Origin of the sequence: Nocardiopsis sinuspersici (assembly GCF_001998325.1) — a bacterium.
GTDB classification, from domain to species: domain Bacteria; phylum Actinomycetota; class Actinomycetes; order Streptosporangiales; family Streptosporangiaceae; genus Nocardiopsis; species Nocardiopsis sinuspersici.
Genome location: NZ_MCOK01000001.1, coordinates 3,604,383 through 3,835,068, shown reverse-complemented (window position 1 = coordinate 3,835,068; position 230,686 = coordinate 3,604,383). Strand labels below are relative to the sequence as shown.

The window sequence follows — 230,686 nt, the reverse complement described above, 5'->3', positions numbered from 1 at the left end:
AGGCGTATCGCCAGGCGGGTCTTCCCCATCCCGTCGGTTCCGCACAGCGTGACGGAGCGGCTGGAGCCGAGGAGTCGGAGCAGATCGCTCAGATCCCGTTCGCGGCCCACGAATCCGGTGCCCGGACGGGGGAGGTTGTGCCGCGCGGGCGCGGTCAAAGGTGCCATGGCCTTCACATGTAGGGGCGGTCGGGGAAGGTTCTCACCAGGGGTGGGGAAGAAGGTCGGCAGAGTGGAGGTGGTCGGGTGGGCGTTGGTACCCGGGGTTCCTGTCTTAGCGGCTGCACGCGCACTGTGCAAGTGCTTCCCGTTGTTCGCGGACCCCTTCAGACACCGTCCTCCGACACGGCCCAGCCGGTCAACTGCGCCCGAGAGGAAATAGAGAGTTTTCTGAAGATGTTCGCGATATGTCTGGCTACGGTCGCCTGACTGATCGTCAGACGTTCGGCGATCTCCCGGTTGGACAGGCCCCGTTCGGCGAGTTCGGCCACCTCCCTCTCCCGGGGAGTCAGGGAGTCCGGGCCGCCGGCCACCGGGGCCGGGGGCCGTGGGAAGGCCAGCGCCCGGTCGAGCACCTGCTCCAGGGGCAGGGAGCGCCACGCGTTCCACGCCTCGGCGGTCCGCGCCCCGCCCACCCGCCGCTCCACGGCCGACCGCAGCCGCAGCGTCTCCGCCGAGGGCTGGTCCAGCGACGTGCGAAGGTCGGCGGCCACCCCCACCAGGGCGGCGGCCCGCTCCGCCTCGCCCTCGGCCAGCGCCAGCTCCGCCAGCGCCTCCAGGGCGCGCGCCACGGCGATACGCTGCCCGGAGGTGAAGCTCACTCGCAGGCACGTCGACAGGGGCTCCCTGGCCCGCAGGGCCTCGCCCTCGGCCAGGTACAGGCGGCCCAGCTCCCGTGCGCAGTGCGCGGTCGCCGGGGCCGCCTCCAACTCGCCGAAGACCGACAGCGCCTCGGCGAACAGCGCCCGCGCCCGCGCGAAGTCCCGCCGTTCGGCCGCGATCGAGCCCAGCCCGTGCAGACAGCGGGCCACGCTCCACCGGTCGCCCAGGTTCTCGGCCACCGAGATGCTCTGCTCCAGGTAGCCGCTCGCCCGGGCGGACTCGCCGCGGCGGCGCGCCAACTGCGCCAGCACGTCCAGCGTGGCCACCTCGGTGGCGGGGTCGTCGACCTGGGAGGCCCAGTCCCTGGCCCGCTCGGCGTGCTGTCGCGCCTCGTCCAGCGCGCCGGTGCGCAGGGACAGCAGTGCCATGGTGGCCAGGGCCGAGGCGGCGGCTCCCGCCTCACGGCAGGCCCGGGCCGCCTCCAGGGCGCACATGGCCAGGGTGGACACGCGCGGCGCCGTGTCCAGGTCCAGGCGCAGTTCGGCGTGCAGCGCCAGGGCGCGTGCCCTCAGGTGCGGGGACTGCCCGTCGGGGTCGGTGCCGAGCGCCCGTTCGAGGACGCGGCTGCCCTCGGCGGCCAGGCCGCGCACCATCCAGTAGGAGCGCAGCGCCACGCACACCCGCAGGGCCTCGTCCACGCGTCCCCGCGACAGCGCCCAGTCCACCACCCGGACGTGGTTCTCCCGGTGGTGGTCGAGCATCCTCAGGCGTACCAGGCGCTCGCCCCATGCGAGCGGTGCGCAGTCGCCCTTGGCCCACTCCTCCAGGTGGGTGACGCAAAAGCGCAGGTAGCGTTCCCACCGGTCGTCCCCGCCGCCGCTCCGCGCCAGGTGCTCGGCGGCGTAGGCGCGCACCGTCTCGGTCAGCCGGTAGTGGGCGGTGCCGTCGATCTCGGCGTCCATCACCACCAGCGACTTGTCCAGCAGGGAGAAGTGCAGCGGCAGGATGTCGGAGGGGTCGACCCCCTCGCCCGAGCAGACGTCCTCGGCGGCCTCCAGGTACCAGGTGGAGAAGACCGACAGGCGGTGCAGCAGGAGCCGTTCCGCGTCGGTGAGCAGGTCGTGGCTCCACTCCAGGACCGCGCGCAGGGTGCGCTGGCGCGGAGGCAGGTCCTCGGAGCCGTCGCTGGTCAGGAGCTGGAAGCGGTCGTCCAGGCGGCGCAGGATCTGCTGCACGGACAGCAGCCGCACACGGGCGGCGGCCAGTTCGATCGCCAGCGGCATGCCGTCCAGCATCCGGCAGATCTCCGCGACGTAGCCGGAGTTCTCCCTGGTCATCTCGAACCCGGTACGGGCGGCGTGCGCGCGGGTGACGAACAGCCGTACCGACTCGTAGCGCTGTGTGTCGCGGCGGGGGATGGGGTCGGGGCCGGCGGCGTAGGGGTCGGTGGGGGTGGGCCGCGCGGGCAGGGACAGCGGAGGCACACGCCATATGGTCTCCTCGGGCACGTGCAGCGGCTGGCGGCTGGTCGCCAGGATGCGGACCCGGGGGCAGTCGCGCAGCACCGCCTGGCACAGCTCGGCCATCGGTCCCACGGCGTGCTCGCAGGTGTCCAGGAGCAGCAGCAGGTTGCGGGTGCGCAGCGAGGTGATGACGGCGTCCATCGCCGTGCGCGAGTCGTTCTCCACCGCCTGCAGGCCGACCGCCACCGCGCGCAGCGCCTGGTCGTGGGTGGAGGCCTCGCTGAGGTCGATGAAGCGCACACCGTCGGGGAACCGGCGCATGACGCGCTCGGCCAGGTGCAGGGCCAGGCGTGTCTTGCCGATGCCTCCGGTGCCGGTCAGCGTGACCAGCCTGGCGGTGCCGAGGAGGCGGCCCAGATCGACGATGTCGCGTTCACGTCCGACGAAGCTGACGAACTCGCCGGCGGACAGGGGCAGGTTGTGGCGGGGAGGAGACATGGCCTCGATTACTAGGACACCGAACCGGCCCGCGCACCGCGCCGACGCGGCGCGCGGGGAACGCCGTCCCCAGTGTCGCACCCGTGGGTCGGACCTGTCCCCACGGTGGCCGGTTCCGGCACGATGGGGCCGAAACCGCCCATCCCGGCCGGGAAGGTGGTAGGGCGTGCCCGGTGTGCGCCGGGCACGCCCCGGGACGGCTACCCCGCGGTGCCCGCGCCCGCCTCCGCGCCCGCCTCCGTGCCCGTGTCCGCGGTACCGGGCGTCCAGGTGCCGGGGTCGGCCGGGCCCTGCTCGCCGGAGCCCATGTCCTTGACCTCGTGGTCGCCGCCGTCGTCGAACGGCGGGAACCACACGAAGGGGATGCCCTTCTTGGCGGCGTACTGGATCTGCTTGCCGACCTTGGCGGTGGAGTGGAACACCTCGGTGTTGAACCCGCGGCCGCGCAGCAGCTCGCCGGTGCGCAGGGCCTCGCGGCGGCGCTCGGCGCCGGGCACCACGACCATCACGTCGGTGGGGCAGGACCTCCCCTCCCGGACGCGGCCCTCCGCGACGAGCTTGGCGAAGATGCGGGTGAGGCCGATGGAGATGCCCACGCCCGGCAGCCTCCTGCGGATGAACTGCCCGGCCAGGTCCTCGTACCGGCCGCCCGCGCAGATGCTCCCGTACCCGGGGTCGTCGTCGAAGGAGGCCTCGTAGACCGTGCCGGTGTAGTAGTCCAGGCCGCGGGCGATGGACAGGTCGGCGACGACGTCGTCCTGGGGCAGGTCGGCCAGGTCGCCCATGACGAAGGCGAGCTCCTCCAGGCCCTCGTCGAGAAGTTCGGATGACACGCCCAGGGCGCGGACCCGCTCGGCGACGTCGGACCCGGTGCCCCGGATCCGGGCCAGCTCCAGGCACGCGTTGGCCTGCTCGCCGGTCAGGCCGTCGGCCAGCAGGATCCGGCGCACGCCGTCGTCACCGATCTTGTGGAGCTTGTCCACGGCTCGGATGACCGCGACCGGGTCCTTGACGCCCAGGCCCTCGTAGAAGCCCTGGAGGACCTTGCGGTTGTTGACGTTGAGCGTCCAGGCGGGGATGTCCAGGCCGCTGAGCACCCGGTGCACGATGCGCGGCAGCTCGGCGTCGAAGTGCAGCGGCACGGAGTCGACGTTGATGACGTCGATGTCGCACTGGGTGAACTCGCGGAAGCGTCCCTCCTGGGGGCGCTCGCCCCGCCACACGCGCTGCATCTGGTAGCGCTTGAACGGGAAGGTCAGCTCGTTGAAGTGCTGGGCGACGTACCGGGCGAAGGGCACGGTCAGGTCGAAGTGCAGTCCGAGCCTGGCGTCGGAGTCGTCCTTGGCGTCGGCCTGGAGGCGGTGCAGGGTGTAGACCTCCTGGGAGGTCTCGCCCTTGGCCGTCAGCACGTCCAGGTTCTCCACGGACGGGGTCTCCACCGACGCGAAGCCAAAGGACTCGAACCCGGCGCGGATATGGTCCAGCCAGCGCTGCTCCACGGCCCGGACCTGGGGGGTCCACTCGGGGAAACCGCTGACGGGAGTGGGGCGGACGACGCGCTGATCGGACATGTGGGGTTCTCGGCTCACAGTTTCGTCTCGGACTTGCTTGCCCCGTCCGCGCCCTCGCTCACGCGCGCGCGGGCGAGGGTCCGGAACGGACGGGGAGGGCCAGCCCATACTACGGCCAACGTGGGCGGAGGGCCGCTGGTACGCCGTCCCGCTCCCGGGCGCGGCGCCGACGCATGGGAGGGGAGGGGCCGGGAAAGGCCGCCACCGGCCCACGTGGACGGTTGTGGGCCGGTGGGGCGCCGGAGCGCCGACCGTGGTGCCGACCAGCCGACGCCGAAGAGCGAGGCGTCGGCGGGTGGTCGTCCACCCGGGACGCCGCCGGGGCTCCCGCGGATGGTCGCGTCCTCGTGCCAGGAGTCTTTTCCGCGACCGCACTTGCCGGTGCGGGGGCCTGCCTCCACCGTAGACTCCGGGAACCGGGCCAGACAGGGATTGGCGCGGCCGAAAGCGGCCGAAAATGGCCGCTCACAATGTCGTAAAGTCGCCCCGTCGGGGTACAAATGTGTGCTTACCTGGCTACGGTCGGTTCCGGGCAGGGTACCCATCGCCACGGGAGGCCGCCGGTGCCCGTGGCTCCTCGGGTCGTTCGCGCCCCGTCGTCCCCTGTCCCACGAAAGCTGTGTTTCGTTGCACCAAAGAGCCGAAACGCCGTCTCTGACGGCCATCCGGTGTTAGGTTCCAGGAGCGGTGCCTCTCGTGGCGGTACCCAACCCGGCGAGTCCCGTACCCCTCAGGACCGGGTCGTGCGAGCTCCTCGGCTCCCACAGTCCCGGCACTCCCTCTAGGACTAACTGTGATCGATCCAGCAAACAGCACGAACCATGTCCAGGCGTCCAACGAGCTGTCCACCAAGATCATCGTCGCCGGGGGCTTCGGGGTCGGGAAGACCACGTTCGTCGGTGCCGTATCGGAGATCCCGCCCGTCCGCACCGAGGCCGCGGTCACCGCCGCCAGCGTCGGTGTCGACGACCTCTCCCACACGCCGGACAAGACGAGCACCACGGTCGCGATGGACTTCGGCCGCATCTCGCTGGACACCGACCTGACCCTCTTCCTGTTCGGCACCCCGGGCCAGCAGCGCTTCTGGTTCATGTGGGACGACCTCGTCCGCGGCGCGCTGGGCGCGGTGATCCTGGCCGACACCCGACGCCTGGAGGACACCTTCCAGGCACTGGACTACTTCGAGCGCCAGTACCGGCTGCCCTTCGTCGTGGCCGTCAACGAGTTCGACCCCGAGGCGCTCTACAGCCCCGACGAGCTGCGCGAGGCCCTGGACCTGCCCCCGGAGGTCCCCGTCGTCTACTGCGACGCCCGCGACCGCAACTCCGTCATCCGGGTCCTGGTGACGCTGGTCAAGTACGGCATGGCCCTGGAGGCCCGTCAGGGCCACCACCGCCAGCTCGCCTGAGCCGCGGGTGCCCCCATCGACGCCGAGGAGAGGCCGCGACCGAAGTATCCGGACATGTGGGCACCCGTGGTTCCACAAACGTGTGTGTCCGGCGTTACTCTGTGGTGGTGTTCGGACGAATGGCGGAAAGCGTCCGCCGCTTCCTGGGTAAGCCCGGCGCGGTGGATCTACGGCCCTATACCAAGCTCCTGTCGGCGATCGAGGCCGAGGAGGATGGTCTGCGTGAGCTCAGCGACACCGAGCTGACGGACAAGGCCATCGAACTCGGCAACGCCGAACTCCCCTACGGTCGTGAAGACCTCGTGCAGCTGTGCGCCGTCGGTCGCGAGGCCGCCCGGCGCACCCTCGACGAGCGACCATTCGACGTGCAGCTCCTCGGTGTCATGGCCCTGCTCGACGGCCACGTCGCCGAGATGGCCACGGGCGAGGGCAAGACCCTCTCGGGCGCCCTGGCGGCGGCCGGGTTCGCGCTGCGCGGCCAGCGCGTGCACCTGCTGAGCGTCAACGACTACCTGGCCAAGCGCGACGCCGAGTGGATGCGCCCCCTCTACGACATGCTCGGTGTCACCGTCGGCTGGATCAACGAGGACTCCACGCCCCAGGAGCGCCGCGCGGCCTACTCCTGCGACGTCACCTACGCGGCCGTCAGCGAGCTGGGCTTCGACGTCCTGCGCGACCGCATGGTCACCGACATCGCGGACCGGGTCGTGCCGCCGCCCAACGTGGCGATCGTCGACGAGGCCGACTCGGTGCTCGTCGACGAGGCCCGCGTCCCGCTGGTGCTGGCCGGTGCCGCCGAGAGCCTGGCCGCCGACGTGGAGATGGCCGACGTCGTCCGCGCGCTCAAGCCGCGTCTGCACTACGAGATCGACGCCGAGGGCCGCAACGTCCAGCTCACCGACGCCGGGATCGACGTCGTGGAGAAGGCGCTGGACGGGGTGGACCTGTACTCCGAGGACGACACCTCCGTCCTGCCGCAGGTCAACCTGGCCCTGCACGCCCACGTCCTGCTCCAGCGCGACGTCCACTACGTGGTGCGCGACGGCGAGGTCCGGATCATCAACGAGTCGCGCGGCCGCATCGCCCTGCTCCAGCGCTGGCCGGACGGCCTGCAGGCCGCGGTCGAGGCCAAGGAGAAGGTGGCGCTCAGCGAGACCGGCGAGGTGCTGGACTCCATCACCGTGCAGTCGCTCGTCCTGCGCTATCCCACGCGCGGCGGTATGACCGGTACCGCGATGGCCGTCGCCGAACAGCTCCGCGAGTTCTACGAGCTGGAGGTCGCGGTCATCCCCTCCAACAAGCCCAACGTCCGGGAGGACCACGGCACGCGCCTGTACGCCACGCGCGAGGAGAAGGAGGACGCCCTCGTCGCCAAGGTGGAGGAGGTCCACAAGACCGGGCGGCCGATCCTCATCGGCACCCAGGACGTGGCCGAGTCCGAGCTGCTGGCCGGGCGCCTGCGCGAGGCCGGGCTGGAGTGCGTGGTCCTCAACGCCAAGAACGACGCCGACGAGGCCTCCATCATCGCCGAGGCGGGCACCTACGGCGCCGTCACCGTCTCCACGCAGATGGCGGGCCGCGGTACCGACATCCGGCTGGGCGGCAGCGACATGGCCGACCGCGACCGGGTGGTGGAGACCGGCGGCCTGTACGTGATGGGCTTCGGCCGCTACCCCAGCAGCCGCCTGGACGGGCAGCTGCGCGGCCGCGCCGGGCGCCAGGGCGACCCGGGCGACTCCATCTTCTTCGTCAGCATGGACGACGACCTGGTGGTCAACCACGGCTCGGAGAGCACGGGGTACCAGACCACCGCCGAGGGCGAGATCACCGACGAGGGCTGGCTGAGCATGGTCGACCACGCGCAGCGGGTCGCCGAGGGGCAGCTCCTGGAGGTGCACCGCAACACCTGGCGGTACAACCAGCTGATCGACGTGCAGCGCGACGTGGTGCTGGAGCACCGCGAGATGGTCCTGACCGGGGACCAGGGCGACCGGCAGGTCAGGTCCGACCGCAAGGAGCGGCACGCGGAGCTGGTGGAGGAGGTGGGGGAGGAGAAGGTCGCCCAGGCGGCGCGCCTGATCACCCTGTACCACCTGGACCAGGGCTGGACCGACCACAACGCCTTCCTGGCGGAGCTGCGGGAGGGCATCCACCTGCGCTTCCTGGGCCGCCGCGACCCGTTGGACGAGTTCAACCGCGAGGCGGTGCCGGTCTTCAAGGGCTTCTTGGACGAGGCGCGCGCCCGCGCCGCCGAGAGCTTCGAGGAACTGGAGGCGCAGGACGGCGAACTCGACGTCGGCTCGGTGGGTGTCAAGCGTCCGTCGATGACGTGGACCTACATGGTGCACGACCACCCGTTCAGCTCGGCGTTCGAGACCCTGGTGGGCAAACTCAAGGGCGGTCGGAACTCCTCCTCGGGGGACTGATAATTCAGTTATTGACCGATGCGCGGGTCGGGACTTTGGTCCCAACCCGCGCATTACTTTTGTCAGTTACTCTGATCGAAACACCGGACAGGCCCGGAAACGGCATCCTCAATTGCCCTGCCCGGGTTAGCATGGCTGAGTTTTCAATGGAATCCGAGACGGTTGGGACTGAATCCACTGTGGTCCACGAGGTCGGCGCGCAGGAGAAGATCAGTTACGGGCGGAACGACCGCTTCGCGGGAGGCCCGGTTGGAGGGGGCAGCTTCTGGATCGGCGACGACGGGCAGCCGGTCGCCAAGATCGGTGGGCCGAGGGAGTGGCGCCCCACGCCCATGATCGACGTCCGTGTGGGCGACGTGTTCAGCGTCGGCGGCCAGGCGTGGAGGGTGACCGATATCGTTGACGCGGACAGCCCCTCCGCATATCTGCTGGCCACGCGGATAAGCTGACTCCGTGCCCGGGGCGAACACCCCGGGCCGTGCCTTTCTTGCATCGGCCGGGAATCGCAACCCCGTGCAACCTTCCCCCGGGTTGCCGCTTTCGGTTCCCGGTTTTGCTGTTGCCGCTTCCCTGGGACGGGTTCGTTCCAGTGTGGTTTCCGGGTCTTTTGTGGCCTCTGTGAGCACTGGGGTTCTGGGGGCGGACCGCGGACGGGGGAGCGTGTCCGCGCAGGTCGAGAACGAGTGTGAGGCGCCCACCAGGACGAATCGAGACGCTCCGGTTATCCGATGGGGGGTGTTCGCGTTACCGGTGCATCGTTAACGTCTGTCGGGTAGGGCGCGCCCCTGCGGGGAGGATCCCCCCTCCCGCGGAGTCCGGGCCGCTGCGCCCTGCCGCCCCCAAGGTCGGTCCCAGGGGCTGTCCCCCGCCCCTGGGCCTGACCGGTCCCGCGACGGCGGGGAGGAGTTCCCCCGGCTCCGACCGCGCCGTCGCCGGGCGGGGCCCGACGAGGAAGCGCCGCCGTGCGCGGCCCCCGCGCCGCCGGACGTGCCGCGCGCGTCCACCACCGCGTGAGCTGGTCCCCTGGCCGGCGATCCGTCCCGGCCGAGCCGAGTAGATCACGTTCCAATACCCTGGCTGGCCCTATTCTCCTTGGTTCACGCCGTACAAGGAGGGGCCTCCGGGTCTTGCGGTAGAACGCGTTCCAGTATTAACCTCTGGATATGCCTGGCCCGGTGAGGGCATCCGACGGTTCGGCCGTGGGGTGTCAGCGGACGGCAGGCGAGAACCGCCGCCCGCCGAAGTCGGATCGCGCCCCGACTTCGGCGGGCGGCGTCCGTTTCGGGAGGCCGGCGGTCGGAGCCGGTGGGCCCCGGTACCGCCTCGGCACCCGCCGTTCCCCGCCTCTCGGGCCGGTACGCCTAGGCCAGTAGGCGGCAGAGCCTGGCGAAGGTGGGGCAGGGCCAGGCCAGAAGGCATCCCCCGCAGTGGCACTCGCCGTGCTCCCCCGTCACGGGGGTGTGCAGGTACAGCAGGTCCACGCACACGCCGGCCAGGGCGGAGACCTCCTCGCGGGCGTTCGCGTAGAAGGCGACGTCGTTGATGCGGGCCAGGGCGCTGGAGGACCTCGGGGCCGGGACCCCGACCGTGTGCGGCTCCCAGGGAACCGCCCGCGTCGAACGCTCCCGGACGCACAGCACGTACTGGAGCAGCCTCGCGTGTTCGGAGAGGTGGCCCCTCCCCGACGCTGACCTGGTGAACGGCGGCATCGCTGATCTCCCCCAACGGGTGGATACGCAGCTTCACTTGGTAGCACAGCGTATACCTATAGTCGCTCGGTGTCGCGACGTGTCGGAGTGGGAGAGTACGGCCGGAGCGGGCCGGTGCGCGGAGGCGAAGACGGGAGCGGGCCGCCCCGGAAGGGCGGCCCGCGGGAAGGGGACGGGCTTCTCCGGCCGCCGGGGGCCGGGACCGGAGATCCTCTAACCGCAGCTTCCGCCGCAGTTGCAGGAGCCGCCGTTCTGGCAGCCACAGCCACAACTCGGGCCGCAGTTGCATCCGCTCAGGTCGGGGGTCGTGGTCAGGGGGTGGGTCACGGTTCCTCCTCGGAGGCTCGACAGCGCCCGCGCGCGATCACGCCGTAGCCTCCCCCGGTGGGAGGGGCGTCACGGGCGTGTTTCCCGGACGGGGACGTGCCCGCCCGCCCGCCTCCCCAACCCGGCACGGGCGCCCCGACGGGCGCCGCGGGACCGCCGTGGAACAGCCGTACCCGTGGCGACCTGGGAGTCCGCCTCCTCGGGTCAGGCGAAGAAGGTCGGTACGGCCGCCGGGCGGCGCGTCATTCGGTAGAGCCAAACCTGGCCGACGAACATGACCGGAACCACGGGGACCAGGACCGCCCACACGAGCACCGTGACCGTGGAGGGGATCGGAGCCGAGGGCAGGTGGGCCGCCAGCGCCACCAGCAGGCCCGGGACCGCGATCGCCGCCGCCGACGTGTGCCGGGACAGCATCGGGCCCGCCAGGCCGCTGGTGGCCGCCAGCGCGACCAGCAGCACCGTGGTCAGGACGACCGCGACGGGGACCGCGGCCAGCACCGGACCGCCGGGCAGCGCCGCCGACGCCCCGGCCGGTACCGCCGCGCACAGGGCGGCCCGGGCGAGCACGCGGGTGTCGCGCGCGACGACGTCCGCGCACTCGGGCTCCGCGCCACCGGAGTCGGCGGAGCCGACCAGCCGCTCGGAGCCGAAGGCCGCGCCGCGCAGCGCGAACAGCGCCATGACGGTGACCGCGCACAGCACGGTGAACGGGCTGGCGGTGAGCCCGTCCGTGAGCAGGCCCGCCACCGTCAGCCCCCACGCGGCGGCCAGGGTCCAACTGCCCGCGACGATCGCGCCGTCGCAGGCCAGCCGCCAGCGGTCGCCGTCCACGCGGGCGCGCAGCCACAGTCCGGCGTCGCGCACCAGCCATCCGGCCAGCAGGGCGGCGAGCACCGGCCACAGCTCGGTGACCGCGTGGTGCTCCAGGACGGGGAACATGCCCGCCAGGACGCCGACGGCGGCGACCAGCCACACCTCCGAGGCGAGGAAGTAGGGGGCGATCGCGGCGACCACGCGGCGGCGCTGCTCCGTGCCGCGCGCCACGTGCGGCATCAGCATGCCGAGGCCCACGTCGGCGCCCGCGAGGACGAGGTGGCCCACGACGAGCAGGGCGAGGAGTACGGAGGAGAGGGAGTCCATGGCTGCGGCCTTCCTGGCTCAGAACGTGTGGACGGGGGTGGCGGGCTCCCGGGGTCCCCCGGGTTCGCCGGGGTCGTCGGGACGCTCCGTTCGGTGCTCGGCCAGCGGGCCGCCCCCGGGGCCGCGCCGCGCGTAGCGCACCAGGAGCCAGTAGGTGACCGCGGCCAGGACCGCGAAGGCGGCGGTGAAGAACCCGAAGGAGGCCGCGGCCGTGCCCGGGGACATGGGGGTCACCGCCTCGGCCGTGGTCAGGTGGTGCACCACTACCCAGGGCTGGCGGTTGGTCTCACGGAACACCCAGCCGGCGATGCTCGCCGCGTAGGGGAGGACCGGGGCGGCCAGGAGCGGGGCGAGGAACCACCTCCACCGGTCGAGCCCGCCGAAGGGCCAGGCCAGCAGCATGGCCGGGCCGACGAGGAGCATCAGCGACCACGCCAGGACCATGACCACCTCGCCGGTCGTGTTGGCCGTGTTCAGGAGGGGGCCGCCCGGGTTCGCGGCCTCGACGGCCTCGATCTCGGCGGCGGTGCGGGTCAGGCCGCTCGTGGGCGGATCCTGCCCGAACAAGCCGAACTGCACCCCGCCGAAACCCGCCACGGGCATGGGCATGACGCACATGACCAGCGCCGCGTAGCGGATGCCGCGCCGGAAGACCCGGTGTTCGTCGTCGCGCCGGATGAGGTGGTAGGCGCTGGTCGCGGCGATGACCAGGGCGCCGACCAGCAGGGCTCCGGTGACGATGTGCCCGAACGCCGTCACGGCCGCCGGGTTGGTCATCAGCGCGGCCGGATCGGTCAGGTGCGCCGTACCGTCGACCATCTCGAAGCCCACGGGGTTGCGCAGGAAGCCGTTGGAGACCAGCACCCACCACGCCGACGCGTACGCCGTCGCGGTGACGACGGCGAAACAGGCCAGGTGCGCCCACCGGCCCATGCGGTCCCAGCCGAAGATCCACAGTCCCAGGAACGTGGACTCGACGAAGAACGCCGTCATCGTCTCCAGGGCCAGGGGAGCGGCGAAGGTGTAGCCGAACACCTCGTGCAGGCCGCTCCAGTTCAGCGCCAACTGGAGCTCCATCACCAGGCCGGACAGGACGCCCATGCCGTAGTTGACCAGGTACAGGCCGCCCCAGAACCGCACGGCGGTCGTCCGGGAGCGGTCGCCGCGCAGCGCGGCGACCAGTTGGGTGGTGAGGACGTAGGGGGCGAGACCGAGGGTCAGCGCCACGAACATGTAGTGCGTGGCAGCGGTCAGCGCGAACTGCAGCCGTGCCAGGAGGAGGGGGTCTTCGAACATCGTCGGGCCTCGCGTTCGGCGGTGGGAACGCGGTCCAGCATCCGACGGGGGCACGGGCCGCCGCATCGCCTCGGCGGGGACTCCTCGCGGCCGCCTCCCGGGGTAGGAGCGCGGGAGGCGGTACCCCGCCGGGCGTAGGGGTGATCCCCGAGGCGGCCCCGGGGTTCCCCGGGAGGCCCTACCGGCTCCACCCGGGAGTGACGAGGGCGGTCTCGTAGGCGATGACGACCAACTGGGCGCGGTCGCGCACGCCCAGCTTCACCATGGCCCGGCTGACGTGGGTCTTGGCCGTGGCCGGGCTGACCACCAGGTGCGCGGCGATCTCCTCGTTGGACAGGCCGCCGCCGACCAGGGCGACCACCTCGCGCTCGCGTTCGGTGAGCCCGTTCAGCCGTACCGAGGAGGCGGGGGCGCTCGGCGGGCGGCGCGCGTAGTCGGCGATCAGCCTCCGGGTGATCCCGGGCGAGAGCAGCGCCTCGCCGCCGTGCACCACCCGTACCGCGTGCAACAGGTCCCGGGGCTCGGTGTCCTTGACCAGGAAGCCGCTGACCCCCGAGCGCAGTGCCTCGAAGATGTACTCGTCCAGGTCGAAGGTGGTGAGGATGACGATCCGCGTCGACTCCAGCCCGGGATCGGCGAGGACGCGCCCGGCGGCGGCCAGGCCGTCCACGCCGGGCATGCGGATGTCCATCAGGACCACGTCCGGGCGCTCGGCGCACGCCAGTCGGACGGCCTCCTCGCCGTCGGCGGCCTCGGCGACCACCTCGATGTCGGCGGCGCTGTCCAGCAGCGCGCGAAACCCCGCGCGCACCAGGGCCTGGTCGTCTGCGAGCAGTACCCGGATCAACGGGTCCTCGCTTCCTCGTCGTGGGGGGCGGACTCCGGCCCGGCGCCGTTGAGGGGGAACCGGGCACGCACCCGGAATCCTCCTCCCCGGAGGGGCCCGGCGTCCACTGTTCCGCCCACGAGCGCGGCGCGCTCGCGCATCCCGGTGATGCCGTTGCCCGGTACCGGCGGCCCGACGGTCCCGTGGCCGTCGTCGGTGACCTCGACGACCAGGAGGGACGGGCGGTACTCGATCCGGACCTTCGCGGAGGAGGCCCCGGAGTGGCGGACCACGTTGGTGAGCGACTCCTGGACCGTGCGGTAGGCGGCGGATCCGGTGCCCGCGGGCAGGTGTCCGGGTGCGCCGGCGACCTCGACGGCCACGTCGGTCCCCGCGCCGCGGGTGCCCTCGGCCAGCTCCTCCACGCGGTCCAGCCCGGGGACGGGCGCCCTCGGCGCCGCCTCGTCCACCGCGCGCAGCACGCCGAGCATGCCGCGCAGCTCGGTGAGGGTGTCCTTGCTGGTCTGCTTGATGGTGGCCAGTGCCTCGGCGGCCCGCTCGGGCTCGGTCTCCATGAGGTAGAGGGCGGTCCCGGCCTGCACGTTGATGAGGGAGATGTTGTGCGCGACCGTGTCGTGCACGTCCCGGGCCAGCCGGACGCGCTCCTCGGAGGCCCGGCGCAGCAGCTCCTCCTCCCGGGTACGGGTGCTCTCGGCCTCGCGTTCGCGGTCGGCCCGCATGTACTCCTGCCGCCAGCGCACGACCTCGCCCGCGCACAGCAGGACGATGACCCAGGCGATGAGGCCGACCGCCTCGGGACGGAAGGCCGAGACCATGACGATCTCGTAGGCGTTGACGAGGAGGAACTGGCCGATGCCCAGCGCCCACCCGAACAACCGGTACCCCCGGCGGACCAGGGTGTAGAGCATGACGGCGGCACAGAACATGACCATGCCGTCGGGGAAGCCCAGGGGGTAGTACAGGGTCGAGGCCAGGACCGTGGCCAGCGCGGTGACGCACGGCCAGGCGGTCCGCCACAGGAGCGGCAGGCAGGCGGCCAAGATGAGCGCGTACCCCCACGGCCACGGGTCGCGGTTGACCGACGGGACCGGGTCGACCAGCTCGACCGCGAAGGTGCTGCCCAGGGATACGAACAACAGGACCAGAGTGATCCAGGCGTCGGCGCGTGTGGGACGCGGAGGTAGTGCTGCCACAGCCCCGAGAGTACGGGGAGCCCCTCGGGGGCGCGCGTCACCCGGCGGGAGGGTCTTCCGGCACCGGCGTACTCCCCGCGGAGTACGGGGAGCCGTCCGTGCTCCACGCGCGGGGAAGGGCCACCACCCCGGGTGCGGCCTTCGCCACGGCCTCCAGCAGCCCGAACGGCGGTGTTCCCGACGCCTCCTCCCCACCGCCCCTGGTGAACTCCACGCTCCCCGAGGTGAACTCCGCCACACGGAAGCTCGCACCGGCCTCCTCCAGGAACCGGCAGTCGTGGAACAGGACCTGGGATCCGCCGAACCGCGCCACGGCGAAGTCGACGTGCGTGCCCTGAAGCCGCAGGGCCTCGGGATCGTCCCCCGGGGACCCGGCCGGTACGCGGGCCCCGGCCGTGAACCGCACGTGGCGGAAGTTGACGGTCCCCCCGTTGAAGCGGGCATGTCGGAAGGACACGGTGGCGCCGTCGAAGCGGGAGTAGCGAAAGTCCACCTCCCCGCTGTTGAACCGCGCGCTGTTGAAGTTCATGTAGCCCGAGGAGAGGTGCATCCCGCGGAAGTGGCCGCCGTCGAAGACGGCCCCGGTGAAGTCGAAGCTGTGGCCCTGCCAGGGGCCGTCCTCCCGGAGACGGCTGCTGATGACGCGGAGGATGCTGTGCCGGACCTCCCGGAAGGAGGCGTACTCCAGTCTCCGGGCGTGCTCCTCCTCGGCCTGCCGCCCGTCGGCCGGTTCGGGGGAGAGGACGGGGGCGGATCCCTGCCCGAGCGCGGACGCGGGGACGGGCTCGGGTTCGTAGGGCATGCGGACGTAGGCGCACAGGACGTCGATGCAGGTCTGCCTGAGCTCCTGGTTGGGCGCGTCGTCGGCCAGGTGGGCCAGGGCGTGGACCGCTCCCAGCCGGACGGCCGCGTGCTCGCCGCCGAGTTCGGTGTAGGCGGCGGTGAAGCGGTCGTTGAAGAGTTTGACGTCCTCGCGTTCGGCCGCCTTCCGCGCGCGCAGGTTCGCCTGGTTGTTGTTGCGCTGCCGGTGGTAGGCGATCACCAGCAGGGCGATGCCGCTCAGCCCCGCGACGACGGCGAACGCGCGGGTGGCGACGGCGTCCAGGGCGGACGCCGGGATCCGCGCCGGGCGGTCGATCTCGGGAAAGCCCAGGAACCACAGGACACCGGCGCCGATCAGGGCCACTCCGCCGACCGTGGCCACCCACGCGCCCAGGATGTGCGGCCACAGCCGAGGCGGCGGTTCCTCCCCGGGGGCGGAGGGGCGCGGGCGCGCGGCGCGTGTGGAAGCCCTGGGGGAGACTCGCATGGGCCCTACGGTAGGGCTTTTCCGCTCTGTCCCGCTATGGGTTAGAAGACGCCGTCCGGCGGCGCGGGGGAGTCGACGGCGTCGGCGTCGTGGACGGGCGCGCGGCCCGAGACGAAGCGGTCCAGGTCCTCGCCCTCCAGCAGGCGGGCCATCTCCGGATCGCGGTGGGCCCGCCGGCCCAGCTCCTCCAGGGGGAGGGGCCGGTGGGACGCGGTCAGGACGAGGTTGCCGAACCGGCGCCCGCGCAGAACGCCCGGTTCGCCGGACAGGGCCGTGTGCGGCAGCGCCGTCCGCGCGGTCGCCACCTGGCTCCGGGTGTGGGCCAGGCTCCCGCCGTCGCCGATGTTGACCACCAGCGTCCCGGTGGGTCGCAGGACGCGCGCCAGCTCGGCGTAGAACTCCGCCGACGTCAGCCGGGCCGGGGTGCGCGCGCCGGAGAACACGTCGCTGATCACCAGGTCGGCGCTGTCGTCGTGCCGGGCGGCGATCCACTCCCGGGCGTCGCCGATGCCCACGCGCAGCTGCGCCCTGCGGTCCCAGGGCAGGCGTCGGCGCACCATGTCGACCAGGGGCGCGTCCACGTCCACCGCGCGCTGCCGGGATCCGGGCCTGGTGTGCGCCACGTAGCGGGCCAGGGTGAGCGCGCCCGCGCCCAGGTGCAGGGCCTCCACGGGCTCTCCCGGGGGAGCCGCGAGGTCGGCGGCGTGCGCGATCCGGCGCATGTAGGAGAAGTCCAGGTAGGAGGGGTCGGACAGGTCCACGTGGGACTGGGGCGTGCCCTCCACGACCAGGAACCACGAGTCCGGCCGGTCGGCGTCGGCGAGCAGCTCCGTGCCCGGCTCCCCACCGGGTTCCTCCTGCTCGTGCCCACGCTCCTGTTCCCGCGCGCGGCGTCTTCCCACTTCCGCCTCCGTTCCTCGGCGCCAGGATATGTGCCCGCCGGACACGGCCTGGCGCTAGCCTGGGGACCCCAACCTCTTCTGGGTCTTCCAGACGTGTTCGGGACTTCCAGTTTTTCCTGCGTATCCCACGAGGAGTGGCCGTGCTACTGCGGATGTCGACCCTGTTCCTGCGCACCCTGCGCGAGGACCCGGCGGACGCCGAGGTGCCGAGCCACAAGCTGCTCGTCCGCGCCGGGCTGGTGCGCCGGGCGGCCCCCGGCGTCTACTCCTGGCTGCCCCTGGGCAAGACCGTCCTGGACAACGTCTCACGGGTCGTGCGCGAGGAGATGGACGCCATCGGCGGCCAGGAGGTCCTCCTGCCCGCACTGCTGCCCAGGGAGTACTACGAGGCCACCGGGCGCTGGGAGGAGTACGGCGACACCCTGTTCCGCCTCAAGGACCGCAAGGGCGCCGACTACCTGCTCGGCCCCACCCACGAGGAGCTGTTCACGCTCCTGGTCAAGGGCGAGTACTCCTCCTACAAGGACTTCCCGGTCATCCTGTACCAGATCCAGGAGAAGTTCCGCGACGAGGCGCGCCCCCGGGCCGGCGTGCTGCGCGGCCGCGAGTTCCACATGAAGGACTCCTACTCCTTCGACATCGACGACGAGGGTCTGCAGGCCTCCTACGACAAGCACCGCGACGCCTACGTCCGGATCTTCGACCGGCTGGGCCTGGAGTACGTGGTCGTGTCGGCCACCTCGGGCGCGATGGGCGGCTCGGCCTCCGAGGAGTTCCTGGCCGTCGCACCGACCGGCGAGGACACCTTCGTGCGCAGCACGGAGTCCGACTACGCCGCCAACGTCGAGGCCGTGTCCGTCCCGGCCCCCGACGCGCGGCCCGTCGAGGGACTGCCCGAGGCCGTGGTGCACCACACCCCGGACACCGCCACCATCCAGACCCTGGTGGACTTCCTCAACGGGGCCGGCCTGGGCCGCGACTTCAGCGAGGCCGACACCCTCAAGAACGTCCTGGTCAAGACCCGCGCCCCCGGCTCCAAGGAGTGGGAGCTGCTGGCCATCGGCCTGCCCGGCGACCGCGAGGTGGACTTCAAGCGCCTGGAGGCCGCGCTGGAGCCCGCCGAGGTCGCGATCCTGGAGGAGGCCGACTTCGCCGCCAACCCGTTCCTGGTCAAGGGCTACATCGGCCCCCGCGCGCTGCTGGACAACAAGGTCCGCTACCTGGTCGACCCCAGGGTGGTCACCGGTACCGCCTGGGTGACCGGCGCTGACAAGGCCGACCACCACGTCGTCGACCTGGTCGCGGGCCGCGACTTCACCCCGGACGGCACCATCGACGTCGCCGAGGTGCGCGACGGCGACCCCTCCCCCGACGGCCGGGGCACGCTGTACACCGCGCGCGGCATCGAGATCGGCCACATCTTCCAGCTCGGGCGCAAGTACACCGACACCTTCCAGGTGGACGCGCTGGGATCGGACGGCAAGCCCAAGCGGGTCACCATGGGCTCCTACGGGATCGGCGTCTCGCGCGTCGTCGCCTCGATCGTCGAGCAGTCCCACGACGACAAGGGCATCGTCTGGCCGCGCGAGATCGCGCCCGCCGACGTGCACGTGGTCGGTACCGGCAAGGGCGAGCAGATCGAGGAGGCACTGCGCCTCGCCCGGGAGCTGGAGGCCCGTGGCCTGCGCGTGCTGGTGGACGACCGCAAGGGGGTCTCCCCCGGAGTGAAGTTCACCGACGCCGAGCTGCTGGGCGTCCCGACCGGCGTCATCGTCGGCCGCGGTCTCAAGGACGGCGTGGTGGAGCTGCGCGACCGCGCCACCGGCGACCGCGAGGAGGTCGCCCTGGCCGAGATCGTGGAGCGCACCGTCGCCGCCTGCCGCGGGTAGGGAACACGGGCGGGGCCGGGAGATCGCTCTCCCGGCCCCGCCACACGGCTATCCGGCCTCGTCGAAACCGGGCAGGGCGTCCAGCGTCCCGCCCCACTCCAGAGCGCGCACGGTCGCCTCCTGCATGGCCCTCGCCCCGGTCACCCTGAGGTCGGTGTCCCGCGAGGCCGTCAGCCACATGTAGGCGCGTACCGTCGTCTCCTCCAGGTTCACGGCGTAGGAGTCGACGGCCTCGTCGCCGTGCCCCTGCGAGAGCGGGTACGACGCCAGGGCGATCGGCGGGTCGACGCCCCGCTCCACGGCGGCCGCGTGCAGCGCGTCGCGCAACGCCTTGTGCTGGTAGGCGTTGTCCTTCGCGCGTTCGCGGCGGTCCTCGTCCTCGGCCGCCCCGCCGACGTACTCGTACCCGTACACGGCCGCGTGCTCGGCGCGCAGCGCCTCGGCCAGGGCCTCCGGGCCGACGTCCGGGTCCTGCTCGGGGGACGCGGAGCTCTCCCTCACCTGTCACCTGCCTTCCGTCTCGGGGGTACCCGCCGGTCCGTCACGCCCGCTCGTGCTAGGGCGTGTGTGGTGGGTGCCGCCCGTCGTTTGGAGAGTGCTGCGCGCGAAGCGCGACCGTTGAGGGTGGTGGGAGGGAGACGGGCGGGCGTATCCGGTGGTGGCCTCGCAAGGCCGAAGAAGGAGTCATCCTGGTTTGGCTGTTGACTGATGAGAACGCGGCGAGGGTGCCGCTGGGGCGTCGCGCAGCAGGGTGAGTATCCGCCATACATGCCCTAGACCTCGGCCAGCAGGTGCGCGTGTCCGGCCTCGCAGGCGCCGATAGCGCTGATCAACTGGGCCAGGCCCTGGTCGGTGACGGCGCCCGCCTGGTCCAGCCGGGCGCTCGTCGCGGCCGCCTCCAGCACGCCCAGCCCTCCGGCGCCCGGGACCGCGTCCAGCGCGGGGTCCTCCTCCGGGGCCGACGGGGACGCGCCCGCGCCCTCCACCGGGGGAGTGGGCGCGGAGCCCTCGGGCAGGGCCTCCAGCAGCGCGTCCAGGTGGGACAGGTGGTGTTCCAGGAACCGCCCCAGCAGCTCGGGGGGCCCCGATCCCTCGGCGACCGCTGCCTCGTAGCGCGCGACCATCCGCTTCTTCTCGCGGATCACGGAGCGCAGCACGTACTCGTTCGGGGTCACGTCCGAGGGGTACCACTCGGTCCCGCCGCACCCGGCCAGGACCCCGGCACCCACCGCGGCCGTCGCGCCCAGCACGGTGCGACGGCTGACGCAGCCGATCCCCACGCGCTCTCCCTCCGTAGCTCGCGGACCGCCCTCGGCGGTGGACGGTCCCCATCTTTCCACGGCCCGCGCGGGGCGCGGTCCGCCGCCGCACAGGCCCTTCCCGCGTATCGGAGGCCGCGCGGCGACGCGCCCCCGGCGCCGACGGCGACCTGGAAGGGGTCCGGGTGTGGATACCCTTGCAGCACAACCGCCGTCGCACGCGACGCGCGGACGGTCCGCGTCCCCGCCAGGGGAGGCGGACCGGTTTCAGCCGAAGACTACGTACAGAGCTGGACCGCCCCGTACACCGGCCCGACGGCCGAGCGGGCGGGATTTCGCCGTTGGAGGGTCGACACCACATGGGAGCGCAGTCGCGCGAGGAGCGCATCGCCGAGCTGCTGGAGCCGGTACTGGCCGAGGCCGGACTGGACCTGGAGTCCGTCGAGCTGACGCCGGCGGGCAAGCGGCGCGTCCTGCGTGTGGTCGTGGACTCCGACAACGGGGTCGACCTGGACACGGTCGGCGCGGTCAGCCAGGAGGTCAACACCGTCCTGGACTCCTCCGACGTCATGGGCCAGCAGCCCTACGTCCTGGAGGTCACCTCCCCGGGGGTGGACCGTCCGCTGACGCAGCCGAGGCACTGGCGCCGCTCACGCGGACGCCTGGTGCAGGCCTCCCTCCCCGACGGCGGGCAGGTCACCGGTCGCGTCACCGGCGCCGACGACGAGGGCGTCACCCTGGACGTCGAGGGCCAGCCCCGCACCTTCACCCACGCCGAACTCGGCAAGGGCAGGATCCAGGTGGAATTCCGTCGCGAAGCCGACACCGACGCGGCGGACTAGAGGGGGAGCCCCGTGGATATTGACATGAGCGTCCTGCGCAGCCTGGAGCGCGAGAAGGACATCTCGGTGGAGCTGGTGGCCAAGGCCATCGAGGACGCGCTGCTGATCGCCTACCACCGCGAGGAGGGCCCCGACAGGCGGGCACGCGTCGAGCTCAACCGCTCCAGCGGTCACGTGACCGTGTGGGTGACCGACACCAACGAGGACGGCGAGGCCGTCGGCGAGTTCGACGGCACCCCCACCGGATTCGGCCGCATCGCCACCTCCACCGCCAAGCAGGTCATCCTCCAGCGCCTGCGCGACGCCGAGGACGAGCTGACCCTGGGCGAGTTCGCCGGACGCGAGCACGACATCGTCTCCGGCATCATCCAGCAGGGCAGGGACCCCCGCAACGTGCTGGTGGACCTCGGCAGGGTCGAGGCCGTCCTGCCCCCGCAGGAGCAGGTGCCCACCGAGACCTACACCCACGGCGAGCGCCTGCGCGCCTACGTCGTACAGGTCCGCAAGGGCCACCGCGGTCCCTCGGTCACCCTCTCGCGCACGCACCCCAACCTGGTGCGCAAGCTCTTCGAGCTGGAGGTGCCCGAGATCGCCGACGGCACCGTCGAGATCGCGGCGATCGCCCGCGAGGCCGGGCACCGCACCAAGATGGCCGTGCACTCCAACCGGGGCGGCGTCAACGCCAAGGGCGCCTGCATCGGTCCGCTGGGCAGCCGCGTGCGCAACGTCATGGCCGAGCTCCACGGGGAGAAGATCGACATCGTCGACCACTCCGAGGACCCGGCCGAGTTCGTGGCCAACGCCCTGTCCCCCGCACGGGTCAACTCCGTGGAAATCCTTGACATGGCCGCCCGGGTCGCGCGCGTGGTCGTACCCGACTACCAGCAGTCCCTGGCGATCGGCAAGGAGGGCCAGAACGCCCGCCTGGCCGCACGTCTGACCGGCTGGCGCATCGACATCCGCTCCGACGCCGACCCCAGCGAGAGCATCCGGGACCAGGGTGTGAACGAGGGCGACGACGCCACCGCGACCGGTTGATCGGACCGCGGGGATGCGTCGACGCGATAGAGTGACCCAAGACGGTCCTGACCGTCCCGTGCGTACGTGCGTGGGGTGCCGGTCGCGGGCAGTCCAGTCCGACCTCGTGCGGCTGGTGGCTGTGGGCTCGGCCATCACGCCCGACACCCGGGGTCGACGTCCGGGGCGCGGCGCCTACCTGCACCGCGACCGGCGATGCCTTGAGCTCGCCGAGCGCCGCAGGGTGTGGTCCCGCGCGTACCGGAGGGGAGCGGGTGACGCCGGATGGGATACCTCGTCCGTGGCGTCCCTGCTCGACACCGCCCCGTGTGGCGGATCGAGTCAGCGCTCCCGATAGGGTTGGAATGTCTGGGCCGATCTACGGTGTTGTACTGACCGAGGTCGGCGTACCAGTGCTGTGTCGGCACCTAAGAAACCGGCCCATTGTTGTGTAGCGATGAGGAAGCAGGTCGAGATTGCGATGAGCGCCTGATGAGTACGCAGCGATGAGTAACTCAAGCTAACGACGGTCCGGCACGAGCCCATGTCCCGGACCGAAGCTGAAGGAGAGTAGTGGCGAAGGTCCGGGTGTACGAACTCGCCAAGGAGTTCGGTGTAGAGAGCAAGGCCGTCCTGGCCAAGCTCAACGAGATGGGCGAATTCGTTCGTTCGGCGTCCTCGACGATAGAGGCCCCCGTCGTACGACGCCTACAAGAAGCTTTCAACAACGGTTCCGACGGTGGACGCAAGGGTTCGGCTCCCAAGCCCGGCCCGCGCGGCGCCGCGGACAACGGCGCCTCCCCGAAGCCGGGTCCGGCGCCCAAGCCGGGTCCCAAGCCGGGACCCGCGCCCAAGCCGGCCGAGCAGGCTGAGAAGCCCGCCGAGCAGGTCGACAAGCCGGCCGAGCAGGCTGAGAAGCCCGTCGCGCAGGGCGAGTCCGCCCCGCGCCCCGGCGCGCCCAAGCCCGGCCCCAAGAGTCCCCGAGGCGACGCGGGTTCGCGCCCCGGCGGCGCGCCCAGGCCCGGCGCTCCCGCGGGCCGTCCCGAAGGTGGTCGTCCCGAGGGCGGCCGCTCCGAGGGTGGCCGTCCCGAGGGCGGCCGTCCCGAGCGCCCGCAGCGCGGCGACCGTCCCCAGCGCGGTGACCGCGCCGAGCGCGGCGGAGCCCGTCCGGGCCCGCGCCCGACCGGTCCGCGCCCGGGCAACAACCCGTTCGCCTCCAACGCCTCCGGCATGGGCTCCAAGCCCGCTCCGCGTCCGGGTGGCGGCGCCCCGCGTCCGGGACCGCGTCCCGGCCCGCAGGGCGGCGGCGACCAGCGCGCCCCGCGTCCCGGCGGCGGTGCTCCGCGTCCGGGTCCGCGTCCCGGCCCGCAGGGCGGCGGCGACCAGCGCGCCCCGCGTCCCGGCGGTGCGGGTGCTCCCCGCCCCGGCGGCGGTGCGGGCGGCCCGCGTCCGGGCGGCGGCGCTCCGCGTCCCGGCGGTCCGCGCCCCAGCCCGATGAACATGCCCTCGTCCCGTCCGACCCCGCCCGCCGGCGCCGGTCGCGGCGGCGGCGGCGGTCGTCCCGGCGCCGGTGGCGGCCGCGGTCGCGGGGGAGCCCCCGCGGGTGCCGGTCCGCGTCCCGGTGGCGGCGGTGGCCGTCCGGGCGGCTTCGGCGGTCGTCCTGGCGGCGGTCGCGGTCGCGGTGGCGGCACGGCCGGTGCGTTCGGTCGCCCCGGCGGCCGTCCCGGACGTGCCCGCAAGTCCAAGAAGCAGCGGCGTCAGGAGTTCCACGACCTCCAGGCCCCGTCCTTCGGCGGCGTCAAGATCCCGAGCGGCAACAACCAGACCATCCGCCTGTCCCGCGGCGCCTCGCTGTCGGACTTCGGCGACAAGATCGACGTCAACCCGGCGTCGCTGGTCCAGGTCATGATGCACCTGGGCGAGATGGTCACCGCGACCCAGTCCCTTCCGGACGAGACCCTTCAGCTTCTCGGCGAGGAGCTGAAGTACCGGATCGAGGTCGTCAGCCCGGAGGACGAGGACCGCGAGCTGCTGGAGTCGTTCTCCATCGAGTTCGGTGAGAACGAGGGCACCGACGAGGACCTGCGTCCGCGTCCGCCGGTGGTCACCGTCATGGGTCACGTCGACCACGGTAAGACCCGACTGCTGGACACCATCCGCAAGACCAACGTCGTAGGCGGCGAGGCCGGCGGTATCACCCAGCACATCGGTGCCTACCAGGTCGCCACCGAGGTGGACGGTGAAGAGCGCAGGATCACCTTCATCGACACCCCCGGTCACGAGGCGTTCACCGCCATGCGTGCCCGTGGTGCGAAGGTCACCGACGTCGCGGTGCTGGTCGTGGCGGCCGACGACGGCGTCAAGCCGCAGACGGCCGAGGCCATCGACCACGCCAAGGCGGCCGAGGTCCCGATCGTGGTCGCGGTCAACAAGATCGACGTCGAGGGCGCCGACCCGCAGCGGGTACGCGCCCAGATGACCGAGTACGGCCTGGTGGCCGAGGAGTTCGGCGGCGACGTCCAGTTCGTGGACATCTCCGCGCTCAGGGGCGACAACATCGACTCCCTGCTCGAGTCGGTCGTGCTGACCTCCGACGCGGCCCTGGACCTCCAGGCCAACCCGGAGATGTCGGCGCAGGGCCTGGCCATCGAGGCCTACCTGGACCGCGGTCGCGGTTCCATGGCCACGGTGCTGGTCCAGCGCGGCACGCTCCACGTCGGCGACTCGATCGTCTGCGGCGACGCCTTCGGCCGCGTTCGCGCCATGCTCGACGAGCACGGCCAGAACGTGCAGAGCGCCGAGCCGTCCCGTCCGGTGCAGGTGCTGGGTCTGACCAACGTTCCCAGCGCCGGTGACAACTTCCTGGTCGTCAAGGACGACCGGGTGGCGAGGCAGATCGCCCAGCAGCGTGAGGCGCGCGAGCGCTTCGCCCAGCAGGCGCGTTCGACCCGCCGGGTCACCCTCGACAACTGGCAGAACGCCATCAAGGAGGGCGAGCGCTCCGAGCTGCTCCTCCTCATCAAGGGCGACATGTCCGGTTCCGTCGAGGCGCTGGAGGAGTCCCTGCTCAAGATCGACGCGGGTGGCGACGAGGTCAGCATCCGGATCATCGGTCGCGGTGTCGGTGCGATCACGCAGAACGACATCAACCTGGCGGCGTCCGCGGAAGCGATCATCGTCGGCTTCAACGTTCGGCCCGAGGGCAAGAACAGCCAGCTGGCCGACCGCATGGGCGTGGACATCCGGTACTACTCGGTGATCTACCAGGCCATCGACGAGGTCGAGGCGGCCGTCAAGGGCCTCCTCAAGCCGATCTACGAAGAGGTCCAGCTCGGCAGCGCGGAGATCCGCGAGGTCTTCAAGGTGCCCAAGATCGGCAACATCGCCGGTTCGATCGTTCGCAGCGGCCTCATCCGCCGCAACGCCAAGGCGAGGATCATCCGCGAGGGCGTCGTCATCTCGGAGAACCTCAACGTGGACTCGCTGCGTCGGTTCAAGGACGACGCGACCGAGGTCCGCGAGGGCTTCGAGTGCGGTATCGGTGTCGGCTACAACGACCTGCGTGTCGGTGACGTCATCGAGACCTACGAGATGCAGGAGAAGCCCCGCGACTGATTCTCGCGGAGCCTGATCCGACGGGGCCCCGGCCGTGTGGCCGGGGCCCCGCGTTTGAAGCCGAGTACGGTTTCCACACGAATCCACACACCACAGGTGATCACTTGTACGTTGGGGCGCTGACCCTGGACGTCCTTCTCGGTGACGTCCACTCGCTCAAACAGAAGCGTTCGCTGGTGCGGCCGGTCACCGCCGAGCTGCGCCGCAAATTCTCGGTCTCGGTCTCCGAGGTGGGGGACCAGGACCTGTACCGGCGGGCCAAGATCGGCGTCGCCGTGGTCGCGCCGACGGCGGCGCACGTCCGGGACCTGATGGACACCTGCGAGCGCTTCGTCGCGGCCCGTCCCGAACTGGAGCTGCTCTCCGCCAGGCAGCGGCTCTTCAACGAAGAGGAAGACTGACGATGGTTGACGCCGCACGCGCGCGGAAGATCGCCGACCGCATCCAGCGCATCGTCGCCGAGATGCTGGACCGGCGGATCAAGGACCCGCGCCTGGGATTCGTCACCGTGACCGACGCGCGCATCACCGCGGACCTGCGGGACGCCACGGTGTACTACACGGTGTTCGGCACCGAGGACGAGAAGGCGGCCTCCGCCGCCGCCCTGGAGAGCGCCAAGGGCGTGATCCGCACCGAGGTGGGACGCCAGACCGGTATCCGCCACACGCCGAGCCTGACCTTCGTGGTCGACGAGGTGCAGGAGAACGCCCAGCACATCGAGGAGCTCCTGAACAAGGCGCGCCAGTCCGACGCGGAGCTGGCCGAGCGCGCCAGCGGTGCCAAGCCCGCGGGCGAGGCCGACCCCTACCGGGTCCCCCGCGAGTACGAGGACGAGGACGAGTAACACCCCCGGCGGCGGCACGGCCCGTGCCGCCGCCCCATCCCCTTCGAGGAGTCCCATGGCCGAGAGCGGCGTCGTGGTCGTCGACAAGCCCGCCGACTGGACCTCGCACGACGTGGTCGCCAAGACACGCGGGCTGGCGCGTACCCGCAGAGTGGGCCACGCGGGCACCCTGGACCCGATGGCCACCGGAGTCCTGGTGCTGGGGATCGAGAAGGGCACCAAGCTCCTCGGCCACCTGACCCTGACCGAGAAGGTCTACGAGACCACCATCCGGTTGGGCCTGACCACCAACACCGACGACGCCGAGGGCGAGCCCGGTGTCCGGGCGGACGCCTCCGGTGTCCGCGAGGAGGCCGTGCGGGCGGCCGCCGAGAAGCTCACGGGCCGGATCCAGCAGGTTCCGCCGCAGGTCAGCGCGATCAAGGTGGACGGCAAGCGCGCCTACAAGTCGGCGCGCGAGGGCAAGGAGGTCGTCCTCAAGGCCCGTACGGTCACCGTCTCGGAGTTCGCCGTCACCGGCGTGCGCCGCGTGTCCGACGCCGACGGGGAGTTCGTGGACGTGGACGCCGCCGTCACCTGCTCCAGCGGCACCTACATCCGCTCGCTGGCCCGCGACATGGGCGCCGACCTGGGCGTGGGAGGGCACCTGACCGCGCTGCGGCGCACCCGTGTGGGCCCCTACGACCTGTCCCGGGCGCGCACGCTGGACCAGTTGGCCGAGGAGTTCACACAGGTCCCGCTGGCCGAGGCCGTGGCCGCCGCCTTCCCCGCGCGTGCGCTCACCGAGCAGGAGGCGCGCCGTATCCAGCACGGCAACCGGATCGACCCCGACGGTTCGGGGAACGGGCCGGTCGGCCTGTTCGCCCCGGACGGCCGCGTGATCGCGCTGGGGGAGAACCGCCGGGACCACATGAAGCCCGTGGTGGTCTTCGAACCCGCCTGACCTTCCGCGGGCACCGCCCCGCTCAGAAGGCGGCCAGGAACTCCCCGAGCGCGGCGGTCAGCTCACCGGGGCGCTCGACGGACGGCAGGTGGCCGGTGTCGGGCATCTCCAGCAGCCGTGCGCCGGGCACGCCCTTGGCGTACAGGTCCGCGACCTCCCGCACCTGCGCGATCTCGGAGGCGCCCTTGACCACCAGTGTCGGCACGGCGATCTCGCCGAGGCGCTCCTTGGCGGGCCGCTCGGGCCAGAGGGTGGTGAGGACCGGGCCGGACCACTGGCGCGCGAACAGCTCCCGCAGCATCAGCAGTGTCAGGTCCCAGGCCTCGGTCGGCATGTCCTCGGGCAGGCGCCCGGGGCCCAGTACCATGAACCGGGCCTGGGCCTCGGCCATCGCCGCCACGTCGCCGGGGTCCGCTTCGGCGCGGCCCGCGCGGTACACCTCCAGCCGCTCGTGCGGAACGGCGCCCAGCACCATCTTCCGCGCCTCCCGGGTGAACGCCTCCGGCCACTCGTGCCCCGACATGCCCGGGCACACCAGGGCCAGCGCCTCCACCCGCTCGGGAGCGGCCAGCGCGGCGTCCGCGCAGTAGGCGCCCCCGAAGGAGGCCCCGACCAGGACCGCCCGTTCGATGCCCAGCGCGTCCATGAGGGCGAGCAGGTCCTCGTGGTGGGCGACGGGGCCCTCGTGGTCGGCCGAGCCGCCGTGGCCGCGCCAGTCGTAGCGGACCACGCGGTGGGTCCTCGCGAACGCGGTGAACTGGTGGTCCCACATGCGCCGGTCGGCCACGCCGGCGTGCACGAACACGATCGCGGGACCGGAGCCGGCCTCGTCGTAGGCCAGACGGGTCGCACCCGTGTCGATCATCGCCATCCGGGCACGTTAGCCGCCGTCCGCGCGTGTGCCAACCCGGCTCCGCCAGGGGCGGAGTGAACGCCCGGGGCCGCCCTGCGGTCCTCATCCGCCACGGAGGCCGGCATCCTCCAGTCCCTCCCGGACGACGCGGTGCATCACCTGGGACAGCAGGTCGAGGCGGCCGGGATCGGGAATCGGGCCCTGCTCCCACAAGGCCGGGTGTTCCTCGATCCAACGGCGCATGAGCGCGGTCGGCTTCACCCCCTGGGCCGCCGCGGCCTCGCGGACCCGGTCCATGGTGTGCTCGGGCAGTCAGGCCGAGGACACGGTCATGACCCTGTCCCGGGGGTCGGGATCGTGCCGTTCCAGTCCGGCCGCCTCGACGTCCTCACCGATGTCCTGTTCGCCGTAGTAGTCGGCCGGTTCGTCGGCTCTCTTGCCGTCCATGCTCGTCACGCCTTCCGTTGGGATGTCCACCGCTCCTCGGACGTCATGTCGCGGGCGGTCACCGCGTACCCGGAGCGGAATCCTGTCGAGATCCATGGGTCGGCACCTGGACTCGGGGAATGCGGGCGTGTGCCGGGCCACACCTTCCTTGTGGCGGTGGAGGACCCGTGGACGTGGCACCCTTGGTTCGGGCGGAACCCGGCCGTGCCGAGCACGGCGGGGTTCGCGCGGACCACGAGGAGCAACGAGCAGGGGAGCCGGACGTGCGGCGATGGGACGGGCTGGAGGGCGTGCCCTCCGGATGGGGGCGCTCCGTGGTGGCGGTCGGGGTGTTCGACGGAGTGCACCGGGGCCACCAGGCCATCCTGGAGACCGCGGTCGGGCACGGTCGCGAACTCGGGCTCCCGGTGGTCGTGGTCACCTTCGACCCCCATCCCGAGGCGGTGCTGCGCGGCACCGCCCCGCCGGTGCTCACCCCGATGGAGCGGCGCCTGGCGCTGCTCGGCGAACACGGCGCCGAGGCCGTGTGCGTCCTGTCCTTCAGCAAGGACCTGGCCTCCCTGACCCCCGAGGAGTTCGTCCGGCGGGTCCTGGTCGACCGCCTGCACGCCTCGGCCGTGGTCGTGGGCGAGGACTTCCGCTTCGGACACCGCGCGGCCGGCGACGTCGCCACGCTGACCGCGCTGGGCACCGAGTACGGCTTCACCGCCGACGGGGTCGCGCTGGTCGCGGACGGCGACGCCATCACCTCCACCCGTGTGCGCGGACTGCTCGCCGAGGGCTCCGTGGCCGGGGCCGCCGAGCTGCTCGGCCGCCCGCACCGGGTCGAGGGCGAGGTCGTGCACGGAGCCGCGCGCGGCCGCGAACTGCTGGGTTTTCCCACCGCCAACATGGACCTGCTCCCCGACACGGCCGTCCCCGGCGACGGCGTCTACGCGGGATGGCTGAACCGCACCGTCCCGGTCACCGGGGAGGAGGCGGGCTGGCCCGCGGCCATCTCCGTGGGCACCAACCCCACCTTCGACGGCGCCGAGCGCACCGTGGAGGCCTACGCCCTGGACCGCGACGACCTGGACCTGTACGGACTGAGCATGTCGGTGGACTTCACCGTGCGCATCCGCGGCCAGGAGCGCTTCGAGAGCATCGACGAGCTGATCGTGGCCATGCACCGCGACGTGGACCGCTGCCGTGAGGTCCTGAGCGCGGGGTAGGCGGGTGAACGGGCAGGCGGGAGGCCCCGTCCGTCCGTGGCGCGGCCCGTCACCCCGCGGTCTGCGGTAGGGTGGTCGATGTCCACGTGTGCCCCACGGCCGGTCGCCTCACCGCGACACGCCGGACGGGGAGCGCGGTGCACCCACGCCATCGGCGGCGGGCCGCGCGCACCACACGCGACGGCGACTGTTCGTACGCGCGGTCGTCGCGTCTGATCCCGGTCATGTGCCGGGTTCGCCCTGCGTACCGACTTTCTAGAGAAGGAGCGTTGTGTCGATCGACACCGCCACCAAAGAGAAGATCATCGCAGAGTACGGCACCGCGGAGGGTGACACCGGCTCCCCCGAGGTCCAGGTCGCTCTGCTCACGCACCGCATCATCGAGCTGACCGAGCACCTCAAGACCCACAAGCACGACCACCACAGCCGCCGTGGCCTGCTGCTGATGGTCGGTCGCCGCCGCCGTCTGCTCAAGTACGTCGCCAAGCAGGACATCACCCGTTACCGCTCGCTGATCGAGCGTCTGGGTCTGCGCCGCTAGGCTGACCGGCGGGAGTGGCTTCGGCCGCTCCCGCTTTGTTAGTAAGGTGTGACGCGACGGCGGTCACAGGCCGCCGTCGGTACCCGAATTTCACAGAGAACCACCCGCGCCTCTCCCTCGGCCGCAGAGTCGAGGCCGGTCCTCGGTAGTGGCCTCCGGACATCCCCGCCAGGGCATGCCGTGGGCTTCGATCGATGACCGGCCGTCATCAACTCCGGGGCACGGACGCGGGAAAGACGTCATGACGATCGCGCACAGGGCACCCCGTGCCCGGCGCGACGAACGCGAATCACGTGTAGTAGGAGGTCGCCCATGGAGGGCGTGTACTCGGCCGAAGCCGTCATCGACAACGGCTCTTTCGGCACCCGCAACATCCGCTTCGAGACCGGTCGCCTGGCTCGCCAGGCCGCCGGCGCGGCCACGGTGTACCTGGACGACGAGACCGTCGTGCTGTCCGCCACCACCGCCTCGAAGCGACCCAAGGAGAACCTCGACTTCTTCCCCCTGACGGTGGACGTCGAGGAGCGCATGTACGCCGCGGGCCGTATCCCCGGCTCCTTCTTCCGGCGTGAGGGCCGTCCCTCCGAGGACGCGGTCCTCACCTGCCGTCTGATCGACCGGCCGCTGCGCCCGTCGTTCAAGAAGGGCCTGCGCAACGAGATCCAGGTCGTCGAGACGATCCTGGCCCTGCACCCCGAGCACCTGTACGACGTCGTCGCCATCAACGCGGCCTCGCTGTCCACGCAGATCTCCGGGATCCCCTTCTCCGGTCCGATCGGCGGCGTGCGCGTCGCCCTCATCGACGGCCAGTGGGTGGGTTTCCCGACCCACACCGAGCTGGGGAAGGCCACCTTCGACATGGTGGTCGCCGGTCGCGTCCTGGAGGACGGCGACGTCGCCATCATGATGGTGGAGGCCGAGTCCACGCCCCACACCCTCAAGCTGGTCTCCGAGGGCGCCGTCGGCCCCAACGAGCAGACCATCTCCGAGGGCCTGGAGGCCGCCAAGCCCTTCATCAAGGTCCTGTGCAAGGCCCAGCAGGCCGTCGCCGACCAGGCCGGCCGTGAGCAGGCCGAGTTCCCGATCTTCCTCGACTACGAGGAGGACGTGTACGCCGCCGTCGAGGGCGCCGTCCGCGAGGACCTGTCCAAGGCGCTCACCATCGCCGACAAGCAGGACCGCGAGGCCGAGCTGGACCGCGTCAAGGCCACGGCGGTCGAGAGGCTCGCCGAGGACTTCGAGGGCCGCGAGAAGGAGGTCGGCGCCGCCTTCCGCTCCCTGAGCAAGCAGCTCATGCGCGAGCGCGTGCTGCGCGAGCAGGTCCGTATCGACGGCCGCGGCCCCAAGGACATCCGCCAGCTCAGCGCCGAGGTCGGCGTGCTGCCGCGGGTGCACGGCTCGGCCCTCTTCGAGCGCGGTGAGACCCAGATCCTGGGCGTCACCACGCTCAACATGCTGCGCATGGAGCAGATGGTTGACACGCTCAACCCTGACAAGACCAAGCGCTACATGCACAACTACAACTTCCCGCCCTACTCCACCGGTGAGACCGGTCGGGTGGGCTCGCCCAAGCGGCGCGAGATCGGGCACGGCGCCCTCGCCGAGCGCGCCCTGCTCCCGGTGCTGCCCGCCCGCGACGAGTTCCCCTACGCGATCCGGCAGGTCTCCGAGGCGCTGGGCTCCAACGGCTCCACATCGATGGGCTCGGTCTGCGCCTCCACCATGTCCCTGATGGCGGCCGGCGTGCCCCTGAAGGAGATGGTGTCGGGTATCGCCATGGGCCTGATCAGCGAGGGCGACAAGTTCGTCACGCTGACCGACATCCTCGGCGCCGAGGACGCGTTCGGCGACATGGACTTCAAGGTCGCCGGTACGCGCGACCTCATCACGGCCCTGCAGCTCGACACCAAGCTCGACGGCATCCCCGCCGAGCAGCTGGCGCTCGCGCTCCAGCAGGCCCGTGGCGCCCGTCTGGCCATCCTCGACGTCATGCGCGAGGCCATCGAGCGTCCGTCCGAGATGAGCCCGTACGCTCCGCGCATCCTGACGGTCAAGGTCCCGACCGAGAAGATCGGCGAGGTCATCGGCCCCAAGGGCAAGATGATCAACTCGATCCAGGACGACACCGGCGCCGAGATCTCGATCGAGGACGACGGCACCATCTACATCGGTGCCACCGACGGCCCCTCGGCCGAGGCCGCGCGGGACACGATCAACCAGATCGCGAACCCGACGATGCCCGAGGTCGGCGACCGGTACCTGGGCACCGTCGTCAAGACGACCGCGTTCGGCGCGTTCGTGTCGCTGCTGCCCGGCAAGGACGGCCTGCTGCACATCTCGCAGATCCGCAAGCTGCACGGCGGCAAGCGGATCGAGAACCTCGACGAGGTGATCGGCATCGGCGAGAAGATCCAGGTCGAGATCCGCGAGATCGACGACCGCGGCAAGCTGTCGCTGGTCCCGGTCGAGGTCGTGGAGGCCGAGTCCGCTCCCGCGCCGGCGGAGTCCGCCCCGGCCGAGGACGCCGAGGCCTCCGACGAGGACGGCGGGGAGAAGGCCGAACGCAGCGAGGACGCCCCGCGTCGTCGCCGCCGCCGCAGCTCGGCGCGCTCCGAGAACACCTGAGCCTGACCGAGGCCTGAAGGGGGCGGTCGCACCGTGGGTGCGGCCGCCCCCACCGCGTATCCTCGGCTGGGCCCGCCGGGTGTTCCCAGCCGCCGACGTCCGACGAAGAAGAAGGATCTATGAGCTCTGTCCCCATCGCCGCCGAGCAGGAGCCGGGTACGACCGTGACGCTGCTGGAGCCGGACGGCGGTTCCGGCCTGGTGCGCCGCACGGTGCTGCCCGGCGGTTTGCGCGTGGTCACCGAGGCCGTCCCGGGCGGCCGGTCCGCCGCGTTCGGGATCTCCGCGACCACGGGCTCCCGTGACGAGGACTCCGCGCACGCGGGGTCCTCGCACTTCCTGGAGCACCTGCTGTTCAAGGGGACCAAGGCTCGCTCGACGCTGGAGATCTCCGCGCTGCTGGACGGTGTGGGAGCGGACCACAACGCCTACACCACCAAGGAGCACACCTGCTACTACGCCAAGGTGCTCGACCGTGACCTGCCGCTGGCCGTCGACGTGGTGGGCGACATGGTGGCCAACTCGGTGCTCGACGAGGGCGAGGTGGAGACCGAGCGGGGCGTGATCCTGGAGGAGATCGCCATGTACGAGGACGAGCCCGCCGACCTGGTGGACGACGTCTTCGCGGCGCACTTCTTCGGCGACTCGCCCCTGGGGCGCCCCATCCTGGGCACCAACGAGACCATCCGGGCGCTGTCCCGGGACCGGATCGCCGAGCAGTACCGCGACGCGTACGTGCCCGGCGGGCTGATCGTGACCGCCGCAGGCAGCCTGGACCACGACCGGGTGGTGGAGCAGGTCCGGGAGCTCTTCGCCGAGCAGTTGGCCGCCGCCGGTGACGCCCGCCCGGTGCGCCCCCGCGCGGGAGGCTCCCCGGCGGCCACCCACGGGGGCACCGTGGTGGAGTCGCGCGAGACCGAGCAGGCGCACATCATCCTCGGCTCGGAGGGCCTGACCCGCAACGATCCGCGCTGGAACGCGCTGCGGCTGCTCAGCGCCGCCCTGGGCGGCGGGATGTCGTCCCGGCTGTTCCAGGAGGTGCGCGAGAAGCGCGGCCTGGCCTACGCCGTGCACGCCTACCACACCAGCTACGCCGACACCGGCATCTTCCAGATCTACGCGGGCTGCCTGCCGGAGAAGGCCGACGAGGTCATCGGGGTCTGCCGCGAGGAGCTGGCGCAGGTGGCCGCCTCAGGGCTCACCGACGAGGAGCTGAAGCGCGCCAAGGGCCAGATCCAGGGATCGCTGGTGCTGGGCACCGAGGGCACCAACGCCCGGATGGGGCGGCTGCTCTCGCACGAGCTGAACCGCCCTCGCCACTTCTCGATCGACGAGGACCTGGCGCTGGTCGAGGCCGTGACCGGCGAGGAGGTGGCCGCGGTGGCCGCCGACCTGCTGGCGAAGCCCCGCGCGCTGGCCGTGATCGGCCCCTACGAGGCCGACCGGGCCTTCTAGGGCGCGTCCCGTGGGGGATCTCGCCACGCGGAGCGAGTGTCCCGCCACCGGTCGAGGACCGGCATCGCGGCCATCGTGCCGTGGCCGCGCACCGGATCGCAGAACGCCTGACGCGCCGGTGCTCCGCTCCCGGCCGGCGGCTCGGCCCTACCCGCCCCGGCCGGGCCGCCGGCAGGTGGGACCGGCCCGTGCAGCTCAGCGGGTCCGGTAGTGCGCGTAGACCAGTCCGCTGTCGAAGGCACGCTCCTCGACCAGTTCGAGGTCGAGGCGCACGCCGTCGGGGAAGAACCGCTCGCCGCCGCCGACCACGCTCGTGGTGATGAACAGGTGGTACTCGTCCACCAGTCCGGCCGCGATCGCCTGGGCCGCGAGGTTCGGGCCGTCGACGGTGAGGTCGTGGTCGGCCTCGGCCTTGAACCTGCGCACCGCGTCCGGGTCGAAGGTCCGCTCGATCCTGGTCTTCGCGCTGGACACCGACTCAAGCGTCGTGGAGTACACGATCTTCTCCGCGGCCTGCCAGTCGCGGGCGTACTGGAGGATGTGCGGCGGCTGGTCGGGCTCGGTGTGCGCGGTCTCCCAGTAGACCATCGTCTCGTACATCCGTCGGCCGTAGAGGTATGTGCCGACGGGGCGGAAGAGGTCGTTGATGAAGGTATGCACCTCCTGGTCCCCGGCCCCGGTACCGAGGTCGCCCTCCGCCGCCTTGGCGTAGCCGTCGAGCGAGGTGATCATCGAGTAGATGAGCTTGGCCATGCGTCTCCTTCGGGTTCGACCGCGTCGGTCTGCCGGCGGCCCTACGGGTTTTGACCTCCGTGCGACCCGGAACTCATCGGCTGGACGGCCGGTTCCGCCAATCGCCGGATCCCGGACGAGGCGCACCTCGTCGGCGGGTCGCCCGCGCGGTTCCGCGCCCCGGCCGCCCGCCACGCGCGGCGAGTGGCCCGCCACCGGCCGGGGCGTGCCGTGACCGCGCACCGGCTCACAGGACACGCCCGGGGCCGCCGCCCTTCGGTGCGCCGCCCGTCCCCTCCGGCGCCCCGGGTCCCCGCCGCTCACCCGGCCGGGACCCGGGGCGCCGATGTCGCACGCCGCCTCCGCGCGGTACGCCCTTCTCAGCCGGTGAACCCGCGCAGCAGCTCACCGCGGGCGCGGGCGACCCGCGAGCGGATCGTGCCCACGGGGACGCCCTCCGACCGGGCGGCCTCGGCGTAGGTCAGACCCTCGACCCGGGTGAGGACGAACGCCCGCCTCCGCTCGGCCGAAAGCCCGTCCAGCAGGGCGCGCAGGGCGACGTACTCGTCGAACCGGGCCGACCGCTCGGGGAGCAGGTCCCAGTCGGTCGGGTGCACGCAGTCGGGCCGCGCCGCGTCGCTGCGGTAGCGGTCGACGACGGTGTTGCGGGCGATGGCCAGCAGCCAGGCCCGTGCCGGGGCGCGTTCGGCGAACCGCGGCAGGCCGCGCAGTGCCCGCAGGTAGGTCTCCTGGGTGAGTTCCTCGACCCGGTCGGAGTGGACTCTGCGGGCGATGTAGCGGGTGACGTCGGGGCGGGTGTGCCGGACGAACGCCTCCAGCGCGCTGTCCGAACCCCCGCGTGCGGCGAGCGCCAGCCGGTCGAGTTCGCGGCGGTGCTCCTCGGGGGAGCGCGACCCTCCCTCCGGGACCGGTGCGGCGGTCGGGGGCACGCCGGCGGGACGGTCGGTCCGCGGGCGGTGCGCGGGGCCCCGGGAGGGGTGGCGCGCCCGCAGGCGCTGTTCCTGGAACGTGGTGTCGGTGGGCATCGGTGCTCCGGGTTCCGGGCGCGCACGACCGTCCCGGCGGCCGACGGCCCCGGGCGGGGTGGTGCGCGCGGTGGCGGAAGACGTGCGCGGCCGGCCTCGCGGCGGAGGCCGGACGCGGGCACGCGGGAACCAGGCGTGCGCGGGGCCGTGTGCGGCACGGCGGGGCCGCGGCACGCCGAGGGCGCGGGTCCTCCCGGGGCGCGCGGACACGGGGCCGGAGGCGGCCCGGGGACAGTGTGCGCGAAGCGGTCCGGGAGAACACGCCCTAGAGCGCCGGCGGGCCCCTCAGGACCAGGCTGTGCCGCAGGTAGGGCGTGACGGGCGCGGGCGCGTCCCGCTCCGGGAACGGGGACGACGGCACCCGTTCGGGTGTCAGGCGCGGTACCGCGAGCACCAGGAGGGGCAACAGCGCGGAGGCGGTCAGGCGCAGGTAGGAGAAGAGCGCCGCCTCGCCCTGGCGCAGCCACCAGGCGCACACGGCGCCCGCCGCCATGTGGGCCGCGAGCATGTCGGCGCCGCCCGGGGCGGCCTCCACGGCGGCGGGGCCGGCCGCGTGGGCGCCGTGGGCGCCCGCCGACTGGGCCGTGGAGAACACCAGGTGCAGGGCCAGCTGGCCCCACGCCATCCACCCGGCGATCGCGCCGAGTCCGCGTTCGCGGCCGGTCGCGGCCCAGGCGAAGGCGTAGACCAGGGCGGCGCCCGCGAGCAGGCCGCCGAACGGAACGCCGTGGTCCGAGGTCAGGGTGTGGCCGCCCACGGACACGGCGGTGCACACCGAGGCGAACACCCCGGCGCGGGCCGCGCGCAGGGGTGGCCGCTCCGTCATGGGTTCATCGTCGCACCCGCTCGTCCCGCCCCGTGTCCGGGGTCCGCCGGGGCCGGCGGCTCCTCCTGGGGACGGTGCGCGTGCGGCGGGGCTCATCCCCCGAACAGGGCCTGGCCCACGTACCCTCCCTCCTCGCAGCCCGGTGGGACGGCGAACACCGCCGACCCCACGGCGGTCACCCACTCGTTGAGCAGGTCCAACTCGTCCAGGCGCCTCTGGAGGGGGACGAACTGGCGCAGCGGATCGGCCTGGTAGGAGGCGAACAGCAGCCCCGCGTCCTGGCCGCCGGAGTCCCGGTGGTCGTAGTTGTAGCCGCGGCGGAAGATCCGCTGGTCCGGGTCGTCGGTGCGGGCCCGGCGTATGTGGGCGAAGTCGGCGATGACGGCCAGGCCGGAGCCGTCCGTGGCCTCCAGGTCCGCCTCGTCGTGCTCCTCGGTCCCGGTCAGCGGCGCGCCGTTGTCCATGCGGCGGCCGATGACCGCCTCCCGCGCGGGCCGGTCCAGCTCGTCCCAGGCGTCCAGGTGGGTGGCGATCCGGCGCAGCACCAGGCTCGTGCCGCCCTCCATCCACCCAGGCCCGCCTCCGCCCCACACCAGCCGGTCGAAGTCCCCGGTTCCCGGCGCCGGGTTGACGGTGCCGTCCACCTGTCCCATCAGGTTGCGCATGGTGGTGCCCCCGGCCTGGGACCCGTGGGCACGGCGGAATCCGGTCTGCGTCCACCGCACCCGAGCGAAGGACCGCGTGTCCTTGAGCATCATCCGCACCGCGTGGGAGACGGTGACGGGATCGTCCGCGCATACCTGGAGCAGGAGGTCCGCCTCGCCCCAGGCCGGGTCGAGCCGGTCGTGGTCGAAGTCCGGCAGCGGCCTCAGCCAGTCCGGTACGGCGGCGGCGTCCACCCGTTCCACCAGACCCCTGCCGAAACCGAACGTGGTGGTGAGCCGGGCCGGGACCTCGGCGAGTTCGGGCTCGGTGTCGGCCAGGGCGGGTTCGCCCCGGGACATGCGCGCCGCGTCGTCGCTGAGCAGCCGCATGAGCCGGCGCACCCCGTCGGGGCCGGTCCGCGGTTCCAGGTCCAGGGCGACGAAGGTGCCGTGCGCCTGCGGCGGAGTCTCCACCCCCGCCTGGCGGGCGCCGTGGAACGGTACGGTCAGCGTGCCGTTGAGGGCGGGGACCCCGGGGGCCGGCGCCGGTTCCGCGGCCCACCGGTGGGCGAGCGCGCCCCCGGCGGCACCGGCGCCCGCGGCGGCGCCGCCGAGGAGCAGGCCCCGGCGGCTGAACCGTGTCCTGCCGTCACCCATCAGTGGCCCCCGTGCCCTTCGTGCTCCCCGCTCGGGGAGTCCTCCTGCTCTCCGTCCGGGGACTCCTCGTGCTCCTCGCCGTGGCCGCCCTCGTACTCCTCGTCGGCCCCGGCGTAGTCCTTGACGGCCGCGGTGAACTCCGCCGTGGAACCGTCGGAGAACTCCACGGTGACGGCCGCCTCGGCCCCCGGTTCGAGGTCCTCGGCCAGGTCCATGAGCATGATGTGGTCGGCGCCGGGCGCCAGCAGGCGGCTGCCTCCGGCGGGGATGGTGAAGCCGCCCTCCTTCTCGCGCATGGTGGAGTCGACCCCCTCGGTGGTGGACTCGTGCAGTTCGACCGCTCCCGCGGCGTCGTAGCTCGCGGAGACGAGGGTGATCTCCCCGCCGGATCCGTTGACCAGTTCCCCGAAGACGCCGGTCATCCCCTCCTCCGCGGTGACGGCCTTGACCCAGGGGGCGGTCACGGAGAAGGAGTCGGCGGCGGTCGCCGCCGTGTCGGCCTCCCGGTCCGCGGAGGCGGAGCTCTCCTCCCCGGGCGCGGTCTCCCCGCACGCGGTGAGGGTGAGGCCGAGACAGAGCAGGGAGGCGGTCCAGGCGGTACGGGTGGTGCGGACGCGATCCATGTTCTCTCCATGGGCTCGGGCCGCGTTCTCGCGGCCGTTCACCCCACGGGTCGGTCCGGGGCGCCGTCCGGTTCCCGGTGTCCTCCGTCACTCGCGCCGCACACGACGGGCCCCGCGGGAGTGCTCCCGCGGGGCCCGTCGTACGTCGTGGGCGGCCGGCCAGGCGGTGTTTCCTTGAGGCTCCGCCGCGCTTCGCCCCGCGCTCGGACGCCGCAGGTACGGAAGCCCCCGGTCCCCGCGGGTGCGCCCACCCGTACCTCACGGGCGCACCGCGGGACCTCCGGCGGCCCCGTCGGCGCCCTCACCACCCCTCAGCGGCACAGGGCCGGGTCGAAGCCTAGGGCTTCTGGTCCTTCGACCGCTTGCGGATGGTGATGCGCCGGGGCCCGCGGGCGTTGGCGGCGCCGTGCACCACCACCTCCAGCAGCCCGTCGCCGTGGACGGCCTCGATGTCCTGCTCGTCCACCGCCTCGGGGAGGCTGATCTCCCGGCGGAACTTGCCCATGAACCGTTCCGAGGAGTAGTAGACGACGTCCACCTCGTCCCGCTGGCGCTCACCGCTGATGGTGAGGATCCCGTTGTTGAGGCTCACGGCCACGTCCTGTTCCCGCACCCCCGGTACCTCGCAGCGGATGACCAGGTCGTCGCCCCGGGCGAGGATGTCGGTGGGCGGACTCCAGGCGTCGGCGTGCCCGCGCTCGCGCTCACCGGCGTTGCCGGTCTCCATCGAGGACATGCTGTCGGAGATGCGGTTCATCTCGGTGATCATGTCCACCACGCCGTGGAAGGGATTGCTGAATCGCTTCGGTGCCACGGTGGCCTCCTTCTTTCCTCGTGCTGTCGGGACCTACCCGTGCGTTTGGCTCACCGGGGACCGGCCGGGTGGACGTGGTCCTCGGCGCGCTGTTCCTTGGGACCCCCCGGCCTGGGTTCGCTCGACAGCGCCTTGCCCAGGCCCCAGACCATGAGCAGCAGGATGATCGCGAAGGGCAGGCCGGTGACCACGGAGGCCGCCTGTAGCGCCGCCAGCGCGTTCTCCCCGCCCAGTACCAGCAGGACCAGGGTGACCGCCCCCTCGCTGACGGCCCAGAAGGCGCGCTGGAGCTTGACCGGGTGGATGCTCCCGCCGCTGGCGAGCGTGTCCACCACCAGGGAGCCGGAGTCGGAGGAGGTGACGAAGAAGACCGCCACCACGATGATGAGCAGGACGGAGATGACTCCGCCGACGATCGGTCCCACGGGCAGCAGTTCGATCATGCGGAAGGCGCGCTGCTCCTCGCTCAGCGCGCTCAGGCCGCCGTCCCGGAACAGTTCGTAGAACAGGCCGGAACCGCCGAACACCCCGAACCACAGGATGGACACGGCGACCGGGGCGAACAGCGCGCCGAGGATGAACTCGCGGATGGTGCGGCCGTAGGAGACCCGTGCCAGGAAGATGCCGACGAACGGGGCCCAGGAGATCCACCAGCCCCAGTAGAAGATGGGCCACGCGGTGGTCCAGTCGGCGGCCTGCTGGTCGATGCGCGGGCTGGGGAAGGCCAGGCTCCACTGGACGATGCTGCTCAGGTAGTCGCCCGCGGCCGTGATCATGATGCTGACGTTCCAGAGCTTGGGCCCCAGGACGAAGACGGCCACCAACAGCAGGAACGCCAGCCACAGGTTGATCATCGACAGCCGTCGGATGCCCTTGTCGATACCCGCGAGCACGCTGAGGAGCGCGATCGAGGTGATCACGATGATGATGATCGACTGCACGAGGGAGTTGATCGGGACGCCGAAGACGTGGTTGAGCCCGCCGTTGATCTGAAGGGTGCCCAGACCCAGTGAGGTGGCCAGGCCGAAGATCGTGCCGAAGATCGCGAGGATGTCCACGATGTGCCCGGGCCAGCCGAAGACGCGGTCGCCCAGGAGCGGGTGGAGTGCGGAGGCGGGCCGCAGGGGGAGTCCCTTGCGGAAGGCGAAGTAGCCCAGGGCCAGCCCGAGCGCGATGTAGATGGCCCAGGGGTGGAAGCTCCAGTGGAAGTAGCTCAGTGACAGGGCCTCGGTCGCGGCCTCGGGCGGGGGCGGTTCCCCCTCCGGGGGGACGAACTCGGCCGAGCGCGGAGAGGTCAGGTGGTGGATGGGCTCCGACACACCCCAGAAGACCAGGCCGATCCCCATGCCGGTGGTGAAGAGCATGGCGAACCAGGCCAGCGTCCCGAACTCGGGTCGGGAGTCGGGCGGTCCCAGGCGGATCTTCCCGAACCGGCTGAGCATGAGGAAGAGCGCCACCAGGAGGAAGAAGGTGGTGGACAGGACGTAGAGCCAGCCCAGCTTCATCCCGATCCAGTCACGGGCGGTGGTGGCCGCGTTCAGCAGCGGCTCGGTGGCGACGATCCCCGCGACGACGAAGGCGAGGATCACGATTCCGGAGACCGCGAAGACCGTGGGGTTGGTGTGTTCTCGGATGTACTCGCGTAGGGGTGAGATGGTGACTCCTTCCCAGCCCCGGAGGGTCGAACATCCCCTGCGCGGGGGACGACGGGCCGTTGCGCTTTCGGCCCATGGACATGTCTCGTGGGATGGTAGGGGCTGGGCGCCATGTCATGAAGCAACCGCGCAACAGCGGAGTGTCGCCCTATGAGGGGCGAAGCATGCTTTTCGGGTCCATGGCCCCTATCGACCCGGTTCAGCGGCCAGCCGGTCGAGGGTGCCGCCGATCCTGTCCAGCCAGTCCGCGATCGTGGCCAGTTCCTCCACCGAGTAGCCGGCGTGCGCGGCGGTCATCGCCTCGCCCACCCCCAGCGCTCCGGCACCGCCCACGCGCTCGGCGTCCCCCGTCAGCCGGACGGCCACCTTGCGCCGGTCCTCGGGGTGGCGGGCGCGCTCGACCAGGCCGTGCGCCTCCAGCCGGTCGATCACCCCGGTCACCGAACCGGTGGACAGGCACAGGCTGTCGGCGATCTCCCCGGGTGTCAGGGAACCGTTCACGCGCAGCAGTGTGTAGCACTGGAAGTCGGTCGGGTTCATCCCCGTGTGCTCGGCCATCCGGTGCAGCAAACGGATGAGCCGTACGGCGAGTCGCTGCCCGTCGGACCGCAGGGCGTCGTAGAGTTCGGCGCGCGACCTGGCCTCGGGCTCCGCCGGACGGGGCCCCTCGGAACCGGATGGAGAGGGTGCGGTCGACGCGGTGTCCATGGTTCCCCTCTCGCACTCGCGCGACCGGTGCCTCCGGTCGTCCCTGGAAGTCTAAGCGTCGCGGCTCGCGGAGCCCCTTCCGAGACGGGGCACATCTTCGGCACGGGGGAGGGATTCGTCCCCAGCGAGGAGGGCAGTGGTGCGCCTACCAAGGTTCATGGAAATGGAATCCGAGCCTTCCGGGCGTGAAGTCCGGGACCGTCCCGGGGAGGACGCCGTCAATCCCATCCTGAACACCCACGAGCACACCGGCCACGAGTACGCCGGCCACGGGAGCGGTGCGGTCGGGGACGACCGCGCCGCCCTGGACGGTGCGCTGCGGCACTACCTCGAACGCAGGCTCGGTGACGCCGAGCGCGTCGACGGCGAGTTCGGCAGGGACCTGGCCGGAACGACCGTCCGCTTCACCCTGGGCGGGGGCAAGAGGATGCGGTCCCGACTGGCGTGGTGGGGATGGATCGCGGGCGGGGGCACGTCCCACGGGGACGCGGCGCGCTCCGCCCTCCAGGCCTGCGCCGCGTTGGAGCTCATCCAGACCTGCGCGCTCGTCCACGACGACGTGATGGACGGCTCCCCGACCCGCCGGGGCCGCCCCTCGGTGCACGCCGACCACGTCGGCGAGCACCTGCGTGAGGGGTTCGCCGGAGAGCCCCGCCGCTACGGCGAGGCGCTGGCCGTGCTCGTGGGGGACCTCGCCCTGGTGTGGGCCGACGACATGCTGGGCGAGGCGCTGCCGGGCGTCCCCGAGCCCGCGCGGGGCAGGGCCGTGTGGCGGGAGCTGCGCACGGAGATCATGGCCGGACAGTTCCTCGACGTGCGCGCCCAGGCGCGCCGGGAACGCTCGGAGGAGGCGGCCCTGCGCGTGGACCTGCTCAAGACGGCCTCCTACAGCGTCGAGCGGCCCCTGCACCTGGGCGCGGCGATGGCCGGGGCGGGCCCGGAGACCGTGGAGGCGCTGCGCGACTACGGCAGGGACGTCGGTACGGCCTTCCAGCTGCGCGACGACCTCCTCGGCGTCTACGGGGACAGCGACCGGACCGGAAAACCGGTGGGCGAGGACATCCGCGAGGGCAAGTGCACCCTGCTGCTCGTCGCCGGTATCCGCCTGGCGCGGGAGCGCGGGGACACCGCCGCTCTGCGGCTGCTCGACCTGGTCGGCGCCCCCGGCGCGGACGCGGACCCTGTCGAGGTGGCCGACGCCCTGGACCGCGTCGGAGCCCGCGACCTGGTCCGGCGCAGGCGCCGGGAGCTCGCCGCGCGGGGCGGGGCCCGGCTGGAGGGGCTCGACGCGCCCGGACCCGTGCTGGAGGGACTGCGCGCCCTGGCCGCCTCGACCGCACAGGACTCCCCATGACGGGTCGTACGTGACACGGAGTGGGAGAGGTGTCCGCCCGACCGGAGAGGAGTACCGCCGTGCCCGACCCCGCACCCGGCCCCGAGAGACCTGATCCCGGAAGGCCCGGCCCGGAGAAACCGGGCTCCGGGACGCCCGGGCCGCGAACGGCCCCGCCCGGGGCGCGGCCGGGGCCGCGCGGACGCGGTCCCGTGGTGGTCGTGGGCGCCGGACTGTCCGGACTGGCCTGCGCACTGCACCTGCTGGGCGCGGGGCGGGAGGTCACCGTGGTCGAGCGCGAGCCGTACCCGGGCGGGCGTGCGGGGCGGCTCGACCTGGACGGCTTCCAGATCGACACCGGCCCCACCGTGCTCACCATGCCCGAACTCCTCGACGAGGCCCTGGGCGCGGTCGGCGAGACCGTGGCCGACCGCCTCGACCTGGTGCCGCTGAGCCCCGCCTACCGGGCCTCCTTCGCCGACGGCTCCTCGATCGACGTGTACACCGAGCGCGAGGCGATGGCCGCCGAGGTCGCCCGTGTGGCCGGACGGCGCGAGGCCGACGGCTACCTGAAGCTGCGCGACTGGCTCACCCGGCTGTACCGGGTGGAGATGCGCTCCTTCATCGACGCCCAGTTCGACTCGCCGCTGGACCTGGTCCGCCCCGACCTCCTCCGGCTCGCCGCGATGGGGGGCTTCGGCAGGCTGGCCCCGGCGGTGGGCCGCCACGTGCGCGACGAGCGGCTGCGCCGTATCTTCTCCTTCCAGTCGCTGTACGCGGGGGTGGCCCCCGAGAGCGCCCTGGCCGCCTACGCCGTCATCGCCTACATGGACACCGTCGCCGGGGTCCACTTTCCCAAGGGCGGGATGCGCGCGCTGGGCGAGGCCCTGGCGGGCGCGGTCGTCAAGGCCGGGGGGACCGTGCGCTACGGGGACGCGGTCGCACGGCTCGAACGCGCCGGTACGCGGGTCACCGCCGTCGTCACCGGTGAGGGGGAGCGGCTGGCCTGCGACCAGGTGGTGCTCACCACCGACCTGTCCGCCGCCCACCGGCTGCTCGGCCACACGCCCCGGCGCCCGGTGGCCACGCGCTACTCGCCCTCGGCGGTCGTCCTGCACCTGGGCACCGACCGCACCTGGGAGCGGCTGGGCCACCACACCATCTCCTTCGGCGGAGCCTGGAAGCGCACCTTCGACGAGATCATCCGCCGGGGCCGCACCATGAGCGACCCCTCACTGCTGGTCACCCAGCCCAGCCACACCGACCCGGCACTCGCGCCCGAGGGCCGCCACCTGCTGTACGTGCTCGCCCCGGCGCCCAACCTGGCCGCTGGCGGCATCGACTGGGACCGGGAGGGGCCCCGCTACCGGGACCACCTGGTCGAGGTGCTGGAACAGCGGGGCCTGGACGGGCTGGACGCCTCCGTGCGCACCGAGCACCTGGTCACCCCGGCGGACTGGGCGCGGCAGGGGCTCACCCACGGCACGCCGTTCTCGCTGGCGCACACCTTCGCGCAGACCGGTCCCTTCCGCCCCCGCAACACCGTCCCCGGGACCTCCAACGCCGTCCTGGCCGGATGCGGGACCACGCCGGGGGTCGGCCTGCCGACCGTGCTGATCTCGGGCAAGCTCGCCGCCGCCAAGGTGGTCCAACGGACGGGAGGGCGCCGATGAGCGCGGGAACCGCGGAACTGGACGCCGCCGGGATCACCGGCCGGCCGCTGCGGGAGGCCTACCTCAGGTGCCGGACGCTGCACGCCCACCACGGGCGCACGTACTACACGGCCACGCGGGTGCTGCCGCCCGAGCACCGGCCCGGGGTGCACGCGCTGTACGGGTTCGCCCGCTGGGTGGACGACATCGTCGACGAGCCGCCGCCCGGCACCGCTGCTGACGAGCAGGCCGCGCGCCTGGACGGTATCGGCGCCGACCTCGCCCGGGTCCTGGGCGGGGAGCGCGCGCGGGACCCGGAGAACGCGCCCGTGCTCAGCGCCCTGGCGCACACGGTGGACCGGTACGGGCTGCCGCACGCCTACTTCACCGCGTTCATGGCCTCCATGCGCATGGACCTGGCCGTCACCGGCTACCGCGACCTGGAGCACCTGCGCGAGTACATGTACGGCTCCGCGGCGGTGATCGGCCTACAGGTCCTGCCGGTCCTGGGGACGGTGGTCCCGCGCGAGGAGGCGGCCCCGCACGCCGCCGCGCTGGGCGAGGCCTTCCAGCTCACCAACTTCCTGCGGGACGTGGCCGAGGACCTGCGGCGCGGCCGCGTCTACCTGCCCCGGGACGTGCTGGCGGCGCACGGCGTGGACCGGGAGCTGCTGGAGCGGTGCGCGCGGGCGCGGGAGTCCCATCCCCGCGTGCGCGGCGCCCTGGCCGACCTGGTGGAGGCCAACCAGGGCTTCTACCGGCGGGCCGAACCGGGCATCGCCATGCTCTCGCCGGTGGCGCGCCCGTGTGTCGCCACCGCCTTCCGGCTCTACCGCGCGATCCTGGACGAGGTGCGCGCGGCCGACTACGACGTGTGGAGTGTCCGGCACCGCGTCTCGGACACCCGCAAGGCGGCCGCGGCCGTGCCCGCCCTCGCACGCTCGCTGGTCGCCCGGTCGCTGCGGGGCCGGGTGCCGCGCCCGCGCACCGGCTGAGGAGGCGGCCCCGCGGCCCGGCCGGTCCGGGCGGACGAACCGGCCGCCGGGACCGGCCCCGCCCTGCTTCGTGCCGCTTCGGACGGATCCGGCCCCCGGCCCCGGCCCGACGTATCTGGAGGAGTCCTGTGACACTGCCCGATCCCCGGCCGCGACGGTTCCCCCTGCGCCGCATGCCCGCCACCACGTGGGGGGCCCAGGAGCCCACCTGGAGGGAGGGCTCGCCCGCCGTCATCGGGGCGGCGCTCAAACGCGCCCTCGCCCGGCCCTCCGGGAACTGGTTCGTGCTGGCCGCGAGCACCGAGGTGCGCGCGGACCGGCCGTTCGGACGCGTCGTGGCGGGGACCGAGCTGGTGGCCTGGCGCACCCCGGACGGAACCGTGCACGCGGGGCCGGGCGCCTGCCCCCACCTGGGCGCCCCGCTGTGCCGGGGAGGGGTGGACTCCGGACGCCTGGTGTGCCGGTGGCACGGGCTGTCGCTGGACGGGGACGGGTTCCCCGGGTGGGACCCCTACCCGGTCCACGACGACGGCGTGCTGGTGTGGGTGCGCCTGGACCACGCGGGCGGTGAGGACCCCCTGGAGGCTCCGGTGGTGCCCGAGCGTCCCGACCCCGGGGCGAGCCTGGCCGCGGTGGAGAGCATGGCCGGGCGGTGCGAGCCCGAGGACGTGGTGGCCAACCGGCTGGACCCCTGGCACGGCTCGTGGTTCCACCCCTACTCGTTCGTGGGGCTGAAGGTGGCCGAGGTGCCCCGGGGAGCCGATCCGGACCCGGACCGGATGGTGGTGGACGTGGGGTTCCGGGTGGCGGGCCGGTGGGGAGTGCCGGTACGCGCGGAGTTCCACTGCCCCGAACCGCGCACCGTGGTCATGCGCATCATCGAGGGCGAGGGGCTGGGCAGCGTGGTGGAGACGCACGCCACCCCGCTGGGCGTGGACGGGCGCGGGGTCGCGCGCACGGCGGTCATCGAGGCCACGGTGGCGAGCTCGGAGCGGACCGGGTTCGCGATCGCCAGGAAGGTGGCGGGGGCGGTGGTGCGCCCCGCCATGCGGATGACCGCCCGGCGCCTGTGGAAGGACGACCTGGCCTACGCCGAGCGCCGGTACCTGCTGCGGAGTACCGGCCGCTGGCCCGGCTGACGCGTCCTCCGCCTGTGCTCACCGGATGATCTTGCTCCCAGCGGCACTCCCGACCGCCGACAGTGCCACCGGGAGCAAGATCACCGCTGTGCGCCCCAACGCGTGCGCCGGGCCCGCCGGGCGAGCGCCCGCAGCGGGGCCGACCTGCCCCGCCGGGGCACGGTCCACAGGGTGTGCCCCGGCCTTCCCCAGCGCGACAGCAGCGCGTTGGCGGCGAGCAGGCCGCTGGTGGCCGCGCGTTCCATGAGCGCCACGGGCAGGTCCGTGCGCACGTGGTCGCCCGCCACCACCACGAACGGGTCGGGGGTGGTCGCCCCGCAGCGGTCGCGGTGGCTTCCGGGGGCGAACAGCGGGCAGTCCGCGCGCGTCTCGTGCCGGGAGTCCACCGCACGGGCCCGCGCGAGTTCCGGGTAGACGGCCCGCGCCTGCTCCCACAACCCGCGCCGCTCGAACCCGGGGTCGCACCCCTCCTCCAGCGCGTAGGCGTGCAGTTCCACCACGGAGCCGCCGGTGCGCCGCGCCCACGCGCGGGCCTCGTCCTCGTAGCGCTCCAGCACACTGATGTTGTCCAGCGTCGGATAGCCCGCCGTGCCCAGGAAGGCGGGCCGGTGCGGGCGCACGGGCCGGTCCAGCCAGTAGCGTGACACCAGGAACGGGGGAGCCGTCTCCACACGGGCCATCCGGTCGCGCCACTCCCGGACGCCGGGCCCCCGCCCGTCGGGGAGTGGCCCGCCCAGTCCCGGCGAGGCCGCCACCAGGTCGCGCGTCCCGGCCGGGGTGGCGGCGAGCACCACGGCGTCGGCCCCGGTGTCGAAGGGTCCGCCCTCGGGCGTCCGGCCGCGCACCGAGAACCGGTGCTCCCGGCCCGGGTGGACCGCCTCGACCGGGGAGGACGTGCGAAAGCGCACTCCGAGCTTGGCGAGGTGGCGTTCCAGGGGGTCCCACAGCGCCTGCGGGAACGGTGAGCGCGGCACGTCGAACACCAGCCCCTCCGACGAGCCGAGGAAGTAGACGTGGAACATCACCGCCAGCTCGGCCGCCGACAACCGCCCCGGGTCGGCGAAGAAGCTGCGCGTGAACACCTCGAACGCCAGGTGCCGGGCCGTGGGCGGGAAGCGCACCGCCTCCAGCAGGTCCCGGGCGCTCATGTGGTCCAGGCGCTCGTACACGCCGGGCACGTCCACGTCGAGCAGTTGCAGCGCCGCGGGCACGTTGACCCGGGCCAGGTCGCGCGGCGGGAAGCTCGGGCTGGTCGCCGCCAGGACGGCGGCGTTCCACGGCGGCGTCGGGGGCAGCCCCGAGAAGCGGTCGCGCGGGCCGTCCCGGTGCACCAGCGGGTAGTCGGAGAGCGGGACCAGGCAGTCCAGCCCCGGATCCGCGCGGCGCAGCAGGGCGCGCAGGTTGTAGTACTGGCGGAAGAACGCGTGGAAGCCCCGGGTCATGGTCGCGGGCGAGCCGTCGGAGAGCGTCGTGGCCCAGCCGCGCAGGCGGCCCCCGAGCGAGGGCTCGCGTTCGAACACCGTCACGTCCACGTCCCGCTCGGCCAGCGCGCAGGCCGCGGCCAGTCCGGCGACACCGCCGCCGACCACGGCCACGTGGGGCACGGCCGCCGTGCGCGGTCCGGTGGGCGGCGCGGGCGGGACGGCCTCGGCCAGGGGATCGCGCACGTCCGGGGGCCGGGCGGCGCCGTCAGCGGACATCGGCGGGGCCCCCGCGGGTGTCGAGCGGGCGCCGGCCGACGAAGGTGTGCGTGACCCCGTACTGCCAGCCCGGCAGCGGAGCGCCGGCCACCGACGCGAATCCCGCGCGGCGCATCCGCTCCAGCAGCGCGGTCCGGCCGTCGAACTCCAGGACGCTGCGCCACAGGTACCGGAACAGGTCGGCGCGGCCGGTCAGCACCCTTCCCGCGGGGATCACCACGCCCCAGCACACCGCCGACCACACCATCCGGGCCGACACGGAGTCGGCCACGGAGTACTCGTGCAGGACGATCCGCCCGCCGGGCCGCAGCAGGGCGCGCACGGCCGACAGCAGGGCGTCGGGATCGGGGCAGTTGCGGATCAGGTAGGCGCCGAACACCGCGTCCACGGGTCCGTCCAGGTGCTCGGCCGCCCACTCGGGGGTGAGTTCCTCCGCCCGGGCCCGGTGGAAGGAGACCGAGGCGGGCCAGGGCTTGGCGCGGGCGGCCTCCAGCATGCCGTCCGAGGCGTCCACGCCCGTGATCCGGGCCCGGGGAAACGCGTGCAGCAGGGCGGCGGTGGAGGCGCCGGTGCCGCATCCGAGGTCGAGCAGGCGCAGCCCCGATCCGTCACCGGGCAGCCCCAGCCGCCTCGCGGAGATCCGCAGGTGGGCGTGGTAACCGGGGTTGGCGGCCACGAGCCGGTCGTAGGCCCCGGCGGCGTGGTCGAACTCGTCGGTGACCGCGCCGTCCTTCATCGCGTGCGTCGTGGTGTTCACGGACTCTCCCGGGACGGGTGTTCACTGCGGGCACGAACGGCCTCCCGGTGCATGCTGGGAACATGGCCGACTACGACGTGGCGATCATCGGCGGGGGAGCCGCTGGGCTCAGCCTCACCCACCAGCTCCGCGGGGTCAACGACCGACGTGGCCGGCCGTTGCGCGTCGCCCTGGTGGAGCCGCCGCCGGGCCCGCACACGCCTCCGCCGCGCACGTGGTGCTTCTGGGAGCCCGACGGCGGGCCGTGGGACGGCCTGCTGGCCGCCCGCTGGGAGCACCTGTCGGTGGTGGCGGCCGACGGGGCCGAGCACTCCTCCCCGGCCTCGCCCTACGTGTACAAGATGCTGAGGTCGGCCGACGTGGACGCGTACGTGCGCGCCTCGGCGGGCGAGCACGTGGACCAGGTTCCGCTGCTGGTCACCGAGGTCCGTGACGGCGCGGACCACGCCGTGGTCCGGGGCCGGGAGTCCGGCGGCGCGGAGTCGGCCCTGACCGCCGCGTGGGTGTTCGACTCGCGGCCGCCCCGGCCCGCTCCGCGGGGGCGGACCCACCTGCTCCAGCACTTCCGGGGGTGGTTCGTGCGCACTCCTTCCGACGCCTTCGACCCCGACGCGGCCGTGCTGATGGACCTGCGCCCTCCCCAGCCGCCGAACGGAGTGGCCTTCGGCTACGTGCTGCCGCTGTCGCCGCGCGAGGCGCTGGTGGAGTACACCGAGTTCGGCCGCGAGGCGCTCACCACCGCCGAGTACGAGCGCGCGCTCAGGGACTACTGCGGACTGCTGGGGCTGGCGGACGTGGAGGTGACGGCCGCCGAGCAGGGGGTCATCCCGATGACCGACGCACGCTTCCGGCCCCGTGCGGGGCGGCGCGTGTTCCGGCTGGGCACGGCGGGAGGAGCCACCCGGCCCTCGACCGGGTACACGTTCAGCGGGGTGCGGCGCCAGACGGCGGCCGTGGCGCGGGCGCTGGCGGAGGGGCGCGTCCCGGTACCGCCGGTGCCGCACCGGCGCCGCCACCTGGCCATGGACGCGGTCATGCTGCGGGCCCTGGACACCGGCCGGGTCCGGGGCGCGGAGTTCTTCGCCGGGCTGTTCGCGGCCAACCGCTTCGGGGACGTGCTGGCCTTCCTGGACGGGGGGTCGCGCCTGCGCCGGGAACTGGCCATGGGGTTCACGACCCCGGTGGCGGCCATGTCGCTGACCAGCCTGGACCAGGCGTGGTACTCCCTGCGCACCAGGCGGGCTCCCCGGGAGCGGGTGAGCCGGACACGGACACGAGGCCGCTGACCAGGCGGTTCGGCTTGTGATGCGCGCCCCGGTGGCCGACCCTTTCCGAGAGGGCACCGAAGGGGGAGGCACCATGGACACGGACACGGACACGGACGCCAGGGGCGCGGACGTCGGGGGCGCGGACGGCCGCCGCCGTACCGGCGTGGCCGGGGCGGCGGGATGACGGCGGGGCCGTCCACCCTGGTCACCGGGGCCACCGGCTACATCGGCGGGCGCCTGGTCCCGGAACTGCTCGACGCCGGGTACCGGGTCCGCTGCCTGGCCCGCACCCCGGACAAGCTGCGCGACCAGCCCTGGCGTGACCGCGTGGAGGTGGTCCGGGGCGACGTCGTCAGCGGTGAGGGCCTCGACGAGGCGCTCCGGGACGTGGACACCGCCTACTACCTCGTGCACTCGATGTCCGGCGGGCGAGACTTCGGGCACACCGACGCCGAGGCGGCGCGCAACGTCGCGCGCGCGGCGGAGGCGGCCGGGACGTCCCGCCTGGTCTACCTGGGCGGACTCGCACCGGAGGGGGTCGGCCTGTCGCCGCACATGGCCTCGCGCGAGGAGGTCGGCCGGATCCTGCTGGAGTCGGGTGTGCCCACCGCCGTGCTGCGCGCCGCGGTGATCCTCGGTTCCGGGTCGGCCTCCTTCGAGATGCTGCGCCACCTCACCGAGCGCCTGCCGGTGATGACCACGCCCCGGTGGGTGCGCAGCCGCGTGCAGCCGATCGCCGTGCGCGACGTGCTGCGGCTGCTGGTCGGGGCGGCCGGGCTGCCCGAGGGAGTGAACCGGACCTTCGACATCGGCGGCCCGGAGGTGCTCACCTACGCGGAGATGGTCCGGCGCTTCGCGCGCGTGGCGGGGATCCCCAGGAGGACGATCATCCCCGTCCCGGTGCTCACACCGGGGCTGTCCAGCCTGTGGGTGGGACTGGTGACGCCGGTTCCGCCGGCGATCGCCCGACCCCTCGTGGAGTCGCTGCGCCACGACGCCGTGGTCGGTGAGGACGACCTGTCCGCGCTGCTGGGGGACCACGACAGGCTCGGCTTCGACCACGCGGTGGAGCTGGCCCTGCGCAGTACCGCCGAGTCCCGCGTGGCCACCTGGTGGTCCTCGGCGGCCTGGCCGAGCGCCCCGTCCGATCCGCTGCCGACCGACCCCGACTGGGCGGGCGGCAGCCTCTACACCGACGTCCGGGCCCGCTACGTGGACGCCGGCCCCGAGGCGGTGTGGAGGGTGGTCGAGGGGATCGGCGGTGAGAACGGCTGGTACTCGTGGCCCCTGGCCTGGGCGGCGCGCGGGTGGATCGACCTGGCCGTGGGCGGGGTCGGTCCGCGCCGCGGACGGCGCGATCCCTCGCGGCTGCGGGTGGGCGACTCCCTGGACTTCTGGAGGGTGGAGGAGGTCGTCCCGGGCGTGCTGCTGCGCCTGCGGGCGGAGATGCGGCTGCCGGGCCCGGCCTGGCTGGAGCTGGGCGTGAGCCGTGTGCGCGGGCGCACGGTCTACCACCAGCGCGCGCTCTTCCACCCGCGCGGCCTGGCGGGACACCTGTACTGGAAGGCCGTGACGCCCTTCCACGGGGCCGTGTTCGGTTCCATGGCCGACAACATCGTCGCGACGGCCGAGCGGGAGGACGCCGAGCGCCGCTGACACCCGGTCCCTCGGCCCCGTCCGGTGGGCGGACGGGGTAGGGTCGCGTCCAGCAAATGCTCGCAAAACGAGATACTCACTATCCGAGTCGGACTCGACGGGAGAGGGACCGAACGTGCGCGAGGACGACGGCCGACCGGACCGGCGGCGGCGCCGGTGGATCGGGGCGGCACTGCTGGTCGCCCTGGTGTGGCTGGTGGGAGCCGGGCCCCTGGGCATGTTCCTGGGCAGGCTCGGCGAGGTGCAGACCAACGACCCCGGCGCGTTCCTGCCCGTGGGCGCCGAGTCCACCGAGGTCGCCGGGATCGCCGAGGAGTTCGACCGTGAGGGCTCCGTGCCGGCGGTCGTCGTCTACTCCCGGGAGGACGGCGGCGGGGAGGTCTCCGAGGAGGAGCTGGCCGACATCGCGGCGGTCGCCGAGGACGTCGCCGGGGAGCCCTGGGTCTCCGGCGGCGTCGCCGGGCCCTTCCCCGGTACCGAGGACCCCTCCGTCGCCCAGTTCGTCGTCCCGGTCGACGCGGCCGCCGACACGGGCGACGCGGTCACCGAGCTGCGCGCGCTGCTGGACGAGGACCCCGTCCCCGGGCTCCGGGCCCAGGTCACCGGACCCGCCGGATACGCGGCCGACCTCGCCGCGGCCTTCGGCGGAATCGACTCCACCCTGTTGGCCGTCGCCGTCGTGGCGGTCCTGGTCATCCTCGTGGCCGTCTACCGCTCACCGCTGCTGCCGGTGCTGGTCGTCCTCGCCTGCCTGCTCGCCCTCGGCCTGTCCGGCGCGCTGGTCTACCTGGCCGCCGACACCGGGCTGGTCAGCCTCAACGGCCAGAGCCAGGGCATCCTGTTCATCCTGGTCGTGGGCGCCTGCACCGACTACGCCCTGCTGCTCGTGGCCCGCTACCGGGAGGAGCTGGCCGTCCGGGAACGGGTCCCCGAGGCCGTCCTGGCCGCCGTGCGGGGGGTGACCGGTCCGGTCCTGGCCTCCGGCGGCACCGTCGTCCTCGGCCTGCTCTGCCTGCTCGCCGCCGACCTGGCCTCCACCCGCAGCCTCGGGCCCGTCGTGGCCGTCGGCGTCGTCGCGGCACTGCTCTCGGCGATGACCTTCCTGCCCGCGGTGCTCATGCTGTGCGGATGCGCGGCGTTCTGGCCCGTGGCGCCGCACGGGGGGTCCGGAGGGGAGGGCAGCTTCGGGGAGGTCGTCGCCCGCCACCGGTTCTGGGGCCGCCTGGCCACGGCCGTCGCCCGCAGGCCCCGGACGTACTGGATCCTCACCACGGCGGTCCTGGCGGCCGCGGCGGTGTTCGCGCCCCAGTTCGACGCGGGAGGAACCGGCCAGGCCGAGGTCTTTCGCACCGAGGTGGAGGCGGTGGAGGCCCAGGAGGTGCTGGAACGGGGCTTCGGTTCCGACACCGGCGCCGCCCCCGCCCTCGTGGTCGCCGACGCCGACCGCGTGGACGAGGTCGTCCGGGCCGCGGAGCGGCTGCCGCGGGTGGAGCGGGCCGCGCCGGTCACCGAACCCGGCCCGCCCGGAGCCGACCCGCCGCCCCTGGAGGAGGACGGCCGCGTGCTGGTCGAGGCCGTCCTCACGGTCGGTCCCGAGTCGGCCGAGGCGGTGGACGCGGTGCGGGACCTGCGTGAGGGACTGCGTGCGGTGGAGGGCGCCGACGCCCTGGTCGGAGGGGTGAGCGCCACCGACCTGGACACCCTGGAGACGGCTCGGCGCGACTTCGCGGTCGTGGTTCCGCTCGTGCTCGCCGTGGTCTTCGTCGTGCTCGTTCCGCTGCTGCGCTCGCTGGTGGCGCCGCTGCTGCTGATGGCGGTCAACGTGCTGTCCTTCGCGGCCGTGCTGGGTGTGGGGACCCTGGTCTTCGACCACCTGCTCGGCCTGCCCGGCGCGGATCCGGTGGTGCCGCTGTTCGCGTTCGTGTTCCTGGTGGCGCTGGGGATCGACTACAGCATCTTCCTGGTGTCCCGGGCCCGGGAGGAGGTCCTGGAGCACGGCCACCGGGAGGGCGTGCTGCGCGCGCTGACCGTCACCGGAGGGGTGATCACCTCCGCCGGTGTGGTCCTGGCCGCGACCTTCGCGGCGCTGGCGGTGATCCCGCTGCTGTTCCTGCTCCAGTTGGCGTTCCTGGTGGCGTTCGGGGTGCTCGTGGACGCCCTGCTCGTGCGGACGGTGCTGGTGCCCGCGCTGTCGCTGGACGCCGGGCCGCGCGTGTGGTGGCCGGGCAGGGCGCGGACGGCGGGGGAGTCCGCGGGCTACAGCGGTTCGCCGGGGAGCGCGGAGTAGGCGGCGGCGAGCTTGCGGACCAGCGCCGACTGCGGCAGGTGGACGCCGTCGATGGCGGCCACCGGCCGTACCCCGGTGGTGGCGTTGGTGACGAAGGCGCCGGCCGTGCGGGTGCTCGCGGCCGCGGCGACCGGCCGGGTGCTCACCGGGACGCCCAGCTCCCCGGCCACCCGCTCGACGAGCTGTGTCGTCACTCCCGGGAGGCAGGGGGCCTGCGGCCAGACGATGCCGCCGCCGTCCAGGAAGCCGATGTTCCAGGTGGGGCCCTCCGAGACCCGGCCGTCCACACCCGTGAACAGGGCGTCGTCGTGGCCTTCCAGTTGGGCGGCGCGCCGCTGGTGGACCGCCCCGAACAGTCCGGTGCTCTTGACCCGCGGGGTGTCGCGGGCGAACCGCCGGGTGCCCAGGCGTACGGGCGGCGGCGCGGTGCCGGGGGCGGGACGGGTGGTGACCAGGATGTGCGGGAGCTGGCGGGCGGAGGGGCGGCCCAGGTCCATGTGGGGGTCGAACACGGTCACGCGCACCACCGAGGGGGAGGGGTGCGCGCGGGCGGAGCGGCGGGCGAGTTCACGGACCCGGGAGAGGTCCAGGTCGGTGCCGAAGAGGGCGCGGCAGTCGCGGCTCAGGCGTTCCATGTGGAGGTCGATCCCGCGTACGCGCAGGTCGTCGACGAGCATGGTGGTGAAGTGGCCGTAGCCGTACAGGGCGAGGCCCGCGAGTTCCCCGGTGCCGACGGGGTGTCCGTTCAGTTCCATCGTGTCCTCATGATGGCACTCCGGGACCCCGGCCACCGGGCTTTCCGCGCCCGGGTTCCGGGGGCGGAGGACCTCTCGGCGAAAGGCCGCGGGGGCGGCCCGCCCCGGGGACGGGCCGCTCCCGCCGGTGTGCGGGTGTCCTCTAGCCCCGGGCGGCCGACAGCACCACGTCGACCAGGCGCTCGGCGGCGTCGGGGCGTCCGTGCTCGCGGGCCCGCCCCGCGATCCGCGCGCGCCGCTGCGGGTCGTCCAGCAGGGGCTCCACCGCCTTGCGGAGCCCCTCCGCCGTGACCTCGTCCAACAGGGCCACCGCGGCACCCGACTCCTGGAGGTGGCGGGCGTTGTGCCGCTGCTCGTCGCCCGCGGAGGAGGCGAGCGGGACCAGCACGGCGGCCTTGCCCAGCGCGGTCAGCTCCGCGATCGTCCCGGCCCCGCTGCGGGAGACCACCACGTCGGCCAGCGCCAGCACGTCGGGCAGTTCCGGGCCGACGAAGTCCGTCAGGTGGTACCGCTCGGCGAGGTCGGGCGAAAGGTCGGCCGCACCGTGGCGCAGCCCCTCCAGGTTCGCCGCCCCGCACTGGTGGACGACGTTGGCGCGCTCGAGCAGCCACGGCAGGACGGCGCGGACCGTGTCGTTGATCTGTGCCGAGCCCTGCGCCCCGCCCGTGACGTAGACGGTGGGGAGCGCGGGGTCGTGCCCCTTGAAGCCGAGCTCCTCGGCCGCGCGGTCGGCCTGCCCGGACAGCACCTCCGGACGCACCGGGTTGCCGGTCACCGAGGCGCGGGCACGCGCGGACCCCGGGAGCAGCTCGATCGTGGACGGGGAGGACACGGCGACACGGGCCGACACGCGGGCGAGGACCTTGTTGGCCAGCCCCAGGCGGACCGTCTGCTCGTGCACCACGAGCGGACGGCGGCACAGCTTCGCGGCCAGGCCCACGGGAACCGCCACGTAGCCGCCGGTGGCCAGCACCGCGTCGGGCGCGAAGCCGGCGACCAGGCGCCGGGCCTGCGCGATCCCCAGCGGCACGTTGGCCATGTCCCTGATGTTGGCCGGTGAGACCAGCTTGAGCGGGTTCTTCGAACGGCGGATCTTGCCGGTCGCGACCGGCGCGAAGGCGATCCCCTCGGCCGCCGCGACCCGGGACTCCAGGCTGTCCGCCGTGCCCACCCACAGCACGTCGAGGCTGTGGCCGGCCGCCTCCAGCCGGTCCCGCAGCGCGCGGACGGAGGTGAGGGCGGGATAGGTGTGCCCGCCCGTTCCCCCTCCGGTCACGATCAGACGGATATCCCGCAGGGGGAGGTCGTCGCTGCTCACATGGTTCCCATCTGGTCGCCCCGAGGCGGGGCAGAGCGAGGATATGACAAGGAGAGGGGCACACACGGGCGGTGCGGTGCCCGGAACGTGCCCCAGAACACCGTAGCCCTCGGCGAACCCGTCGCAGAACAGGAGTTCCCGTGCCGCCGCGGTGGACGGGGACGGAGTACGCGGCCGCCCGTGGTCCGCCTGATGTCCGAGGCGTCCGAGGACGTGCGCGACACGCCGTCCTGACGCTCCCCGGCGTGCGTTCTCCGCTTCGGAGCGGAGAACGTGCGGGCCCGGCGGCGCCCGCCGCGGTCAGGCCCGCTCCTCCATGGCGGTGAACGCGGTGACCAGCTGGTCCTCGGAGGTGTCCAGGTAGGTCGCCAGCTCCTCCGCCGCGCCCCGCGGGTCGCCCGAGGCCAGCAGCGTGTGGATCCGGCGGTTCCAGTCCAGGTACGGGGCGTGGAACTCCCGGGGCGCGTCCATCACGTGGAAGACCAACCGTGTCTCGGCCAGCACCTGGCTCATGAACTCGTTCACCCGCGCGCTCTCCGAGAGCCCGGCGACGGCCTGGTGGAAGCGCATGTTGGCGGTACCCATCCGCCACCAGTCCTCCCGCTCCCGCGCGGCCTCGCCCTCGTCCACGGCCGCGCCCACCAGGCGCACCGCCTCCTCGGCGGGGGCCGTGGCATCGCGCAGCGCGGGGAGCTCCAGGGTCCTGCGGGCCTTGAACAGGTCGCGGACGTCATCGCTGGTCGGAAGGCCGACGAACACGCCCCGGTGCATCTGGTGCACCAGCAGCCGCTCGCGCACCAGCAGCCGGAACGCCTCGCGCAGGGTGTTGCGGGAGACCCCGAGCTCCTCGCACAGGCGCTCCTCCGACAACCGCCGCCCCGGCGGGTACACCCCGTCGATGAGGGACTCGCGCAGCAGCTCCGCGACCCGTTCGGCCTGGGTCGGCATCGGGGGGAGGAGGCGCGTACGGCCGGTGGACCGGTCGGCGCGGGTGTCCGTGGCCGTCACAGGTTCTCCTTCGGTGCTGGCGTCGGTCGTTCCATTGTCGCCGACGCGCCGCACTCCTGGGGGAGCGGGGCGCCGGAGAGGCCGGGTCATCGGACCATCGGGTCATCGTGGCAGAGCTCTCCGGAGGGGCCTCAGGGGCGGGTGAAACAGGTGGATCCCCTGCTACGCGGGTGACCTGGGATTTTTGCTGATCCACTCTTTACCCGGCTTGTTGGATTGAAGTATCGTTCAACAATCCAACGATGGCGCGGCCGTCAGTCATCGCGTCACCGCCCCCGTCCCGCACCCCCTGGAGAGCTCCATGGGCGACACGCCCCCCGCACCCCCGAAGGTGCGCCCCCGTCCCGGGCGGATCGTGCTGAGCAGCAGCCTGCTCGGCGCGATGTTCCTCATGGCGACCAGCGCCATCGGTCCCGGCTTCATCACCCAGACCACCACCTTCACCGCCCAGCTCGGCGCGACCTTCGCGTTCGCCATCCTGGTCTCGGTCCTGGTCGACATCGCCGTCCAGCTGAACATCTGGCGGATCATCGGGATCGCCGACATGCGCGCCCAGGACCTGGCCAACAAGGTCCTCCCCGGCGCGGGCTACCTGCTGGCCGTCCTGATCGTCTTCGGCGGCCTGGTCTTCAACGTCGGCAACCTCGCGGGCACGGGCCTCGGGCTGAACGCGATGCTCGGATTCGACCCCGAACTCGGCGCCGTCCTCTCCGCGCTCCTCGCCGTCGTCATCCTCGGCGTCAAGAAGCTGGGCGTGGCCCTCGACCGCGTCCTGATCGTGCTCGGCCTGGCCATGATCTGCCTGACCGTGTACGTCGCCTTCGTGTCCCAGCCCCCGGTCGGCGACGCCCTGCGCCAGGCCGTCCTGCCCGAGCGGATGGGCACGGACGTCTTCCTCGCCACGGTCACCATCATCGGCGGCACGGTCGGCGGCTACATCACCTACGCGGGCGTGCACCGCCTCGTCGAGTCGGGCCAGGGCGGCCGCGGCAACCTCCGGGCCATCACGCAGACCTCCGTCACCGGCATCGTCGTCACCGGGGTCATGCGCGTGGTCCTGTTCCTGGCCATCCTCGGCGTCGTCGCCGGCGGAGCCGACATCCTGGCGGCCCCCAACCCCTCCGCGGAGGCCTTCCACCAGGCCGCGGGCGAGGCCGGGATGCGCCTGTTCGGCATGATCATGTGGGCCGCGGCGGTCAGCTCCGTCATCGGCGCCTCCTACACCTCGGTCTCCTTCGTCACGAGCTTCCACCCGTGGCTGGAGAAGCGCCGCGGCGTCCTGGTCACCGTGTTCATCGGCGTCTCGCTGGGGATCCTGCTGCTGTCCGGACAGGCCCCGAACACGCTGCTGATCCTGGCCGGCGCACTGAACGGCGTGATCCTGCCGGTCGGCCTCGGCATCATGCTGTGGGTCGCGGCCCGCCGCTCCGGTGACCTGCTGGGCGGCTACCGCTACCCGCGCTGGCTCATCGCCGTCGGCGTCGCCGCCTGGGCGCTCACCGCCTACATGGCGGTCAGCTCCCTGAGCGGCATCGTCGCCCTCTGGCAGTAGGAACCGGTCCGCGGCCCGGGCGGGGTAGGAACCCCGTGAGGGACCAGAAGAAGAACGAGGAGCACCGACGTTGCGCATCGACCTCAACTCCGACCTCGGCGAGAGCTTCGGCCGCTGGGAGCTCGGCGACGACCAGGCCCTGCTGTCCATCGTCACCAGCGCCAACGTCGCCTGCGGATTCCACGCCGGTGACCCGTCCGTGCTGCGCCGCACCACGAGCGAGGCCGCGGCCAGGGGGGTGGCCGTCGGAGCGCACGTGAGCTACCGCGACCTCGCCGGGTTCGGCCGCCGCTTCGTCGACGTACCTCCCGCCGAGCTGACCGACGAGGTCCTCTACCAGATCGGCGCCCTGTCCGCGTTCACCCGCCTGGCCGGGGACCGCGTCCGCTACGTCAAGCCGCACGGCGCGCTCTACAACACGATCGTGCACCACGAGGAGCAGGCCGCCGCGGTCGTCGCGGCCGTGAGGGCCTTCGACCCCGGCCTGCCCGTGCTCGGGCTGCCCGGGTCCCGGTTCCTGCGCCTGGCGGAGGAGGCCGGACTGCCCACCCACCGCGAGGCGTTCGCCGACCGCGCCTACACCCCGGAGGGCGTACTGGTGTCGCGCCGCGAACCCGGCGCCGTGCTCCACGACCCGGAGGAGATCGCCCAACGCTGCCTGCGCATCGCCCACGGCGAGCCGGTCGAGGCGGTCGACGGCACCCGGATCCGCGTCGAGGCCGACTCCCTGTGCGTACACGGCGACAGCCCCGGGGCCGTGGACATCGCCCGGGCCGTGGCCGCGAGGCTGCGCGCCGAGGGCGTCACCGTCGCACCGTTCACGGGGCGGAACGCGTGAACCCCGCCGGGAAGGAGGAGTCCTCGTGCGTTTCCTGAGGTGCGCCGACACCGGCGTGCTCGTGGAGGTCGCCGACCTGGCCGAGGTGATCGCGCTGCGTGCCGCCCTGGAGGCGGATCCCGTCCCCGGCGTCACCGACGTCGTCCCGGCCGCCCGCACGCTGCTGCTGCGCGTCGGGCCCGGTACCGACCCGGACGCGGTCGCCGAGGCCGTCTCCGGGCTGCGGCCGGATCCCGGGGCCGGACGGGGCGCCGGCGAGACGGTCACCATCCCGGTGTCCTACGACGGGGAGGACCTGGACGACATCGCCGAGCTGACCGGCCTGACCAGGCGCGGTGTGGTCGAGGCGCACACCGGCGCCCTCTGGACCGTCGCGTTCTGCGGCTTCGCGCCCGGGTTCGGCTACATGGTCGGCGACGACCCGCGCCTGCACGTGCCCCGGCGCGGTGAGGCGCGCACCCGCGTTCCCGCCGGGTCGGTGGCGCTGGCCGGGGAGTTCACGGGCGTGTACCCGCGCAGCTCGCCCGGGGGCTGGCAGCTGCTCGGCCGTACCGACGCCGGGATCTGGGACCTGGACCGCGATCCGCCCGGCCTGCTCAGGCCCGGTGTCCGCGTGCGCTTCACCGAGGCGGGGACCTCGTGAGCGGCGGCGCCCGGCGCAGCGCCCTGGAGGTCCTGGCCGCGGGGCCCATGACCACGGTCCAGGACACGGGACGGTTCGGCCACGCCGACCTGGGCGTGGGCCGCTCCGGCGCCGCCGACGCCGGCTCCCACGCCCTGGCCAACCGGCTGCTCGCCAACCCCCCGGACGCCGCCGCCCTGGAGACCACCCTGGGCGGGCTGAGCGTGCGCGCCCGCGGCCCGGTGACCGTCGCCGTCACCGGTGCCGAGGCGCCCCTGAGGGTGGACGGGCGCGGTGCGGCCGCCAACACGGTGCTGCACCTGCCCGACGGCGCGGAGCTGACCATGGGCGTGCCCGGCCGAGGGCTGCGCTCCTACCTGGGTGTACGCGGCGGGGTGGACGTCCCGCCGGTCCTGGGCTCGCGCAGCACCGACGTCCTGGCCGGGCTGGGACCCGGCCTCCCCGTGCCCGGGACGCTGCTCCCGGTCGGACCCGTGCCCGCGGCGCTGCCGAACGTGGACCACGCCCCAACCGCGCCCGTCGGCGGACCCGAGGTGGTCCTGCGGGTCGTCCTGGGGCCGCGCGACGACTGGTTCACCGAGGAGGCCGTCGGCACGCTGCTGTCGTGCGGGTACGAGGTGACCCCGCGCAGCGACAGGGTCGGCGCCCGCCTGTCCGGTCCCGGCCTGGAACGCGCCCGCACGGGCGAGCTGCCCAGCGAGGGCATGGTCGCGGGATCGATCCAGGTCCCGCCGGGCGGCGAACCGGTGCTGTTCCTGGCCGACCACCCCGTGACCGGCGGCTACCCGGTGGTGGCCGTCGTGTGCTCTGCGGACATGCCCGGGGCGGCCCAGGCGCGTCCGGGCACCCGTGTCCGCTTCACCCTCTGAGGACCCGGACGGATCCGCCGGAGGCGGTGGAGCCGCCCGGGAGTCCCCCCGCACGGGACTCCCGGACCGTTCACGACCGGACACCGGCCGCTACCCGGCCGACCCCGACCAGGTCCCACCCGGGACGAAGGGCAGGAAACGATGACATCACCGGCCGACCTCTCCCCGGCCCGCGCCCGCGCGCTGTTCCGCGACGGGCTCCGGGTCCCCACCTCCGGCTACAGCGCGGGATACGCGCAGGCCAACCTCATCGCCCTGCCCCGCGAGGCGGCCTTCGACCTCCTGCTGTTCGCCCAGCGCAACCCCAAGCCCTGCCCGGTCCTGGACGTCACCGAGCCGGGTGGGACCAGCGCCTCGGTCTTCGACGGCGACCTGCGCACGGACCTGCCCGCCTACCGGGTCTACCGCGACGGCGCGCTGGTGGAGGAGCGCACCGACGTCACCGACCTGTGGCGGGACGACCTGGTGGCCTTCCTCATCGGATGCAGCTTCACGTTCGAGGCGCCGCTGCTGGAGGCCGGCGTGCCGGTCCGCCACATCGAGACGGGCGGCAACGTCGCCATGTACACCACCAACCGGCGGTGCCGCCCGGCGGGCCGGTTCCGCGGTCCGCTGGTGGTGTCCATGCGGCCGATCCCCGCCGACCGGGTGGCCGACGCGGTGCGCGTCACCTCGCGCTACCCGGCGGTCCACGGCGCCCCGGTACACGTGGGCGACCCCGCCGCGCTGGGCATCGAGGACCTGGACCGGCCCGACTACGGCGATCCGGTGGAGGTGCGTCCCGGCGAGATCCCGGTCTTCTGGGCGTGCGGGGTGACTCCGCAGGCCGCCGTGGCCGCCTCCGCGCCCGAGTTCGCCATCGGCCACGCCCCCGGCCACATGGCCGTCACCGACGTGCGCGACTCCTCCTACCAGGTGCCCTGACGGGTTTGCGGCCGGACCGCCGGGGTAGTCGCGGGGCCGAGGACACGTCAGCCCACAACCGTAGGGGGCGCAAGTGGACGCACGTGAACAGTTGGTTTCCTGGCTCAACGACGCCTACTCGATGGAGAAGTCGCTGGAAGAGACCCTGGAGCGCCACGCCAAGGACGCCGAGGGAGAGCCCGAGGTCCATGCGCGCATCACCCGTCACATCGACGAGACGCGCAGCCAGGCGGAGACGGTCAAGGGATGCGTCGAGTCCCTGGGCGGCAAGGTCTCCAAGGCCAAGAGCGCGCTGTCCGAGATGATGGGCGCCGCACAGGGCATGGCGAACAAGCCCGCGAGCGACACGATGGTCAAGAACGCCATCTCCGACTACGCGGCCGAGCACTTCGAGATCGCCTCGTACCGCGCGCTGATCGAGGCCGCCCGCGCGCTGGGCGAGGAGCAGATCGCGCTCAAGCTGACCTCCATCCTGCACCAGGAGGAGGACATGGCCCGCTTCCTGGAGGAGAAGCTCCCGGAGGCGGTGCGCGGAACGCTCTCCGCGTCCCAGAGGTAGCGGTAAGGCGGAGAGGAAGACCTCCCCGCCGTGCCGACGCCCCGGGAGGCCGCGCCTCCCGGGGCGTTCGCGTGCCGTGGCCGCGAGGACGGCGTTCCGGTTCAGGACTCCCACAGGGGAGGGTTCCCCTCGTCGGGGGTGGGGCGGCCCCTGTCGGTCTGCTCGCCCCGGATCACACCCCTCCGGCCCCTCCGGCCCCGGCCACCCCGGTCCCCGTCCTGGTCATCGCCCCGGGCGTCGCCTCGGCCGGTGCGCCGTTCCCCGGTCCGCGGGGCCTCGGGCTCCCGTCGGCGGCCGCTCTTGCGCGAGTAGACCGACTGGCTGGCGTACAGCGTCTTGGAGGTACGCGCGGCGTCGTCGTCCCGTGCCATCCGCGTCATCCGTTCCAGTTCGGCGACCTGCTCGGCCACCTCCGGGGGCGGGGGCGCCGACGCGGGGGCCGAAGACCCCAGCAGGTCCCGGCGGGCCTGTTCCAACCTGTCGGCGGCGGTACCGCGGTCGCCCCTGCGCAGGGCCTCGCCGGCCTCGCGTTTGGCGGTCTGCGCCCGTTGCAGGGCCTCCTCGGTGCGCACCTCCGGACGGGGCACCCTTCCGGCGGCCTCGTCGCCCGGGACCACGTTGACCGAGACGGGCAGGGCCGCGGTGTAGGTGGTCAGCGTCGCCGGGTCCACGTAGGTGGCCTCGAGGGTGGTGACGGTGGCGGTGCCCAGGGAGGACAGGCCGGGCACCTCCAGGCGCAGCAGGAGGCGGCGCCCCTCCCCGGAGTGGAAGTCGCCCAGCTCCACCACCACCGACCGGTCGGCCAGTTGGTGGGAGGGCATCTCGCCCACCACGCTGACCGCGCGCAGGTGCGGGCCGACCGGGACCCGCAGCGACACGGCCTGGGCGGTCTTGGCCAGCAGGTACTCGGCCTCCTGGGCGATGAGGCCGCCCGCGGTGTCGGGGTCCTCGGCGAACAGCGCGCTGCCCGCTCCGCCGTCGGCCACCGCGCCGAGCAGCTCCTCGTCGTAGCCCAGGCCGTATCCCAGGGTCGTGGTGGTGACCCCGTGCGCGTAGGCGTCTCCCGCCACCTGCCTGAGCAGGCCGTGGTCGGTGACGCCCTGGTTGGCGTGCCCGTCGGAGACCACCAGCAGGGTGGCGCCCCTGTCGGCACTGGCGCGTCGGGCCTCCTGCACGCCGCGCAGCAGCCCGCTGGACAGGTCGGTGCCCCCCGACGCGCGCAGGGCCGAGATCCGGCGGCGCACCTCCGCCTTGTCGGTCAGCGGCCCGCTCGGCACCTCGACGCGGGCCTGCTGGTTGAAGGACACGAGCCCGAAGTTGTCCGAGGGCGCCAGCCGGTCCACCAGCGAGAGCAGGGCCCGGACCGCGCCGTGCAGGCGGCCGCCGCCCATGGAGCCGCTGCGGTCCAGCACGACCTGGAGGGTCGCGGGCGGACGTTCGGCGTCCTCCTCGCGTGCGGGCGCGGTGATGTCGAGCAGGACGGACACGGCGTCGTCGGTGTCCAGGGGGACGGCGTCGAAGTCCAACAGTGCGGACAGGTGCATGCTGTCTCCGTGGGTTGTGGGGGGCCTCCCGGAGGGCGGCGTGGTCCCCAGCTTAGGAAGCGGTGCCCACATGCGGGCGGGGAACACCTGGCCGGATGGGGACACTCCCGCCCGAACCGCGTACGGGGCGTGACCGGGGGGCCGCGGAGCGGTTCCGCGGCGGCCTCAGAACCCGCGCAGGCCCAGGCGGCGCAGCTCCAGGGAGGCCAGTGCGCGCACGGCCTTCCGGTCATCGGCGTGCCAGGCGCCCGCCGGGTCCTCGTGCACACCGGCGAGCCTGGACGGGGACACCGACGCCAGCGCGCGCAGGGCCAGCAGCCGGGACCGCGCCTCGGGGGTGAGCCCGCGCAGCCGCCGGACGGAGCCCGCCTGGCGTATCCACCGCGCACGGGCGGGCAGCCACGTCGCGGCGAGCAGCAGCAGCGGGAGCGCGGCGGTGAGCAGCGGCAGGGTCAGCCCGAGCGAGGCCACCGACTCCTGGAAGGACGCGCCCGCCGCGGAGAGGGACTCGCCGGTCCCGCTCATGCTGGTGAACGGGGTGGCCAGGGCGTCCCCGGCCAGGGGCACCTTCAGGGCCTGCTCGGCCGCGTTGTCCATGTGCTCGCTGAAGCCCTCGCCGGTGCTCACCATCAGCTCGCCGGGGCGGTTCAGGCCCATGATGATCTCGCGCAGCGACAGCGCGGCACGGATCCACAGGTACACCCAGGCCAGGGCGAGCAGGTCGGCGGCGATCTGGAGGAACATCCGCACGGGGGCGTCCGCGTACGGCTTCATGGCGGCTCCGGGAGGTGAGGAGGGAACGGGTGCGCGGACCCTCGTGGCCCGCGGTTGTCCGTTACCCGTTCCGCGGTCCCCGCACGCCGTGGACCGCGTTCCCCGGGGCCGTCGGGCCCCGGGCCGGCGGTGCTCAGGCCGCGTGCGACGTGCCCCGGAAGGTGCGCCGGTAGGCGCTGGGCGACACCCCGAGTTCGGCCTGCATGTGCTGGCGCAGTGACGCCGCCGTACCGAACCCCGACCGCTCGGCGACCCGGTCCACCGGCAGGCCGGACTCCTCCAGCAGCTGCCGGGCCCGGTCCAGGCGCTGCTCGGCCAGCCACCGGCCGGGGGACAGGCCCACCTCGTCGCGGAAGCGCCGGGTGAACGTGCGCACGCTCATCGCCTCCCTCGCGGCCAGGTCCTCCAGGCGCAGCCGGAGGTGCAGGTGGTCCAGGGCCCACGCGCGGGCGCGGCCGGTGGAGGAGTGTTCCGGGGCGGGTACGGGGCGGCGGACGTACTGCGCCTGGCCGCCGTCGCGGTGCGGGGGCACCACCGTGCCGCGCGCCACCTCGTTGGCGACTGCGGCGCCGTGGTCGGTGCGGATCATGTGCAGGGACAGGTCGATGCCCGACGCCACCCCCGCGGCCGTGAGGACCCGGCCGTTGTCGGTGTACAGCACGTCCGGGTCCAGGTCGATGCCGGGGTACATGGCGCGGAAGAAGCCCGCCGACTTCCAGTGGGTGGTCACACGGCACCCGGCCAGCAGCCCGGCGGCGGCGAGCACGAACGCGCCGGTGCAGATGGAGGCCACGCGCGTGTCCGGGCCGATACGGGTGACGGCCGCCGCCAGGTCCGGGGCGAGCGGGTCGTGCGGGCGTTCGACGTAGTCCTCGTCGGCGGCGGGCAGGATCACGGTGTCGGCGGTGTCGAGCGCCTCGGGCCCGTGGGCGACGTTCAGGGTGAAGTCGGTGTCGGTCCGGACCTCGCCGGGGCGCAGTGCGCAGGTGACCACCTCGTAGAGGCGGCGGCCGTCGGCGTCGCGGGCCTGTGCGAAGAGCCGGTGGACGATCCCCGCCTCGATGGGCAGCACGCCGTGCCGGACGAGGACGGCGACGCGGTGGGGCGGGGAGCCGGCGGGTTCGGGTACGCGGGGAAGGTCCATGGCCCGATTCTTGCGCATGTTGGCTTTCAGGTCACTGTCGGGGACACGGATCCGCGAAGGACGCTGGGGTCATGGCCGAGGACACCGCTTCCGCACGGAAGCCCGCACACATCCCGTTCCACCGCGCGTGGCTGGTCGCCCTGGTCGCGTGCCTGACCATCGTGGCCGCGGCGGCCTTCGCCGCGATGCCCGGTCTGCTGACCGAACCCCTGCACACCGAGTACGCGTGGTCCCGCGGGTCGATCGGCGCGGCGGCCTCGGTCAACATGGTCGTCTACGGACTGATCGCCCCGTTCGCCGCCGCGCTGATGGACCGGTTCGGTATCCGCCGCGTCGCCCTGGTGGCACTGGCGACCATCGTCGCGGGCGCGGGGCTGACCACCGTCATGACCGCCGCCTGGCAGCTGACCCTGTACTGGGGGCTGCTCATCGGCGCGGGCACCGGGTCGCTGGCGATGACGTTCGCCGCCACCGTCACCGACAACTGGTTCGTCGAACGGCGCGGGCTGGTCATCGGGACCCTGACCGGGGCCAGCGCCTTCGGGCAGCTGGTGTTCCTGCCCGCGCTGGCGTGGATCGTCGACCACCAGGGATGGCGGCCGGCCATCGCGACCCTGGCGCTGACCGCGGGCGTGATGACCGTCCTCACCGCCCTCGTGCTGCGGGACCACCCGGCCGACCTGGGCCGGCGGCCCTACGGGGCGACGGCCTTCGTGGAGAAGCCCGAGGCGGACCAGGGCGCGGCGCGCCGGACCCTGAGGGTCCTGTACTCATCGGTCACCAGCCGCGGGTTCTGGCTCCTGGGCGGGACGTTCGCGGTGTGCGGGGCGACCACCAACGGCATCCTGTGGACCCACTTCGTGCCCGCCGCACAGGACCAGGGGATGGCCGTCACCGTCGCCGCCGCGCTGGTGTCGACGGTCGGTGTGTTCTCCCTCGTGGGAACGGTCCTGTCGGGATGGCTCACCGACCGGGTGGACCCGCGTGCGCTCCTGGTCGTCTACTACGCGGGCCGGGGCGTCCTCCTGGCCCTGCTGCCCGCGCTGCTGGGCCCCGAGGCGGGGGCGGCGATGACGGCCTTCGTCGTGGTGTTCGGCCTGCTCGACGTCGCGACGGTGCCGCCGACCATCATGCTGTGCCACCGGGCCTTCGGCGCGGACGGCGCCATCGTCTTCGGGTGGGTCAACGCCGTCCACCAGGTCGGCGCGGGGACCATGGCGGTCTTCGGCGGCCTCACCCGTGACTTGACCGGCGGCTACGGGCCGGTGTGGCTGCTGGCGGCCGCCCTGTGCGGTGTGGCCGCGTTGCTCGCCCTCCGGATCGGCCGCGGCGGTGGGAACGGCGCGGAGGAGTCCGAGGAGGACCGTGAGGACGAGGGGGCGCGGGTATGAGCACCAGGAGGACGGGCGGCACCGGCACCACCGGTACCGACTCTGATACCGGTATCGACGCCGGCCGCGCCGACGGACACGGCACGCGGGGACGCCGCCGGCGTCCGTCCCCGCAGTTCTCCGTCGTCATCGTGGTCCTCGCCGCACTGGTGGCCTACGTGGGTCTCGCCGGGCTGGAGCAGGGGCTGCGTGCGGCGCGCGGCGAGGGCGTTCCGGGAGTGTTCACCGTGGGAGGCATCACGTGCGTCCAGCACCCGGGGCACGAGTCGTGCACCTGCAACGGGTCCTTCGCCGATGCCGGGGGAGGGGAGCCGCGAGCGGTGTACCTGCACGCGGCCGGGCGTGACACCTGCCAGGAGGGCGCGCGGATCCCGGCCGTGGACGCCGGGGCGTCCAACCGCGTCTACGGGCCGGACGGCTCCCGGGAGTGGATCCTGTCGTCGTTCGTCCTCGCGGCGTGCCTGGCCGTCGTCGGCGGCGTCGCGGTGAACTGGGTGCGCTACCTGCGGAGAACGTGAGGGGCCCGGCCTGCGCTGATCTTGTACTTGTAGCGGAGTTGGTCGCCCGACCCCGCTACAAGTACGAGATCGCGGCGAACGGGGACGCCGCCACCGCACGGAGGGTCCTGACCCGAACCGGGCACCTCCTGGCGGGCGCTCCAAATGTGCGAGGGTCCCTTTCCCTTGATCGGGAACACGGGTGTTCCGGCAACGGCCGTCGGCGGTGCCGTGGCGGCGTTCACGGGGATGGTGAACGGAGCCGAAAGGTCCTGGCGCCGGCCCTGTGGCCGAGCCGTCCCACCGGAGCGTGCCGCCCCACCCCGACGACGGGGTCGCGGAGCCCGCGGCCGAGTCGGAGACCATGGTGGGACCGGGTGCGATGAGCCGTCCACCGCACGCGGAACGCGGGTCAGGGCGGGGAGGAGTCCTTCGGGCGCACCCGCACCAGTTGGCTGAGCAGTGCCAGCACCGGGAGCTCCAGCAGTGGACCGGCCACCAGGGCCACCGCGATGAGCGGCCGGCCCGGAAAGGCCGCCACGGCGATCGCCAGGGCGATCGGCGAGTTGCGCGCCACCGTCGTCATCGTCAGGGTGGCCCGCTGGTCGGCGGGCAGCCGAAGCAGCCCGGCGACGAGCAGCGCCACCAGCGGCGCGACCGTGAAGAACACCGCCAGGGGCGGCAGCAGCGCCACCAGGTCGCCCAGGTGGGCGAGTACCGTGCGCGCCTGCCAGGCGAACATGGCCAGCACCGCCGCGTACAGCAGCGGCAGCACCGCGGCGGAGGCCAGCGGGACCAGGACCGCGTCGCGCCAGGCATCGCCCCTCCACCGGCGGGCCGCCTCACGGAGGAACACCGCCAGCACCAGTGGCACTACCAGGACCAGCAGCACCGCCTCCACCAGGGTTCCGGTGCCCACCATCGCCGCCTCGCCGCCGAGCAGCAGCACGTACACCGGCAACAGCAGCAACTGGAGCACCAGGTTCACCGGCAGTACCGCGGCCGCCACACCCATGTGTCCCCGCGCCAGGCCGGTGAACACCAGGTACCAGTCCGTACACGGTGTGACCAGCAGCAACAGCAGGCCGATCCGCAGGTCGGGGGAGCCGCCCAGGAGCCCGGCGCCCAGGGCCCAGGCCAGCAGCGGGGTGAACACGAAGTTGAGCACGAGGCTTGCGGCGACCACCGTGCGAGCGGACCGGGCCCGGCGCACCTGGCCCGCGTCGACCTGCGCGAACACCGCCGTCAGCATCAGCACCAGGGCGGGGAGCACGAGGCGGCCCGCCGCCTCGCCGACCGGCCACAGCAGGCCGAGGCCCAGTCCGGCGAGGGCGGCCAGCGCCACGAACACGCTCTGGAACTTCTCCGACGTGGACACGGGCGGCTTCCTGGATCACGGCGTGGTGGGACGGTACGGCACCTCCACGCTAGCGCGGTGGCCGCCGGGTCCGGTCGACCCTCCCGACAGCCATGATCTTGCTCCCAGTGGCACTGTCGGCGGTCGAGAGTGCCACCAAGAGCAAGATCATCGGGAGAAGGCCTCCGGGCAGGCCTCCAACAGCGATGGACCCGCTCCCGGTGGCGGCTGCCACGGGCAGCACGGTGCGGTCGAGGGGTGGGGTCCCCCCGCTTTTCCAGTCAACCGCGAAGCGGGGAGGGGCGCCAGAGCCGGTTCGTCCCTGTGGACGGTCCCCTCCGGCGCCCGGACGCGGTCACTCCGGGAGACGGCCGCTTCGCGCGAGGTCCCCGTACCAGCGAGCGCTCGGCTTCACCGTGCGCGCGAAGGTCCCACGGTCCACCGCCGCCAGTCCGAACGTGGGAGCCCACGATCCCCACTCGTAGTTGTCCAGCAGCGACCAGTGCAGGTACCCGCGCACGTCCGCCCCGTCGGCGACGGCGCGTCCGAGTCCGGCCAGGGCCTCCCTGGTGTAGGCGATCCGTTCGCCGTCATCGGCGGTCGCGATGCCGTTCTCCGTCACCAGCACCGGAACGCCGCCCGTCCGCTCGGACGTGTGCCTGACCGCCCCCTCCAGCGCCTCCGGGTAGAACTCCCATCCGGTGATGGTGCGGCGCGCGTCCGGAGCGGGGGCCACCGGCCCGTCCGGGCCGATCACCACACGCGTGTAGGCCTGTACCCCCACGAAGTCGTCGTCCTTCGCGATGTCCAGGAACTGGTCCTCACGTGTGTACGCCCACTCCTGGGCCAGCGCTTCGGCGCCCTCCACCGCCTGGAAGTTCTGGTTCGCGACGGTCCACCCGCTCCGTGTTCCCGTCAGGCCGGACAGCTCCTCGCGGGCGGCCCGGTGTGCGGCCGTGAGTGCCTCGGCGACCTCCTGGTCCGGGGGCGGCATCGCACCGGCCACATTCTCCTTGCGCTCACCCCCGCGGCGCATGCCCGTGATCATCGCGAGCATGTTGGGCTCATTGATCGTGCACACCCAGGGCACGCCGTCCAAGATCGTCCGTACCTGCCGCACGTACCGGCGGAACGGGTCGATCCCGTCCGGTCCGGTCCACCCGCCCCCGGCGCTGAACCACCTCGGGCACGTGAAGTGGTGCAGGGTGACCACGGGCGTCAACCCGCGTTCGGCGCATCCCTCGATCATCCGCCGGTAGTGCGCCAGCTCCGCCAGGGAGAACCGTCCCTGCTCCGGTTCGATCCGCGCCCACTCCACGCTGAACCGGTACGCGTTCAGCCCCAGTTCGCGGACGACGTCCATGTCCTCGCGCCAGCGGTGGTAGCTGTCGCAGGCGTCACCGCTGCGCTCGGGCAGGATCGACCCGGGCGCGTTCTCCAGCGCCCAGACGTCACTGCCGGTGTTGTTGCCCTCGACCTGGTGCGCGGCGGTGGCCGCACCCCACAGGAAACCCTCGGCCAGCATCGAAAACCCTCCTCAACCCGTGATCTCACCGCGGGCGATCGCGGCCTGCCGCCGGGCCTCCACGTCCTCGACCAAGAGGTCGACCATCTCGGCTGTCACGCCCAGACCGAACGTGCGCAGGGTGGCCAGCGGCATGGAGTCGGCCATGCGCAGCAGGTCCTCGGGTACCTCGGAGAGTCCCGGCATGCCCGTCCGCAGCTCGGCCATGACCGGCCCGCCGACCGGGTGCGTGCGCCACTCGCCCACGGTGGAATCCGCGGTCAGCGGCGGGACGAACCGGTCGCCTGGGGCGCTCACCTCCGCGGTGAGCCGGATGTCGCGGGAGGAGGCGCCCACGGCCACGGTGTAGGTCCCCCCGGCCAGCGACCACCGCTGGTGTTCGGGGTCCCACGTGGACAGGTCGCGCCCGGTCAGCGCGAGTTCGACCCGCTCGGAGCGCCCCGGCTCCAGGAACACCTTCGCGAAACCGCGCAGCTCGCGGCGCGGCCGGGTCGGGTACTCCTGTTCCACGCCCGCGTACAGCTGGACGACCTCGGCGGCGGCCCGCTCCCCGGTGTTGGCGACGGTGAGGGCCACACGCCAGGAGTCCTCCCCGTCGGCGGTCACCTCCAGGTCCGAGTAGGCGAACTCCGTGTAGGTGAGCCCGTGCCCGAACGGGTAGGCGACCGGCCGCTCCAGGGTGTCGAAGTACCGGTAGCCGACGAACACGCCCTCGCCGTACACCGATCTTCCGTGCTCACCGGGGAAGGCCAGGTAGGAGGCGTGGTCGCTCAGCCGCAGCGGGACGGTCTCGGTGAGCCTGCCGGACGGGGACACGGCTCCGGTGAGGACGTCGGCGACGGCGGCGCCGCCGGCCTGCCCGAGCAGCCACCCCTCCAGGACGGCGTCGGCGTGGTGCTCCCAGTCGGACACCGACACCACGCCCCCGTTGGACAGCACGACCACCACGCGCTCGCTGACCTCGCGGATCCGGGCCAGCAGGGCGGTCTGGTCGGCGGGCAGGTCCAGGGTGGTGCGGTCGTAGCCCTCGGACTCGGCGGCCTCGGGCAGGCCCAGGAAGACCACGGCGGTGTCGGCGGCGGACGCCGTGGACACCGCCTCCTCCACCAGTGCCGGATCGGCCGTGCCGTCGAGCCGGAAACCGGGCGCGAAAGCCACCCCGCCGGGAACGGCCCCGGTGAGCGACTCCAACGCGCTGTGCACCCGGGTCGGTACCACGTGGGAGGAACCGCCGCCCTGGTAGCGGGGGGTACGGGCGAACTCGCCGATGACCGCGACCGGCCGGGCCGGGTCCAGGGGAAGCGCGCCGCCGTCGTTCCTCAACAGGACGAGCGCCTCGCGGGCGGCCTCCCGGGCCAGCGCGTCGTGCGCGTCGTGCTCCGGGGACCGGGAGGTGTCGGCGGACACCCTCTCCTGGAGCCGCCCCAGCCGTTCCATGACCGTGTCCAGCACGGACTCCTCCAACTCGCCCCGCTCGACGGCGTCGACGACCTCCTGGTCGGTGCCGCTGGGCGGCATCTCCAGGTCCAGCCCGGCGCGTACCGCGGCGACGCGGTCCACCACGGCGCCCCAGTCGGAGACCACGACCCCGTCGAACCCCCACTCGCCGCGCAGCAGCTCGGTGAGCAGCCACGGGTCCTGGCTGGTGTGCACGCCGTTGACCCGGTTGTAGGAGCACATCACCATCGACGGCCTCGTGGTGGTGATGACCTCCTCGAACGCCCTGAGGTAGATCTCGCGCAGGGTGCGGTCGTCCACGTCGGCGCTGACCCGCATCCGGTCGGTCTCCTGGTTGTTGGCGGCGAAGTGCTTGACGCACGCGCCGACCCCCCGGGACTGGATTCCCTCCACCAGCGCGGCGGCGATCCGCGCGGTGACGTGCGGGTCCTCGGAGACGTACTCGAAGTTGCGCCCGCACAGCGGTGACCGCTTGATGTTCATGCCCGGGCCCAGGAGCACGTCCACGCCCATGGCGCCGGCCTCGGTGCCCAGCGCCTCGCCGACCCGGCGTACGAGGGCGGGGTTCCAGGTGGCGCCCAGGCCGACGGCGGGCGGGAAGCAGGTGGCGGGCAGGCTGTCGCCGATGCCCAGGTGGTCGCCCTCCTCGGGCTGTTTGCGCAGGCCGTGGGGGCCGTCGGCCAGGTGTAGCGAGCGCAGTCCGGAGCCGACGGCGGTGGTGTGCCAGGTGTCGGATCCGGAGGTGGCGGAGGCTTTGGCGGCCAGGTCGGGGGTGCTCATGTGCGGCCTTTCAGGATTGGTCGGTCGGTCCGGGGCACTCCGGTCCGGTCAGTCCGAGGATGCGGGTGAAGGACACGACCGCCGCGCGCATGTCGACGGAGTCGGGGTCCAGGAGCCACTGGGTCTGCAGTCCGTCCATCAGCGCCAGGAGCTGCTGGGCGGCCACGGCGGGGGAGGGGCCGGGGCGGTCGGCGAGCAGTACGGCGAACGCCTCGGTGAGCCGTTCGCGCAGGATGCGGTAACGGCCCTGGAAATACGCGTGGGCGGGGTGCTCGGGGTCGGTGGCCTCGACGGAGAGCTTGGCGTAGAGCGCGACCAGGCCGGGGGTGCCGGTGTTGCGTTCGGTGATCGTGACGAGGTTGTCGACCAGTTTCCGGGGGTCCACGTCCGGGCCCAGCACCAGCGGGGCGTTGACCTCGTCCCGCCTGCTCAGGACGCGTAGGAGCATCGCCTCCTTGTTCGGGAAGTGGTGGAGCACCCCGGCGTGGGTGAGACCCGCGTGGGCCGCGATGTCACGCAGGGAGACAGCGAGGTAGCCGGACTTGGCGAAGAGTTCGCTCGCGGAGTCGATGATGCGCCTCCGGGTGCGTTCTCCCTTGGTCATGCGCGGCTGGGCGCGCCCTGGCTCGGTCACGGGGGTGGTCTCCTTGCGGGGGTTGTGCGTCGCGCACGGGCTTGTCGTCCTGAGGCCGTCGGACGATACGAGCGTAGGGCTCCGGTGGTCCTCCACTCGGTCTTCCGGCTCCTGACCTGTTGGTGTACGGTGACCGACACAAAACCTACCACGTGGTTAGATTGTGATCCCCGACTCATCCAACATCCCGGAGCGGTCTCCGCCCGGGCCTCCCCCACGGAGTGAGCCATGCAGCGGAAAAGCCGTGTCAACGCAGGATTCGCCGCCGCCGGAGCGGTCGCGCTCATGCTGACCGGATGCGCCGGATCCGGGGACGACCCCGACTCCTCGACCCTGGCCATCGCGACCATGACCCTGCCCCAGAGCCTGGATCCGGCCGAGGCGATGGGCTCGGCCCTGCCCCATTTCCAGGCGGTCTACGACACGCTCGTCAAGCGTGAGCCCGACGGCACCTACGCGCCGATGCTCGCCACCGAATGGTCCTACGACGACACCCTCACCGAGCTCGGCCTCACCCTGCGCGACGACGTCTCCTTCGACGACGGCACCCCCTTCGACGGGGAGGCGGTCAAGGCCAACCTGGAGCGCTTCCGCGACGCGGGCGGCGGTCAGGCCCAGACCATGGCGGGCCTGGAGAAGGTCGAGGTCGTGGACGACACCCACGTCGTCCTGTACCTGGACCAGCCCAACCCGGCGATGCTCTACTACCTCAGTGACGCGGCCGGGCTCATGGCCAACCCCGCGTCCTTCGGCGGCGACGGCCTCTCCACCGACCCCGACGGCACGGGCCCCTACGAACTCGACACCGACCGCACCGCCGTCGGCACCACCTGGGTCTACACCCGGACCGACGACTACTGGGGCGAGGAGTTGCCCTACGACGAGGTCAGCATCAGTGTCTTCGACAACGAGACCGCCATCGTCAACGGCCTGCGCACCGGCCAGGTCAACGCCGCGCTGATCCAGACCGTCGACCAGCAGAAGGTGGTCGAGTCCGAGCCGGGTGTGGTCACCACACCGCAGTACATCGACTACCAGGGCATCATCCTGTTCGACCGCGACGGAGCCATGGTGCCCGCACTCGGTGAGACCAAGGTGCGCCAGGCGATCAACCACGCCATCGACCGCCAGACCATGCTCGAACAGCTCCGGGGCGGCCAGGGAGAGGTCACCGACCAGATCTTCGGCACCGAGTCGGCGGCCTACGACCCCGAACTGGACTCCCACTACGAGTACGACCCCGACCGCGCCCGCGAACTCCTCGCCGACGCCGGCTACCCCGATGGCTTCGAGATGACCCTGCCCCGCATGCAGGCGATCTCCTCCGACGCCATGGCGACCAGCATCAGGAGCGACCTGGAGGCCGTCGGTATCGACCTGACCTGGGACACCCTCGACCAGGCCAACGCGCTGTCCAGCGTCTTCACCGACCGCGCCTACCCCGGCATGGTCATGAACAACGCCCAGCCCGCCGAGACGTGGGTGACCGTCGTCGAACTCGTCCTGCCGGGGACGTTCAACCTCCTCGGCAGCACCGACGACACCGTCGAGGAGACCGTGGCCAAGATCCGCACCGCACCCGCGGGCGAGAACGCAGAGGCCGCACAGAGGCTCAACCGGCACCTGGTCGAGGAGGCCTGGTTCGTGCCCTTCTACCGCATGAGGTACCTGCACGTCTCCGACGGCACCGTGGACGTCCAGCCCCAGTCGGGCATGGCCGTCCCCTCCCTGTACAACTACGCCCCCGCCGAGTGACCCGCCGCTCCGGCGGACACGGGTCCGCCGGGGCGGCGGGGCGCCATGGAGCCGCCATGACCTCCTTCATCCTCAGACGGGCAGCCTCGGGGCTGCTGCTCCTCCTCGTCATCTCCGCCCTGTCCTACGTCCTGCTGTCGGTTCCCAACGCCGACGTGGGACGCCAGTTGCTCGGTCCCCACGCCTCCCAGGAACTGGTGGACGCGCGCAACAGCGACCTCGGCCTGGACCAGCCGGTGGCCGTGCGCTATCTCGACTGGCTGTCCTCCGCGCTGCGGGGCGACCTCGGCACGTCCTGGTTCACCAACGCGGACGTCGCACAGGCGATCGCCAACCGGCTACCGGTCACGCTCAGCCTGATGGTCGGTGTCACGGTCGTCACCGCCGCAGCCTCCTTCGTCCTGGGGGTGTGGGCCGGTGTGCGGCGCGGTGCCGCCGACCGCGCCGTGCAGGTCCTGGGCGTGGTCGGCTACGCCCTGCCCGGCTTCCTGGTCACACTGGTGATCGTGCTGGTCTTCGCGGTCCAGTTGCGCTGGTTCCCGGCCATCGGCTACGTACCGCTGTCCGAGTCGTTCGGCGGTTGGCTGTCCACGGTCACCCTGCCGATCCTGTCCCTGTCGGTCGCCGCGGTCGCCGGGGTGTCCCAGCAGGTGCGCAGCTCGGTCATCGAGGTGATGGGACGCGACTACGTGCGCACCCTGCGGGCCAGGGGCCTGTCCACGTCGCGTGTGGTGTTTCGGCACGTGCTGCGCAACGCCGCCACCCCCGCGCTCACCGTGCTCGGCATGCAGTTCGTCGGCCTGCTCGGCGGAGCCGTCCTGGTGGAGCAGATCTTCGGCCTGCCCGGCATCGGGGCGATGACCGTCCAGTACACGACCCGAGGCGACGTCCCGGTGATCATGGGCCTGGTGATGATGACGGTGGTCGTGGTCATCGTGATCAACCTGCTCGTGGACATCCTCGTCGGCTGGCTCAACCCGAGAGCGAGGACCTCATGAGCGCATCCGTCACCGCGGCGACCGCTCCGCGAAGGCCGGGCACGGCGCGCCGCTTCCTCACCAACCCGCAGGCCGTGCTGTCCCTCCTGGTGCTGCTGGTGATCACGGGACTCGTAGTGTTCGCACCCCTGGCCACCCAGCACAGTTCCACCGCCTCGGAGCTGAGCGACGCCTTCGGTCCGCCCGGGGGCGGCCACCTGCTCGGCTTCGACTCCGCCGGCCGCGACGTGTGGGCACGGCTGCTGTACGGGGGGCGCAACACCCTGGGCGGGGCGGTGCTCGCGGTCGCCGTCGCCCTGGTGGTCGGCGTTCCCGCCGGCCTGGCCGCCGGATACCACGGCGGCTGGTTCGACTCCCTGGCCAGTTGGTGGGTCAATCTGGTCATGGCGCTGCCCGCCATGGTCGTCCTGCTGGCCTCCCGTGCGGTCCTGGGCCCCAGCGTGTGGGTGCTGATGGTGGTGCTGGGAGTGCTCGTGGCGCCGAGTTTCTTCCGTCTGGTCAGGGGAGCCGTCGCCGGAATGCGCGGCGAACCGTACGTGGACGCCGCACGCGTCTTCGGACTGCGCGACTCGCGGATCATCGCCCGCCACGTCCTGGTGGTGGTGCGCGCCCCGGTCATCATCCAGGTCGCCCTGGTCGCGGGTATGGCCATCGGTTTGCAAGCCGGGCTGGAGTTCCTCGGCATCGGCAGCGGCTCCCTGCCCACGTGGGGCGCCATGCTCAACGAGGCGTTCACCAACGTCCACCGCGCGCCCCTGCTCATGCTGTGGCCGGGGCTGGCGCTGGGAGCGACCAGCGCCGCGCTGGTCCTGCTGGCCAGTGCGCTGCGCGACGTGCTGGAGGACCGCGGGACCGGACCCGTGGCCGGTCGGCGCGCCCGCCGCTCGGCGGCCGAGTCGACCGCCGCGCGGGAAGACGTGGGAGAGCGCGCCGGCCTCCTGTCGGTCCGCGACCTGACGGTCGCCTACACACTGGCCGACGGCACGTCCAGGGAGGTCGTGAGCGGTGTGGACCTGGACGTGCACCGGGGCGAGGTCCTGGGGCTGGTCGGGCAGTCCGGTTCCGGCAAGACCCAGACCGCGTTCTCCGTGCTCGGACTGCTTCCCCCGGGGGGCCGGGTCTCGCGCGGCAGCGTGCTCCTGAACGGAACCGAGGCCGTCGGAGCGTCGGAGCGGCACATGCGGGGACTACGCGGCGACACGGTCGCCTACGTCCCGCAGGAGCCCATGAGCAATCTGGACCCCGCCTTCACCGTCGGCGACCACCTGACCGAACCCCTGCGGACCAAGCTCGGGCTGTCCCGCGCCCAGGCCCGAGAACGGGCCCTGGAACTGCTCCGGCAGGTGGAGATCCCCGACCCCGCACGCGTCATGGCGAGCCACCCACACCAGATTTCCGGGGGGATGGCCCAGCGGGTGCTCATCGCGGGCGCGGTCTCCTGCGATCCCGACCTGCTCATCGCCGACGAGCCCACCACAGCGCTGGACGTCACCGTGCAGGCCGAGGTCCTGGCGCTGCTGCGCAGGCTCCAGGCCCAGCGGGGCATGGGTGTGCTGCTCGTGACCCACAACCTGGGTGTGGTCGCCGACCTGTGCGACCGGGTGGCGGTCATGCGGGAGGGCGTGATCGTGGAGGTCGGCGCCACCGCCGACCTCCTCACGGATCCCCGCGATCCCTACACGCGCGAGCTCCTCGACGCGGTACTCGACGACGCCCCGGCCCGTGCGCCGTGGCGGCCCCGGGAGGTGGGCGCACTATGACCGGTACGAGCCACGGTGGACGGCTCCGTGCGGCGCTTCCGCCGGACGGGACCGGGACGACGGAGGCACACGTGACGGAACGGGACGCGCTTCTCGACGTCAGGGACCTGCGGGTGTCCTTCCCCGGGCGGGGTTGGAGGGCGCCCCGCGTGGAGGTCCTCGACGGGGTCTCGCTGCGGATCAGGCCGGGTGAGACCCTGGGGTTGGTGGGCGAGTCCGGCTCGGGCAAGTCCACCATCGGCCGCGCGGTCCTCGGGCTCGTTCCGGTGGCCGGGGGCACGATCACCTTCGACGGCGAACGCGTGGACGGCGCGTCCAGGCGCAGGAGGCGCGCGCTGAGCAGGGACGTCCAGGTGGTGTTCCAGGACCCCTACACCTCGCTCAACCCGTCCCTGCTCATCGGCGACACCCTCGCCGAGCCGCTCCTGGCCCAGGGAGTGCCCGCCCGTGAGGCCCGGGGAACGGTCGCCGACCTGCTCGACCGGGTGGCGCTGCCCCGCGACGCCGTGCACCGGCTGCCCCGCGAGTTCTCCGGCGGGCAGCGCCAGCGCGTGGCGATCGCCCGGGCGCTGGCGATCTCGCCCCGGCTGATCGTGTGCGACGAGCCCGTCTCGGCCTTGGACCTGACCACCCAGCGCACCGTCATGGACCTGCTGCTGGACATTCAGGAGAGAACCGGAGTGGCCTACCTGTTCGTGTCACACGACCTGTCGGTGGTGCGTGTGATGAGCCACCGGGTGGCGGTGATCCGTCACGGCACGATCGTGGAGACCGGTGACGCCGACACGGTCACCCGCGAGCCCGAACACCCCTACACCCGGCGGTTGCTGCTGTCGGCCCCGGTCGCGGACCCGGACCGACAGCGCGAGCGCCGAACCGAGTACGAGAGGCGGTTCCATGCCGACGCGTCCTGAAACCCCGTCCACCGACGAAGGCACCGGGGGCGGGTCCGCCCCGGTGGACGGGCTCGTCCCGACTCCGGTGGTCCATCCCGGCGGACCGCCGGTGCGGGTGGGCCGAGAAGGACGGCTGACCCTGGCCGGGGCCGAACCGGCGGCGCACGACTGGTTCGCCTGGGCGGCGTGGACCCTGCACGGCCTGAGGGTGGAGCCGGGCCGAGCCGGAGCCGATGTCAGCGTCCGTGTGGACGGCGATCGGTGGAGAACGGGCGGAGACGGCTCCTCGGAGAAGACGGGAGTGGATCCTGTGACGGGAGTGGATCCCCGTCCCGTCCCGGGAACGGACGAACGCCACCGGATCGGGATCGAGGAGGGACGTGTCGCGGTCAGCGGTGCGAGTGGCGAGGGGGCCTTTCGCGCGCTGACCAGCCTGGTCCAGCTCCTGAGCATGGACGCGCAAGGTGACGTGTGGGCCCCCTCCGGGACCCTGGAGGACGGCCCGCGGTACGCCTGGCGCGGCCTGTCCCTGGACGTGGTCCGCCACTTCCTCACCGCGGCCGAGGTCACCAGGGTCATCGACCTCCTGGCCCTGCACAAGTTCAACGTCCTACACCTGCACCTCACCGACGGTGAGGGATGGCGGCTGGAGTCGCGGCGCTGGCCGCGGCTCACCCGCCCGACCCCGGACGGCGAGCGGGAGTACTACACCCAGGAGGAGTTCGTCGACCTGGTGGAGTACGCGGCCCTGCGACACGTCACCGTCGTCCCCGAGGTCGACCTGCCCGGCCACACCGGCGCCGCCTTCGACGCCTACCCCGAACTCCACGGACACGTGCGGCCCCCGCACCCCCGGGTGCGGTTCCTACATCCTGAGGTGGAGGTGGCGCGCACCTTCGCGCGGGACGTCATCGATGAGTTCGCCGAACTCACCCCGGGACCGTTCCTGCACCTGGGTGGTGACGAGCCCTTCGGGATGGGCCACGGCGACTACGTCGAGTTCGTCCGCCACGCCCACCGGTACGTGCGGGAGGCGGGCAAGCGGGTGGTCGGCTGGCAGGAGACCGCCCGCGCCGGGGTGCTGACCGGCGAGGACGTCCTCCAGTACTGGATCGGTGCCCCCGACGAGTTCGACCCCGAGGCCGTCAAGGCGACGGTGCCGGAGGAGTTCCACACCCTGGTGGACCAGGCCGCGGAGACCTTCCGGATCTCACCCGGCGACGTCCCCGGGGCGGCGGAGTCGGGGGTGCCGGTACTGCTCTCCCCGAACTCGCTGGTCTACCTGGACCGCCCCTACGCCGACGCCGCCGATCCAGGCCAGGAGGCCGACCGCGTGAGGCTCGGGCTGCCCTCCTACGAGCCGGTGACGGTCGCCGGGGCCTTCGACTGGGAGCCCGGGCAGACCGCTCGGTCACTGGCCCCGGGCGTCACCGTCGCCGGGGTGGAGGCGGCGGTGTGGGGCGAGACCCTGACCGGGTTCGACGACCTCGCGTTCCTGCTGCTGCCACGCCTGGCGGGGGTGGCCGAGAAGGCGTGGACCCAGGCTTCCACCACATGGGAGGAGCATTCCGCGCGCTTGGCCGGATACGGTCGGTTCTGGTCCGCACTGGGGTTCGGGGCGCGCTTTCGCCCGGCGGAAGCGGGGTAGGCACGGAGGGGCCGATGCCGCACGGCAGGGGCACGGGACGGTTGGTGGGCAGCACGGTGCGGTCGAGGGCGGGGCCCACTTTCCAGTCAAGCGCGCAACGGAGCGGGGCGCCAGAGCGGATCCGTTCCTGTGGACGACTCCGCTCCGGCGCTCCCGCCCGAGGACTTCCCCGGCTAGGGCCGGGTGGTCACCGGTCCCAGGCCCCGGCGGCTCCGGCCCGGCGGGCGTACTCGTCGAAGCCCGTGGCCGGACGGCCCAGAGCCCGCTCCACGCCGTCGGCGGGCTCGGCGTTGCGGCCGTCCAGGATCTCCCCGAGCAGGTCGGCCAGCCCCCGGGCCTCCTCCTCCGCGACCCCGGCCGCGACCGCCCCGGCGACGAAGTCCTCCGCCGGCACCTCCTGGTACACGACCGTGCGCCCGGACGCCTCGCCGATCAGGCGCGCGGCCTCGGCGAACGCGACCGCCTTCGGGCCGGTCAGCTCGTACAGCTCCCCGGCGTGCCCGTCCTCCGTCAGCGCACGGGCCGCGACCTCGGCGACGTCGTCCAGGTCGACGAAGGGCTCGGGCACGTCCGGGGCGGGCAGGGCCACGGTGCCCTCCAGGACCGGCCCGCGCAGGAAGCTCTCGGAGAAGTCCTGCGCGAACACCGCGCAGCGCAGCACGGCCAGGTCCGGGAACTCCGCGCGCACGGCCCGCTCCGCGCGCTCGGATCCGGACTCACCGCGCCCGGACAGCAGCGCCATGCGCCGGACGCCGTGCCGGGCGGCGCGGGCGGCGAACGCGGCGACGGTCGCGCCGGCCCCGGGGAAGCCCAGGTCGGGGTGGTAGCACAGGTAGACGGAGGTGATCCCCTCCAGGGCGGGGTCCCAGGTGGCGCGGTCGTGCCAGTCGAAGCGGGGGCTGCCGGACCGGGAGCCGACCCGGATCCCGGCGCCGCGCTCGCGGAGCAGGCGGGTGACGCGGCGGCCGGTCATGCCGGTGCCGCCGGTGACGAGGACGTGTTCTGTGGTCATGCACCCAGTCCATCAACCCGAGCCCGGACGGAACATGGCCCAGAATCTGGTTTCCATAAGAGAACGTCTGACATCGGCTAGGGTGAGGGCATGGACCCCCTCGCGCACCTCCTGGACGGGCCCCGCGCACGCGGAGCCTTCACCCTGCGCACGGTCATGAGCCCGCCCTGGGGCATCGACAGCCGCGACGAGTCCGCCCTCACCCTCATCGTGGTCACCTCCGGCGGCGCCTGGGTGGGCACGTCCCGCGGCGAGGCCGACGCCGGCCCCGGCGACCTGGTGCTCGTCCGCGGACCGGAGCCCTACGTGATCGCCGACAGCAGGGGCCGCGAGCCCACCATCACCGTCTTTCCCGGGCAGCGGTGCGTGGCCCACGACGGCGAGGAGGTCCACGTGACCATGAGCCACGGGGTGGGGACCTGGGGAAACGACCCCGACGGCACCGACACCATGGTGGTGGGCGCCTACCAGGACGACAGCGAGGTCGGCCGCCTGGCCCTGTCGGCGCTGCCTCCGCTGGCGGTACTGCCCGGCGGCCGGGTCGACCCGGCGCTGGTGGCGCTGCTGACCGACGAGATCACCACCGGCCACGTCGCCCAGACCAGCCTCAACGACCGGCTCCTGGACTGCCTCCTGGTGATGGCGGTGCGGGCCTGGCTGGAGGACAACCCCGACAGCGCCCCCAACTGGCTGAGCGCCCGGCACGACCCCGTCGTCGCGCGGGCGCTGGAGCTGTCGCACGAACGCCTCGCCGAGCCCTGGACCCTGGACGCGCTGGCCCGCGAGTGCGCGGTGTCCCGGGCCACCCTGGCCGCGCGCTTCCAGAGGGCCGTGGGCACCCCGCCGATGACCTACCTGCGCACCTGGCGGCTCACGGTGGCCGGCGACCTGCTCACCGCCCGGCCGGAGCTGGGCCTGGAGGCCGTGGCCGCGCGGGTGGGATACGGGAGCGCGTTCGCCTTCAGCTCCGCGTTCAAGAACCACACGGGGACGAGCCCGTCCGCGTACCGCGCCGGGCGCGGGAGGGACGTGCCGCAGGAGGCGTAGGCGCGTACCGGTCCTGGCCGCACGGGGAGGAGAACGGTAGGTTCGTGCCCGCCGACCCGACGGGAACGAGGACTCCATGAACGACAGGACCCAGGCCTTCGACCGGCTCAGCGACGACTACCGCCGCTTCCGGCCGGGGTATCCCGACTCCGTCCTCGACCGGCTCCGCGCGCACGTCCTCGACGGCGTCCGCGACTCCTGGCCCGACCCCTGGCTCCTGCTCGACGTCGGCTCCGGGACCGGCATCTCCACCCGTGCCCTGCGCCGTGTCTTCGGCCCGGAGCCCCGCGTGGTCGGTGTCGAACCAGGCCACGCGATGCGCGACGCCGCCGGCGAAGAGGACGTCGAGTACGTGGACGGCCGCGCCGAGGAGGTCCCCCTCCCCGACGCCTCCGCCGCACTCGTGCTCGCCGCGCAGGCCGTCCACTGGTTCGACCGGCCCGCCTTCTACGCCGAGGCCGCCCGCCTGCTCGTGCCCGGGGGCACCGTCGCCGTGCTCAACAACGACCGCGACTGGACCGCCAGCGCCTTCGTCGACGCCTACGAGTCCCTGATGGAGGAGTACGGCGACGACTACGGGCGCGACTACCGGGTCTTCGACACCGTGGGGGAGATGGAGGCCCAGGACGGTCTCGTCGACGCCGTGGAGTTCACCGCCGCCTGGACGCGCGAGCTCGACCCCGACGGGCTCGTGGGAACCGCGCTGTCCTCCAGCAAGATGGCCGCCGTGGTCCGCGCCATCGGAGAGGAGCGCACCCGGGCCGCCGTCACCGCGCTCGCCGCCGAGCACTTCCCCGACGGGAACGTGCGCGTCCCCTACGTCACCCGGCTCTTCCTCGCCCGCCGGGTGCCGTAGCCGCGGACGGGTGTCCCCGCCGCCGGGGCCGGGAGGCCCCGTGCCTCAGCCGATCCTCTTCTTGAAGCCGACGTGGGAGGCGGTGTAGCCCAGCCGCTCGTAGAAGCGGTGCGCGTCCTCCCGGGAGGCGTCCGAGGTCAGTTGGAGTATGGCGGCGCCGCGGCGGCGCGCCTCCTCCTCGGCCCAGAGCAGCAGGTCGGTGCCCAGGCCGCCGCCGCGCTCGTCCGAGTCCACCCGCACGGCCTCCACCTGGGCGCGGGTGGATCCCCGGTGGGACAGGCCGGGGACGAACGTGAGCTGGAGGGTTCCCACCACCCGGCCGTCGCGGCGGGCCACCGCCAGGTACTGGCGCGGATCGGCGTCGATGTCCTCGAAGGCCGCCATATAGGGCTTCGGGTCGCCCGGGCTCTCGCGCCGGGCTCCCAGGGCGTCGTCGGCGAGCATGGCGACGATCGCCGCCACGTCCCCGGCCCGGGCGCGGTCGATGCTGACGCCGTCGTTCAAGGGTGCTCCTCGTGGTGTGCGCGGGTCGGCACCGGCATGGTGCCGTGGCGGGAACGGTGCCGCGGCGGCCCCGGTCCGGCCGGACCGGGGCCGGGGAGGGGCCGGCCGGCGGCAGGGTCCGGCCTATGCCTCAGAGCAGTAGTCCGGCCGCGGCTTCGAGGTCCCCCACCACGGTGGTCGCGTGCGCGAGGTCCCCGGAACCGGTCGTGGACGCCACGGCGATCACGGTCATCCCCGCGTCCAGCCCGGCCCGGACACCGCTGGCGGCGTCCTCCACCACCACGCACCGCCCGGGAGCGGCTCCCATGCGCTCGGCGCCCAGCAGGTAGGGGCCCGGATGGGGTTTGCCCTCGTCCACGTCGTCGGCGGTCACCAGCACACGGGGGAGGGGCAGTCCGGCGGCCTGGATGCGGGAGTTCGCGATCCGGTCGCCCCCGGAGGTGACGATCGCCCAGGGGCGCCCGCGGCCGTCCAGCTCGGCGAGGAGTTCGCGCGCGCCTGGCATGGCCCGCACGCCGTCTCCGGCGGCGGCCTCGTGTTCCTCGATCCGCGGTGCCTCGGAGGCCGGGTCCAGGTGCGGGGCGAGGAGGCGCACCAGGTCGGTGTCGGTACGCCCGTGGTGGTGCGCGAGCACGGTGTCCACGTCCAGGCCGCGCTCCACCGCCCACGCGGTCAGTCCCGCGCGGATGCTCTCGGCGGAGTCCACCAGCACACCGTCCAGGTCGAACAGCACCGTCATTCCGTCGTGGTCGCCCATGCCGTGTCCCCGTCCCGATCGTCGTTGGACACTCCAGGGTGCCATCGACGCCCCCGGAGGTCCGGCGGGGGCCGTCTCCTGGGCCCGCGCCCGCATGTCAATTACAGTTGACCCATGGACGCCGAACAGCTGACCGCCCTCGCCCGCGCCACCGAGGCCGGCGACCCGCTGGTGGGCCTGGACGCCGCACTCCAGATCCGCAGGGAGATGGAGCGGGTCGAGGCCGTCCTCGTCCGCCGGGCCCGCAACCAGGGCTCCACCTGGACCGAGATCGCCGAGGTCCTCGGAGTGTCCAAACAGGCCATCCACAAGAAGTACGGCGGCCGGGGCCTCTTCGGATCGCAGGAGTAGCGCCGGGCCGCCGGTCAGCGCAGGGCCGCGGCGAACCGCTCCATGCGCTCGCCGAACCCCTCCGCGCCGCCGAACCACACCGCCACCGAGTCCGCCCCGGCCGCGGCCAGTTCGCGGAACAGCCCGACGGCGCGGTCGAACTCCTCCTCGCCCCCGGACCAGGCGATCCGGGTGCCCGCCCACACGGGCCGGCGGGTCAGCTCCCGCAACCGGTTGCGGGCCGCCACGAACCCCTCCGTGTCCAGCCCCACCCCCTGCCACGCGTCGGCCCACGTCGCGGCCCGCCGCAGAGCCCGGTCCGACGTGCCGCCCACCATCACCGGTACACGCCCGGCCGGGCGCGGCTCGAACACCCCGCGCTCGTAGGAGTGGAAGCGCCCCTCGAACGCCCCCTCGCCCTCGAACAGGTGGCGCAGCAGCCGCAGCGCCTCGTCCGTCCGTGCGCCGCGTGTGGTGAAGTCCGACCCCAGCGCGGAGAACTCCTCCCGCGACCAGCCGGTCCCCACACCCAGGACGAACCGCCCCTCCGACAGGGCGTCCAGGGTCGCCACCTGCTTCGCGAGGAGGAAGGGGTCGCGCAGCGGAGCCACCAGCACCGACGTGCCCAGGCGGATCCGTCCGGTACGGGCGGCCAGGTGGGACAGGGCCACCAGCGGCTCGTACACGCCGCCGAAGGTCCTCCCGTACGGAGCGGGCGGCAGCAGGTGGTCCGGAAGCCACACCGCGTCCACGCCCAGCTCCTCGGCGCGTACCCCCAGGTCGACGAGGGTTCTCGGGGACATCTCCGGCGACTCGTCGGGCAGGACCACCTGGAGGTGGGTGCCCGTCATCGGTTCGGTCAGCTCGCTCATGGGGCGACGTTAGACCGTGCCACCGGTGTGAGGGTCGAACCCGGCACAAGTGTTCCCGTGTGTCCGGGCGCGCCCCGCCCTCGTGGTGCCGCCTCCGTCCCCGTGCGGATCACCTCGGCCTCCCGGGCAGGGTCACCTCGACGAAGACCGCACGGTGGTCGGTGCCCGGCACCTCCAGGACCTCGAGCCGGTCGACGCCCATCGCGGGGTCCACCAGCACGTGGTCGATGGTGAGCCCCGCGAGGCGCCCCGCCGGCCACGTCGGCTCCAGTCCCTCGCCCAGGACCGCCGCGGCGTCGAGGTATCCCGAGTCCAGGACCGCGCGCATCCCCGCGTGGTCCAGTGTGGCGTTGAAGTCCCCCGCCAGCACACGCGTCGTGCCCGGCTCAGAGCCCTCGGCCAGGGCGTCCAGCTCCTCACCCCAGTCCGCGGTGTACGAGGGCGTCAGAGGCGGCGGGACGTGCACGGACGTCACCTCGAGGACGTCCGCGCCCCCGTCCGCGTCCCCGTCCACCGGCAGCCGCACGGCGGAGGTCGGCATCGCGAAGGCGTCCCTACCCCCCGCCGCGTCGCCGAGGTCGGTGAGGGGGAAGGCCGAGTGGATGGTGCTCCCGTGTACGCCGCGGGGGTCGGAGTGGTCGTCCACGTGGGGCAGGAGGCCGTCCAGCCCCGCGGCGGACAGGTCCCGCACCAGTCCCGGGGTGACCTCCTGGAGGGTGAGCACGTCCACCCCGCGGTCGCGCACCAGCGACACCACCTCCGCGACGTCGGCCCCGCCGCCGAGCATGTTCAGGGTCATGATCCGCACGGCCGGGCCGCCTGTCGAGGTGACCCCGAACGGCACCGCGCGCGGCACGACCAGGGCGGACAGCACCGCCACCACCACGACCAGCACCCCCGTGCACACCCACCGCCGCAGCAGGCCCGCCCCCGCCGCCGCCAGCGCGGTGAGGCCCAGCAGGTGGGGGGTGAAGGCCAGCGCGGGCACCAGGGGCCAGCCCCGTTCCAGGCCGAACACCCGCAACACGGCCAACACCACCGCTCCCAGGGCCGCCAGCGCGACCAGGGCGGTCACCGCCGGGAACCGCCGCCGTGGCCCCGCGACCCCGTCCTTCACCGACTCCGGTCCGGTCACCGGTCCCTCCGTCCGTCTCATGGCCCTCCTCGTGTCCGAGCGGTCGGCCCCGTCCGCCACCTCCCGGTGGGACCCCCCGGGGGAGGAGGGGGTTCGGGAGCCGGCGGCCCTCACCAACCACGGGCGGCCGACACCAGGTGCCGGTGCACCCTGTCCAGGTGCGCGTTGCCCGGCACACCCGTGCGCCGCACCAGGTACATGGTGTTGACCGGCGGCTCCTCCGGTTCCAGCAGCGCCACCAGCCGTCCCCGGTCCAGAGCCTCCTGGCACAGGTAGCGCGGCAGCACTGTGACCCCCGCCCCGTTCTCGGCGGCCGCCATCATCCCGCGCAGGTCGGGCACGGTGACCGCGGGCCCGCACGTCAGCCGCACCCCGAACACGTGCCGCCAGTAGCGGCGCAGGATCGGCAGGTCGTCGCCGTAGGCCACCAGCGGGGCCTCGCACAGTGAGGACGCGCCCTGCCGGGCGAGACGGTCGCGGCGGATCCGGTCCGCCCACGAGGGCGACGCCACCAGCACGAACTCCTCGTCCACGAGGGGGTCGGCCACCAGAGCGCGCCCGCGCGGGCACAGCGGTGACAGCACCAGGTCGTGCCTGCCCCCGCGCAGCTCGTCCAACAGGTCGTCGACCGTTCCGGTGCGCACCCGCAGCCGTACGCCCTCCGCCGCCAGCGGGGCGAGCGCCGGCAGCACCAGTCCGTGCAGCACCTCGGCGGGACCCGCCACGCGCAGGGGCGCGGGCGGGGCGGACGCGTCGCCGCCGCCCGGACCGGCCACCACCTCCAGGGCGTCCAGGGGCTCGGCCACCCGGGCCGCCAGGTCGTTGGCCTCCGCGGTCGGTGCCACTCCGCGGGGCAGGCGCTCGAAGAGCGTGTGTCCCAGACGCTGTTCCAGGGAACGGATCTGGGTGGTGACCGTCGGCTGCGACAGCCGCAGCAGCTGCGCGGCGGCGGTGAAGGAGCCGGACCGGTGCACGGCCAGGAAGGTCCTCAGCTGCTGGAGGTCGAGCGGTCCAGCGGTTCGCAGGCCGGCCGCGGAGTTCGATCCATCGATATTCCTATAGCTCACTTCGCTGATTTTATTGGTAAGCGAATACGTTGCCGGGCTAGTGTCTGCCCGGGCCGCAGGTCACCGCGCCCACACCCAGCGAAGTCCCGGAGGTTGTGCCATGTCCGTCACCAGCAGGGAAGTCCACCTGGTCTCCCGTCCCGTCGGAGAGCCCCGGCCCGACGACTTCTCCCTCGTGGAGACCACCGTCGGGGACCCGGGCCCCGGAGAGGTCCTGGTCCGCAACGACTGGATGTCCGTGGACCCGTACATGCGCGGCCGCATGAACGACGTCAAGTCCTACGTGCCGCCCTACCAGCTCGGTGAGCCGATGGACGGCGGCGCGGTGGGCGTGGTCACCGCCTCCGGCAGCGACGACGTCCCGGTCGGCACCGCCGTCCTGCACTCGGCCGGGTGGCGCGAGTACGCGCTGCTGCCCGCGAAGGCCGTGCGCGCGGTGGACACCTCCCTGGCCCCCGCCGAGGACTACCTCGGCGTACTGGGCATGGTCGGCCTCACCGCCTACGCGGGCCTGACCGAGGTCGCCCCGGTCCGGGAGGGCGACGTGGTGTTCGTCTCCGGCGCCGCGGGCGCGGTCGGCTCCATCGCCGGACAGATCGCCCGCCAGCTGGGCGCGTCCCGTGTGGTCGGATCCGCGGGCGGCCCGGAGAAGAAGCGCCGCCTCCTGGAGGAGTTCGGCTTCGACGCCGCGATCGACTACCGCGAGGGGCGCCTGGAGGAGCAGCTCGCCGAGGCCGCGCCCGAGGGTGTCGACGTCTACTTCGACAACGTCGGCGGCGACCACCTGCGGGCGGCCATCGCCGCGATGCGCAACCACGGCCGGACCGCCCTGTGCGGCGCGGTCTCCCAGTACAACGCGACCGAGCCCGCGCCCGGCCCCGACAACCTCTTCCTCGCCGTCGGCAAGCGCCTCAACCTGCGCGGGTTCATCGTCGGCGACCACGGCCACCTCATGGGGGAGTACGCCGAGCGCGCCTCCGGGTGGATCGCCGACGGCAGGCTGCGCACCGAGAAGACCGTCGTCGAGGGCGTCGACAACGCGGTGCGGGCCTTCCTCGACATGATGCGGGGCGCCAACACCGGCAAGATGCTGGTCCGCCTCACGTCCTGACCGCTTGCCTGGAGTGCGCTCCAGGTCGTCATCATGGGGAGAGTCCCCACAGCCGTCACCTACTCCGTGATCACGAGAAGGGCATTCATGCAGCACGTCACGCTGAACAACGGCCTCACCATGCCGCAACTCGGGTTCGGCGTCTGGCAGGTATCCGACGACGAGGCCCGGTCCGCCGTCGCGACCGCCCTGGAGACCGGATACCGCAGTATCGACACCGCCCGTATCTACGACAACGAGAAGGGTACGGGCCGCGCCCTCGCCGAGTCCGGCGTCGCCCGCGAGGAGCTGTTCGTCACCACCAAGCTGTGGAACGACGACCAGGGCTACGACCGGGCGCTCAAGGCCTTCGACGCCAGCCTGGAGCGGCTCGGCCTGGACTACGTCGACCTGTACCTGATCCACTGGCCCGCGCCGGGACAGGACGCCTACGTCGACACCTGGAAGGCGCTGGAGCGCATCCACGCCGAGGGCCGCGCCAAGTCCATCGGCGTGTCCAACTTCACCGAGAAGACCCTGGACCGCCTGGTCTCCGAGGCCGACGTCCTCCCGGTCCTGAACCAGATCGAGCTGCACCCCTACTTCTCGCAGGGGGCCATGCGCGCGGCCAACGACCGCCACGGCGTGCTCACCGAGGCCTGGAGTCCGCTCGGCCAGGGCAAGGGGCTGCTGGAGGACCCGGAGCTGACCGCCCTCGGTGAGAAGCACGGCAAGTCCGCGGCGCAGGTCGTGCTGCGCTGGCACCTGCAGCTCGGCAACGTCGTGATCCCCAAGTCCGTGACCCCGTCCCGGATCCGGGAGAACTTCGACGTGTTCGACTTCGAGCTCTCCGCCGAGGACATGGACAGGGTCGGGTCGCTCGACCGCGGCGGCCGCATCGGTCCGGACCCCGACACGATGGGCTGATCCGGCGGTGCCCCCGGGCCGTTCCCGGTCCGGGGGCACCCCTTCGGGGCGCGGGGGCGCTCCGCCGCGGGGACGGGCGCCGACGGCCTCGGACGAACGCGTGCCGGCGCGGGTAAACCCCGTGGCGGCCGATGGCCGGAAGCGGACGATCAGGGCACTCCCGCACCAGGGCGAACAGCCGCAACGGGGGACACTTCGCAACGGGTATGGATCTGCTGAGTCTCAGGTCGGAAACACCCACCGCCCCGGGTGGCGTGGCACCGAACGGAGGCGTACAGTTCCTCTCTGGTGCGTCGGCTAGCAAGGACGGCGCCACCACTCTCCTCTAGGCGAAACCAGACCCATGACCGTCGTCCCCCTTCGCGCAGCACGTGTGTACCGTTCGGAGACCGCCGAGCGCTCCGTGCACGCCTGGTGCCACAAAGCCCTGAGCCGGTGGCCCGAACTCGGGCCCCTTCCTCCCGTGGAGACCCGTCTGGGGAGTACGCAGGCCTTCCGTGCCGCGGGCGGTCCCGGTACCCCGGTACTCGTGCTGTCGGGTACCAACTTCAACACGGCCACCACGGTGCCCGCCGCCCGCGCGCTGTCCGCGGACCGGCCGGTACTGCTGGCCGACCTGCCCGGGCAGCCCGGCCTCAGCTGTAGCCAGCGGGTCGGGGGCGCCAGGATCGACACCTACGGCGCCTGGCTCGACGAGCTCCTGCCCCGGATCACCGACCGGCCCGTGCTCGTGCTGGGCCACTCCCGCGGCGCCGCCGTCGCGCTCGCCTCGACCCCGTCCCCGCTGGTCGCGGGGATGCTGCTGCTCAATCCCGCCGGGCTGACCGCGGCCGGTGTGAGCTCGGAGTCGATGCGCACCGTGCTGCCGTGGATGATCCACCCCAACGAGCACACCAGCGGCCGACTGGTCGAGTTCCTCAGCGGCCCGTCCACCGCGTGCGACGAGCACCGCGCCGAGGCCGAGTGGCTCACCCTGGTGGCCCGGCACTGCCGCACGGGTTCCATGCCCAGCCCCCTGCAGGCGGAGCACTTCCGTGCTTGGTCGGGTACCCCGGTCGCCGTCGCGACCGGCTCGCACGACCAGTTCTTCTCTCCCGCACGCCTGCACGGACCGGCCCGCCGGTTCCTGGACACCGAGGTCCACACCATCGAGGGCGCGGGCCACCTGTCGCTGTACGAGCAGCCCGAGGCCGTGCGCGAGCTGCTGCGCGGGTTCGACTCCTGATCCTCTCGCCCCGATCCCGGCGGCGCCCGACCTCCGCGTCCGTTCCGGGTGCCGCACCCGTGCCCCGTTGAGGCCGTGACGCCGAGATGAGCGGTGCACAGTATGCGTGGCCTTGTAAGAAAATCCCTTATGTGGCTTTTGGTATACCTTTTTTAATATTTTCCAGTGTGTCGATAATGCTGCTGGGTAAGGACGGTTCCGACTCCCCTCAAAGAGAGGGATAAACAGGAAAGCCCGTCCCGAGACGTATCCTTACCCGAGGCCGGTGCGGCCGACGGGCCTTTATCCCCCGCCGAACGTCTCCGAAACACCAGAAAGCAGTCGGCATGTTCGAAAAGCTGGCACAAAGGCTGGGGCTCAACACGAACCCGGCGATCTTCTTCGTGTCCGCCGCGTTGGTGGTCGTCTTCGTGGTGGGTGCGATCCTCTTCACCGACGTGGTGGACGCCATCTTCGGCACGACCTCGGACTGGATCCTCACCAACCTAGGGTGGCTCTACATCCTCGGCGTGACCACCTTCCTCATCTTCCTGATCTGGATCGCGTTCAGCCGGTTCGGGACCGTACGCCTGGGGCAGCCGGACAGCAGGCCCGAGTACAGCAACCCCGTCTGGTTCGCCATGCTGTTCGCCGCGGGCATCGGCAGCATTCTGATGTTCTGGGGCGTGGCCGAGCCCGTCAGCCACTACGCCAATCCGCCACGGGCGGGTGTCGCGCCGCAGACGATCGAGGCCGCCGAGGAGGCGATGGGCTTCACGCTCTACCACTTCGGCCTGCACACCTGGACGATCTTCTGCCTGCCGGGGCTCGCCTTCGCCTACTTCGTGTACCGCAAGGGCCTGCCGTTCCGGGTCAGCTCGGTCTTCCACCCCTTCCTCGGGGAGCGGATCCACGGCCCCCTGGGGCGGGCGATCGACATCGTCGCCGTCCTGGGCACGCTGTTCGGCGTCTCCGTCACCATCGGCCTGGGCACCCTCCAGATCAACAGCGGCCTCAACACCCTGTTCGGCGTCGAGGAGAGCCGCCTCACCCAGTTGATCCTCATCGCGATCGTCACGACCATCGCCGTGATCTCCGTGGCCAGCGGCCTCGACGTCGGCATCAAGTGGCTGTCCACGATCAACATCTTCATGGCCGTGGGGCTGCTGCTCTTCGTCTTCCTCGCGGGTTCGACGCTCTTCCTGGCCAAGGGCATCATCGAGACCACGGGCATCTACCTGGAGATGCTCATCCCGCTGTCGTTCTGGAACGACACCTTCGCCAACACCGGCTGGCAGGGGTCCTGGACCGTCTTCTACTGGGCGTGGACCATCACCTGGTCGCCGTTCGTCGGCATCTTCATCGCGCGCATCTCCAAGGGCCGCACCATCCGGGAGTTCGTCCTCGGAGTGCTGGCCGCCCCCACCGTGTTCAGCGTCGTGTGGTTCAGCGTGTTCGGGCTGTCCTCCTTCAACATCGAGAGGAACCGGGGCGGCGACCTGGTCGGGGAGGTGGTCGTCCAGGAGGACGTTCCCGGTGCCCTCTTCGCGTTCCTGGAGCACTTCCCGCTGACGACGTTCGTGTCGATGGTGAGCATCCTCATCGTCATCATCTTCTTCACCACCTCCTCGGACTCGGCCTCTCTCGTGGTGGACATCCTCTGCTCCGGTGAGGCGGGCAACCCGACCCGTCAGCGGGTCTTCTGGGGGATCACCGAGGGCGTCGTGGCCGCGACGGTGCTCACCGCGTCCGGTACGGGCGGTCTGGACGCCCTGCAACAGACGATCATCGTGTTCGGGCTGCCGTTCTTCGTGATCGGCTTCTTCATGATGGTGGGGCTCGTGCGCTCGCTCAACGCCGAGTTCGCGGAGGGCTCGGGAGTCCAGCGCGAGCGCAACGCACCGCTCGCCACCAGGGCGCGCAGGTTGAAGCGGAGCCAGAGGCGCCAGGGCGGTGACGTCGGGAGCCGTACCGGGGAGCGCGGCGGCAACGGCGACGGCGACGGCTCGTCCACGGAGAGCTGACCGGACGCCGTCGACGGGCGGGGCCCGGACCGGAGCGCTCCGGTCCGGGCCCCGCCCGTCGAGGAGCCCCGCGCCGCCCGACGGAGTCTCCGTGGTGGACCGGCGGGAGGATCCGCGATGATGGCTGCCATGCCCACCTCCGAGCAGACCTTCGACGACGCCCGCTTCCTGTCCGCCACCGCCGACCGCCTCGCCGCCCTTCCCGCCGTGGAGGCCGTCATGATCGGCGGCTCCCGGGCACAGGGGGCCCACCGCCCCGACAGCGACTGGGACCTGGCGATCTACTACCGGGGCGGCTTCGATCCGCGACACCTGCGGGACGCCGGATGGGAGGGAGAGGTCTCGGAGGTCGGCGGCTGGGGAGGGGGAGTCTTCAACGGCGGCGCCTGGCTCCGGATCGACGGCCGGTCGGTGGACGTGCACTACCGCGACCTCGACGTGGTCGAACACGAGCTCGCCGAGGCCGAACAGGGGCGGTTCCGGGTGGAGCCGCTCATGTTCCACCTGGCCGGTATCCCCACCTACCTCGTCGTCGCCGAACTCGCCCTCGGCAGGGTCCTCGTCGGGGACCTGCCCCGGCCCGGCTACCCCGGGGCGCTGCGCGAGAGCGCGCCGCCGGTGTGGCGGGGCCTGGCCGCGGCCACCCTGTCCTACGCCGAGCACAACCACGCCCCGTACGGCCGGGTGGCCCAGACCGCGGGCCTCATCGCCCAGGCCGTCTCCCAGGCGGCTCACGCGGTCCTGGCCGAGCGCGGGGAGTGGGTCACCAACGACAAGACCCTCCTGTCACGGGCCGGCCTGGAGGAGGCCGACCTCGTGGTCGCGGGTATGACCGCCGACCCCCAGGACCTGACCGCGGCGGTCGCCGAGGTCGGACGGCTCCTCGCCACGGCCTGAGCCGTCCGGCGGAGCCGCCTCCCGCCCGCGTACCCGTGACGGTTCCGGCCGGGCCTTGCCGCGGCGAGGCGCGGCCGTTAGGTTAGTAAGCGCCCACTAACCACGGAGGCCTCCAAGGTGACATCCGAACACCCCCGGGCCACGCGCCCCTCGACCGCCGACGCCGTGATCGCCGCCCTCGTGCTCCTCCTCGAACTGGCCGCCACCTACGCCACCGTCAACGGCGACCCCTTCGCCCCCGTCGACGGCTGGGGCGCCACCCGCTCCACGGACCCGGCCGCCTTCGCCGCCGTGGTCGTGGGCTGCGGTGCGCTCTACTGGCGCCGCAGCCACCCCGTGCCGTCCCTGGCCGTCGCCACGGCCGCCTATGCCCTCTTCCTGCTGCGCGACTACGAACTCGGGCTCTTCCTCGCACCGATGGTCGCCCTCTACACCGTCGCCACGCTGGGCCGCGCCCGGATCCGGGCCGCTCTCGCGGGTGCCGTGGCGCTCACCGCCTCCCTGCTGTGGGTGCACGCCCGGACGGCGGCCGTCGCCGATCCCGGAACGGCGCTCCTCGCCTGGGCGGCCTTCGGTACCGTGATGGCGGTGTTCCTCGCGGGCCCGTTCACCGCGGGCGAGCTGGTCCGCTGCCGCAGACTGCTCGCGGACCGACGCGTGCTCGCGGGCGGCCCGGCCTGACCCTCCGGCGCCGGTCCGCCCCTCGCGAGCAGTACGGTGGCGCGATCAGCCACGAGTGACCGGAGCGAGGAGCGGACCCGATGAACGGCGAACCCGGGAAGCGCCGACCGCGATCCACCGCGGAGCGGACCCGACAGCACATCCTGGACACCGCCGCCGAGGTCATGCGCCGGCTCGGCATGGCCCGGACCACCACCAGGGAGATCGCACGCGCCTCCGGCTACTCCGAGGCCACCCTGTACAAGCACTTCACCGACAAGTCCGAACTGGTCCTGGCGGTCATGAGGCACCGCTTCCCGCCGTTCGTCGAGGACCTCGCGGCGATGACCGAGCGGGCGGGACAGGGCGACGTGCGCGACAACCTGGTCGGACTGGTCGTCAAGGCCGTCCCGTTCTTCCGGTACGGCGCGCCCGTGCTCGGTTCCCTGTTCGGCGAACCGGACCTGTTGCGCCGCCACCGCGAGGGCATGGAGCGCCACGGTGCCGGGCCCCACAACGTCAACCGGGGGTTCGCCGCCTACCTGTCGGCGGAACGGGAGCTCGGCCGGGTCCCCGCGGACGTCGCTCCCGACGCGGTGGCGGCACTGCTGGTGGGAGCGTGCTTCCAACGCGGTTTCCTGGAGGCCTTCCACGAGGGCGGCGGGGAGTTCCCTCCCCTGGAGGAGTTCGCCGCCGCCCTGGTCGACGCCACCGGGGTCACCGGCGCCACCGGGGCCGCCGGGACACGAGAGGGCGGCGCGGGCACCCGCACCTGAGAGCCGGGGGCGGGACCGGCGCGCACGTGGCGTCCGCGCCGGCCCCGCTCCCCGGAAGGGGTCACCCCGCCGGTGCGTTACCCCTGCCAGTCCATGTTGACGACCCCGCTGAGCGTGGCGTACCCCGCCCGCTGGAAGGCCCGCGCCATCGGCATGTTGCCCTTGTCGGTGGCGGCACGGACGCGCTCGACGCCCTCCTCGGCCAGGACACGGGTGCCCTCGGCGAGGATGTCGTCGACGTACCCGTTCCCGCGGTGCTCGGGCAGCACCGCGATGTAGCCGATCATCGGGTGGTAGTCGTTGCGCGCGGGCAGCACGAACCCGACCGGTTCGCCGTCCGGCAGCGTCGCGATCCGCCACCACTCCCGGGGCGTCGTGTACCGCTCGAACTCGTCGGCGTAGTTCTCGGCGGCCACCTGCTCCGCCGTGCTGTGCCCGAGGTCGGCGCGGTCGTGGGCGTCCAGGGTCCCCTCCAGCGCCCGGACCATCAGGCCGAGGATCTCCTCCTCGTCCCGGATCGGCCGGAACCGGAGGCGGTCGCCCGGTCGGGGAGCCGTGCCGCCGGGGGTCCACTCGAAGCGCAGGCGCTCCACGAGCAGTGATCCGCCGTTGCGCTCGACGGCGGCCATACGCTCCTCCACGGCGCGCCGGTCCCGGGGGTCCCGCCGCCAGCCGGCCGGGACGAAGCGCAGGTACTCGGGCGGGGTCCCTCCCCCGGGCAGGGTCGCCGCCGAGGCGGTGCGCAGCAGGTGCTCGGCGGTCTCCACGCGGTCGACGTCGTCGGCCGCGTCGTCCACGTCGAGGACGTCCAGCAGGAGGGGGGCGACATCGCTGTTGCGGCACCACCAGGACAGGCGGGCCAGGAGGCGGTCACCGTCCAGGGCGACCCACATCCAGGAGGGGTGGCGGCGGCCCTCGGCGAGGTCGGCGCCGATCTCGAAGTTCTGGACGTAGGGGAGCCGGTTGAACAGGTCCAGCTCCTCCGGTCCGGTGATCGGACGGATGGTCAGGGCATGCGTTGCTACGGTCAAGCGACACCTTCGGTGTGTGTGCGCCCGCCCGATCCGGGGTCAGCTGTCGAGGATGCCCCGGGAGGACACGAGCGCGGTGAATGCGGTGAACACGGCTCAGCCTCCTTTCGTCGTCGCGGCCCCGGTACCGCTGTGGTCGGGGCACGGTCAGTTGTAGCGGTGCCCGCGCCGGCGGCGCAAGCCCTTTTCCCGCGCCTCCTCTCAGGCGCGGTCCGCAGCGTCGGTGCCCTCACCCGCTCTGGTCTGCGCGGACCGTCCGTTTCCGGGGTCCGCCTCGGGCCGGGTGGACCTCCCGGTCCCGTCGCCCGCGTCCGCGTTCCGTCCGTGCCGTGACCGGCGCCAGGAACGTGTCACCGCCAGGGTCAGCGCTCCCGCGAGCAGCCCCCAGAAGGCCGAGCCCACCCCCAGCAGGGTGAACCCCGAGGCCGTGGCCAGGAAGGTCACCACCGCCGCCTCCCGGGAGCGTTCGTCCCCCAGGGCGGAGGCCAGCGATCCCCCGATGGTGCCGAGCAGACCCAGCCCGGCGATGCCCAGGATCAGCGGCGGCGGCAGCGCGGCCAGCAGGGACGCCACCGTCGCCCCGAAGATCCCCACACCCAGGTAGAAGACGCCCGCCCACACCCCCGCCAGGTAGCGGCGCTCCCGGTCCGGATGCGCCTGCGGACCGGTACAGATGGCGGCGGTGATCGCGGCCAGGTTCATCCCGAAGCACCCGAACGGGGCCAGCACGAGGTTGGTCGCCCCGGTCCACCCGATCACCGGAGAGACCGGTACCCGGTAGCCGTCGCCCCGCAGCACCGCCACCCCCGGCAGGTTCTGCGAGGCCATGGTCACCACGAACAGCGGTACGCCCACACTCACCAGTACCTGCCAGGAGAACTCGGGCGCCACGAACACCGGCCTGGCCAGCGACGGGGACACCCCGCCCAGGTCCAGCGTCCCCCGTACCGCCGCGGCGGCCCCGCCCGCGACCAGGGACAGGATGACCGCGTAGCGCGGCAGCCACCGGCGGCACAGCAGGTACACCGCGAACATGGCGAACACGACAGCGAAGTCGTCCTCCATGCTCGTGAACAGGCCCATCCCGAACTGGAGCAGCACACCGGCCAGCAGCCCCGCCGCGAGCGGAACCGGTACGCGGTCCATGACCCTCTCGAACCACCCGGTGACACCGCTCAGCGTGATCAGCGCCGCCGAGAACAGGAACGCGCCCACGGCCTGCGCCATCGTGACCCCGTCCAGGCCCACCGCCAGCAGCGCGGCACCCGGCGTGGACCAGGCGGTCACCACCGGCGCCCGGTGGCGCAGGGACAGGCCCACACAGGTCACGGCCATGCCCACGCCCAGGGCCAGCATCCACGAGGCGATCTGGCCGGAGGAGGCTCCGGCCGCCTCGGCGGCCGTGAACACGATCGCCGCCGAACTGGTCACGCCGACCAGGACGGCGATCAGACCGGCGGCGACCGCGGGCGCGGGGGCGACGAGACCGACATGGCGGACGAGGGTTCTCATGGTGCGCCATTCTCGCGCGCCACCGAAGCCGCGCCGGCGCCGGGGGAGGGAGAACCGCTGGTCCCGCCGCCCCGTCCGGGGCCGCCCGCCTCGGCGGTCAGGACTCGGCGCAGACCCGCTGGACGACCTCGAAGCCCCAGATCTCGCTGTTGCTCGCGGCCGGGCCGCCGTGGCCGTGCCCGGCCGGCGCACCCTCCCTCCGGCCGCCCTCCTCCCGGGCGTCCGCGGCGGCCTGGGCGTGCCCCTGCCGGAACGCCTGGCCGTTCACCCAGTTCTGGAAGTCCTCCTCGGACCGCCACCGGGTGTACACCAGGTACTTGTCGGTGCCCTCGACCGGGCGCAGCAGTTGGAACTCCTCGAACCCGGGCTGGTCCTCCACAAGCCCGGCCCGCTTGGAGAAACGCTCCTCCAGGGTGGCCCCGGCGCCCTCGGGGACGGTCAGGACGTTGAACTTGACGACACTGCTCACGCGGCACCTCTCTCGGTTGTCTGCCGGTCTCCCGCCCGACCTGGGACGTGTTCCTCTGAAGCTCCGCTGCGCTTCGCTTCGTGCTCGGACGCCGAAGGTACGGGAGCCCTCGGCCTCTACGGTGCGCCCGCTCCTGCCTCACGGGCGCACCCGCGGGACCTGGCGGAACCCCGTCGGAGCCCCCGCCATCTCCGATGGCACAGGACCTGGTCCACCGAACAGACCCTAGGACAACCTCCGCCGGCGCCCGCGCCGCCCCGCCCGCTTCGGCGGCCCCCGTCCCTCCCGGGGCCGTGGCACGGCCGGACCCGGGAGGCGCCTCCTCAACCGAAGACGACCCTCCCGGTGTCGTCCACGTGCCAGCCCGGGTTGTGCGCGATCTCCCACACCACCCCGTTCGGGTCCTCCACGTGGGCGTGGAAGATTCCGCCGAACTCGCCCTGCTGCGGAGCCTTGAGCACCTTCGCGCCCGCTCTGGCCATCGCGTCGACGGTCCACTCGACCTCCTCGGGGCCGTCGACGTTGTGCGACAGGGTCATCCCCGACGCCCCGGCCGTACCGGACGGACGCCCCAGGTCCCGGTCGAACTTCTCCGCGTCGAACAGGCCCAGGACCAGCCCCGGGGCGATCTGGAAGAAGATGATCTCCCCCGGAACGTCCATGAGCGGTTCCCAGCCGAGCCCGTCGCGGTAGAAACCCCGGGCCGCGTCCAGGTCGGCGGTCGCGAGCGTGACGAAGTGGGCCTGCTGTTTCACGGTGTCCTCCAGTGGTCGGTCGGTCACCTCCGCATCCTGCCGGAGGGAGGCGACCTTCCGCGGAAGCACCGCCGTACACGCCCGGTCCGCTAGCGCAGTCCGTGCCTGCGGGCGACCAGCTTCAGGACGGCCGAACGCGGGAACAGCCGCCGCAGCGCGAACACCACCGGGGCGTTGCTGCCCACCGCGTAGAACGGCCTGGGCGGGTCGGCCTCGACCGCGCGCACGACCGTGCGGGCCACCGTTCCCGCCGAGATCCCCCCGGCCTCGTTGGCGTTGAGCGCGTCGAGCATGGTGTGGTACTCGTCCGTGTACGGCGAGCCGTCCCCCAGGTACTGGGTCCGCCGTTCGCTGATACCGGTGTTGACCGATCCCGGCTCCACCGTGGCCACCCCCACGCCGTACGGGGACACCTCGCGGCGCAACGCGTCGGCGAACCCCTTGAGCGCCGCCTTGGAGGCCACGTACGACGACCGGTAGGCCAGCGGGAAGCTCGCCAGCATCGACCCCACCATCACCACCCGTCCGTACCGGCGGGCGCGCATGCCCGGAAGCAGCAGCTGGGTGAGCCGCACCGCGCCGAACACGTTGACCTGGAACAACCGCTCCACGGCGTCCGCGGGCAGTTCCTCGAACGGTCCGCTCTGACTCTCGCCGGCGTTGTTGACCAGTACGTCCACGTCGCCGACGGCGCCGGCGCACGCCTCCACGGACGCCCCGTCGGCCAGGTCCAGGGACAGGTACTCCACCCCCGGGACCGGATCGGCCACCGACTCCGGCTTACGGCTGGTCCCGTACACGCGGTAGCCGCGCCGGACGAGCTCGGCGGCCACGGCCGCGCCGATACCCGACGACGCGCCCGTGACGAGCGCGGTCCGCCGTGCGGTGGGACTGTTCATGGGTTTCCTTCCGGCAGGGGAGACAGGGGGACACGCTCGCGCCGCGCGTGTGAGCGATGATCGCACGCGGCCCGGCGCCGGAGGGCACCGTCCCCGGGAGCCGCCGCCGACGCCCGGTCCGGTCAGTCCCAGCGGTGGGGGTCGAACATGTCGATCAGCAGGTCCGTGCGCCCGTCCCGGGCGAGGTCGGCCAGAGCCGCCCCGACGGCCGAGGCGAACTTGTAGCCGTGCCCGGAGAAGCCTCCCGCCAACACCAGCCCGGGCAGCTCCCGGAGGTGTCCGATGAGGAAGTGCTCGTCGACGGTCATCGTGTACATGCACGCCACCATGCGCTCGGGGAGCGCGGAGACACCGCGCAGACCCGCGGCCAGCGCGCCGAGCCGTCTGGCGTCGGCGGCGTCGGGTGCCCTGGGCCCCGTGTCGGGGTCGACCGGCTCACCCCACTGCGCGCCCTCGGTCCTGTTCCCCGCGGCCTCGGCGTGCACGCCGATCTTGACGGTCCGGCCGCCGTCCATGCTGGGAAAGCCGTACCACGTGCAGTCGGCCGCGTCCCGGGCGAACACCGGCCCGCGCGCGTGGGGGGACGGGACGCCCGTGGTGCGGAACCAGCCCAGCACCCGGCGCTCGACCCTCAGGCCGCCGCCCGGCTTCGCCGCCTCGGGTACCAGCCGCGGCAGCCAGGATCCGGCGGTGACGACCACCCGGCGGGCACGGATCTCGGTGCCGTCGCCCAGCAGCACGCGGGGACAGTCCGGATCCGGTACGACCCTGGCCGCCCTGGTCCCGGTGAGCACCCGCGCGCCCGCCTCCCCGGCGAGGCGCACGGCCGCCCGGATCGCGGCCTCGGGCAGGACCACGCCCGCCTCCTCCTCGAAGACCCCCACCTCGCCCGGGCCCACCGCGTGCTGGGGGAAGCGCTCGACCGTCTGCTCGTGGGAGAGCAACTGGTAGGGGAGACCGTGGTGCTCGGCGGCGTCGACCGATCCGGTGACGGCGGAGCTGTCGGGGGCGCCGAGCATCAGCGCGCCGGTGGGTACCACCAGGCGTGTCCCGGAGGCCTCCTCCAGTTCCGACCACGCGTGCCAGGCCGCCTTGACGAGGGGCACGTATCCGGCGCCCTCCATGTAGGCGGTGCGGATGATGCGGGACTCGCCGTGGCTGGAACCGCGGTCGTGCCCGGGGACGAACTGCTCGATCCCGACCGCGTCCACTCCGCGTCGTGCCAGGCGCCACAGGGCCTGCGCCCCCATGGCTCCCAGTCCGACCACGACGGTGTCGGTCTCCACCCGCTCCGCCACGTGTCCGCTCCCCACGGTCGTACCAGGCCCCCGCTCCGAAGGTCCGGGGCCATGATCGCAGGCCACGCACATGGCGGGCGCCCGCCCACCCCGGGAGGTGGACGGGCGCCCTGTCTCGGAAGGAGCCGAGAATGGGGGGTGGGGAATTACTGGATGGGCGGGTGGGCGTTGGCCAAGAGCTCCTGGAACTGCTCGGAGAACCAGTGACCCGACACCGGAGCGTTGGGCAGGGCCCCGCTCAGGTTGTTGCCGTTGCGCGGGTTGCCCTCATAGGTGGGATCGCACATCCGGTCGAAGCCCTTGCCCTCGTCGTTGGGGATCTCCTCACTGGACCCGTCCGACTCACCCGGCGGCTTCATCCACACATAGGCGTCGATGCCCGGCTCGGGCGCGGCCTGGGGACGCTCCCCCAACCCGGCGCCGGCCTGGTTGCACCAGTTGCCCGACTGGATCCGGCGGTCATAGCGGCCCCCGTCCACGTAGGCGTCCACACTCGTGGTCGGCCCCGGCCCGTCCGGGCGGTCCGGCCCGCCCCACCCGTTGCGGGAGGTGTCGATGAGCATGCCCAGCCCGTCCTCGAAACCCAGCCCCACCAGCTCCTCGCGCAGGGCCTGGCTGTAGGACAGCTCGTCGGTGAACTGGTTCCAGTCCACCCACGAGGACTGGCGCACCGGGGTGCCCGCGACGGTCTCCCCGATCGCGAAGTTCTCCTCCACCAGCGCCGAGTAGTTCGCGGTGTTGGCGATGAAGCCGTGCACGTCCTCGGGGGTGGCCCCGGCGGTGTTGGCCGCCTCGTAGAACAGCTCCGCCGAGGCGGTGAAGTTGTCCTGCCAGCCGATCCACCCGTGGTGGCCCGCGTCCACGTAGTTGTACACGTTGGCGACATCGCCCAGGGTGGCCAGGGCGTAGCCCACCCCCTCCACGTAGTTGCCGTTGGCCAGCATCTGGTCGCAGTTGTCGGTGGCGGTCTCGCGCGGGGAGACGTTGGTGACCAGGTTGGGCAGGGAGTCGATCTCCACCGTGGTCACGATCCGCAGCTCGGTGTCCTCGTAGTCGGCGAGGATGTCGGCGATGGGATCGATGTAGTCGTTCTTGTACCGGTCGATCTCCTCCGGTCCCAGCTCACCGTTGGAGGCCAGGGCCGCGCAGTCACGGCCGGGCAGGTTGTAGATCACCACCTGGAAGACCAGCGGCTCGCCGTTGGCCTGTTCCAGGGCCTGGTCCAGGTGGTCGCGCAGCCCCATGCTGCCGGTGGTGGGGCTGTCGTTGCCCTCGATGGCGCTGATGCGGTCCAGCCACACCCCGGTGGGCTCGTCGGCCACCGCGTCCCCGCCCGGCTCGGCCGCGGCGTTGGCCGACCAGATCGGGTTGACGTACACGTCCGCGCCCACGTACGGGTTGTCCACACGCCCGTCCGCACCCGGATCACCAGGGTCGCCCGGATCGCCCGGGTCGCCTGGGTCACCCGGGTCACCCGGATCGCCGGGGTCGTCGATGCCGCCTGTGCAGGTGGTGCCGTTGAGGGTGAACTCCGTGGGAGCGGCGTTGCTGCCCGAGTAGCTGGCCTGGAAGCCGAAGGTGACGCTGGCGTTGGTGGCGATGGCGGCGTTGTGGCCGGCGTCGGTGGCCTCCACGCTCTGCCCGGACTGGGAGACCGTGCCGTTCCAGGCGTTGGTGACCTGCTGGTTACCGGCGAAGTCCCATCCCAGGGTCCAGCCGTCGACCGCGTCGCCGAGATTGGTGATACTCACCGACGCGGTGAAGCCCGAGCCCCAGTCACTGACCTGGTAGTCGACCTCGCAGCCGGCGGCGGCACTGACGGGTGAGGAGCTGATGGCCGCGAGACCGGTGCCGAGCACCAGAGCGGATGTCACGGCGAGGCCGCGTCGTGTCCACGAACGTAGGTTCGCGCCACGGGGGGGTGTGCGCATCTGTTCTTTCCTTGTGGAAGCGGGGGTGACGGAAGGAGCGTTCGGAGGGTGCCGGAGTCGTGAACCCGACAGGTGGGCGGACGGAAACTCCGCGTTTATGGAGGTGAACGGGGCATTCACGTGCCTTAGATCCGGGATAAAGCTGATCTGAAAAGGGACTGGAAGGAGTGGGAGCGCTCCCAGTCGAAGGTGAGCGGGATGTAGGAGACAGATTTGGACAAGGTGTGTGCGAGGCGTTTCCGGATCCCGTGACTCCGGGTTACGGGACCGAAACGCTTTCCTGAACGGTAGCCCGACAATGGTGATATGTAAACACCATAGAACTTGAGTATTTCTGGTACACCGTTCCCTTCGAATGAATTCGCAGGTGGTGACCTGCTTCACAACCGTTCAGTAGTGACGAGTGGTCGCCAGGCGACCACGGCGAGCAGACCCACCGAGGCGGCCGCGACCCAGAACGGGGCCAGCAGGGCCACGTGCTCGGCCACGAGCCCTCCCACCACCGCGCCCAGGGCGGCCCCGCCCAGGTCGGCCAGCCGGTACACGCCTCCCACCCGGCCCAACAGGCGGTCGGGGGTGAGCCGCTGGCGCACGGTCGTGGCCGCCGTCCCCCACACCACGGTGTGCGCACCGAACAGCACCATGACCAGACCCGCCGCCAGGCCGTTCGTGGTCAGTGCCAGGGCCAGGTAGGTCGCGGCCTCCACCACGAGACCCCAGCGCAGCAGGAGGGCCCGTCCCAGACGTGCCTCCAGCCACCCGTACAGCTGCGAACCGAGGACGCCGCCCACCGCGCCCGCGGCGACGAACAGGCCGAACCCGGTGTCGGACAGCCCCAGGTGCTCGCGGGCGTAGAGCACCCAGATCGCGAACGCGCCCACCCCGGCCAGGTTCATCACGAGGATGCAGCCGCACAGCGTGCGCAGGCCCGGCACGCCCCGCACGAAGGACAGTCCCCGGGCGATCTCGGCGCGCAGCGTCGTCCCCGCCTCGGGCCCGTCCTCCGCCCCGGAGTCCGCGGAACGGACGGAGCGGCCGGACCTGATCCGCAGCACGACCAGTACCGACACCAGGTGGACGAGCGCGTCGAACCCGAACGGCAGCGCCCACAGCGCCGCGAACATCAGCGCGCCCAGGGGCGGGCCGAGCAGCTGGTTGCTGAGTGAGAACGTCAGCGCCAGCCGGGCGTTGGCCCGGCCCAGCGCGTCACGGTGGACCACCGACGGCAGCAGCGAACCGTACGCGGTGTCGGCCAGGGTCTCCCCGACGCCCAGCACGAACACCGCCGAGTAGACCGGCCACAGGCTGGTGCGGTCGGACAGGACCACGGCCGCGAGGAGTGCGAGGACCGCGCCGCGGGCCAGGTTGGCGGCGGCGAGCACACCGCGGCGCGGCAGGCGGTCGACCAGGGCGCCCGAGGTCAGGGAGAACAGCAGGTGGGGCAGCGTCTGGACCGCCGCCGCGGCGGAGACCGCCACGGGGGAGGGCGAGAGGGAGGCGACGAGCAGCGGCCCCGCCGCGACCAGGGCTCCGTCACCGAGGTTGGTCAGGGCCGAGGCACACCACAGGCGGGTGAAGCCGGGGCCGAGGGGGCGGGGGGGAGGGGCGCGCGTCACGGGCACGGCGGAACAGGGACACGGTGGAACTCCCGAAGGCATGGCGAAGGCGCCGGCGGGCGCGTGGACGGGACGGCGGAGCCGTCCGTCCGCCTCGGCGGGAGTACCGGGGGAGTGCGGGACCTGTGGCCGGTGCGGCCCTTCGCCGCGCTACCCGTGTCGCGGCTCCCCCGCCGGGGCGGAGAGGGTGGTCGGGAGCGCGGAGACGGTGTTCATCGGTGTCCTTCCTGGTGGCGCGGCCGGGTGGGTGCCGGCACGGTAGCGGTGCGCACCGGGCCGGCGCCACGGATTTTCCAGCGCTCTGTTTCGACCCGGTTTCGTTGGGTAACATCCGGCGTGGGAGCGCTCCCCGTCGGTCGGCTGACCAAGCCGAGAAAGACGGAGATCGCAATGGAAAACAAGACCAGTCAGTCCACCCGGAACCGCGGCTGGCTCGCCCGCGCGTTCGTCCTGGCCGCCGTGCCCCTGCTGGGCCTGACCACGATGGCCGCCCCCGCCTCCGCCCACGGATCGATCGTCGACCCCGCCAGCCGCAACTACGGCTGCTGGGAGCGTTGGGGCGACGACCACCTGAACCCGGACATGGAGCAGGAAGACCCCATGTGCTGGCAGGCGTGGCAGGACAACCCCAACGCCATGTGGAACTGGAACGGCCTGTACCGCAACAACGTGGGCGGTGACCACCAGGGCCAGATCCCCAACGGCACCCTGTGCAGCGGCGGCAACACCGAGGGCGGCCGCTACGACTCGATGGACGCGGTCGGTCCGTGGAAGACCACCGACGTCGGCGACGACTTCACCCTCCACCTCTACGACGGCGCCCAGCACGGTGCGGACTACTTCCAGGTCTACGTCACCGAGCAGGGCTTCGACCCGACCACCCAGGCACTGGGCTGGGACGACCTCGAACTGGTCGAGCGGACCGGGTCCTACCCGCCCGCGGCGGACAGCTACATCCCCGTCAGCACCTCGGGCCGCTCCGGTCACCACATCGTGTTCACCATCTGGCAGGCGTCCCACATGGACCAGGTCTACTACCTGTGCAGTGACGTGAACTTCACCTGATCCGTCCGACCACCCCTACCGGCTGTCCGGAATCCTCCGCCGGACCGGGTCCGCCGGGAACCCACTCCCGGCGGACCCCAGCCGCGGCCGCGCGGCGGGGACCGCTCCCCGCCGCGCGGCCTTCCGCCGTCCCCGACCGGCCGCCGGAGCCGCCGGCCGCCGGAGCCGCCGGCCGGCAGGACCGCCGGCCGCACCCCGTGTGCCCGCCCCGGCCCGGAGCCCGCCGGATTCGGGAGGGGCACACGGATCCGCGTCCGGCCGCCTCAGGTGCCCATGTAGCGCAGCACCGCCAGGACGCGGCGGCCGTATCCCGCCGTGTCGCCCGGGTCGAGCTTGTCGAAGATCGCGTTGGCGTGCTTCTCCACGGCACTCTGCGAGACGAACAGCCTCGCCGCGATCGCCGGATCGGTGTGTCCCTGGGCCATGAGCGCCATGACGTCGCGCTCGCGCTCGGTCAGGCGCCCCAGCGGGTCCGTGCGGCTGCTGCCCGCGAGCCGATCCGCTCGGCCCCCGAGTGCTTGACCGCGTTGGTCACCGCCTCGGCGACCACGAAGTAGGCCGCCGTCTCCACGGTCGGGGAGAGTGTCCGGGACAGGTCGTACCCCAGGTCGATCGGCAGGTCCGACCGCCCGACCAGCCCGTGCAGGGCGGCCCGCAGCCCCTCCTCGGCCAGCACCGCCGGATAGACCCGCCAGGCGACCTCCCTCAGGTCGCGCAGGGCGGGGCGGGACTCCTCGTGCGCCGGGCCGGGGCGGCCGACGCGGGCATCCTGCTCGTCGGCGCCAACACCTGGGAGGGCATCAAGGAGACGCACGCCCGCAACGCGGTGTTCGGGGCGGTGGAGAACGGTTCGGCCCTGTTCCGGCAGGCGAGCCGGGGGCGGGCCAACGCCGTCGACCACCAGGGGCGGGTCCTGGCGACCACCGACTACTTCACGTCGGAGCAGCAGGCCATGGTCGCGTACGTGCCGCGGGAGGGCGTGGCCACGGTCTACTCACGGATCGGCGACACCTTCGCCTGGCTGTGCGCGGCGGGTCTGGCGGGACTGGCGGCGCTGGCGCTCCGGCGCCGGATCGGCGTGTGCTGATCCGCGCGCGCCGGCGGCGCCGCGGTCCTCACGGCCGGGGCGCCGCACCGGGTGGAGGCGGCGGAGCCCTCCCGCCGGGGAAGGCCGGGAGGGCGCGGCCCCGTCAGGTGTTGTTGCCGAAGAGGCGGTCCTGCGCCGCGTCGGTGGCGGCGCCGCCCGGGTCCTCCACGACACCGCTCACGGTGTCGGCCTGCTCCTGGAAGCCCTCCACGCTCTCGGTGACCCCGCCGGCGGCCTCCTCGCCGTAGGCCTGGGCGCTCTCGGTGGCGCCCGCCGCACCCTCGCCGAAGGTCTGCGTCGCCTCCTGCGCGGTGCCCATCCCCGCGCCCAGGGTGTCGGACATCCCCTGGGTCGCGTCCTCGGCGGCTCCGCCGAAGAGGCCCTTGAACCAGTCGATCACGTCGTCGAACATCGCTCACTCAATCCATAGGTTGCTTCATGTCTACCCTCTTCGCATAAACCCTCCGTAAGGTACGGGTGCGCAGCGTGATCAGACTGGGACGGAACGGACCTCCCGTGCCGACCTCGCGGGAGAACCGCTGGTCAGCGGGCGAGGTATGCGGCGACCTCCGCGGCCACCCCGGCCGGGGGAGTGTCCGTGGTGTCCACGGTCACATCGGCGGTGTCACCGAGCCAGCCGCCGGCGGCGGTGAAGAAGGCCTCCGCCCTGGACCGGCGATACGCCGCGGCGTCCGCACTGCGCTCCCGGTCCCCGGGGAAGAGCTCGTGCCCGGCGATACGCGACTCCAGCGTCGCCCGGTCGGTGCGCAGCAGCACGTGGCACACCTTCAGCCCTCGGTCCCGGAGCCCGCCCGTGACCTCCTCGGCGTAGTCCTCGTCCAGGATGCTCATCGGTGCGACCAGGACCTGTCCGGTGAAGGCCGCCACCTCGGCGGCGGTGGCCGCGAACAGGGTCCGCCAGGGAGGAAGGTCCTGGAAGTCGCCCGGATGGTCGGGCAGCAGTTCGCGGAGCATGAACCCGACCGTCTCGGGATCGAAGAGGCGGCTGCCGGGAACCAGGCCGACGAGCTCCTCGGCGGTACTGGTCTTGCCGCCGCCGAAGGGGCCGTTGAGCAGGACGATCACGGTGGCTCCGTTGCGTGTCGGCGGGGTCGTTCCCCGGCCCGTCAGGAGGCGCGCCGCGAGGGGGTTCGCGACAGCAGGCCGACAGTGTACGAGTACAGGCGGTCGGCCGCCTCCGGATCGAAGTCCGCGCCGGTCGGTTCCAGCCGTGTGCCGCGACGGAACGCGGTGACCGCGGCCCCGGGCGGCTCGTCCAGGAACCGGGCGATCGGCACGGCGGCCTTCGCCGCCGGGGTCGCGAACACCCGCGCCAGCGCCCGCGTCAGGAGACGCTGGGGCAGCGGCAGGGGATCGGCCATGCCGGTGCGCACGAAACCGGGGTTGTACAGGACGTACCGGGTGCGCGCTTCGGGATGGCGGACCGGGAAGTCCACGCCGAGCAGGTCGTTGCAGCGCGAGGACTGCGTGGCGGCGCGCATGCCCGTGTAGTCCCCGGTCAGCTGGACGTCCTCCCAGCGGATCCGGCCGGGGATGCCTCCGGGGCCGGCGATGTTCACGATGGCGGGGGACTCCCCGCGCTCCAGCAGGCCGGCCAGTCCGTGCCCGAGCACGAAGCGGCTCAGGTAGGAAAGGGCGAAGGTGGACTCCAGCCCGTCCGCGGTCTCCTCCCGCCCGGGGCGGAAGCGCTGGGCTCCGAGGACCAGGCCGTCCAGCCCCTGCGTTCGGGCCCGGACCTCCCCGACCACCCGGTCCATGCCGGAGACGGTGCTCAGGTCGGCGCGCAGGAACTCCGCGCGCTCCCCGGCCCCGGCCGCCCCCGCCTCGGCCAGGAAGTCCTCCCCCTTGGCGCGTCCGCTGGCCACGGCGAGGACCCGGTCGCCGCGCCGCAGCAGGAGCAGCCCCAGTGCCCGGCCCATGCCGTCCGTACCGCCGGTGATCACGTAGGTGCGCATGTGTCCGCCCGTCCAGTCAGGTCATCAGGTGATGACAAAGGCTAGGCGCGACCGTTCGCTAAGTCAACATCCGATGACTTATGCTGACCTCATGACTCCGACCAGACGCCGCGACAAGGCGGCGACCCGCGCCGCACTGCTCGACGCCGCACGACTGCGCTTCGCCCGACACGGCTACGACGGCACGGGGGTGAGGGAGATCGCCGCCGACGCCGGAGTGGACCCCGCCCTCGTCTTCCGCTACTTCGGCTCCAAGAAGGAGCTGTACGCCCAGGCGGTGCGACCGGAGATCCCCGAGGGGCTGGCCGACGGCACCGACCGGTCCGCCGCCGTGCTGGCCGACACCCTGCTCCACGAGGTCGTCCTCGCCGACTGGGACGAGTACGGCGGTGAGCACCCGCTCCTGGTCATGCTGCGCTCCTCCGGGCGCGCCGAGGTGCGCGAACAACTGCGGGCCCAGCTGTGCGACGGCTACCTGCGCCAGTTCGCCGAGCGCCTTCCCGGCACCTCCCCCGAACTGCGGGCCGAGATGCTCGGCGCGCTCCTGCTCGGCCTGGGTGTCATGCGCTCCGTCGTGGGCTCTCCCGCCCTGAACGCGGCCTCCCCCGAGCGGACGCGCGCACTGTTCGCCCGCGTGGTCGCCCCGCTGGTCGAGGAGGAGTGAACGCCGTGGGCGCGCCGGCCCGGGCGGCCCCGTCGCCGATCCGCGCGTTCGGGCCTTGGTACGCGGCCCGTGGGCGCGGGCCGCGCACCCGCCGTCCCGCTACACCTCCTCCAGGTACCGCCGCAGCGCCTCGGCGGTCGCACCGGTCCCCGAACGGGCCATCCGGGCCGGGGCGCCCTCGAAGACCACCCGGCCCCCGTGCGTCCCGGCGCCCGGACCCAGGTCGATGACGTGGTCCGCGTACGCGACCACGTCCAGGTGGTGCTCCACGACGACCAGGCTCGTTCCCGCGTCCACCATGTGGTCGAACAGGGCGAGCAGCCGGTCCACGTCGCCGCCGTGCAGCCCGGCCGTGGGCTCGTCGAGCACGTACACCGACGCCGGGGCGGCCAGTTCCCGGGCCAGCTTGAGCCGCTGGCGCTCACCGCCCGACAGCGTGTCCAGCGACTGGCCGAGTGCGAGGTAGGGCAGTCCCACCCGGACCAGGCGGCCGAGCGCGTCCTCGACCCCCGGCTCCCCGAGGAACCCGGCCGCCTCCACGGCGGTCATCCCCAGCACCTCGGCGATCGTCCGGTCCCCCAGGGTGTACGACAGCGCCCGGTCGTTGAACCGCGTGCCCCGGCAGTCCTCGCAGACGGTCTCCACGTCGTCCAGGAAGGCCAGGTCGGTGATGATCACCCCGCGTCCACGGCACGTGGGACAGGCACCCCTGGAGTTCGCGCTGAACCACGACGCCGCCACCCCGTTGCGCCGGGCGAACAGCCCCCGCACCGTGTCCAGCACGCCCAGGAACGTCGCCGGAGTGGACCGGCTCCCGCCTCCGACCGCGCCCTGGGTGACGGCGACCGCGTCCGGCCGCACCCGGAGCAGCTCCCCGCCCACCAGCGAGCTCTTGCCCGATCCGGCCACCCCCGTGACCACGGTCAGCACCCCCGTCGGTACCGACACGTCCACACCCCTGAGGTTGTGCAGGCGCGCGCCGCGGATCCCGATGCTTCCCCGAGGGGCCCGGACCCGCCCGCGCACGGCGCGCGGCCCGCGCAGGTACCGGCCGGTCGGGGTGTCCGCGTGCAGCAGCCCCCTGACGGAACCCTCGTAGACCACCCGGCCGCCGTCTCGGCCCGCCCCGGGGCCCATGTCGACCACGTGGTCGGCGAGCGCGATGACGTCGGGGTCGTGCTCCACCACCAGCACCGTGTTGCCCTTGTCGCGCAGCCGCCGCATCAGGTCCGTCAGCCGGTGTACGTCGGCCGGGTGCAGCCCGGTGCTGGGTTCGTCGAACACGTAGGTCAGCCCGGTCAGCGACCCGCCCATGTGCCGGACCATCCGCACCCGCTGCGCCTCACCGCCCGAGAGCGTGCCCGAGGCCCGGTCGAGGCTGAGGTAGCCCAGGCCCACCCGGTCCAGGTACCCGAGCCGCTCGACCAGGGCCTCGGCCAGCGGCCGGACCCGCTCCGCGTCGGTTCCGCCCACGACCCCGGCCAGTTCGACGGCGGGCATCGCACACCACTCGGCGATGTTGTGCGGGCCGATCCGGCAGTCCAGGACGGTCCGGTTCAGCCGCGCGCCCCCGCACTCGGGGCAGGGCCCGGAGCTGACCACCCGGTCGAGCGCGGCGCGGTCCCGCGCGGACGGTCCGGGGGACTCGGAGGTGAGGTAGCTGCGGGTGAGCCGGGGCACCACCCCCTCGAAGGTCCCCGTTCTCGGGAACTCCGGGTCGGGGTCGGGCGGTCGCACCCCCTCGGCGTACAGCAGCAGGTCCCGCTCGGCGGACGTGTACTCGCGCACGGGTTTGGCGCGGTCGAACAGGCCGGAGTGCACGTAGCGCTTCCACCGCCACGTGCCGGGCGCGAAGGTCGGGAACCGGATCGCGCCCTCGTCCAGGGACAGGTCCGGGTCGATCAGCGCCGCCGCGTCCACCCGGTCCACGGTTCCCAGCCCCTGGCACTCCGGGCACATGCCGCGCGGGTCGTTGAACGAGAACACGTGGGAGAGTCCGGCGGAGGGCTCACCGATCCGGGAGAACAGGAGCCGTACCAGCGGTGCGATGTCCGTGGCCGTGCCGACCGTCGAGCGGGCGTTGCCCGACAGGCGCCGCTGGTCCAGGACCACCGCGACCGACAGGTTGTCGATCCGGTCGGCGTCGGGCCTGCCGGGACGGCCCAGCCGGTTGCGGACGAAGCTGTCGTAGGTGTCGTTGAGCTGGCGCCGCGACTCGGCCGCGACGGTGTCGAACACCAGTGAGGACTTGCCCGATCCGGAGACCCCGGTGAACACCGTGATCCGGTTCCTGGGGATCCTGACGTCGATCCCGCGCAGGTTGTGCGTCCTGGCCCCCTCGACGACGATCTCGTCCGTCGCGGCGGGTCGTGGCCGTGCCGTGTCGATGCTCATGGCGCCACGCTAGGAACACTTGTGGCCGGAATCCGGCCACAACAGGAGGCAGAATCGTGGGCATGGCCGACACGAGTGCGCGGATGCTGCGCCTGCTGTCCCTGCTCCAGAGCGGCAGGGCCTGGCCCGGCGCCGACCTGGCCACCGCCCTGGACACCAGCCCGCGGTCGCTGCGCCGCGACATCGACCGGCTGCGCGAGCTGGGCTACGCCGTGGAGAGCCTCCGGGGCCCCGGAGGCCACTACCGGCTGGTCGCGGGCCGCGCGGTGCCGCCCCTGCTGTTCGAGGACGACGAGGTCGTCGCCGCGACGCTGGGCCTGCGGATCGTCGCCGCCGGGCTCGGCGGGGTGGAGGGGGTGGAGGAGAGCGCGGAGCGCGCCCTGGCGAAGCTCGGCCAGGTGCTCCCCGCCCGCCTGGCCCGACGGGCGGCCGCCCTGACCGAGGCGGTCGAACCGGAGCAGCGGGTGTGGCCGGGGGTGCGGCCGGAGGTCCTCACCGGCCTGGGCGAGGCCGTCGCGGACGGGCACTGGGTCCGGATGGTCCACCGGGACAGGGACGGACGCGAGCTCCGGCGGAAGGTGGATCCGTACCGGCTGGTCCTGTCCGGACGGCGCTGGTACCTGTTCGCCTGGGACCGCGAGCGCGACGACTGGCGGACCTTCCGCCTGGACCGGATCACCACCGTCACCCCGACCCGGGCGCCCTTCTCCCGCAGGGAGCCGCCCGAGGAGCACCTCGCCGAGCACCTGGAGCGGGGCTTTCGCGGTACGGAGGCCCGGCACACGGTGTCGGTCCTGTTCGCCGCGTCGGCCGAGGAGGTGGCGGCGCGGATCGCGCGGATCGACGGCGGCCTCGAAGCGGTCGGACCCGGCCGGGCGCGCTACACCGCCCGGGTGGACTCCCACGCGTGGCTCGCCGTCGTCCTCGCGCTCACCGGCCTGCCCTTCACGGTCGAGGGACCGGAGGAGTTCGCGCACAGTACCGCCGAGCTCGCCGACCGGCTCCACCGCTCCGTGGACGGGTCCGGGCACTGACACGAGCCGCGAGGCCTACGTCGCCCTCACCATGGGCGGGGGCGGCAACAGGGCGAACACGCTCCTGCGCGTGGTCGTGGGCACGGGGATGGCCGGCGCCCTCCTCGACCTCCCCACCGACTCGGCCGACCCCGCCGCGGGCGTGGACCTGATGGCGGTCGTCCTGGTGCTCATCCAGAGCGAGAGCGCCAAGGAGCGGTTCCGGGTGACCGACCCCGCTCACGCCCGGGTCCGGGCCGGGTATCCGGGTCGCCCCGGCGGTCACCCCGGCGGTCCCGGCGGGTACCCCGGTCATTCCGGCGGCTGTCCGGGCGACCCCGGCCAGGGCGGTCACCGGACCCCGCCCCCGCGGGGCCCCTGGTCCGGGACGGGGCGGCGACCTGTACGGACGTGCCACGAGGCCGGCCGGCGGCCGCATCGGCCCGGCGCTCCCTCCTCGACCGCGGTCAGGGGAGGATGGAGTCGACGTAGCCCCCGTCCACGCGTACGGCGGCCCCCGTGGTCGCCGAGGCCAGGGGAGAGCTCAGGTAGGCGACCATGTTCGCGATCTCCTCGGGCTCGATCAGCCGCTGGAGGAGCGACTGCGGCCGGTGCAGGCGCATGAACTCGCGCTGGGCCTCCTCCCAGGGCAGGTCCCGGTCGACGAGCTGGTAGACGAAGTCCTCCACGCCGCCGGTGTGGGTGGGACCGGCGATCACCGAGTTGACGGTCACCCCCGTGCCCGCGGCCTCCTTGGCGAACCCGCGCGAGACCGCGAGCAGCGCCGTCTTGGACACGCCGTAGTGGATCATCTCGGCGGGGATCACCACGGCCGAGTCGCTGGCGATGTTGAGCACGCGGCCCCACCGCCGGTCCTTCATCCCGGGCAGGAACCCCCTGGTCAGCCGCACGGCGGAGAGCACGTTGACCTCGAAGTAGCGGCGCCACTCGTCGTCGGTGATGGCCAGCGCCTCCTCGGCGCCGAAGATCCCGAGGTTGTTGACGAGCACGTCGAGGTCGGGCAGCAGCTCCCGGATCCGTCCGGCACCCTCCTCCGTGGTCACGTCGGCGGCCGCGGGCACCAGTTCGGCCCCCGGCACGTCGGCGGAGACCGCCTCCACCGCGCGGGCGACCTTCTCCTCGGTGCGCCCGTTGACCGCCACCACGGCGCCGGCACGCGCCAGCGTCGTCGCGATCGCCAGGCCGATCCCCTGGGTCGAACCGGTCACCAGGGCCGTGCGCGTACGCAGATCGATGTCCATGCGGCCACGTTACGTGTCCTTCGCGCCCGGAGCCCGTCCCGACATCGGGAGGGGACCCGGGAGCCTGGTCCGGGGGCGGGCACGACCAGACCGACGGGCCCTTCACCGAGGTCAGGGAGGTCGTCGGCGGTTACGCGACCCTCCGGGCCGAGGACAGGGCCGAGGCCCCGGAGGGGACCGGCCGGTCCCCGTGGGCCCGTCCGGAGCGCTGGACCGCCGTCGCCGAGCCACACGAGATCACCGAGGGCTGGAACGGGCCGGGAGGAATCCCGCTTCGACGGAGCCTCCCGCGTTACCGTGCTCTCATGCCTGTCCGTCCCGCCGTCGCCGAGGACGCTCCCGCGATCGTGTCGCTCATCAGGCGCGCCGCCCCGCACCTCGACACGAAGGCCTACGCGAACGGTCACCTGCCCGACGGGGTCGTGGCCCTGTCCGCCGAGCTCCACGGGCGCCTCGTGGGCTGGCTGGAGGGGGTGGTGGACGCCGAGTACACCGGCCCCGGAGCCCCGGTCCCGCCCCCGCACGGGTACGTGCTCGCGGTCGTCGTCGACCCGGACACACGCAGGCAGGGGGTCGGGAGAGGCCTCATGGAGGCGTTCGCGCGCGTGGCGAGGGAGGCCGGAGTCCGCTGGGTGTTCCTGTACCCCGAGGAGGGGGCGGGCGCGGGGGAGCGGGTGGAGTTCTTCGGGGCGTGCGGGTTCGAGGCCGTGGACGACCCCGGCGGGGAGCACCCGGTGATGGGGGCCCGGGTCGACTGAGCCGGGGGCGCACGCCGCTCCCTCGTGCGTGGACACCCCGAGCCCCGTGTACCCGCGAAGGCCCCGGCACGGCGACGGCCGTGGGGCCCGGCGACCGCCGGGCCCCACGGCCGCTCGTCGGACGCGTGCCCGCGTCAGGGCGTCAGGGCACGTACCTCGGATTGCTCGGCGGGCTCTCGTGGTGCAGCCGGTCCAGGGCGGTCACGTAGTAGGTGCGCCCACCGTCCCCGCCGGGTGCGGTGAAGACCGTCTCGCCTCCCTCGGCGGCGCGCACGGTTCCGACCATCGCGCGCGGGTCCTCGATCCCGCACGGGGCGTCGCCCCGGCTCGGTGTGCCGTCGAAGGCGTAGACCGCGTAGTAGGCGGGCTCCCGCCCCCGCCCGGGACGGATGGTCAGCCGGACGCCGTCGCCGCGCTCGGCGCCGCCGACCCTGGGCGGCTCCGGAGCCGTGCCCCCGAGGTCCTCCTTGACCGGGACCAGGGCGGGCTGGGCGTAGTGCCGCTCGACCACGACGTCCATGGCGGACCGGGCGTTGGTGCGCAGCGACTCGGCGCTGAAGTAGACGTCTCCGTCCACGCCGGGGTGGGAGCGGTTGAACTCCAGGTGCCGGGCGAGTTCCCGGGGGTCGGACCAGGCACCCTCGTTGCCCGCCTTGTAGGCGGCCTGGCCGATGTAGAGGTGCACCCCGGTGCCCTCGGTGACCCGCTCCCACCACGGGACCAGCACCGCGTAGTCGGCCACGGGCAGGCCGATCTCCCAGTAGACCTGCGGGTTGATGTAGTCGACCCATCCCCGCCGCACCCACGTGCGGCTGTCGGCGTAGATGCCGCTGTAGGACTCGAAGCCGTTGGTGTCGGAGCCCGCCGGGTCGCTGGAGTCGTTGCGCCAGATGCCGAACGGGCTGATACCGAACTTCACGTGCGGCTTGGCCGCGTGCACCGCCTCATCCATCTCCGCCACCAGGAGGTTGACGTTGTCGCGCCGCCAGTCCTCGATGTCGGTGAACCCCCGGCCGTGCTCGGCGAAGGTGTCCCGGTCCGGGACCGCCTCACCGGACACCGGATAGGGGTAGAAGTAGTCGTCGAAGTGCACCCCGTCCAGGTCGTAGTTCTCGACCGCGTGCATCATCGCCCTGATCACGAACTCGCGGACCTCGGGGATTCCCGGGTCGTAGTAGAGCTTGCCCCCGTAGGGGAAGACCCAGTCCGGGTTCAGCCTGGCGGGGTGGTCCTCGACCAGCCGTCCCGGGTCCTCGTGCATGGCCACCCGGTAGGGGTTGAACCACCCGTGGAACTCCAGGTTGCGGGCGTGGGCCTCCTCGACGGCGAACTCCAGGGGGTCGTATCCGGGGTCCACGCCCTGCTCCCCGGTGATCCACTCCGACCAGGGCTCGTACGGGGACGGCCAGAACGCGTCTGCGGTCGGCCTGATCTGCACGAACACGGCGTTGAGGCCGTCGGCCTCGGCCTGGTCGTAGAGTCCGACGAGCTCGGCCCGCTGCTCCTCGGGCGTCAGGCCCTGCTCGCTGGGCCAGTCGATGTTGACGACCGAGGCGATCCACTCGGCGCGCATCTGTCTCTTGGGCGGGGCCTGGGCATCGGTCTGGCACGGTTCGGAGCCGCCGTCGGCGCTCTCTGCGGCCATCACGGCCACCGGGGCCGGCGCGTGGAGCAGGGCCGCGGTGAGCACCGCGGCGAAGGCGCCGCACAGGGCACCGGTGCGGGAGATCGAGGCCCCGGACCCGGCGGTTCGGGACGCGGGGCGGCTCCGGTTCGGGTACGCCAACGTGGTTCCTTCCGGCTTCTGTCGCGCTGACAGGGGCGTCGAGCCGAACGGGGGCGCGCCGGTGCGGTCACCGCACCCGCACCCGGCTCGGCCTCAGAAGAAAACCTTCACGATATGGCGGGAATATGCAAGGCTCCTACGCCAGGTTGGTGAGGAAGTGTCGTGTGGGAATCCAAGCCATGGTGTTTCCTCGCAGGGAAGCGGTCAGGGGTGCTTCCGGTGAGCCGGGAACGGGGTAGGGGAATGCCGGGCCGTGCTCGACCCCTCCGGGTCTCGGCCCCCGGGTCCTCGACGACGTAGGGAGCACCAGACACCATGTTCGTCTTCTTCAGCAGTCGGCTCGGCTGTTTCCTGTCCCTGGTGGTCTCGGCCGCCCTGACGATCCTGCTCCTGCTGGTCCTCAACGCGTTCGGCTGACCCGCGAGGGGTCAGGCGGATCCGCGGGCCGCGCTGATCACACCGTGCACGGCCGCGCTGACGCGTTCGGCCGCGCTGTCGGGATCGGGCCGACCGGCGTCCAGCCACGCCGCAGCGCCCTCGACGGCGACCGTGAACACCAGGTGAGCGGCCCAGCGCGCCCACGCCGGGTCGGGGACGACCTCGGCCAGCTGGCGCAGCGCCAACTCGGTGGAGGCCGCGGTGAGTCCGTCGGTGAGGTCGCGAAACTCCGGTTCCCGAGCGGCGTGGTGGAACACCAGCCGGAACCCGTCGGGGTCCTCGGCGGCCGCCGACAGGAACGCCGGGATGCTCGCGTCGGTGAACTCGCCCTCGCCCACCCGTGCCACCAGGCGTTCGAGCGCGCGGTCCAGGACCGCGCGGTACATCCCGCCCTTGGACTCGAAGTGCCGGTAGAGGATGACCCGGCTGACGCCGGCCTCGGCGGCCACGTCGTCCAGGGACGTGTCGGTGAACCCGGTCCGGGCGAAGGCCCGTTTCGCCGCGTCCAGGATCTGCTCCCGGCGCTCGGCCCTGCGCAGCCTTCGAACGGGGGCGGCCTCCCCACGTGCCGCTGACTCCTCGGCCATCCTCACACTCCCTCTTGTTAACAGCCGAGTCTACAAGTACATTTGTTTAACAGGGAGTATACAAAGCTGGTTCAACAAAGCAGAGTAAACAAGCGAGGCCGTCATGCTGCCCCAACTGCCCTTCGAACAGCCCGACCCGCTGGCGTTCCCGCCGCGGTTGCGCCGTCTGGCCCTGGAGGGTCCCGTGCACAGGGTCCGCACCCGTGTCGGGGACGGGGCCTGGCTCGTCACCGGCTACGACGAGGTGCGCGCCCTGCTCGCCGACGACCGCCTGGGCCGCTCCCACCCCGAGCCCGCCCGCGCCGCGCGTGCGGGGGAGTCCGTCCTGTTCGGAGGCCCCCAGGGCGACCACGACACCGAGGAGGCCGACCACAACCGGATGCGCTCGCTCATGCGGCCCCACTTCACACCGCGCCGCATGCGCGCCCTCGCCCCGCGTGTGGACGAGTTGACCACCACCCTGCTGGAGGACCTGGAACGGCGGCCGCGGCCGGCCGACCTCAACGCCGCGCTCGCCGTCCCCCTGCCGATCCTGGTCATCTGCGAGCTGCTCGGCGTTCCCTACGCCGACCGCGACCGCTTCCGCGCCTGGACGCTCGACGCCGCGGACGCCACCGACCGCTCCCGCTCCGAACGGGGGATGGCCGCGCTGTTCTCCTACGGTCTGGAACTGGTGGCCCGCAAGCGCCGGCGGCCGGGCGAGGACGTCCTCTCGCGGCTGGTGGAGACTCCGGACGTGGGTGACGAGGAAGCCGCCATGATCGCGATGGCCCTGCTCTTCGCCGGGCACGAGACCACCGTCGTACGGATCGGCCTGGGGGTGCTGTGCCTGCTCGCCGAACCCGACCGCTACCAGGCCCTGGTGCGCGATCCGGGCCGGGTGCCCGCCGCGGTCGAGGAGATCCTGCGCCTACCGGGCGGCGGGAGCGGCGGGATCCCCCGCTACGCCCGCACCGACATCGAGATCGCCGGTGTCACCATCCGGGCCGGGGACCTGGTCATGTGCGACACCGGAGCCGCCAACCACGACCCCGGGGCCTTCGCCGAACCCGACCGCTTCGATCCCGGCCGCACCGGCCCCTCCCACCTCGGCTTCGGGCACGGAGCGCGCTACTGCGTCGGCGCGCCCCTCGCCCGGATCGAACTGGGCGCCGTCCTGTCCCAGCTCACGTCGCGCCTTCCGACCCTGCGGCTCGCCGCCGGGATGGACGGGTTGCGGGTACGGGAGCAGGTGATCACGGGAGGCCTGCGCGACCTGCCGGTGGAGTGGTAGCCCGGGCGCGGCGCCGGGGTACGCGACGGCCCGGGTGCTCGGCGCCCGGTCCGGCGGAAGCACGCGGACGGGCCGGGCCGCTCCCGGAGAGCGGACCGGCCCGGTGGCACGTGTGGGGCGGACCCCGCCCGGCCGGGAGCCGTCACTCCCGCTGCTGCCCGCCGTGCCCCGCCTCGGACCGCCCGTGCTTCTCCTTGGGCTGGTCGCGCAGCTCCACGTAGGGCTCCTCGTCCTCGGGCTGTCCCGCGGAGATGGCGCGCCCGCGTTCGATCTCGGAGTTGAACTCCTCACCGAGCAGGATCGCGATATTGCTGATCCACAGCCACACGAGGAAGATGACCACCGTCGCCATGCTGCCGTAGGTCTTGCTGTAGGAGGCGAAGTTGGCGACGTAGACGGCGAAGGCGGCCGAGGCGAGCAGCCAGAGCAGGACCGCCAGCACACTGCCCGGGCTGATCCAGCGGAACCCGCGCTTGGCGTTGGGCGAGGCCCAGTACAGGAGCGCGATCATGAACACCACGATGAGCAGCACCACCGGCCACTTCGCGATGCTCCACACCGTCACCACGGTCGATCCGAGGCCCAGTATGTTGCCGACCCACTCCGCGACGCCGCCCGTGACGGCGACGGCGATCACCGTCACGGTCAGCAGGACGACCATCAGCAGGGTGACGCCGACCCTGATCGGCAGCGTCTTCCAGATCGGCCGCCCCTCGGGAACGTCGTAGACGACGTTGGAGGCGCGCATGAAGGCCGCGATGTAGCCGGAGGCCGACCACAGCGCGACGACGAGGCTGATCAGGCCGAACACTCCGGCCGCGGCCCGGTTGCCCTGCAGGGTCCCGATGGCCGTCGTCACGATCTCGCTCACCTGGGCGGGCATGGCCCCGGAGATGTTCTGGGTCAGGGTCTGCGTCGCCGCGGGCCCGGCCAGGCCTAGCAGGGACACCAGGACCAGGATCGCGGGAAAGAGGGACAGGATCGCGTAGTAGGTGAGGCCGGCGGCGAGGTCGCTCAGGCCGTCGTCGCTGAACTCCTTGAAGGTCCGGCGCAGTGAGGCCCACCACGAGGACCCCGACATGCCGGTCGGTTTGCTCGGCGCCCGGGCCTCCTCCCGGGAGGAGGGGTCCTCGCCCGAATCCGGAGAGTGACGTTCGACCATCGACTGCTCCTTCTCTCACTTGTCCCCGTGGGCCCCGTCACCGCGCCGGGCGCGGTCCACCCCGCCCGTGTGCCGGCACCGCCGCCGGTGTCGCGGCGGTGCCGGCCGGACACGGACCCCGCACTCCGGGAACGCTAGGAACGGCGCATCTCCTCCGTCGCGGCCTTCGTCTCGTGCTGGGCGTGCTCGCCGGTCTTGTGCGCGGCCTCCGAGGCACTGCCCTTCAGGTGCTCCCCGGCGGACCGCGCGGACTCGGTCGCCTGCTCCTTCACGTGCTCGGCGGACTCCGTCACCGCCTGCTTGGCCGGCTCGATCACCGGGCCGGCGCGCTCGCTCACGCGCTGCGCCGCGCGCTGCTCCGCACGGCTCTCGGAGATGACCGAGGCGGCCAGGAGCCCGGCGCCGAAGGCGATCAGCCCGGCGGCGATGGGGTTGCCCTGGGCCTGGTGCGCGGCCTGCTGGGGCACGGACCTCGCCATCTCGGTGGCCTGGTGGGCGGTCTGTCGCATCTCCCCGGACACCTCCTTGGACGACGGCGTCGAGCCCATGACCCGGTTCCTCAGGTGCTGGGCCCTGTCCCGGACCCGCCGGGTGCGCCGCTCCACGATGTTGCGCGGGTCGGCCCTGTTGGCCAGGCGATCGGTGTCGTGGGTCAGCTCAGAGCGGGTCCGCTCGATGTCATGCCTTATCTGGTCGGGTGTTTCGCCCATTGCGCGTCCTCCCTGAGGGTCTCGATGGTGCGTTCCGGCTTGGGCGAGACCTGGCGCATCTGCTTGCGGCCCATGGTGAACAGGACCGCGCCGGCGATCGCCCACAGCACCGCGACGACCAGTGCGGCCCAGCCCAGGCCGATGAGTTCGGCCAGGCCGAACATGAGCGCGAGGCTGGCCAGCAGCACCGCCAGGTAGGCGGCCACCGCGGCTCCGCCGAGCAGGCCCGAGGCCTTGCCCGCCTTCTTCGCCTCCTCGCGGGCCTCTGCCTTGGCCAGCGCGATCTCCTGCCGGAACAGCGTCTGCAGATCGCCGGTCACCTCACCGAGGAGTTCGGAGAGCGACCGCTCCTCTACTGCCTCGTCCCTCTTCGGGGACGGGCCTGCCTCACCCCTGTTGCTCGGGGACGGGCCGGGAATCGTTGCCATGTCAGCTCCCTTCAGAGGGTGCGTCCCTGCGGCCCCGGGTCCTCGTGCGGATATCCGGGGTTCTCCCGGGACGCGGCGGACTGCTGGAGCGGCGTAACCGGTCCGCCGGGTCCGGCCTCGCTCTGTCGCGGCATCGGCGGCCCCGTCCGTTCACCGGAGGAGATCGCCTCGGGCTGTCCGCCCTGGTGCGACTGGCCGCCGGCGGAGGAGGACGCCTTGACGGCGCGTCCGACCACGAACCCGGCCAGCGCGGCGCCGGCGAGGAAGGCCATCGGTTTGCGCTGCGCGAAGTTCTTGGTCTCCTCCAACAGGCCGTCCACGCCCCGCTCCTCCAGGAAGTCGGCGGCCCCGCGGCCGCCCTGCGCGACCTGGTGTACGACGCTGCTCACCGGGGACTGCGGGTTTCCGTGGTCCGCCATGGACGACAGCTCCTCGGACCACTGGCGCAGGTTCTGCGAGGTCCGCTGGGTCTGCGACCGGGCCTCCTCGCGGAGCCGGTTCTGGACGTCGCCCGTGACGTGTTTGGCTTCCGACCGGGCTTCGTCGGTGAGGGACCGCGCCTGTTCCCTGGCCGTGGACGCGACCTCGCCGGCCGTGCCGCGGGCGGTCTCGGCCATGCGGTCACCCTTGCTTCCGGTCCCGCCTGTTCCCTCTTGCGAGTGCATCACCAAGCCTCCTTGGAGTCAGGCCGTTACTCGGTTGTGATCGCGACTACCCCAGGTCCGCACGCCCATGCATGGGAAATCCGGATGCCGTGAGAGCCCGCCGCTCCCGTGGAACGCGGTGGAGGCGTGCGCCGACGATCCCGTGGCGGGGCCGGCATCCCGAAAACGTGTTGTCGACCGGCGGGGGCCCGGCCATAGTGAGCCGGTCCACGCAACGCCGTCCGTGCACACTCTCCACAGTGGAGGAGTCCCCATGTTCACCCTCCGGGTCACCGCCGAACGGCTCACGACCACCCGCATCCCAACGCCGACGCGTTGGAACTGGCGCAGGTGGGACTGCTTCGCGCGGTCGTGGCCAAGGGAGCCTTCCGCACCGGTGACTGGGCCGTCTACGTTCCCGAGAACGCGCTGCTGCCCGACGACCTCGTCGACGAACTCGGGCTGACGGGCAGGCTCGCGGGCTCACGGCGCAACCGGGTGAAGGCCGTCCGGCTGCGCGGGGAGCTGTCGCAGGGCATCGTCTGCGTGTCCGGGCGGGTGGCCGACCGCGATCTGGCGGCGGCGCACGACGCCGGTACCGACTTCTCGGGGGAGCTCGGTATCACCAAGTGGGTGCCGAAGGCTCCGCTGCACATGAGCGGCGAACTCGTCGAGGCGCCGGACCTGCTGCGGTGGGTCGAGGTGGAGAACGCCAAGCGTCACCCCGACGTCTTCGAGCAGGGTGAGCCGGTCGTGGCGACGGAGAAGATCCACGGCACGGCGTGCCTGTTCACCCTGCTCACCGGGACGGGCGAGGAGTTCGTCTCGTCCAAGAACCACGGGGCGCGGCGCCAGGGACTGGCGTTCGCTGAGGACAACCTGTACTGGCGGTCGGTGGTCGCCCACGGGGTCCCGGAGGCCGCGCGCAAGGTGGCGGAGCGGGTCGGCGCGGCCCGGGTCGGCGTGTTCGGCTCGGGCGTCCAGGACCTGGGGTACGGCGAGACCGGCCGCAGCGACCATCCCGGTTACGCGGTGTTCGACATCTCCCTGGACGTCGACGGCACCGTCACCTGGAGCGGGGGCGCCCTGCACATGCGGGAGGGCCTCGTGGTCCGGCCCGCGCACGAGAGGTACTCCGCGGTCCTGCGCGGTCGCGCGATCGCGCAGTTCGTGTCCGATGACTACCTCACGCGTCAGGGCGGCACGGAGTACGAGTAAGCCGGTCGGCCGCCGACCGGTCGTCACTCCCACGGGTGGTCCCCCGGGCTGGTGCGCTGGGGGCCTTCCTCCGCCGGCCGGTCGTCAGGGTCGGCGGACCCGCCCGCGCCGGGTCGCACGAGGAGGCCGATCGGAGCCGTCCGCGCCATGGCCGGCCTCCTCACCGCCAGAAGCCGATGACGGCGGAGACGACCGTCAGCTTCACGAGCCAGTCGCCGGCGTGCAGGGCGGCGAGCCGCCACGGGACGTTCTCGTGGAAGACCGATCCGGCCAGCAGCACGACGGGGAAGCCGAACCACAGAGCCAGTCCCAGCACCAGCGCGCCCGGCACACCGGCGATTCCCGACACCGACGCGAGCCCGGCCAGCACCGTCGCCATGACCAGGCTCCGAGCCAGTTCCACGGGCAGCAGCAGCGCCGTCGGTCTCGACTCGGTCGAGGCGCCCAGGTCCTTGAGCCGGCTCCCGAAGACGCCGTACCACACACCGCTGGCGACGAAGGCGGCCACGGCGGCCGCGCCGACGGCCGGGAAGTTCACCTCGGGCATCGTGTTTCTCCTGTCAGGGGGTTCGTCCGCCGCCCGGCTCGGAAGTGCACCGGTTCCGCGGAGGTCCGACACCGCGTTCGGTCCCACTGGTACGGACTCCGGTGCGCGCCCGAACTCATCGGCCTGACGCGTCCTCGGACTCGGACAGGCCGCCGGGCCGGTTCCGGCCGGGGACGCGGACGTACATCCGGCGGAAGGGCGACGAGGTGAGGCCGTGCGCGGCCACGCTGGCCGCGACGGCCAGGCTGACGGCGGCGAACAGGCGCGGGTCGTGCACGCCCTCGTGGGCGGAGTGCGCCGCGTAGAAGAGCGCGCTGACACCCATCGGGCCGAACCACCCGGTGAAGGCGGCGCTGCGCGGCCGCAGTCCCAGCGGCCGGGTGAAGGCCAACAGCAGGGGCGGACGGCGCAGCAGAAGGACGGCGAGCACGAAGGCGGGCGCGGCCGGTCCGAAACCGATCCACTCGCTCCAGGGAAGAGCCATGCCCAACAGGACGAACACGGGCAGGGCCAGGTAGCGGTTGACCGCCTCGTCGATGTTCTGCTGCGGGCCGCGCTCTCCCCTGCGGACCGTCCGGTTGTAGGCCAGGCCCGCGACGAAGACGGCGAGCACCCCGCCCACCCCGATCAACCGCGCCACGCCGAGCACGCTGATGGCGAGCAGCAGGGTGAAGACGAGCGAGGGCCCCTCCTCCAACTCCCGCCGACTGGTGGCCGATTCCATGGCCTTGCCCGCGGCCGCGCCCAGGACAGTGCCCAGGACCACGGCTCCCACCACCTCCAGCAGCAGGCGCCCCACCGCGTCGCCGGGGCCGGTGAGCGGCAGGACGACGGCCACCGCGGTTCCGACCAGGAGCAGGGCGAGCCCGTCGTTGGCGCCGCTCTCCCCGGTGAGGAGCTTGCGCACACGCTCGGGCAGGTCGCGCTCGGCCGGTTCCCCGGTCACCACCGACGCGGCGAGCACGGGGTCGGTGGGACACAGGCAGGCGCCGACCAGCGCGGCCAGGGCCAACGGCAGCCCGAGCACCAGCGCCGCGGTACCGCTCACGACCGCCGCGAGCGGCATGACGACGCACAGCAGCAGCGCGAACTGGGGCACCAGCCCGCGGAGCGAGGTCACGGGGAACCGCAGTGCCGCCGTCATGACCGAGGCGGCCAACAGGACACGGGCCCCCTCCAGGAGGAGGGAGTCCCGCGTCTCGGTGGAGAGGGGGAACAGGTCGAGCGCGTAGGGCCCCACGGCCACGCCGAGCAGCAGGGAGAGCAGCGGTCCGCTCAGGGGCAGTTCCCGGATCCGGTTGCTGAACAGTGCGAGGAGCACGCTGAGCGTGCCGATGGCGGCGTACGCCAGGTGAAGGGAGTTCATGTGGGCTTCCTCTGCTGCCTCGCGTCCGTGCGGACGGGGGCGTGCGGTACCGCTTCCGCCGAAGACAGGTACCCATCGCCCCGCCCCGCACGCCCGACCGGGGAGGAAACGCCGGTGCGCGCCCACGTCGGGGAGCCGCCCGACGTGTCGGGGGACGGGTCGGGCCGGACGGGGCCCTCGACCGCTCCCGTCAGCGGTGGACGCGGTCCCTCCAGTCGGCCGGGACGCTGCCGGCCGGTCCGGGCACCGGCTGGTCCTGGGGGCGTGAGTCCGGCGGCGCCAGGTCCGGGCCCCGGCTCGTCCTCCGGGAGCGGAAGTCGAAGAACCAGGCCTCTCCCGGCTCGAAGCTCCGGATGAGCGGGTGCCCGGTGTCCTCGTAGTGGCGGGTGGCGTGCTGCTGGGGCGAGGTGTCGCAGCAGCCCACGTGCCCGCAGGCCGCACACCGGCGCAGGTGCACCCACCAGCCGCCTTCCGCGAGGCACTCCTGGCAGCCGGGGCCGCTGGGCGGGACGGTCGTGTCGATCTCGTCGCTCATGGCGTCACGTTACTCACACGGGTCCTCCCCAGACCCGAACAACGCTCCGTGTTCCCGGGATCGCGCGGGGAAGTGCGGCCGGGCGCGTCCGAGTGCGGTCGCCGCTGGTGGAGGGCGGCCCGATAACCTCGTCGCCGGCCACTGACGAGCGAATCTGGAAGGCGTCCCATGAGCGAGGAACTGTCCGTCCGCGTCGACGGGCACGTCGGCGTCCTGGAGATCCACCGGCCGCCCAACAACCACTTCGACCACGGTGTCCTCAGGCGGCTCGCCGACGCCGCCGAGGAACTGGCCGAGTCCGGCGACTGCCGCGCGCTCGTGCTGTGCTCGGAGGGCAGGAACTTCTGCGCCGGAGTGGACTTCGCGGCGGGCGGGGTCGGCGACGACCCGGTCCGCAACCTCAGCGCCATCTACGGTGAGGGGCTGCGCCTGTTCTCCCTTCCGGTGCCCGTGGTCGCCGCCGTCCAGGGCGCGGCGGTGGGCGGCGGACTGGGACTGGCCTGCGCGGCGGACTTCCGGGTGGCCGCGCCCTCCACCCGCTTCCACGCCAACTTCGGGCGCCTGGGCCTGCACCAGGGCTTCGGCCTGAGCGTGTCCCTGCCCGGGATCGTCGGCCGGCAGAGGGCCGCCGACATGTTCTACACCGCCCGCCGGGTGACGGGCACCGAAGCCCACGCCATCGGCCTGGCCGACCTGCTGGTGGAGGAGGGCGCCCTCCGGCGGGCGGCGGTGGACCACGCCCGCGGCATCGCCGCCTCCGCGCCGTTGGCGGTGCGCTCGATGAAGTCCACGCTCCGCGCCGACCTGCTCGCCGCGCTGCCCGCCGCACTGGAGCGGGAGATCGTGGAGCAGGCCAGGCTGCTCGGCACCAAGGACAACGAGGCCGGGATCGCCGCCTCCCTCGACCGGGCCGAACCCGCCTTCACCGGGGAGTAGGCGGACCGTCCTCCGAACGCGGCCGTTCCCGAACACGGCCGCCTCCAGGCGTGCTCACCTTCGATTTGAATTATCATTCATCTGCATGCATACTTATTTCCATGTCTAAGGTGCTCACCTCTCTGCCAGTCGGTGAACGTGTCGGGATCGCCTTCTCCGGGGGTCTCGACACCTCCGTGGCGGTCGCGTGGATGCGCGAGAAGGGCGCGATCCCGTGCACCTACACCGCCGACATCGGCCAGTACGACGAATCCGACATCGCCTCGGTGCCCGGCCGCGCCGCCGACTACGGCGCGGAGGTCGCCCGGCTGGTCGACGGTCGTGCGGCCCTGGTGGAGGAGGGACTCGCGGCCCTGGCCTGCGGGGCGTTCCACATCCGGTCCGGCGGCCGCGCCTACTTCAACACCACCCCGCTCGGGCGGGCCGTCACGGGCACCCTGCTGGTGCGCGCGATGCTCGAGGACGGCGTGCAGATCTGGGGCGACGGCTCCACCTTCAAGGGCAACGACATCGAGCGGTTCTACCGCTACGGTCTGCTCGCCAACCCCTCCCTGCGCATCTACAAGCCCTGGCTGGACGCCGACTTCGTCGACGAGCTCGGCGGCCGCAAGGAGATGTCCGAGTGGCTGACCGAGCGCGGCCTGCCCTACCGGGACAGCGCGGAGAAGGCCTACTCCACCGACGCCAACATCTGGGGCGCGACACACGAGGCCAAGGCCCTCGAACACCTCGACACCGGCATCGAGATCGTCGACCCCATCATGGGCGTGCGCTTCTGGGACCCCGAGGTGGAGATCGCCACCGAGGACGTCACGATCGGCTTCGAGCGGGGCCGGCCGGTGACCATCAACGGCAAGAGCTTCCCCTCCGCCGTCGACCTGGTGCTGGAGGCCAACACCATCGGTGGCCGCCACGGCCTGGGGATGTCCGACCAGATCGAGAACCGCGTCATCGAGGCCAAGAGCCGGGGCATCTACGAGGCCCCGGGGATGGCGCTTCTGCACGCGGCCTACGAGCGGCTGGTCAACGCGGTCCACAACGAGGACACCATCGCGGCCTACCACAGCGAGGGACGGCGCCTCGGCAGGCTCATGTACGAGGGCCGCTGGCTGGAGCCGCAGGGCCTGATGCTGCGCGAGTCGCTGCAGCGCTGGGTGGGCATGGCGATCACCGGCGAGGTGACCCTGAGGCTTCGGCGCGGTGAGGACTACTCGATCCTGGACACGACCGGACCGGCGTTCAGCTACCACCCGGACAAGCTGTCCATGGAGCGGACGGAGGACTCCGCGTTCGGGCCGAGCGACCGCATCGGCCAACTGACCATGCGCAACCTCGACATCGCCGACTCCCGCGCCAAGCTGGAGGAGTACGCCAGGCTCGGCATGGTCGGCGACGGCTCCACCCCGGCGGCGATCGGCGCGGCCCAGGCGGCCTCGACCGGGCTGATCGGCGCCATGCCCGAGGGCGGCGCCGAGGCGATCGCCGCCCGCGGCCAGGGCCCCGACGACGGTGACGTGGGTCTGCTCGACCACGCCGCCATCGACTCCGGCAACGACTGAGACACGGACCGGTCCGCCCCGCCCGAAGATCCGGGCGGGGCGGACCGCGCTGTGCCCGGCGCGGGCACCCCGAGGAGCGGGCCCGCCGGTGCGGCCAGGGCGGCCGTGGCCTTCGGGGCCGTCCTGACGGTGGACGGCGGCGGAGCCACGGACGCACCGCCGCCCTTCGAGAGATCAGGAGTGAGGCCGTGTTCGAGCGGTTCACCGGCCAGTCGCGGCGCGTGATCGTCAGGTCCCAGGAGGAGGCATGGGAGCTCGGGCACGACCGCATCGGGACCGAACACCTCCTGCTCGGACTCCTCCAGGAGAGGGAGGGCCTTCTCGCCCGTGTCCTGGGAGCCCTGCGCGGCCGCGCCGAGACCGGGCACCGGCCGCTCGGAAGGAGGGAGAGTGTCGCGGCCCGCGCCCTCGGCGACCTGGGGCTCGACCGCGGGACCGTCCTGGCCGGGGTGGTCGAAGCGGTCGGCCGCGGGGCGGGGTCGGTCCCGCGGCACGTGCCCTTCACCCTGAGGACCGAGAAGGCCCTGGAACAGTCCCTCCACGAGGCCATCGGGCTCGGGCACGGCCACATCGGGACCGAACACCTCCTGCTCGGACTCCTCCACGGGAGCCACAACACCGCCGTCTCCGTGCTCCGGGGCCTCGGTGTCTCCCAGGAGGAGGCACGCCGACAGGTGCACCACACACTGGACGTCCTCGCGACCGGCACCCGGGAGTAGGGGCGGCGCTCCTCCCCGAGCGGCGGCCACGGCCGCCAGGCACAGCAGGGCCGCCGAGACGACCGGGCACGGGAACGGCCCCGGGTGTTCCCGGGGCCGTGTCGGTCGGTTGTTCGTCGGTTCAGGCGTTCGGTCCCGTGGCTCGCCGTCGCCCGCGAGGACCGGGAGCCCCTTCCGGAGCCCCTCCTCCCGCGGCGGACCGGGTGGGCGGCCCGCCGCGGGACCGGTGCCTCGGTCGCACGGGGGTCAGTTCGCCCGGCAGGAGACCGTCGGCCACTCCCAGTTGCCGTTGTGCTTGATCGTGACGCCCCAGTTGTTGCCGCTGCCGTTGGGCCTGGCGGTCAGCACCTGGGAGCTGGGCCAGTTGGCGTCGATGTTCCAGGTGGCGACCATCTCGGCGGGCTCGGGCACGTTCATCGTCACGGTCCAGTCGCTCGAACCGCTGACCGAGACGTTGAGGTTGTACCGGTCGTCCCACTGCTGGCCCGCGGACAGGTTCGCGGTGCAGCCTTCGCTGCCGCCACCGCCACCGCCACCGCCACCTCCGCCACCGCCGCCGGAGGAGCCCAGCGTGATGTTGGAGTTACCGCTGCTCTGGTATCCCTCGGTCGCCATGATCATGTAGTCGTGGCTGCCCAGGTTCATCCCGGCGCGGGCCCACGCGTCGAAGTGGTTGCCGGTGGTGATGGTTCCGCCCGTCCGCCTCGACTGGCGCACGCTCCAGAACTGGGGGAAGGTCTGGGTGCCCTCGATGGAGGGGGCGTCGTAGCGCATCGTGCGGTAGATGTCGTACGTGCCGCCGTCGCTGGTGACCGTGCCCATGTGCGTTCCCGTGGGCCTGTAGGAGCCCCAGTTGTCGACGATGTAGTACTCCACGAGCGGGCCCCTCGTCCACCCGTAGAGAGTCAGGTACGAGTTGCCGGACGGGTTGAAGCTGCCCGAGTAGTTCACGGTCCTGCGTCCGCCGGTGGCCCATCCCTTGCCGGCGACGAAGTTCCCGGTGTTGCTCCACGAGGTGCTGTAGTTGCCGCCGGAGCCCAGTTCCATGGAGACCGTTCCGGCACTGTCGGTCCAGAACGAGTAGAAGTAGCCGTTGTTGGTGCCGGTCTGGTTGGAGGTGATGGCCGCGGTGGCGGTGCCGGGCAGCATCGCCATGGCCGTGATCAGCGATACCGCGATGGCGCAGAAACGGCCGACGAGCAGCCTGGCGGGGCTGCGCCCGCGGCTCCTCGGGCGGGTGGGGGAGTCGTTCATGTGTGCTTCCTCCTCGGGGGGTCGGGGGGTAGGAGGTGTGACACGACCCGGTGGGGCGGTCGGTTGTGGGGCGGCCGCCGCCCGGAGGCATGTCACTCTGGGTGACCATGGCTGACCTTGGGTAAGGCCCGCCGACAGTGACAGTGTCCGTTCGGCTCCACCGGGTTGTCAATAATTTCCGGAAGGTTCCGGATATGTTATTCCGGTGAGATTCCCGGACGGGGCATGTGCCCTGTTCGGAGGCCTGGACGGATGGCCGGTCGCCGGGTCGCCGGTGGGGTTTCCTGAAAACTTCCGGACCATGCCGCGCGCGATACGGGGGACGGAGCGTCATCGCGACCGGCCCGTCGCCGGAGGGCCCCGGGGCGGGCGCGCGTTCAGGAGCAGTCGAACCAGTGGCCGACGGGGCGTCCGGGACACGACCGGCACTCGAAGACGTACACCCCGCCCACGTCTCCCAGCATCAGGCCGGCGGAGTCCTGTGCCGCGCGGCCCCGTTCGGAACGCCACGACTCCTCCCCGTCGACGACCGCCCGGTCCTCGACGGGGAGCCAGGTGCGCCAGGACTCACCGTCGTACTCCCAGCTGGCCACGGTGAGGAGGTGGTCCATGCGCTGCCCGCATCCGCCGCACTCCGGCCACACCGGCTGCTGGGTCCATCCCGGATAGCCGCCCAGCTTGATTCCGGGGGCTTCGGCGAGGTGGTACGGGTACAGCCAGCCCGTCTCCCCCTCCAACTGGGCGAACCGGTCTTCCAGAGCGTCGGAGAGGTCCTTCGGAAGGTCCCAGCGGGGGTACTCCGTCACCTGCTCGGGGTGGACCACGCAGGGGGCGGGCACGTAGCACTCCGGAGCCTCCGGGTGCGGGGAGGGCGTCGCCCCCACCCGGCCCACGGCGTGTGCGCTGCGCCAGTGGACCCGCGGCAGGGGATAGCGGAACTCACCGTGGTCGTAGGGGCACCACAGCACCTGTAGAAGGTCGCGTCCCCGCGGGAACGCAATGCCCGGAGCGTCCGCCTGGTGGACCTGCACGATCGGTACGAGGTGGACCTCCCCCTCGTGGAGGGTGTTGCTGTCCGCCTCGTAGTGCTCTTCGCCGCACACGGGCCAGGGCTCGTCGGCCGGCCACAGGAGCGGCCCTCCGACCGAGCTGTCGCGGCACGAGGGCCGGCCCGCGCGCGGGTGGAGCCGTACCGCCTCTCTGCGCAGGGGACGCAGCTCGGGGAAGAGCGCCTCCACGTCCACTGGGCGGGGCGGGGTGTGACGGGTCACGGTGTCTCCGATGCGTCGGCCTCTGGAACACGAGGACCCTATGGCCCGGATCCGACAACCGGCAGCCCGACCGCGTCGGCGGACCCGGGCCCCGCCTCGGCCGGTGCCGTCGTGGTTCCCGGCGGGCGCGCGGGCGGACCGCCTACTACGGTCGGGGCGAGGGTGGGGCGCGACCGGCCTGGACCGTCGAGGACACGGTCCATGGCCGGTCCGTCCGTGACACAGGTGGTACACAAGGCGCGGCCCTGTGCCAGGGTTCGGCCATGAGCCCCCGAGCCTTCGAGCCCGCCGAACCGTCCCTCGCCGCGTTGGGCGCCTTGTTGGACCGCTCCCTGGCCCAGATCGCCGACGCCGCCCGCGACGCGCGCACGTTCGACCGGGAGACCGTCAGGGCCGTCTCCGACGTGTGGGACGACAACACCTTCCCCCTGTTCCGCGCCGCGACGGGCCGGTCCGGTCGCACGCGGGAACGGCGTGCCCGGGCAGTCCTGGAGTGGATGGCGTGTCCGGGGCCGACGCGCTGGGACTGGATGGTGGAGCAGAGCGCGGTCGCCGGGCACCGGATCGACGCGCTGGTCCAGCCCTCACCCGCACCTTCCGACCAGCCCTATCGCGACTACCGGGGCGAGGTCCGCCCGGCCTGCTCCCGGTGGACGCCGCAGGCTGTGGCCGACCTGGCGGACGACTACGCACTGGGCGCGGCCACCGTGCACCATCTCCGGGTCGAACGTGTCGGCACCCGGCTCTGCGGGTTCCTCACCCTGGGCCTCGCCCGCTCCTACGACCCGGGCGAGAACGCGTCCCGGACTCCTGCCGCGCTCGACGTGCACCTGGACGAGGTGACCGAGGTGGACGTCGACACCGGCGCGCCGTCCGTGGTGCGCCTGGACACCACCCCGCACGGGGTGTCGGTCGGCCTGGGCACACGCGGAGTGCTGCGGGCACGGGCGGCTTCGCTACGGCTCGACGACTCCTGCTGGCACCGGTCGGGTGCCGGTCGCCGCGCCGACGCGCGGATTCCGCCCGGTGAGGACGGTTCACTGCCCGATCACCGGCCCCGGGGAAGGGAGGTGGAGGGCTCCACACGGGGAGCGGCGACCTTCCTGTTCCGTGCCATGACGCGGATCCGCTCGGTCCACCACCCCCGCGAGGCCGCGCGCGTACCGGTGGGGGCGTACTGCCGTGCCCTGAAGGGGGCCGGGCACCACATCCTGGAAGCGGGGGCACTGCCGCCGCGGCGGCGCGATGCCGCCTTCCGCTCCCTGGTGACCGAGTGGCTTCGGCGCGGAGGGACCGACCTGGCACCCGACTGGAAGAGGCTCCTCCGAGACGTTCCGGACGCCGGGGAGCTGCTTCGCGGGGTGCGCGACGAGCTGCCCGCGCGGGGAGCCGTCCCGTCCGCCCGTGTCCCCGCCCGGGAGGTCACCGGTCTCCCGGAACAGGCCGAGCTGCGCATGGTCGCCTACACGGCCGAGCACACCGACGGGCGTTCCCACCGTGACGCCTCCGCCACGGTGCACCTGGCCGTAACCGCCCAGGAGGCGGGAGCGCCATGGCGGCTGCGGGTCCTCGACGCGACCGGTCCCGTCCGGCTCCGGGCGCGGACCGAGGCGTTCGACGGAACCGTCCGCGTCCGCATGGACGCGGACGAGAACGGACGGGAGGCCCTGGTGACGGGCGATGAAACCCTGACCCTGGCCGCTCGCGCCTGGAGCCGGGAACCCCCGTCGCACTGACCGGGAGGGAAACACCGTCATGGCGCCTCCTTCCTCCGTGTCGCGTCCTGTCGGCGGCTCGTGTGGGCGACGACCGCGTCCGAGCCCGCCAAGGCCCTCGGAGCGGCGTTCGGCGGAGAGCGGTGGGCGTGGGGAGGCGCCGACCGGGGAACCGGGGTGAGCGGCCGTGAAGGTCCGGTCCGTCACGAGTCGATCCATTCGCCCGGCGTCAGACCACGGAACCGGTCGAGTGCCTCGGCTGTCAGACCGCGCACGAGGAGGCCCGCGCCGTCGTCACGGACCAGCACGTCCTGGCCGAGGAACCAGCGGATGCCGGGCCCGTTCCCTCCCGCCGGATATTGGGGGAGGGAAAGGCGGACACACGTCTGCTCGAGCACCAGGAGGTCTTCTTCGGCGGGCTCGTGCAGGAAGCCGCAGGCTTCACCGCCGGCCTGCACGGACTCCGACAGCACGATCTCGACGCAGCAGACGGAGAACCGGTCCATCCACCGTTCCCACCGCTCCACGGACCTGTCGGCCAGGTCGGCCCGTATGAGAACCGCCGGGTCCTCCTCCCGGAGGGTCTGGAGCAGGATCCCCCACGAGGCGGCGCCCTGGTTCTCGTGCCGAAAGACCAGTGCCTCCCGGGCGGCGTCGACGTACAGCTCGGACGGAGCGAGGAGCCGGTCGTGGTTGCCGGTGAGGTCCGTTCGGCGGGCGAAGAGCCGGTAGGCCTCCCGCAGCGCCGCCGGCAGGCGCAGGCCCATTCGGTTCTCGGCCGCGTCGAGGTCGGCCTCCTCCCACCCGTCGCTCTCGTCCAGGCCGTCCATCCAGCGGGCGGCGTAGGCACGGATGAACTCCCAGGCCCCGTTGCGGTTCCTGAGTCCCCGGGCCAGGGCCCCGGCGAAGTCGAGCGGTGCCGTCGTACCTGTCATACGGGGACGGTAGCCGCAGTGTGCGACACCGGTGGTGGCGGTCCCCGCCGCGGCCCTTCCGGCCCGGGTGCGCCGGTGGCCTCCCGCCACGCGGACGTGGTCACGGAGCGCTGGAGGGCACCGTTTTCCCGGGGCGCTTCGAGTGTCGGATCGCCCGCGTAGTGTCCGCGCGGTTGCGAAGGCGCCGGCCTCCCCACGTCCGGCCCCGTCACCGAACCCCCTCACAAGTTGGAGCCCCCATGGAAGAGAACGTGCCCGCTCTCGTCTTCCTCACCGAACGGCGGCGGGCGGGAACGGGATCAGGGGAGTGGAAGCCGGACCACCGCCTGGTCGTCGGGTTCGAGCCGGGCAGGGCCGTGTCCCTCGCCCAGCTCGGCTGGCGGGATCTCGACGGTACCGAGTCGGTGGCCGGGTTCGACCCCGCCATGACCGCCTTCACCGGTGTGCGGATCACCCCGGACGGCACCTCCCACGTGTGGCGTGGCCGCTTGGCGGAGCGGCGGTCCGACCGCACCTGCCACCGGTTCCGGGTACGGGGCGGACAGGAGCCGCGGGAGGACCTGCGGCTGCTCATCGAGGACGGCGGCGCACCGGTCGTGCGGGCCGACTGGGCCGACCGGGAGGGTGGCGGCGGCGCGGTCGTCCTCCGCACGATCGACCTGGACCGGGCCCGGTACGCGGGTGAGGTCACCGACGGGGTGCGCGAGGCGAAGGCGGGCAACGAGCACTCGTCGGCGGGCGAGGTCGCCGCCAACCTGCTCGACGACGAGAACTCCACCAAGTGGCTGTCCTGGCGCTCCGCCGACCGGGTGGAGTTCACCATGGCCGAGCCCGTCCGCATCCGGCACTACGCCCTGGTCTCCGCCAACGACTTCGCCGACCGCGACCCCCGCGACTGGGAGCTCAGGGGGTCAGCCGACGGACGGACGTGGGTCACGCTCGACACCCGCTCCGACGAGTTCTTCCCCGGGCGGCACCTCTCCCGCGACTTCCACGTGACCGGTACCGCGGCGGACACGCCCTACCGGTACCTGCGCCTGGAGATCACCCGCAACTGCGGCGGCTCCCAGATCCAGCTCAGCCGGGTGCGGTTCTTCTCCGCGGACCGCACCTGCACCTACGAGGCCTTCACGGGACACCGCTACACGGCGGGGGAGGCGCCGACACCGTACGCCGGGACCGCCGCCGACCTGGTGTCCGACGTGCCGAACACCGTCGGGAGCTGGCGGTCCTACCTGGCCGAGTACAGCGCCGACATGCTGCGCGTCCTGGACGAGGACGAGCTCCTCACCACCACGGAGGAACAGCGCTCCGCCTCCTGGCTGGGCCACGACGGCGCCGACGAGGAACAGATCGCGGCCCTGGAGGAGCGGCTCGGCACACGGCTGCCGTCCGGCTACCGCTCCTTCCTCGCCGCGTCCGACGGCTGGAGCACCATGGGCGCGTTCATGTACAGCCTGCGTACCACCGCCTCCGTCGGCTGGCTGGACGACTTCCGGGACGAGCACGCGCTGGACGAGGACCACCTGAAGCACGAGGGGCTGGTCGGGCCGGTGCTGCTGGTCTCGGACGAGGGCGACGCCCAGTACTGGCTGCTGGACGCGGGCGACGTCTCTCCCGACGGCGAGTGGGCCGCCTACGTGTGGGCGAGCTGGTATCCGGGACTGGGCGGGCGCCACCGGTCCTTCGCCGACCTGGTCGACCACGAACGCGCCTCGTTCGAGGAACTGAGCGGGTCGGAGGGGCGTCCGGTGCGCCCGAAGGGGGCCGAGGAGCTCCTGGACCAGGGGCGCCGTGCGGCGCTGCGCGGCCGGGTGGACGAGGCCCTGGACGCCTTCCGGCGGGCCGAGGAGAAGGGGTCGGGCGCCGCCGCCTACCTGAGGGTGGTGCTCTCGGCCTTCCTCGACGTCCGCGGGACCCATCACAGACTGCGCGGCCTGCTGGCCCGTCCCCACGTGGTGGCCGAGATCGGCACCGAGCAGGTGAACACCGAGGCGGTCGCGCTCTTCCTGCGCAGCGCCGGCCTGGACACACCCGGCCGCGCGGCTCACGCTGTGCGCGTCCTGGACGAGACGATGCCCGGTTCCGGCCTGCCGTCGACCGACCGGGAGCGGGAGGCCTGGCTCGCCGAGCACCGTATTCCGGAGGCGCCCGCCTTCGAGCGCGCCCTGGACTCGGCACGCGCACTGGCGTCCCGCGGCGCCACCGACGACGCCTGGGCCGTCATCGAGGAGGCCCTGACCGAGTGGTATCCGGTGTCACCCAACCGGATCGCTCCGGTGGCGCTGCTCACCGACCCCGCCCTTCACGGGGTGGTCACCCGTCGACGGGCGCGTGAGGTGGTGTTCACCCCGCGGGGCGGACACGCCTCTCCCAGCGCATGAGCCGGGGGCGGTGCCGGACACGTGGAGGGGAGCCGAGCCGGGAGCCGTGGGCTCCGGTGGATGCCGGGACCGGGGCGGCCGTCGTCCTGGCCCGGCGGGTCGCCGGGGCCACCTCGGCGGAGACGGAGGTCTGATCGCCTCCGCGCCCTCCGGTGTCCTGCTCGTGGCCGGCCGGCCGGCCCGGTTCGGCGGCGGTCCTCAGGTGGACGGCCCCGCGTGAGGGTGCGTCCTCCTCGGGCGCGCAACCGCATCCGGATACCCGGTGCCGTCGGCCGGCGGGAGCGTGGCGCCTTCGGCGCCGACCCGCCGATGCGGGCCGACGCCGAAGGCCGCTGGGCCCGGAACCGGTGCGTCCGTTCAGAAGCGGTCGACCAGGAGCTGGCCGTCGGTGGCGCGTTGGCCGGTCAGGCCGCTGCCGTAGTTGGCCTCGACCCGCGAGCGCTCGGAGGAGTTGGGGTAGGGGTTGGTGCAGTTCACACCGCCGGTGGAACCCGACATCAGCGACGAGCACGGGCCGGGCTTGGCGTCGGGCAGGCCCAGGCTGTGGCCGAGCTCGTGCGCGGCGATGCGCACCGCGTCGTAGCCCGCGACGGTGCCCTCGCGGCCCATCCAGACGGTGACCTGCCCGCCCGGGCGCACCGGGCCCAGGTGGGCGCGGGGCCAGCCGTTGTCGGCGACGACGCGGATCTCGGCGCGCCGTCCGGCGGAGGCCGGCTCCAGGCGAACGTTGCTGACGCTGGAGTTCCACACGCGCACGGCCGTGGAGACGGCGGAGGTGTACTCCGCGGCCCGGCTGGCGTCGTAGTACAGGACGGTCTGGCGCAGCGACTGGGACTGCTCCGCGGGTGCCGCGGTGGCCGGTGCCGCGCCCACCAGCGTCAGCGTCAGTGCACTCAGGGCGATCAGGAGGGGCGTGAGAATGCGTCTCAGCATGGGGGTCTCCCTGGGGGTGAGGGTGCTGATTCTTTTGGTGACCCGATGAGGTCGCCCTGATGCTATGTGTAGCGACGTATCGCCACAAGATGTGCAGAACGCCTAATTTCTCCGAACCCGCGGCCGGTGGACGGGAAGCTGCGGACCGCGCCCTGCCGCGGCCGCGGCAGGCCGAGCAGGCGCATGCCCCCTTCGCCCTGGCGGCGCGTGAGGTGCTCTCCCGCCCACCGGTCCTCTTGGAGGCGGAAAGGTCGTGGCTCGCCGTCCGGGTCCGGGTGCCCGGCGACGAACAGGACCGGCTCCAGGAGGACCCCCGACGCCCACCAGGCGGGGCGAGACCGTTTCCGGACCACGGAGGTGCCGGCCCGCGACACCCCGTGGTCGACGGCCGCGGGGATCCGAACACCCCCACCGGCCTTCGCCGAGGCGGCCCAGGCGCTCTGCCCGGTGGCCTCCAAGCTGAGGCTGGCCGGCAAGCAGGCTCCGGGCGCGGCTACGCCGTCATGCCGCTGGAGGGCCTGTGGCGGGCCGAGGACATGGACGCCCTCACGCGGTCGCGCGACAAGTCGCGGTGGGACCGGGCGCTGATGGCCATGGTCCCGGACCGGAGCGCCCAGGACGTGTCCGCCGGCGTCGTCGAACGGGCCCGGACGAGCACCGGGTCCGCCGCCGCACCTCCTGGACCCACTGGAGTCGCCGCCGCCAGGTCCGGTCCCGAGCCGGCCCCCCTGCCGCCTGGCCGTCTGCTCTGCCTGGGCGCACCCGATCACGTGAGTACGGAGTCCGGGACCCAGGGGGTGCGACCCCGTGTCACGGCAACGAGCGCGTGAACCACACCACCTCACCGCTGTCCTCCGTGGAGACGTGGTCCCGTCCGAACCCGAGCTTCTCAAGGACACGGATCGACGGTGTGTTCCATGCGCCGACGGTCGACCAGAGCCTCCTCCGCCCGGTCGCCACAGCGGCATCGAGCACCGCTCCGGCCGCCTCGGTGGCGTAGCCGCGCCCATGCACGCGCTGGAACAACTCATACGCGATCTCGGGCTCCTCCACGGTGGAGCGGCCGATGACCAACCCGCAGTAGCCGATGAAGTCGCCTTCGTCGCGGCGCTGGACGGGCAGCAGGGCGATCCCCGTCGTCGCCGTCGCGGCGAGCTGCTTCGCGATGCCCGTCCGGGTGTGCTCGACCGTGGGCGTCCCGTTGCCGCGTTCGGCGAGGAGGGCGCAGAACTCGGCGGCATCCGACTCGGCCCACGGCCGCAGTATCAGCCGCTCGGTCTCAAGGTGGAACGGCATCGTCTCGTATGTGGACATGTCCTTACTCTGCCCCACGGGTCATCACGGACCGCGGTCGGAGTACCGGATCCGCCCCAGGGCGGGGGACCCGGACATCCGAGGCGGGCGATGTATGGCGGAGGAACCCCGGGTCGGCGAGACCCGCGGGCCTGTGGCCGGAGCCTGCTCCGCCAAGTCCCACGGGGTCGGGGAGGCGGTGCCCATGCCCCGCACACCGCTGTCTTCCCGAGCCCGGTCGCGTCGTACGAGCCGGCATCCCTTCGCCCGGCGGCCCCGCGGAAGACACGCTCCTCCGGCATTCCCAACCCACCTCGAGATGGCAGAGCCCGGCCGCTGACGTACGGCAGAGGCCGACCGGCTCCGACCGACGAGTAGGCCGGCGAGGTGCGGCGGCCGAGGTCACCCCTGTGCGCTGCTGCACGCCTTTCGCCATGGGCGCGCGGCGTGCGACCGGCTCCGGCCGAGGTCGCCCCCGTCAGCTGGCCGGGTCGTACTGGAACTGCCGGACCTCCTGCGAGCAGCGGCAGGCGGCGGCGATCTTCGCGGCCCACTCGAGTGCCGCCTCCCGCGAGGGCAGCTCGAGAACGGTGTAGCCGCCGGTGGGCACCCCGTGCCCTGGGTGCGTGCCCTCGGTGACGGTGCCGTCACCGGACACGAGCACCGGGTCCACGTCCTCATCGATCCCGCCGCCGAAGACGTACACGCCCGCCGCCTTGGCCTCGTCGATGACGGCATGCGAGGCTTCGACCACCGCATCGAGGTCCTCCTCGGGGAACACCATGGCCTCACCGGGGAACGAGATCAGGTACTTCGTCATCCGAGAACTCCTCCGCTTCGGCGGCGCCATCCGTCGGCCCCTCACCGCGGCACCGCTCTGGTGCCGACCCGATTATGGCTCCGGCGTTCGGCATGTGGTCAAGGTAGAGCGTCGCGACCTGCGGTGCTGGCGTGTCGGATCGTCGAGCCGGCGACCCGGCCGGCCGGGTCGCCGGCGCCTCTGGTGAGGGACACGGGGTGCCCACGGCCGGGAACCGCGGGGCCACGGAACGGCAGAATGCTCCGCGAAGTGCCCCTACACCCGTACTGGACCTTGCGCTGGGGAGCGCACACGGAGCACTTCAGGGTCGGATCCGGGACTGGCGCCTCGTCTGCTCGAGTCGCAAGCCCCATCTGACCTGGACGAGTCGATGGATTCGGTGGGCATGTGGGTGCAGGTCTTCACGGTTCAGGTCTGGACCCAGGTCGCGACGGTCCATAGTCTGATCGGTCCGGATCGTCCACACGTTCATGTGGCTTCTGAGTCGCTGGACGTCCTCAATCACAGATTGCAGCACAGAACTCGATGCAGGTTTCCTAACAGACCTCTGCTGAGATATGAGCATGGAATAATTTCACGGATGCCGAAGAATCTGTCCATGCTCAGCTCGGAACGAAAAAGAGTCGAAGGAATGGATATTATTTGCGGGCCAGGGGGTGGAATGATAACGGGAACGTTGTTCGTGGCATTGGCTCTCCTGGCCATGGGTGCCCCGGGGGCACGGCAACCCCATGGGCGTCCATATTTTCCAAGTCCGACCGGGGAGCTCGGAAAGGGGAGATGTTGAAAAACTGGAATTGGCCCCGCTGCTCATGAGGTCAGTTATATTCCCCATGTTTTCTTCAATGGATCCTCCAATCGGATTGGTGGATATCCTTCGAAGGGTGCCAGAAAACAACTGGAAATGGGTTCTTCTTGATTTTGATGGTGTTGGAACCATGCCTCGTGGTATGACTTTCCAGAAACTGGAAGAGGAATTGATAGACGGGGAGGGGTGGGTGGATCTTGACTGGATGGAAGTCAAGGCTTTTTCCGAGAGTCTTCAGAGGGAAATTGACATGAGGATTGTTGCTGTCGACTGGGATTCTTATGTTGAATTCGACACCTTCATTGATTCAGATTTCTATGTGGCCATCGAGGCAAGGGACAGTGGCGAGTGGGAGGTTTGGGAAAGAGCGGTAGAAGGTTTTGTGGGGTCGTTGGCGGATGCCTACCTGCCATGAGCACGAGCGGGGTATCGCTGTGTGGTGGGTGTGATGAGGAGCCTGGGTGTATCGAGCGTTTCATCGCTTGACTGGGCTCCTGTCGCGGATTGAACGCGCGTTGCGGGAACAGGGTCTCGAACTTCCTGTCCGTGCTCGACAGCGCCTACAACCTGTCCTGATACAAGCACCTGGCCAAGCACACCCGTGGCGCCGGAGAGGAACACCGAGGCGTTCGTTCTCGGTCGCCCCGTCAGGTTCGCTGGGCTGTCTCCGACCACGTTGCGCGGACTCCGTTACGGTGACGTGTCCTCGCCAAAGCTGCCTGAAAGGTGCCTTGTGCGACACGTTGGCAAGATGGGAGTCTTGCTTTGTAGGTTAATGTCGATGTTCCTGTGTACCATCCTGCCCGGAGCCTCCGTTTTTCTTGGGAAGAAGGGTTCGATATCGAAGTGGTGGTTGGCTGCCAGGATGTTCTCATAAGGGCAAACAGGGCGGGCTTGGTTTCGGTTGCCCGGCATCTGCTTGCCCTTGCCCAGGATGAGGTTCCTGTGGACTCTCATGTGCATTTGCCTGCGGGACAGGAGATCGAATCAGACATTGACGTGGTAATTGAACGCGCGGCAGACTGACAAATACTTGGTTCTGGAGGTCTCCTCTTGGATGCTTCTCCCCGGCCGCGGGCCTCCAGCCGTTGCGGTGTGCGGTATCGGCCCTTGTCCGAGGGTGAGGCCCGGGGCCGGGCACGGTTTTTTGAACGGGCCAGGTCACAACGCCAGATCCTGGCCGAAGCGGCCTGCACCGCTTCATCGAAGAGGTCGGCCCCGCTCTCGTCGCGGATGGTAGACCGACGGGCCCTCCTTGACAGGTTGACCGCATGCTTCACCTTCCACCTGATCGCTGACGCTGGTCAGCGGTCAGGTGGGTACTGGTGGTCAGCCCGCTAGCTGTCGCTGTAGCGTTGAGGCGTCGTGCAGGGCCGTCATCTGGGCGAACCGTCCGTCACGGACCCGGTAGATGGCGTACTCGACGATCTCGAACGCGGCACCGGTGGGAGCCACGCCGAGCCACTCCTTCACAGGGGTACCGGTGTTGATCGCACGGACGGCCGCGCGGTCACCGTCGACGAGGAACTCCCGAACCTCCCAGCGGAAGTCCGGAACCGCGTCGATGTCCGCTTTCAGGACCGCGATGACATCGTTCCGTGTACTCGGCTCGCCGTTGAGGACGACCTCGTCGCGGATGAACTCGTCCATATCGTCGAACTTGTGGGCGTTGAGCTTCTCGACGTAACGGCGGTAGAACTCGTGGATGTCAAAACCCGCCATGATGATTTCCTCTCTGTGTCCCGGTCAGGGCCGTATTCGGATCCTGATGGCTTTCGGCGCGCTCACCAGAATGGCCGTGGAGACCGTCGCCGCTGAACTTCCCTGGGGTCCCCAGGGGCCTACCAGGGCAGCTCACCGTTCTCGTCCTGGAAGGTCCCCGTCGGGCCGTCCGCGTCGAGGGTCGCCAACCGCACGACGGCCCTGGCGCTCTCCTCGGGCGGCCTTCCGATCCCGAAGGCCGCGGTCATGTCCGTGGCGGTGGTGCCCGGCTCCAGCGCGTTGAACTTGATGCCCGGCTGGGACTTGGCGTACTGGACCGTCAGCATGGTGGCCGCCGCCTTGGACGCGGAGTAGAGAGCGAGCGGCAGGTGGAACTCGGGCCGTTCGGGGTTGGTCACCGCCCAGAACGATCCGGCACTGCTCGACAAGGTGACGACGGTGGGGTTGGCGGACTTTCGCAGCAGGGGCAGCGCCGCCTCCGTGACCCGCACGATCCCCACCGCGTTCGTGTCGAAGGAGCGCAGGGCCGAGGGGCCGTCGATGTCTCCGGCCGCCAGGATGCCCGCGTTGTTCACCAGGACGTCGAGCCGGCCCTCGGCCGCACCGATCGCCGCCAGCGCCTCCTTCACCGACGCGTCGTCGGTCACGTCGAGCCGCACGAACCGTGCTCCGATCTCCGCTGCGGCCTTCTCGCCCCGCTCGGTGTCGCGCGCACCGATGTAGACGACGTGGCCCAGTTCCAGAAGTTGCCTCGCGGTCTCGAAACCGATGCCCCTGTTGGCCCCGGTGATCAGCGTGATGGTCATGGGTCTCCTCCCGAGATACGCGGCCCGAACGGACCGTTGGACACGCTAGGAGGAGGCGCGCCCCCGGCCCAGAGCCCTGCCGAGCCGGGGGTGCGACAGGACCCCCTCTATCCGCCTTGCGGCGATCTAGGCTGATCACATGAGCAAGACACCGAACGCCCTCGGCGCGTTCCTGCGTGCTCGGCGCGCTCTGGTCACGCCCGAGCAGGCGGGCATCCCCGACGTCGGTGTACGGCGCGTGCCCGGTCTGCGGCGGGAGGAGGTCGCCATGCTCGCCGGTATCAGCGCCGACTACTACCTGCGGTTGGAGCGGGGCCGCGACCGCAACCCGTCGGTGCAGGTGCTGGAGTCGATCGCGCGCGTGCTGCGCCTGGACGACGACCACTTCGCCCATCTGCTGTCGCTGGTCGCCGAGGTGCCCCGGCGGCGCGGGCGCAGGCCGCGTAAGGAGACCGTGCCGACCGGAGCGCTCAAGCTGCTGGACTCCCTCGTCCAGCCCGCATTCATCGAGGGCCGGTACTTCGACATCCTGGCCTCGAACGCGCTCGCCCGGGCGCTCGATCCCCGCCTGGCCGTGGGCGGCAACCAGTTGAGGGACATGTTCCTGGACCCGGGCCAGCAGGCGCTGTACCCGGAGTGGGAGAGCGTCACGGAGTGCTTCATAGCGAACCTGCGGCAGTCCGTGGGCACCGACATCGACGATCCCCGCTTCGTCGACCTCGTCGGAGAGCTCTCACTGGCGAGCCCCCTGTTTCGCAGGCTCTGGGCCCGGCACGAGGTGCGGGGCCAGCGCGGGACGCCGATCCGGCTCGATCACCCGCGGATCGGGGAGCTGACCCTCAACCGGGAACGGCTGAGCGTGGGCGGGGCCGAGAGCCTGAAACTCGTCGTGTACCACCCGGACGCCGCGTCTGACAGCGCGGAGAAGCTGGCCCTGCTGGCTTCGGCGGACATGCCCGCCCGGGCGCGGGGTGGGAGCGCGGGCGCTCCGGCGCGCGAGACGAACGGCGCCGTGTCCGAGTGAACCCGCTCGGGCGCCGGGCACGACGCACGGCGCGATCGCGCGGGCGAACAGTACTTCTCATCAAGGCTCTGCGGTGGAGGCACCTGTGACAACGATCGGGATCATCGGCACGGGAGAGGTGGGGAGCCAGATCGCGCGCGCGGCGGTAGCGAACGGGTACAAGGTCGTCATCGCCAACTCGCGGGGCCCCGAGACCCTGAAAGGGCTCATCGACGAACTCGGCCCGTCGGCGCGCGCCGCGTACGCGGCCGAGGCCGCTGCGGCGGGCGACTTCGCGGTCATCGCCGTACCCCTCAAACTCGTCAACGACATGCCCGTCGCGGAGCTGGCGGGCAAGGTCGTGCTGGACACGAACAACTACATGACCTGGCGCGACGGCCATTTCCCGATGGTCGACTCCGGCGAGAAGACGGTCCACGAGCTGCGCCAGGAACAGCTCCCGACGTCGAAGGTCGCCAAGGCGTTCACCCACATCCAGGCTCCGAGCCTGCTCCGCACGGCTCGCCCCGCGGGCGACCCCGCCCGGCGGGCGCTGTCGGTGTCGAGCGACCACCCCGAGGCCGTGGACGTCGTCACGCGGCTGTACGACCAGTTCGGGTTCGACACGGTGGACAACAGTCCGCTGAGCGAGTCCTGGCGTACCGCCCCCGGCCAGCCCGCCTGGGTCCAGCACGCACGGCAGAACCGCGAGCAGTTGGCCCGCAACCTGGAACTGGCGGAGCCCGTCACCGTTACGTGACGCCGCGCGTCCGCGGTGTTCAGACGACCCCTGGGCGCTCGAACCACGACACCGTGTTCCAGATCGCTGAGACCTCCGGTGGACGCCGATCCTTCGGTGGTGGCGGTGAGTCGGGTCCGGCCGAGGTCGCGGGGGTCAGCGGACCTGGTGCCCCACCTGAGCGAGGAAGTGGTGCCGCTCCGCTGCGGGGAAGTCCTGTGGTCCGTCGACATCGTCTGGTCCCATCGGCGGCTAGAGCACCTTCCGGGCGCCCGGAAGGGCGCGCACCGCGAACGCCATCGCCCAGCAGAGCGGTACCGCGAGGACGGCCAGGAGCGCGAACTTCGCCACGGCGGGGGCCTGCACGCCGCTGAGCGCGTAGCCCAGCGCGACCAGCACGACCGGATGGACCAGGTAGACGGTGTAGGCGTGCGTCGACAGGAACCGCCGGCGGCGTCCCTGGTGGCCGAGGCGCTCCCGAAACAGCACCAGCAGACCCAGGACGATGCCGACGGCGAGCGTCGAATCGAGGACCGCCATCATCAGGGACTGCCAGGTTCCGTGGCCCAGGAACTCCGTTCCCCCGGAAGAGCCGACGGCGAGGAGGAGGATCCCGACCGCGGCAACGGCCGCTGCGGCGAACCCGATCCGGCCGGTCGGCCTGGAGAGGCCCTCCGGCCAGCCGCGCCGGGCCGCGATCAGCCCGACGGCGAACAGCGCCGCGTACTGCGGCAGGTAGGCGGGCGTGGGCAGGCCCAGAACCGGAAGGGGGACGCCCATCGGTATCACGATGCGCCACAGGTAGGTGACGAGGGCCAGCCCGACGGTGAACCCGACGATCGCGACGGCGCCGGGCGCCCGGTCCGTGACCGGGGCGGGAGCCGCCTCGGACACGCGCCGCTCCTTGCCGGCCAGGTGTCGCCAGAGGACGTAGAGCGCGCTGAACACGAGCAGTACTTCGACGAACCACATCGGCCCCGGGGTGAACGAGTGCAGGTAGTACTGCCAGTAGGGCAGCTCGGCCCCCCGCTGGACGGCGGCTTCCCTCTCCGCGGTGTAGGCGCCAACGGTCACCAGGGGGCGGAGCAGCAGCAGCCAGGCCAACAGCGGGATCCCCAGGCGCAGTAGCCGTTCCCCGAGGAAGCGCCTGGTTCCCTTGCGGTCATGGGAGCCGGGAACGAAGAGCCCCGAGATGAGGAAGAAGGCGCCCATGAAGAACGCCTGGTCGAGTAAGAGCAGGACGTCCAGGAGCACTCCCGAGGGGTCGGTCCCCGTCTCCACGTAGTACCAGCGCGGGATGTTGCTGTAGGTGATGGCGGCGTGGTGGAGCACCACGAGCACTGTCAGTGCGGTGCGCAGGTTGTCGACGTAGAGGAGCCGCGGACGGGTGGTGGGCGACGCGGTCGGCCGGTCGGTGGGCTGGGTCATCGGTTCGCCTTCTCATCAGGGCGTTCGGCACGGGTGGCGTGCTCGAACAGGTCGGCCAGTTCGTCGGCGTGCGCTTCCAGGTCGTGCTCCGGGTAGGTCACCCAGTAGCCGAACATGCCGTCGATCGCGGACTGCACGGTCACGCTCATGACGCGGGGGTCGAACGCGCGGAACTCGCCGGTCTGCTGGCCGCGGCGGAATATCGCCTCCCGCCCCTCGTAGACCTGTTCGTTGAAGGCGACGCCGTAGCGCCGCTCGCCCTCGGGGGTGCGGAGGTTGTTGAAGATCTCCCCGAGAGCGAGCAGTTGGGCGCGGTGGTCCCGCATGTACTCGGCGACCGAGCGGATGTTCGCTCGCAGCGCGCCGGTCGCCGTGGTCTCCTTCTCGGTCCGTGGCAGGACGAATTGGGCGATGTCGAGGTAGACCTGCTCGACGATCTGCTCCATCAGCTCGGTCTTGCCGGCGAAGTGGTAAGAGATCACGCTCTTGCTGATGCCGGCGCGCTCGGCGACGCGCGCCAGCGAGGTGTTGGCGTATCCCAGATCCGAGAAGGTCTCGATGGCGCTCTCGATGATCTGTGTGCGGCGGGCCTCCTCGATGAAGGACGCTCGTTTCTGACCGACCGGCCTGTTTTTCGACTGCATGGATGGAAAATAGCACAAGCGGTCGGACGGCATGGTGAGAACGGTGTGGGAGTTTCGTACGGGGAAGGAGTTGTGCCGCGTGCGATCGGGTCCGATGGGTCGGCGGACCGGTCGCGGTCGTGGGTGCAGCGGTGCTGGGCTCCGGCGGCTTCACAAGAGGGCTTCGGTCCCGCCTGGTTGTCGGCCTTTCGTCACCTCGCCCGCAGGCTGGCGATCGGGGGTGTCGACGAAGGTGGTCCGGTCATCCGGGGCGCCGAGACGGCCCTGGCCGTGGGGAAGGCCGTGAAGGTGGTCTCCGGGGAGCTGGGGCACGCGGCCACGGCCGCCCCGGACCCGCGCCGCTCCGCACTTCACCCAGGACACCTACCAGACCGTGGTCCCCGAGGTGACGCGAGCGGCGGCCGAGGCCACCGCCGCGATGCTCAGACCCGCCACGTAGTGACGGTGGTGTAGCCGGGACGGCGAGCACACCAGGAGCCACACGACACCATCAGCCCCAGGCCGGCCTACGGGTTCGCCTCGGGTGGCCTGGGGTTCGTCGTGCCCCGGGCCAGTTGACGACCGGATCAAAGGTCCGCTCGTCGAGGACCATGCGTGGTTTCCGGGTGGTGGAGGACATTCTGTGGAGGCGCTGACATTGATCTCGACGGCACCGTTCCGTGGCGTTTCTGGCAGGGTGAAGCGCGTATGAACGAGAACGAGGGTTGTGTCCGTTGCCGTGGGACGGTCGCCCCGGATGGTCGCTGTTGGAATTGTGGAGCGGCTCAGCCGTCGTTTCGCTCCCATGTGGAGGCCACGGTCGACGGTGGTGCGGCGGGTGTCAGCGACCGTGGGCTGCGCCGTGGTGTGAATGCCGACGCCATGGGCCTGGTGGTCAAGGGCGGGTGGACGGTCGGGGTCGTCTGCGACGGTGTCTCGATGTCACCCCGGTCGGATCGTGCCGCTCAGGTCGCGGCGGAGGTCAGTGCGAGCACTGTGGCGAGACGGCTTCTGGAGGGAGCCGTTCCCGAGGCGGCCTTGGAGGATGCCGTCGTGCGGGCGGGACGTGCGGTTACCGCCTTGGCGGCGTCGGCGGATATGGCACCTGCCTGTACGTACGTCGCAGGCGTCGTTGGCCAGGGAGGCATGTGGGTTTCCTGGGTCGGTGATAGTCGCGCCTACTGGTTGCCGGATGAGGGGCTGGGATTCGCGCTGACCGAAGACGACACGGGCGAGCATGACGCGCTCGTCGCCTGGCTGGGCGCGGACGCAGAGGAGCCGGTTCGGCGGGGCCGGAGCTATCGGCCGTCGGGCCCGGGGCGCCTGCTGCTGTGCACGGATGGACTGTGGCGGTATCTGTCCTTGGCCGAGGAGTTGCGCGCCGCCATCCCACTCCATAAGTCGGATCCGGGGTCCGATGGCGGTCTTTTGTCTGATGCGCGGAGCTTGGTCCGTCACGCCCTTGATGCCGGTGGCCATGACAACGTCACCGTGTTGCTGATCCCCGTGAACGGATTTGTGGGCGGCTGACGCGCCCGGGAGGCCCGGAGCGGGACGAGGGGTGTTGTGTCTCGGGCCTGGTTTATCGGAGGCTCGGAACCAACGCTTCGTCTTTCGTTGCCCCGGTCTGCTGTCGGTAGAAGCCGTCTTCGAACTCTGCCGGCGGGCCCAGGCCGATCTCGCCGTGCAGGTGGCGGCGGTTGAACCAGTCCGCGTACTCGGTCACCACGACCTCCACCTCGTCCAGGCCTCTTCACGGGCCGCGGTTGCGGACCAGCTCGGCCTTGGAAAAAGAGCGGAACGCCGCGGCCGGGACTCCCGATCCTTGCGGGATCCGTGTACAAAGACCGACAGCCGTCACAGTCCCCGACCGACCTGATCGAAGGCACCACCCCGGACTCCTCGGCCCGCCGGGTGAAGGCCCACGACCCGAACCGCGTGAGTTCAACCGGCCGGTGCCACTAGGTATCGGACATCACGAGTTCAAGCCGGGTCGGGGGCGACTCCATCGCGGCGTGCAGGGGACCACGGATATTCGCGCAGGGGCCGAATCGGATCCAGGCCAGCTCCCGCGCCCGGCGCCGGTCGAGTGCGAGCAGACTGCGCGCGCCCGGCGCGAACGCCGCCGGCCCGTGCCGGGCGGCCGCGCGCAGCCGTCGCCAGCGCCGCGAATGCGCCCGGTGGCTGCGCTCGGTCACCCGCCGCCCCCGGGCGTTCTGCCCGTTCCGGGCCTCCCGCGGAGTGGCGTCGATCATCAACACGTGCATCTCGTACCGGCGGAGTCGGCAGAGCAGGGCGAGCAGCACGCGGACCGGGCTCCGAGTCCCGCACTCGTGCACCACCACCGGGCCGCCGCGCAGCGCCGCGGCCATCCGGGCCAAGTGCAGTACGTGCACCACCCAGCGCCACAGCGGGTAGGGGACCCGACCGAGCAGTGGCCCCAGCTGGTACCGCGACTGTAGCGAGTCGATCACCCGCACACCCTCCGCGGTGAGCACGGTCCGCTCCTCGTTTCCGCGGAGTCCGAACAGCCGCCGCAGCAGGGTGCTCTTTCCGGCCCCGGGTACTCCGGTGACCAGGACCAGGGACCGCCGGGGGTAGATCATGCCGCGCACCGTCGCGTCATTCACCGTGGGCACATACCGCGCCAGCCCTTGGAACATCTTCGGTAGCTCCTCAAAGCCGACCTTCGCGCCGGTGAGGCGTGGCTCCACAGCGGCCGCGTCACCTATGTCATGACGCTACCGGGCATCGACGACTCCGAAAAACGCAGGGCACACCAGAGCCTCCGTCACACCCGGCACGAAACGAGTGGAGCTGGAAGTCGTCCAGGCGGTGCTGAGGCACGCGAGCATCGTGCTGACCATGGACACCTATGCCAGCGTGCTGCCGGAGGTGGCGCGGGAAGCGGCGGAGCGGACCGCCTGGCTGGTGCTGCGGGATGCCGGGAAGACCGGTCGGCATACGAGGGGTGTGGTTGGCGGGGCCTGGTGTTGGTCCCACCAGTGCGGCGACGCCTCGGAAGTGAAGTAGCACACCCCGTATGTCCTGGGGTTTTATGTCGTACCCGGCAGGATTCGAACCTGCGGCCATCGGATTAGAAGTCCGATTTTTTCGTGCCTCTACGTGCCACACGGTGCCGTTTCGTCCCTATCCATCCGATCGTTGCTGTCGTTTCGTGCCAAGGGATGCCGCCCGGTGTCGTGCCAGTCCGGAACTGCGGAGCACAAACGGAGCACACACCGGCCCCTGGTGGCGTCCGATGGCACCTCGCGAGGTTCTCGCCGTGTGGCTGAGGGGGAGCACTTCATCGTGGTCGCTCAGATGACCAGTGGGCGAGTCATCCCAGGTGGGGGGCATGGCAGGTACGACGGCTGCTCAGCCGGGGCCTCGGAGTGCCAGGCCACTGATCTGCGCAGACCTTCTTGGTCTTCGCGGTATTCCGACTGGGCCCAAGGAGCGCTGGACTCCCTGGGCCTCGTGCTGTCAGGGGAACGGGAGGCCGTGGAGGTCGTCCAGGTGTCTGAGACGGGCACGTATCTCACGCGCTGAACTGCCCCGCATGGCGTGGACCAGTATGTCGAGGAAGTCCTTGGCCATCAGTGGGCTGCCGCAGCATTCCCAGCAGCAGTACCACGAGCGGGGATAGAGGTGGTCGTTCCACGGGGGGTGCCCGGGGTCGCGGGCGTACCTCTCCCACCTGGGGAGTGCCTCGTTGATGATCCCTGGCCACAGCTGCGGGTGGCGGTGTTCGGCTCGTCGGATCTCGGCCATCGTCTTGGACGACAGGCCTTTGATCGCTGGTGCTTTTCTTTGTCCTCTGCGCACTCGGGGGTGGTTCTCTGCGCGCATGCGTCCCGGCCGTCTACGCGGCATGGGCCTTTCTGTCGATGAACATGCCCCGCATCATGCCATAACGCTTATGTGGCGGCCAGTCCAGGTCTGCGCGGTGTTTTTGTTCCTGCCGGTGGGCTTGCTCGGCGCTGCCTCGTACCGGGCTTGGCGGAAGCTGTGGTGTGAGCCGGGACCACCTCCCGCCACTTCCGGAACCGGACAGTCATCGCTCTCGATCCTGGGGTGCATGTCGAAGGTGATGCTGGGTCCGGTCGGCATCGTGCTGCCAGAGGTGACGCGGTAGGTGGCTGAACGTACCGCGTGTCTGATGTGGCGCGCCTCCGGAAGGGCCCGTCGGTACGCGGGCATGGGGCGTGGGCGGAGGACTGGTCCCACCAGCACGCATTTTCTCTGGGGCAAGGGGGTGTATCCCGCCTACCTGAGATGTTGTGGCGCACCTGGCAGGATTCGCGCCTGCGGCCATCGGCGGCGTCCGATGGCACCTCGCGAGGTACTCGGATCGGCGCCGATATGTGCTGGTCCGCAACCGTGTGTCCGCTTCCGAGCCCTCGGGGCGGAGTGCTCCCATGTCGGCCGCTGGCCTGTGCGCGCCTGAGGGGCGGTGCGGCTCTGGGGCCAGAGCGTCCGTTCGGTGCTGGTCGAAGTGCTCGCCCTTCTACAGGAAGCCCAGAGCCACGGATCGCTCTCCCGTTGCTGCGCGATGGAGGCTCCTTTCGCCTCGAAGCGAGGATGTGCGGAGCCAACCTGTGGGAAACCGCCCTGTCTGCTTTCCGTAGCCGCCACCGCAGCTCAGAAGGAGCATTCAGCTAAACATGCGATAAGTGTCCGAATGCGGACACAATGCCCTCTTGTGGCACTTGTGTGGCTGAAGGTGCATGTCGTGTACTTATGTGTCGCATGGTGTGATCTGCGCCACTGCCTAAATGTTTCTTTCGGGCTGCTAGCTTTCCGTTCGGTCCCAGGACAACCACCGACCGTGCTCGGATGGCACGGCACCCACACGGTGATCCCCCAGCCTGGGTCAGAGAGCTCTGCCATGCCCCGCCATGCGCGAGTACTCGGCGCTGCCGCAACGGCGTCGTTGCTCCTCATGCCCGCTCTGTCCACCCCCGCCTTCGCGGAGGAGGAGCCCGACAACGGCTCCTCCACCTCGACCGCCGACTTGCGCGGAGACCAGGAGGCCCTGGTCCTGGCGCAGGAGACCGGCGAACCCGTCGAGATCACCGCGGCCACCACCGAGACCAGCCGCCACCTGGCCAACCCCGACGGCAGCTTCACCCTGGAGCAGAACGCCTTCCCGGTGCGTGTGCGTAGCCAGGACGGCTGGACCCCGGTCGACACCGACCTGGTCGTGGGCTCCGACGGCAGAGTCCGTCCCAGGGCGGTCAGTGCGGACATCGCCTTCTCCGGCGGCGGGGACCAGGCCCTGGCCAGCGTCGGGATCGGTTCCAACTCCGTCGGGCTCGGCTGGCACGAGGACCTGCCGGCTCCCACCCTTGAGGGACCCCAGGCCACCTACGCCGACGTCCTTCCGGACGTGGACCTGGTCCTGACCGCGGGGGTGGACGGGTTCGGCCAGGTACTGGTGGTGCACACCCCCGAGGCGGCCCGGCACGAGGACCTCGCGGAGCTGGAGATGGCCCTGTCCACTACCGGTGTGACCATGCGCCTGGGCGAGAACGGCATGCTCGAAGCCCTCGGAGACCGGGGCCAGAAGAGCGTCTTCACCGCGGTGGCCCCGGCGATGTGGGACTCCGCCGGGGTGGAGGAGACCGGCGAGGACCCCACGGTGATGGCTCCCATGGGTGCGCGCACCGAACTCCTCGACGTGGACCTGACCCCCGACAGCATCCGGCTGGTCCCCGACACGGCCATGCTCGAGGACGCCGAGACCGAGTACCCGGTCTACATCGACCCCTCGGTGGCGGTCAGCCGAGTGGGGCGCACCTACGTCAACGCCCGTTTCCCCAGCCAGTCGTACTGGAACTACGCCACCTCCCACACCCCCGGTGTGGGCTACGAGCCCAGCGAGGGCAGCACCAAGCGCGCGTTCTGGCGGTTCGGTATCGACTCACGCACCAGGAACGCCGACATCATCCGTGCCACGTTCCGCGCCAAGGTCACCCACGCCTACGGGTGTACCAACGCCAAGGTCCAACTGTGGCGCACCGACGCCATCACCTCCTCCACCGACTGGAACAGGCAGAACACCTCGGCGTTCTGGAACACCAGGCTGGACACCAGGACCATCAACGCCGGACGCTCCGACTGCTCCGGCGGCACCTCTCCGACGGTGGAGTTCAACGCCACCTCCGGGTACGTGTACAGCCGTGACGCGGGACACAACACCACCACCCTGGGCCTGCGCGGCAACGAGACCAGGTCCTCCAGCAACCACGACTGGCGCCGCTTCGCCTCCAACCCCACCCTGCAGGTGGACTACAACAACCCGCCCGAGATCCCCACCAAGCTCTCGGACTCCCACGGCGGCACCTGCTCCACCGATCCGGACAATCCGCGCCTGATCAACGAGACCCGGCCCACCTTCACCGCCTACGTCCGCGACCGCGACTCCACCTCCAGCAACCGCCAGAAGGTCAAGACCCGCTTCGCCTGGTGGGTGGACGGCACCCGGCTCGGTGACGTGGACACCTCCTCCACCAACGTGGCCGTGTGGTCCTCGGGCTCCTACCAGTCCGTGCGCGCCACCGCCCTGCCCGAGGACGTCCTCATCGGCTACCGGGCCAACGCCAACGACGGCACATCGTGGTCCGGCTGGTCGTCCTACTGCTACCTGATGATCAGCACCGCCCGACCTGATCAGGGCCCCGCGGTCACCTCCACCGACTACCCCGCCGGGGACGAGTTCCACGGCTCCCCCGGGCAACCGGGCGAGTTCACCTTCACCAACAACGGCGTCGACGGGGCCGAGAGCTACTTCTACGCCCTCAACGACGACTCCTGCGTCACCGAACTCACCCCCGAGGAACCGGGCGAACCGGTGACGGTGACCCTCACCCCGCGACTGGAGGGACCCAACTGGGTCTACGCGCGCACCGTGGACGCCTTCGGCAACTCCTCCGACTGCGTCCTCGCCTACTCCTTCCTGGTCGCCCCGCCCAGTGATCCGGTCGCCCGCTACACCTTCGACGAGGGCGAAGGCGACCACGCCGCCGACACCGCCAATCCTGGTCAGGGCGCCACCCTCTCCGAGGGCGTGGAGTGGGTCCGTGGCCGGGTCGGGGCGACCGACAACCCCGACACCAACCCCACCCCCCGCCTCGAGGGCACCGCCGTGCACACCAGCGGCTACACCGACGGCGACCCGGGACCCTACGACGAGATCACCGCCGACGGATCGGCCGTGGACACCTCCGGCACCTTCTCGGTGTCGGCGTGGGTGAAGCTGGACCGCGCCTACGCCCACCACACCGCCGTCGCGCAGGAGGGCACGCAGCAGAGCGCCTTCCACCTGGGCTACCAGGGCGACACCGGCCAGTGGGTGTTCAAGATGTCCCCCGAGGACGGGTACTGGGACGGCTCGCGCGCATGGGCCAAGGTCACCTCCTCCGCCCCCGCCGAGGTCGGGGTGTGGACCCACCTGCTGGGCACCCACGACGCGCAGACCGGCGAGATCACCCTGTATGTCGACGGCGTGGAACAGGGAACGGACACACAGCCCGGGCCGTGGAACGCCCAGGGTCCCCTCACCGTGGGCCGTGCCCTGTTCCAGGGCGCGGGCAACTACTACTGGCCCGGCGCCATCGACGACATCAGGGTGTGGAACCGGCTCGTGCTGGACGAGACCGTGTCCGAGTCCGAGACCGCCTCCGAGGTGTGGCGTCTGGCCAACCGGCCGATCGCCGCCGAGGGCCGGTGGAAGCTCGACGAGTGGGACGGCACGACCGTGGCCGACACCACCGACCACGGACTCGACGCCACTCTGCACGGCGACCCCCTCACCGCGTGGAACACCGCCGAGAACGGCATCACCGCCTCCCCCGGGGTGCGGCTGAACGGAGCGGGCGAGCATATCGAGGCACCAGGGCCAGCCGTACGCACCGATCGCAGCTTCAGCGTCTCGGCCTGGGTGCGCTTGGACGAGACCGGTGAGTCCGTCGACGCCACTGCGGTGAGCCAGTCAGGGCAGTTCCAGAGCGCCTTCCACCTGGGTTACCAGGGCTCCAACGGAGCATGGGTGTTCAAGATGTCGCCGCATGACGACGAACCCACGACGGGAGCAGAGGGCTGGACCCGCGTCTACTCCACCATCGCTGCCCGACTGGGGGAATGGACGCATCTGACCGGTGTCTACGACCACACCCGCGGCGAGATGGTGCTCTACGTCAACGGCTTCGAGGAAGCACGACTCGCGGTGGATCACGCCTGGCACGCCGAAGGAGGACTGCGCATCGGCGGTGCCCAACTGCGAGGCGTAAACGAACACTACCACTGGACCGGCGACATCGACGACGTCCATGCCTACCAAGGTGTGGTCAACGACCGGGACCTGTCCCGGGTGTACGCGGGGGAGTTCCCCAACACCCAGAGCTGACCACGCTTCCGACCCCACCCCGCCCCTGTGATCGTCCTCCACCCGACCGGTGGAGGACAGGAGGACTGCTGTGACCCCGCGCAGTGACACCCCCGTCCGTCCCGGCCCGATCCGCCGCGGCATCACCTACTCGGTCGCCCTCGTCATGGCCGCCGGGTTGCTGAACGTGCTTCCGGCCTCTGCCACCGCCTACAATCCGCGTCCCGAGGTGGAGGACGTCCCCTCGGTGGAGGGCCACGACCTGCTGGCCCCCGCTGTGGGCGGGGGCGACGCGGTCGCCAAGGCGGCGCTCACCGAACCGGAGGAGGCCGCATGGCCCCAACCCTCCTCCAACGATCTCGCCCTGGACGGTGACCGGCCCCAGGCCTTGAGTGCCCAGGAGGACACACCGGTCACGGTCACTCCGGTAACGGGCGAGGCGTTCGGCGAGTGGGAGGTCCCCGAGCACTGGCAGGAATGGGAGCCCGAGAGTCGGGAGGATCCCGCCGAGGACCAGGACCCTGAACAGGGGGCTCCGAACGAGAACGTGACTCCAGAGCAGGAGGGGCACGGCGGGGACGAAGCCTCCGAACAGGAGGAATCGAGTTCGGGGGAGGAAACCAGGGGACCCTCCCCGGAAGAGATCCCGGAGCGGTCGCCGGAGTCAGTGGACCCCTCACCGGAGAGCAGTCCTTCTCCGTTCCGAAACGAGTCCCGCAGGGAGCCCGTCACCTTCGAGGACTCCGTACCGGAGGTGGACGCCTTCGCCGCCCCCGAGCCGGTCGAGTCCGCCCAGGTCGAGATCCTGGACCGGGCCGACACCGAGAAGGCCGGGGTCAACGGCCTTCTCGTCCAGGTCACCCGCACGGACGATTCGCCCACTCTCGCCCCGGTCCGGATGGAGGTGGACTACTCCGAGTTCGCCGCCGCGTTCGGTGGTGACTACGCCTCCCGCCTGAGCGTCGTGGAACTCGATCCCTGTGTCCTGGACGACTCCTGCGAGGCCGACGACACGGTCGCCTTCGACACGCCCCAGCTCCTCGACAACAGTGTCGAGGACCAGAGTCTGTCCGCCGTCGTGGGCGCGGCTCCCGCCCAGGGCTCCCTGTTCGCGGTCACCTCGGCCCCTGCCGGAGGCAACGGCGACTACGGAGCCACCCAGCTGTCGGCCTCCTCCAGCTGGAACGTCAATACGCAGTCCGGTGGCTTCTCCTGGTCCTACGGGGTCACCACGCCGCCCGCTCCCAGCCAGTTGTCCCCCGCAGTGGGGCTGAGCTACTCCTCCGGTGGGATCGACGGCCGTATCGCGACCTCCAACAACCAGACCTCCTGGATCGGGGACGGGTTCTCCTACGCACCGGGTTCCATCGAGCGCCGCTACGCCGCTTGCGTGGACTCCGGACACGAGATCGGTGACCTGTGCTGGAACACCGACAACGTCACCCTGTCCATGAGCGGGCACTCCGGCGCACTCGTCAAGCACGACGACGGCAGCTACCGCCTGTCCAACGACGACGGCACCAAGGTCGAGAGGCTCACCGGCGCCACCAACGGGGCGCACGGCGGCGAGTACTGGAAGGTGACCACCCCCGACGGCACCCAGTACTTCTTCGGCCGCAACCGCCTGCCCGGCTGGTCCAGCGGCGATCCCGAGACCGAGTCCGCGCAGACCATGCCCGTCTACGCGGCCAAGTCCGGGCAGCCCTGCTACGACTCCGACTTCGCACAGTCCTGGTGCCAGCAGGCCTACAAGTGGAACCTGGACTATGTCGTGGACGTGCACGGCAACGTCATGACGTTCTACTACGACGCCGAGGCCAACCACTACGGTCGCAACCTCACCAACACCGCCACCCCCTACGTGCGCGCGGCCAACATCAAGCGCATCGAGTACGGGCTGCGTAGCGACGACGTGTACGCGACCGCTCCGGCCCGGGTGGTGTTCTCCACCTCCGAGCGGTGCCTGGTCACCGACTCCTTCGACTGCGCCCCGGAGAAGCGCACCTCGGGCAACGCCGCGCACTGGCCCGACGTGCCCCTGGACCAGGACTGCAAGTCCGGCTCCTCCTGCGCGGGCAGGCACTCGCCGACCTTCTGGTCCACCAAGAAGCTCGACACGATCACCACGCAGATCCGCCAGGACGGCGAGTACGCCGAGGTCGACACCTGGACCCTCGACCACTCCTTCCCCGAGGCGGGGGACGGAACCGGGGCGGCCCTGTGGCTGGACTCCATCGAGCACACCGGCCACGTGGGCGGCACCGAGACTCTGCCCAAGGTCACCTTCGGCGGAACCCAGATGCCCAACCGGGTGGACTCGCCCACCGATGACATCGCGCCGATGCTGCGCTGGCGCGTCACCGAGGTCAAAACCGAGTCCGGCGGCCAGCTCGACATCACCTACTCCGAACCCGAGTGCGTGCACGGCCAGACTCCGAAGCCGCATGACAACACCAAGCGCTGCTACCCGGTCAAGTGGACCCCCGAGGGCGGGGTGGAACTGACCGACTGGTTCCACAAGTACGTGGTCACCGAGGTCAACGAACTCGACCTGGTCACCGACCAACCCACACTCACCACGAGCTACGACTACGTGGGCACCCCGGCCTGGCGGTACACCGAGGCCGACGGCATGGTCAAGGACAAGTACCGCACCTGGGCGGACTGGCGCGGCTACGACCGGGTCATCGTGCGCACGGGCCACGCCAGCGAGGAACGCACCGAGACCGAGTACCTGTACTTCCAGGGCATGGACGGTGACAAACAGCCTGACGGAACGCGCAGTTCCTCCGTCACCGACTCACGCGGAGTCGAACACACCGATCGCAAGGAACTCAACGGCACCCTGCTCGAGGTCATCACCCGCGATGGTGAAGGCGGCGAGGTCATCGCCCGGGAGATCACCAGGCCCTGGCTGAAGGAGACCGCCAAGGTCACCCACTCGTGGGGCAGCCAGAGCGCGCACATGATCCAGACCGAGCAGATCGTCAAGTTCGCCCGGAAGGAGGACGGGAGCTGGTACCAGACCCGTGTCGACAACACCATCAACGACCGGGGCGCCGTCACCCAGGCGCGTGAGTACGGCGACGTGGACGTGTCCGGTGACGAGAAGTGCACCCGTACCACTTATGTCGACAGCACCAGTGCGTGGATCCTCAACCTCGTCTCCCGAACCGAGACCCTCGCGGTGGACTGTACGGAGACTCCCGACCGCCCCGCCGACGTCATCACCGACGAACGGGTCTTCTACGACGGTGGCGGACACGGCGACGCACCGACCCGCGGTCTGCCCACCCGTACCGAGAAGCTCGACTCCTACTCAGGCGGTGAACCCGTCTACCAGACGGTGCAGGAGGCGGAGTTCGACGCTTTCGGCAACACCGTGGCCGAGACCGACGCCGCCGGAGGGGTGACCACCACCGAGTACACCTTCACGAGCGCCGGACTCCCCGAGACCACCACCGAGACCAACCCCCTCGGACACACCACGACCACTCGGGTCGATCCCGCCCGCGGCCTGCCCGTCTCCGAGACCGACGCCAACAGCCGCACCATGCACATGGCCTACGACCCCCTCGGCCGTCTGACCAGCGTGTGGCTTCCCGGACGCGACCCCGAGACGGAAACCCCGACCAGCAAGTTCGAATACCGCATCCGCCAGGACGCGCCCACCTCGATCGTCACGCACTCCCTGCGGAACCCGACCGAGTACACCACCAGCTACGAGATCTTCGACGCGTTCCTGCGCCCGCGCCAGACCCAGAGCCCAGGCGTGAACGGTGGACGGCTGATCACCGACACCTTCCACGACACCCGTGGCCAGATCGTCAAGGAACGCGAGGCCTACCACAACACCGAAGACCCCAGCGACACCCTGTTCGTCGTCGCCGACGACGGTGACGTTCCCCGTCAGACCAGGACCGTCTATGACGGAGCCGGACGTTCCACCGACGTCGTCCACGTCGGTTTCGGCGAGGAGCGGTGGCGCACCACCACCGAGCACCACGGCGACCGATTCCTCATCACGCCGCCGGACGGTGACACGGCCACCACCGTCATCAACGACGCCCGTGGGCGGATGGTCGAAACCCGCACACACCACGGCCCTGTTCCCGAGGGCGAATACGACTCGATCACCTACGCCTACGCCAAGAACGACGAACTCGCCTCGGTCACCGACCCCGAGGGCAACACCTGGGCCTACACCTACGATCTTCGCGGCCGCCTGGTGCAGACCGACGACCCCGTCGCGGGTACCACCACGATGTCCTACAACCAGCTCGACCAGCTGGCCACCAAGACGGACGCCCGTGGTGAGACGCTCGCCTACACCTACGACGCCCTCGGGAGGCAGACGGGCCTGTACGACGACAGCCCCGAAGGATCCCCGCGTGCACGCTGGGTCTACGACACCCTGGCCAAGGGGCACCCGACCTCCTCCACCCGGTACGCGGACGGCAGCGCCTACACCAGCCGGGTCGTGACCTACGACCAGTTCTACCGGCCCCTCACGACGGAGATCCTCGTCCCCTCCAGTGAGGCCGGCCTCTCCGGGCGCTACCGCTTCTCGACCCAGTACAACTTCGACGGCACGGTCCGAGCGGTGACGATGCCCGCCGCGGGCGCACTTGGCCAGGAGACGGTGTCCTACTCCTTCAACGACCTGGGCCTGCCGGTCCGGATGTCGGGTTTCTCGGACTACGTCACCGGAGTGGTCTACAACAGCACCGGTGAGTTGCGCCAGCGCACCATGGACATGAACGTCTCGGGTACGCACGCGACCCACCTGACCCGCCACTTCGACCAGGCCACCGGACGCATGTCCGAGACCACCCTGGTGCCCGAACGCGGTATCACCGGCTCGCTCGCACACCAGCACTACACCTACGACGACGCGGGCAACGTACTGAGCCTGCGCAACGAACCCACCGCTGACCACCTCCAAGCGGACGTGCAGTGTTTCGGCTATGACCACATGCGTCGCATGACGGACGTGTGGACACCCGACGCCACCGGCGAGCAGGCCTGCGCGGCCGAGCCCTCAACGGACGACCTGGGCGGTGCGGCCCCCTACTGGCACTCCTACACCTACGACGCCCTGGGCAACCGTGTCACCGAGACCCGCCACGACCCGGTGGCCGACACGGTGCGTACCTATGCCCACGGAGGCCACGAGGGCATGGCCCCTCAGGCCCTGGCGCAGGTGACCGAGACCGGACCCGCGGGCGACCGGCTGGAACAGTACGCCTACGACGAAGCCGGCAACATGACCGGCCGCACCACCGCGGCCCGGGACCAGGACCTGGAGTGGGACGCCGAGGGAAGGCTCTCGCGTGTGGTCGAGGAGGACGGATCCGCTACCTCCTTCGTCTATGACGCCGACGGCCAGCGCCTGATCCGGCACGCTCCGGATGCCTCCACCCTGTACCTGCCGGGTATGGAGCTGCGCCTGGACCGGCAGAGCCTGGTCAAGGAAGCCACCCGCTTCTACACCTTTGCTGACGAGACCGTGGCCGTGCGTGACAACGAGGGGACCCTGTCGTGGATCCACTCCGACCACCACGGCAGCGGCCAGATCGCGGTCGACGCCCGCACCGGAGAGGCCACCCACCGGTACATGACGGCCTTCGGCCAGGCGCGTGCCGGTCAGGGCCAGTGGCCGGCCGAGCGCGGGTTCGTGGACGGCACCGTTGACGAGTCCACGGGGCTGACCCAGCTCGGGGCGCGCTCCTATGACGCGTCACTGGGACGCTTCATCTCGGTGGACCCGGTCATGGACGTGACCGACCACCAGCAGATGCACGGCTACACCTACGCCAACAACAACCCCGCTTCCTTCAGCGACCCCGACGGCCTCTTCTTCAAACAGCTCGCCAATCTCATCGGTAGCACGATCAGGCTCGCACTGAATGTCGCGGCATCGGTGGCACGGAGCTGGGGCGCTGACATCACCACGAACTCCACGTGGCAGAACCTCATGGGCTGGGCCGACCGGTTGTCTCCGAGGAGTGGTTCCGGTGGCTCTTCGGGCGGTGGTGGTTCTTCGGGCAGTACCTATCAGGACCAGCAGTACCAGGCCTACCTGGACGCCAAGAGGGAGAAGGAGGAAGCCAAGCAAAAGCTGATCAAGGCAGCCGCAGGCCTGGCCCAACTGGTCGCGGACGAGCTCGGTATCACGGCGGGACTCGAATGCTTCACCACCGGCGACCTGGGGGCCTGCGGCGAGACCGCCGTCAACGTCGCACTCATGTTCGTCGGCGGCCTGCCGGCCAAGATCGCGGCGAAGTACGGGCTGCGTTGGGGCAAGGCTGCGGAGTTGGGCCGAAAGATCGCCGATCTCGGCGGTGAGTTGGTCAGCGGCGTGAGGGGCCTGGTCAAGTCCAACAAGAAGGTCAAGAGTCTCTGCTCAGGCAGGAACAGTTTTGCGCCCGGCACGGGTGTGGTGATGGCCGACGGGTCGACCAAACCGATCGAGGAGGTCGATGTCGGCGAGAAGGTGTTGGCCACCGACCCGGAGACGGGCGAGCAGACGTCGCGGACGGTGCTGGCCACCATCATCGGATCGGGCAGCAAGCACCTGGTGGAGATCACGGTGGATCCGACCACCGAGCGCGAGGCGGCCGGTGGGGGCACCGATTCCGAGGCTGAAAACGAGCAGGCGGAGCAGGTGGGGATTCCGGGCCCGGTCGCGGCCGGGGACGTGATCGTCGCGACCGACGAACACCCGTTCTGGGTGCCCGACCTGGGGATGTGGATCGACGCGATCGACCTGGCTCCGGGGACATGGCTCCAGACCTCCTCTGGCACGTGGGTGCAGGTCTCCGCGGTCCAGTCCTGGACCCAGGCCGCGACGGTCCATAACCTGACCGTCCAGGGCGTCCACACCTACTATGTGGCTGCTGGAAATTTGGACACCCTCAACCATAATGCACGAGAGCGGTGTGAGCTCTTTGAGATTGGGCCGCATGCCAAAGAAGGCGTAGCCCTCGAAGATGGCAATATTGAAGCTCCTGGGGTTCGGGAACTCATCAATGAGGCGGGGGACAGGAACGGTTGCCATATGTGCGGGGCAAGGGTGTCGGGGAATAAGAACGGGGATTGGACTCCGGATCATATGCCTCCGACGGCACTGGTTCCGGCGGGAAGCCCGCAGACTGCCTATCCGCACTGCAGAAAGTGCTATCGAAGCCAGGCTGGTGCAGTCAGAAACCTATCGCTAGAGTATATGAACAGAGATTTGCTGTAAATGCAAAAGGAAAAACTCATTTTCGAATTAACGGCGAAGGTTGAATATGCGTCTATTCTGGTAGAGTCGGAACAGGTTCAGGGTGATGCGGACCATGGTGACTGGAATCGCGATGGTGCGCTGGCTCATTTGCTTCCCGGTTCTCTTGTAGTCGGTGTTCGGGCTCCGGAGGATGGTGCTGTTGCTATTCAGGTAATCAGGGGAGATAGCTTCTCGGAAACCCTTCCGATTGTTGCTTTCTCTGGGGAGGTGGATTCCAGTGATGGTAGGTTCTTCATCCAGGACCATATGGGGAATTTTAGACTGGCGCTCTCCTCGTCTGGCTTGTTTGAAATACGGGTAGATGAATTTGATGCTTCAAGGGTGCAAATTATTTTCTGGTGATATTTTCGGGAGGCGAGGGATGATGTGCCCCGGGTGGTGGTAGGGGAATCTGAAAAGGGTCAGGCTGGTACAGACTGGGACAGAATCCTCCACCTGTGGTGTGGGGTGCGCCAGTACAGGGGTATCTGCCGAGGGCCGTGGATAATCTCGCTTGTGCCCGGTATCTCGTGGTGCGAGCTTGTCCCAGGCGCGTCCGGCTTCCGTGCTCCGGAAGATGAACCCATCCCTCCCGGCGGTTAGCACTGTGCTGCGGTTTGTTCCGGGTCGGTGTCTTGTGCAGGGCTCGTTCAAGTTCCCGAGAGGTCGGGTTTGTAGCCGATCCCGAAGAAGAGGAGCGCGTGTTCGGGTAGGTCCCGGATCGCGCGGGTGGTCTTGGCGATGTTGTCCGCTCCCGCCACCTTCAGCACCCCGATGGCCAGATTGCGCAGCGTAGCCATGGCCCGGGGAGCACTGCCGGTGTGAACCGTGGAGGCGTCCTCACCGAACGTGACGTCGCGGATGTGGTGATTGGAGTTCTCGATCACCCAATGGCCGCGGACCAGCGCGGCCAGCTCGGCGGGGGTGGCCTGGTGGGCGTCCAGGCTGGTGACGGCGAAGACCGTCTCGCGGGTCTGCTTCTTGCCGGTCTCCTGCCGGCGGCGGTGGATTCTCACAGCGAGCTTGGCGTGGGGAAAGCAGATACCGCCGAGGCTGTCGGCGACGCCCATGACCTTGATCGATCGGGACTCGCGGCGCCCGTGACCCTTCTCCGAGCGGGTGTGGGCGAGGGGCAGCTCCTCCCAGGGCAGGGCCGTGATCTGGGTGTGCAGGGTGGGCTGGTTGGTCTTGACCACCGCAACGTAGTGGGCCTTGTGGTTCTCGACCAGATGCTTGAGATGATCCCTGACGGTGTGCAGGGCGTCGCAGGTGACCACCCGCCCGGCCAGGTCCAGGCCGTCCAGGAGGGGGAGGAAGTGGCGGGTCTCGTTCGTTTTGGCACCGACCTCGGTCTGGGCCAGGGTCAGGGGCGGGTGGTGGGTGAGGGCGGAGAGCAGATGGCGGCGCGGCTGATCGATGCGGGCCGATCCCTTGAGGGCTTTGCCGTCCAGGGCGATCGCCTCATGCGCGGGTTCGGTTTCCTCGCCGCTGTTGTTGTCCTCGATGGTGGAGCGGTGGCGGTCGGCGAGGTAGGCGCACACGGCCGCGTCCAGGGCATCGGCGTCGATGCCCTGGACGCGGTCGATGGTGCAGGCCGCCGGGGAGCGCCTCCAGCGCAGCGGGTGGGGGCGGGTTCCGATCGCCTCCAGCAACACATCCGTGGCGCGTTGTCCCCATTCGGCGGTCTCTTCGATGGTCCTGGCTCCGGAGATGACGGCGCAGGCGCAGATGGTCAGGATGCAGGACAGCGGGTACCAGCGGCCGCGGGGTGAACGGGGGTCGGGGACCTTCTCCATGTAGGGGCGCAGGTCCGCCACGGCGGTGGTGGTGTCCAGGGACGCGAGTTTCGCGAGCGCGTCCGGGATGGGGGATGATGGCAGGGCAGGCACGGGAGACCTTCGGGATCATTTGGCTTCGACACCACAATGATCACGGGTTCCCGTGCCTGTCTGCGTGTACGGCCGTGATCTCCCCGAACCGGACGATCTGCACCAAGCCGGAACTTGCACGAGCCCTGTGGGGTAAGGGCACCGGCCGTATCCGGCCGGTGGGCGACCACGGGACCCATCGGGCCTGGACACCGGTGTCGGGGCGGCTACGGGGTGCTGACGGGCGGACGCGAGGGTGTCCCAGGCGCCGCCACCAGGGTCACGGGAGGGCAAAATGCTCCGCGAGGTGCCCGTCCACCTGTATTGGACCCTGCACTGCGGAGCACACATGGAGCATGTCAGGCCCCGATCCAGATCCGGCGCCTCGCCTGTTCGACTCGCGCACCCCGTCTGACCTGGGGTTTTGTGGTGCACCCGGCAGGATTCGAACCTGCGGCCATCGGATTAGAAGTCCGGTGCTCTATCCACTGAGCTACGGGTGCTCGATTCAATTGTCGCCCAGCCGTGGCCGGTCGTGACCACGCTGTTACCCGTGGTTGCGGGGGGCGCTGCGTGCCGAAGGCGGGGCGGAGCCGGGGGCGGCGCCTACGGTCGGGAGGTCCCGTGTCGTGGCACCTGTGGCGTCCCGGGCAGACATTCTAGAGTATTGGTCCGATGTCGCCCACAGGAGGGCAAAGCCTCATCAACTACAGTGATTCGTAGTTGCTTCTCGTTACCACGCGCGTCCCACCAAATCGGCCGCTATGGTCCTCGCGCACCACGTTACCGGTGATTAACTCCTGGTGCGGTGCTGTACCGCTGGCGTTTCGCGAACTCCCGGCGGTCCGGGTGCTCCCGGAGGTCAGAACATCCACCACTGACCTGCGAAGACCATCAAGGCGACCGCCAGGGTCAGCATCCGAACCTCCTGAGGGTGGCATGTAGTCACTCTAAGTAGTTAACTAGCTACTAAGAGTGACAGTGATGGTGTGCTGCGATGGGGATTCGCTGGTGCGGCTAACGTGGCCGCGTGCGATCACTGGGACTGGTGGCGGGTTTCCTGCTCGACAGGGCGGTGTCCGACCCGCGTAGGGGGCACCCCGTGGCCCTGTACGGGCGCGTCGTGGGGCGGTGGGAGGACCTCGTCTACGGGGACTCCCGAGCGCGCGGAGCCCTGTTCGCGGCCGGGGCCGTGCTTCCCGTGGCGGGCGTCGGCTCGCTGTTCCGGGGCGGCGCGGCGACGGCGGTCACGGCCTGGGCCGTGCTCGGCGGCAGCATGCTGTGCCGCGAGGCCGAGCGGATCGCCGCGGCGCTGGAGGACGGAGACCTGGCGCGGGCACGCGAACTCCTGCCGAACCTGTGCGGCAGGGACCCCTCGGAACTCGACGAGGCGGGGATCGCCCGCGCGGTGGTGGAGTCGGTCGCCGAGAACACCTCCGACGCGGTGGTCGGCCCCCTGGTCTGGGGCGCTCTGGGCGGGGTGGCCGGGATGGCGGGTTTTCGCGCGGTCAACACCCTCGACGCCATGGTCGGCCACCGTGACGAGCGCTATGAGCGGTTCGGCGCGGCTTCGGCGCGGTTGGACGACGTCGCCGGATGGGGCCCGGCGCGGCTGACCGCGGTCCTGGCGGTCCTGGCCGCGCCGGCGGTGGGCGGCGACGTCCGCACGGCGTGGCGGGTGTGGCGGCGTGACGGCGACAGGCACCCCAGCCCGAACGCCGGGCAGTGCGAGGCCGCGTTCGCTGGCGCGCTCGGCAGGACCCTGGGCGGCGCCAACGTCTACCGGGGGTACGAGGAGCGCCGTCCCACGATGGGGAGCGGACCGGGAGTGCGAACGGCCGACATCCGCCGTGCCGTGCGCCTCGCACGCGCGGTCCACCTGGGAGCCCTGGCCGTGGCCGCGGCGGCGGCCCGGTGAACGCCCCGCCGGTGGCCGGGGCCGCCCCGGACGCGGGCAAGGGCGTGGTGGCCTCGGGCCCGTGCCGCCGGCCGGCCCGGCAGGGGGTCCGCGCGGCCTCCTCCAAGGCGCAGGACATGTCGCTGGACTCGGTGGTCGTCCCCGGGAGGGCGGAGCCCGGTGCCCCGCGCAGGCGGCGTCTTCGCGTCGGCTCACGGCACGCCCGTCCTGCTGGAGGAGGCCGGCCGGGCCCTGGCCGCGGGATTCGTGGTGAACAAGCTCCGCGGTCCGCGCCGACCGCTGGAACCGGGCCTGGAGAACGACGCCGTTCGACGGGCCTTCCGAGGTGGCCCGGGTCGCGGACCCTCCCGCCGGCGGGGACGCGGCACCTCCGCACGGCGGATGAGGCCAACCGGACGGTCGTGCCCGGACAGGGGGACCGGACCCGCGATGGTCTCGTGAACCCGCGCTGATCCTCCGGGCACGCGGTGGCTCCATGGTTCCCCGGTGGCTCCCAGCTCCGCGGTGGTTCCGCGGTTCCGCGACGGTCCCACCGGTCAGCGACGATCCCGTGTACCCGAGGCGGCCCCGCGGAACCGTGGCCGGCTCAGGCCAGGTTGCGCGCGTAGTTCACCTGTTGGTGGATCTGGCTCGCCACGGCCGGGTGGGTCGCCATGATCGACGTGCTGTAGTGCTGGCCGTGCCCCTGCACGGTGACCTGCACGTGTCCGGTGGTCTTCTGCTCCTTGACGAGGAGGAAGAGCAGCCCCAGCAGGCAGGTCCACCAGAAGACCAGGACCGTCACGATGATGGCCCAGGTGGGCGTGGACCGTTCGGTGCGGCTCATGTCGTTCACCGTCCACACCGTCCCCCTGATGGGGAAGCGTCCCATGGGGGTGATCACGGTGTGCTGGGAGAACGCGATCTCGCCGATGGTGCCGATGGGGGCGTCACCGTCGGCCGGAGGATAGGGCATCGCGGGCTGATGGCCGCCGGTGGCGCCGTAGACCTCCATCGCGCCGCCCTGGTAGGGGTCGGGAGGAAGGCCCCAGCCGGGGGTCTCACCGCTGGGCTGGTGCCACGGTTCGCCCGGGCCCGCGTTCGGATACTGGTTCATGCCGTGATTGTGTCAAAGCCCGACCCGCCTCAGGGCCCCGTACGCCCGAAGTCGCGCACGACCGGAGCCCCGCGGGCTCCGGAACCGGGCCGCCGACACCGGGTCACCGGCACGGACACCGACACCGGCGCCTCTCAGCCTTCCGCCCGGCCTCCCGCCCTGTTCCCTGGTTCGATCCGCCTAAGCACGGCCCGATCCGCCCAGGCCCGGTCGGCGGTGGGGGAGCGGCGGGGAAGCGGTGGACGAAGTGGGGAAGGGGCCGTGGCCGGATGTGGCCACTTCGGGGCTCCCCGTATCCGGCCCTTCGCCGGGGGTGTTCCGGAATCCGGGCTGCGTGTGGCGTGGGTCACTCCAAACCCGTCGGTTCCGGCGGTGCGCGTCCCGCCCGCCGCCCAAAACATGAAACTCTTTCGCGATTTCCCTACCCGTGCGTAGCATGCCGCTGATCCATCGCCCGCACCCCCAGGTGGTGACAGCTCTTGTTCCCCTCCCTCGCACGACGGCTACGCACCGGCGCCACGGGTGCCGCGCTGGCGGTGACCGCGGCCACCGTCGCCGCTCTCCCCGCCTCTCCGGCCCTCGCCGAACCCGCTCCCGAGCCCCTCGCCGACTACTGCGCTCCCGCGGGATGCCACGACATCCTTCCCCCCGGCCAGAACGGCAGTGCCACCCTCGTCGAGATCCTCGGACACCAGGTCTTCGGCACCCGGCCCCGGCACTCCTCCAGCCAGTTGGACATGTACGACAACCTCGTCCACCACTACGACGGCCTCACCGAGGAGGGCCTGGACGACTTCTTCCTCGACGCGGGCTTCGGCGTGGACCCCGACGACGTGGGCCGCGAGTACCAGCCGCGCGAGGACGTCACCATCACCCGCGACGCCGGCCACGGCATCCCGCACATCCGGGGCACCACACGCGAGGGCACCATGTTCGGCGCCGGATACGCCGCCGGCGAGGACCGCCTCTTCCTCATGGACGTGCTGCGAAGGGTCGGCCGCGGCGAGCTCACCTCCTTCGCCGGAGGCGCCGAGGGCAACCGGAGCCTGGAACAGGACCTGTGGCGCACGGCCCCCTACACCGAGGAGGACAAGCAGGCGCAGATCGACCGGGTCGCCGCCGGCGGTGAGCGCGGCGAACAGGCGCTCGCCGACGTCGAGGCCTACCTGGAGGGCGTCAACACCTACATCGAGGAGGCCGAGAGGAACCGCGACTTCCCCGGTGAGTACGTCCTGACCGGGCACAAGGACGCCGTCACCAACGCCGGGGAGATCGAGCCCTTCACCCCCACCGACGTGGTCGGCATCGCCGCCATGGTCGGCGGCATCTTCGGCGGCGGTGGCGGCGGCGAGGTCCAGTCCGCCATCGTGCTCGCCAACTTCCAGGACCGCTACGGCGCCGAGAGGGGCGCCGAGCTACACAGTGCCTGGCGGATGGAGAACGACCCCGAGGCCCTGGTCAGCGTCGGGGGCGAGTTCCCCTACGGCGGGACACCCGACGACCCGGCCGGCGAGGCCCTGCCCGACCCCGGATCCGTCGAGCCCTACGACATCGTCCACGGTGAGCACGGCTCCGCGCTCAGCGGTGGGACCGCGGAGGCCCCCGCGCCGCTGGCGAGCACCGCGGAGGAACCCCGGGAGGGCGCGGAGGCCCCCGCCGTCGAGGACCTGTCCCGGAAGCAGCGGAAGGAACTGGAGCGGATGGCCGAGAAGGGGGACCTGTCCGCGGCCGAGGGCGTGTTCGACGACGGCGTCCTGCCCGAGGGCTTCATGGACCCCCGCGGCATGTCCAACGCCCTCCTGGTCTCGGGAGAGCACACCGAGAGCGGCAACCCCGTCGCCGTGATGGGACCCCAGACCGGCTACTTCTCCCCGCAGCTGCTCATGCTCCAGGAACTCCAGGGCCCGGGCATCAGCGCGCGCGGCGCCTCCTTCGCGGGCGTGAGCTTCTACGTCCAGATGGGCCGCGGCGTCGACTACGCCTGGAGCGCCACCTCGGCGGGCCAGGACCTCACCGACACCTTCGCGGTCAGGCTGTGCGAGACCGACGGCTCCGCGCCCACCACCGCCTCGCGCGCCTACGTGGACAGCTCGGGGGACTGCGTTCCCTTCGAGGAGCTGAGCGTCACCAACGAGTGGTCGCCCACGGTCGCCGACGGCACCGCCGCGGGCGGCTACACGCTGACCTCCCTGCGCTCGGAGTTCGGCCTGGTGCACTCGTTCGCGACCGTGGACGGCGAGCCCACGGCGTTCACGACGCTGCGCTCCACCTACATGCACGAGGTCGACTCCATCATCGGGTTCCAGCGCTTCAACGACCCCGGAGAGGTCACCTCCGCCGAGACCTTCACGGAGGCCGCCGGGGACATCGGCTACGCCTTCAACTGGCACTACGTCGACGACGAGGACATCGCCTTCGTCAACTCCGGCGACAACCCCGTCCGTACCGGGGGGACCAACCCCAACCTGCCCATCGACGCCTACTCCGGCTCGGGCTGGTCCGGCTGGGACCCCGACACCAACGACGCCGACCTCCACCCGCCGGAGGACCACCCGCAGGCCGTGGACCCGGACTACATCGTCAACTGGAACAACAAGCCGGCCCAGGGCTACACCTCGGGCTGGGGGACCGGATCGGTGCACCGCGGCGACCTGCTCGACGGCCGGGTGTCCTCGTTGGTCTCCGACGGGCACGAGTTCACCACCGCCAGCCTCACCCGGGTGATGATGGAGGCCGGTACCGCCGACCTGCGCGCCCAGGAGGTCCTCCCGCTCCTGTTGGAGGTCATCGGCACCGAGGCCGTGGACGACCCCGAACTGGCCTCGGTCGTGGAGGAGCTGCGGCTCTGGCACGAGGCCGGCTCGCTGCGCCGGGAGCCCTTCCGCGACGCGGGGTACTACTCCTACGCCAACGCCATCCGCATACTGGACGCCTGGTGGCCGCTGCTGGTGCGGGCGCAGTTCGAGCCGGAGCTGGGAGGGGACCTCTACACCCAGCTCACGCGGGCCGTCCAGACCGACGAGTCCCCGTCGGGCGCCATCGGCGGCGGCGAACCCGGCAGCGTCAACCAGGGGCAGCCCCACCGGGGGTCGGCGTTCCAGTACGGCTGGTGGTCGTACGTGCACAAGGACCTGCGCACCGTGCTCGGTCAGGACGTCGGGGGCCCGCTGGGCGGCGCCTACTGCGGTGGCGGCGACCCGGACGCCTGCCGTACGGTTCTGCTGGACACCCTCGCCCAGGCCGCGGACACCCCGGCGGGGGAGGTCTATCCCGGTGACGGGCACTGCTCGGCGGGCGACCAGCTGTGCGCCGACGCGGTGATCCACCAGGCGGTGGGCGGTATCGGCATGTGGCCGATCGCCTGGCAGAACCGGCCCACGTACCAGCTCGTCTACCAGTTCTCCGGCGGACGGTAGGACGGGCTGAGCGGACGCGGCTCGCGGCGGTCCTGAGCGGGTACCGCCGGGGGCCGCGTCCGTGCGTCACGGCTCGGGAACACTGGTCCGGATCACGTGCTTCGCCGGGCTTGTGTGGGTAGCGTAGGGAGTACCCGAACGCAGCGGGAGGGTCACACGGACATGGGCGCCTGGTTGGTCTGGCTCATCCTCGCCATCGGCCTGGGAATCGCCGAGGCCCTCACCCTCACCTTCGTGCTCGGCCTCCTGGCCGTCGCGGCGCTGGTCGCCGCCCTCCTCGGAGCGATCGGAATGCCGGTGGCCGTGCAGATCATCGGTTTCACCGCCAGCGCGGCAGCGGGAATCTACCTCGTGCGACCGATCATGCAGCGCCAGATGAGGGGCGGCTCCGAGACCAAGTCCGGAGCGGAGGCGCTCGTCGGGCGCTCCGCCGTCGTCATGCAGGAGGTCGACGGGGACGGGGGGAGGATCAAGCTCTCCGGAGAGGAGTGGTCCGCACGCTGTATCGACGAAGACCTGGTGATCCCGGTGGGTACGCGCGTCGACGTCATGGAGATCGACGGAGCGACGGCCGTGGTGTACCCGCGCGAAGCACTGCCCTGAACCAGCCACATCCCCACATCCAAGCCAGGTGCAGACCATGGAACCGACCATCGCCCTGATCATCCTCGCGGTCGTAGTCGTCGCCGTCGCCCTGTCGGCGATCCGCATCGTCCCTCAGGCGAGGGCGTACAACATCGAGCGGTTCGGCCGTTACACGCGCACCCTCGGCCCGGGCCTGAACTTCCTCATACCGGGCGTCGACCGGGTCAACACCAAGTTCGACCTCCGTGAACAGGTCTTCACCTCGCGCCCGCAGCCGGTGATCACCGAGGACAACCTCGTCGTCAACATCGACACCGTCCTCTACTACCAGATCACCCAGCCCAGGGCGGCGGCCTACGAGGTCGCCAACTACATCCAGGCCATCGACCAGCTCACCGTCACCACGCTGCGCAACGTCATCGGCTCCATGGACCTGGAGCGCACGCTCACCTCCCGCGAGGAGATCAACACCCGGCTGCGCGGCGTCCTGGACGAGACCACCGGCAAGTGGGGGATCCGCATCAACCGGGTCGAGATCAAGGCCATCGACCCGCCGCCCACCATCAAGGAGGCGATGGAGAAGCAGATGCGGGCCGACCGCGACAAGCGCGCGGCCATCCTCCACGCCGAGGGTGAGCGCCAGGCCCGCATCCTCAAGGCCGAGGGCGCCCGCCAGCAGGCCATCCTGGAGGCCCAGGGCGACCAGCAGGCCGCGATCCTGCGCGCCGACGGCGAGGCCCAGGCGATCGAGCGCGTGTTCCAGGCCGTGCACACCAACAACGCCGACGCCAAACTGCTCGCCTACAAGTACCTGGAGACCCTGCCGAGCCTCGCGCAGGGCGAGGGCAACACCTTCTGGGTGATCCCGGGCGAGCTCACCGAGGCCGTCAAGAACGTCAGCCACGCCTTCTCCGGGAATGCTCCCCAGACCGAGGCGCCCTCCACGGAGAAGGAGGACGAGGCGGCCCCGAGCGGTCCGGCGCAGATCGGCGCTCCCGACCCCGCCCACTCCTCCTCCGCCCAGGCCGCGGCGGAGGCGGCCGAGGCGGCCGAGCGGGCGGTCGCCGACGCGCGCGACGACGTCCGCAGGGCCGGAGCGAAGATCGGCACGACACCGGACCCGCGCGAGGAGGGATAGCCCTCCGAGGACGACGGGGGAGGGCGGGCGCCCTCCCCCGAGCCGTGTCCGGCGGGCGCCGGGCTCAGACCAGCAGCAGCTTGCCGGTGGTCCTGCGCGAGGCCAGGTCGCTCTGGGCGCGCCCTGCCTCGGACAGCGGGTAGCGGCCGCCGATCCGCACGTCCAGGCGGCCCGCCTCCACCAGCGTGAACAGGTCGCGGGCCCGGCCCAGCAACTCCTCGCGGTCGGCCACGAAGTAGGCCAGCGAGGGCCGGGTCAGGTACACGGAGCCGGCGGAGTTGAGCCGCTGCGGGTCCACCGGGGCCACCTCGCCGGAGGACTGTCCGAACAGGGCCAGCACACCGCGCGGGCGCAGCGAGGCCAGGCTGGCGTCGAAGGTGTCCCTGCCCACGCCGTCGTAGACCGCGGCGACACCCTCGCCGCCGGTGAGGTCGCGTACCGCCTCGGCGACGGGGGTCTCGGTGTAGCGGACGACCTCGTCCGCGCCCGCCTCGCGCGCGATCCGCTCCTTCTCCTCGGTGGAGACGGTGCCGATGACTCGTGCGCCGCGCTCCTTGGCCAACTGTGTGACCAGCAGCCCGGTGCCGCCCGCCGCCGCGTGCACCAGCACGGTGTCGCCCTCGGAGACCGGGTACACCGAGCGGACGAGGTAGTGGGCGGTCATGCCCTGTAGGAGCAGGGCGGCGGCCTGCTCGCCGGGGACCGCGTCCGGAACGGGGACGACCAGGGAGGCCCTGACCACGGCCCGGTCGGCGTAGGCGCCGGGGGCCATCGCCCAGCCGACCCGCTGCCCGACGGACAGGCCGGTGACGCCGTCGCCGACGGCGGCGACCACACCGGCGGCCTCCATCCCGGGAACGTAGGGGAGCGGGACGTCGTACAGGCCGCTGCGCTGGTAGATGTCGATGAAGTTGACCCCGCGGGCCTCCACGTCGACCAGAACCTCGCCCGGACCGGCCACGGGGTCGGCCGTCTCGGTCAGCCGCAGGACCTCGGGTCCGCCGGTCTCCTCGATCACGATGGCGCGCATGGGTCCACTGCTCCTTTTCGGATACGTTCCCGGCATCATGCCAGTCCGGCTCCGGGTCCGCCATGGCGGACCGACCCCTACTCCCCGTTCTCCTCGAGGATCTCGTGGAGCTCGAAGCCGGTGAAGAACGCCCCGAGCGGATCGTTGCCCCACCCCTGACGGGTCACGAAGCCGATCCGGCGGCGGTCCTCCGCGTCCTCGGCGTCGTCGGGGAGGGGTTCCTCGTCCACCGTGGTCAGGACGTGCTCCCCGTTGACCCACATGGACATCTCCATGGTGTCCGCGGCCCCGTCGAAGCGGCAGGCCATCGTGACGGTGTTGGTGGGGATCGCCTCGGCGTCGAAGTCGTACGGGTCGTCGCGGTCCTCGTAGCCGTACTCGGCGCGCACCGACTCGTCGAAGAGGGGGTAGGAGGCGTAGCCGGGCACGTCGGTGCTCTCCGCGAGGACACTGTCCCCCTCCACCTCGCTCATCCGGCGGATCGACGCGCCCTGGCCGTCGTAGCGCAGCAGGGCCTCGTACTGGCTGCGGCCCTCCTCGCCGTCGTTGTCCCAGCAGCGCACACCGAACCAGGCCTGTTCGGGACCCTCGGCCACGTACGCGGTGGTGCTGACCAGCACGCTCGGCGGCAGCACCTCCTCCCCTTCCTGCTCCAGGTCCACGACCTCGCCGCGGCTGGGCTGGGTCTCGGGATCGAGTTGGAGCAGGACGCCGCGCTTCTCGGCCCAGTAGCCGTCGGACTCCCCGTGCTCGAAGGTGGTGCTGACCCAGCCGGGGTCGGAGCTGAAGTCGGGGTTGTAGAGCGAGACGGTGTTCTCCGGGATCGCCGCCCCGCCGTTCAGCAGGACCACGGCGCCGACGGCGGCCGCCAGGACCACCGCGCCCGCGGCCGCTCCGATCACCGCGAACCGCCTGCGGCCGCGCTCGGACGGTGTGCCTCCAGGGCGGCCCGGACCGTCTGGGGCACTCGGACCACCGGGGCCGCCCGGGACACCGGGACCGCCCGGGCCGGAGTACGAGCTGAATGCGGGCCGGCCCTGCGGCGAAGATCCGTGGCCGCCGTGCATCTGGTGGCTCGGGGGGATGTGGCCGCCGGAGGGGCCGTAGTGGCCGGGGGCCTGCTGCCCCCGGGGCGGATATCCGCCGTGCCGCATCTCCTGCTGGGGGCCGGTGGGCGGGAGGCCCTGGCCCGGCCGCTGTTCCGTCCGGGGCCGCTGGGCCGTGGGAGGCGGCCGGTCCGACCACTGTCCCTGGGCGGGCTGCCCGTACGGGGGGTACTGCGTGTGCCGTGTCTGGGCGGGCCGGCCTCCGGGCGGTGTCGCCGTGCCCGGTTCGGGACCGTCCTCCTGCTGCGGCACCTCCGCCGGCCGGGGTCCGCTCGGCGCCCGGGGGCCGGACTCCCCGGCCTGTTCCCCGGGGGCACGCGGGGGCCGGCCGGGAACGGGAGCGCTGCTCGGCGGGGCCCACGAGACGCTGATGCTGCGGCTCACCTCGGCCTCCTCCGGCTCGTCCTGCCCGGTCAGCCGGGCCAGGATCTGCTGGGAGGTGGGGCGGTTCTCCGGGGCCTTGTCCAGGGCCGAGCCGACCAGGTCGTACAGGCTAGGGTCCAGGCCGTCCAGGCGAGGCGGTGCCGAGGAGATGTTGTGCAGCACCGCGGGCACCGTGGCGGCGTCGAAGGGGGCCGAGCCGGTGCACGCGAACGCCACCAGGCAGCCCCACGCGAAGACGTCGGCGGCCGCGGTGGCCTGCTGCCCCAGGATCAGCTCCGGCGCCATGTAGGAGGGCGTCCCCATGAGCTGGCTGGAGCGGGTGACCGCGCCCCCCGAGCCGTCCAGGGCACGGGCGATGCCGAAGTCGATGACCTTCGGGCCGACTGGTGACAGCAGTACGTTCGCGGGCTTGAGGTCGCGGTGGACCACCCCGGACCCGTGGATGGCGGTGAGCGCGGCGGCCACGCCCATGGCCAGGCCGTCCAGGGTGCCGCCCGCCATCACGCCGTCCGCGCGGATGGCCTCGTCCAGGTTCGGGCCGGGCACGTACTCCGAGACGATGAAGAGGAGGTCGCCCTCCAGGCGCGCGTCGATCACTCCGGCGGTGGAGAAGCGGGCCACACGGCGGGCCGACTCGACCTCGCGGGCGAAGCGGAGCCGGAAGGACTCGTCGTCGGCCAGGTCGGGGTGGATGAGCTTGACGGCGACGGGGCGGTCGGAGGCGTCCCTGGCGAGGTAGACGGTTCCCATGCCGCCCCGGCCGAGACGGCTCACGACGCGGTAACCGTCGAGTTCGCTTGGGTCCCCCGCTCGCAGGGGTTTGCCGCTCTGGTGCCCGTTCGACGTCACAGTTGGGGGTCCTCATATGAATCGTGGAGTTCGCGCCTGACAGCGTATCGATGCCGACACGCCCGCACGCTCTGGACTGGCTGGTCCCGCGGGTCTACGGGGGAGCGCGTGGCCCGTGGGGGGTCTCGGGGCGGCGCGAGGATGCGCCGGGAGTCGGTCCGGGTGGATCTCCTGGAGCTGGGATTCTTCGAACAGTACGCCGATGGGCCGATCGCGGGAACCGGCTGCACATGGCCCGGTAGGGCCGTTCCCGCGAACGCGCGGGACGCGAGGCGGTGGCCCCCGGTCACATGAGGGGATGCGGGTCGGCCCGAAACAGTTCCACGGGAGCGCTGGTTTCGCTAGGATCAGAACACACGTTCGAACACCTGTTCGCGTCTTTCCCACGGGTGGGTGCCCCGGTGGCGTGTGCCGAGACTGTCAGGAGGCGAATGATGCTGAGGGGAAGTGTCGTGGGACGTTACTACGGGGCGGAGGTCACCGTTGTCGAGGATGACGGGCGCCCGGCCCGGTTCACGTGGAACGACAGGGTGTACGGGGTGCGCAGGATCCTCGAACACTGGGTCACCCTGCGCATGGACTGGACCCCCGCGCGCGAGTCCCAGGTGCCCGAGCGCAGGCACTGGAGGGTGGAGGCCGGTACGGCGCAGTCACAGGGGGTGTACGAACTGCGCCACGACACCTCGACCGGCAGGTGGCTGCTCTCCCGTGTGTGGGGGTAGGCCCTCCCGTCTCCCTCCCACCGCCCTCAACGGACGCCTGCGGCGCGGCCCTTTCCCGCCGTCTCCCTCCCGCCACCCTCAACGGACACCTGCGGCGCGGTCCTTCTCGCCCGTCTCCCTCCCGCCGCCCTCAGCGGACGCCGCACGCGGTCCTTTCCGTGCCCGCCCGTGGAGCGGGGCCGTCGGCCACACGGCCGCGGGGTCAGACCAGGTCGGCGGGCAGGAGGCTGTACACGGCCAGGTCGGCGCGACCCTCGTGCAGCGGCATCGCGCTGCGCTCGACACCCTCGAAACCGAACCCGGCGCGCTCCGCGACCCGGCGCGATCCGGTGTTGTCGGTGGCCGCCTTGATCTCCACCCGCTGGAAGCCCTGGCCGACCGCCCAGCGCGAGACGGCCACGGCCGCCTCGGTCGCGTACCCGCGGCCGCGCCCCCAGGGCGAGACCCAGTAGCCGACCTCGGTGGTCATCGCGGTCCACAGGACGCGTACCAGGCCCACCGATCCCACCAGACGTCCGGTCTCCTGCTCCACCATGGCCCACTGCTGTCCCTCACCGCCGGTGCGCACGCCGGGAGCCGTCTCGCGGCACCACGCCTCGGCGTCCTCACGGGTGTAGGGCACGCCGGGGCCGGGGAGGGGGATCCACCTCTGGATACCGGGGTCGGAGCAGGAGGCGTACACGTCGTCGATGTCGTCCTCGACGAACGCGCGCAGCCGCAGGTGTTCGGTCTCCAAGATCACGGACGGCAGGACCGGTCTGCCCTGGGTGGTGGTCACGCTGGCGCCTCTCCATCGGTTCGGGGTGCGCTCACGATACGCGCAGTTCCGAGGGCCCGGCACCTGCTTTCCCCTCACTCGGACAGCGGGGACCGGGGCCGCGGCGGCGCCTTCGGGACTCCGTCCGGAATCCTCCCCGCCCCGCCCGGGGACCGTGGTGCCGCGGGTCCCGGACGGGCCCGCCGGGGGACTCCTCGGCGCCGTCCGGAGGCGCCTCAGGCCAGGCCGGAGACGACACGCCGGCGGACGGCGGAGTCGAACACCTCCGCGAACGCGTTGCCCGGGCACTCGGTCGCCAGCCAGTCGCGGTGCCGCGAGAGCGCCTCGCCCGGGGTGACCACGCCCGTAGCGGGGTTCACGTAGTCGATGCGCTCCGCCGGGTCCACACCCGTCACCGCGCACAGCACACGCAGCACGTCGACCAGTGAGTCCTGCGCGGCCCTCGTGGGGAGTTCGTCGGTGAAATCCCCGAGCAGGCACACTCCGATGTTGCCCTGGTTGAAGCCGTAGGCGTGCCCGGCGGTCACCGGGCGGGCCCGTCCCGGAAGCGGGAGCCCGGAGAAGACCGGCACGCCGTCCCCACCCGAGTGGCGTCCCTCGTAGACCACCCCGTCGGGGTCGATGAGCAGGTGGTAGCCGATGTCGCCCCAGGCCTGCCGCACAGCGTGCAGGTAGTACACCGCCCGCACGTCCGCCGCGTGGTCGTCCCCCGTCGGGATCGCGGTGTGGTGGACGGTCAGCGCCTGCGCCGGGTGGAACTCCGCCTCCCACAGGTCGGTGCCCTCGTCGTCGAAGCGCCAGGACTCGTCGGCGCCCCAGCCCGCGCGGGTGCGGAACGGGAGCGGGGCCAGGCCGCGCGGCACGTCGGATGACCTCGAGGGAAGCCACGCCTGTTCGGGACCGCCCAGACGCAGCCCCTCTCCGTCACGCAGGTTCACGGCGGCGGCCTCTCCCCTCGAACGCACCTCGTAGCCGGTGGCACCCTCCGGCGCGCGCACCAGCGCGCCCGCGACCTGGCCGCGGTCGTCGCGGCCCTCGGAGTGAAGGTGTACCGGGCGCCACCCGCCCAGGCCGTCCGCGGTCTCGAAGCGGACCGCCGTATCGGTTTCCCCGGGCCTGCCGGTGACGGCCACCATGTCGAAGCGCATGCCGGGCCGGACGAGTCCGCCCGGTCCGCCGGGCCGGGCCAGCACCCGGGGCACGACCCGGTCGCCGACGTCCCCGGCGAGAGCGGGGCGTGGGGAGGGGAGGGCGGTGCTCAGCGCGGTCAGGCCCGCGGCGGCGGTGGCACCTGCCAGGAGGGTACGCCTTCGCATGTGTGTCCGTCCGTTCGGCTCTTGCGGCTGGGCTCCCGGGAAGCGGGAACCCCGACACCCTTGCACGGCTCTGTGGCCCACGTCACGAACGGCACGGCCGAATCTGTGGCAGGTGGTAGTTCCTGTGTCAGGTGATGGTTTCTGTGGTGGCGAGGCGGCCCACTCGACTTCGCCGTCCACGTGAGGGCGGAGCGCCACCGGCCCTGGCCGCGGGGGAGGCGTGCCGCTCCCGGACGCGGTCGCCGAGACGGACGCCCGGGCGGTGCCCCCGGTCCGCACCGAATCGGCGGATCCGGCACCCGCCCGCCCCGATCGGCTGTCGCACATGCCCTGACCTGGTGCGGAGAGGACCTGGTCTTCCGTAAACCCAGCGTGCCCCCGCGGACTCTGGCACAGTTGGTGATGACTTTGAGGGTCCCGGTGTCGAGCCGGGGCCGATGGCCCGGGGTCTCGGGGGACCCGTGCGAAAGGCGAGAAAGCCGCTGGCTACGCTTGTCGGTCAATACCGAACCAAGCGGAAACGGGCCGTCGAAACACCTCTTTCGGGGAGCGATCATGACCAAGGATGACCGCGAGGACGCCCGGCGCGGCGAGGAGAGCGGACACGAACCACCCCGGTGGCACGGCGGCAGACCTGCCCCGGGGACCGGTCCCCGCCTCGGCGGCCTGCTGGACGGGCTTCCCGAGAGCGGGCGCGGTACCCAGGCCCAGACGCCCGGGAACGGCGCACCGACCAACCCGTTCCGGCAGCGGCCCGCCCCGCCACGGACGGCCGAACCGGCCGAGCCCGTACCCCCGTCCCCGCCCCCCGCCCCCTCCGAGCCCTCCTCCCCCTACGGCGCGCTTCCCCTGGAGGTTCCCGCGGTCCCGTGGCCCCAGCCCGAGGCCGCGTCCGGGGCCCGGCCGGAGACCGCGTCCGCGTCCGGGGCCCGGACCGAGGCGCCGCCTCGGAGCGGGCCCGCCGTGGACACACCGCCCCAACGCCCCAACGTCATCCCCTTCAGAGGCGGGGAACGCGCCTCCGGTCCCGGTACCGAGGCCGTCCACCAGGCACCTCCCGCGCCCACCCCCGACCGGGGGACCGGGCACGGGGAGGAGCCCTCCGCGACCGCCGAGGCAGAGCAGAAGATGTACGCACACGAAGCAGTCCAGTCCCCGCCCGAACCGCAGCACACCGGGCCGCCGGTCCATCCCGTCCCCGGGCCCCAGGCGGCGACCGCGGCCGCGGGCACCGACGCCGGCTGGTCCGACCACGCCTACGGCGCCGCCGAGCGCGCCGCCGTCTACCGGGCCATCCGCGAACGCCGCGACGTCCGCGTGGGGTTCCGTCCCGACCCGGTTCCCCACGACGTGCTCACCCGCGTCCTGGAGGCCGCCCACCAGGCGCCCAGCGTCGGCCACTCCCAGCCCTGGGACTTCCTCGTCATCGACGACCCGGGGCTGCGCGGCCGCGTCAGCGACCTCGCGGCGGCCGAGCGCGACGGCTACACGCAGGCCCTGCCCAGCACACGCGCCCGCGCCTTCTCCGGGCTCAAGGTCGAGGCGATCCTCGACGCGCCCCTGAACATCGCCGTCACCGTCGACCCCACGCGCGGCGGCCGGCACACCCTGGGACGCCACGCCAAGCCCATGGCCGCCTCCCACTCCGCGGCGCTCGCCGCGGAGAACCTCTGGATCGCCGCACGCGCCGAGGGTCTGGGCGTAGGCTGGGTCACCTTCGTCGACGAGCGCGACGTCGCCCGTGCCCTCGAACTCCCCTCCCACCTGGACGTGGTCGCCTACCTGTGCGTCGGCTACGTGGAGGAGTTCCCCACCGAACCCGAACTCAGCCTCTCCGGCTGGGCCCGGGGACGCCCCCTGTCCTGGGCGGTGCACCACGACCGCTACGGTCGCCGCGGTCTGCCCGGCCAGGAGCCCACGAGCCTGCTGGAGGAGACCATCACCACCGTCGGAGCTCTGAACACCCGTGCGGTGGAGGAGGCCAGAGACCGGCAGAACCGCATGACCAAGCCGCCCGGCTCCCTCGGCGTCCTGGAGGAGGTCTCGGTCCAGCTCGCCGGACTCGCGGGGGAGTGCCCCCCGCCCATTCCCGAGCCGGCCGCCGTCGCCGTGTTCGCGGGAGACCACGGCGTGCACGCCCAGGGGGTGACCGCCTGGCCCCAGGAGGTCACCGCCCAGATGGTGCACAACTTCCTGGCGGGCGGCGCGGTCGTCAACGCCTTCGCCTCCCAGGTCGGCGCCGAGGTCACCGTGGTGGACGTCGGCGTGGTCGGCGACCTGCCCCAGACCGTGGGTCTGCTGCCCCGCAAGGTCGCCCGCGGCACCGCGGACTTCACCCAGGGCCCCGCGCTCACCCGCCAGCAGGCGCTCCAGGCTCTGGAGGGCGGTATCGAGGTCGCCCGCGACCTGGTCTCGGCGGGCAACCGCTGCCTGGTCACCGGCGACATGGGCATCGCCAACACCACCCCGGCCGCCGCTCTGGTGTGCGCCTTCACCGGCGCGGACCCGGAGCGGGCCACCGGCCGCGGCACCGGTGTGGACGACGCCATGTACGCGCACAAGATCGACGTGGTGCGGCGCGCCCTGGCCGCGAACCCGGTCGACCCGGACGACCCCGTCGGCACCCTCGCGGCGCTGGGCGGTCTGGAGCACGCCGCCCTGGCCGGGTTCGTGCTCGGTGGCGCGGCCCTGCGCGTCCCCGTCCTGCTCGACGGGGTCATCGCGGGCTCGGCGGCCCTGGCCGCCGCCGCGATGTCCCCGGAGGTGGTCGGCGCCTGCTTCGCGGGACACCGCTCCAGTGAGCCCGGCCACAGCCTGGTCCTGGAGCACCTGGGCCTGCGGCCCCTGATCGACCTGGAGATGCGCCTGGGCGAGGGGTCCGGCGCGCTGTTGGCCCTGCCGCTGCTCCAGGGGTCGGCGCGCGTGCTGCGCGACGTCGCCACCTTCGACGACGCGGGCGTGTCCGCCGTACACTGACGGCGGCTTCGGCCCACACCGTACGGCCCCCGCCCGCACCGGCCCCCGGTGCGGGCGGGCTCACACTCCCCGGGCGCGACCCGTTTACGCCCGCGTAACACCCGTTTGGCAACGTACGGTGAGGTAATCACCGACATCGCCGGTGGCTGGTGTGCCTCCCGCCGCCAGCACCCCGCCGTCGTCGCCGGGGGCCGGTACGGACGACGGAAGGGGCGCGATCCGTGACCTATCTCCTTGGGCTGCGCATGCAAGGCCGTGACGTGCTCGTCGTCGGCGGGGGCAGAGTCGCCCAACGGCGGGTGCCCGTACTGGTCGAGGCCGGTGCGCGGGTCACCCTCATCGCCCCCGCGGTGTCCGCGGCCCTGGAGGACCTCGCCTCGGCCGGACACCTCACCTGGCACCACCGCCCCTACGCCCCCGGCGACGTCGCGGGACCGGACGCCCCCGCCTACTGGCTCGTCCACGCCGCCACGGACGATCCCGGGGTGAACGCCGCCGTCGCCGAGGAGGCCGAGGGCGCCCGCGTGTGGTGCGTGCGCGCCGACGACCGGACCGCCTCCTCCGCCTGGACCCCCGCCAGCGGCACCGCGGGCGGGATCACCGTCGGCGTCATCGCCTCCGGCGACCCCCGACGCGCGGCCGGACTGCGCGACGCGGTCGTCGACGGCCTCGTGGACGGCACCCTCGACGCCCGCCGCGGACGCGAGCCCCTCCGGGGCGTCGCGCTCGTCGGGGGCGGCCCCGGTGATCCCGGTCTGATCACGGTTCGGGGGCAGCAGCTCCTCTCCCAGGCCGACGTGGTGGTGGTCGACAGGCTCGCCCCGACCTCCCTGCTGGACCGCCTGCCCGCCGACGTCGAGATCGTCGACGCCGCCAAGATCCCCTACGGCCGGTCCATGACCCAGGAGGACATCAACGCCGTCCTGATCGACCGCGCGCGCCGGGGCATGTTCGTGGTGCGCCTCAAGGGCGGCGACCCCTTCCTGTTCGGCCGCGGTGGCGAGGAGGCCGCCGCCTGTGCCGCCGCCGGGGTCCCCGTCACGGTCGTGCCCGGTGTGACCAGTGCGCTCGCCGCCCCGGCGAGCGCGGGCATCCCCGCCACCCACCGGGGTGTGGCCCAGGACGTGCATGTCGTCTCCGCGCACGTTCCGCCGGGGGACGAGCGCTCCACGGTGGACTGGGCCGGACTCGCCCGCGCGGGCGGTACCGTCGTGGCCCTCATGGGAGTGGAGCGCGTCGATTCGATCACCGAGGCCCTGATCTCCCACGGGAGGTCCCCCGACACGCCCGTTGCCGTGGTACAAGAAGCCACACTGCCGGGTCAACGGACCGTCACGGGTACGCTGGCCACCATCGCCTCGTCGGTCCGATCGGCCGGAGTGCGACCCCCTGCGGTAGTGATCATCGGAGAAGTGGTCAAAACAGCGCGGGAACTTGACATACTGCACACGGGCACCCAGTTCGAGACCCGTCGACTGGCGACCGGGCGCGATCTCCAGTGAGACCCTCGCCCGCGGCGTACGTCGTTCGCGCGGCGGGGGACCGTCAGCACCGATGAGGAGGGCACACCGATCATGACCCGGCCGTCGGCAGCACCGGGGACCACAGGTCCCGGTGCCCCGGACCGGTTCGGAACCGGACCGTCCGCCACCTCCGACCAGCCCGCCCAGGGCCCCGTACCCGCTTCCGCCGCGGACGCCGGCGCCCTCGGCGGGCCCGCCGCCCCGGTCTCCGAGGGGTCGGCCAAGCACCGTGCCTCCGCGACCGACGACCACCGTTTCGAACAGGTCCTGGAGTCGCTGCGCAAGCACATCCGGGACCTGGAGTTCGCCGAGGGCCTGCCGGGCGCGGAGGAGGGCCGTACCCTCCAGGCCGACGTGCTCGCCCAGTTGTCCGACTACGTCCTGCCCCGCGTGCGCCGCGCCGACATCCCGCTGCTGATCGCGGTCGCCGGATCCACCGGCGCGGGCAAGTCCACCCTGGTCAACAGCCTGGTCGGCGAACAGGTCACCACCACCGGCGTGCGCCGCCCCACCACCAACAGCCCCGTCCTGGCCTGCAACCCCGCCGACGTGGACTGGTTCAGCGAGGCCTCCTTCATCCCGTCCCTGCCGCGCGTGCGCCAGCAGGGCCTGGCGATGCCGGGCAAGGACGGCATGCTGGTACTGGCCGCCACCGAGGCCATGCCCCCGGGTGTGGCCCTGCTCGACACCCCCGACGTCGACTCCGCCGTCGCCGCCCACCACGAGTTCGCGGCCAAGTTCCTCGACGCCGCCGACCTGTGGATGTTCGTCACCACCAGCACCCGCTACGCCGACGCGCGTGTGTGGGACTTCCTGCAGGTCGCCCGCGACCGCGACACCTCCCTGGCCGTCGTGCTCTCCCGGGTGCCGCGCAGGGGACGGCGCCAGCTCCTGGACCACTTCGGGGCGATGCTGGAGGCCAACGGACTGGGCACGGCCGCCCGGTTCGCCATCCCCGAGACCGACCAGATCCGCGGTGAGCGCTTCACCTCCAACGTCGCCGACCACATCCGCGGGTACCTGGCCGACGTCGCGGGAGAGGCCGACCAGCGCGACCGCGTCACCCGGCGCACCTTCATCGGCGTCATCGACAGCTTCCGCTCACGCGTGCCCGAACTGGCCCGCCGGGTGGAGGCGCAGATCGAGACGGGGCGCACGCTCGCCACCGCCGTGGACGACTCCTACGCCACCGCACGCCACCGCGTCGAGACCAGCCTGGGCGACGGTTCCCTGCTGCGCGGGTCGCTGCTGGCCCGCTGGCAGGAGGTGGCAGCCGGGGGAGAGCTCACCAGGAGCCTGCGTCCGCGCGGGAAGCGTGTGCGCAGGGGGCGCCGCGCCGAGCAGGCCGAGCGCAGCCCGCGGGTGGTCGCCCTGGAGCGGGCCGTCCGCGACGCCTTGGAGGCCCTGGTGATCTCCGCATGCGAACGCGCCTCCGACGAGATCGGACAGAAGTGGCGGGAGGTCCCCGGAGGCGGCGACCTGGCCGCCAAGGCCCTCGACCAGCCCGGAACCGGCCTGTTGGCACAGCAGATCCGCCAGGAGGTCGCCGAGTGGCAGCGCGGGGTCGCCGAGATGACCACCGCCAGCGGTGCCACCAAACGCTCCGTGGCCCGGTTCGTCACCTTCGACCACGACATCGTCGCACTGGTCCTGATCATCGACCTGCTCGGCTACGAGCGATCCCACTCCGGAGGAGGCGCCCACGCGGCCGCCCCTTCCGGTCCCTCCCCGCAGCGCCTGCTCAAGGGGCTGTTCGGCGCCCAGTCACTGCGTAGCATTGGCGCATCGGCACGGGACGACCTGCGCCAGCGCGTCCTCGGGCTGCTCAACCGCGAGCGCGTGCCCTTCGACAACGCGCTGGCATCGGCCGGAATCCCGTCCGAGGACAGCGCCGTCCAGCTCTATCAGGCCACGTACAACCTTGAGATAACGAGATGACGACTCAGTGGAACCCCGCGCAGGCGCACGGGGAACCCGGCGCGCGAGACCGTGCCGAGGGCGAGGACCGCGAGAGCGGGCAGCCCGCGTCCGGTGCCCGGGACGACAAGCGCACCCGGAGCGAGGCCCGGCCCGAGGGCGGAGCGTGGCGCGGGTACACCATGCCGGTCCCCGAGCACCCCGAGCACTCCACTTCCGGAGAGGACCCCGAGGAGCCCGCCTACGACGGCATCGCGGGCTATCCGGACCCGTCCGGAGCCGTCGCGTCGAAGACGGCCTCCGAGAGCGGCGGGCGCGCGCCGGAGAGTGGGGAGGCGGCCGAGGGCGGCTCTAAGCTCTCCCCGGCCGCGCAGCGGCGCTCCGGGCGGCACGCACGGCACTCCGCGGCCCCCCGAAGCGACCACGAGGGCGCCCGCCGCACCGAAGCCGCCAGGGCCGGAGCCGGCGCGGGCACGGACGCCGCCGACGGCGGCCACGAGGACCCCGACGGCCTCGCCGGATGGGTCGGCAGCCTCGCCGACGCGGTCGACGACACCCGCATCGCCGGACGCAACACCGGCGCCTTCCCGGCCGTGGGGCCGCAGGGGGACACCGAGAGCGGTGGACCGGCCGGCCAGAGGGCCCGTGCCCGGAGGGCCTCCGCGCCCGGGGCGGCGGAGTCCGGGAGCGAGAGGTCCGGCAGCGGGGAGGCCGCCGGGCGGGGACCGGAGGATCCCCCGCCGCTGCCGCGCCGCGTCCCCGGCCCCTCCGCCGTCTCCGGCGCCTTCCGAGCCGTGGGCCCCGACGCCGCGGCCGAGAGCACCGGGGAGACCGGGGAGGAAGAGGAGTACCGCCCCACCACCCACGACGGCTGGGAGCCCACCCGGACCACCACCCGGGCCGAGCTGATCGAGCGCCTGGACGCGCTGAACACCCTCGTCGAGCTGGGCCGGGACGAACTGCCCCAGGAGTTCACCGCGCGGGCCGCCCAACTGCTCGACCACGCGGGCGCCCGGCTGAGGCTGTCGGGCGACCACACCGTGGTCGCGCTCGCGGGGGGCACCGGCAGCGGCAAGTCCTCGCTGTTCAACGCCCTGTGCGGGCTCCAGCTGTCGCAGACCGGAGTCACCCGCCCCACCACCTCCAGCGCACACGCCTGCGTGTGGGGGCACGAGGGCGCCGACGCCCTCCTGAGCTGGCTGGGCGTCTCCACCCGCTACCGGCACTCGCGTACCAGCGTCCTGGACACGGGCAACTCCGAGCTGACCGGACTGGTCCTGCTCGACCTGCCCGACCACGACTCCGTCCGCAGCATGCACACCGCCGAGGCCGACCGGCTCATCGGCTCGGTCGACCTGCTGGTGTGGGTGCTGGACCCGCAGAAGTACGCCGACGCGGCGGTGCACCACCGCTACCTGGCGCAGATGGCCGGGCACGGCGCGGTCACCGTCGCCGTCCTCAACCAGGTCGACAAGGTCGGGTCCGACGAGCTCGAGGAGCTGCTCACCGACCTGCGGCGCCTGCTGGAGGCGGAGTCGGGGGTGCACCCGCGGGTGATCACCACCTCCACGGTCACCGACGAGGGCATCCAGGACCTGCGCGAGTTCCTCGCCGGTACGGTGCGCGAGCGGCGCGCGCTGGTGGACCGGCTGGTCGCCGACCTCGACCAGGTGATCAAGCCCTTCGAGGAGTTCTACGGCGAGCCGGTCTCCGAGACCGTCCCGGCCGAGGTGCGCGCCCAGATCCAGGAGGGCCTGGCCAACGCGGCCGGTGTGGCGGCGGTCGCCGACGTCACCGAGACCAACGACGTCGGGCGCGGCAAGCGCCAGGTCGGCTGGCCCGTCGCCCGTAGCGCGGTGCGGCTGCGCAAGGACCCGCTCGCCGCGGTCCAGCTCGACTTCCTGCGCCGCGACAGCGAGAACGGCGTGGGCGGCCCGGTGGACGCGCACGAGGCCGAGTTGGAGACCGCTCTGGGCGAGGCCGCCGACACCGTCTCGGAGGGGATGCCCGCGCCCTGGCGCCGCCGGATGCGCGCCGCCGCGCGCAGCGGGGTGCCCGAGCTCCCGGCCGAGCTGGGGGAGGCCGTCGCCGGTGCGGTCGGCGACCCCGACCTGAGCCCGTCGTGGTGGAAGGTCGCCCGCGCGTCCCAGTACGCGCTGCTGGCGGTCGCGGGCGTGGGACTGGCCTGGGCGGCCGTGGCGCTGCTGAGCTGGTTCGGCGGCGGCATCACCGGACTGGGCGCGTTCGACGACCCGCTGTTCGCCCTCTACTCCGGCGCCGTGGTGGTCGCCGCCCTGCTGGTGGGATGGCTGACCGGGGTGGGTTGCGGAAACCTCGTGGAGGTGGCCGCGGTCCAGCGCCGCGAGGACGTGGAGAGGGCGGCCCAGACCAGGGTCCGGGAGATCACCGGACTGCGGGTGGTGGAGCCGATGGAGACCGAACTGGCCAGGTACCGCGCGTTCCGTGCGGCCTACGAGGTGGCCAGGCCCGCGGACTGACCGCGGGATCCGGTGGTGGACGGGGAGCACTCTCCCGCTGACGCTTCACCCACCGTTCACGACCCGGGGGCGGGCGGCACAGTGCCGCCCGCCCCCGGGCGCTGCCGGATTAGATCCAGGTGACGTGCTTGGACATGTCGTGCTCCTTGGGTCGAGTGCCGTCAGGGCCGGGACGGTCAGGATGCCAGGCGGTCGGCATCCTGTGCCGTGGAGCGGCTACCGTCACAGCTCCCTACGGAAGGATGCCCCAAAACGTCACCGGGGCCAACCCTCGCAAGTCCGCTCCCTCGGGGCGGGAAGGTGCTGCCATGCTTTCCATACAATAAGCAATTAATATATTACCCAAGGTAATGTAAACTGGCGTCGGTAACGGCGGTGCTACGCGACGAACAAGTTTTCGGGGTTACGGGTACCCAACCGTCGTAACCGAGTGGCACCGTAAGGGAACGCGGGGCAAATCCGGCTCGTCGAAGGGAGAACCATCGTGGGGTTGGGCCCGTCAGAGGCGGTTGTAAGAGCCTGATGGCGCAGAGCGACCAAGGAGGGAGGGCGCAGCGGTGAGCATCTCGGAGAAGCCGGCGAGGACCGGGGGACCGCCGCCTCACGGAGGCCAGGCGCGCTGGTCGTTCCTGCAGCAGCCCCGGAGCCTGATCGTCTACATGGGACTGCTCCTGTCCGTCACGCTGTTCCTGTTCGGGATGGTCGTCGCCCTGCGCCCTCCCGCGTGGTCGGACGCACTCACCTTCTCGGCCCTCGTGCTCTGCGCCGCCTTCGGGGTGGAGGCGATCCGGAGGCTGGGCCTTCCCGCGGGAGTGTCCCGCGACCTGCTGGGCGCGTGGTGGTTCCCCGCGATCCTCCTCCTGCCGCCCCTGTACGCCCTGCTTCTTCCCGTCCCCGTCTTCGTGATGATGCAGATCCGCTCCCGCCGCGCGCTGGTGCACCGCCGGGTGTTCAACGCGATCGCCGTCGCCCTGTCGGGCTTCCTGGCCTCGGTGGCCTGGCACAGCGTTCAGGGCGGCGGCCTGGCGGCGGGGCTGCGCGGGGTCTCCGACGCCCACGAGAGCCTGGCCACGGTCACCGGAGTGCTCGTGGCGCTGCTGTGCTGTGCCGGGTTCACCGTCCTCAACACGCTCATCGTCGTGCTGGCCGCGCGGATGAGCAGCGGCCCCGGACAGCGCTTCCGGCCCATGTGGGACCGCGAAGCCCTCACCGTGGACGCCGTCGAATTATGCGTCGGCGTCACCGTCGCCATCCTCGCCCACCTCTCGCTGCTGCTGCTGGTCATCGCCGTCCCCCCGGTACTGCTGCTACAGCGCAGCCTGTTGTACAACCAGTTGCAGACGGCGGCCAGGACCGATCCCAAGACGGGTCTGCTCAACGCCCCGACCTGGGAGCAGGAGGCCGCGGTGGAGATCGCCAGGGCACGCTCCTCGCGGGGGCGGGCCGCGGTGCTGATCATCGACATCGACCACTTCAAGAGGGTCAACGACAGCCACGGTCACCTGTTCGGCGACCAGGTTCTGCTGGGCGTGGCCACCACCATCGCCCAGCAGCTGCGCCAGTCCGACCTGCTCGGCCGCTTCGGCGGAGAGGAGTTCGTGGTACTGCTGCCCGGCTCCGACACCACCGAGGCCTGGCGGGCCGCCGAGCGCCTGCGCTCCCAGGTGGGGTGCATGGAGATCGAGGTGGACGAAGTACCGGTGTCCATCACCATCTCGATCGGTGTGGCCGTCGTCGGCGACCACGGCAACGACCTGGTGGAGCTGCTCACCGCGGCCGACCTCGCGCTCTACCGGGCCAAGGAGACCGGCCGCGACCGCGTGTGCCTGCCCGCCGGCCACACCGGTGTCGGCGACAGGATCCCCGGGCCCAGGGGCGGGGAGATCCCCGGCCGCACGACGTCCGCCGACCCCACCGACCCCACGGAAATCCCCTGACCCGCGTATTCACGGTTCCGCGGTTCCCCGGAGTCGTCCACAGCCACGAAGAGGCCATTGTGTGAGACCGCCGGATCACCCAACGTGAAGATATGCACTCCGACCAGCCACGCCGCTTCCTCCACCCCCGAGACCCCCGTGACTTCCTCCCCGCCCCCGCGCAGCGCACCGGCGACCCGTCCGCCTCCGGCCCGCTCCCGGCCGACGGCTCCGTCCCCGGCCCCCCTCCCGGTTCCGCCTCCGACGCGCCCCTCCCGGACGCCTCCGCCCCCGACGACGTCACCGCCACGGACGTCCCCGCCGTCCCCGCCGTTCCCCCGCCCCGGGGCCCCGTCGGGCCGGCGCCGTCCCACGCCCCCGGGACACGCGGCACCCTCGTCCTGACCACCCCGACCGACATCATCGCCACCCTGCCCTACCTGGTGGGAGTGCCCCCCGACCCCGGGCTCGTCGTCCTCGCGATGCGGGGCAGGGGCGTGCACTCCGCGTTCCGGGGCGACCTGGACCGGCTGGACGCGGCCGGGGACCCGCTGAAGCGCGCCGCCGCCCCCGTCGACACGGCCGCGTCCGAGGGCTGCACCGCCCTGGTGATCGTGGCCTACGGGCCGCCCGAACGGGTCACCCCCTACGTCGACGGGCTTCTGTCCGCCGCCCGAGAGCGCGCCCTGACCGTCCTGGACGCCCTCCGGGTCACGGAGGGGCGGTACTGGTCCTACACCTGCGGGAGGGCCGGCTGCTGCCCGGCCGGGGGAACCGTTGTCAACGTCGACAGCTCCACCATCCCGGCCGACGCGGTCCTGCACGGGCTCGTCCCCGTACAGCCCCTCCACTCCGCGGCCGGCGACGCCGCACGGGTACGGGCCCTCCTGGAACCCGTGGGCGGCGAGGAGCGGGCCGCGATGGACGCTCTCGCCGAGAAGGCGGAGGCGCGTGCCCGGCTCATGCTGGAGCGGGGGATGCGCGGAGCCCTGACCGACCGGGGACTGTCCGCCGCCCTGGCGGCCGTGCGGGCCGAGCGGTCGGGGCGGGGGATCACCGGCCGGGAGGAGCTGGCCTGGCTGGGGACGTACCTCACCGAGACCCGCGTGCGCGACGAGATGTGGGCGCGCATCACCGCGGAGACCGCGCCCGCGCACCAGGAGCTGTGGAGCCGGGTCGCCCGCCACCTGCCCCGGCGCCTGCGGGCGGCCCCGGCCTCGCTGCTGGCGGTCGCGGCGTGGCAGCGCGATGACAGGGCGCTGGCCGCGGCGGCCCTGGACGCGGCTCTGACGGCCGACCCCGGCTACTCCATGGCGGTGCTGATGAGCCGGGCGCTGGCCTGGGGGCTGCCGGTGGAGCGGTGGCGGGAGTTCACCCCCCGCTGGCTGAGGGAGAGGAGCGAGTACCCCGAGGAGTGAGCGCTCGCCGCCGCCGCGTCGGCCCGGGCGGCCGCCTCCCTCGCCCGGCCGGTTCCCGGACGCCCACGCGATGGCGGGGGCATGGGCCGCGACGCCCTAGGCTGGAAGCATGCCGGAGTATATCTACACCATGAACAACGTGCGCAAGGCGCACGGCGACAAGGTCGTCCTGGACAACGTTTCGGGGTCGTTCCTGCCCGGAGCCAAGATCGGCGTCGTGGGCCCCAACGGTGCGGGTAAGTCGACGCTTCTGAAGATCATGGCCGGCATGGAGCAGCCGTCCAACGGCGAGGCGAGGCTCATGCCCGGTTTCACCGTCGGCCTGCTCGCGCAGGAACCCCACCTCGACCCGGACAAGAACGTCCTGGAGAACGTCGAGGACGGCGTCGCCGAGACCAAGGCGATGCTCAACCGCTTCAACGAGATCGCCGAGCAGATGGCGACGGACTACTCCGACGACCTGCTCGAGGAGATGGGCAAGCTCCAGGAGCAGCTCGACCACCGGGGTGCCTGGGATCTCGAAAGCCAGCTGGAGCAGGCGATGGACGCGCTGCGCTGCCCGCCCGGCGACGCCTCCGTCACCCAGCTCTCGGGTGGTGAGAAGCGCCGCGTCGCCCTGTGCAAGCTGCTGCTCGAACAGCCCGACCTGCTGCTGCTCGACGAGCCCACCAACCACCTGGACGCCGAGAGCGTGAACTGGCTGGAGCAGCACCTGGCCAAGTACCCCGGCACCGTCATCGCGATCACACACGACAGGTACTTCCTCGACCACGTCGCCACGTGGATCCTGGAGCTGGACCGGGGCCAGTTCTACCCCTACGAGGGCAACTACTCCACCTACCTGGAGACCAAGCAGACCCGTCTGAAGGTCGAGGGGCAAAAGGACGCCAAGAAGGCCAAGCGCCTCCAGGACGAGCTGGAGTGGGTCCGCTCCAACGCCAAGGCCCGCCAGACCAAGAGCAAGTCCCGTCTCCAGCGCTACGAGGAGATGGCGGCCGAGGCCGACAAGACCCGCAAGCTGGACTTCGAGGAGATCCAGATCCCGCCGGGTCCGCGCCTGGGCGACACCGTGGTCGAGGTCAAGAACCTCACCAAGGGCTTCGACGACCGCGTGCTCATCGACGGCCTCAGCTTCTCGCTGCCGCCGAACGGCATCGTCGGCGTCATCGGTCCCAACGGTGTCGGCAAGACGACGCTGTTCAAGATGATCGTCGGCGAGGAGACCCCCGACCAGGGCGAGATCAACGTCGGCAACACCGTCAACATCTCCTACGTCGACCAGTACCGCAGCCGTATCGCGGACAACAAGAACGTCTGGGAGACCATCTCCGACGGCGAGTCCTTCATCGAGGTCGGCAAGGTCGAGATCCCCAGCCGCGCCTACGTCGCCGCGTTCGGCTTCAAGGGCTCCGACCAGCAGAAGGCCGCCGGCGTGCTCTCCGGCGGTGAGCGCAACCGCGTGAACCTGGCGCTCACCCTCAAGCAGGGCGGCAACCTGCTGCTCCTGGACGAGCCCACCAACGACCTGGACGTGGAGACCCTCGGCTCGCTGGAGAACGCGCTGCTGGAGTTCCCCGGCTGCGCCGTGATCACCTCCCACGACCGGTGGTTCCTCGACCGCGTCGCCACGCACATCCTCGCCTGGGAGGGCGACGCCTCCTGGTTCTGGTTCGAGGGCAACTTCGAGTCCTACGAGAAGAACAAGATCGAGCGACTGGGTCCCGAAGCCGCGCGCCCGCACGCGGTCACCCACCGCAAGCTCACCCGCGACTGACGGACCGGCGGCGGGCCCGGCCCCGCCGCGGTGCACCCGGCCCGTGGACGGACCCTCCGGTCCGGCCACGGGCCGTCGTCCGTCCGGCCGCGCACCGCTTGTGGGTACCGGGATGTTGTCGCATACCCTGGTGGCGATGACTTCCGCGCGCGATCACCAGCAGAGCGCGGGCGACGAGCCCGTGCGTATGACGTTCTACGAGGCCGTGGGCGGTGAGGAGACCTTCACCCGCCTGGTCCGCCGCTTCTACGAGGGCGTGGCCGAGGACCCCGGACTGCGGCCCATGTACCCCGAGGAGGACCTCGGCCCCGCCGAGGAGCGCCTGCGCCTGTTCCTCATGCAGTACTGGGGCGGCCCGCGGACCTACAACGAGCGGCGTGGGCACCCCCGGCTGCGGATGCGGCACGTCCCCTTCCGCATCGGCATCACCGAGCGCGACCTGTGGCTCAAGCACATGCGTGCCGCGGTGGACTCCCTCGGCCTGCACGAGGTGCTGGAGCGGCAGCTGTGGGAGTACATGGTCATGGCCGCGCACAGCATGGTGAACGTCCCGGAGGAGACCACCGTCCAGGAGGTGGCCAACCCGACACGGGTCTCGGTCTCCACCGACGACGACGGGGAGGACGGGGACGACGGCGGAGAGCCCGTCACCATCTCCCTGAAGTGAGGACGCCGGGGACCGCGCCCCTCAGGCGTAGTCGGCGAGGAAGGCACGCTCGGTGGCGTTGAGCCGCCGGGCGCTCTGCTTCGGCACGTCGAAGCCGACCAGGACCGTCTTCGCCCGCAGGTACACCTTCGTCTCGTCACGGATCTCGTAGGCCAGGGTGAAGCTGGCGTTGCGCACCTCGGTCACCCACAGCTCCACGCGCACCGGCTCCGACCGGGGCAGCAGCGGCGTCACGTAGTCGGCCTCCTGGCGGGCCACGACCATCGCACCGAAGACCTCGTCGCCCTCGACGGCGCCCTCGTAGCGCAGGAACGAGATCCGGGCGTCCTCCAGGTAGGTCAGCATCCGCACGTTGTTGACGTGGTGCTGCGGGTCGAGATCGGCGTAGCGGACCTGCGCGAGGTGCACGTGCCGCCTGGGCGCCGCCTGGGTGCCGACGGCTCCGGCCTCGGTCTGTGTCACGTCCGGGATCCTCTCCGCTGCTCTCCTGGGGGGTGGTACACCCCGATTGTCTCAACACTCCCCAGGAGAACAGGCTGTGCCCCCCGTCGGACGCCTGTGTCGTTGCTCTCCCGAAGGGGGGCGGGAGGACGGCGTCACTCCACGGAGAGGCCCAGGTAGTGGGCGAGGAAGGCCAGCTGCTCGGCGTTGAGGGCCACGCTGCGGCTCACCGACCGCGAGCTGTGGCCCACCTCGGACTCCCCGCGCAGCAGGATCGGCCGCTCCTCGAGCGGGGCCGAGGTGGCGTGCTGCATCCGCGCGCACAGCTTGCGCGCGTGCAGCGGGTCCACGCGGGTGTCGTTGTCGAACACGGTGAACAGCGTCGCCGGGTAGCGGGTGCCCTCGCGCACGTTGTGGTACGGCGAGTAGCCCAGCAGCCACTCAAGCTGCTCGGGGTCGTCGGCGGTGCCGTACTCGACGTTCCACAGCTGGCCCAGCCCGAACCTCTCGTAGCGGACCATGTCCAGCAGCGGGGCCGAGCAGACGGCGGCGGTGAACAGGTCCGGCCGCTGGGTGACCATGGCGCCCACCAGCAGGCCGCCGTTGCTGCCGCCCATGACGGACAGGTGCTCGGTGTCGGTCACACCTGTGGCGACCAGGTGCTCGGCCGCCGCCGCGCAGTCGTCGAAGACGTTCTGCTTGTCGGCGAGCATTCCCGCCCGGTGCCACTGCTCCCCCTCCTCCAGGCCGCCGCGCAGGTTGGCGACGGCGTACACGCCGCCCGCGCGCACCCAGGCCAGCGCCACCGCCGAGTAGGCGGGGGTGAGGGAGATCCGGAAACCCCCGTACCCGTACAGGATGGTCGGCTGCGGCCCCTCGGCGGGGGCCTCGGGCGAGACCACCAGCATGCGCACGGGCGTGCCGTCCCCGGAGGTGTAGGTGACCTGCTCCACGTTCACCCCGGGCAGGTCGATGTCGCCGGGGGCGTCGGCCCACAGCGACACCTCGCCCGAGCGCGCGTCGTAGTGGTACACCGACGACGGGTGGGTGTTGTCGGTGTAGCCGAACCACGCCTCGTGTCCGCCCTCGGGGCGTTCGACGAGTCCGCCGACGGTGCCCAGGCCCGGCATGTCCAACCCGCCCAGACGCTCGCCGGTGGCCAGGTCGTGCCGGGCGATCTCGCTGATCGCGTGGCGGCTGCGGGCCACCAGCAGCTCGGGCCGCTCCGCTTCGGGGCCGTCCAGGACCGCGTACCCCTCCAGGACCGCCTCGGGGTCCTCCGGGACCAGGGTGGTCCAGTTCCCGTACCCGGGATCGGCGGGGTCGGCCACGCACAGGCGCCCTCGCGGGGCCTCCCGGTCGGTGAACAGGTACAGGCGCCCGTCCCGGCCCACGTGCGGGTACAGGGCGGCGTCCACACCCTCCTGGACGGGCACCAGGCGGGGCTCGTCCAGGTTCCCGTCGGACAGGTCGGCGATCCACGCGTCGGTGGCCGCCGAGGTCCCCCGGTTGGCGAGCAGGACGAGCCAGCGCCCGTCACGGCTCACGACGGGGGTGAAGTACTCGGTCTTGTCGCGGCCCTGCCCGAAGACCAGGGTGTCCTGGTCGGCGGGGGTGCCCAGCCGGTGCAGGTAGACGCGGCGGTGGTAGTTCTCCTCGCCCTCGGGGACCTCCTCGGCGGGCAGGCGCCGTACGTAGTAGAAGGCGGAGGAGTCCGGCAGCCACGCGATGGGGCTGTAGCGGGCCCGGTCGACGGGGCCGTCCAGCACGTCACCGCTGTCGACGTCCACGACCCGGAGCACGGACTCCTCGTCGCCGCCCTCGGACAGCTGGTAGGCGAGCAGGCGGCCGGAGTGGTCGGGCCGCCAGGAGTCCAGGGTGGTCAGGCCCTCCGGGTCGAGCGCTCCGGGGTCCACCAGGACGCGCTCGGGGCCGTCGCCGTCGCGGACGTAGAGCACGGCGTGCTCCTGCTCGGCGGTACGGCGCACGAAGAAGTGGCGGTCGCCCCGCCACACGGGTGCCCCGACGCCGCCGGCGCCCAACAGGGAGCGCACCTGGCCGGCGAACCAGTCACGTGCACCGAACCGTGAGGAGACCTCGGCGTACAGGGCGTCCTGCGAGGACGCCCACTCCTTGGTCTCCGTCGACTCGGCGTCCTCCAACCACCGGTAGGGGTCACCGACCGTGTGGCCGTGCAGGGTCTCGATGATGTCCAGCCGTGCGGCCGGGGGGTAGCGGAGTTCACGCATGCCTCGCACCCTATCCACCGCTATCCACCCGGCGTGTCCGGCGCGGCGGCGGGGCGGAATCGGGGCCGGCCGACGCACAATGGAACCCGGAAAGGGGAGAACAAGCGGTTTCTGGGCGGCCCGGCGGAAATTGGGGTGGCGCCGGGGCGGTCCGACCACGCAAACTGAATGCGGGACGCAACTCGGCGGGACCACCGGGAGGTCCGTGTGGCAAGGCGTACGGAACCACCGATCCTCGGATCGGTGCACAGGGAGGTCTCCTGGCTGGCCGAACGGCTGGCCGGGGAAGAGACACGGTCGTCGCGGACGACGGCCGGGGCGACACGATGAGCGCCCGAGGCAGCCGGGAGGGTGGCACAGGAGCCGCCCGCCGCCATGTGCTGCTGCTCAACGCCAGCTTCGAACCACTGACGACACTGCCCCTGCGCAGGGCGATTCTCCTCGTCCTGAGGGAGAAGGCGGAGGTCGTCCACCAGGATGACGCGGGCGCGATACTGCACTCGGCGACACGAGCCTACGACGTGCCCTCGGTCATCCGGCTCCGGCGCTACATCAGCGTCCCGTACAGCCGCAGGGTACCCCTCACCAGAGTGGCGCTCATGCGTCGGGACAGACACACCTGCGGTTACTGCGGGAAGAAGGCCGAGACGATCGACCACGTCGTCCCGCGCAGCCGCGGAGGCGCGCACGTGTGGGAGAACGTGGTGGCCGCGTGCAAGCCGTGCAACCACCGCAAGGCCGACAAGTTCCTGGACGAACTCGGCTGGGAGCTGCACGTCACCCCCAAGGTGCCCAAGGGTCCCCACTGGCGCCTGATCAACGGAGACCTCCACGGCGACCCCCAGTGGGAGCCGTACATGGCCCATCTGGTGGCGTGATCCGGCGGGACCGGAACCGGGCGTCCCACCCGGTCCCCGCCGCTCACCCCCTCCGCCCTCCGGTGCGTTCGCCGGAGGGCGGCCGTATTCTGACGGCATGCCCAGATACGACTTCCGCTGCCGCGAGTGCGGCGACACCTTCGAACTCTCCCGTCCGATGGCCCGGGCCGGGGACCCGGCGGCCTGCCCGCAGGGGCACGACGACACGGTCCGGCTGCTGTCCACCGTGGCGGTGGGCGGCCGGGCGTCCACCCCCGCGCCCTCCGGTGGAGGGTGCTGCGGAGGCGGCTGCTGTTCCTGAGGACACGGGCGGCCCCGGGCGGGGCCGCCCCCACCCCCTACCTCTCGATCTGGGACACGTCGCGCGCCGCGCCGGTGGAGGCCGAGGTCGCCATGGCCGCGTAGGCGCGCAGCGCCGCCGTCACCGGGCGCCGGCGGTCGCGCGGCTGGAACCGGCCCAGCTCCTTGAGCAGGCGCTCGCGGCGGGTGTCCAGCTCGTCCCCGGAGACCTCCAGCGCGATGCTCCGGTTGGGGATGTCGATGCTGACGACGTCTCCGTCCTCGACCAGGGCGATGTCCCCGCCCGCGGCGGCCTCGGGGGAGGCGTGGCCGATGGACAGCCCGGACGTGCCGCCGGAGAAGCGGCCGTCGGTGATGAGCGCGCAGGCCTTGCCCAGGCCGCGGCCCTTGAGGAAGCTCGTCGGGTACAGCATCTCCTGCATGCCCGGGCCGCCCTTGGGGCCCTCGTAGCGGATGACCACCACGTCACCGGGCTCGATCCTCTTGTTGAGGATGCCGTCGACGGCGTCCTCCTGCGACTCGAAGACCTTGGCGGGACCGGAGAAGGTCCACAGCTCCTCCTCCACGCCGGCGGTCTTGACGATCGCGCCGTCGGGGGCGAGGTTGCCGAACAGCACCGCCAGGCCGCCGTCCTTGGTGTAGGCGCTGGCCACCGAGCGGATGCAGCCCTGGTCGCGGTCGGTGTCCAGGGTGTCCCAGCGCACGCTCTGCGAGTAGGCCTTGGTGGTGCGCACGCCGCCGGGGGCCGCGTGGAACAGCTCCACGGCCTCGGGCAGGACGCTGTCGGAGGTGATGTCCCATTCGGCGATGAACTCGCCGACGGTCTTGCCGTGCACCGTGGGCAGCGAGGTGTCCAGGAGGCCGCCGCGGGCGAGTTCGCCCAGGATGGCGGGGATGCCGCCGGCCCGGTGGACGTCCTCGATGTGGTACTTCTCCGTGTTCGGCGCCACCTTGCACAGGCAGGGCACCCGGCGGGAGACCTCGTCGATCTCGGGGAGCCCGAAGTCCACGCCCGCCTCGGTGGCGGCGGCGAGCAGGTGCAGGATCGTGTTGGTGGAGCCGCCCATGGCCACGTCCAGGGCCATGGCGTTGCCGAAGGCGGCCGGGGTGGCGATGGACAGCGGCAGGACGGACTCGTCGTCGTCCTCGTAGTAGCGCTTGGCGGCCTCGACGGCCCGGCGTCCGGCGTCCTCGTACAGCGCCTTGCGGGCGGTGTGGGTGGCCAGCACGGTGCCGTTGCCCGGCAGGGCCAGGCCCATGGCCTCGGTGAGGCAGTTCATCGAGTTGGCGGTGAACATGCCCGAGCACGAGCCGCAGGTGGGGCAGGCCGCCTCCTCCATCTCGTCGAGCTCGGCCTGGGAGACGCTCTCGTCGGCCGCGGCGACCATGGGGTTGATCAGGTCCAGCTTGCGGACGGTGGTGGCGGTGCCGTCGACCACCGTGACCTTGCCCGCCTCCATGGGCCCTCCGGAGACGAACACCGTGGGGATGTTCAGGCGCAGCGCGGCCAGCAGCATGCCGGGGGTGATCTTGTCGCAGTTGGACACGCACACCAGGGCGTCGGCGCAGTGCGCGTTGACCATGTACTCCAACGAGTCGGCGATCAGCTCGCGGCTGGGCAGCGAGTAGAGCATGCCGCCGTGGCCCATGGCGATGCCGTCGTCCACGGCGATGGAGTTGAACTCGCGGGGAACCCCGCCCGCCTGGCGGATCGCGTCGGCGACCACCGCGGCCACCTCGCGCAGGTGGACGTGGCCGGGCACGAACTCGGTGAAGCTGTTGGCCACGGCCACGATGGGCTTGCCGAAGTCCTCGCGCTCCACGCCGGTGGCGCGCATGAGGGCGCGTGCGCCTGCCATGTTCCTGCCGTGGGTGACGGTGCGCGAGCGTAGGGCTGGCATGGGGCGGACTCCCATCGTTACGGGTGTTTCCCCTCGATGGTAGTCCTTCGGCGCACTGATGTGGTCTCGGAGTTAAAGACGGGGCATCCGGATCGTGAGACGTCCCCGGTGGGCGCGCCGCCCCCGCGCCGCCCCGCGCCGACCCGCGGCGGTCCGGGCGCGGGGCCGTGGCCGGAGCGGCGGCCCCGCGGAGCGCGTCGGCGAACGGAGCCCGGACACGCGAAAGGCCCGGGTACCACGGCGCTGTGGCCGGTCCCGGGCCCGTACCGCTTCGGAAGGGGGTCGGTGGGAGGGGTCAGTGTCGGGGGATCAGGACCTTCTGCGCGGCCTGGTAGATGTCCTCGATCTCGGTGTCGGTCAGGCGGTCGCGGCCGCTGCGCAGCCACTTGCGGACCTTGGTCCCGGTGATGATGTCCACACCCCGCAGACGGTGGCTGTCCCAGGGCATGCCGGGGCCGTAGATGGCCAGTGACGCGCGCACCCTGATCTCGCGCCCCAGCTCCTTGCTGATCAGTTCCTCGGCCCGTTTGGCCTCCTCCAGCGCCTCGTCGATCCGCTCGTTCTTGCTGAACCGCCCGTGGTAGAGCTTCTCCAGCTTGTTGCGCAGCGGGAGGCGCTTGTCCCACGACTCGGAGTCGATCGCGAACGCGCCGCGCCGACCCACGACGAAGTGGTCGATCTGACCGTTGCCGCCGGGCACGACACGGGCGTGCAGAACCCGGTAACCGAGCTGCTTCATCACCTTGAGCTGGGCCTCGGTCTTGCGCTGGGCCGCCGAGGGCTTGCGCCACCGGGGGATCTCCGACTCGCGCCGTGAGGAGTACACGACGAGACCGATCAGGGTGAGGATCCCGAAGGTCACACCGATCCGCCACTCGGACGTGAGCAGACCGGTCACGAGGGCGACCACGACCGAGCCGCCGCCGCGGAGGATCCATCTGCGGGTGGTCTGGTTGTCCCGGAGTGCACCGTAGACCGCTCTGCCGCCCGAGATCTCCTTGTCGTTGTTCTTGCTGGGGAAAAAGAGGGTTTCGTGCCTTTGTCGATCCGAGCCCTCGGACGATGGGGTATGGCCGTTCACTCTGGTTGCCGATTCCACGTCGGACACGTTAGTTCGATCCATATCCGAGTCCTAGTGCATTGATTCTCACACTTTTCTTCCCCTGTTTCCCGGCTCGCATACGTGTTCGGCCGACAGGACAGGGAATGGTTACTCTTTGGTCAGCTTCTCTAGAGAAGGGGTTCCCGTCTTCGTGGTGCCCCGTGGCGTGCCCGCTAACCTGAATCGGTATGACCCAGATCCATGACCTTCCGGCCCACCGACTCCTGGCCATGGTCCGCAGTCGTGAGCTGTCCCCTACTGAGATCACTGAGCACTGCCTGGACCGGATCGAGCGGTATGACCACCGTTATGGTGCGTACATTACGGTCACTCCGGAAAAGGCACTCGAACAAGCCCGTTACGCGGAGAAACGGGTGATGGGTGACACGCCCGACGACCTGCCGCCCCTGACCGGCCTCCCCGTGCCGATCAAGGACCTCGAACCCGTCGCCGGGGTCCGTCTCACCCACGGGTCACCGGTCCTGCGCGACGCCGTGGCCCCGGCCGACTCCGACCTGGTCGCCCGGCTGCGCGAGGCGGGCGCGGTCCTGCCCGGGAAGACCAACACTCCCGAGTTCGGGTCGAGCTGCTACACCGAGAACGGCGTCGCCCCGCCCTCCCGCAACCCCTGGGACACCGACCTGTCCCCGGGCGGTTCCAGCGGGGGCGCGGCGGCGGCCGTCGCCGCCGGCCTCGCCCCCGTCGCCCACGGCAGCGACGGCGGGGGCTCCATCCGCATCCCCGCCAGCGCGTGCGGGCTCTTCGGCCTCAAGCCCACCCGGGGCCGGATCTCCGGCGCGCCCCTCAGGCCCGACCTCGCCGGGCTGTCCACCGCGGGCCCCCTCGCCCGCGACGTCCGCGACGCCGCACTCCTCCTGGACGCCATGGCCTTCTCCGGGCCGGGCGACCACTTCACCGCGCCGCCCCTGCCGCCCGGCGAGAGCTTCACCGACCACGTGGACCGCGACCCCGGCCGTCTGCGCGTCGGGTGCTACGCCACCACCGGCTTCGCCGGAATCCCCGTCCACCCCGACGTCCTGGCCGCCCACGAGGAGGCCGTCCGCCTGCTGGGCGACCTCGGCCACGAGGTGGAGGAGGTCCCCGAGCCCGGGGACGCCCACTTCGGCGGCGCCTTCATGGAGGACTTCCAGGTCCTCTGGGCCGCGATGGCCTCGGCCGCCCCCGTGGCCCCCTCCCGGGAGGCCGAGCTCGGCCCCCTCAACCGGTGGCTGCGCGAACGCGCCCGCGCCACACCCGTCCCCGACTACATCGCCGCCTGCGCCCGCCTCCAGCGCGGCGTGCGCTCCATGGTCGCCGCGGCCGAGCCCTTCGACGCCGTGCTCTCGCCCACGCTGGCCGCGCCCCCGGTCCCGGTCGGCCACTTCACCGGCGGCGGCCCGGAGGAGGAGTTCCGGCGGATGACCGGGTTCACGCCCTTCACCTCGGTCTACAACGTCTCGGGGCAGCCCTCGGTCAGCGTCCCCCTGCACTGGTCACCCGGGGGACTGCCCGTCGGCGCCATGCTCACCGGACGGATGGGCGGAGAGGGCACCCTGCTGTCGCTGTCCGCGCAGCTGGAACGCGCCCGTCCCTGGGCCCAGCGGGTGCCGCCCGGCTGGAACGCCTGAACCGGGCACTTCGGAGGCCTCGGACGCACCGGACGCCTCGGGCGCTTCGGGTGCCTCGGGGCGGGGTCCGGGCACGAGCAGGCTCAGCAGCGCCGCCATCAGCACCAGCGCCGCGGCTCCCATCGCACCGCCCGCGATCCCCATGAGGTCGACCAGCGCGCCGGTCAGCGGGCCGGCCACCGCGCCGCCGGTGCCCATCGCGGTGGACATCCACCCGAACGCCTCGGCCCGCCGCCGCGCGGGGGCCAGGTCGCCCATGCGGCCCATCACCGCCGCCAGGGTCGGCGCCAGCGCCATCCCGGAGACGAAGAGCAGGGGAGTGACCAGCAGCGGTGTCGGCAGTTGCGTGACGGGCGGCACGAACGGCACCAGGACCGCGATGCCCAGCGCCGACCCGAAACAGCGCCGCACCAGGTGCGGGCGGCCGCGCAGCCCGCCCGCGATCGCGCCGCCCACCAGCGACCCCAGAGCCCACACCGACGCCAGCACCATCACGTACCGCGGCTCGCCGAGCTCGTTGGCCCACGCCACGATGACCAGGTCCACCCCCATGACCCCGCCGACCATCAGCAGGCACATGAGGAAGAGCACCACCAGAGCCGGGTGGCGCAACAGGCTCCGGCGGGGGCCCGCCTCCCCGCCGTCGGCGCCGTCCGCGTCGTCGGTCGGCGCGGGTCCGGCCGCCCCGGCCCGGCGCAGGGCGCGGGCGAAACCGAGCGCGCCGAGCAGCGCCAGCACCGAGAGCATGAGCAGCGCCCAGCGCGGTCCGGCGAGGGCCACCACGCCGGCGGTCAGGACGGGGGAGAAGACGAACAGCAACTCCTGGGTGGTGGCCTCGGCCGCGTAGATGGCCTGCCGTTCCGGGCCGTGCGTCAGACGCGGCCACAGCGCCCGCACGACCTGGTTCGCGGGGGTGCCGAACAACCCGGTGCCCAGCGCCAGCGGAACCGAGAGCCACCACAGCGACCCGGGAAGCAGCACCATCCCCAGCAGCCCCAAGCTGAACACCACGCCGCACACCAGCACCAGCCGGTCGGTGCCGCCCCGGTCGGCCATCCGGCCCCGCAGCGGCCCCACCAGGGCGATGCCCAGGGTGAAGGCACCCGTGACCAGCCCGGCCAGGGTGTAGGAGCCGGTCCACTCCTCGACCAGGAAGGTGACCGCGATCATCAGGCCCGGCATGTAGAAGCGCGCGGTCAGGGACCAGGCCAGCAGGGAGAGGACGTGGGGAACGGCGAAGAGCCGCCGGTAGTTCGCGAGCACAGTCCGATTATGCAGTCGTCAAGGACGTGCGGCGATCGAATTGACGAGCCGTACAGGCCGCCCGCCCGCACGTACCCGGTAGTCCGGAGGCGCCGTGTCCCCGGGCCGTTATCGGCCGGCACCCCGGGCACGTTCTGGCCCCACGCCGGGACGGCCTCCGGTGTACGGAGCCCCTGGTAGGGCATGATCGGATGCTGTGAGGGACGTTCAGCTGGCACGGGTGGCCGAGCAGCACGGAGTCGCGACGGCCTACGAGGACTGGCGGGGGCGACGGGTCCCGGTCAGCCCCGACACCATCCGCCATGTCCTGGCGGCGCTGGGGGTGGATCCCGCCACACCGGACACCGCGTACAGGGGCCCCCTGCCCCCGGCGGTGGTCGTCCGGGAGGGCAAGGCACCCGACCTCGTGCTGCCCGGAGGGGCCCGCAGCGTCGTGGAGACCTCCGACGGCTCCCTGCTGCCCTTCGATCCCGGCCTGCCCCTGGGAGTGCACACCCTGCGCGTCACCGACGGCGGCGCCGAACACGACGCGCCCCTGCTCGTGGTCCCCGACCGCGTCGAGCCCAGCGCGCTCCGGGACCACCCGCGCCTGTGGGGGATCATGGCGCAGATCTACAGCGTGCGCTCCCGCGCCTCCTGGGGGACCGGCGACCTGCGCGACCTCGCCGAGCTCGCCGACTGGAGCTCACGCGACCTGGGCGCCGACTTCGCCCTGATCAACCCGGTGCACGCCACCGAGCCGCTGGCTCCAGTGGAGCCCTCGCCCTACCTGCCGGTCAGCCGCCGCTACGCCAGCCCCCTCTACATCCGCGTCGAGGACGTACCCGAGTACGCACGGCTCGACCCCGCCCAGCGCGAGGGCATCCAGCGCCTGGCCCGACCGCTGCGCGAACGTGGCCGTACGGCCGACCTGCTCGACCGCGACTCGGTGTGGAGGGCCAAGCGCGCCGCCCTGGAGGTGCTCTTCGAGGTGCCCCGGGCGCCCGGCCGGGAGGTCTCCCTGCGCACCTACCTGGAGCGCGAGGGCCGGCCCCTGGTCGAGTTCGCGACCTGGTCGGCCCTGGCCGAGGAGTACGGCACCGACTACCGGGCCTGGCCCGGACACCTGCGCGACGTCAACGCCCGGGGCGTCGGCGAGGAGGCCCTGCGCCGGTGGCCGACGGTGGAGTTCCACCGCTGGCTCCAGTGGATCCTCGACGAGCAGCTCGCCCAGGCGCAGGCCGCCGCCGAGGGCGGGGGGATGGGCGTCGGTATCGTGCACGACCTGGCGATCGGCGTGCAGGCGGGCGGCGCGGACGCGTGGATGTACGGCGGCGCGCTCGTACCCGGCCTGCACGTGGGCGCGCCCCCGGACGAGTTCAACCGGCGGGGCCAGGACTGGGGACAGCCGCCCTGGCACCCCCGGCGGCTGGCCGAACTCGGCTACGGCCCGTTCCGCCAGATCCTCGCCCAGGCGCTGCGCCACGCGGGCGGCGTCCGGGTCGACCACGTCATGGGCATGTTCCGGCTGTGGTGCGTGCCCGAGGGGGCCTCCGCCGCGGAGGGCACCTACGTCAGGTTCGACCACGAGGGCATGGTGGGCACGCTCGCCCTGGCCGCCCACCGCGCGGACGCCGTCGTGGTCGGGGAGGACCTGGGCACGGTGGAGCCGTGGGTGCGCGAGCACCTCGCCGACCGCGGGGTCCTGGGCACGTCCGTGCTGTGGTTCGAACAGGACTCCAAGGGGGAGCCGCGCACCCCCGGCCAGTGGCGCACCGACTGCCTGGCCACGGTCGCCACCCACGACCTGCCGCCGGTGGCGTCGTTCCTGTCCACCGAGCACGTGGAGCTGCGCGACCGGCTGGGGCTGCTCGGCCGCCCGGTGGAGGAGGAGCGCGCCGACGCCGAGGCCCGGGTGGAGCGGTGGCGGAAACTGCTGGTGGAGCTGGGGCTGCTCGACGAGGGCGTCGACCCGGTGACGGACCCCGCCGCCGTGGTGGCGGCCATGCACGCCTACCTGGTGGCCACCCCCGCCCGCATGGTGGGAGTGGCGCTCACCGACGTGGTGGGGGACCGGAGGATGCAGAACCAGCCGGGCACCTGCGACGAGTACCCGAACTGGCGCATCCCGCTCACCAACGGAGAGGGCGAGCCGGTGCTCGTGGACGAGCTGCTCGCCGACCCCCGCATGGTGGCACGCATCCGGCGCACCCTCGGCCCGGTCGGCGGAGGGCAGGGGCGCGCCCTGTGACACCGCCCCGTGCCCGGGGCGGGGCGCCGCGGCGCCCCGGACGGGTCCGCGAAGGCCGGCACCGCCTCACGCCCGGGCGGGATGATCCGGTGGACGCGAAGGACGGGACGGGCACCGGAGCCCGCACGAGGGCGCCGGATGCGGCACGGCCCGCAGGGGACGCGCTCGCCCCGCCGCGGGGCGGCGGGGCGAGCTGCCCGAGCGCTTCGGAGGGCGCGGGCTACTCCTGGGGCCTACCCGCGGCGATGTCGGTGGCGCGGGCGCGCAGGGCGCGCTCCACACCCGCCCGGCCCTCGACCAGCAGGCGGCGCAGCGCCGGAGGCGGAGCGGCCTCGGCGATGTAGGCGTCCGTGCGCTCCAGCGTCTCCTTCTCCACCAGGTGGCTGGGGTAGACCACCTCGGCGAAGGTCTGCGCGAACTCGCCCGTCCACTTCTCCCAGGCCGGGGCGAGCTGCTCGAAGTACTTCTCCATGTAGGGCCGGTACAGCTCGGCCTGGCCCGGTTCGGTGAAGCCCAGCAGCACCGCGCGGAACTCGGCGTTGGCCAGCTCCTCGCCCACGATCCGCTCCCAGGCGGCGGCCTTGGCCTCGGCGGTGGGGATCGCGGCCCGGGCGCCGGCGGCGTGCCGCTGACCGGTCGCGGTCGGGTCCCGCTCCAGCTCGGCGTCGATCTCCGCCTCGCCGGCCTTGCCCGCCGCGACCAGGCGGCGCAGCAGCGTCCAGCGCAGGTCGGTGTCCACGGCCAGGCCGTCCACGGTGATCGCGCCGTCCAGCAGGCCCCGCAGCAGGGACAGGTGGGTGTCGGTCACCGCCGAGGCGGCCAGCGCGTTGACGTAGGCCAGTTGCAGGTCCCCGCCGGGCTCGGCGGCGGTCAGCAGCTCGCGCAGCCGCTCGGCGAGCTGCTCGAAGCCGAACGGGCGCCACGCCGGGTCGGCGTACATGTGCAGCGCCGCGGCGGCCTGGCGCAGCAGGGTCTGGGCGACCATGACGTCGTTCACGCCGCTGATCCCGGAGATGACGAGGGCGACGTAGTCGCGGGCGGCCATCTCGCCGTCGCGGGTCATGTCCCAGGCGGCGCCGAAGGCCAGTGCCCTCGGCAGGGACTCGCGGATCTCGCCGGCGGCCTCCACCACGGTGCGCAGGGAGCGCTGGTCCAGGCGGACCTTGGTGAAGGTGAGGTCGTCGTCGTTGATGAGCACCAGGTCCGGCCGGGCGCTGCCGACCAGCTCCGGCACCTCGGTGCGCTCGCCGCTGACGTCCAGCTCCACGCGCTCACGGCGCACGACGCCCTCGTCGGTGCGGTCGTACAGGCCGATCGCCAGGCGGTGCGAGCGCAGGGTCGGGTGCTCGGAGGGAGCCCCCTGGAGCACGGAGAAGGAGGTGAAGTTGCCCTCGGCGTCCACCTCGAACTCCGGGTGCATCGTGTTGACGCCCGTGGTCTCCAGCCAGTCGCGCGACCAGCCCGACAGGTCGCGGCCGGAGGCGGCCTCCAGGTGCTTGAGCAGGTCCTTGAGCTCGGTGTTGCCGAACGCGTTCTCCTTGAAGTAGGCGCGTACGCCCGCGAAGAACGCGTCCACGCCCACGTAGGCCGCGAGCTGCTTGAGCACCGAGGCGCCCTTGGCGTAGGTGATGCCGTCGAAGTTGACCTCGACCGCCTGGATGTCGACCATGTCGGCGGCGACCGGGTGGGTGGAGGGCAGCTGGTCCTGGCGCAGGGCCCAGGCCTTCTCCACGTTGGCGAACGTCGTCCAGGCGTCGGTCCACCTGGTGGCGTTGGCCTGGCAGTACACGCTGGCGTAGGTCGCGAACGACTCGTTCAGCCACAGGTCGTCCCACCAGCGCATGGTGACCAGGTCACCGAACCACATGTGCGCCATCTCGTGCAGGATCGTCTCGGCGCGGCGCTCGTAGCGGGCGTCGGTGACACGGGAGCGGAAGACGTAGTCCTCCAGGAACGTGACCGCTCCCGCGTTCTCCATGGCGCCCGCGTTGAACTCGGGCACGAAGAGCTGGTCGTACTTGCCGAAGGGGTAGCGCAGGTCGAACAGGCCGTGGAAGAAGTCGAAGCCCCGCTTGGTGACGTCGAACAGGGCGTCGGAGTCCAGGTGCTCGGCCAGCGAGGCGCGGCAGTACAGGCCCAGCGGGATGCCGTCGTGCTCGTCGCGTACCACGTGGTAGGGGCCCGCGATCAGCGCGGTGATGTAGGTGGACATCACCGGAGTGGCCGGGAAGTGCCAGCGCACCCGGTCCTGGCCCGCGGCCTCGCGCTCCACGTCCGGGGCGCTGTTGGACACGATCTCCCACGACGGGGGAGCGAACACGGTCAGCTCGAAGGTGGCCTTCAGGTCGGGCTGGTCGAAGCACGCGAACATGCGGTGCGCGTCGGCCGTCTCGAACTGGCTGTACAGGTACACCGACTCGTCGACCGGGTCCACGAACCGGTGCAGGCCCTCGCCGGTGCGCATGTACGCTGCGTCGGCGACGACCGTCAGCTCGTTGCGCCCGGCCACCTCGGGAAGGACGAGGCGCTCGCTGTCGAACAGTTCGGCCGGGTCCAGCTCGGCGCCGTTCAGTGTCGCCGTGAGCACCTTCGGCGCCGCCAGCTCGACGAACGTGCGCGCCCCCGGTTCCGAGCTGGAGAAGCGGATCACGGTGGTGGACCGGAAGGTCTCGGCACCGGTGGTCAGGTCCAACTCCACGGCGTAGGAGTCGACGCTGAGAATCCGCGCACGCTCCCGAGCCTCGTCCCGTGTCAGGTTTCCCGCCACGCCACGCTCCCTCCACGGCCGCCGTCGTCGCCGGCCGGATCGTTGCCGACCACGGCGAGTCCGCCGCCTGGGGTGGAGCGTCGTCGGGGCCGGAGGTCGTCTTCACTCGGCACGATCCTGCCACGCGCCGGGGCGGAATGCGCAACCGATGGGCGAGGTTGCACCCCTACGGACAGATCTTGTGGCCCCCTTTCGTGATCCGAGGAGCAGCGATGACGCAGACCCCCGACTCCGGCGGCGACCAGGAGACCGCCTACGCGGACATGTGGTTCGACCCCGCGTGCCCCTGGGCCTGGATCACCTCGCGCTGGCTGGTCGAGGTGGAGAAGGTGCGGCCGGTCAGGGTGCGCTGGCACGTGATGAGCCTGGGGGTGCTCAACGAGGGCCGGGACCTGCCCGAGGAGTACCGGGAGAGCATCGACAGGTCCTGGGAGGCGGTACGGGTGTGCGTCGCGGCCGAGCGGCGCTTCGGCCCGGAGGTCCTGGGCGGCCTGTACACGGCCCTGGGCACCCGTTTCCACAACAACGGCGAGCCGCGCACCGCGGACACGATCCGCGCCGCGCTGGCCGACGCCGGCCTGCCCGGGGACCTGGCGGAGGCGGGAACGGCCGCCGAGTACGACGAGGCCCTGCGCGCCTCGCACGCCGAGGCGATGAAGCTGGTCGGCGAGGACGTGGGCACCCCCGTCATCCAGGTCGCCGACACGGCCTTCTTCGGCCCGGTCCTCACGCCCGTCCCGCGCGGTGAGGACGCCGGGAAGCTGTGGGACGGTGTGCTGCTGGTCGCCGGGACCGACGGGTTCTTCGAGCTCAAGCGGACCCGGACCAGGGCCCCGGTCTTCGACTGACCCGAAAGTTCCAGGGGCCGGTCCCGAACCCGCCGTGCCGGTCCCCGGCGCGGCGGGAGTGGCGCCGGGCGGCCGCACCCCGTCCGGTGCACACTGGAGGCCGGGACCACGCAGGCAGCACGGCGGGAGGGTCCCGCCGTGACGTAGGGAGGGCAACCGTGTCCGGATCCGACGACGAGCGCAGGGTCGAATTCCTCGACGACCTCGAAATCCTGCCCGACACCACCAGCGACGAGAGCGGCCCCGGCTGGGGCGACGGCCTGGAGGAGGACTCCACCGCGTGGCTGGTGGCCGAGCGCCCGCCGCACTGGGACTGACCCGTGTTCTCTTCGGGCCCTCGCTTCGCTTCGTCCCACCCGTCGCCCGCCACCACCCTCAACGGACGCTGCGCGCGGTTCTTTCTTGTTCGGGCGTCCGGAGGACGGGAACCTTCGGCGCCTGCGGTGCGACGGCTCGTGCCCACGCCGTCGCCCGCCACCGCCCTCAAACGACGGCCTACGGCCGCAGTACTTGTTCGTCCCACCTCCGACGCCTCCAGAACCCCGTGGACGCCCGAACACCCCCTGGTGCTGAGGTCTCTCGAAAACGGGCCCTCGCCCGGTGCCGCCGTGTGTTCGCGTATCAGGGAAACCACCGGCGTCGGGGTCCGGACTGTTCAACCCGAATCCCGTTCTGCGAAAATGGGGTCATGCGATCCCTCTACATCGACGGCGCCTGGCGCGACTCCGTATCCAGCGAGGCCCTGGACGTGGTCAACCCGGCGACCGAGCAGGTCATCGACTCCGTTCCGGCCGGGGCCGCCGGGGACGTCGACGCCGCGGTCGAGGCCGCGGCGTCGGCCTTCCCCGCCTGGTCCGCGCTCACGCCCGGCCAGCGCGTCACCCACCTGGCCAAGGCCCTGGAGCTGTTCAACGCCCGTGTCGACGACATCGCCGCGGAGCTCACCCGGGACATGGGCGCTCCCGCCGGGTTCGCCCGCAAGGTCCAGGCGGGGCTGCCCGCCCTGATGTTCAAGACCTACATCGACCTGGTCGAGGAGACCGGCGAGCGCTACTTCGGCGGTGAGCGGGAGGGCAACTCGCTCATCGTGCGCGAGCCCGTCGGCGTCGTCGGCGCCATCACCCCGTGGAACTACCCGCTCCACCAGATCGTGCTCAAGGTGGTCCCCGCCCTGCTGGCGGGCAACACCGTCGTCCTCAAGCCCAGCGAGGTCGCCCCGCTCAGCGCCTACGCCCTGACCGAGGTCCTCCACGACGCCGGCCTGCCCGCGGGCGTGTTCAACCTGGTCTCGGGCACCGGCCCGGTCGTCGGCGAGGCCATCGCCGCGCACCCCGGGGTGGGCATGGTGTCCTTCACCGGCTCCACCCGCGCCGGGACGCGGGTCAGCCAGGTCGCCGCGGAGACCGTCAAGAAGGTCGCCCTGGAACTGGGCGGCAAGTCCCCGAACGTCATCCTGCCCGGCGCCGACCTGGCCAAGGCGGTCAAGCGCGGTGTCGCCGACGTCATGCGCAACACCGGCCAGAGCTGCAACGCGCTCACCCGCATGCTGGTGCACCGCGACTCCTACGAGGAGGCGGTCTCCCTGGCCGCCGGGTCCGCCGCCAAGTACGTGCCCGGCGACCCCGAGGACGAGGGCACCCGCATGGGACCCCTGGTCTCCGCCGCCCAACTGGAGAAGGTCCGCGGATACGTCGCGCTCGGAGTGGAGGAGGGCGCCCGCCTGGTCACCGGCGGCGCCGAGCCGGTGGAGGGCCGCCCGACCGGCTACTACGTCAGCCCGACGGTCTTCGCCGACGTGCGCAACGACATGCGCATCGCCCAGGAGGAGATCTTCGGCCCCGTGCTGGTCCTGATCCCCTACGACACGGAGGAGGAGGCGGTCGCCATCGCCAACGACACCGTGTACGGGCTCAACGCCGCCGTGTGGTCCGGTGACTCCGAGCAGGGCCTGGCCGTCGCCCGGCGCCTGCGGGCGGGCCAGATCGAGCTCAACGGCGGCGCGCTCAACCCGCGCGCCCCCTTCGGCGGCTACAAGCGCTCGGGCAACGGACGCGAGTGGGGACTGTCCGGCCTGGAGGAGTTCTGCGAGGTCAAGGCCGTCCAGATGTGAGGGCCGTGACGGGTCTTCCGGGCGGTCGGCACGGCTGAGGGTCCGTCGCGAACCGTGGGTCCGCCGCCGTACGTGTGTGCGGACTCACGGTCTCCGAACACCCTCGCGAGGAATCGGCCCCGGTGACGACCGCGTTGTGCGGTGTGGAAAAATTCCGACGGGATATCCCTGGTCGAACCCGAACGAGGTGTGAGTTGAGCAAGAAGCCCGCGGTCTCCAAGGCAGGTCCCATCGGCAGGGACCTCAAGGCGATCGTCCTGTACAACATGGTCGCCATCCTCTCCATGGCGTTCTTCGCCGTCCTCGGGCTGGCCGTCGCCTCCGCGGCGGCGTCCGCGGCCGCCCTCTGACGGACCCGCGTACCGCCGCGCCCCGTTTCGCGCACGCGAGCGGGGCGCCGCGCTCGTGGCCGCCATGACCTGCCAGACTGTGTCCGTGCGTGTTTACCTTGGATCAGACCATGCGGGCTACGAGCTCAAAGAACATCTCGCCTCCTGGCTGAGGGAGCGCGGCCACGACGTCGTCGACGCCGGGCCCCTCGCCTACGACGCCGTGGACGACTACCCGCCCTTCGTGCTGCGCGCGGCCGAGGGCGTGGCCTCCGACCAGGGCTCCCTGGGCGTCGTCATCGGCGGCTCCGGCAACGGCGAGCAGATCGCCGCGAACAAGGTCGGGGGCGTTCGCGCCGCCCTGGCCTGGAGCGAGGAGACCGCCCGCCTCGCGCGCGAGCACAACGACGCCAACGTGCTCAGCATCGGCGCCCGGATGCACTCCCAGGAGGAGGCCGCCGGGTTCGTGGAGACCTTCCTCTCCACCCCCTACAGCGACGAGGAGCGGCACACCCGCCGCATCAGGATGCTGACGGCCTACGAGGAGACCGGCGAACTCCCGCCGCTTCCCCAGGCCTAGAGGGTCCGACCGGGGAGGGCCTCCCGCACACGGGGCCGCCCTCCCCGGCGACGGGTCCCGCGCGGCCGGGTATGTGGTCTTCTGTAAAACTTCCACGCTTGCGTGTAGCTTTTTCCACCTTTTGTCTTGTTTGTGGCGTTTATGGACGCTGTGCCTTATCTCACCCCTCGGGGCAGGTGTCCCTGGTCGGCTCCGAGCCCTTGTGGGACTCTGGGGTACGGCCACGCCACCAGGGTGGGAGCCGCACCGGACGGCCCGGTCAAGGAAGGGCCCCGGCCGTGAGGCGGCGCCCGGGAAGGGGGGACGTCCCCGGCATTCGACGCCGTTCCCCCGTGTCGGGGTAGTGCCCGACTCCATACGCTCGGTTATCGGCTGAACCCAAATCCGCGGTTTGGGGGAGAACACCGCTGGTTGCACGTGCCACGGCCACACCCCCCGCGCTACAGTTCGTGCACAGTGGCGGGCCCTCGTCGTCCGCGGCGTGTCGGTGCCCTTCGTCGGCTCCTCCAGTCACCACGGCCAGGGCGTGCCCCGCACACCGCCCCCCGCAAGCCGGACACGCACCGGTGGCGACGTGGCCCCCGTGCCCACCCGACCATGCCGTCCGAGAACCGAACCCCCGCTGGTGAGCGGGTGTGCAACGCAGGGGATCCATGAAGCCCACACCGACCGCCAAGGCCACCCGGCTGCTGCGCTCCACCGTGCAGCGGCTCGTCGCGGTGCTCCGGCGCAAGGTGCTGTTCCGCTACCGGCTCGTCCTCATCACCCTCGTCGTGCTGGCCGTCGGCGTCGGAGTCGGCGCCGTGTGGGGACCCTCCGGCTGGTTCCCGCCCAGCTCCACCATCCTCACCGTCCTGGCGGGCGGCCTCCTCCTCAAGCGCAAGAGCCTGGCCTTCCTGCTGGCCGTGGTCGCCGCCGTCCTGCTGTTCGTCGCCTTCATGCTCGACTTCGGCCAGGTGGGCCCCGGCCTGCTGGTCACCATCGGCGTCACCGCCGTCCTGTCCTACCTGCTGTCGGGGGTGCGCGAGCGCCTCGGCGTGCAGGGGCTCAGCGGCGAGATGATGCTGCTGGACCTGCGCGACCGCATCCGCCACCAGGGCAGGCTGCCCCGGCTGCCCGAGGGCTGGGGGCGCACCGCCGTCCTGCGCCAGGCCGGCGGCTCCTCCTTCGGCGGCGACTTCGTCGTCTCCATACGCAAGGAGAACCGGCTGGACGTGGCCGTCGTGGACGTCTCCGGCAAGGGCGTGGACGCCGGAACCCGCGCCCTGATGCTCTCCGGCGCGTTCAGCGGGCTCATCGGGGCCGTCCCCGTCCGCGACTTCCTCGCCCACTGCAACGACTACCTCATGCGCAACAGCGGCGGCGAGGGCTTCGTGACCGCCGTGCACCTGAGCGTGGACCTGGACACGGGCGAGTACCAGATCGCCTCCGCCGGTCACCCGCCCGCGCTGCACTACGACAGCGGCGGCGGCGTGTGGAGCACCACCGAGGCCAAGGGTGTGGTCCTGGGGGTCATCCCGGAGATGACCTACACCTCCGTCCAGGGCAAGCTCCGGCCCGGCGACGCCATCATGCTCTGCACCGACGGCCTCATCGAAACCCCCGGCGAGGACCTCGACGCGGGGATCGACCGGCTCCTGGGCGCCGCCGAGCGCATCGTCCCGCGCGGCTTCACCACCGGTGCGGGCGAGATCGTGGACACCCTCAGCAAGGACAAGAACGACGACTGCGCCCTGGTCGTCCTCTGGCGCGACTGACCCCCCGGCCAGGGCTCCCCGGCCCCGCGGGGCGGTGCCCGCGGTGCCCTCGGGCCGGTTGATGCGGCACCTGGAGGCCCCGACGGGTAGGGTCGGTGTGCTCCCCGTCCCGCGTACGGCGGCTCAGTCCGTACACGTCCAGGCTCGCCGTGCCCACCCTTTTCGCCCCCGGGTACCAACTCCGCGCACGGTCCACCACACCAGCGACAACGGGACCGGAGCGGGGCCGGACCACCGGCCCGCCGCTTTTCCGAGGACCGGTGCCGCCCGTGGGTGCCCCCCAACGGGCGTAGGAGAATGCGAGGGGGTGCTTCGCATGTCAGAAGGCGAGCGCGCTGAGGAACTGATCGATCTGGTCCAGGCCAACGATCTGTCCGGTATCAGGCTCTGGCTGGCCGAACACAGGCCCTACGAGATCGCCGACGAGCTCTCCCGCATGGACGGCGGCGAAGCGATCATCCCCTTCCGGCTCCTGGACAAGGACCGCGAGCTGGAGGTCTTCGAGGAACTCGACCCCGGCCAGCAGCAGGCCATCCTGCTGGGCCTGCGCGACGCCGCCTTCCGCGAGATCCTGGAGGAGATGGACCCGGACGACCGGGCCCGTCTCATCGGCGAGGCGCCCGCCAAGATCGCCACCCGCGCGCTGGCCGGCCTCAGCCTCTCCGAACGCAAGATGACCGCCGCGCTCCTGGGCTACCCCGAGAACTCCGTCGGCCGGTACATGACCCCCGAGACGGTCATCCTGCACCGCGACCTGGCGGTGGGCCGCGCCCTGGAGGTCGTGCGCGCCAAAGGAGCCGACGCCGAGACCATCTACACCCTTCCGGTGGTCGGCGACGGCCGCCGCATGGTCGGGACGGTGACGCTGCGCGACCTGGTGGTCAACGGAGACGAGCGCCTGATCAAGGACATCGTGGACGTGTTCGCGCCGCGCGTGCGCGCCTCGGAACCGGTCGAGGACGCCGCCCGCCTGATGCAGGAGGCCAACCTGGTCTCCCTGCCGGTGGTGGACTCCGAGGACCGCTTCCTGGGCCTGCTGACCTTCGACGACGCCCTGGAGATCATCGAGGCCGCCGACACCGAGGACATGGCCCGCCAGTCCGGTGCCAGCCCGGTCAGCGACCACTACGTGACCGTCGGCGTGCTGCGCCTGGTGGCAGCCCGCTCGGTGTGGCTGATGCTGCTCATCGTGGCGGCCACGCTCACGGTCAACGTGATGCAGGCCTTCGAGTCCGCTCTGGAAGCGGTCACGGCACTGGCGCTGTTCGTGCCGATGCTCATCGGCACCGGCGGCAACGTCGGCGCGCAGTCGGCCACCGCGATCGTGCGCGCCCTGGCGGTCGGCGAGGTGCGGGTGCGCGACCTGCCGTCGGTGATCTGGAAGGAGGCGCGGGTCGGCCTGCTCCTGGGACTCCTCCTGGCCGGACTGGCACTGGCCATCGGCTCCCTGCTGGTGGGCCCGGACGTCGCGTTGGTGGTGGCGTGCTCGGTGATCGCGGTGTGTACGTGGGCGGCGGTCATCGGCTCCGCCATGCCGCTGCTCGCCCGCAAGGTGGGGGTGGACCCGGCCGTGGTGTCCTCTCCCATGGTGACCACGATCGTGGACGCCTCGGGCCTGCTCATCTACTTCTCCATCGCGACCGTGGTCCTGGGCGTCTGACCCGGTCAGCGCCGCTTGGGGCGTTCTTCGCGCTGCTCCGAGCGCATGAACGGGAGGTGGAGCGGGTATCTCCTGAGGAGCAGGACCAATCGAGGGGGATTCCATGGCGGGTGCCGGAGGCGCGTTCAACCGGTTGAAGAAGGTTGTCGACAACAACGCCGACAAGGCCCAGGGCCTGGTGGGCAAGGCCGCGCAAGCCGCGAAGAAGGCTACCAAGGGCTCCCACGACGACAAGATCGACCGAGGAGCCGGAGCCGCGACGGAGTACCTGCGCAAGCGCTCCCGCAAGGACGGGAACCAGCAGTAGCGCGACCTGTGTGAGCTCGGGGCGGGTGGGGCGTCCACAATGTGAGGATGCCTTCACCCGCCCCTTCGCGTGTCCCCGCCTCCCCCGGTCCCGCCGGGCCCTCCGGACCGCGGGCCCCGGCCGGTCCCCGGTGGCCGATCCTGCTCGCCAGGGTCCGCATGCCGCTGATGTGGGCGGCCACGCTCGCCCTCCTCGCCGGCTACCTCGGCCTGTCCTGGTGGGTGGGCGGCACGCTGTCGGCGGCCGCGCTCGTGGTGTACCTGCGCCTGGGCACCGTGCGGTGCGGGCCCCGGACGCTGGAGCCGCCGGTACGGGGCCGCTGGATGGCGCTCACCAGCCCCGTGGACAGCGTGCCCAGCCAGGGCGGCCACGCCTACGGGCAGACCTACGCGCTCGGCCTGGTCGCCGAACCCGGGGAGGGCGTCCGGCCAGACATCGGCTGGCGGCCGCTCAGCCGTCCGCCGGGCGACTTCCCGGCCTTCGGGCAGCCCGTGTACGCCCCCGCCGACGGGACCGTGGTGACCGCGCACGGCCGCCGGCGCGACCACCGAAGCCGCAACTCGTGGCCGTGGCTGTTCGGCTCGGTCGTGGAGAACACGCTGCGGGAGCTGCGGGGCCCGGCCGGGATGCTCGGCAACCACCTGGTGATCGACGTGGGAGGCGCCTACGTGCTCCTGGGGCATCTGCGACGGGGGTCGCTGACGGTCCGCCGGGGGGACCGCGTCCGGGCGGGCCAGCCGGTGGCCGACTGCGGGAACTCGGGAGCGTGCACCGAACCCCAGGTGCGCGTGCAGCTCATGGACCACCGCAACCCCCTGTTCGCCGCCGGACTGCCGATCGTGTGGCCGCCGGGATGGAACGGGAAGGCCGAGGGGGAGGGGCTTCCGGAGACCTGGCGGCCCGTGGTGGTCGCGGACCCGGGGCGAAGCGGCGTACCCGCCGGTCAGCGGGACGACGAAGCGGATTACCCTGCATGAGGCAAGGCGGACCTAACGGTTCTGGCGCTCCTGACGAGAGTACGAGGGAGAACGTGAACGCGGTCGAAGGGCGTCCGTGCCAGCTCACGGTCTGTCGGGGCTGTTGCTGCGGAACGAGGAAGAAGGTCCCGGGTGTGGACCACGAGGCCCAACTCGCCCGCCTCAGCGCCATCGACGACCACTCCGGTCGCACCGTCCCCGTACGCACCAGCAAGTGCCTGGACATCTGCTTCCAGGCGAACGTGGTGGTCGTCCAGCCCTCCCAGGCGGGGCGCGCGGCCGGCGGCCGTCCGGTGTGGCTGGGCGGGATCACCGAGGACGCGTTGGTCGAGGCCGTCGACGACTGGATCTTCGAGGGCGGCCCCGGCCTCGCGCCGCTGCCCGCCGCCCTGGCCGGCCACGTGACGTCCAAGGACGCGAAGAAACAGAAGAAGCAGAAGAAGCAGAAGAAGCGCAAGGAGTCCAAGGAGCACTCCAAGGCGGCCGGGAAGGAGCGCGAGAAGGCCGGGAAGAAGGCCGAGAAGAGGGCCGAGGCCGAGAGGAGGGCGGCCAAGGAGTCGGGCCCGGACAAGGACCGAAGCCGCCCGAAGAAGTCCGGCAAGGACAAGAAGAAGGACAAGAAGGACAAGAGGAAGGACGGCGGGAAGGAGGGGACGAGGTAGTCCGGTGATCCGCCGCCGTGTGCCCCGTACCCGCGGCGTCCGGGCCCGGGGCGAAGCGCGGCGGAGCCTCAGGGAGACACGGTCTAGCTGCTCTGCGGTGCGAACTGGGTCCGGTACAGCGCGGTGTACAGCCCGCCCTGCTCCAGCAGCTCGTCGTGCGTGCCCCGCTCCAGGATCCGCCCGTCCTCCAGCACCAGGATCTGGTCCGCCTCCCGTACCGTCGCCAGCCGGTGCGCGATCACCAGTGAGGTCCGTCCCTCCAGGGCCACCGCCAGAGCCTCCTGGACGGCCGCCTCGGACTCGGAGTCCAGGTGCGCCGTGGCCTCGTCCAGCACCACCACCGAGGGTGCCTTCAGCAGCAGCCGCGCGATCGCCAGCCGCTGCTTCTCACCGCCGGACAGCCGGTACCCCCGGTCGCCGACCATCGTGTCCAGGCCGTTGGGCAGGTGCTCCAGGAGCGGCCCCAGCCGGGCCATCCGCAGCACCTCCTCCAGCTCGGCGTCGGTCGCCTCCGGACGGGCGTACCGCAGGTTCGCGCCCACCGTGTCGTGGAACAGCTGCGCGTCCTGGGTGACCACGCCCACCGTCTCGCGCAGGGAGTCGCCGGTCGCCTCGCGCAGGTCCAGGCCGCCCAGGCGCACCTCGCCCTCGGTCGGGTCGTACAGACGCGACACCAGGTGCGTCAGCGTCGTCTTGCCCGCGCCCGACGGGCCCACCAGGGCCACCATCGTCCCCGGCTCCGCGCGGAAGGACACCCCGCTCAGGACCTGGGTGTCCTCGTCCACCTCCGCGTGCGGCGTCAGCTCCAGCGACGCCACCGACGACTCCTTCGCCCCGGGGTAGCGGAACGACACGTGGTCGAACTCCACGCCCAGCGCGCCGCCGGGCAGGTCCTCGGCGTCCGGGCTCTCCTTGAGGCCCGGCTCCAGGTCCAGCACCTCGAAGACACGGTCGAAGGAGACCAGGGCGGTCATGATCTCCACGTGCACGTTGGACAGCGTGGTCACCGGTCCGTACAGGCGGGAGAGCAGGGTGGTCAGCGCCACCAGCGTGCCCACCTCGAAGGCCCCGTTGATCGCCAGCACGCCGCCGACCCCGTACACCATCGCCATCGCCAGCGCCGTGATCAGGCCCAGCATGCTGAACAGCAGGGAGCCGTAGACCGCCTGGCGCACGCCCAGGTCTCGGACCCGGCTCGCGCGGCGGGCGAACCCCGCCGACTCCTCGTCGGGGCGTCCGTACAGCTTGACCAGCATCGCCCCGCCGACGTTGAACCGCTCGGTCATCAGCGAGCTCATGTCCGCGTTGTTGTCCATGGCTTCACGGGAGATGTGTGCCAGCCTCCGCCCGATCAGCTTGGCGGGAACCACGAACAGCGGGACCAGCGCCAGCGCGATCAGCGTCACCTGCCACGACAGCGCGAGCATCGTCACGATCACCGCGGTCGCGCTGACCACGTTGGACACCACGGACTGGAGCACGGAGGTGATCGCCCTCTGCGCGCCCACCACGTCGGTGTTGAGCCGGCTGATCAGCGACCCGGTCTGGGTGCGGGTGAAGAACGCCACCGGCATCCGCTGCACGTGGGTGAACACCTGCGTGCGCAGTTGGTAGATGACCCCCTCGCCGATCCGTGAGGACAGCCACCGGCCGAGGAGGGTCAGCGTGCCCTCCAGCACCGCCAGCCCGGCCGCGGCGACCGCCAGCCACACCACCAGCGTGGTGTTCCCGGGCATGATGCCCCGGTCGATGATGGCCTTGAGCAGGAGCGGGTTGGCGACCACGATCGCTGAACCGACCATGGTCACCAGCAGGAAGCACAGGATCGTCCGCCAGTGCGGACGGGCGTAGGAGATGATCCGCCGGGTGATGCCGGGTGGCAGTGACTGCCCCTTCGCGCTCCCGTCGTTGACCAGGGCCCTGTAGGAGGGCCTGCCGGACATCATTGTCATGGACAGCCTCGTTCTGCTCGCCTGTTAGCCACGCATGCGTCAACACCGGTGTACGCACGCCGCTTCCCGGACGGGTGGACCCGGGGTTCGTGCCGTACCGCGGACCTCCCGGGGCGGATCCGCCGGGAACGCCGCCGCGGTCCTAGAGGGAGTGGGCGAGGCGGCCCAGAGCCGCGGTGGTGGAGCGGCCGGGGGTGAAGGGCAGTTCCCAGGCCTGCGCGCCGAGAGCGTCGGCGCCGCGGATCTTGGCCTGGGTGTAGCGGTCCCCGGCGGTGTAGGCCAGGGCGGCGGGGGCCAGGGGGCGCAGGAGATCGGCGTAGGAGGCCCAGTCGGCGACCCCGGGCGGGCCCTCGATGACGAACGAGCCGGTGACGCAGCCCAGGGCGGCGACGGTCTCGGCGCGCTCCTCCGCGGGGTTCACCGGGCGCCCCGGCCCCTTCCAGGCATGTACGCGCTCGTCGGACTCGATACCCACCACGAGGGGAAGCCCCCGTTCGGCGATGCTCCGGAGGAAGCGGACGTGTCCGACGTGCAGGACGTCGAAGGCCCCGGTGACCACGGCCGGCCGCACCAGGTCGTCGGGCCGCTCGAACCAGCGTGCGCTGAGAGCGGTGTCCGGGTCGTGTGTCGCGTCCGTGTCCGTGTCCGTCATTCAGTCACCCGTTCCGCAAGCCCGAGGGCGACCGGATCCGATCGCGCCCACAAGGTCGCCCGAAAGGTCAACGTACCCGCTGGAGAGCGGTATTCCGTCGCGGAGGGCACGGAACCGAACAGTGTTCTCTCCCCGGTGTGGACTTTCGGCCCGTATCTGTGAGAGAGCTCACCCCGGCGGCGGCCGGGCGGCGCCCCGAAGCGGGGGTCGGCCAGGGTCCGGACGCGTGAACGGAAACGGTGGTGCGGGCCGGTGTCGGAGGTGCGCGGCTCTTCCCGGGTGGAGCGGGGGTTTGGGGGTCGTCCCCCGGGTGGAGGGTGGTGCGGGCCGGTGCCGGAGGCACACGGCTCTTCCCGGGTGGAGCGGGGGTTTGGGGGTCGTCCCCCGGGTGGAGCGGCGGAGCGAGCCGGTGCCGGACGCACACGGCTCTCCCCGAGTGGAGCGGGCGACGAGAATCGAACTCGCATGACCAGCTTGGAAGGCTGGGGTTCTACCATTGAACTACGCCCGCGTGGCGCCAGAGACTTCGAGTGTCCTTTAGACTCTTGGAGCCGACGGAGACAAGAGTACAGTCTCCGGAGCCGTGTTCGCACACCCACACCGAGAGTGCGATCCTTGGCTTGGCACACGGGGTGTAGCGCAGCTTGGTTAGCGCGCATGCTTTGGGAGCATGAGGCCGCGGGTTCGAATCCCGCCACCCCGACGAAACCACCATGGCAGTGGCCTCAGGCCGTGCGCCGTGGCCCCCTGTGTATCTGCCCTAGACTTGGTGCGATCAGCAGGAAACTGTAAGTCCCAGCCCGTCGCAGGGCACCCCAGTTGGATGCGGTCGTCAAGACCTCCGGGGTGCGCGCGTGCATTTCGCCGTTGTGTGTGGTGCGCCTGCGGGCCGACGCGGACACCAGCCGGCAAACCTAGGAGTACCGCCCCGTGAAGACCGATGTCGAGGAGCTGAGCCCTACTCGGGTCAAGCTGACCGTCGAGGTGCCCTTCGAGGAGCTCGATCACGCTTTCGACGTGACCTACAAGTCGCTCGCCAAGCAGGTCCGGATCAAGGGCTTCCGCCCGGGCAAGGCGCCGGCGCGGCTGATCGACCGCTACGTCGGCCGCGGCGCGGTGATCAGCGAAGCGGTCAACCATGCCGTCCCGGAGCTTTACAACGAAGCCATCCAGAAGGAGGAGCTCTTCGCGCTCGGCCAGCCCGACGTGGAGGTCACCAAGCTGGAGGACAACGACGAACTCGCCTTCACCGCCGAGGTCGACATTCGCCCCAAGTTCGAGGTTGAGGACTACAAGGGCATCGAGGTCACCGTCGACAACGCCGAGGTGACCGACGAGCAGGTCGACGAGCAGATCGGCACCCTGCGCGAGCGTTTCTCCACGCTCGTGGGCGTCGACCGTCCGATCCAGGACGGCGACCACCTGTCCATCGACCTGTCCGCCTCCGTCGACGGCGAGGTGCTCGAGGACGTGGCCGTCAGCGGCTACTCCTACGAGGTGGGCACCAACGCCATGCTGGAGGGGCTCGACGAGACCCTGCGCGGCATGGAGTCCGGTGGCGAGGCGACCTTCAGCACCACCCTCGTCGGTGGTGAGCACGAGGGCCAGGAGGCGGACGTCACCGTCACCGTGCACAGCGTGAAGGTCAAGGAGCTGCCCGAGCTGGACGACGAGTTCGCCCAGCTGGCCTCGGAGTTCGACACCATCGAAGAGCTGCGCCAGGACGTGCGCAAGCGCATGGGCGAGGTCCGCCGCCTCCAGCAGCTCTCCGCGGCCCGTGACAAGGCCCTGGAGAAGCTGATCGACTCCGTCGACATCCCGCTGCCCGACGCGGTCGTCGACGAGGAGGTCAACCGCCGCCGTCAGAGCCTGGAGCAGCAGCTCGCCCAGGGCGGTCTGACCAAGGAGGCCTACCTCGAGTCCCAGGAGAAGACCGAGGAGGAGTTCGACGAGGAGCTGGCCTCCGGCGCCCGTTCCGCGGTCAAGGCCGGGTTCATCCTCGACCAGCTGGCCATCCAGGAGGACCTGAGCGCCGACCAGAGCGAGCTCAGCCAGTACGTGTTCGAGCAGGCCCAGCGCATGGGCGTGAGCCCGGACCAGCTGGCCCAGCACCTGGTCGAGTCCGACCAGATCCGCGTCGCCTTCACCGAGGTCGTCCGGGGCAAGGCCATGGACCTGGTCCTGGCCGAGGCCCGGGTCACCGACGAGGACGGCAACGTCATCGAGCAGGAGAGCACCGAGGAGCAGGCCGCCAAGGCCGCCGCGGCCGCCGCCGGCGAGGCCCTTGAGGTCATCGAGGACGAGGACGAGGCGGCCGAGCCCGCCGAGGCCTCGGCCGAGAACGACGACGCCAAGGCCGGGGACGCCGCCCAGTAGGGTCGTCCAACGCTCTGCGAGCACGGGCCCCGTCCGATCCAGTCGGGTCGGGCGGGGCCCCTCGTGTTCGCTGGTGGAAGAACATACTGCGTGGGGGTCGTACCACCCTGCGCTCAAAGCGAACAGGCCCGGGATCCGGACGAGCCCGGCGCCGAGCGGCGTTAGTGTCGCTGTATCGCAACCGTTTCGATTCCGGAGCAGGTGACGAGATTGCCGCCGATTTCTGATGAGACCTCGCGCTTCGACGCTCGCACGTCGGAGACGCAGTTTTCCCCTTTCCTTGAGCAGACGCCTCAGCGCCTGTTGCGCCAGCGAATCGTCTTCCTCGGCCAGCAGGTCGACGACGAGATCGCCAACCGCCTGGTTGGTGAGCTCCTGCTGCTGTCCGCGGAGGACCGCCAGCGAGACATCACCATGTACATCAACTCGCCCGGCGGTTCCGTGACCTCGGGTATGGCGATCTACGACGTCATGCAGTACATCCCCAACGACGTGCGCACCGTGGGTATCGGTATGGCCGCGTCCATGGGCCAGATGCTCCTGTGCGCCGGTGCTCCCGGCAAGCGCTACGCGCTGCCGCACACCCGCGTCATGATGCACCAGCCGTCCGGTGGCATCGGGGGCACCGCCTCCGACATCCGGATCCTGGCTGACCAGCTGCTCTACGTGAAGAAGATGTTCATCGAGAAGATCTCCGAGCACACGGGGCAGTCGGTCGAGCAGATCGAGAAGGACGCCGACCGCGACCGCTGGTTCACCGCCCAGGAGTCCAAGGACTACGGCTTCATCGACGAAGTCCTGGAGGGAACCCTCGACGTGACTCCGGACCGGACCCAGAGTTGATCCGTCGGACCTGCGTCCCAGGAACGGCACAGTGCGTGGAAGGCGTGAAATGACCGAGTTCAATCCCAGTCACATCGGCGGCGCGGCCTCGATGGCTCCTCAGAGCCGCTACGTCCTGCCGTCCTACGTGGAGCGGACGTCCTACGGCGTCAAGGAGATGAATCCGTACAACAAGCTCTTCGAGGAGCGGATCATCTTCGTCGGCGTGCAGATCGACGACGTCTCGGCCAACGACCTGATGGCCCAGCTCATCACCCTTGAGCAGCTCGACTCCGAGCGGGACATCCAGATGTACATCAACTCGCCCGGGGGATCCTTCACCTCCCTCATGGCGATCTACGACACGATGCAGTTCGTCCGCCCCGACATCCAGACGGTGTGCATCGGACAGGCCGCCTCGGCCGCCGCGATCCTGCTCGCGGGCGGGACCGCGGGCAAGCGCGGCGCGCTGCCCAACTCCCGCATCCTGATCCACCAGCCCGCCACTGAGGGCATGCACGGTCAGGCCAGCGACATCGAGATCCAGGCGAACGAGATCACCCGTATCCGTACCCAGCTGGAGACCACCCTGGCCCGCCACACCGGGCGTTCGGTCGAGCAGGTCTCCAAGGACATCGAGCGGGACAAGATCCTCACCGCCGAGGAGGCCAAGGACTACGGAATCATCGATTTCGTGCTGCCCTACCGCAAGGCCTCCCTGCAGTAGGGCACAGCAGAGCCGAGAACCCCGGCCGTCCCCGCGGAAGCGGGCACGCCGCGGGGGTTCCGGCCCAGGTCGAAGCGTTGGCCGGACCGGCCCCTGACCCGCCCGGAGGAGCCCGGTGGTGAAGCCGGTCCGGTTTTTCGCTTAGTCTGACGGAGAGCGACACACAGATCGCCTCGTCCGTGACCACCGTTGTGGACGGTCACGGAAGATTTTTCGACTTCCGCGGCCCTCGCGCGCGAGCGGCACCGACGGGGCGGCCTTAGTTTTGAGGAGTGGCTGGGTGGCACGCATCGGCGACGGCGGGGACCTGTTGAAGTGCTCGTTCTGCGGCAAGAGCCAGAAGCAGGTGAAGAAGCTCATCGCTGGCCCCGGCGTGTATATCTGCGATGAGTGCATCGATCTGTGCAACGAGATCATCGAAGAGGAACTCGCCGACGCCACCGAGCTCACCTGGGACGCGCTTCCCAAGCCGCGGGAGATCTATGAGTTCCTGGATTCGTATGTGATCGGTCAGGATCAGGCGAAGAAGGCGTTGTCGGTGGCGGTGTACAACCACTACAAGCGTGTGCGTTCTGAGGGTGACCGGTCCGGGGACGAGGGTGTGGAGATCGCCAAGTCCAACATCTTGTTGTTGGGTCCCACGGGTTCGGGGAAGACGTTGTTGGCGCAGACGTTGGCTCGGATTCTGAATGTGCCGTTCGCGATCGCCGATGCCACGGCGCTGACCGAGGCGGGGTATGTGGGGGAGGATGTGGAGAACATCCTGCTCAAGTTGATCCAGGCGGCGGACTATGACGTGAAGAAGGCCGAGACGGGGATCATCTACATCGATGAGGTCGACAAGGTCGCGCGTAAGAGTGAGAATCCCTCGATCACGCGTGATGTGTCGGGTGAGGGTGTGCAGCAGGCGTTGTTGAAGATCCTGGAGGGGACGACGGCGAGTGTGCCGCCTCAGGGTGGGCGCAAGCATCCGCATCAGGAGTTCATTCAGATCGATACGACGAATGTGTTGTTCATCTGTGGTGGTGCGTTCGCGGGGTTGGAGAAGTTGATCGAGTCGCGGACGGGTCAGCAGGGGATGGGGTTCAACGCGGTGTTGCGGCCTCAGGGTGAGGCTGGTGGGTCGGCGTTGTTCGGTGAGGTGATGCCGGAGGATCTGTTGAAGTTCGGGATGATTCCGGAGTTCGTGGGTCGGTTGCCGGTGATCACGAGTGTGCATGATCTGGATCGTGAGGCGTTGATCCGGATTTTGACGGAGCCGCGGAACGCGTTGGTGAAGCAGTATCAGCGGTTGTTCGAGTTGGATGGTGTGGAGTTGGAGTTCACGCCGGATGCTTTGGACGCGATTGCTGAGCAGGGGATTATTCGGGGGACGGGTGCGCGTGGGTTGCGGGCGATCATCGAGGAGGTGTTGTTGTCGGTGATGTATGAGGTGCCTTCTCGTGAGGATGTGGGGCGGGTGATCATCACGCGGGAGTCGGTGCAGGAGCATGTGAATCCCACGATCGTGCCGAGGGCCAAGACACGCCGCACCCGCCAGGAGAAGTCCGCCTAGGTCGTGTCCGGCGGCGCGTCCGCCGCGACGACGAACGTGTGAAGGGGAGCCCCCCGGCCGGGGGGCTCCCCTTCACGTCGCCGGTCCGCCGTCCGTACCGGGGAGGGGACCGCGGCCACCGGGCCGCAGGTCCCCCCGGGCGTGCGCTCCGAGTCCTCCCGGAACCCCGGGGGCGCCCGAACGGGCCCGGCACCGGGGCCCGTGCGCGGACGGGCCCTACTCCTCCTCCAGCACCAGCTCCATACGGGCGATGTCGGCGTTCTGCTCGGCGATCACGTCGTTGGCCATCCGCATCACCGTCTGGTCCTTGCCCTCGGCCAGCACGTCCTCGGCCATGGTGACCGCTCCCTCGTGGTGGACCGTCATCAGCTCCACGAAGAGCCGGTCGAACTCGTCGCCCTCCGCGGCCGCCAGCCGCTCCATCTCCTCCTCGGAGGCCATGCCCGGCATGTCGTCGTGGTCGACCTCCAGGTCGCACGCGGGCACGTCGCCGTCCTCGCCGTGGTGCGTACCGTCGCCCTCCAGCCCGCAGAAGTTCTGGTGTGCCGGGTTCTCCCTGGCCGGGCCGAAGACGCTCTCCTCCAGCCAGCTCTCCATGGCGGTGATCTCCGGGCCCTGGGCGGCGGAGATGCGGTCGGCGATGGTCTTGATGCCGTCGCGCTCGTACCGCTCGGGGACCAGGTCGGTCATCTCCAGTGCCTGGGAGTGGTGCTCGATCATCTGCACCAGGTAAGTGACGTCGGCCTCGTTGTGGCCCTGCTCCTCGGCGAGGGCGGCGATCTGGTCGGCGGTGGCTGGGGAGGAGGACTCCCCGGGCGCTCCGGGGGCGATGACGTTGGCCGACTCCTGCCCGCCGTCGTCGCCAGTACAGGCTGAGGCTCCGAGCAGCGCGAGAGCGGTTCCGGCCGCGAGTGCCAGGCGACGCACGAGGTGTCCTCCATGGGGGTGAGGGGCGGTCGGGGCCGCGGTGTCCGTGGGGTGGGACGACCCGAAGGAAGGGCGACGTCCTGCGGGCTTTCTACTCACTCGATGGGTGTTTTGTCCAGTCCTCGGACGTGATGCGGACACCGTGTACCCGCCCGAACACTTGGAGCGCCCTCGGTTTTGGGGTTTCGGATCTATCCAAACTCGTCACATCATCAGACCGAAATTGAGAACCGTGGGGCGTACAACGGTTCGCTGATTCCTGTTCGGGGCCGTGGCTACTCCGTGTGACCCCGTCGCCGGGTCGGGGCCCGCCCCTCACCGTCCCCGGCTCCGACCCGAATGTGGAACGGGTGGGGCCCGCGGGGCTCCGGGCGGCCCCCGTGCGCGGTGGCGCCCTTCGAAACGTTAGCCGGGTTGCGTGATCAGATCGGGTCGGCTCGACACCGTGTTAACAACCATGTTTCTTTTGTCTCCCCCTATACATATAGATGTTGAACTGTGTACGTTCTTCCTGTTTCACTCCAATCAGAATCGGGAGTACACGGATGGCCTCATCCCCCTCGACCCCCAACCCCCCAAGAGCCAGGCGCAGACTGGCCGGACTCGCCACGGTCGGAGCCGCCGCCCTGGTGGCCGGCCTCCTCGGCCCGGCCTCGGCCTCGGCGGACGACACGTTCGTCAGTGACGCCGACACCAGCTCCAACGTCACTCATGTGGCCAACGTCCCGAAGAGCGAGACGATGAGCGCGTTCAACTCGGATCTCGCGTTCACCGGCGACTACGCCATCGGCGGCAACTACAACGGCTTCGTCGTCTACGACATCTCCGAGCCGGAGGACCCCCAGGTCGTCTCCGAGGTCCTGTGCCCCGGTGGCCAGGGCGACGTGTCGGTCAGCGGGGACCTGTTGTACTTCTCCGTCGACTACGCGCGCGCGGGCACCGAGTGCGGTGCACCCTCCGTGTCCACCACGGACCCGAACGGGTTCGAGGGCGTCCGGATCTTCGACATCTCCGACAAGGCCAACCCGCAGTACGTGTCCGCGGTGCGCACCGACTGCGGATCGCACACGAACACGCTGGTCCCGGGCAAGGACGGCGAGCACGAGTACGTGTACGTCTCCTCGTACTCGCCCTCGGAGCGCTTCCCGAACTGCCAGCCGCCGCACGACAAGATCTCCGTCATCAAGGTCCCGGTCGACGAGCCGTCCGAGGCCAAGGTCATCGACACCCCCGTGCTCTTCCCCGAGGGCGGCAACACCGGCACCGCCGGATGCCACGACATCACCGTCTACCCCCAGCGGGACGTCGCCGCGGGCGCCTGCATGGGTGACGGCGTCCTGATGGACATCTCCGACCCGGCCGCACCGGTGGTCACCGAGGTGGTCCAGGACGAGAACTTCGCGTTCTGGCACTCGGCGACCTTCACCAACGACGGCAAGAGCGTGGTCTTCACCGACGAGCTCGGCGGCGGCGGTGGCGCCACCTGCAACGAGGAGGTCGGCCCCGAGCGCGGCGCCGACGCCGTCTACGAGGTCGGCGGCGAGAAGGGCGCACCGGAGCTGGAGTTCCAGAGCTACTACAAGCTGCCGCGCCACCAGGCCGACACCGAGAACTGCGTCGCGCACAACGGCTCGCTCATCCCGACCCCGGGCCGCGACTTCTTCGTGCAGTCCTGGTACCAGGGCGGCGTCTCGGTCATCGACTTCAACGACCCGAAGAACCCCGAGGAGATCGGCCACTTCGACCGCGGCCCGATCGATGACGACCAGCTCGTCCTGGGCGGCTCCTGGTCGGCCTACTACTACAACGGCTACGTCTACTCCTCCGACATCACCCGCGGACTCGACGTCCTCAAGCTGAACGACCCCCGGTTCCGGGTGGCCGAGCAGACGCGGATGGAGGAGTTCAACCCCCAGTCCCAGCCCGAGTACAGGCCCGGGCGGGGCAACGGCCGCTGACCGTTCCCACCGAGTGCCCCGAACCCTCCCCGGGTCTCGGGGCGCTCCACCCGAACGTCCTCCGGTCCTTCGGGGCCGGAGGACGGATCCGGGGAACAGGGGCCGTGGCCGTGTACGCCGCGGCCCCCACGCGTCCCCCCACCCCCTAGTGCACACAGGAGAGCCCATGCCAGCACCCGCAGCACCACGGGCCCGGAAGGGTCCGCGGCGTACCGCGGCCCTTGTGGTCACCGCCACCGCGTCCCTGCTCGTCGGACTCCTCGGCCCGGCCGGCGCCCACGCGGACGAGGCCCCGGCCGACAGCGTCCACAGCCCCAACATCACGCACGTCGCCCACGTGCCCAAGCCCTCGGCCGTGGACAGCGTCAACTCCGACCTGGCGTTCACCGGCGACTACGCCATCGGCGGCAACTACGACGGCTTCGTCGTCTACGACATCTCCGAGCCGGAGGACCCCCAGGTCGTCTCCGAGGTCCTGTGCCCCGGTGGCCAGGGCGACGTGTCGGTCAGCGGGGACCTGCTGTACTTCTCCGTCGACTACCCGCGCGCCAGCAAGGACTGCGGGGCGCCCGCGGTCTCGGTCACCGACCCGAACGGGTTCGAGGGCGTCCGGATCTTCGACATCTCCGACAAGGCCAACCCGCAGTACGTGTCCGCGGTGCGCACCGACTGCGGATCGCACACGAACACGCTGGTGCCGAGCAAGACCGGTGACAGCGACCTGGTCTACGTGTCGTCGTACTCGCCGTCGGAGGACTTCCCGAACTGCAAGAAGCCGCACGACAAGATCTCCATCATCGAGGTGCCGCACGACGCACCCGAGGAGGCCGCGGTCGTCAACGAGCCGGTGCTGTTCCCCGACGGCGGCAACCACGAGCAGGACGGTCTGCTGCTGCCCACCCAGGGCTGCCACGACATCACCGTGTACGCCGAGCGCGACATCGCCGCGGGCGCCTGCATGGGCGACGGCCTCCTGATGGACATCTCCGACCCGGTGAACCCGGTGGTCACCGAGCGGGTCCGGGACGAGAACTTCGCGTTCTGGCACTCGGCGACCTTCACCAACGACGCCAGG

At 71.8% G+C, this 230,686-nt stretch carries 188 protein-coding genes, 3 tRNA genes and 3 pseudogenes (2 of these 194 only partly in view); 100 read left to right on the top strand and 94 right to left on the bottom strand.

Annotation, left to right across the window (positions count from 1 at the left end; all coding sequences use genetic code 11):
- The 3 genes from NOSIN_RS16590 to hisS form a co-directional block, all read right to left on the bottom strand.
- On the bottom strand, nt 1-158 hold the 5' end (the start) of the coding sequence (locus NOSIN_RS16590) for a LuxR C-terminal-related transcriptional regulator (RefSeq protein WP_077691621.1). Its footprint begins 2,362 nt before the window's first position; the window shows 158 of its 2,520 coding nt (coding positions 1-158); the start codon lies at nt 156-158; the stop codon falls past the left edge of the window.
- A gap of 167 nt (nt 159-325) precedes the next feature.
- Nucleotides 326-2,782, bottom strand: coding sequence for an ATP-binding protein (locus tag NOSIN_RS16585; protein WP_077691620.1), 2,457 nt, complete (start codon nt 2,780-2,782; stop codon nt 326-328).
- 200 nt (nt 2,783-2,982) lie between these two features.
- Nucleotides 2,983-4,353, bottom strand: a complete 1,371-nt coding sequence (hisS, locus tag NOSIN_RS16580; RefSeq protein ID WP_077691619.1) for a histidine--tRNA ligase — start codon at nt 4,351-4,353, stop codon at nt 2,983-2,985.
- Nucleotides 4,354-5,146: 793 nt separating this feature from the next.
- Here hisS and NOSIN_RS16575 point away from each other — a divergent pair.
- From NOSIN_RS16575 to NOSIN_RS16565, 3 genes are all read left to right on the top strand, one after another.
- On the top strand, nt 5,147-5,761 hold the full coding sequence (locus tag NOSIN_RS16575; RefSeq protein WP_077691618.1) for a GTP-binding protein: 615 nt from the start codon (nt 5,147-5,149) through the stop codon (nt 5,759-5,761).
- Nucleotides 5,762-5,880: 119 nt separating this feature from the next.
- Nucleotides 5,881-8,187 carry an accessory Sec system translocase SecA2 gene (gene secA2 / locus NOSIN_RS16570; protein WP_077691617.1) on the top strand — a complete coding sequence of 769 codons (2,307 nt, stop codon included), beginning with the start codon at nt 5,881-5,883 and terminating at the stop codon, nt 8,185-8,187.
- 146 nt (nt 8,188-8,333) lie between these two features.
- Nucleotides 8,334-8,636, top strand: coding sequence for a DUF6406 domain-containing protein (locus NOSIN_RS16565; RefSeq protein WP_218908647.1), 303 nt, complete (start codon nt 8,334-8,336; stop codon nt 8,634-8,636).
- A gap of 912 nt (nt 8,637-9,548) precedes the next feature.
- Here NOSIN_RS16565 and NOSIN_RS16560 read toward each other — a convergent pair.
- From NOSIN_RS16560 to NOSIN_RS16530, 7 genes are all read right to left on the bottom strand, one after another.
- Entirely contained in the window at nt 9,549-9,896 is a 348-nt protein-coding gene (locus NOSIN_RS16560; protein ID WP_077691616.1) for a hypothetical protein, read from the bottom strand.
- A 531-nt stretch (nt 9,897-10,427) separates the two neighbouring features.
- Nucleotides 10,428-11,366, bottom strand: a complete 939-nt coding sequence (locus tag NOSIN_RS16555; protein ID WP_077691615.1) for a cytochrome d ubiquinol oxidase subunit II — start codon at nt 11,364-11,366, stop codon at nt 10,428-10,430.
- Nucleotides 11,367-11,384: 18 nt separating this feature from the next.
- The gene (locus NOSIN_RS16550; RefSeq protein WP_077691614.1) at nt 11,385-12,662 is read right to left on the bottom strand and encodes a cytochrome ubiquinol oxidase subunit I; all 1,278 of its coding nucleotides are present in this window, start codon (nt 12,660-12,662) and stop codon (nt 11,385-11,387) included.
- 178 nt (nt 12,663-12,840) lie between these two features.
- A complete protein-coding gene (locus tag NOSIN_RS16545; protein ID WP_077691613.1) occupies nt 12,841-13,509 on the bottom strand; it encodes a response regulator in 669 nt (222 codons plus the stop codon).
- Nucleotides 13,506-14,702 (bottom strand): sensor histidine kinase, encoded by a 1,197-nt coding sequence (locus tag NOSIN_RS16540; RefSeq protein WP_077691612.1) that lies wholly within the window; start codon nt 14,700-14,702, stop codon nt 13,506-13,508. The genes NOSIN_RS16545 and NOSIN_RS16540 overlap by 4 nt, the downstream gene beginning before the upstream one ends.
- Before the next feature lie 37 nt (nt 14,703-14,739).
- On the bottom strand, nt 14,740-16,011 hold the full coding sequence (locus tag NOSIN_RS16535) for a pentapeptide repeat-containing protein (protein ID WP_077691611.1): 1,272 nt from the start codon (nt 16,009-16,011) through the stop codon (nt 14,740-14,742).
- Between the two features lie 41 nt (nt 16,012-16,052).
- Complete coding sequence (locus NOSIN_RS16530; protein ID WP_077691610.1) at nt 16,053-16,913, bottom strand: spermidine synthase; 861 nt, start codon at nt 16,911-16,913, stop codon at nt 16,053-16,055.
- Nucleotides 16,914-17,065: 152 nt separating this feature from the next.
- Here NOSIN_RS16530 and NOSIN_RS16525 point away from each other — a divergent pair, with 152 nt between their 5' ends.
- Nucleotides 17,066-18,802, top strand: coding sequence for a proline--tRNA ligase (locus NOSIN_RS16525; protein ID WP_077691609.1), 1,737 nt, complete (start codon nt 17,066-17,068; stop codon nt 18,800-18,802).
- Nucleotides 18,803-18,850: 48 nt separating this feature from the next.
- On the opposite strand, the gene NOSIN_RS16520 is transcribed toward NOSIN_RS16525, so the two are convergent.
- Together NOSIN_RS16520 and NOSIN_RS16515 are read right to left on the bottom strand one after the other, a co-directional pair.
- The gene (locus NOSIN_RS16520) at nt 18,851-19,303 is read right to left on the bottom strand and encodes a ferritin-like domain-containing protein (RefSeq protein ID WP_077691608.1); all 453 of its coding nucleotides are present in this window, start codon (nt 19,301-19,303) and stop codon (nt 18,851-18,853) included.
- Nucleotides 19,304-19,575: 272 nt separating this feature from the next.
- On the bottom strand, nt 19,576-20,082 hold the full coding sequence (locus NOSIN_RS16515) for a ferritin-like domain-containing protein (protein ID WP_077691607.1): 507 nt from the start codon (nt 20,080-20,082) through the stop codon (nt 19,576-19,578).
- A gap of 338 nt (nt 20,083-20,420) precedes the next feature.
- Here NOSIN_RS16515 and rimP point away from each other — a divergent pair, with 338 nt between their 5' ends.
- The 7 genes from rimP to truB all read left to right on the top strand — a co-directional run bounded on the left by rimP (nt 20,421) and on the right by truB (nt 27,322).
- Nucleotides 20,421-20,903, top strand: coding sequence for a ribosome maturation factor RimP (gene rimP, locus NOSIN_RS16510; protein WP_077691606.1), 483 nt, complete (start codon nt 20,421-20,423; stop codon nt 20,901-20,903).
- 24 nt (nt 20,904-20,927) lie between these two features.
- Entirely contained in the window at nt 20,928-21,941 is a 1,014-nt protein-coding gene (gene nusA / locus NOSIN_RS16505) for a transcription termination factor NusA (RefSeq protein WP_077691605.1), read from the top strand.
- A 13-nt stretch (nt 21,942-21,954) separates the two neighbouring features.
- The gene (locus NOSIN_RS16500) at nt 21,955-22,278 is read left to right on the top strand and encodes a YlxR family protein (RefSeq protein WP_077691604.1); all 324 of its coding nucleotides are present in this window, start codon (nt 21,955-21,957) and stop codon (nt 22,276-22,278) included.
- Nucleotides 22,279-22,493: 215 nt separating this feature from the next.
- Nucleotides 22,494-25,535 (top strand): translation initiation factor IF-2, encoded by a 3,042-nt coding sequence (gene infB / locus NOSIN_RS16495; protein ID WP_077691603.1) that lies wholly within the window; start codon nt 22,494-22,496, stop codon nt 25,533-25,535.
- 104 nt (nt 25,536-25,639) lie between these two features.
- Nucleotides 25,640-25,936, top strand: coding sequence for a DUF503 domain-containing protein (locus NOSIN_RS16490; protein ID WP_077691602.1), 297 nt, complete (start codon nt 25,640-25,642; stop codon nt 25,934-25,936).
- A gap of 2 nt (nt 25,937-25,938) precedes the next feature.
- Complete coding sequence (gene rbfA / locus NOSIN_RS16485) at nt 25,939-26,379, top strand: 30S ribosome-binding factor RbfA (RefSeq protein ID WP_077691601.1); 441 nt, start codon at nt 25,939-25,941, stop codon at nt 26,377-26,379.
- Nucleotides 26,380-26,434: 55 nt separating this feature from the next.
- Complete coding sequence (truB, locus tag NOSIN_RS16480; protein WP_077691600.1) at nt 26,435-27,322, top strand: tRNA pseudouridine(55) synthase TruB; 888 nt, start codon at nt 26,435-26,437, stop codon at nt 27,320-27,322.
- 22 nt (nt 27,323-27,344) lie between these two features.
- On the opposite strand, the gene NOSIN_RS16475 is transcribed toward truB, so the two are convergent.
- The 3 genes from NOSIN_RS16475 to NOSIN_RS28035 all read right to left on the bottom strand — a co-directional run bounded on the left by NOSIN_RS16475 (nt 27,345) and on the right by NOSIN_RS28035 (nt 28,622).
- A complete protein-coding gene (locus NOSIN_RS16475; protein WP_077691599.1) occupies nt 27,345-28,193 on the bottom strand; it encodes an alpha/beta fold hydrolase in 849 nt (282 codons plus the stop codon).
- Nucleotides 28,194-28,277: 84 nt separating this feature from the next.
- On the bottom strand, nt 28,278-28,472 hold the full coding sequence (locus tag NOSIN_RS16470; protein ID WP_077691598.1) for a hypothetical protein: 195 nt from the start codon (nt 28,470-28,472) through the stop codon (nt 28,278-28,280).
- A 15-nt stretch (nt 28,473-28,487) separates the two neighbouring features.
- Nucleotides 28,488-28,622, bottom strand: a complete 135-nt coding sequence (locus NOSIN_RS28035; RefSeq protein WP_255528257.1) for a hypothetical protein — start codon at nt 28,620-28,622, stop codon at nt 28,488-28,490.
- A 263-nt stretch (nt 28,623-28,885) separates the two neighbouring features.
- Here NOSIN_RS28035 and NOSIN_RS16465 point away from each other — a divergent pair, with 263 nt between their 5' ends.
- The 4 genes from NOSIN_RS16465 (at nt 28,886) to NOSIN_RS16450 (ending at nt 34,453) form a co-directional block, all read left to right on the top strand.
- Nucleotides 28,886-29,833 carry a bifunctional riboflavin kinase/FAD synthetase gene (locus NOSIN_RS16465; RefSeq protein ID WP_077691597.1) on the top strand — a complete coding sequence of 316 codons (948 nt, stop codon included), beginning with the start codon at nt 28,886-28,888 and terminating at the stop codon, nt 29,831-29,833.
- Between the two features lie 271 nt (nt 29,834-30,104).
- Nucleotides 30,105-30,374, top strand: a complete 270-nt coding sequence (gene rpsO, locus NOSIN_RS16460; RefSeq protein ID WP_077691596.1) for a 30S ribosomal protein S15 — start codon at nt 30,105-30,107, stop codon at nt 30,372-30,374.
- Nucleotides 30,375-30,686: 312 nt separating this feature from the next.
- Nucleotides 30,687-32,999: a polyribonucleotide nucleotidyltransferase gene (locus NOSIN_RS16455; RefSeq protein ID WP_077691595.1), complete on the top strand. Its 2,313-nt coding sequence runs from the start codon at nt 30,687-30,689 to the stop codon at nt 32,997-32,999.
- Nucleotides 33,000-33,118: 119 nt separating this feature from the next.
- Nucleotides 33,119-34,453 carry a M16 family metallopeptidase gene (locus tag NOSIN_RS16450; protein ID WP_077691594.1) on the top strand — a complete coding sequence of 445 codons (1,335 nt, stop codon included), beginning with the start codon at nt 33,119-33,121 and terminating at the stop codon, nt 34,451-34,453.
- A 195-nt stretch (nt 34,454-34,648) separates the two neighbouring features.
- Here NOSIN_RS16450 and NOSIN_RS16445 read toward each other — a convergent pair whose 3' ends face one another.
- The 8 genes from NOSIN_RS16445 to NOSIN_RS16410 all read right to left on the bottom strand — a co-directional run bounded on the left by NOSIN_RS16445 (nt 34,649) and on the right by NOSIN_RS16410 (nt 42,158).
- Nucleotides 34,649-35,206 carry a dihydrofolate reductase family protein gene (locus NOSIN_RS16445; protein ID WP_077691593.1) on the bottom strand — a complete coding sequence of 186 codons (558 nt, stop codon included), beginning with the start codon at nt 35,204-35,206 and terminating at the stop codon, nt 34,649-34,651.
- Between the two features lie 359 nt (nt 35,207-35,565).
- Entirely contained in the window at nt 35,566-36,231 is a 666-nt protein-coding gene (locus NOSIN_RS16440) for a sigma-70 family RNA polymerase sigma factor (RefSeq protein WP_077691592.1), read from the bottom strand.
- Between the two features lie 265 nt (nt 36,232-36,496).
- Nucleotides 36,497-37,057 carry a hypothetical protein gene (locus NOSIN_RS16435; protein WP_077691591.1) on the bottom strand — a complete coding sequence of 187 codons (561 nt, stop codon included), beginning with the start codon at nt 37,055-37,057 and terminating at the stop codon, nt 36,497-36,499.
- 92 nt (nt 37,058-37,149) lie between these two features.
- Nucleotides 37,150-38,358, bottom strand: a complete 1,209-nt coding sequence (locus tag NOSIN_RS16430; protein ID WP_077691590.1) for a Dyp-type peroxidase — start codon at nt 38,356-38,358, stop codon at nt 37,150-37,152.
- Nucleotides 38,358-38,981 carry a copper chaperone PCu(A)C gene (locus NOSIN_RS16425; RefSeq protein WP_077691589.1) on the bottom strand — a complete coding sequence of 208 codons (624 nt, stop codon included), beginning with the start codon at nt 38,979-38,981 and terminating at the stop codon, nt 38,358-38,360. Before NOSIN_RS16425 ends, NOSIN_RS16430 begins: the two co-directional genes overlap by 1 nt.
- Before the next feature lie 337 nt (nt 38,982-39,318).
- Nucleotides 39,319-39,795, bottom strand: coding sequence for an Hsp20/alpha crystallin family protein (locus NOSIN_RS16420; RefSeq protein ID WP_077691588.1), 477 nt, complete (start codon nt 39,793-39,795; stop codon nt 39,319-39,321).
- Between the two features lie 50 nt (nt 39,796-39,845).
- Nucleotides 39,846-41,384 (bottom strand): BCCT family transporter, encoded by a 1,539-nt coding sequence (locus NOSIN_RS16415; protein ID WP_236743384.1) that lies wholly within the window; start codon nt 41,382-41,384, stop codon nt 39,846-39,848.
- A gap of 252 nt (nt 41,385-41,636) precedes the next feature.
- Nucleotides 41,637-42,158 (bottom strand): MarR family winged helix-turn-helix transcriptional regulator, encoded by a 522-nt coding sequence (locus NOSIN_RS16410; RefSeq protein WP_077691586.1) that lies wholly within the window; start codon nt 42,156-42,158, stop codon nt 41,637-41,639.
- Nucleotides 42,159-42,321: 163 nt separating this feature from the next.
- Here NOSIN_RS16410 and NOSIN_RS16405 point away from each other — a divergent pair, with 163 nt between their 5' ends.
- The 4 genes from NOSIN_RS16405 to NOSIN_RS16390 all read left to right on the top strand — a co-directional run bounded on the left by NOSIN_RS16405 (nt 42,322) and on the right by NOSIN_RS16390 (nt 47,277).
- Complete coding sequence (locus tag NOSIN_RS16405) at nt 42,322-43,512, top strand: polyprenyl synthetase family protein (RefSeq protein WP_077691585.1); 1,191 nt, start codon at nt 42,322-42,324, stop codon at nt 43,510-43,512.
- 191 nt (nt 43,513-43,703) lie between these two features.
- On the top strand, nt 43,704-45,164 hold the full coding sequence (gene crtI, locus NOSIN_RS16400; protein WP_077691584.1) for a phytoene desaturase family protein: 1,461 nt from the start codon (nt 43,704-43,706) through the stop codon (nt 45,162-45,164).
- Complete coding sequence (locus tag NOSIN_RS16395) at nt 45,161-46,138, top strand: phytoene/squalene synthase family protein (RefSeq protein ID WP_077691583.1); 978 nt, start codon at nt 45,161-45,163, stop codon at nt 46,136-46,138. Before crtI ends, NOSIN_RS16395 begins: the two co-directional genes overlap by 4 nt.
- Nucleotides 46,139-46,266: 128 nt before the next feature.
- Entirely contained in the window at nt 46,267-47,277 is a 1,011-nt protein-coding gene (locus NOSIN_RS16390; RefSeq protein WP_077691582.1) for a DUF5914 domain-containing protein, read from the top strand.
- A gap of 80 nt (nt 47,278-47,357) precedes the next feature.
- Here NOSIN_RS16390 and NOSIN_RS16385 read toward each other — a convergent pair whose 3' ends face one another.
- The gene (locus NOSIN_RS16385; RefSeq protein ID WP_077691581.1) at nt 47,358-48,977 is read right to left on the bottom strand and encodes an FAD-dependent oxidoreductase; all 1,620 of its coding nucleotides are present in this window, start codon (nt 48,975-48,977) and stop codon (nt 47,358-47,360) included.
- A complete protein-coding gene (locus NOSIN_RS16380; protein ID WP_171986670.1) occupies nt 48,967-49,713 on the bottom strand; it encodes a class I SAM-dependent methyltransferase in 747 nt (248 codons plus the stop codon). Before NOSIN_RS16380 ends, NOSIN_RS16385 begins: the two co-directional genes overlap by 11 nt.
- An 83-nt stretch (nt 49,714-49,796) precedes the next feature.
- Here NOSIN_RS16380 and NOSIN_RS16375 point away from each other — a divergent pair, with 83 nt between their 5' ends.
- From NOSIN_RS16375 to NOSIN_RS16365, 3 genes are all read left to right on the top strand, one after another.
- Nucleotides 49,797-51,020 (top strand): lycopene cyclase family protein, encoded by a 1,224-nt coding sequence (locus NOSIN_RS16375; protein WP_077691579.1) that lies wholly within the window; start codon nt 49,797-49,799, stop codon nt 51,018-51,020.
- Nucleotides 51,021-51,182: 162 nt separating this feature from the next.
- A complete protein-coding gene (locus NOSIN_RS16370) occupies nt 51,183-52,658 on the top strand; it encodes an SDR family oxidoreductase (RefSeq protein WP_077691578.1) in 1,476 nt (491 codons plus the stop codon).
- 115 nt (nt 52,659-52,773) lie between these two features.
- Entirely contained in the window at nt 52,774-54,945 is a 2,172-nt protein-coding gene (locus tag NOSIN_RS16365; RefSeq protein WP_077691577.1) for an MMPL family transporter, read from the top strand.
- Here the strand turns inward: NOSIN_RS16365 and NOSIN_RS16360 are convergent.
- The 3 genes from NOSIN_RS16360 to NOSIN_RS16350 all read right to left on the bottom strand — a co-directional run bounded on the left by NOSIN_RS16360 (nt 54,915) and on the right by NOSIN_RS16350 (nt 58,026).
- Nucleotides 54,915-55,700, bottom strand: a complete 786-nt coding sequence (locus NOSIN_RS16360) for an aminotransferase class IV family protein (protein ID WP_077691576.1) — start codon at nt 55,698-55,700, stop codon at nt 54,915-54,917. The two genes, NOSIN_RS16365 and NOSIN_RS16360, sit on opposite strands and share 31 nt — an antisense overlap.
- A gap of 142 nt (nt 55,701-55,842) precedes the next feature.
- Nucleotides 55,843-57,018, bottom strand: a complete 1,176-nt coding sequence (locus NOSIN_RS16355; protein WP_077691575.1) for a UDP-N-acetylglucosamine--N-acetylmuramyl-(pentapeptide) pyrophosphoryl-undecaprenol N-acetylglucosamine transferase — start codon at nt 57,016-57,018, stop codon at nt 55,843-55,845.
- 300 nt (nt 57,019-57,318) lie between these two features.
- Nucleotides 57,319-58,026 carry a GntR family transcriptional regulator gene (locus NOSIN_RS16350; RefSeq protein ID WP_077691574.1) on the bottom strand — a complete coding sequence of 236 codons (708 nt, stop codon included), beginning with the start codon at nt 58,024-58,026 and terminating at the stop codon, nt 57,319-57,321.
- Nucleotides 58,027-58,327: 301 nt separating this feature from the next.
- Between NOSIN_RS16350 and NOSIN_RS16345 the strand changes: the two genes are divergently transcribed.
- From NOSIN_RS16345 to NOSIN_RS16320, 6 genes are all read left to right on the top strand, one after another.
- Entirely contained in the window at nt 58,328-59,578 is a 1,251-nt protein-coding gene (locus NOSIN_RS16345; protein ID WP_077691573.1) for an NRAMP family divalent metal transporter, read from the top strand.
- A 70-nt stretch (nt 59,579-59,648) separates the two neighbouring features.
- Complete coding sequence (locus NOSIN_RS16340; protein ID WP_077691572.1) at nt 59,649-60,416, top strand: LamB/YcsF family protein; 768 nt, start codon at nt 59,649-59,651, stop codon at nt 60,414-60,416.
- Nucleotides 60,417-60,441: 25 nt separating this feature from the next.
- The gene (locus tag NOSIN_RS16335) at nt 60,442-61,059 is read left to right on the top strand and encodes a 5-oxoprolinase subunit B family protein (RefSeq protein ID WP_077691571.1); all 618 of its coding nucleotides are present in this window, start codon (nt 60,442-60,444) and stop codon (nt 61,057-61,059) included.
- Complete coding sequence (locus tag NOSIN_RS16330) at nt 61,056-61,928, top strand: 5-oxoprolinase subunit C family protein (protein WP_269087593.1); 873 nt, start codon at nt 61,056-61,058, stop codon at nt 61,926-61,928. Before NOSIN_RS16335 ends, NOSIN_RS16330 begins: the two co-directional genes overlap by 4 nt.
- A gap of 141 nt (nt 61,929-62,069) precedes the next feature.
- A complete protein-coding gene (locus NOSIN_RS16325) occupies nt 62,070-62,852 on the top strand; it encodes a putative hydro-lyase (RefSeq protein ID WP_077691570.1) in 783 nt (260 codons plus the stop codon).
- A 73-nt stretch (nt 62,853-62,925) separates the two neighbouring features.
- A complete protein-coding gene (locus NOSIN_RS16320) occupies nt 62,926-63,411 on the top strand; it encodes a YciE/YciF ferroxidase family protein (RefSeq protein ID WP_077691569.1) in 486 nt (161 codons plus the stop codon).
- 101 nt (nt 63,412-63,512) lie between these two features.
- Here NOSIN_RS16320 and NOSIN_RS16315 read toward each other — a convergent pair whose 3' ends face one another.
- The 3 genes from NOSIN_RS16315 to NOSIN_RS16305 all read right to left on the bottom strand — a co-directional run bounded on the left by NOSIN_RS16315 (nt 63,513) and on the right by NOSIN_RS16305 (nt 66,873).
- Nucleotides 63,513-64,955, bottom strand: coding sequence for a vWA domain-containing protein (locus NOSIN_RS16315; protein ID WP_077691568.1), 1,443 nt, complete (start codon nt 64,953-64,955; stop codon nt 63,513-63,515).
- Between the two features lie 165 nt (nt 64,956-65,120).
- Nucleotides 65,121-65,729, bottom strand: coding sequence for a hypothetical protein (locus NOSIN_RS16310; RefSeq protein ID WP_077691567.1), 609 nt, complete (start codon nt 65,727-65,729; stop codon nt 65,121-65,123).
- 133 nt (nt 65,730-65,862) lie between these two features.
- Nucleotides 65,863-66,873, bottom strand: coding sequence for a GlxA family transcriptional regulator (locus NOSIN_RS16305; RefSeq protein WP_077691566.1), 1,011 nt, complete (start codon nt 66,871-66,873; stop codon nt 65,863-65,865).
- Nucleotides 66,874-66,944: 71 nt separating this feature from the next.
- On the opposite strand from NOSIN_RS16305, the gene NOSIN_RS16300 reads away from it, so the two are divergent.
- A complete protein-coding gene (locus NOSIN_RS16300; RefSeq protein ID WP_077691565.1) occupies nt 66,945-68,264 on the top strand; it encodes an MFS transporter in 1,320 nt (439 codons plus the stop codon).
- A complete protein-coding gene (locus NOSIN_RS16295; protein ID WP_077691564.1) occupies nt 68,261-68,782 on the top strand; it encodes a hypothetical protein in 522 nt (173 codons plus the stop codon). The genes NOSIN_RS16300 and NOSIN_RS16295 overlap by 4 nt, the downstream gene beginning before the upstream one ends.
- A 391-nt stretch (nt 68,783-69,173) precedes the next feature.
- On the opposite strand, the gene NOSIN_RS16290 is transcribed toward NOSIN_RS16295, so the two are convergent.
- The 4 genes from NOSIN_RS16290 to NOSIN_RS16275 all read right to left on the bottom strand — a co-directional run bounded on the left by NOSIN_RS16290 (nt 69,174) and on the right by NOSIN_RS16275 (nt 74,515).
- Nucleotides 69,174-70,139, bottom strand: a complete 966-nt coding sequence (locus NOSIN_RS16290) for an arsenic resistance protein (RefSeq protein ID WP_077691563.1) — start codon at nt 70,137-70,139, stop codon at nt 69,174-69,176.
- Between the two features lie 334 nt (nt 70,140-70,473).
- A complete protein-coding gene (locus tag NOSIN_RS16285) occupies nt 70,474-71,643 on the bottom strand; it encodes a glycoside hydrolase family 1 protein (protein ID WP_077691562.1) in 1,170 nt (389 codons plus the stop codon).
- Between the two features lie 12 nt (nt 71,644-71,655).
- Nucleotides 71,656-73,881, bottom strand: a complete 2,226-nt coding sequence (locus tag NOSIN_RS16280) for a glycoside hydrolase family 3 C-terminal domain-containing protein (protein ID WP_077691561.1) — start codon at nt 73,879-73,881, stop codon at nt 71,656-71,658.
- 10 nt (nt 73,882-73,891) lie between these two features.
- Nucleotides 73,892-74,515 carry a TetR/AcrR family transcriptional regulator gene (locus NOSIN_RS16275; RefSeq protein WP_236743383.1) on the bottom strand — a complete coding sequence of 208 codons (624 nt, stop codon included), beginning with the start codon at nt 74,513-74,515 and terminating at the stop codon, nt 73,892-73,894.
- A gap of 228 nt (nt 74,516-74,743) precedes the next feature.
- Between NOSIN_RS16275 and NOSIN_RS16270 the strand changes: the two genes are divergently transcribed.
- The 5 genes from NOSIN_RS16270 (at nt 74,744) to NOSIN_RS16250 (ending at nt 81,572) form a co-directional block, all read left to right on the top strand.
- Nucleotides 74,744-76,270: an ABC transporter substrate-binding protein gene (locus NOSIN_RS16270; RefSeq protein ID WP_077691560.1), complete on the top strand. Its 1,527-nt coding sequence runs from the start codon at nt 74,744-74,746 to the stop codon at nt 76,268-76,270.
- Nucleotides 76,271-76,326: 56 nt separating this feature from the next.
- On the top strand, nt 76,327-77,268 hold the full coding sequence (locus NOSIN_RS16265) for an ABC transporter permease (RefSeq protein WP_077691559.1): 942 nt from the start codon (nt 76,327-76,329) through the stop codon (nt 77,266-77,268).
- A complete protein-coding gene (locus NOSIN_RS16260) occupies nt 77,265-79,028 on the top strand; it encodes a dipeptide/oligopeptide/nickel ABC transporter permease/ATP-binding protein (RefSeq protein WP_077691558.1) in 1,764 nt (587 codons plus the stop codon). Before NOSIN_RS16265 ends, NOSIN_RS16260 begins: the two co-directional genes overlap by 4 nt.
- A gap of 71 nt (nt 79,029-79,099) precedes the next feature.
- Complete coding sequence (locus NOSIN_RS16255) at nt 79,100-79,942, top strand: ATP-binding cassette domain-containing protein (RefSeq protein WP_077691557.1); 843 nt, start codon at nt 79,100-79,102, stop codon at nt 79,940-79,942.
- Nucleotides 79,926-81,572 carry a family 20 glycosylhydrolase gene (locus tag NOSIN_RS16250; RefSeq protein WP_143832944.1) on the top strand — a complete coding sequence of 549 codons (1,647 nt, stop codon included), beginning with the start codon at nt 79,926-79,928 and terminating at the stop codon, nt 81,570-81,572. The genes NOSIN_RS16255 and NOSIN_RS16250 overlap by 17 nt, the downstream gene beginning before the upstream one ends.
- Before the next feature lie 187 nt (nt 81,573-81,759).
- On the opposite strand, the gene NOSIN_RS16245 is transcribed toward NOSIN_RS16250, so the two are convergent.
- The gene (locus tag NOSIN_RS16245; RefSeq protein ID WP_077691556.1) at nt 81,760-82,584 is read right to left on the bottom strand and encodes an SDR family oxidoreductase; all 825 of its coding nucleotides are present in this window, start codon (nt 82,582-82,584) and stop codon (nt 81,760-81,762) included.
- Nucleotides 82,585-82,674: 90 nt separating this feature from the next.
- On the opposite strand from NOSIN_RS16245, the gene NOSIN_RS16240 reads away from it, so the two are divergent.
- Nucleotides 82,675-83,631, top strand: a complete 957-nt coding sequence (locus NOSIN_RS16240) for an AraC family transcriptional regulator (protein ID WP_077691555.1) — start codon at nt 82,675-82,677, stop codon at nt 83,629-83,631.
- A gap of 76 nt (nt 83,632-83,707) precedes the next feature.
- Entirely contained in the window at nt 83,708-84,487 is a 780-nt protein-coding gene (locus NOSIN_RS16235) for a class I SAM-dependent methyltransferase (protein WP_077691554.1), read from the top strand.
- 45 nt (nt 84,488-84,532) lie between these two features.
- Here NOSIN_RS16235 and NOSIN_RS16230 read toward each other — a convergent pair whose 3' ends face one another.
- A complete protein-coding gene (locus tag NOSIN_RS16230; protein WP_077691553.1) occupies nt 84,533-84,991 on the bottom strand; it encodes a GNAT family N-acetyltransferase in 459 nt (152 codons plus the stop codon).
- Between the two features lie 130 nt (nt 84,992-85,121).
- Complete coding sequence (locus NOSIN_RS16225) at nt 85,122-85,748, bottom strand: HAD-IA family hydrolase (protein ID WP_077691552.1); 627 nt, start codon at nt 85,746-85,748, stop codon at nt 85,122-85,124.
- Between the two features lie 114 nt (nt 85,749-85,862).
- Here NOSIN_RS16225 and NOSIN_RS16220 point away from each other — a divergent pair, with 114 nt between their 5' ends.
- Nucleotides 85,863-86,099, top strand: a complete 237-nt coding sequence (locus NOSIN_RS16220) for a hypothetical protein (protein WP_077691551.1) — start codon at nt 85,863-85,865, stop codon at nt 86,097-86,099.
- A gap of 14 nt (nt 86,100-86,113) precedes the next feature.
- Here NOSIN_RS16220 and NOSIN_RS16215 read toward each other — a convergent pair whose 3' ends face one another.
- The 3 genes from NOSIN_RS16215 to NOSIN_RS16205 form a co-directional block, all read right to left on the bottom strand.
- A complete protein-coding gene (locus NOSIN_RS16215) occupies nt 86,114-86,950 on the bottom strand; it encodes a TIGR03619 family F420-dependent LLM class oxidoreductase (RefSeq protein ID WP_077691550.1) in 837 nt (278 codons plus the stop codon).
- Between the two features lie 109 nt (nt 86,951-87,059).
- Nucleotides 87,060-88,106 (bottom strand): endonuclease/exonuclease/phosphatase family protein, encoded by a 1,047-nt coding sequence (locus tag NOSIN_RS16210; RefSeq protein ID WP_077691549.1) that lies wholly within the window; start codon nt 88,104-88,106, stop codon nt 87,060-87,062.
- 89 nt (nt 88,107-88,195) lie between these two features.
- Nucleotides 88,196-89,152 (bottom strand): LysR family transcriptional regulator, encoded by a 957-nt coding sequence (locus tag NOSIN_RS16205; protein ID WP_171986601.1) that lies wholly within the window; start codon nt 89,150-89,152, stop codon nt 88,196-88,198.
- A gap of 100 nt (nt 89,153-89,252) precedes the next feature.
- Here NOSIN_RS16205 and NOSIN_RS16200 point away from each other — a divergent pair, with 100 nt between their 5' ends.
- The 7 genes from NOSIN_RS16200 to NOSIN_RS16170 all read left to right on the top strand — a co-directional run bounded on the left by NOSIN_RS16200 (nt 89,253) and on the right by NOSIN_RS16170 (nt 96,730).
- Nucleotides 89,253-90,263 carry an NADP-dependent oxidoreductase gene (locus NOSIN_RS16200; protein WP_077691548.1) on the top strand — a complete coding sequence of 337 codons (1,011 nt, stop codon included), beginning with the start codon at nt 89,253-89,255 and terminating at the stop codon, nt 90,261-90,263.
- Between the two features lie 87 nt (nt 90,264-90,350).
- Entirely contained in the window at nt 90,351-91,169 is an 819-nt protein-coding gene (locus tag NOSIN_RS16195; protein ID WP_077691547.1) for an aldo/keto reductase, read from the top strand.
- Between the two features lie 343 nt (nt 91,170-91,512).
- Nucleotides 91,513-92,394 (top strand): alpha/beta fold hydrolase, encoded by an 882-nt coding sequence (locus NOSIN_RS16190; RefSeq protein ID WP_077691546.1) that lies wholly within the window; start codon nt 91,513-91,515, stop codon nt 92,392-92,394.
- Between the two features lie 326 nt (nt 92,395-92,720).
- Complete coding sequence (locus NOSIN_RS16185; protein ID WP_077691545.1) at nt 92,721-94,397, top strand: BCCT family transporter; 1,677 nt, start codon at nt 92,721-92,723, stop codon at nt 94,395-94,397.
- Nucleotides 94,398-94,514: 117 nt separating this feature from the next.
- A complete protein-coding gene (locus tag NOSIN_RS16180; RefSeq protein WP_077691544.1) occupies nt 94,515-95,294 on the top strand; it encodes a nucleotidyltransferase domain-containing protein in 780 nt (259 codons plus the stop codon).
- A 117-nt stretch (nt 95,295-95,411) separates the two neighbouring features.
- Nucleotides 95,412-95,975: a DUF7134 domain-containing protein gene (locus NOSIN_RS16175; RefSeq protein WP_077691543.1), complete on the top strand. Its 564-nt coding sequence runs from the start codon at nt 95,412-95,414 to the stop codon at nt 95,973-95,975.
- Nucleotides 95,976-96,055: 80 nt separating this feature from the next.
- Entirely contained in the window at nt 96,056-96,730 is a 675-nt protein-coding gene (locus tag NOSIN_RS16170) for a TetR/AcrR family transcriptional regulator (RefSeq protein WP_077691542.1), read from the top strand.
- Nucleotides 96,731-96,807: 77 nt separating this feature from the next.
- Here NOSIN_RS16170 and NOSIN_RS16165 read toward each other — a convergent pair whose 3' ends face one another.
- The 8 genes from NOSIN_RS16165 to NOSIN_RS16130 form a co-directional block, all read right to left on the bottom strand.
- Entirely contained in the window at nt 96,808-97,761 is a 954-nt protein-coding gene (locus tag NOSIN_RS16165) for a GNAT family N-acetyltransferase (protein ID WP_077691541.1), read from the bottom strand.
- Nucleotides 97,762-97,962: 201 nt separating this feature from the next.
- Nucleotides 97,963-99,273: a benzoate/H(+) symporter BenE family transporter gene (locus tag NOSIN_RS16160; RefSeq protein WP_227014710.1), complete on the bottom strand. Its 1,311-nt coding sequence runs from the start codon at nt 99,271-99,273 to the stop codon at nt 97,963-97,965.
- A 97-nt stretch (nt 99,274-99,370) separates the two neighbouring features.
- Nucleotides 99,371-99,742: an antibiotic biosynthesis monooxygenase family protein gene (locus NOSIN_RS16155; RefSeq protein ID WP_077691540.1), complete on the bottom strand. Its 372-nt coding sequence runs from the start codon at nt 99,740-99,742 to the stop codon at nt 99,371-99,373.
- Between the two features lie 323 nt (nt 99,743-100,065).
- Complete coding sequence (locus NOSIN_RS16150) at nt 100,066-100,497, bottom strand: VOC family protein (protein ID WP_077693616.1); 432 nt, start codon at nt 100,495-100,497, stop codon at nt 100,066-100,068.
- Nucleotides 100,498-100,586: 89 nt separating this feature from the next.
- Nucleotides 100,587-101,396 (bottom strand): SDR family oxidoreductase, encoded by an 810-nt coding sequence (locus NOSIN_RS16145; RefSeq protein WP_077691539.1) that lies wholly within the window; start codon nt 101,394-101,396, stop codon nt 100,587-100,589.
- A 122-nt stretch (nt 101,397-101,518) separates the two neighbouring features.
- Nucleotides 101,519-102,694 carry an N-methyl-L-tryptophan oxidase gene (solA, locus tag NOSIN_RS16140; RefSeq protein ID WP_077691538.1) on the bottom strand — a complete coding sequence of 392 codons (1,176 nt, stop codon included), beginning with the start codon at nt 102,692-102,694 and terminating at the stop codon, nt 101,519-101,521.
- Between the two features lie 146 nt (nt 102,695-102,840).
- Complete coding sequence (locus NOSIN_RS16135) at nt 102,841-104,625, bottom strand: glycoside hydrolase family 6 protein (RefSeq protein ID WP_077691537.1); 1,785 nt, start codon at nt 104,623-104,625, stop codon at nt 102,841-102,843.
- Nucleotides 104,626-105,005: 380 nt separating this feature from the next.
- The gene (locus NOSIN_RS16130) at nt 105,006-106,247 is read right to left on the bottom strand and encodes an MFS transporter (RefSeq protein WP_170293724.1); all 1,242 of its coding nucleotides are present in this window, start codon (nt 106,245-106,247) and stop codon (nt 105,006-105,008) included.
- A gap of 384 nt (nt 106,248-106,631) precedes the next feature.
- Here NOSIN_RS16130 and NOSIN_RS16125 point away from each other — a divergent pair, with 384 nt between their 5' ends.
- A complete protein-coding gene (locus NOSIN_RS16125; protein WP_077691535.1) occupies nt 106,632-107,306 on the top strand; it encodes a lytic polysaccharide monooxygenase auxiliary activity family 9 protein in 675 nt (224 codons plus the stop codon).
- Between the two features lie 263 nt (nt 107,307-107,569).
- On the opposite strand, the pseudogene NOSIN_RS16120 reads toward NOSIN_RS16125, so the two are convergent.
- A pseudogene (locus NOSIN_RS16120) lies at nt 107,570-107,800 on the bottom strand (response regulator transcription factor); the annotation flags it as partial.
- Nucleotides 107,761-107,982 (bottom strand): sensor histidine kinase, encoded by a 222-nt coding sequence (locus NOSIN_RS16115; RefSeq protein WP_227015035.1) that lies wholly within the window; start codon nt 107,980-107,982, stop codon nt 107,761-107,763. The gene NOSIN_RS16115 and the pseudogene NOSIN_RS16120, both read right to left, overlap by 40 nt.
- A 60-nt stretch (nt 107,983-108,042) precedes the next feature.
- Here NOSIN_RS16115 and NOSIN_RS16110 point away from each other — a divergent pair, with 60 nt between their 5' ends.
- A complete protein-coding gene (locus tag NOSIN_RS16110) occupies nt 108,043-108,393 on the top strand; it encodes a carbon-nitrogen hydrolase family protein (RefSeq protein WP_227015033.1) in 351 nt (116 codons plus the stop codon).
- A gap of 103 nt (nt 108,394-108,496) precedes the next feature.
- Here the strand turns inward: NOSIN_RS16110 and NOSIN_RS16105 are convergent, their stop codons facing one another.
- The 3 genes from NOSIN_RS16105 to NOSIN_RS16095 form a co-directional block, all read right to left on the bottom strand.
- Nucleotides 108,497-108,805 (bottom strand): hypothetical protein, encoded by a 309-nt coding sequence (locus NOSIN_RS16105; protein WP_077691534.1) that lies wholly within the window; start codon nt 108,803-108,805, stop codon nt 108,497-108,499.
- A 131-nt stretch (nt 108,806-108,936) separates the two neighbouring features.
- Nucleotides 108,937-109,479 (bottom strand): AAA family ATPase, encoded by a 543-nt coding sequence (locus NOSIN_RS16100; protein WP_077691533.1) that lies wholly within the window; start codon nt 109,477-109,479, stop codon nt 108,937-108,939.
- A 41-nt stretch (nt 109,480-109,520) separates the two neighbouring features.
- A complete protein-coding gene (locus NOSIN_RS16095; RefSeq protein ID WP_077691532.1) occupies nt 109,521-110,369 on the bottom strand; it encodes an SDR family NAD(P)-dependent oxidoreductase in 849 nt (282 codons plus the stop codon).
- A 91-nt stretch (nt 110,370-110,460) separates the two neighbouring features.
- Here NOSIN_RS16095 and NOSIN_RS16090 point away from each other — a divergent pair, with 91 nt between their 5' ends.
- On the top strand, nt 110,461-111,033 hold the full coding sequence (locus NOSIN_RS16090) for a TetR/AcrR family transcriptional regulator (protein WP_077691531.1): 573 nt from the start codon (nt 110,461-110,463) through the stop codon (nt 111,031-111,033).
- A 99-nt stretch (nt 111,034-111,132) separates the two neighbouring features.
- On the opposite strand, the gene NOSIN_RS16085 is transcribed toward NOSIN_RS16090, so the two are convergent.
- Nucleotides 111,133-113,427: an ATP-binding cassette domain-containing protein gene (locus NOSIN_RS16085; RefSeq protein WP_077691530.1), complete on the bottom strand. Its 2,295-nt coding sequence runs from the start codon at nt 113,425-113,427 to the stop codon at nt 111,133-111,135.
- A gap of 62 nt (nt 113,428-113,489) precedes the next feature.
- On the opposite strand from NOSIN_RS16085, the gene NOSIN_RS16080 reads away from it, so the two are divergent.
- Nucleotides 113,490-114,461: a helix-turn-helix transcriptional regulator gene (locus tag NOSIN_RS16080; RefSeq protein ID WP_077693615.1), complete on the top strand. Its 972-nt coding sequence runs from the start codon at nt 113,490-113,492 to the stop codon at nt 114,459-114,461.
- Between the two features lie 446 nt (nt 114,462-114,907).
- Here the strand turns inward: NOSIN_RS16080 and NOSIN_RS16075 are convergent, their stop codons facing one another.
- Nucleotides 114,908-115,702, bottom strand: a complete 795-nt coding sequence (locus NOSIN_RS16075; RefSeq protein WP_077691529.1) for an SDR family NAD(P)-dependent oxidoreductase — start codon at nt 115,700-115,702, stop codon at nt 114,908-114,910.
- Nucleotides 115,703-116,007: 305 nt separating this feature from the next.
- On the opposite strand from NOSIN_RS16075, the gene NOSIN_RS16065 reads away from it, so the two are divergent.
- Nucleotides 116,008-116,460 carry a GNAT family N-acetyltransferase gene (locus tag NOSIN_RS16065; RefSeq protein WP_077691528.1) on the top strand — a complete coding sequence of 151 codons (453 nt, stop codon included), beginning with the start codon at nt 116,008-116,010 and terminating at the stop codon, nt 116,458-116,460.
- A 142-nt stretch (nt 116,461-116,602) separates the two neighbouring features.
- On the opposite strand, the gene NOSIN_RS16060 is transcribed toward NOSIN_RS16065, so the two are convergent.
- Both NOSIN_RS16060 and NOSIN_RS16055 read right to left on the bottom strand, forming a co-directional pair.
- Nucleotides 116,603-118,246: a glycoside hydrolase family 10 protein gene (locus NOSIN_RS16060; protein WP_077691527.1), complete on the bottom strand. Its 1,644-nt coding sequence runs from the start codon at nt 118,244-118,246 to the stop codon at nt 116,603-116,605.
- A gap of 428 nt (nt 118,247-118,674) precedes the next feature.
- Nucleotides 118,675-119,271, bottom strand: coding sequence for a TetR/AcrR family transcriptional regulator (locus NOSIN_RS16055; protein ID WP_077691526.1), 597 nt, complete (start codon nt 119,269-119,271; stop codon nt 118,675-118,677).
- 103 nt (nt 119,272-119,374) lie between these two features.
- Between NOSIN_RS16055 and NOSIN_RS16050 the strand changes: the two genes are divergently transcribed.
- Nucleotides 119,375-120,544, top strand: coding sequence for a cytochrome P450 (locus NOSIN_RS16050; protein ID WP_077691525.1), 1,170 nt, complete (start codon nt 119,375-119,377; stop codon nt 120,542-120,544).
- Nucleotides 120,545-120,686: 142 nt separating this feature from the next.
- Here NOSIN_RS16050 and NOSIN_RS16045 read toward each other — a convergent pair whose 3' ends face one another.
- The 4 genes from NOSIN_RS16045 to NOSIN_RS16030 form a co-directional block, all read right to left on the bottom strand.
- The gene (locus tag NOSIN_RS16045) at nt 120,687-121,706 is read right to left on the bottom strand and encodes a YihY/virulence factor BrkB family protein (RefSeq protein ID WP_077691524.1); all 1,020 of its coding nucleotides are present in this window, start codon (nt 121,704-121,706) and stop codon (nt 120,687-120,689) included.
- Nucleotides 121,707-121,840: 134 nt separating this feature from the next.
- Nucleotides 121,841-122,416 (bottom strand): DUF3618 domain-containing protein, encoded by a 576-nt coding sequence (locus tag NOSIN_RS16040; RefSeq protein ID WP_077691523.1) that lies wholly within the window; start codon nt 122,414-122,416, stop codon nt 121,841-121,843.
- Entirely contained in the window at nt 122,392-122,844 is a 453-nt protein-coding gene (locus tag NOSIN_RS16035) for a phage holin family protein (protein WP_077691522.1), read from the bottom strand. The genes NOSIN_RS16040 and NOSIN_RS16035 overlap by 25 nt, the downstream gene beginning before the upstream one ends.
- Before the next feature lie 11 nt (nt 122,845-122,855).
- Nucleotides 122,856-123,461 carry a hypothetical protein gene (locus NOSIN_RS16030; protein ID WP_227015031.1) on the bottom strand — a complete coding sequence of 202 codons (606 nt, stop codon included), beginning with the start codon at nt 123,459-123,461 and terminating at the stop codon, nt 122,856-122,858.
- A 301-nt stretch (nt 123,462-123,762) separates the two neighbouring features.
- Here NOSIN_RS16030 and NOSIN_RS16025 point away from each other — a divergent pair.
- Nucleotides 123,763-124,706, top strand: a pseudogene (locus tag NOSIN_RS16025) (RNA ligase (ATP)).
- A gap of 160 nt (nt 124,707-124,866) precedes the next feature.
- Here NOSIN_RS16025 and NOSIN_RS16020 read toward each other — a convergent pair.
- The 3 genes from NOSIN_RS16020 to NOSIN_RS16010 form a co-directional block, all read right to left on the bottom strand.
- Nucleotides 124,867-125,253, bottom strand: coding sequence for a DUF1761 domain-containing protein (locus NOSIN_RS16020; protein WP_077691520.1), 387 nt, complete (start codon nt 125,251-125,253; stop codon nt 124,867-124,869).
- Between the two features lie 115 nt (nt 125,254-125,368).
- Nucleotides 125,369-126,619: a cation:proton antiporter domain-containing protein gene (locus NOSIN_RS16015; RefSeq protein ID WP_077691519.1), complete on the bottom strand. Its 1,251-nt coding sequence runs from the start codon at nt 126,617-126,619 to the stop codon at nt 125,369-125,371.
- A 190-nt stretch (nt 126,620-126,809) separates the two neighbouring features.
- Complete coding sequence (locus NOSIN_RS16010) at nt 126,810-127,154, bottom strand: UBP-type zinc finger domain-containing protein (protein WP_077691518.1); 345 nt, start codon at nt 127,152-127,154, stop codon at nt 126,810-126,812.
- Between the two features lie 168 nt (nt 127,155-127,322).
- On the opposite strand from NOSIN_RS16010, the gene NOSIN_RS16005 reads away from it, so the two are divergent.
- The 3 genes from NOSIN_RS16005 (at nt 127,323) to NOSIN_RS15995 (ending at nt 130,368) form a co-directional block, all read left to right on the top strand.
- Nucleotides 127,323-128,090, top strand: coding sequence for an enoyl-CoA hydratase/isomerase family protein (locus NOSIN_RS16005; protein WP_077691517.1), 768 nt, complete (start codon nt 127,323-127,325; stop codon nt 128,088-128,090).
- 101 nt (nt 128,091-128,191) lie between these two features.
- Complete coding sequence (gene argG / locus NOSIN_RS16000) at nt 128,192-129,649, top strand: argininosuccinate synthase (protein WP_077691516.1); 1,458 nt, start codon at nt 128,192-128,194, stop codon at nt 129,647-129,649.
- Between the two features lie 188 nt (nt 129,650-129,837).
- Nucleotides 129,838-130,368 (top strand): Clp protease N-terminal domain-containing protein, encoded by a 531-nt coding sequence (locus tag NOSIN_RS15995; RefSeq protein ID WP_077691515.1) that lies wholly within the window; start codon nt 129,838-129,840, stop codon nt 130,366-130,368.
- A gap of 246 nt (nt 130,369-130,614) precedes the next feature.
- On the opposite strand, the gene NOSIN_RS15990 is transcribed toward NOSIN_RS15995, so the two are convergent.
- On the bottom strand, nt 130,615-131,622 hold the full coding sequence (locus tag NOSIN_RS15990) for a glycoside hydrolase family 11 protein (protein WP_077691514.1): 1,008 nt from the start codon (nt 131,620-131,622) through the stop codon (nt 130,615-130,617).
- Between the two features lie 377 nt (nt 131,623-131,999).
- Entirely contained in the window at nt 132,000-132,893 is an 894-nt protein-coding gene (locus NOSIN_RS15985) for a YwqG family protein (protein WP_236743382.1), read from the bottom strand.
- Between the two features lie 263 nt (nt 132,894-133,156).
- On the opposite strand from NOSIN_RS15985, the gene NOSIN_RS15975 reads away from it, so the two are divergent.
- Nucleotides 133,157-134,629 carry a hypothetical protein gene (locus NOSIN_RS15975; RefSeq protein ID WP_143832943.1) on the top strand — a complete coding sequence of 491 codons (1,473 nt, stop codon included), beginning with the start codon at nt 133,157-133,159 and terminating at the stop codon, nt 134,627-134,629.
- A 182-nt stretch (nt 134,630-134,811) separates the two neighbouring features.
- Here the strand turns inward: NOSIN_RS15975 and NOSIN_RS15970 are convergent, their stop codons facing one another.
- Nucleotides 134,812-135,543 carry a hypothetical protein gene (locus NOSIN_RS15970; protein WP_077693614.1) on the bottom strand — a complete coding sequence of 244 codons (732 nt, stop codon included), beginning with the start codon at nt 135,541-135,543 and terminating at the stop codon, nt 134,812-134,814.
- A 239-nt stretch (nt 135,544-135,782) separates the two neighbouring features.
- Here NOSIN_RS15970 and NOSIN_RS15965 point away from each other — a divergent pair, with 239 nt between their 5' ends.
- Entirely contained in the window at nt 135,783-137,927 is a 2,145-nt protein-coding gene (locus tag NOSIN_RS15965) for a discoidin domain-containing protein (protein ID WP_077691510.1), read from the top strand.
- A 357-nt stretch (nt 137,928-138,284) separates the two neighbouring features.
- On the opposite strand, the gene NOSIN_RS15960 is transcribed toward NOSIN_RS15965, so the two are convergent.
- From NOSIN_RS15960 to NOSIN_RS15945, 3 genes are all read right to left on the bottom strand, one after another.
- Nucleotides 138,285-138,860: a snapalysin family zinc-dependent metalloprotease gene (locus tag NOSIN_RS15960; RefSeq protein ID WP_077691509.1), complete on the bottom strand. Its 576-nt coding sequence runs from the start codon at nt 138,858-138,860 to the stop codon at nt 138,285-138,287.
- 810 nt (nt 138,861-139,670) lie between these two features.
- Nucleotides 139,671-140,174, bottom strand: a complete 504-nt coding sequence (locus tag NOSIN_RS15950) for a GNAT family N-acetyltransferase (protein ID WP_077693613.1) — start codon at nt 140,172-140,174, stop codon at nt 139,671-139,673.
- Nucleotides 140,175-140,631: 457 nt separating this feature from the next.
- A complete protein-coding gene (locus NOSIN_RS15945; protein WP_077691507.1) occupies nt 140,632-140,973 on the bottom strand; it encodes a YciI family protein in 342 nt (113 codons plus the stop codon).
- A gap of 884 nt (nt 140,974-141,857) precedes the next feature.
- Here NOSIN_RS15945 and NOSIN_RS15940 point away from each other — a divergent pair.
- Together NOSIN_RS15940 and NOSIN_RS28265 are read left to right on the top strand one after the other, a co-directional pair.
- Complete coding sequence (locus tag NOSIN_RS15940; protein WP_143832942.1) at nt 141,858-142,196, top strand: hypothetical protein; 339 nt, start codon at nt 141,858-141,860, stop codon at nt 142,194-142,196.
- Between the two features lie 374 nt (nt 142,197-142,570).
- Nucleotides 142,571-142,807 carry an Imm32 family immunity protein gene (locus NOSIN_RS28265; protein ID WP_077691505.1) on the top strand — a complete coding sequence of 79 codons (237 nt, stop codon included), beginning with the start codon at nt 142,571-142,573 and terminating at the stop codon, nt 142,805-142,807.
- A 303-nt stretch (nt 142,808-143,110) separates the two neighbouring features.
- Here the strand turns inward: NOSIN_RS28265 and NOSIN_RS15930 are convergent, their stop codons facing one another.
- Entirely contained in the window at nt 143,111-143,503 is a 393-nt protein-coding gene (locus NOSIN_RS15930) for an ester cyclase (protein WP_077691504.1), read from the bottom strand.
- 119 nt (nt 143,504-143,622) lie between these two features.
- A complete protein-coding gene (locus NOSIN_RS15925; RefSeq protein ID WP_077691503.1) occupies nt 143,623-144,309 on the bottom strand; it encodes an SDR family NAD(P)-dependent oxidoreductase in 687 nt (228 codons plus the stop codon).
- A 139-nt stretch (nt 144,310-144,448) separates the two neighbouring features.
- Between NOSIN_RS15925 and NOSIN_RS15920 the strand changes: the two genes are divergently transcribed.
- Together NOSIN_RS15920 and NOSIN_RS15915 are read left to right on the top strand one after the other, a co-directional pair.
- Nucleotides 144,449-145,333: a helix-turn-helix domain-containing protein gene (locus tag NOSIN_RS15920; protein WP_077691502.1), complete on the top strand. Its 885-nt coding sequence runs from the start codon at nt 144,449-144,451 to the stop codon at nt 145,331-145,333.
- The gene (locus tag NOSIN_RS15915) at nt 145,281-146,072 is read left to right on the top strand and encodes an NADPH-dependent F420 reductase (RefSeq protein ID WP_309232769.1); all 792 of its coding nucleotides are present in this window, start codon (nt 145,281-145,283) and stop codon (nt 146,070-146,072) included. The genes NOSIN_RS15920 and NOSIN_RS15915 overlap by 53 nt, the downstream gene beginning before the upstream one ends.
- Before the next feature lie 231 nt (nt 146,073-146,303).
- Here NOSIN_RS15915 and NOSIN_RS15910 read toward each other — a convergent pair whose 3' ends face one another.
- Together NOSIN_RS15910 and NOSIN_RS15905 are read right to left on the bottom strand one after the other, a co-directional pair.
- A complete protein-coding gene (locus NOSIN_RS15910) occupies nt 146,304-147,479 on the bottom strand; it encodes an acyltransferase family protein (protein ID WP_077691500.1) in 1,176 nt (391 codons plus the stop codon).
- Entirely contained in the window at nt 147,476-148,123 is a 648-nt protein-coding gene (locus tag NOSIN_RS15905; RefSeq protein ID WP_077691499.1) for a TetR/AcrR family transcriptional regulator, read from the bottom strand. The genes NOSIN_RS15910 and NOSIN_RS15905 overlap by 4 nt, the downstream gene beginning before the upstream one ends.
- A 687-nt stretch (nt 148,124-148,810) precedes the next feature.
- Here NOSIN_RS15905 and NOSIN_RS15900 point away from each other — a divergent pair.
- On the top strand, nt 148,811-149,632 hold the full coding sequence (locus NOSIN_RS15900) for a PP2C family protein-serine/threonine phosphatase (protein WP_077691498.1): 822 nt from the start codon (nt 148,811-148,813) through the stop codon (nt 149,630-149,632).
- Nucleotides 149,633-149,684: 52 nt separating this feature from the next.
- Here NOSIN_RS15900 and NOSIN_RS27265 read toward each other — a convergent pair whose 3' ends face one another.
- Both NOSIN_RS27265 and NOSIN_RS15895 read right to left on the bottom strand, forming a co-directional pair.
- Entirely contained in the window at nt 149,685-149,828 is a 144-nt protein-coding gene (locus NOSIN_RS27265; protein WP_170293725.1) for a hypothetical protein, read from the bottom strand.
- A gap of 235 nt (nt 149,829-150,063) precedes the next feature.
- Complete coding sequence (locus NOSIN_RS15895; protein WP_077693612.1) at nt 150,064-150,765, bottom strand: AAA family ATPase; 702 nt, start codon at nt 150,763-150,765, stop codon at nt 150,064-150,066.
- Nucleotides 150,766-150,913: 148 nt separating this feature from the next.
- Between NOSIN_RS15895 and NOSIN_RS15890 the strand changes: the two genes are divergently transcribed.
- The 4 genes from NOSIN_RS15890 to NOSIN_RS26815 all read left to right on the top strand — a co-directional run bounded on the left by NOSIN_RS15890 (nt 150,914) and on the right by NOSIN_RS26815 (nt 164,121).
- Nucleotides 150,914-151,135, top strand: a complete 222-nt coding sequence (locus NOSIN_RS15890) for a hypothetical protein (RefSeq protein ID WP_227015029.1) — start codon at nt 150,914-150,916, stop codon at nt 151,133-151,135.
- A gap of 1,912 nt (nt 151,136-153,047) precedes the next feature.
- Entirely contained in the window at nt 153,048-156,512 is a 3,465-nt protein-coding gene (locus NOSIN_RS15885) for a LamG-like jellyroll fold domain-containing protein (RefSeq protein ID WP_227015027.1), read from the top strand.
- 70 nt (nt 156,513-156,582) lie between these two features.
- Nucleotides 156,583-163,737: an RHS repeat-associated core domain-containing protein gene (locus NOSIN_RS15880; protein WP_236743381.1), complete on the top strand. Its 7,155-nt coding sequence runs from the start codon at nt 156,583-156,585 to the stop codon at nt 163,735-163,737.
- Nucleotides 163,738-164,121, top strand: coding sequence for a hypothetical protein (locus NOSIN_RS26815; protein WP_143832940.1), 384 nt, complete (start codon nt 163,738-163,740; stop codon nt 164,119-164,121).
- Nucleotides 164,122-164,408: 287 nt separating this feature from the next.
- On the opposite strand, the gene NOSIN_RS15875 is transcribed toward NOSIN_RS26815, so the two are convergent.
- Both NOSIN_RS15875 and NOSIN_RS15870 read right to left on the bottom strand, forming a co-directional pair.
- Nucleotides 164,409-165,647, bottom strand: coding sequence for an ISAs1 family transposase (locus tag NOSIN_RS15875; protein WP_077691496.1), 1,239 nt, complete (start codon nt 165,645-165,647; stop codon nt 164,409-164,411).
- 406 nt (nt 165,648-166,053) lie between these two features.
- Nucleotides 166,054-166,129 (bottom strand) — tRNA-Arg (locus NOSIN_RS15870).
- 527 nt (nt 166,130-166,656) lie between these two features.
- Between NOSIN_RS15870 and NOSIN_RS15865 the strand changes: the two genes are divergently transcribed.
- The gene (locus NOSIN_RS15865; RefSeq protein WP_077691495.1) at nt 166,657-167,544 is read left to right on the top strand and encodes a cobalamin biosynthesis protein; all 888 of its coding nucleotides are present in this window, start codon (nt 166,657-166,659) and stop codon (nt 167,542-167,544) included.
- Between the two features lie 586 nt (nt 167,545-168,130).
- Here the strand turns inward: NOSIN_RS15865 and NOSIN_RS15860 are convergent.
- Nucleotides 168,131-168,640, bottom strand: coding sequence for a hypothetical protein (locus NOSIN_RS15860; RefSeq protein ID WP_077691494.1), 510 nt, complete (start codon nt 168,638-168,640; stop codon nt 168,131-168,133).
- Between the two features lie 479 nt (nt 168,641-169,119).
- Here NOSIN_RS15860 and NOSIN_RS15855 point away from each other — a divergent pair, with 479 nt between their 5' ends.
- From NOSIN_RS15855 to NOSIN_RS15845, 3 genes are all read left to right on the top strand, one after another.
- Nucleotides 169,120-172,056 carry a penicillin acylase family protein gene (locus NOSIN_RS15855; RefSeq protein ID WP_077691493.1) on the top strand — a complete coding sequence of 979 codons (2,937 nt, stop codon included), beginning with the start codon at nt 169,120-169,122 and terminating at the stop codon, nt 172,054-172,056.
- 162 nt (nt 172,057-172,218) lie between these two features.
- The gene (locus NOSIN_RS15850) at nt 172,219-172,659 is read left to right on the top strand and encodes an NfeD family protein (RefSeq protein ID WP_077691492.1); all 441 of its coding nucleotides are present in this window, start codon (nt 172,219-172,221) and stop codon (nt 172,657-172,659) included.
- A 37-nt stretch (nt 172,660-172,696) separates the two neighbouring features.
- On the top strand, nt 172,697-173,779 hold the full coding sequence (locus NOSIN_RS15845; RefSeq protein WP_077691491.1) for an SPFH domain-containing protein: 1,083 nt from the start codon (nt 172,697-172,699) through the stop codon (nt 173,777-173,779).
- A gap of 64 nt (nt 173,780-173,843) precedes the next feature.
- On the opposite strand, the gene NOSIN_RS15840 is transcribed toward NOSIN_RS15845, so the two are convergent.
- Complete coding sequence (locus NOSIN_RS15840; RefSeq protein WP_077691490.1) at nt 173,844-174,809, bottom strand: quinone oxidoreductase family protein; 966 nt, start codon at nt 174,807-174,809, stop codon at nt 173,844-173,846.
- 77 nt (nt 174,810-174,886) lie between these two features.
- Nucleotides 174,887-177,148 carry a serine/threonine-protein kinase gene (locus NOSIN_RS15835; protein WP_077691489.1) on the bottom strand — a complete coding sequence of 754 codons (2,262 nt, stop codon included), beginning with the start codon at nt 177,146-177,148 and terminating at the stop codon, nt 174,887-174,889.
- Nucleotides 177,149-177,579: 431 nt separating this feature from the next.
- On the opposite strand from NOSIN_RS15835, the gene NOSIN_RS15830 reads away from it, so the two are divergent.
- The gene (locus NOSIN_RS15830; RefSeq protein WP_077691488.1) at nt 177,580-177,870 is read left to right on the top strand and encodes a DUF6504 family protein; all 291 of its coding nucleotides are present in this window, start codon (nt 177,580-177,582) and stop codon (nt 177,868-177,870) included.
- Nucleotides 177,871-178,072: 202 nt separating this feature from the next.
- On the opposite strand, the gene NOSIN_RS15825 is transcribed toward NOSIN_RS15830, so the two are convergent.
- Together NOSIN_RS15825 and NOSIN_RS15820 are read right to left on the bottom strand one after the other, a co-directional pair.
- Nucleotides 178,073-178,648 (bottom strand): GNAT family N-acetyltransferase, encoded by a 576-nt coding sequence (locus NOSIN_RS15825; protein WP_077691487.1) that lies wholly within the window; start codon nt 178,646-178,648, stop codon nt 178,073-178,075.
- Between the two features lie 215 nt (nt 178,649-178,863).
- Entirely contained in the window at nt 178,864-179,964 is a 1,101-nt protein-coding gene (locus NOSIN_RS15820) for a peptidoglycan recognition protein family protein (RefSeq protein ID WP_077691486.1), read from the bottom strand.
- 555 nt (nt 179,965-180,519) lie between these two features.
- On the opposite strand from NOSIN_RS15820, the gene cobT reads away from it, so the two are divergent.
- The 8 genes from cobT (at nt 180,520) to NOSIN_RS15780 (ending at nt 194,653) form a co-directional block, all read left to right on the top strand.
- The gene (cobT, locus tag NOSIN_RS15815) at nt 180,520-182,940 is read left to right on the top strand and encodes a nicotinate-nucleotide--dimethylbenzimidazole phosphoribosyltransferase (RefSeq protein WP_077691485.1); all 2,421 of its coding nucleotides are present in this window, start codon (nt 180,520-180,522) and stop codon (nt 182,938-182,940) included.
- A gap of 221 nt (nt 182,941-183,161) precedes the next feature.
- Nucleotides 183,162-184,442, top strand: a complete 1,281-nt coding sequence (gene cobA, locus NOSIN_RS15810; protein WP_077691484.1) for a uroporphyrinogen-III C-methyltransferase — start codon at nt 183,162-183,164, stop codon at nt 184,440-184,442.
- 72 nt (nt 184,443-184,514) lie between these two features.
- Nucleotides 184,515-186,401 (top strand): dynamin family protein, encoded by a 1,887-nt coding sequence (locus tag NOSIN_RS15805; protein ID WP_077691483.1) that lies wholly within the window; start codon nt 184,515-184,517, stop codon nt 186,399-186,401.
- Nucleotides 186,398-188,878, top strand: coding sequence for a GTPase (locus NOSIN_RS15800; RefSeq protein WP_077691482.1), 2,481 nt, complete (start codon nt 186,398-186,400; stop codon nt 188,876-188,878). Before NOSIN_RS15805 ends, NOSIN_RS15800 begins: the two co-directional genes overlap by 4 nt.
- A gap of 557 nt (nt 188,879-189,435) precedes the next feature.
- A complete protein-coding gene (locus tag NOSIN_RS15795; protein WP_077691481.1) occupies nt 189,436-190,815 on the top strand; it encodes a sensor domain-containing diguanylate cyclase in 1,380 nt (459 codons plus the stop codon).
- A 92-nt stretch (nt 190,816-190,907) separates the two neighbouring features.
- On the top strand, nt 190,908-192,212 hold the full coding sequence (locus NOSIN_RS15790) for a DUF4192 domain-containing protein (RefSeq protein WP_077691480.1): 1,305 nt from the start codon (nt 190,908-190,910) through the stop codon (nt 192,210-192,212).
- A 109-nt stretch (nt 192,213-192,321) separates the two neighbouring features.
- Entirely contained in the window at nt 192,322-193,986 is a 1,665-nt protein-coding gene (ettA, locus tag NOSIN_RS15785) for an energy-dependent translational throttle protein EttA (RefSeq protein ID WP_077691479.1), read from the top strand.
- 136 nt (nt 193,987-194,122) lie between these two features.
- Nucleotides 194,123-194,653 carry a globin gene (locus NOSIN_RS15780; protein ID WP_227015025.1) on the top strand — a complete coding sequence of 177 codons (531 nt, stop codon included), beginning with the start codon at nt 194,123-194,125 and terminating at the stop codon, nt 194,651-194,653.
- A 21-nt stretch (nt 194,654-194,674) separates the two neighbouring features.
- On the opposite strand, the gene NOSIN_RS15775 is transcribed toward NOSIN_RS15780, so the two are convergent.
- Both NOSIN_RS15775 and NOSIN_RS15770 read right to left on the bottom strand, forming a co-directional pair.
- Nucleotides 194,675-195,115 carry an acyl-CoA thioesterase gene (locus NOSIN_RS15775; protein WP_077691477.1) on the bottom strand — a complete coding sequence of 147 codons (441 nt, stop codon included), beginning with the start codon at nt 195,113-195,115 and terminating at the stop codon, nt 194,675-194,677.
- 134 nt (nt 195,116-195,249) lie between these two features.
- Nucleotides 195,250-197,343 carry a prolyl oligopeptidase family serine peptidase gene (locus NOSIN_RS15770; protein ID WP_077691476.1) on the bottom strand — a complete coding sequence of 698 codons (2,094 nt, stop codon included), beginning with the start codon at nt 197,341-197,343 and terminating at the stop codon, nt 195,250-195,252.
- A 377-nt stretch (nt 197,344-197,720) separates the two neighbouring features.
- Here NOSIN_RS15770 and NOSIN_RS15765 point away from each other — a divergent pair, with 377 nt between their 5' ends.
- Both NOSIN_RS15765 and NOSIN_RS15760 read left to right on the top strand, forming a co-directional pair.
- A complete protein-coding gene (locus tag NOSIN_RS15765; RefSeq protein ID WP_077691475.1) occupies nt 197,721-198,221 on the top strand; it encodes an HNH endonuclease in 501 nt (166 codons plus the stop codon).
- A gap of 97 nt (nt 198,222-198,318) precedes the next feature.
- Nucleotides 198,319-198,522, top strand: coding sequence for an FmdB family zinc ribbon protein (locus NOSIN_RS15760; protein ID WP_077691474.1), 204 nt, complete (start codon nt 198,319-198,321; stop codon nt 198,520-198,522).
- Nucleotides 198,523-198,559: 37 nt separating this feature from the next.
- On the opposite strand, the gene ilvD is transcribed toward NOSIN_RS15760, so the two are convergent.
- Nucleotides 198,560-200,422: a dihydroxy-acid dehydratase gene (gene ilvD / locus NOSIN_RS15755; protein WP_077691473.1), complete on the bottom strand. Its 1,863-nt coding sequence runs from the start codon at nt 200,420-200,422 to the stop codon at nt 198,560-198,562.
- A 295-nt stretch (nt 200,423-200,717) separates the two neighbouring features.
- The gene (locus NOSIN_RS15750; RefSeq protein ID WP_077691472.1) at nt 200,718-201,503 is read right to left on the bottom strand and encodes a nuclease-related domain-containing protein; all 786 of its coding nucleotides are present in this window, start codon (nt 201,501-201,503) and stop codon (nt 200,718-200,720) included.
- A 209-nt stretch (nt 201,504-201,712) separates the two neighbouring features.
- Between NOSIN_RS15750 and NOSIN_RS15745 the strand changes: the two are divergent.
- Nucleotides 201,713-203,023: pseudogene (locus NOSIN_RS15745) on the top strand (amidase); the annotation flags it as partial.
- Here the strand turns inward: NOSIN_RS15745 and NOSIN_RS15740 are convergent.
- Nucleotides 203,018-204,415, bottom strand: a complete 1,398-nt coding sequence (locus NOSIN_RS15740) for an MFS transporter (protein WP_077691470.1) — start codon at nt 204,413-204,415, stop codon at nt 203,018-203,020. The pseudogene NOSIN_RS15745 and the gene NOSIN_RS15740 sit on opposite strands and share 6 nt — an antisense overlap.
- A gap of 196 nt (nt 204,416-204,611) precedes the next feature.
- Here NOSIN_RS15740 and malQ point away from each other — a divergent pair, with 196 nt between their 5' ends.
- Nucleotides 204,612-206,645: a 4-alpha-glucanotransferase gene (malQ, locus tag NOSIN_RS15735; protein WP_077691469.1), complete on the top strand. Its 2,034-nt coding sequence runs from the start codon at nt 204,612-204,614 to the stop codon at nt 206,643-206,645.
- Nucleotides 206,646-206,865: 220 nt separating this feature from the next.
- Here the strand turns inward: malQ and pepN are convergent, their stop codons facing one another.
- Nucleotides 206,866-209,412, bottom strand: a complete 2,547-nt coding sequence (pepN, locus tag NOSIN_RS15730) for an aminopeptidase N (protein ID WP_077691468.1) — start codon at nt 209,410-209,412, stop codon at nt 206,866-206,868.
- 212 nt (nt 209,413-209,624) lie between these two features.
- Here pepN and NOSIN_RS15725 point away from each other — a divergent pair, with 212 nt between their 5' ends.
- From NOSIN_RS15725 to NOSIN_RS15690, 10 genes are all read left to right on the top strand, one after another.
- Complete coding sequence (locus NOSIN_RS15725; protein ID WP_077691467.1) at nt 209,625-210,260, top strand: mycothiol-dependent nitroreductase Rv2466c family protein; 636 nt, start codon at nt 209,625-209,627, stop codon at nt 210,258-210,260.
- A gap of 158 nt (nt 210,261-210,418) precedes the next feature.
- Nucleotides 210,419-210,577 (top strand): hypothetical protein, encoded by a 159-nt coding sequence (locus NOSIN_RS27260; protein ID WP_170293726.1) that lies wholly within the window; start codon nt 210,419-210,421, stop codon nt 210,575-210,577.
- Nucleotides 210,578-210,948: 371 nt separating this feature from the next.
- Nucleotides 210,949-212,370, top strand: coding sequence for an aldehyde dehydrogenase family protein (locus NOSIN_RS15720; RefSeq protein WP_077691466.1), 1,422 nt, complete (start codon nt 210,949-210,951; stop codon nt 212,368-212,370).
- A gap of 194 nt (nt 212,371-212,564) precedes the next feature.
- The gene (locus NOSIN_RS27255; protein WP_170293727.1) at nt 212,565-212,720 is read left to right on the top strand and encodes a hypothetical protein; all 156 of its coding nucleotides are present in this window, start codon (nt 212,565-212,567) and stop codon (nt 212,718-212,720) included.
- Between the two features lie 85 nt (nt 212,721-212,805).
- Nucleotides 212,806-213,279, top strand: coding sequence for a ribose-5-phosphate isomerase (locus tag NOSIN_RS15715; protein WP_077693611.1), 474 nt, complete (start codon nt 212,806-212,808; stop codon nt 213,277-213,279).
- A gap of 653 nt (nt 213,280-213,932) precedes the next feature.
- A complete protein-coding gene (locus tag NOSIN_RS15710; RefSeq protein WP_077691465.1) occupies nt 213,933-215,036 on the top strand; it encodes a PP2C family protein-serine/threonine phosphatase in 1,104 nt (367 codons plus the stop codon).
- Between the two features lie 316 nt (nt 215,037-215,352).
- A complete protein-coding gene (mgtE, locus tag NOSIN_RS15705; protein ID WP_077691464.1) occupies nt 215,353-216,696 on the top strand; it encodes a magnesium transporter in 1,344 nt (447 codons plus the stop codon).
- Nucleotides 216,697-216,799: 103 nt separating this feature from the next.
- Nucleotides 216,800-217,003, top strand: coding sequence for an Rv0909 family putative TA system antitoxin (locus NOSIN_RS15700; protein WP_077691463.1), 204 nt, complete (start codon nt 216,800-216,802; stop codon nt 217,001-217,003).
- A 47-nt stretch (nt 217,004-217,050) separates the two neighbouring features.
- Complete coding sequence (locus NOSIN_RS15695; RefSeq protein ID WP_077691462.1) at nt 217,051-217,980, top strand: M23 family metallopeptidase; 930 nt, start codon at nt 217,051-217,053, stop codon at nt 217,978-217,980.
- Between the two features lie 134 nt (nt 217,981-218,114).
- Nucleotides 218,115-218,642 carry a (2Fe-2S) ferredoxin domain-containing protein gene (locus NOSIN_RS15690; protein WP_171986600.1) on the top strand — a complete coding sequence of 176 codons (528 nt, stop codon included), beginning with the start codon at nt 218,115-218,117 and terminating at the stop codon, nt 218,640-218,642.
- A gap of 83 nt (nt 218,643-218,725) precedes the next feature.
- Here NOSIN_RS15690 and NOSIN_RS15685 read toward each other — a convergent pair whose 3' ends face one another.
- The 3 genes from NOSIN_RS15685 to NOSIN_RS15675 form a co-directional block, all read right to left on the bottom strand.
- The gene (locus NOSIN_RS15685) at nt 218,726-220,588 is read right to left on the bottom strand and encodes an ABC transporter ATP-binding protein (RefSeq protein WP_077691460.1); all 1,863 of its coding nucleotides are present in this window, start codon (nt 220,586-220,588) and stop codon (nt 218,726-218,728) included.
- A 148-nt stretch (nt 220,589-220,736) separates the two neighbouring features.
- A complete protein-coding gene (locus NOSIN_RS15680) occupies nt 220,737-221,246 on the bottom strand; it encodes an adenylyltransferase/cytidyltransferase family protein (protein WP_077691459.1) in 510 nt (169 codons plus the stop codon).
- Nucleotides 221,247-221,683: 437 nt separating this feature from the next.
- Nucleotides 221,684-221,757 (bottom strand) — tRNA-Gly (locus tag NOSIN_RS15675).
- Nucleotides 221,758-221,874: 117 nt separating this feature from the next.
- Between NOSIN_RS15675 and NOSIN_RS15670 the strand changes: the two genes are divergently transcribed.
- The 5 genes from NOSIN_RS15670 (at nt 221,875) to clpX (ending at nt 226,726) form a co-directional block, all read left to right on the top strand.
- A tRNA-Pro gene (locus tag NOSIN_RS15670) sits at nt 221,875-221,949 on the top strand.
- A 227-nt stretch (nt 221,950-222,176) separates the two neighbouring features.
- Nucleotides 222,177-223,622 (top strand): trigger factor, encoded by a 1,446-nt coding sequence (tig, locus tag NOSIN_RS15665; RefSeq protein ID WP_077691458.1) that lies wholly within the window; start codon nt 222,177-222,179, stop codon nt 223,620-223,622.
- 219 nt (nt 223,623-223,841) lie between these two features.
- Nucleotides 223,842-224,465: a ClpP family protease gene (locus NOSIN_RS15660; protein WP_077693610.1), complete on the top strand. Its 624-nt coding sequence runs from the start codon at nt 223,842-223,844 to the stop codon at nt 224,463-224,465.
- 49 nt (nt 224,466-224,514) lie between these two features.
- Nucleotides 224,515-225,171 carry an ATP-dependent Clp protease proteolytic subunit gene (locus tag NOSIN_RS15655; protein WP_077691457.1) on the top strand — a complete coding sequence of 219 codons (657 nt, stop codon included), beginning with the start codon at nt 224,515-224,517 and terminating at the stop codon, nt 225,169-225,171.
- Between the two features lie 280 nt (nt 225,172-225,451).
- Nucleotides 225,452-226,726, top strand: a complete 1,275-nt coding sequence (gene clpX, locus NOSIN_RS15650; protein ID WP_077691456.1) for an ATP-dependent Clp protease ATP-binding subunit ClpX — start codon at nt 225,452-225,454, stop codon at nt 226,724-226,726.
- 216 nt (nt 226,727-226,942) lie between these two features.
- Here the strand turns inward: clpX and NOSIN_RS15645 are convergent, their stop codons facing one another.
- Nucleotides 226,943-227,653: a DUF305 domain-containing protein gene (locus NOSIN_RS15645; RefSeq protein ID WP_077691455.1), complete on the bottom strand. Its 711-nt coding sequence runs from the start codon at nt 227,651-227,653 to the stop codon at nt 226,943-226,945.
- A 545-nt stretch (nt 227,654-228,198) separates the two neighbouring features.
- Here NOSIN_RS15645 and NOSIN_RS15640 point away from each other — a divergent pair.
- Complete coding sequence (locus NOSIN_RS15640) at nt 228,199-229,611, top strand: hypothetical protein (protein WP_077691454.1); 1,413 nt, start codon at nt 228,199-228,201, stop codon at nt 229,609-229,611.
- 166 nt (nt 229,612-229,777) lie between these two features.
- Nucleotides 229,778-230,686 carry the 5' portion of an LVIVD repeat-containing protein gene (locus tag NOSIN_RS15635; protein ID WP_077691453.1) on the top strand. 516 nt of this gene lie beyond the right edge of the window, so the window shows 909 of its 1,425 coding nt (coding positions 1-909); the start codon lies at nt 229,778-229,780; its stop codon lies beyond the right edge, outside the window.

Excerpts from the sequence above, each read along its gene's own strand:
- NOSIN_RS16585 (WP_077691620.1), bottom strand. The coding sequence starts at position 2,782 with ATGTCTCCTCCCCGCCACAACCTGCCCCTGTCCGCCGGCGAGTTCGTC.
- hisS (WP_077691619.1), bottom strand. The coding sequence starts at position 4,353 with ATGTCCGATCAGCGCGTCGTCCGCCCCACTCCCGTCAGCGGTTTCCCC.
- secA2 (WP_077691617.1), top strand. The coding sequence starts at position 5,881 with ATGGCGGAAAGCGTCCGCCGCTTCCTGGGTAAGCCCGGCGCGGTGGAT.
- NOSIN_RS16565 (WP_218908647.1), top strand. The coding sequence starts at position 8,334 with ATGGAATCCGAGACGGTTGGGACTGAATCCACTGTGGTCCACGAGGTC.
- NOSIN_RS16560 (WP_077691616.1), bottom strand. The coding sequence starts at position 9,896 with ATGCCGCCGTTCACCAGGTCAGCGTCGGGGAGGGGCCACCTCTCCGAA.
- NOSIN_RS16555 (WP_077691615.1), bottom strand. The coding sequence starts at position 11,366 with ATGGACTCCCTCTCCTCCGTACTCCTCGCCCTGCTCGTCGTGGGCCAC.
- NOSIN_RS16550 (WP_077691614.1), bottom strand. The coding sequence starts at position 12,662 with ATGTTCGAAGACCCCCTCCTCCTGGCACGGCTGCAGTTCGCGCTGACC.
- NOSIN_RS16535 (WP_077691611.1), bottom strand. The coding sequence starts at position 16,011 with ATGCGAGTCTCCCCCAGGGCTTCCACACGCGCCGCGCGCCCGCGCCCC.
- NOSIN_RS16525 (WP_077691609.1), top strand. The coding sequence starts at position 17,066 with ATGTCGACCCTGTTCCTGCGCACCCTGCGCGAGGACCCGGCGGACGCC.
- rimP (WP_077691606.1), top strand. The coding sequence starts at position 20,421 with ATGGGAGCGCAGTCGCGCGAGGAGCGCATCGCCGAGCTGCTGGAGCCG.
- nusA (WP_077691605.1), top strand. The coding sequence starts at position 20,928 with ATGAGCGTCCTGCGCAGCCTGGAGCGCGAGAAGGACATCTCGGTGGAG.
- NOSIN_RS16500 (WP_077691604.1), top strand. The coding sequence starts at position 21,955 with ATGCGTCGACGCGATAGAGTGACCCAAGACGGTCCTGACCGTCCCGTG.
- rbfA (WP_077691601.1), top strand. The coding sequence starts at position 25,939 with ATGGTTGACGCCGCACGCGCGCGGAAGATCGCCGACCGCATCCAGCGC.
- truB (WP_077691600.1), top strand. The coding sequence starts at position 26,435 with ATGGCCGAGAGCGGCGTCGTGGTCGTCGACAAGCCCGCCGACTGGACC.
- NOSIN_RS16475 (WP_077691599.1), bottom strand. The coding sequence starts at position 28,193 with ATGGCGATGATCGACACGGGTGCGACCCGTCTGGCCTACGACGAGGCC.
- NOSIN_RS16470 (WP_077691598.1), bottom strand. The coding sequence starts at position 28,472 with ATGGACCGGGTCCGCGAGGCCGCGGCGGCCCAGGGGGTGAAGCCGACC.
- NOSIN_RS28035 (WP_255528257.1), bottom strand. The coding sequence starts at position 28,622 with ATGGACGGCAAGAGAGCCGACGAACCGGCCGACTACTACGGCGAACAG.
- NOSIN_RS16455 (WP_077691595.1), top strand. The coding sequence starts at position 30,687 with ATGGAGGGCGTGTACTCGGCCGAAGCCGTCATCGACAACGGCTCTTTC.
- NOSIN_RS16450 (WP_077691594.1), top strand. The coding sequence starts at position 33,119 with ATGAGCTCTGTCCCCATCGCCGCCGAGCAGGAGCCGGGTACGACCGTG.
- NOSIN_RS16445 (WP_077691593.1), bottom strand. The coding sequence starts at position 35,206 with ATGGCCAAGCTCATCTACTCGATGATCACCTCGCTCGACGGCTACGCC.
- NOSIN_RS16440 (WP_077691592.1), bottom strand. The coding sequence starts at position 36,231 with ATGCCCACCGACACCACGTTCCAGGAACAGCGCCTGCGGGCGCGCCAC.
- NOSIN_RS16435 (WP_077691591.1), bottom strand. The coding sequence starts at position 37,057 with ATGACGGAGCGGCCACCCCTGCGCGCGGCCCGCGCCGGGGTGTTCGCC.
- NOSIN_RS16430 (WP_077691590.1), bottom strand. The coding sequence starts at position 38,358 with ATGGGTGACGGCAGGACACGGTTCAGCCGCCGGGGCCTGCTCCTCGGC.
- NOSIN_RS16425 (WP_077691589.1), bottom strand. The coding sequence starts at position 38,981 with ATGGATCGCGTCCGCACCACCCGTACCGCCTGGACCGCCTCCCTGCTC.
- NOSIN_RS16410 (WP_077691586.1), bottom strand. The coding sequence starts at position 42,158 with ATGGACACCGCGTCGACCGCACCCTCTCCATCCGGTTCCGAGGGGCCC.
- NOSIN_RS16405 (WP_077691585.1), top strand. The coding sequence starts at position 42,322 with ATGGAATCCGAGCCTTCCGGGCGTGAAGTCCGGGACCGTCCCGGGGAG.
- NOSIN_RS16395 (WP_077691583.1), top strand. The coding sequence starts at position 45,161 with ATGAGCGCGGGAACCGCGGAACTGGACGCCGCCGGGATCACCGGCCGG.
- NOSIN_RS16385 (WP_077691581.1), bottom strand. The coding sequence starts at position 48,977 with ATGTCCGCTGACGGCGCCGCCCGGCCCCCGGACGTGCGCGATCCCCTG.
- NOSIN_RS16380 (WP_171986670.1), bottom strand. The coding sequence starts at position 49,713 with ATGAAGGACGGCGCGGTCACCGACGAGTTCGACCACGCCGCCGGGGCC.
- NOSIN_RS16375 (WP_077691579.1), top strand. The coding sequence starts at position 49,797 with ATGGCCGACTACGACGTGGCGATCATCGGCGGGGGAGCCGCTGGGCTC.
- NOSIN_RS16370 (WP_077691578.1), top strand. The coding sequence starts at position 51,183 with ATGACGGCGGGGCCGTCCACCCTGGTCACCGGGGCCACCGGCTACATC.
- NOSIN_RS16360 (WP_077691576.1), bottom strand. The coding sequence starts at position 55,700 with ATGGAACTGAACGGACACCCCGTCGGCACCGGGGAACTCGCGGGCCTC.
- NOSIN_RS16345 (WP_077691573.1), top strand. The coding sequence starts at position 58,328 with ATGGGCGACACGCCCCCCGCACCCCCGAAGGTGCGCCCCCGTCCCGGG.
- NOSIN_RS16325 (WP_077691570.1), top strand. The coding sequence starts at position 62,070 with ATGACATCACCGGCCGACCTCTCCCCGGCCCGCGCCCGCGCGCTGTTC.
- NOSIN_RS16315 (WP_077691568.1), bottom strand. The coding sequence starts at position 64,955 with ATGCACCTGTCCGCACTGTTGGACTTCGACGCCGTCCCCCTGGACACC.
- NOSIN_RS16310 (WP_077691567.1), bottom strand. The coding sequence starts at position 65,729 with ATGAAGCCGTACGCGGACGCCCCCGTGCGGATGTTCCTCCAGATCGCC.
- NOSIN_RS16305 (WP_077691566.1), bottom strand. The coding sequence starts at position 66,873 with ATGGACCTTCCCCGCGTACCCGAACCCGCCGGCTCCCCGCCCCACCGC.
- NOSIN_RS16300 (WP_077691565.1), top strand. The coding sequence starts at position 66,945 with ATGGCCGAGGACACCGCTTCCGCACGGAAGCCCGCACACATCCCGTTC.
- NOSIN_RS16295 (WP_077691564.1), top strand. The coding sequence starts at position 68,261 with ATGAGCACCAGGAGGACGGGCGGCACCGGCACCACCGGTACCGACTCT.
- NOSIN_RS16285 (WP_077691562.1), bottom strand. The coding sequence starts at position 71,643 with ATGCTGGCCGAGGGTTTCCTGTGGGGTGCGGCCACCGCCGCGCACCAG.
- NOSIN_RS16280 (WP_077691561.1), bottom strand. The coding sequence starts at position 73,881 with ATGAGCACCCCCGACCTGGCCGCCAAAGCCTCCGCCACCTCCGGATCC.
- NOSIN_RS16270 (WP_077691560.1), top strand. The coding sequence starts at position 74,744 with ATGCAGCGGAAAAGCCGTGTCAACGCAGGATTCGCCGCCGCCGGAGCG.
- NOSIN_RS16265 (WP_077691559.1), top strand. The coding sequence starts at position 76,327 with ATGACCTCCTTCATCCTCAGACGGGCAGCCTCGGGGCTGCTGCTCCTC.
- NOSIN_RS16260 (WP_077691558.1), top strand. The coding sequence starts at position 77,265 with ATGAGCGCATCCGTCACCGCGGCGACCGCTCCGCGAAGGCCGGGCACG.
- NOSIN_RS16250 (WP_143832944.1), top strand. The coding sequence starts at position 79,926 with ATGCCGACGCGTCCTGAAACCCCGTCCACCGACGAAGGCACCGGGGGC.
- NOSIN_RS16245 (WP_077691556.1), bottom strand. The coding sequence starts at position 82,584 with ATGACCACAGAACACGTCCTCGTCACCGGCGGCACCGGCATGACCGGC.
- NOSIN_RS16240 (WP_077691555.1), top strand. The coding sequence starts at position 82,675 with ATGGACCCCCTCGCGCACCTCCTGGACGGGCCCCGCGCACGCGGAGCC.
- NOSIN_RS16235 (WP_077691554.1), top strand. The coding sequence starts at position 83,708 with ATGAACGACAGGACCCAGGCCTTCGACCGGCTCAGCGACGACTACCGC.
- NOSIN_RS16225 (WP_077691552.1), bottom strand. The coding sequence starts at position 85,748 with ATGGGCGACCACGACGGAATGACGGTGCTGTTCGACCTGGACGGTGTG.
- NOSIN_RS16220 (WP_077691551.1), top strand. The coding sequence starts at position 85,863 with ATGGACGCCGAACAGCTGACCGCCCTCGCCCGCGCCACCGAGGCCGGC.
- NOSIN_RS16215 (WP_077691550.1), bottom strand. The coding sequence starts at position 86,950 with ATGAGCGAGCTGACCGAACCGATGACGGGCACCCACCTCCAGGTGGTC.
- NOSIN_RS16210 (WP_077691549.1), bottom strand. The coding sequence starts at position 88,106 with ATGAGACGGACGGAGGGACCGGTGACCGGACCGGAGTCGGTGAAGGAC.
- NOSIN_RS16200 (WP_077691548.1), top strand. The coding sequence starts at position 89,253 with ATGTCCGTCACCAGCAGGGAAGTCCACCTGGTCTCCCGTCCCGTCGGA.
- NOSIN_RS16195 (WP_077691547.1), top strand. The coding sequence starts at position 90,351 with ATGCAGCACGTCACGCTGAACAACGGCCTCACCATGCCGCAACTCGGG.
- NOSIN_RS16190 (WP_077691546.1), top strand. The coding sequence starts at position 91,513 with ATGACCGTCGTCCCCCTTCGCGCAGCACGTGTGTACCGTTCGGAGACC.
- NOSIN_RS16185 (WP_077691545.1), top strand. The coding sequence starts at position 92,721 with ATGTTCGAAAAGCTGGCACAAAGGCTGGGGCTCAACACGAACCCGGCG.
- NOSIN_RS16180 (WP_077691544.1), top strand. The coding sequence starts at position 94,515 with ATGATGGCTGCCATGCCCACCTCCGAGCAGACCTTCGACGACGCCCGC.
- NOSIN_RS16170 (WP_077691542.1), top strand. The coding sequence starts at position 96,056 with ATGAACGGCGAACCCGGGAAGCGCCGACCGCGATCCACCGCGGAGCGG.
- NOSIN_RS16160 (WP_227014710.1), bottom strand. The coding sequence starts at position 99,273 with ATGAGAACCCTCGTCCGCCATGTCGGTCTCGTCGCCCCCGCGCCCGCG.
- NOSIN_RS16145 (WP_077691539.1), bottom strand. The coding sequence starts at position 101,396 with ATGAACAGTCCCACCGCACGGCGGACCGCGCTCGTCACGGGCGCGTCG.
- NOSIN_RS16135 (WP_077691537.1), bottom strand. The coding sequence starts at position 104,625 with ATGCGCACACCCCCCCGTGGCGCGAACCTACGTTCGTGGACACGACGC.
- NOSIN_RS16125 (WP_077691535.1), top strand. The coding sequence starts at position 106,632 with ATGGAAAACAAGACCAGTCAGTCCACCCGGAACCGCGGCTGGCTCGCC.
- NOSIN_RS16105 (WP_077691534.1), bottom strand. The coding sequence starts at position 108,805 with ATGTTCGACGACGTGATCGACTGGTTCAAGGGCCTCTTCGGCGGAGCC.
- NOSIN_RS16095 (WP_077691532.1), bottom strand. The coding sequence starts at position 110,369 with ATGCGCACCTACGTGATCACCGGCGGTACGGACGGCATGGGCCGGGCA.
- NOSIN_RS16090 (WP_077691531.1), top strand. The coding sequence starts at position 110,461 with ATGACTCCGACCAGACGCCGCGACAAGGCGGCGACCCGCGCCGCACTG.
- NOSIN_RS16085 (WP_077691530.1), bottom strand. The coding sequence starts at position 113,427 with ATGAGCATCGACACGGCACGGCCACGACCCGCCGCGACGGACGAGATC.
- NOSIN_RS16080 (WP_077693615.1), top strand. The coding sequence starts at position 113,490 with ATGGCCGACACGAGTGCGCGGATGCTGCGCCTGCTGTCCCTGCTCCAG.
- NOSIN_RS16075 (WP_077691529.1), bottom strand. The coding sequence starts at position 115,702 with ATGGACATCGATCTGCGTACGCGCACGGCCCTGGTGACCGGTTCGACC.
- NOSIN_RS16065 (WP_077691528.1), top strand. The coding sequence starts at position 116,008 with ATGCCTGTCCGTCCCGCCGTCGCCGAGGACGCTCCCGCGATCGTGTCG.
- NOSIN_RS16055 (WP_077691526.1), bottom strand. The coding sequence starts at position 119,271 with ATGGCCGAGGAGTCAGCGGCACGTGGGGAGGCCGCCCCCGTTCGAAGG.
- NOSIN_RS16050 (WP_077691525.1), top strand. The coding sequence starts at position 119,375 with ATGCTGCCCCAACTGCCCTTCGAACAGCCCGACCCGCTGGCGTTCCCG.
- NOSIN_RS16045 (WP_077691524.1), bottom strand. The coding sequence starts at position 121,706 with ATGGTCGAACGTCACTCTCCGGATTCGGGCGAGGACCCCTCCTCCCGG.
- NOSIN_RS16040 (WP_077691523.1), bottom strand. The coding sequence starts at position 122,416 with ATGGGCGAAACACCCGACCAGATAAGGCATGACATCGAGCGGACCCGC.
- NOSIN_RS16035 (WP_077691522.1), bottom strand. The coding sequence starts at position 122,844 with ATGGCAACGATTCCCGGCCCGTCCCCGAGCAACAGGGGTGAGGCAGGC.
- NOSIN_RS16030 (WP_227015031.1), bottom strand. The coding sequence starts at position 123,461 with ATGGCCGAGACCGCCCGCGGCACGGCCGGCGAGGTCGCGTCCACGGCC.
- NOSIN_RS16020 (WP_077691520.1), bottom strand. The coding sequence starts at position 125,253 with ATGCCCGAGGTGAACTTCCCGGCCGTCGGCGCGGCCGCCGTGGCCGCC.
- NOSIN_RS16015 (WP_077691519.1), bottom strand. The coding sequence starts at position 126,619 with ATGAACTCCCTTCACCTGGCGTACGCCGCCATCGGCACGCTCAGCGTG.
- NOSIN_RS16010 (WP_077691518.1), bottom strand. The coding sequence starts at position 127,154 with ATGAGCGACGAGATCGACACGACCGTCCCGCCCAGCGGCCCCGGCTGC.
- NOSIN_RS16005 (WP_077691517.1), top strand. The coding sequence starts at position 127,323 with ATGAGCGAGGAACTGTCCGTCCGCGTCGACGGGCACGTCGGCGTCCTG.
- argG (WP_077691516.1), top strand. The coding sequence starts at position 128,192 with ATGTCTAAGGTGCTCACCTCTCTGCCAGTCGGTGAACGTGTCGGGATC.
- NOSIN_RS15990 (WP_077691514.1), bottom strand. The coding sequence starts at position 131,622 with ATGAACGACTCCCCCACCCGCCCGAGGAGCCGCGGGCGCAGCCCCGCC.
- NOSIN_RS15975 (WP_143832943.1), top strand. The coding sequence starts at position 133,157 with ATGAGCCCCCGAGCCTTCGAGCCCGCCGAACCGTCCCTCGCCGCGTTG.
- NOSIN_RS15970 (WP_077693614.1), bottom strand. The coding sequence starts at position 135,543 with ATGACAGGTACGACGGCACCGCTCGACTTCGCCGGGGCCCTGGCCCGG.
- NOSIN_RS15965 (WP_077691510.1), top strand. The coding sequence starts at position 135,783 with ATGGAAGAGAACGTGCCCGCTCTCGTCTTCCTCACCGAACGGCGGCGG.
- NOSIN_RS15960 (WP_077691509.1), bottom strand. The coding sequence starts at position 138,860 with ATGCTGAGACGCATTCTCACGCCCCTCCTGATCGCCCTGAGTGCACTG.
- NOSIN_RS15950 (WP_077693613.1), bottom strand. The coding sequence starts at position 140,174 with ATGTCCACATACGAGACGATGCCGTTCCACCTTGAGACCGAGCGGCTG.
- NOSIN_RS15945 (WP_077691507.1), bottom strand. The coding sequence starts at position 140,973 with ATGACGAAGTACCTGATCTCGTTCCCCGGTGAGGCCATGGTGTTCCCC.
- NOSIN_RS15930 (WP_077691504.1), bottom strand. The coding sequence starts at position 143,503 with ATGGCGGGTTTTGACATCCACGAGTTCTACCGCCGTTACGTCGAGAAG.
- NOSIN_RS15925 (WP_077691503.1), bottom strand. The coding sequence starts at position 144,309 with ATGACCATCACGCTGATCACCGGGGCCAACAGGGGCATCGGTTTCGAG.
- NOSIN_RS15920 (WP_077691502.1), top strand. The coding sequence starts at position 144,449 with ATGAGCAAGACACCGAACGCCCTCGGCGCGTTCCTGCGTGCTCGGCGC.
- NOSIN_RS15910 (WP_077691500.1), bottom strand. The coding sequence starts at position 147,479 with ATGACCCAGCCCACCGACCGGCCGACCGCGTCGCCCACCACCCGTCCG.
- NOSIN_RS15905 (WP_077691499.1), bottom strand. The coding sequence starts at position 148,123 with ATGCAGTCGAAAAACAGGCCGGTCGGTCAGAAACGAGCGTCCTTCATC.
- NOSIN_RS15900 (WP_077691498.1), top strand. The coding sequence starts at position 148,811 with ATGAACGAGAACGAGGGTTGTGTCCGTTGCCGTGGGACGGTCGCCCCG.
- NOSIN_RS15895 (WP_077693612.1), bottom strand. The coding sequence starts at position 150,765 with ATGTTCCAAGGGCTGGCGCGGTATGTGCCCACGGTGAATGACGCGACG.
- NOSIN_RS15885 (WP_227015027.1), top strand. The coding sequence starts at position 153,048 with ATGCCCGCTCTGTCCACCCCCGCCTTCGCGGAGGAGGAGCCCGACAAC.
- NOSIN_RS26815 (WP_143832940.1), top strand. The coding sequence starts at position 163,738 with ATGCAAAAGGAAAAACTCATTTTCGAATTAACGGCGAAGGTTGAATAT.
- NOSIN_RS15860 (WP_077691494.1), bottom strand. The coding sequence starts at position 168,640 with ATGAACCAGTATCCGAACGCGGGCCCGGGCGAACCGTGGCACCAGCCC.
- NOSIN_RS15850 (WP_077691492.1), top strand. The coding sequence starts at position 172,219 with ATGGGCGCCTGGTTGGTCTGGCTCATCCTCGCCATCGGCCTGGGAATC.
- NOSIN_RS15845 (WP_077691491.1), top strand. The coding sequence starts at position 172,697 with ATGGAACCGACCATCGCCCTGATCATCCTCGCGGTCGTAGTCGTCGCC.
- NOSIN_RS15840 (WP_077691490.1), bottom strand. The coding sequence starts at position 174,809 with ATGCGCGCCATCGTGATCGAGGAGACCGGCGGACCCGAGGTCCTGCGG.
- NOSIN_RS15830 (WP_077691488.1), top strand. The coding sequence starts at position 177,580 with ATGATGCTGAGGGGAAGTGTCGTGGGACGTTACTACGGGGCGGAGGTC.
- NOSIN_RS15820 (WP_077691486.1), bottom strand. The coding sequence starts at position 179,964 with ATGCGAAGGCGTACCCTCCTGGCAGGTGCCACCGCCGCCGCGGGCCTG.
- cobT (WP_077691485.1), top strand. The coding sequence starts at position 180,520 with ATGACCAAGGATGACCGCGAGGACGCCCGGCGCGGCGAGGAGAGCGGA.
- NOSIN_RS15805 (WP_077691483.1), top strand. The coding sequence starts at position 184,515 with ATGACCCGGCCGTCGGCAGCACCGGGGACCACAGGTCCCGGTGCCCCG.
- NOSIN_RS15800 (WP_077691482.1), top strand. The coding sequence starts at position 186,398 with ATGACGACTCAGTGGAACCCCGCGCAGGCGCACGGGGAACCCGGCGCG.
- NOSIN_RS15790 (WP_077691480.1), top strand. The coding sequence starts at position 190,908 with ATGCACTCCGACCAGCCACGCCGCTTCCTCCACCCCCGAGACCCCCGT.
- ettA (WP_077691479.1), top strand. The coding sequence starts at position 192,322 with ATGCCGGAGTATATCTACACCATGAACAACGTGCGCAAGGCGCACGGC.
- NOSIN_RS15780 (WP_227015025.1), top strand. The coding sequence starts at position 194,123 with ATGACTTCCGCGCGCGATCACCAGCAGAGCGCGGGCGACGAGCCCGTG.
- NOSIN_RS15770 (WP_077691476.1), bottom strand. The coding sequence starts at position 197,343 with ATGCGTGAACTCCGCTACCCCCCGGCCGCACGGCTGGACATCATCGAG.
- NOSIN_RS15760 (WP_077691474.1), top strand. The coding sequence starts at position 198,319 with ATGCCCAGATACGACTTCCGCTGCCGCGAGTGCGGCGACACCTTCGAA.
- ilvD (WP_077691473.1), bottom strand. The coding sequence starts at position 200,422 with ATGCCAGCCCTACGCTCGCGCACCGTCACCCACGGCAGGAACATGGCA.
- NOSIN_RS15725 (WP_077691467.1), top strand. The coding sequence starts at position 209,625 with ATGACGCAGACCCCCGACTCCGGCGGCGACCAGGAGACCGCCTACGCG.
- NOSIN_RS15720 (WP_077691466.1), top strand. The coding sequence starts at position 210,949 with ATGCGATCCCTCTACATCGACGGCGCCTGGCGCGACTCCGTATCCAGC.
- NOSIN_RS15710 (WP_077691465.1), top strand. The coding sequence starts at position 213,933 with ATGAAGCCCACACCGACCGCCAAGGCCACCCGGCTGCTGCGCTCCACC.
- mgtE (WP_077691464.1), top strand. The coding sequence starts at position 215,353 with ATGTCAGAAGGCGAGCGCGCTGAGGAACTGATCGATCTGGTCCAGGCC.
- NOSIN_RS15700 (WP_077691463.1), top strand. The coding sequence starts at position 216,800 with ATGGCGGGTGCCGGAGGCGCGTTCAACCGGTTGAAGAAGGTTGTCGAC.
- NOSIN_RS15695 (WP_077691462.1), top strand. The coding sequence starts at position 217,051 with ATGCCTTCACCCGCCCCTTCGCGTGTCCCCGCCTCCCCCGGTCCCGCC.
- NOSIN_RS15685 (WP_077691460.1), bottom strand. The coding sequence starts at position 220,588 with ATGATGTCCGGCAGGCCCTCCTACAGGGCCCTGGTCAACGACGGGAGC.
- NOSIN_RS15680 (WP_077691459.1), bottom strand. The coding sequence starts at position 221,246 with ATGACGGACACGGACACGGACGCGACACACGACCCGGACACCGCTCTC.
- NOSIN_RS15655 (WP_077691457.1), top strand. The coding sequence starts at position 224,515 with ATGACCGAGTTCAATCCCAGTCACATCGGCGGCGCGGCCTCGATGGCT.
- NOSIN_RS15640 (WP_077691454.1), top strand. The coding sequence starts at position 228,199 with ATGGCCTCATCCCCCTCGACCCCCAACCCCCCAAGAGCCAGGCGCAGA.